This window comes from Acidobacteriota bacterium (genome assembly GCA_028875725.1).
Lineage (GTDB): Bacteria > Acidobacteriota > Thermoanaerobaculia > Multivoradales > Multivoraceae > Multivorans.
On the sequence record JAPPCR010000006.1, the window covers coordinates 1 to 230686 of the forward strand.

Below are 230686 nucleotides of genomic sequence, written 5' to 3' on the forward strand. Positions count from 1 at the left end.
GGGCGGCCGCACGGTGGGCGCCGGCACCGTCACCGACATCGCCGAGTAATCGGTACCGGGTGCGTCAGGCGATCGAGGAAGGTTGGGATTCGAGGGAACGATGAACGAGAAGATCCGCATCCGGCTCAAGGCCTTCGACTACCGCATCCTGGATACGTCGACGCATGAGATCGTCGATACGGCCCGGCGCAGCGGCGCCCGTGTGGTCGGTCCCATTCCGCTTCCGACTCACATCGCCCGGTACACGGTGAACCGTTCCCCGCATGTGGACAAGAAGTCGCGGGAGCAGTTCGAGATCCGCACCCACAAGCGGTTGCTCGACATCTTCGAGCCCACCAGTCAGACCGTCGACGCGCTGATGAAGCTGGAGCTTCCCGCCGGCGTCGATGTCGAGATCAAGGCGTTCGGTGCCTGAGGCGCCTGAGGAGACTGAGGAGAAACCGGCGGTGAGCGCTAACAACAGCCAGACGAAGGGCCTGCTGGGTCGCAAGATCGGCATGACGCAGATCTACACCGAGGACGGGGCCGCGGTGCCGGTGACGGTACTCGAGGTCGGTCCCTGCCGGGTCGTTCAGCGCAAGACGGAAGCGTCCGACGGCTATGAGGCGGTGCAGATCGGCCTGGTCGAGAGCCGGCCGCCCAAACGGATCACGGAACCGCGGCGGGGTCACTTCAAGAAGGCCGGGGTCGATCCGATGCGCCATCTGGCCGAAGTGCGGGTCGACGCGACCGACGAGTCGCAGCCGGGCGACGAGATCGAGGTTTCGATCTTCGAGGTCGGTTCCCGGGTGGACGTGATCGGCACGGGCAAGGGCAAGGGGTTCCAGGGCGTCATGCGCCGGCACGGCTTCGGCGGCGGCCGCGCCACCCACGGCTCGATGTTCCATCGCGCCCCCGGCTCGGTCGGGCAGTCCGCGAGTCCCTCGCGCGTGTTCCCCGGCATGCGGTTCCCCGGCCGGATGGGCGGCAAGCGGGTGACGACGAAGAAACTCGTGGTGGTCAAGGTGGATGCCGAGAACCGCCTCCTCTATCTGCGCGGCGCGGTTCCGGGCGCCCGCAGCGGCTTGGTCATGGTTCGGAGTTCGGTCTGATGCCAGAAATCGCCGTCAAGAGTCTCGACAACAAGGCCGTCGGCAAGGTCGACTTGCCGGAGGAGGTCTTCTCCTACCCGTACAACGAGCACCTCATCCACCTGGCGGTAGTCGCCTTGCGGGCCGCGCAGCGCGCGGGAACCCACAAGGCCAAGGGCAGGCACGAGGTCCGCGGCTCCGGGGTCAAGCCGTATCGCCAGAAGGGGACGGGTCGTTCTCGGGCCGGCAGCCGCCGCTCGCCGCTCCGTCGTGGCGGTGGAGTCGTGCATGGACCTCACCCCCGCAGCCACCGCAACAAGCTGTCCCGGAACGAGAAGCGGAACGCCCTCAAGTCGGCGCTGTCGAGGAAGCTCCTCGAAGAGCAGATCATGGTGATCGACTCGCTCGAGCTCGAAAGCCACAAGACGGGCGCCTTCGCGGCCTGCCTGAAGGATCTCGGCGTCGATGGCAAGGCGCTGATCGTCGACGATCACGGCAACCGCAACCTGATGCTGGCTTCGCGCAACCATCCGCAGGTCAAGGCGGTCGATGCGCTGGGCGTCAACGTGTACGACGTCGTCGACCGGGGCTACGTCGTCTTCAGCGAGAACGCGATCGGGCGCCTTTCCACCGTGCTGCAACGGCGCAGGCAACGGAACGGGAGCGAATCATGCCCCGGCGGGAGTGAAGAATGAGAGTGCAGGACGTGCTGCGGCGCCCTTTGATCACCGAGAAGTCGACCGAGTTGCGGGATGGGAGCAACATCATCGCCTTCGTGGTCGACTCCCGGGCGAACAAGATCGAGGTGCGGAAGGCGGTCGAGACCCAGTTCGCGGGCGTCAAGGTGGCTGAGGTCCGGATCGCGAACGTGCACGGCAAGGTCCGCCGTCGCGGCCGGTTCGTCGGTCGAACACCCGACTGGAAGAAGGCATACGTACGGCTGGCCGAGGGCCAGATCGATCTCTTCGACAACGTGTAGCGAGAGCCAGAGAGTCCAGGACATGGCGATCAAGAAACTGAAACCGACGAATCCGGCCAGCCGCTTCCAGGAGTACGCGCGGCGGGAAGAGGTCACGACCAATAAGCCGCACAAGCCCCTGGTTGAGGGCAAGAAACGGATCAGCGGCCGGAACAACAAGGGCTGGCAGACGATCTGGTTCCGGGGCGGCGGCCACAAGCGCCGCTACCGGAGGATCGACTTCCGCCGCGACAAGGTCGGCGTGCCGGCGAAGGTGGCAAGCATCGAGTACGACCCGAACCGCAGTGCGTTGATCGCCCTCCTGCACTACGCGGACGGCGAGAAGCGCTACATCCTGCACCCCCAGGGGCTCAAGGTCGGGGCGACCGTGCAGTCCGGAGAGGGATCGGAGATCGATGTCGGCAACTGCCTGCCGATCCGGTTCATCCCCCTGGGCACGATCATTCACAACATCGAACTGAAGATCGGCGCCGGCGGCCAGATGGTGCGCAGTGCCGGCGCCGGCGCCCAGTTGATGGCGAAGGAGGGGGCCTACGCCCAGGTCCGGCTTCCCTCTGGAGAAGTGCGGCGGGTTCACATCGACTGTTCCGCCACGATCGGACAGGTCGGTAACTCGGAGCACTCGAACATGTCGCTCGGCAAGGCGGGCCGGAATCGCTGGCGGGGGCGGCGGCCGCACAACCGCGGCGTGTCGATGAACCCGGTCGACCACCCGATGGGCGGCGGCGAGGGCAAGGCGTCGGGCGGCCGGCACCCGACGACGCCCTGGGGCAAGCCGACGAAGGGCTACAAGACGCGGAGCAACAAGCGCACGACCGGGATGATCGTCCGGCGGCGGGGACGCCGTAAGTAGGTCGGCGGCAGCACGGAGAAGAGGACAGCATGGCACGTTCACTCAGGAAGGGTTTCTTCATCGACAATCACCTCTACGACAAGGTGGCGGCGATGAACGCGACCGGCGATCGCCGGGTCATCAAGACCTGGTCCCGCCGATCGACGATCATCCCCGACATGGTGGGGCATACGGTTGCCGTCCACAACGGCATGAAGTTCATCCCGGTCTTTGTCAGCGAGAACATGGTCGGTCACAAGCTCGGAGAGTTCGCCCAGACCCGCACCTTCCGGGGTCATGCGGGCGGCCGGCGGGAACGCAGGGCGCGTCCCCGCTAGCCTGCGCCGAGATCCCGGCAGACGGCAGTATCCCCGAAGAGAGAAACGATGGAAGCAACAGCCCGACTCAAGTACTTGCAGGCGTCACCGCAGAAGGTGCGCCTGGTCGCGGACCTGATCCGCGGTCGCGATGTGGAAGAGGCGTCGACCCTGCTGCAGTTGAGTACCAAGTCGGCGGCGCGGCCGGTCTACAAGCTGCTGCGGTCGGCGGTTGCCAACGCCGAGAACCGGGAGCCGGGAGTCGATCTCGGCGGTCTCTACGTCAAGGAGATCTTCGTCGACGGCGGGCCGACCCTGAAGCGGCTGCGCCCGCAACCGATGGGCCGGGCCTTCCGCATCCTCAAACGGCAGAGTCACGTCACGATCAAGATCGATTCCCGCGACGGGAACGCCTAGAGGGCAGAGCCAAGTCAGGAGCGTTCATGGGTCAGAAGACACATCCCTACGGTTTTCGCCTGGTCTACAACCAGGGTTGGCATTCGCGCTGGTACGCCGAGCGCGACTACGCCGGTACCCTGAAGTCGGACATCGAGCTGCGGACCGGACTGAAGAAACGGCTCATGCACGCCGGCGTCAGCCAGATCGACATCGAACGTGCCGCGGACAAGCTGCGCGTGACGATCTACACCTCGCGTCCAGGCATCATCATCGGCCGCAAGGGTGCCGAGGTGGACAAGCTGCGCGACGATCTGAGCCGGCAGATGGGGCAGGAAGTCCACATCAACATCCAGGAGATTCAGCGCCCGGAGCTCGACGCCCAACTCGTGGCCGAGGCGATCGCCGGCCAGCTCCTGCGCCGGATCGCTTTCCGGCGGGCGATGAAGAAGGCGATGGAGTCAGCGTTTCGTTTCGGCGCCAAGGGCGTCAAGATCATGGTGTCGGGCCGGCTCGGCGGCAACGAGATTGCCCGAACCGAGTGGTACCAGGAAGGGCGTCTGCCGCTGCACACGCTGAAGGCGGATATCGACTACGGAATCGCGGAGTCGTTCACGACCTACGGTGTGATCGGAGTCAAGGTCTGGGTCTACCGGGGCGACCTGTCGCGGGAGCGCGGCCGCCGGACGGCGGCCTGAGGGTCGGACGCCGGGATTCGAAGGAGTAACGAGCGATGTTGATGCCGAAGAAGGTCAAGTTCCGCAAGCACCACCGCGGCCGCCGCCGCGGTCTGGCCAAGGGCGGCAACGTGGTGTCCTTCGGCGAGTACGGGTTGCAGGCGCAGGAGGCCGGCTGGGTCACCGCGCGACAGATCGAAGCCGCCCGAATCGCCATCACCCGTCACATCAAGCGGTCGGGAAAGGTCTGGATCCGGGTGTTCCCGGACAAGCCGATCACCAAGAAGCCGTTGGAGACGAGAATGGGCAAGGGCAAGGGCAACCCCGAGGAGTGGGTTGCCGTCGTACGGCCCGCCCGGATCCTCTACGAGCTCGAAGGCGTGTCGCCGGAACTCGCCAGGTCGGCGATGCGGCTCGCTTCCCACAAGCTCGGAATCAAGACCAGGTTCGTCGCGCGCCACGGCGTGCAGATCTGAGGGTGGCGAGGCGATGAAGGCAAGCGAACTCAGGGACCTGACGGAGGAGGAACTACGCCAGAAGGAGGAGGAGTTGGCCGATCAGCTGTTTGCCCTGCGGCTGCAGAAATCGATCGGACAGCTCGAGAAGCCAAGCAGGATCAGGAATGCCCGGGTCGAACTGGCGCGGGTTCTGACCGTTCTGCGTGAGAAGGCGAAGTGAATGAAATGAACGCTGAGCAGGAAACAACGCGAGGCCGCCGACAGGTCCGGGTCGGCAAGGTCGTGAGCGCGAAGATGGACAAGACAGTCGTCGTGGCGGTCGAGAAGACGGTCATGCACAGGCTCTACCACCGGCTGATGAAGAAGTCGTCCCGGTTCGTCGCCCACGATGAAGCGAACGACTGCCGCGAGGGAGACGTCGTGTCCCTCGTCTCGACCCGACCGCTCTCGCGCCGGAAGCGCTGGCGTGTGCAGCGAGTCGTCAAGCGGGCGGAAGGGTAGGCGGGGCCATGATCCAGATGGGAACAATGCTCGATGTCGCCGACAACTCGGGAGCGAAGCGCATCGCGTGCATCACGCTGCGGGGCGGTTCCTCGGGCCAGTACGGTGCGCTGGGCGACGTGATCACGGCTTCGGTCAAGGAGGCGACGCCGGAGGGCACGGTCAAGAAGGGTCAGGTCGTTCGCGCGGTCATCGTGCGGACGCGCAAGGAACGTCGCCGGCGGGACGGCAGCTACATCCGGTTCGACAACAATGCCGCGGTTCTGATCAACGAGGCGCGGGAGCCGATCGGCACCCGAGTCTTCGGGCCGGTCGCTCGTGAGCTACGGGAGCGGCGCTTCATGCGGATCGTCTCGCTGGCGCCGGAGGTGATCTGACGTGCGCAGGCTGAAAATCAAGAAGGGCGACGAGGTCCTCGTCATCGCTGGCCGCAACCGCGGAACGCGCAGCCGGGTGTTGCGCGTTCTCCCTGGTTCCGAACGGGTCATCGTCGAGCGCGTGAACATGGTCAAGAAGCACGAGCGGCCGAACCCGCAGCGCCAGGTCCAGGGCGGCATCCTGGAGCGGGAGGCGCCGATCCACATCTCGAATCTCATGGTGATCTGCCCTGACACGGACAAGCCGACGCGGGTAGGGCGGCGTCGCCTTGAAGATGGCAAGCTGACCCGGTACGCCAAGGTCAGCGGCTCGGTGTTGAGCTGATGGTTCCACGACTCAGGACCCTGTACCAGGAGGAGGTCACGAAGAGCCTCCAGGAGGAGTTCGGCATCGCCAACCCGATGGCGGTCCCCCGGCTGGAGAAGATCGTGCTCAACATGGGCATTGGCGAAGCGATCCAGAACATCAAGGTGCTGGAGAACGCCGTGCCCGAGCTGGCGCTGATCGCCGGGCAGCAGCCCGTGATCACCCGCGCGCGAAAGTCGATCGCCGCCTTCAAGCTGCGTGCGGGAATGCCGATCGGCTGCCGGGTCACCCTGCGCCGCAACCGCATGTGGTACTTCCTCGACCGGCTGATCACCGTGGCGCTGCCACGGGTGCGTGACTTCCGGGGCATTTCGGACCGGAGCTTCGACGGTCGGGGCAGCTACACGCTGGGCATTCGCGATCACCTCATCTTCCCCGAGGTCGACTACTCCAAGAGTGACGGCTCCAAGGGAATCAACGTGACGCTCGTGACGTCGGCGGAGTCGGACGCTCAGGCGCTGCATCTACTGCGGGGTCTGGGAATGCCGTTCGCGGATTGAACTTCCGCTACCAGGAACCGAGGAATTCAAGGACAGATCGATGACCGTAACCGACCCCATCGCGGACCTGCTGACGACGATCCGCAACGCCCTGATCGTCAAGCACGATCGCACCGAGGCGCCCGCCTCGAAGCTGAAGATCGCGTTGTGCCGGGTACTGCGCGACCAGGGCTACATCAGCGACTACGAGGTGTTCGACTCGCCTCCCGGCCGGACGCTGCGGATCTTCCTTGCCTACGACAAGGAGGGGGTGCCGGCGATCACGAGGCTGCGCAAGATCAGCAAGCCGGGACGCCGCACTTACCGTGCGGCCGACGATCTGAAACCGGTGCTGAACGGTTTGGGGGTCGCGATCCTCTCGACCTCGCAGGGCCTTCTGACCGACGCCCAGGCGCGACGGCAGCGGGTCGGCGGCGAGGTCCTGTGTGAGGTGTACTAGAAGATGTCGCGTATAGGGAAAGCACCGATCTCGTTGCCGGCGAAGACGACGGTCGCGATCAACGGCGGTACGGTGACGATCGAAGGGCCGCGGGGCAGACTGGAGCAGCCCCTTCAGCCCGGTATCGAGGTAAGGGTGGAGGACGGCGTGGTGACGCTGCACCGCTCCGGCTCGACCGGCGAGGAGCGGGCCCGGCACGGCCTGGCGCGGGCACTCCTGGCGAATGCAGTGGTTGGCGTCACGGAGGGCTTCCGGCGCGAGCTCGAGATCGTCGGCGTCGGCTATCGGGGAGAGGTCAAGGGCCGCGAGGTTCATCTTGCGCTCGGATACTCCCACCCCGTGGTCTACCCGGTGCCGGAGGGCGTGGACGTCTCGATCGACGAGAGGGCGAATCGCATCACTGTTTCCGGCAACGACAAGCAGCAGGTGGGGCAGGTCGCCGCCGACCTTCGCAGCCTGCGCAAGCCCGACGCGTACAAGGGCAAGGGCATCCGCTACCGCGACGAGGAGATCCGGCTCAAGGTCGGCAAGGCGGCGGCGACCGCATAGGACAGGTTCGGAACAGGAAAGACAAGGCATGAGTGATCTGCGCAGAAAGAGAACGCTCGACCGCAGCCGCCGGCAGCAGCGGGCGCGATACCGCGTCCGCAAGAAGCTGCGTGGCTCACAGGAACGGCCTCGCCTCGCCGTGCACAAGAGCCGGCGTCACATCTACGCCCAGTTGATCGACGATCGGTCGGGCAACACCCTGGCCTTCGCGAGTTCGCTCGAGTCGGATCTCCAGGGAGCGCTCGAGGGTTCGACGGGAAGCCGCAAGGCGGCGCAGGCCGTGGGTCAGGTGCTGGCCGAGCGCGCGAAGGAAAAGGGCTTCCGCTCGGTCGTCTTCGACCGGGGCGGATTCCTGTATCACGGCAGGATCCAGGCGCTTGCCGACAGCGCGCGCGAGGGAGGCCTCGAGTTCTGATGAACCGGAGCCGGCAGGGAAGTAAAGGAGTGAACAGTGGCCAGGGACACGAACAGTGGCTAGAGACATAGACCTCGACAGCGAGTTCTTCGAGCAGGTTGTCGACATCAACCGCGTGACGAAGGTCGTCAAGGGCGGCAAGAACTTCTCGTTCACCGCCCTGGTCGTTATCGGCGACGGCAACGGCCGGGTCGGCTACGGCTCGGGCAAGGCGAAAGAGGTTCCGGCCGCCATCCGGAAGGGAATTCAGATCGCCAAGCGCAACCTGGTGCAGGTGCCGCTTGCCGGAACCACGATCCCGCATGAGACGGTGGGCGTCTTCGGCGCCGGCCGCGTGATGTTGAAGCCGGCTTCCGAGGGAACCGGCGTGATCGCCGGCGGAGCCGTGCGCGCCGTGGTCGAAGGCGCCGGCATCCAGGACATCCTGACCAAGTCACTGGGCACGACGAACCCGCAGAACGTGGTCAAGGCGACCTTCGCCGGGCTCATGTCCCTCCGCAACGAGAAGCAGGTTCGGACCTTGCGGGGACTGGAGTCGCTCGACGGCCTGGCAGGCGGTTCGACGAATGGAGGCAGTTCGACAAACGGAGATCGGGGAGGTGCCGAAAGTGGCAGGCAAGACGATACGGATTCAGCAGGTGCGGAGCGCGATCGGGAGGCCGAAGCCGCAACGTGAAGTGCTGCGCAGCCTGGGTCTGAGGCGTATCCGTCACGTCGTGGAACGCGAGGACACCCAGGCAGTGCGTGGCATGGTGCGGAAGATTCCCCATCTCGTCCAGGTCCTGGAGGACTGAAATGAAGCTGCACGATCTCAAACCGGCGAAGGCCAGCCGCCGCCCGCGGAAGCGGGTCGGCCGTGGTCCGGGTTCGGGCACGGGAAAGACCGCCGGGCGCGGCCACAAGGGTCAGCGCTCCCGGGCGGGCTTCTCGAGGCGGGCGGGCTTCGAAGGCGGTCAGATGCCTCTGATTCGCCGGGTGCCGAAGCGCGGGTTCACGAACATCTTCCGCACCGAGTACACGGTGATCAACGTCGGCGATCTCGATGGTCTCGGCGAGACGATCGACGTCGAACTTCTCGTCTCCCGTGGGCGGGTACGCCGCGGCATGAAGCTCAAGGTTCTTGGCGACGGCGACGCGCCGTCCGGTGTGACCGTGCGTGCCCACCGCTTCAGCACCTCCGCGCGTGCCAAGATCGAGGCCGCGGGCGGCGTCTGTGAAGTGATCGGCTGACGGAGTAGATCGTGGGCGTCGAGAGTTTCCGCAACATCTTCGCGATTCCGGATCTCCGGAATCGGGTGTTGTTCATGCTGGGCCTGCTGGCGGTCTACCGCATCGGCTGCATCATTCCGACTCCGGGCATCGACCCCCTGGCCCTGAGCGAGTTCATGGAGCAGATGCAGGGGACGGTGCTGGGTTTCGTCAACACCTTCACCGGCGGCAGCCTGGGCCGTGTGGCGCTCTTCGCCCTCGGCATCATGCCCTACATCTCGGCGTCGATCATTCTGCAACTGCTGACCGTGGTCGTGCCCTATCTCGAGAAGCTCTCCAAGGAGGGCGAGATGGGCCGGCGCAAGATCACCCAGTACACCCGCTACGGGACCGTGGTCATCTCGATCATCCAGGGGACGACCATCGCGTTCTTCCTGGAGAATCTGACCTCGCCGGGAGGCGCGAACCTCGTCCTCAACCCCGGCCTCGGGTTCAAGTTCGTCACCGTGCTCTCGCTTACGACCGGCTGCGCCTTTGTGATGTGGCTCGGCGAGCAGATCAGCGAACGGGGGATCGGGAACGGCATTTCTCTCATCATCTTCGCCGGCATCGTCGTCGGTCTGCCGGGCGCCGTGCTGGGCCTCTTCGGCCAGCTCCAGAGCGGCGCGATGTCCCTGCTCAAGATCCTGTTGCTGTCGGTCTTCATGCTCGTCGTCGTGGCCTTCATCGTCTACATGGAGAGGGCGCAGCGGCGGATCCCCGTGCAGTACGCCAAGCGGATCGTCGGCCGCAGGCAGTACGGCGGACAGAGCACCTACCTTCCGCTGCGCGTGAACACGGGCGGCGTGATTCCGGTCATCTTCGCGAGTTCCGTGGTCACCGTGCCGGCGACGGTCGCCGGGATGATCCAGTACGAGCCGATCCAGCAGATCGCGACTGCCATGCAGTGGGGGCAGCCCGTCTACTACCTGCTCTACGTGGCGGCGATCATCTTCTTCTCGTACTTCTACGTTTCGATCATCTTCAACCCGAACGACCTTGCCGAGAACATGCGCAAGTACGGCGGGTTCATCCCCGGCATCCGCTCCGGCAGGCGGACCTCGGAGTACATCGATCGGGTGCTTACTCGCCTGACGCTGGTCGGCTCCCTCTACCTGGCGGGCGTGTCCGTGCTGCCCGAGTTCATGATCGCGGGCTTCAAGGTCGGGGGCATTCCGTTCGTCGGCTCGACTCTGGACAACTACGCGCCGCTCTGGCTCACCGAAGGCATGGGGATCAACTTCTACTTCGGCGGCACGTCGCTCCTGATCGTGGTCAGCGTCGCGATGGACACGCTCCAGCAGATCGAGAGCCAGCTCGTGATGAGGAACTACGAGGGCTTCATGAAGCGGGGCCGGATCAAGGGACGCCGTGGCTGACACCCTGCGCATCGTGCTGCTCGGGGCGCCGGGCTGCGGCAAGGGCACGCAGGCGGAGCGCCTGGCGGCGACGCTCGGCGTTCCCGCCATCTCGACCGGCGACATGTTGCGCGCGGCGGTCGCGGCCGGCAGCGAACTCGGTCGACGGGTCGAAGGCGTGATGGCCTCGGGCGCGCTGGTTGACGACGACCTCATGGCCGAGGTGGTGCGGGACCGGCTGGGCCAGCCGGATGCGGCCGCGGGCTTCCTGCTCGACGGCTATCCGCGGACCGCGCCGCAGGCCGGAACGCTCGAGGAGATCCTCAACGGCAGCCACATCGATCACGTCGTGACGATCGATGTGCCGGACGAGGAGCTGGTCCAGCGCATCGTTCTTCGCGGCCGCGGCGCGGACGACCGGGAGGACGTCGTGCGCGAGCGGCTGCAGGTCTACGCGGCGCAGACCGAGCCCCTGATCGCTCACTACGAGGGCCTGGGGCTGCTGCGCCGGGTCAACGGCAACGTCCCGATCGAACAGGTGACGGCCGCGATCGAGGCAGCGCTGGCCGGGACGGCGCAGGCCTGACGGAAGTAGAATCGAGAGTTGGCGGAGAAGGAAGGAAACGCGGAGTGAAGAAGGAAGAGGCGATTGAAGTCGAGGCCACGGTCGTGGAGACGCTGCCGAACGCGGTCTTCAAGGTCGAGCTGGACAACGAGCATCAGGCCCTGGCCCATATCTCGGGCAAGATGCGCAAGCACTTCATCCGCATTCTTCCGGGAGACCGTGTGCTGGTGGAACTCTCTCCCTACGATCCAGGTCGCGGCCGGATCGTCTACAGGCTGAGAACCTGACGGCCGGGTAGGCAGCCAAAGGAGGTTCATCATGAAGGTGCGAGCGTCAGTCAAGAGGATGTGCGTCAAGTGCAAGGTGGTCAGGCGTCGCGGTGTCGTCCGCGTCATCTGTGAGAACCCCAAGCACAAGCAGCGGCAGGGCTGAAGAGGACGAGGAGAGTTCGTTATGGCGAGAATCGCGGGGATCGATCTACCGCAGAACAAGCAGGTCGGCATCGGACTGACCTACATCTACGGAATCGGGCGCTCTCGGGCTCAGGTGCTCCTGAACGAGGCCGGCGTCGAAGCGACGGTCAAGGTCAAGGATCTGACCGAGGACGAGACCGGGCGCATTCGTCAGGTGGTCCAGGACGCCGGAGCGGTCGAGGGCGACCTGCGCAAGGAAGTCACCCAGAGCATCAAGCGGTTGATGGAGATCGGCAGCTACCGAGGGGTCAGGCACCGCAAGAGCCTGCCCGTTCGAGGCCAGCGTACGCACACCAACGCGCGCACGCGCAAGGGACCGCGGCGGGCTACCGTCGCGGGCAAGAAGAAGGCCACGAAGTAAGGGGAAGGGGACAAGGACAGATGGCAAAGGCGAGGAAGGAGAAGCGCGTCGTGCCCCACGCTGTGGCGCATGTCAACGCGACCTTCAACAACACCCTGGTTTGCATCACGGATCCGGATGGCAACGTCCTGACCTGGTCATCGTCGGGCCGCAACGGCTTCAAGGGATCGCGCAAGGGAACGCCCTTCGCGGCTCAGGTGGCGGCCCAGGCGGTCGGCTACCAGGCAAAGGACATGGGCGTGCGGACGGTCGATGTGCTGGTCAAAGGGCCGGGCGGCGGCAGGGAGTCCGCGGTCCGGGCGCTGCAGGCGACCGGCATCAGCATCCGGTCGATCCGTGACGTCACGCCAATTCCGCACAACGGTTGCCGTCCCCGCAAGCGGCGCCGGGTCTGAAGCCGGTTCCGTCCCGCATCGCTAGCGAGAAATCAACGTTTCCAACCTGGAACGCAATCGAGATAGGTAGGAGTGAACATGCTCTGGAAGGGATTCCAACGCCCCAAACGCGTCGAAATCGACACTGAGACCCTGACCGACAGCTACGGGAGGTTCTCGGCCCAGCCGTTCGAACGCGGTTTCGGCGCGACGGTCGGCAATGCGCTGCGCCGCAGTCTGCTGTCAGCGATCGAAGGCGCAGCGATCACTGCGGTGCGCATCGATGGCGCGCTGCACGAGTTCTCGTCGCTCGAAGGGGTCGTCGAAGACGTCACCGACATCATCCTCAACCTGAAGCAGGTGCCGCTGCGGTCTCTCGACGGTGCGACCAGCGTGATCTCTCTCGATGTCACGGGTCCGCGAGAGGTCGCCGCCGGCGACTTCGACACCGCTGCCAGTGTCGAGATCCGGGATGCGGCCAGCAAGGTGGCCACGCTCAACGAACGGGGCTGCCTCCGTCTCGAGGCGCAGGTCAGGAACGGCCGCGGCTACGTCAGCGCGGACCGCAACCTCGAACCGTCGATGGGCATCGGCTGGATTCCGCTCGACTCGGTGCACAGCCCGGTCAAGCGCGTGAACTACCGCGTGGAAGCGGCCCGGCTCGGTCGTACCACCGACTACGAGCGGCTGATCGTGGAAGTCTGGACCGATGGCACAGTGACGCCGGAAGAGGCGATGTCGCGCGCCGGCACGCTGCTGCGCGAGCATCTGACGATCTTCATCAATGCGGAGGAGAGCCTGATCGCGGGCACCGTAGCCGAAGAGGAGATCGACGGCGGTGACCTGGATGTCCTGCTCCACAAGGCGATTGACGACCTGAACCTGAGCGTCCGATCGGCGAACTGCCTGCGAAACGCGAACATCAACACGGTCGGCGACCTGGTGGTGCGCAGCGAGAAAGAGATGCTCGAGACCAAGAACTTCGGGCGCAAGTCGCTCGAGGAGATCCAGGAAGTACTCGACAAGATGGGTCTGTCCTTCGGTATGGAGGTTCCCGCGAACGCGGAGAGCGGAGTGCAGGCCTAGCAGGCCGCTGAACCGTTCTCGAGCTTCCCCGGGAAGGAGCGAAGATGCGTCACGGAGTTGGCTACAAGAAACTCGGCCGGACGACGGCCCACCGTCGGGCGATGTTCCGCAACCAGCTCGCGTCGCTGGTCGTGCACGGCCGCATCCAGACGACCTTGGCCAAGGCCAAGGCCCTGCGGCCGGTCGCCGAGAAGATGATCACCCGGAGCCGCGAGGACACCGTCCACGCCCGCCGCCTGGTCCGCCGCTGGCTCCCCAACCGCGACCACGTCAAGAAGCTCTTCGACGAGATCGCCCCCCGCTACGCCGACCGTCCAGGCGGCTACCTTCGCATCACCAAGCTCGGCCCCCGCAAGGGCGACGCCGCCGAACGCGCCGTCATCGAGTTCGTCGACACCGACGAGTAGCTGGCGCGCTACGGCGCCGGCGGAATGGCGCGACGGCGTCGGTGACACCCGCCTGCAGCGGGCCGAAGGAGGGGGTCCCTGCGGACGCTCACGCTTTCCTGGTGGAGGGGGAGCCGGCGTTCGCTTCGGTCGGCTGCGTTTCGCATCGGCGTCAGGCTCGGGCACGTCGCAGGGAGTCACTTGCCTCCGGCCCGCAGTGACCCCCTCCTTCGGCCCGCTGCAGGCTGGACTCTCCTGGGCGTCGGGACGCCGGTAGCCGAAGTGCGGCTCGGTGGAATGTGATGGCGCCGCCAAGCTTGTTTGACAGAAGGGCGCTTTGACTCCTCGCGGCAGTCAGGCGAGTTCGCCGCAGCAATCCACCGTTTGCCGGGTCAAGTCCACGACGTTTGACAAGCAGCTCCGTAGCGCACTTGCACGGGCTCCGGGCAGAAAGCTCCACAGTGACGGGCGCTACTTCAGAGCAGAAACGCTTGACACCCGGGCAGCCGATCGACGTCATCCGTGGAGGTTGAGTCGCCCGACGACGTCCAGCCGGCCCGGGCCCGAGGAGAGGGTCCCAGGGGGCTGGAGGCAAGTGACTCCCGGCGCGGTACCCGTAACTGACGCCGACGTGAAACGCAGCCGACCGAAGCGAGCACTCCCGTCCCGTTCACCCAGCGAGTGCGAGCGTCCCCTGGGACCCCTCTCCTCGGGCCCCCAGCCGGCGTGTGCGTCCTCCGCCGCCACGCCTCCGCCGCCGCGCCGCTAGCCGTCTTCGTCTTCGCGTTTCGCCTCGGCGATGATCTTCTCCTGGATCTGGCGGGGGACTTCTTCGTAGTGGGAGAAGGCCATCGTGAAGCTGGAGCGGCCCTGGGTCATTGAGCGGAGGGCGGGGGCGTAGGTGAGCATTTCGGCCATGGGGACGGTGGCCTTGACGATCTGGGCGTTGCCCTTGGCTTCCATGCCCTGGGGCCGGCCGCGGCGGGAGGAGAGGTCGCTCATGATGTCGCCCATGAAGTCTTCGGTCGTGTTGATGTCGACCTTCATGACCGGTTCGAGGAGGGTGGGCGCTGCTCTTGCCATCGCGTCCTTGAAGGCGAGTGAGCCGGCGACCTTGAAGGCCATCTCCGAGGAGTCGACGTCGTGGTACTTGCCGTCCTGGAGGCGGACCCGGAAGTTGCCGACCGGGTAGCCGGCCAGGTAGCCGCGGCCTGCCGCTTCGAGCAGGCCCTTCTCGACGGCCGGACGGTAGTTCTGGGGGATGGAGCCGCCGAAGATCTCGTCGACGAACTCGTACTCCTCCGCGGTGGCGACGGGTTCCATCGTGATCGTGCAGTCCGCGAACTGGCCGCGGCCGCCGCTCTGCTTCTTGTGTCGGCCGTGGCCGACGGCGGTTCTCTTGATCGTCTCCCGGTAGGGCACCTTCGGCGGGTGCAGGATGACTTCGACCTTCGACCGGCTCTTCAGCTTGGAAACCGCGATCTCGACGTGGAGCTGGCCGGCGCCCGAGAGCAGGAACTCCCCGGTCTGCGGGTCGCGGCCGGCGCGGAGGCTGGGATCTTCCTCGACCAGGCGGGACACAGCCTCGCCGATCTTCTCCTCGTCGCCCTTCGTCTTCGGCTCGATCGCGAACGAAATGGCGGCGACCGGGGGCGAGGGGAAGTCAAGCTTGACCGGCCGCTCGCGGCTCGTGATCGAGTCCCCGGTCGCGCTCGACTTCAGCTTGGCGACGCCGCCGATGTCGCCCTTGACGAGTCGGGGAACGTCCTCGCCGTTCTTGCCCTGCATGTGCATCAGGTGGCCGACGCGCTCCGCCTCCTCGCGCCCCGCGTTCCAGTAGACCGTGTCGGAACCCATATCGCCGGCGGCAACGCGAAGCAGGGAGATGCGGCCGGTGAAGGGATCGTTCAACGTCTTGAAGAGGATCGCGCTCACCGGTGCGCCGTCGCCTCGATCCAGCTCCACCGGCTCGCCGCCAAGATCGGCCGCCGGGATCGGCGGCGCTTCCACCGGCGAGGGCAGGAGCTGGACCACGGTGTCGAGCAGTGCGGAGTTGCCGATGCCGTGGCCGCCGGACGACATGGTCACCGGAAACAGGGCGCGGGACCTGATCGCGGCCTTGAGCCCCTGGATCAACTGCTCCTGGGTCAGGTCGCCGTTCTCGAAGTAGGCCTCCATCAACTCGTCGTCGCTCTCCGCGACCGCTTCGGTCAGCTTGTTGCGCCACTCGTCGATCTCTTCCGCGAGTTCCGCCGGCGGCTCGGACACCTGGCTTCGGCCGGCGCCGTCCCGGTCGTACATGTGCGCCTTGCGGCTCAGCAGGTCGACTACGCCGGCGAAATCCTTGCCGGCGCCGATCGGGATCTGAACGGGCAGGGCCATGCGGTCGAAGCTCTCCTGGAGTTCCGCGATGCAGCTGGCGAAGTCGATGTTGTCGCGGTCCATCTTGGTCAGGTGGAACATGACCGGCTGCTCCATTTCGCCGGCGATCTCCCAGGACTTTTCGGCCATGACCTGGGTCGGCGAGGCGGCGTTTACGCACAGGAGGGCGGCGTCCGCCGCGCGCATGCCGGAACTGCTCTCGTGGACGAAGATCCCGGAACCGGGGCAGTCGATCAGATTGACCTTGTAGTGCGCGGCCCCGTCGGACCAAGGGGTGTAGCAGACGGCGAGACCGATCGAGATGCCGCGCCGGACTTCTTCATCGTCGAAGTCGGTCACCGTGTTCCCGTCTTCCACCCTGTTCTGCCGGTTGAAGACGCCGCCGGTGTAGAGCAGGCCGGCGAGCAGTGTCGTCTTGCCGCTGTCGTTGTGCCCGACGACGGCGAGGTTGCGTATTTGTTCCGAGTTCTCGAGTTGCATCGACGCTCCCGTCGCAGGCACCGCGAGCCCGCCCTGGGGGCCCGCGTCTTTCACGCTTTGCGGGTCTCAGTCCGCTGTCCGCAGGGTGAGTCCGCAGTGTAGAAACAGCCGCAGAAGATACCACGCGCGTGGCGTTCTTCGGCGCTCAGCTGGCCGCTTGCACCTCGGTCGTTCCGAGCCCTTCGAGCTGCGGCAGGAGCTTGTCGGCGGGACCTACGGCGGTGATCGTCAGGCCTTCAGGGAACATGTGGCGGAGACAGACCTGGAGGACATCTTCCGCCGAGGTCGCGCGCACACGTTCGGGCCAGCGGTCGTACTCGTCGCGGTCGAGGTCGAAGACGGCGAGCGTCTGAAGGCGGGAGGAGAGACCCTGAATCGTCTGCAGCGTGTAGGGGAAGACGCCGACCATGTAATTCCGGGCGTCGTCGAGTTCTGCTGCACCTGGCGGTTCGGCGCACATCCGCTCCACTTCCTCGACGGTCTTCCGGCAGGCGGCACCCGCGACTTCGTTGGCCACCGCTGTCGAGATGACGAAGGGACCGGGGCCGCGCCGGAAGGCGAACGCGCTCGAGACGCCGTAGGTGTAGCCGTGCTTTTCCCGGAGCGTGAGGTTCAGGCGGCTCATGAACTTGCCCCCGAGGATGGAGTTCGCCACCTGGAGCCGGACCCGGTCGGGGTGACGTCGTCCTACGCCGGAATGCCCGATCCGCAGTTCGGTCTGCGCGGCCCCGGGCCGGTCGACGACCACGACGCGGCGCCCGGATGGCGAGGCAGGCTCGGGTTCGAGGCTCTCCGTGGCGGCGTCGAAATGGCGGCCGTGGGCCCTGAGCTGCGGTTCGACCGTACTCTCGATCGCCTGGCGTACGCTGCCGCGCCCGAGATCGCCGACCGCGATCAGGTGGCATGAGCCCGCTGCGAGGGTCCGCCCGTGGAACGAGGCGATGTCCTCGCGGGTGATCGCCTCGGTCGTGTTCCGGTCGCCGATCGTTGGCTGGGCGTAGGGCGTGTCGCCGTAGACGGCGCGGGCAAAGGCGAGCCTGGCCTGCGCGGCGGGATCGCTGCGACGCCGCTCGATCTCGGCGAGGCGCCGCCGCCGGCGGCGCTCGACCTCTTGGTCCAGGAAGGCAGGTTCCGCGGTCGCTTCGGCGACGAGTTCCAGGCCGGCCGCGACATCTTCGAGGCCGATCGTGGTGCCGACGGCCGCGTTCTCCCAGCCGCAGGAGGTCGCGATGGTGGTGCCGAGGTCCTCCGCAGCGGCGGCGAACTCGAGCGCGTCCCGGTGCTTCGTGCCGGCGCCGCGAAGCCCCGCCGTGAACGAAGCGAGGCCGGCGCGGTCGGGAGTGTCGAGTTCGCTGCCGCCGGGCATGAGCAACACGACGGTGACCAGGCCGCAGCCCGAAACGTCGAGGGTCCACAGGCGGGTGCCGGATTCGAGCTTCTCGACCTCGAAGTTCGGGAAGGAGCAGCTCCTGCTGGGGCCGGGAACCGGGGGCCGGCCGCGGTCGAGCGCGGGTTGCCCGTTCGCGGTCACGCTTCCGGCACCACGATGATCGCGGCGCGGCGTTCCGTGCCGAGGGCGCGCCGCGCCAGATCCCGGACCTGTTCGGCGTCGACTTTGAGCAGGCGCTCGGGTTCCGTGAAGATCCTGGACGGATCGCCGAAGTAGGTCGCGGCACAGGACAGGCGGTCGGCGGAGAGGGCCAGATCCTGCCGGCTGTCGTGGTGTGCGAGCAGGAGACTCCGCCGGGCCCGCTCGAGTTCCTCGGCGGTCGGTCCGGCCGAGCGGATCGCCTCCACGTGCTCGAGCGTCGCCTGCTCCAGGGTCTCGGCGTGCGCCAGAGGGTCCGGTTCGCGATTCTGGCAGGTGGCGACGATGGCGAAGGTCGCGGAGATCTCGGTGGGCAGGATGACCGTCGAGACGGACTGCGCGATCTGGCGTTCGTAGACGAGGTCGCGATGGAGCCGGCTCATTCTCCCGGAGGAGAGGATCATCGCCAGCAGCTCGCCGGCGTACCAGTCGTCGCTCCCGTAACCGTCGAGGCACCAGGCGGAGTAGCTGCGCGGCAGTTCGATCGAGTCTTCCAGGATCTCCCGCGAAGCGCCGTGGGGACCGATCTCGGTCGCCGGCTCGACGGCGGGCGGCGGCGGCAAGGGTCCGGGCGGTATCTCCCCGAAGTAGCGCCGGACCTGCTCGAGAGCGGCTTCGCAGTCGATGTCGCCGGCCAGGGTGAGGACCGCGTTGTTCGGCCGGTACCAGGTGCGGAAGAAGTCCTCCACGCTGTCGAGGTTGGCTGCCTCCAGATCGTCCATGTAGCCGATCACCGGCCAGGCGTACGGGTGACTGGCGCCGTTCGGACGCCGGTAGAGGAGTTCGCTCAGACGTTCCCCGGCCAGGCCGTACGGCTGGTTGTTGACGCGCTGCAGGCGCTCGTTCATGACCACCGACCGCTGGTTCTCGAACTTCTCCTCGGTGAGGGCCTCGAGCAGGAAGCCCATGCGGTCGGATTCGAGCCAGAGGCCGAGCTCCAGGTGACTCGCGGGCAGGGTCTCGTAGTAGTTCGTGCGGTCGTACCAGGTCGAGCCGTTGGCGACGCCGCCGACTTTCTGGATGTGCTCGAAGTGGCCGTTCTCCGACACGTTCGCCGATCCCTGGAACAGCATGTGCTCGAACAGGTGCGCCAGGCCGGTACGGCCCGTCTCCTCGTTCTTCGAGCCGACGTGGTACCAGACGTTCACAGCGGCCAGGGGCAGCCGCGGGTCTTCGTGGAGAACGACCCGCATGCCGTTCGGGAGTTCGTGTTGCTCGAGGTGCTCAGGCATCGGCCGCGTAGTGTATGCGGCCGGGCCGGTCGACGGCCGGTGATGGGTGGCGCGGTTTGGCTTACGCTGGGTTTGCGTCTAGCATGAATCCATGGACGACTTCCTGACCGAGCGCCAGAAGCAGGTTCTCGACTTCGTTTGCGAGTTCCACCAGAGGCGGGGCATCGCGCCCACCCACCTGGAGATCCGCCGCCGCTTCGGCTATCGGTCCTACGGCACCGTCCACAAGCACCTGAAGCTCCTGAGGCAGAAGGGGTACCTGCGCGGCGGCTGGAATCAGAAACGCGGCCTGGAGTTGACGGAGAAGACGCTGCGCGGCAGGCCTCCGGCCGCGAACACCGTGCCCTTCCACGGCCGGATCGCCGCCGGCAGGCCGATCGAGGCAGTGCCGGGCGTCGACGACCTGCCGGTTCCCGAGCACCTGCTCGAGCACGGCCCGGCCGGACGGCGCTACGTCCTCGAGGTGGAGGGGGACTCGATGATCGACGACGGCATCTGCGACGGCGACCTGGTGGTGATCGCCGAGCGGGCCCGGGCCCGGGCCGGGCAGGTGGTTGTCGCCCTGGTTGACGACGAGGCGACGCTCAAACGCTACTTCCCTGAGGGTGATTCGATCCGGCTGCAGCCGGCGAACCGGGAGATGGAACCGTTGTATGTCGCAGCGGATCGACTCCGCATCCAGGGGATCGTGGTCGGGCTGATGCGCCGCTACTGATCGTCCCCGCCGCTAGCTACCGGCGGTGACGCTACGCTCGACTCCCGCGCTCGGCACGCCGTAGTAGGACAGGATGCCGTTCACGATCGCCTCGGCGACCCGTTGCCGGTAGGCGCGGGTCTTCATCAGGCGGCGGTCCCGATCGTTGCTCAGGTTGCCGACCTCGAGGAGGATCTTGGCCGGTACTCGGTTGAAGCGTAGTTGCGCCGGCACGTAGACGCGGCGTCCGCGCCAGATCCGGTCGCGGATCGGGTTGTTGTGATGAACGCCCAGGTCTGCGCGGCGGAAGCTGTCGAGCAGGTGCTCGGCGAGGTCGCGCGACAGGCCCTTGCTGGTCGTCCGCTCGGTTCGCGTGAAGGAAACGCGGGGTTCGGCCCGGACTTCGCGGCGGGCGTTGTACACGCTGCCCGACTTGCCGTAGTTGTTCGTGATGCCGACCAGACCGGGAATGTAGACCATGGCGCCGTGCAGCGACGGGTGCAGCGAATCCGCGTGAATCGAGATGAAGATGACCTGACGCGGTTCGGCGCCGGCCCCGCGTTGCTGCCGGTAGATCGAGTTCGACAGGTACCACCGGAAGTTCGTCGCCACCGCCGCGTTGTCGATGCGGTAGGGGGGGTCCGTGAGCACTACGTGTCCGCGGGAACGCGGCAGTACGTCGGAATCCTGGATTCGGAACGTTGCGCCTTCCCGCGTGGTCGGCACGACGGTGGCGGCCGTGCGGCTCTCCAGCAGCCGCTTCGTGCGCAGCATGATGTCGTAGACGTACACGCTTTCCCACAGCCCGCCGACCGGCGCTCCGGTGTCGCGGCCACCGTGGCCGGCGTCGAGCACCACCGTGACCCCGTCGAGATCCAGGGCCATCAGCTCGTTCTCGATCTGCCGGGAGGCGGAGCGCTGCTCTTCCCACTCCTGGCGGCGCGGATCATCGGGTGGCAGATAGCGGGCCGAGAGCAGGTCGAGCGGGATCCTGACCTCGTAGCCGACCGGCAGGTCGCGCACGTCGCGGATCGCGTTGCGCTTCCTGATCTGGTCCACAAGTTCGTTCACGTCGTTGGCGAGGAGCCGGCCGGTGAAGCGCATGACGACGCTGGAGTAAAGGGCTTCGCCGGCCTTCAGGCGGTAGCTGGCGTAGTCGCCCTGCCCGTCCGAGCCGTAGCGGGCGAAGGGCCCATCCCCGACGGAGGAACCGGCTCTGGAGTCCGTCGCCGCGACCACCTGGCGTGTCGCGGCGGCGGGCAGCATGCCGGCATAGGGCTCCGAGAGCATGTTGCGCGGGATGAGAATGACCTGACCGGGTCGGATGACGCTGCTGGTCAGGTTGTTTGCCCGCCGCAGTGTCCTGTGGTTCTCGCCCGAGCCGGTGAACCACTCCGCGATGCTCCACAGGCTCTCCGACCTGGCGCCGCGTGAGGAGGAGGCGACACGGTGCCGCCAGCCCTCGGCGGTGGCCTGGTCCCTCGGCAGCAGGGCGCGAATGACGGCTTGCTGGTGTCGCGCGGGCAGCAGATCGAAGGGCACCTTGTAGCGCACGCCGCGGCGGAGTCGCTGGACGCCGCCGTTGGCCCGGCTCACGGCGGAGGCGTGCCGGGAGCTGTCGCAGAGCCGCTCGGCGAATGCCAGCAGGCCTTCGTTCCGCCGTGGCTTCGCCTCGATGTGGATTCTGCCGGAGGAGGCCAGCACCGCGACCGGACTCGGCGATCCGATCTCCGGCACGGCCATGCGCCGGGTGGCCGCGTCGCTTGCCGCGGGCAGGAGCACGGCGAGGGCGGCGGCCGCGAGGAGGGAGGCGCGGACGTTCATGAGACTGCCTCCGGCCGGCACTCGAACCCCGTTTCCCGTTCGAACGCCCGGGCTGCCCGCAGGGCGGTGCCGTCGGCGAACGGCCGCGCCAGGATCTGGAGCCCGAGGGGGAGTCTCCGGCTGTCGAGGCCGCAGGGGACCGAGATTCCCGGTATGCCGGCCAGGCTGGTCGGCGTGGTGAACACGTCCGAGAGGTACATCGCCAGCGGATCGTCGACACGTTCGCCGAGCTTGAAGGCGCCGCTCGGGCTGGTCGGTGTCACGAGCAGCTCGGCCTTGTCGAAAGCCTCGCTGAACTGCTGCCGCAGGGCCCCGGCGATTCGCGCGGCGCGGCCGTAGTACGCGTCGTAGTAGCCGGAGGACAGGGCGAAGGTTCCAAGGATGATCCTGCGCTTGACCTCGGGGCCGAAACCCTCGCTTCGACTGCCGGTGTACATCTGGGCGAGCGACCGGGCGCCGGCGGCGCGGTGGCCGTAGCGGCTGCCGTCGAACCGGGCGAGATTCGCGCTGGCCTCGCTGTTGGCGAGCACGTAGTAGGTGGCGACCGCGGCTTCGACAAGTGGGACGCTGACCTCGACCAGCTCGGCGCCGCAGCGTGCGAGCGTCTCGAGCGCCTGCTCGAAGCCGCGTGCCGCGTCACTCTCCAGCGCCGAGGTGCCGACCTCGCGGATGGTGCCGACCTTCAATCCCTCGATGCCGTCCTCGATTCGTTCCAGGAAGTCGTCGACCGGGTCTTCACTGCAGGTGGAGTCCCGCGGGTCGGGGCCGGCGATGGCGCCGAGCGCAAGGGCCGCGTCCCGCACGTTCCGGGCGAGCGGTCCGATCTGGTCGAGCGAGGAGGCGAAGGCGACGAGACCGTAACGCGATACCCGGCCGTAGGTCGGCTTGACGCCGACCACGCCACAGAAGGCGGCCGGTTGCCGGATCGAGCCGCCGGTGTCCGAGCCCAGGGCGAGGGGGACCTCGGCCGCCGCCACGGCCGCCGCCGAACCGCCGCTCGAACCGCCGGGCGCCATGGCCGGGTTCCAGGGATTGCGCGTCGTGGCCAGGGCCGAGTTTTCGCACGAGGAACCCATGGCGAACTCGTCCATGTTCACGCGGCCGACCGGCACGGCGCCGGCTGTCACGAGACGCTCGACGGCGCCGGCCGTGTAGGGCGCGCGGTAGCCGGCCAGGATGCGCGAGCCGCAGTTCAGTTCGTGCCCTGCCAGGGACATGTTGTCCTTCAGTGCCGTCGGCACGCCGGCGAGCGGACCGAGCGGCAACCCTTCGTCCCGCCGCCGGTCGATGTCGGCGGCCCGCTCGGCCGCTTCATCCCGCCAGAGTTCGAGAAAGGCGCCAACGGAGGAGTCGACCTCGTCGATGCGGGCGAACGCTGCCTCGACGGCGTCGACGGCATTCCGTTCGCCCGAACGGATCGCGGCTACTAGCCCCTCCGCGGTCATCGGTTGCATCACCCTTCGCTACCCGGCGTCGCCTTGACTTGCGGTACGAGCAGAAAGCGGTCTAGGGACGCGGGCGCGTTGTCCAGGAACTGGTCGAGAAGCGCACTGCCTGCCGCACTTGCGGGCCGGGGCAGGTCGCTGTCCGCCGTCTCACTGGCCGCATGGGTGTCATCCTGGGAGGCCGTGCCGCCATCGAACTCCCGGAGCTGATCGATGTAGTCGACGATCTCGGAGAGCTGACTGGCGAACGTCGTTTCTTCGCGGGCCGAGATCCGCAGTCTGGCCAGTTCGGCAATCCGCCGAACCTCTTCGACGCCTAGAGACACTTCGCTATAAGTGTAGCAGCTACAGCTACTTGGCCGGCCCCGCTTCGGCAGCCCTAGGCCGGCTCGACGCTGGTGGCGGTAACCGCTTCGATCGTGCGCAGGGTGAAGGTCTTGCCGTCCAGCTCTACCCTCGCTCCCGGCTCTGATCCGAGCAGGCGACCGGCGAGGTCCGACTCGTACGAGATGATGCCGCGTTCCGGCGCGCTCTCCCAGGGACCGAGGATGGCCAGGGTGCGCCGTTCGCCGCTGTCCGATTCGAGTGTTGCCTGGTTGCCGATGCGCAGGCGGTCACAGGCCGCGCCCGCGATGTCGATCGGCGTCGAGCGTTGCAGGTCCTGCTGCAGTTGGGTCGCCAGGGCGGTGAGGTACTCGTGGCGCTGGCGCGCGGACTTGTACTCGAAGTTCTCGCGCAGGTCGCCCATGGCGCGCGCCTCCTCGATCGCCTTGCGATTGGCCGGAATCTCCTCCTCGACCAGTTCCCGCAGCTTCTCGCGTTGCGCATCGATCGACGCCGGCAGCGCGTAGAGATCGTCGCTTTCGGTTTCCTGGTCGGCCTGAAGGTCGGGGAACTTCAGGTGGAGAGATGCCAGCAGCGGTTCCCGACGGTAGTCCTCGAGCGCTGCGTGACGGATCGCGACCTCCGCCTGGCGGGCCTCGTCAAGGGTCAATTCAGGAAGGAGCCTGGGCGCAGTGCCGCCGGAGTCGAACAGGGCCTTGATTCGGGCTCGGAAAGGTGCGAAGGCCTCGTGCCGCAGTGCCTGGATCAGCAGGTTCAGGAGGCGGCTCTGGCGACCTTGCCGCAGCGCCGGCTCGGAAGCGGCCCGTTCGACCAGCCAGGTAAAGGCCGCGGGGGTGCGGTGAGGCTGGACCTGCGCACGGGCGGCGCAGCGGCTCAGCGTCTCCGCCTCCAACACCGCGGCAATCGCGTCGATTGCCTTCGTGTCGGATTCCAGCAGGAAGCGTCGTTCGAGCACGTCGAGCCAGTCGTCCCTGCAGGCCGGAAGCAACGCGTAGCCCTGTTCACGGGCGGCGCGCTGCTCGACGGAAGCGAAGAACTCGAGTGGGTCCGGCAGGTTCCTCAGCAGGTCTTCGGCCGGCCAGGAAGGCTCGGCGCCGAAGCGTTCCAGGGCGTAGCGGAGTTCGAAGGCAAGCGCTGGCTGAGCGTCCTTGAGTGCGCGGCTGAGGCGATCGAGCGCTTCCGCCATCCGCCCGCGGAGTTCCTGCGACTGGTTGGCCGCCCGCCGGAGGAGCCCGACCTTCTGGCGGTTTGGCGCGGCCTGGAACTCGCGCCACAGCGACTCCTCCGCGTCCGTTGCCTCGAGCCACTGGTAGGTCTGGCGGGGGCCGCCGGACGACAGCACCTGCGGCTGTTTCCGTGCGCTGGTCCACCAGCTCGACCACCGGCGCTCGGGGATGATGCCGACGACGATCACCTTGACTTCGGCGCCGGTCAGCGGCCGGTCGTAGCTCTTGAGCGTTCGTTCGAGCAGCTCGGTGGGCTTGAGTCCCTCGAGCTGCTCCGGTTCTTCGAGCTTTTGGCGGAGCACGTGTCCTTCGGGCAGCAGTCTGAGCATCTTGCCGGCTGCCCGGAATCCGACCGACACTCCCTTCACCTTCTCCAGGTCCACCTTGAAGACGTGGAGCGGCATGTTGACGTCAGCGATTCGGCCGACGCCACGGCCCTCCATCTCCACGATGTCGTCAGGCCGAAACGCCAGCAGGTTGCGGAGCCGGTCCACCTTGTCCCAGAGCTTGTCCGCGTGCTGCCGTCCCTGATCGAGATGGAGATCCTGGAGCAGGTCGGTCAGGTCGGATTCGCGGTCGCGGTAGAGCTCGTGCAGGGTGTCGAGAACGGTGTCGTAGACCTGTCCGCTGCGCACGAAGTAGTGCGCGGCGCCGCGGACGAGATCCAGGCGCGCGGCCCACATGCCGCGTTCCCGCAGTTGGTCGTCGAGGAGTTCGAGGAGCGTGCCCACACGATCCTCTTCACCCAGCCGGACGAGGCCCTTGGTGATGGCGAGGAACTGCTCGACGTCGAGATCGCCTTCGATCGCGGCCAGCCAGTCCGCTTCTACTGCGTCGATGTCACCGCGCGCCAGGCTGTCTTGAGTGCTTTGCGGGATCCTCATGCGGTAGCCGGCGCGGCCTGGGCGTCCGTGGAGCGCGCCCGCGGCAACGGTGCTTCAACAGGGCCGATGATGGTATCAGCCGCGGCAGGTGTGGAGAGGTCCGCAACCAGGGAGTTCTTCACGGAGTACAATCGCGTTGAGGGTATGCCACGCTGGGCAGAGGCGGCGAGATGAGCGAGCAGAAGCCGGCGCCTGAGGAACGTCAGGCGTCCGCGCAGGACCAGGCGCCCGAGGCCAGGTACGAACGGGAGTCGTTTGGATCCTGGCTCCGCGGCCAGCGCGAGGTTCGGCGCGTCGATCTGGAGGCGATCGCGCAGTCCAGCAAGATCAACATCCGCTACCTGGAGTTGCTGGAGGAGGACCGTTTCGACCTCCTTCCCGCCTCCATCTTCGTCCGGGGTTTCCTGCGCGAGTACGCCCGCATCGTCGGCCTCGATGCGGACGAAGTCCTCAACTTCTATCTTGTCGCTTCCGCGGGCGGCGAGTATGAGCGGTCCACGGAAACGGCCGGAAGCCCTGCGTCGACCTGGCTGGTCGGACGAACGGTGGCGATCCTCGTCGGTCTTGCGGTGGTCGCGGCCGCCATCGTCTGGCTTACCGCCCTGGACCGGGATCCCGGCGAGGACGTGGAGACGATGGCGCCCCCGCTGACCGAGACGGCGCCGGAACCGCCGCCAGCCGAGCCGCTGCAGGAGCGTGCCTTGCGGGTCACGATGGAGTTCCAGGGGACGAGTTGGGTCGACGTCTATGTGGACGGCGATCGAACGGTTAGCGAGCTGCGGGTGCAGGGGGAGTCCCTGACCGTTGCGGCCGACGAAGAGGTGCGGCTCACGCTGAGCAGCGTGGCTGTGACGACGATCGAAGTGAACGACGAGCCCTTCGAGCACGGAGCGGTCGACGACGAGGAGATCGTGATCTCCGTCCCACAGCGGGACGTCACCCCCTAGCGCCTTCCCTGTTGGGTCGCGGCCGCTGGACTTCCGGGCTGGGTAACCGTATTCTGCGGCGTTCCATCCGTGCGCTCGATGACGGACGCACGGACTGGGGCGCGAATGGCGCGGCCGCGCCATTCGCGTTCGGTGCGGCGGGGCGTAGCTCAGCCTGGTAGAGCGCACGGTTCGGGACCGTGAGGCCGGAGGTTCAAATCCTCTCGCCCCGACCATCTTGCCGCTTGCCGTCAAGTAGACTGTTGGCGATGAACGCTCCGAAGCTGGCAGGTTCGGCGCGGCTGATCCTTGCCTTCATCCTGATCCTCCTCCCGCTGGCGCTGCTCGCCGCCGGACCGGCGCTGGAAGCAGAGGGCGATGGCGTTGCCGCGGAACCGGAAGTCGGGTCGGAATCCGATGTGGCTCCGCCGGCCGACGGGGATGCGGCCAGCGCGTCCGACCTCGACGCGGAGGCCGGGCCGGAGGTCATCGTCGCGAGGATCGACTCGGCGATCCAGGTCGTCGTGGCTGAATTCATGGAGCAGGTGACGACCGAGGCGGATCTGGCCCGAGCCGAGGCGCTCATCGTGGAGTTGTCGACCCCGGGCGGCGAGATGCAGGCCATGCGCGCCGTCTTCACCGCGTTTCTGGAAGCCGACACGCCGGTCGTCGTGTACGTCTCCCCGAGCGGCTCCCAGGCGGCATCGGCCGGCTTTTTCATCCTGCTCGGCGCGGACGTTGCGGCGATGGCGCCCGGCACGAACACGGGCGCCGCCCACCCCGTGGCGGGCGGAGGTGGAGACATCCCGGGCGCGATGGGCGACAAGGTCACCCAGGACGCGGCGGCGACCGCCCGATCGCTCGCGGCGCGTCGCGGCCGCGACCAGGAGCTCGCCGAGGAGGCGGTGACCGAGAGTAGGTCGTTCTCGGCCGAGGAGGCGCTCGAAGCGGGCCTCGTCGATCTGGTCGCCCCCAGCCTGCAGTCGCTGCTGGTCGAACTCGACGGTCGCGTGGTCGAGAAGCGCGGCCAGGAGAGGACGCTCAGGACCCGCGACGCCTCGGTCCGCCGCGTCGAGATGTCCGCCTTCCAGCGGATCCGTTCGACGATCGCGCACCCGAACATCGCGATCCTTCTCATGTCCCTGGGCTCGATCGGTCTGATCTTCGAAATCACCCACCCGGGTGCGATCTTCCCCGGTGTCGTCGGCGCCATCTGCCTGATCCTGGGACTCTGGGCGATGTCCGTGCTGCCGATCAACTACGCCGGACTGGCGCTGCTCCTGCTGGCCGGCGTGCTCTGGGTGCTGGAGATCAAGATTCCGAGCTTCGGCATGCTGACGCTTGCCGGCGCGATCTCGTTCTGTCTCGGGGCCATGATGCTGTTCCGGGACGCCGATCCCGCGTTGCAGGCGAGTCTCCGGCTGGTCGTGGCGATCGGCATCACGATCGGCCTCCTGGCGCTGGCTCTGGGACGCCTGGCGCTCAAGGCTCAGTTCAGGCGGGTGGCGACCGGCAGCGAGGGACTGCTCGACGAACTCGGGCTGGTCAGCAGCGGCATCGCCGTCGGCGAGCCCGGCAAGGTCCGGTTGCACGGTGAGATCTGGAACGCGGAAGCGGATGTCGCCGTGGCCGAGGGCGACCGCGTCCGGGTCGTCCAGGTGGATGGGATGACCCTGCACGTGGAACCGGTTCGGGACTCGTGAATCACTCTCCAGAAAGGACCTGAATCCGTATGACCACCCTTCCGTTCATTGGCTTCCTCGTCGTTGCGGGCCTCTTCCTGCTCACCAGGTGGATCAACGTCCTGGCCGAATACGAGCGTGCCGTCGTGTTCCGGCTGGGCCGGATTCTGGAAAAGCCGAAGGGACCCGGCCTGGTGCTGGTGCTGTGGCCGATCGACCGCATGGTCAAGGTCTCGCTGCGCACCGTGGTGCTGGACGTGCCGCCTCAGGACATCATCACCAAGGACAACGTCTCCGTGAAGGTGAACGCGGTCGTCTACTTCCGCGTGCTGGAACCGACCAAGGCGATCGTGGAAGTCGAGAACTTCCTGTTCGCGACCAGTCAGTTGGCGCAGACCACGCTGCGGTCGATCCTCGGCCAGACGGAACTGGACCAGTTGCTTAGCGAGCGGGAGACACTGAACGACCAGCTCCAGACGGTGATCGACCAGCAGACCGACCCCTGGGGCATCAAGGTCTCCATGGTCGAGGTCAAGCACGTCGACCTGCCGCAGGAGATGCAGCGCGCGATGGCCAAGCAGGCCGAGGCGGAGCGCGAAAAGCGCGCCAAGGTGATTCACGCCAGCGGCGAGCTCCAGGCCTCCGAGTCCCTCGCCCAGGCGGCCAACGCGATCAGCGCGAATCCGGTCACGCTCCAGTTGCGTTACCTGCAGACGCTCTCGGACATCGCCACGGAACGGAACTCGACCATTCTCTTCCCGTTGCCGCTTGAGCTGTTGAGGGCCTTCGGGAGCTTCCTGGGCCCATCGCGGCAAGAACCCGAAGAGTGAGCCGCGAAGCCTACGAAGCGTATGAGGTCACCCTCAGCAACACCCAGATTGCCGCGTTCGTAGCACTTCTGGTTCTGGCGGTAGTGGGCGCCTTCGCGGCGGGAGTCTGGTGGGGTCAGTCGAAAGCCACAGACCTCGCCGGAGTTCAGGAGGAGGAGGCGCCCGCCTCCGAACCGGCCCTGTCCGTGGTTGAACCGCCTGCCGCCGCGACGGAACCGGAGCCCGCCGAGGTCGTCCGTTTCTTCGGCGTGGCCGGCGATGAAGAAGCCGGCGCCGGCGGTGCCGCTGCCGCGGCCGACGCGCCGAGCCAGGCCGTGGGTGCCGCCCTGGTGGTCCAGGTGTTCTCGAGTGCCGATGCCCAGCAGGCGGCTTCGGTCGAGCAGAAGCTGCGGGCCGACGGCCACCGCGCCTTCCTGTCGCCGCAGACGCTGGACGGTCAGGTGATGCAGCGTGTACGGGTCGGGCCGTTCGAGGACCAGGCCGCCGCCGGGGCCGCCGCGGAGCAGCTCGCGAAACAGTACGGACTCGAGACCTGGATCACGCCGAACAACTGAACGCCCGCCCGGTCGGCCCGCGGGGAACTCCGCGGAACGGGCGGCGGTTGCTGTTCCGGTCGCTCTGGTTTCAACTCGCCCTGAGTGCGGGCGGTGGGGTCTGGTGGGCGTACTGCTTCGATCAGCGGCCCGGGTTGCTGTTGCCGCTCGCCGCGGCGGTGCCCGTGTTCGCCATCGCCGCCGTACCGGGCGGTTCCGTTCCGCCGCCCGCGGCCGGTCGTCGGAACCCGTACGCGGGTGGCGCGCGGACGCGCCACCCGGGTTCATTGCGCCGCCTGTTGCTGGGGTGGTTGCATGGCTTGGTGGCGTGGCTGGTCGCGGTACCGTGGATCGCCAGCACGCTGGAGATCTACGGTGGTCTGCCCGGCTTCGCGTCGGCGCTGCTCCTGGGTCTGCTGGCGATCTACCTGGGGCTCTACCACGGCCTGTTCTGCTGGCTCGCGGGCCGGCTGCTCGCTCGCGGCGATGCGCTGTCCCTCCTGCTCGCGCCGGCGGTCTGGGTCGCTCTGGAGTGGGTTCGCGGGCTCGGCCCCTCAGGGTTCCCGTGGAACCTGCTCGCCTACGCCTGGGTGGACGTTCCCGGGGCTCTCGACGCGACCCGCTGGATCGGAAGTTGGGGCCTCTCGTTCCTGGTCGCCGCCACCGGTTTCGCCCTGTTTCTCCTCGTTGACCGGGAGAGGCGCCGCGGGGCGGCAGCGGCTCTGGTCGCGGTCGCGGCCATCCTCTCGATCGCGCGTTGGACCAACCTGGATCGGCCGCCCGGGAACGAGCGCCGCCTCGACGTGGCGGTGGTGCAGCCCAACATCCACATGGCGACCGCGGCAATGGTCGACGGAGGACCGGACGACCAGTTCGCCGACCTCGCCTCGAATCAGGAGCGGCTCTTCGCGCTCAGCCGCGAGGCCTGCGAACCCGGGCGACTCGTCGTCTGGCCCGAGAGCGCCGGCTGGCCGTACCAGGTGGAACGGGACGGCGCCTTCGCCGGCGATCTCGAGGAAGTCATCGCGGGTGGCTGCTCCCTGCTGCTCAACAGCGCGCGCTGGGACCGGTCGGCCCCGGAGGAGCGGGCGTTCAACGCGGCCTATCTGTTGACGCCCGGTTCGGGCCGCGCCCGGCGCCAGACCTACGACAAGATGCACCTCGTTCCCTTCGGCGAGTACGTGCCGTTCGGCCGCCATCTGCCGGCGGTACGCCAGTTGGCGCGCCAGGCCGGGGGTTTCTCGCCCGGCGACGAGGTTCGCCTCCTCGACGCGGACGGCGCCGTGCTGGGAGTGTCGATCTGCTTCGAGATCGTCTTCCCGGAGCAGGTTGCGGCCCGCGTGCGGCGCGGAGCGAACCTCCTCGTCACGATCACGAACGACTCCTGGTACGGCCGAACGTGGGCGCCCCACCAGCACCTGCGACCCGCCCGTTTCCGCGCGGCCGAGAACGGACGGCCGCTCGTCCGGGCCGCGATCACCGGCATCTCGGCCGTGATCGACCGGCGGGGACGGGTGCTGGCCGACTCACCGATCGACGAGGCGATGGTCATGAGGGCCCAGGTCGTTCCGCTTGGCGGCATGACTCCCTTCGCCCGCGCGCCGCTGCTCGTGCCTCTGCTTTGCGTGGCGCTCGCAGGCTTTGCCATACTGCGCCGATGATTGCCGCTGACGCGAACCGCTCGCTCTCCGATCTGAAGAACCGTCTGGACGGCCTTCGGAGGTATCTTTGACCCGGCGGAGCTCGAGGAGCAGCTTGCGGCACTCGATCACGAGATGCAGCAGCCGGGCTTCTGGGACGCGCCGAGGAAGAGCGCGCCGCTGCTGCGCCGTCGCCGCGCTCTCGAACGGCGGCGGAAGACTCTGGAACGGCTGAACGCCGACCGGGACGAGATCGAGGCCTGGCTCGAACTGCTGGCTGAGGAGGCCCTGGGCGCCGAGGACGACGCCGAACTCGGTTCCTTTATCGACCGGGTTGGGCGTGAATCGACGGCGCTCGACCTGGAACTCAAGCTCTCGGGGGAAGACGACGACCGCAGCGCCCTGCTCGCCATTCATCCCGGGGAGGGGGGTACGGATTCCCAGGACTGGGCCGAGATCCTCCTGCGGATGTACCTGCGATGGGCCGAGCAGAGCGGCTTCGACGTCAAGCTGCTGGAGCGACTGGACGGCGAAGAGGCGGGGCTCAAGAGCGCGACCGTGGCGGTTCGGGGCGAGTACGCCTTCGGCCGTTTGCGCGGCGAAAGCGGTGTCCATCGGCTGGTGCGCATCTCGCCCTTCGACGCGGCGAAGCGGCGCCACACGTCGTTTGCTTCCGTCTACGCGTACCCCGAAGTCGAAGACGACATCGACATCGAGGTCGAGGACAAGGACATCCGGATCGACACCTTCCGATCGTCCGGGGCCGGCGGCCAGCACGTGAACGTGACGGACTCCGCGGTGCGGATCACGCATATGCCCACCGGCATCGTCGTCAGTTGCCAGAACGAGCGCAGCCAGATCAAGAACCGCTCGATGGCGATGAAGATCCTGAAGGCGAGGCTCTACGACAGGGAAGTGCAGAAGCGACGCGAGGAACAGGCGGAACGCGAGGGCCAGAAGATGGAGATCGGCTTCGGTTCCCAGATCCGCAGCTATGTGCTGCACCCGTACCGCATGGTCAAGGACCACCGGACCAGGCTCGAGTTGTCGGCGGTGGAGAAGGTGCTCGACGGCGACCTCGATCCGTTCATCGACGCCTGGTTGGGCCAGCAGCTCGAAACTCCCGATGCCGACCAGTCCTAGCAGCGCCCCCGCAGTCGACTTCGTGTCGCCGCTGCCTCCGGTCAGGTCGGGGATCGCGGACTACAGCGTCGACCTGCTCGACGAACTCGCACCGCTGTGCGACCTGCGCCTGGTCCGCCTGCCTGGGCAGGAGATCGCGTCCCACGTCCTGGACCGATACCAGGTGGTCGACGCCGCGGCGCTCGACCCGACCGTACGCCTGCCCTTCTACCAGATGGGCAACAACGTCTACCACGAGGGCGTCCGCCGGCTCGCCCTGGATTTTCCGGGGGTCGTGACCGTGCACGACCTGCGCCTGCACCACCTGCTGGTCGAGTCGACCCTGGCCTCCGGGGATCTCGATGCCTACGTCAGCGGCCTCGGCGAGGAGCACGGCTGGGAGGGCGCGGCCGCGGCGCTGTCGATCCGTTGGGGTGGCCACGGCCGGGCGCGGCTGTTCGAGATGCCGGCGCACCGCTCCCTGTTGCTCCGGCAGCGGGGCCTCCTGACGCATAGCGATTGGGGTCTCCGGTTCCTTGAGGAGGAGCTGGGCCAGGAGTCGGGGCGGGCCGGGGGCCGGCTGCCGCCGATGCGCCGGGTGCCGATGCCGATGCCGGCGCCCGCTCTACCCGGGCCCGAGCAGGCGGCGGTCTGGCGGCGGCGAGCCGGCGTTCCTCGCTCGGCGGTCCTGATTGGCTCTTTCGGCTTCCAGACGCCGATCAAACGCACGGACGTGCTGCTGCGCGTTCTCGCCGAGCCGGGGATGGAGCAGGCGTATGCGCTGGTAGTGGGAGATGTCGCGCCGGAACTCGATCTCGACGCCCTGGCCCGGGACCTGGGGGTCCAGGATCGGGTCACGATGGCCGGCTTTCTAGACACGGCGACGTTCCCGACGGCCATCGCCGCCTGCGATCTGTGCCTCAACCTGCGCTACCCGAGCGCGGGCGAAACCTCGGCCTCGCTGCTTCGCATCCTCGCGCTGGGCCGGGCCGCGGTGGTCTCCGACTACGCCCAGTTCGTTGAACTGCCGAACGACATCGTGATCAAGGCTCCGCTCAAGGACGATCCGGGCGCTGAGGCCGGCGCGCTCGCGTTCCTGCTGCGGGGTCTTCTCGCCGCGCCGGACCGGCTCGCCGGGATGGGCGCCGCGGCGCGGGCCTTCATCGAGCGCGAGCACCGGCCGGCGTCGGTGGCGCGGGCGGTCTTCGAGGCTCTGGACGAGTGGTCGCGCGCTCCGGTCGGAGAGCGGCCGGCGCCACGGCCGCCGCAGCCGCCATCCCCCACCTCCTTGACCTGGGGCTGGTTGCCGGGGCGGATCGAGGTGGAGGGCTGCGACCCGCCCTGGCCGGATGGCGAGCGTCGTTCGATCGAACTCGTCGTCGCGAACACGGGCTTCGCCACCTGGCTCTCGGGCCACAACCAGGACGGCGGCGTCGTGCTCGAGCCCCAGCTCTGGAGCGGTGGGCGGGACCTGTTCCGGGGCAGGCCCTGGATTCCGCTGCCGCGGGACCTGCCGCCGGGCGACTCGTGCCGGATCCCCCTCAAGCTCCGGCGACCGATCGGCCGGGCCCGGCTCCGGTTCGAGCCGCACCTCTTCGGCGGCGGTTCGATGACTCTCTGCGGCGCAACCGCCTTCGACCGCGCACTGTGATCCACGGCACGGTCGGGCGGCGGTGGTCCTGGCTTCTGCTCGCCGGACTGCTGCTCGCCCTGCTCGCGTCCGCGGTACGGTCGGATGCCGTCGGCGCCGGGGAGCGGGAAATCACGTTCCGTATGGCGGCGCTGAGTCTGGCCTGGGATGGCGACCTGACCTACGGGCGCGTGGACTACGACCGCTACGTCCGCCTCCTCGGGGGAGAGCCTGCCGCGATCGCTCTGGAAAGCAGCTCCGGCGGCGCCCGCATCGGTTTCGCGCGGCCGCCTGCCTACGCCTTGCTGGCGGCGCCGTTCGTCCGCATCTCTCCGCGGTGGGGGCCGCCGCTGCTGAACTGGCTGCTGCTGGCGGTTGCCGCGGCCGGCTCGGCCCTGGTGCTCGAGCGTCGCATCGGTCCCTGGGCGCCGGCCTGGATCGCCGTCTTCGTCGCTGGCACGACGGCCTTCACCCTGTTGCCGCTGCCATCGCCGGGGACGTTCCGCCTCGCCGCATCGGCTTTGGCATGGACGCTCGTCGTTCATGTGATGCCGGCTTCAGGCCGGCGACCGCTTCGAGGCGCAGCGCTTCGCTGGTCTCTCGTCGGTTTCCTGCTCGCCCTCGCGACGGTCGCCTCCGCCGACGGCCTGAGCCTGTTGCCGGCCCTGGCGGCGGCCGCCTGCCTGGCGCTGCTTCAGCCGCGACGGGGAGCCGCCTTCCTCGCCCTCGCCATGACGGCGGTGCTGACCGCGGGCGCGTCTCTCGGCGTCTCGGCTCTGGCGCGCGGCGGCTTCGCGGCGGTGGAGCGCGCCGTCTTCGATCCCTCGACCGGCTTCCCGGCGGTCGACTTCGAAGCGGAGGAGTGGAGCCTCGACCCGGCATCCGCGCGATCGCTGCCGCTTCGTCCCGCGCCGGACCTGGGGGCCGTCCTGGCTGTGGACTCCGAGACCCTCTTCCATGCGGTCGCCGGCCGGACGATCGGAATCGCGCCGTACTGTGCACCCCTGGTGTGGGCGGCGCTCTCGGGCCTGTTCGTCGCCGGTTGGCGGCGGGCGCTCCTCCTTGGCGGGATCGCCTCGGTCGCCGCGCGCGTTGTTCTCTTCCCGTTCGACCTCGGCGATGAGTCGGTGCTTTGCGGCCCCGGCGGGATCGGCGCCGTTCTTCCGATGTTCTGGTTCCTCGCCGACCGGCTGCGGCTGGCGAGGATCGCCGCGGTCGCCGCCTCTTCGGCTCTCTTCCTGTACCCGCTCTGGCTGCGGCCCGCCGCGGCGTTCGGGCCGTCCCCGGCGCCCGAGGGTGCACTGCACCGTTTCCTGCCGGTGGAGACCGGCCAGCGTCCGCGGGCCGGAGAACCGGCGGACCTGTTCGCCGATGGCGTCTGGCTGCGGCCCGTTGCGGGCAGGATCACTTCGTTCGGTGAGTCGGGACTCCTGGTCGAAGGCGGGTCGGCGGAGTTTCTCGTCGCGTGGGAACCGGCCGCGCCCGCCAGCCGGGAGACGGACGACGAGGGGAGCCGGCCGCGGCTCCGGATTCTCCTGGAGCGGGAGGGCCCGGCCCTGGAGGTCGTGGGCGCCGAAGTCGAGGAGAGCAGGCCTCTTCCATCGGGCCGAAGGTCGGTGCGCCTGCTCCTGGACGCACCCGAAGCGCGCCACCGGATGTGGTGGTCGAACGGGTCCGTCGACCTGTTTCGACTGGGTCTGACTCTGGACGGAGGCGACGATCCGGCGTCGAAGCACGTGCTGGGGATAGGGTCGGTGCCGTGAGCTGGATCCTCCAGATTCAAGGCCGGCTCGAGGGGTCGAGGCGGCTGCCCGCGGCGCCGGATGGCGAAGGCACCGGCGTCGCGGTCGTTGTGCCTCTGTACGTCGAGTCGGCCGAACTCTGGACGGTGTTGCGGGAAGAGCCGAACGAGTCGCCTCCGCTCAGTTTCCCGGCGGCCGCCTTCGAGGGCGACGACCCGTGGCCGACCGTGGCGCGGCTCGGCAGCGTCGGTCTCGGTGTCGACCCGTCGCGAATCCTGCGGCTCGGCGAGCTGGACGAGGTCGGGGGCAGTGGCGGCTTCAGGATGCGGGCATGCGTGGTCGCGGTTCCGTCTCCCGAGGACGACGGCAGCAACACGGAGGCGCCGGGCGTTCGCCTCCCGCTCTCCGCGCTCCGGCACCCCCGGCTGGTGGAGGAACGGGCGTTCGAGATCGAGGGGCAGCAGGTGCCGCTCGCCGTCTACCACCTCGGGCGGCACCGCTTGTGGGGGCCGGCCCTCGACGTGCTGCTCAAGCTTCTGGAGGTGCTGGAACGCCCGGAAGCGGTGCGGGAGGCGCCGGTCGCTGCCAGCTTGAACTGACGTTCCCAGCGCACGCTCAGGCGACGCTACAATGCCCCCGGATCCGACCCGCCGGGTTCCTGAACCAGGGGAGAACATGGCCGATATCGCGCGCATCGAAGAGCTGCTGGGCAGTGAGGCGGAGAGCCTCCTCGGACACGTCTGCAGGGGAATCCCGAAGGACCACCTGACGGTGCCGGGGCCCGACATCGTCGACCGGGCGTTCGGTCCCTCCGACCGGAACAACCGCACCCTGGCGAGCCTGGAACGTCTGCTCGGCCACGGCCGTCTCGGCGGTACCGGCTACGTGTCGATCCTTCCCGTGGACCAGGGCATCGAGCACTCGGGAGCTGCTTCGTTCGCTCCGAACCCGATCTACTTCGATCCCGAGAACATCATTCGGCTGGCGATCGAGGGCGGTTGCAACGGCGTCGCCTCGACCCTGGGCGTGCTGGGTAGCATCGGTCGCCGCTACGCGCACCGGATCCCCTTCATCGTCAAGCTCAACCACAACGAGAGCCTGACGTACCCGCATACCTACCACCAGGTCCTCTTCTCGCAGGTCGAGCAGGCCTGGGATCTCGGCGCCACGGCGGTGGGCGCCACGGTGTACTTCGGCGCCGACGTGTGCCGCGAGGAACTGGTCGAGATCGCCGAGTGCTTCCAGCAGGCACACGAACTCGGCATGGCCTGCATTCTCTGGTGCTACCTCCGCAACAGCGCGTTCGTCGTCGACGGCGTCGACTACCACGACTCGGCGGATCTCACCGGGCAGGCGAACCACATCGGCGTGACGATCGAGGCGGACATCGTCAAGCAGAAGCAGGCGACCAAGAACGGCGGCTACCCGGCGGTCGGCTTCGGCAAGACCCATGACCTCGTCTACAGTGACCTGGTGTCCGACCACCCCGTCGACCTGGTGCGTTGGCAGGTCGCGAACTGCTACATGGGCCGGGTCGGTCTGATCAACTCCGGCGGTTCGTCAGGGGGCGCCGGCGACCTGGCGGCCGCTGTCCGGACTGCTGTGATCAACCGCCGCGCCGGCGGCCAGGGACTGATCTCCGGCCGCAAGGCGTTCCAACGGCCGATGGCGGAGGGCGTCGAACTCCTGAACCACATCCAGGACGTCTACCTCTGCGAGGACCTCACGATCGCGTAGGCGATCCGTCCAGCAGGTCCGCGATCTCCTCGTGACGCGCTTCGGCGTCCTTTTCGCCCACCTGGATCAGAGCCCGGATGTAGTCGGGCTGGAACATCAACAGACTCAGCAGGTCGGGGCTCTTCGTGTCGCGGGTGCCGAGACCGCGGGTCATGAAACGGAACGCCTTGGGCAGCCGGGGCTCGAAGCGGCCGGCGAGCTGCCCCAGGTCCTCGGAGGGCCGCAGCAGCACGAAGTCGACGAGGCGGAGCGAACCTCGTTCGGACTCCGGCATCCGGGCCAGCAGGCCGTTCACGAGTTCCATCCGGTTCGCGTCCTGGTCGAGCTGGTCCAGGAACACGGCGTTGAGGAGCACGCCCGCGAACTGGGCCGGCGGCGGGTAGGCGGCGGCAGCCGTCCTGGGCGCCAGAGGCTCGTGACGCGTGGACACTGCGATCAGGCGGTCGCAGCCCAGGTGCAGGGCCGGGGACAGCGGTGAGGTCAGGCGGACGCCGCCGTCGCCATGCCAGGCGTCGCCGATCCGTACCGCCGGAAAGATCAGCGGCAGTGAGGCGGAGGCGAGCACGTGGTCGAGCGTCAGCCGCGCCCGCTCCGAGCGGCGCTTCGGCCGTTCCCAGGTCTCGATGTCGCGGCCCTGAACCCAGGTGACCGTCTGCCCCGTCGACCACTCGACGGTGGTCACGGCGACCGCGTCCAGACGGCCGCGGTCCAGGTTCTTCGCGATTCCCGGCAGAACGTGGCCATTGCCTGAGTCGGCGCCGAGCACCTCGCCAAGGTGCCCGCCCAGCGGCGACGTGTCCACCAGACCGCGAACCTCGGGCCGGTAACGCAGACCACCCGAAGCCAGGTTCAGCAGCCAGCGGACGACCATGCCGCCCAGCGACCAGCCATCGTCCCGGAACACGTGATCGGGCGTCAGCTCAAGCCAGATCCGGCTCAGTTCTTCCGTTGCCTCGGCTGCGCTGCCCTGATGGGAGGCGAGGAAGGAAGCGTTGATCGCGCCCGCCGAAACACCGGTCAGCACGTCGAAGTGAAACTCAGGCAGCCGCTTCGCCAGGTGCCGGACCAGCCCGACCTGGTAGGCCGCCCGCGCGCCGCCGCCGGTGAGCACGAGACCAATTCGGCAACCGCGGTCCCGGTGGCCGCTGCCTTTGGACCGGGATGCATGCGGTTTCTCGGTCTCCAACGGCACGATCTGGAACACTACTGGACAGGAAGGAGCTGACCGACGATGGAACTGGGCAACGCTGCAACGATCCGCTCGGTCTATCTGGGACGCGTGGGCTACGAGGCCGGCGTCGAGTTGCAGCACCGGGTCCGGCAGTCCATCCTGGACGCCGACTCCGATGCGGCCGACACGTTGCTCCTGCTCGAGCATCCGCCGACTTACACGGTGGGCCGGAACTGCGACCGCGACGATGTGCTGGCGGCGCCGGAGTGGCTCGAGCAGCGTGGAATCGCCGTCGCCGAATGCGACCGCGGGGGCCGAGCCACGTATCACGGTCCCGGCCAGCTCGTGGGCTACCCGGTCATGGATCTCCGGCCCGACCGCCGCAACGTCCGCGCCTACGTCCGCGACCTGCAGGAGGTGCTGGTCAGGACGCTTGCGGCGTTCGGCGTCGCTGCCGTGGGCGGCGAGCAACGGGAGCGTATCGGCGTCTGGGTCGGTAGCCGAAAGATCGCCTCGATCGGCATCCATCTTCGGCGCTGGGTCACCACGCACGGCTTTGCACTCAATGTCTGCACCGACCTGGACGACTTCGCCGGCATCCTCTCGTGCGGCTTCGATGCCGGTGTGATGACCTCGATCGAGGAACTCACGGGCCGCCGGCCCGGTCTGGAGGACGTCGCCTGGTGTTGCGCGGAGAACTTCGCGCAGGTTTTCGAGCGTCGTCTCGTCTCTGCGGAACCCGCCGAGATGGGCTTCGGGCCGGCGCTGCGCAACGCTAGGATCCATGGTGACACGCGGTTACGGGAGGCTCGGCCGCCCGAGTCGTAAACCCACATGGACCAACTCGTCGCCATCGGCGTCCGGCACGGTTCGGCCGGCGCGTCCCGTTTGCCCAGGCCGGACTGGCTCCGCATCCGGCTGAGTACGCCGGAGCCCTACCAGCGTGTCCGCCGGCTGATGGAAGGGCTGAACCTGAACACGGTGTGCGAGGAGGCCCGCTGTCCCAACATCTACGAGTGTTGGGGCGAGCACGGAACGGCCACCTTCATGATCCTGGGCGACACCTGCACGCGCCGCTGCGGGTTCTGCGCCGTCCACACCGGCCGGCCTGCGGCCGGTGTCGACGCGGGCGAGCCGGCCCGGGTGGCGGAAGCCGCAACCGCCATGGGCCTCCGGCATGTCGTCGTCACCTCGGTGGATCGGGACGACCTTCCGGACGGCGGCGCCGGGCACTTCGCTGACACGATCCGTGCGATCCGGGACCAGCTTCCGGAGGCCGCGGTCGAGGTGTTGACCCCAGACTTTCGGGGCGTGGAGGATGCGCTCGACATCGTGCTCGCCGAGCGCCCCGAGGTCTTTTCGCACAACATGGAGACCGTTCCCCGGCTGTACCGGCAGGCGCGGCCCGGCAGCAGCTACGAGCGAAGCCTGGCGCTGCTGGCGGAGGCGGCGGCGAGGCGCGACAGTGGCGGCTACGAGGGCAGGGTGAAGACCGGTCTGATGGTCGGCCTCGGCGAGACGACGGCCGAGCTCGAAGCGACGATCCGGGACATCCGGTCAGCGGGAACCGAGATCCTGACCATCGGTCAGTATCTGCAGCCGTCCCGCGACCACCTGCCGGTCGACCGCTACGTGCATCCGGACGAGTTCGCCCGCCTGCGCGGCTTCGCTCTCTGCCTGGGCTATAGCCACTGCGAATCGGGTCCGCTCGTGCGCAGCAGCTATCACGCTCACGAGCACGTCGCCCGCCCCTGATGGAGACCCCGTGACCGTCTTCTCACGGGTGGTCGGCTGGTCCCTGCCGCTGATGCCGCCGCCGCTGGTGCGCTGGGCGGCCGCGCCCTACGTGGCCGGCGACGAGCCGGCGGACGCCCTCGACTGCGCCGCCGCGCTCAACCGCCGCGGACTCGCCGGTACCCTGGCGCTGCTGGGCGAAGAGATCGACAGCCCGGAACTCGCCGCCGAAGGAACGGGCCTCTACATCGACCTGGTCGACGCGCTCGCCGACCGCGGTCTCGACTGCAACGTGTCGGTCAAGCTCACGCTCCTGGGCCTCAAGGTCTCCCGCTCCCTCTGCCGCGATCACCTCTTCGAGCTCGTGATGCGGGCCGAAGCCCGCGGGAACTTCGTCCGAATCGACATGGAGGACCACACCTGCACCACGGCCACGCTGGACCTGTATCGGGAGGCTGTGGCCGCTTCGCGAACGCGTGCCGCGGTCGGGGGACCGACAGGTTCCGGCGCCGGTGGCGACGCGGTCGGCGTGGTGCTCCAGGCCTACCTGCACCGCACGCTCGCCGACATCGCGGCGCTGCCCGAGGGCGCCAACGTGCGTCTGTGCAAGGGCATCTACGTCGAGCCGCCAAGCGTGGCGATCCAGGATTACGGCAGGGTGCGCAGGAACTTCCTGGCGGCCCTCGAGGCCCTGTTCGACCGTGGCGCGTACGTCGGCATCGCCACCCACGACGACTACCTGCTGCGGGAATCGGCGGCGATGATCGAGCGCCGCGGTCTGGCGGGTGACCGCTACGAGTTCCAGATGCTGCTCGGGGTGACCGAGGAGCGTCGCGACCGGCTGGCGAGGGCCGGGCACCGCGTGCGAATCTACGTGCCCTACGGCCGGCAGTGGTACGCGTACTCGACGCGCCGGCTGCGCGAGAACCCGAGCATCGCCGGCCATGTGGCGCGGGCGTTCCTCCTGCGCCTGATTCGAGGGCAGACGAGCGCCGCCCGCTAAGTAGGGCAGAATCGTCGCCTTCCGCGGGCGCGCCAGTTCCGCGGTTCATCTCAGAGGGAGACGAGAAGGTGACTGCGAGTATCGACAGGGACGCTGCCCGGAGCGGCGAAACCCGCGTCGCCGTGATCGGCGCGGGCGAGATGGGCCGGACGTTGATCGGCGGCTGGCTGGATGCCGGCGCCGTCGCCGCGGAGTCCATCTTTGCCACCGCCGGGCACAGGGAGCGGATCGCCGCCGTGGGCGAGAGGTTCGGGATCGAGGGCGCGGTCGACAACCGCCGCGCCGCCGAGTTCGGCGACATCGTTCTGCTGGCGGTCAAGCCGCAGACGGCGGACCTTGTGCTTCAGGAGATCGGCGACCTGCTCCATCCGGGCCAGGTCCTCGTCTCGATCCTCGCTTCGGTCAAGACGTCCTACATCGAGGATCGGGTGCCGGCCGAGGTTCCGGTTGTGCGCGCGATGCCGAACACGCCGAGCCGGGTCGCTGCCGGCATGACCGCGCTGTCGCCGGGCCGTTTCGCGTCCGCCGACCACGTGGCGCAGGCGGAACGCCTGTTCCTGCCGCTCGGGCGCACCGTGGTGGCCGACGAGAAACACATGGACGCGATCACCGGGCTGTCGGCTTCGGGCCCGGCGTTCCTTTACATCGTGATCGAGGCGCTGGCCGAAGGCGGCGTCAAGGCGGGGCTGCCGCGGAAGATGGCGATCGAACTCGCGGCCCAGACGTGCCTCGGCGCCGGCAAGATGGTGATCGACACGGAGCGGCACCCGGCCCTGCTCAAGGACGAGGTGACGACGCCGGCGGGCTGCACCGTCGACGGCATTCTGCGCCTGGAGGAGGGCGGCCTCCGCGTGACGCTGATCAAGGCGATCATCGAGGCGGCCGCACGCGCCCGCGAACTGGTGCCCGACGAGTAGGGGCGGCCATGCTTCGCTCCCTGCACGTCCGGAACCTGGCCGTGATCGAACGGGCGGAGCTCGAGTTCGGGCCCGGGCTGAACGTTGTCACCGGCGAGACGGGAGCGGGCAAGTCCCTGGTCGTCGATTCGCTCTCGCTGCTCGCGGGGGGGCGCGCGAGTTCGGAGATGATTCGCACGGGCGCCGGCACGCTGGCGGTCAGCGGCGTCTTCGAGCCCTCGGGCGCCGTCTGGCGCGGTCAGCTCGAAGAGGCCGGCGTGCCGGCCGACGGCGACGAGCTCCTGGTTCGCCGCGAGGTCACCCGGGAGGGACGGAACCGGGTGTTCGTCAACGACCATCCGGTCACGGCGAGGCTGCTCTCGACTGTCGCCCACGGTCTGATCCGCATCTTCGGCCAGCGGGACGAACTCGGCATGTTGTCGGCCGATCTCCAGCGGGCCTGGCTCGACCGCTCCGGCGGCGACTCGCTGGCGGCACTGGTCGAGTCCTGCCGCGAGGCCCACGTCGCGTACCGCGAGGCTGCCGACCGGCTCGAGCGGCTCTCCATGGACGACCAGCTTCGCCAGGAACGGATCGACCTCCTCAAGTTCCAGACCGCGGAGATCGACGCCGCGCGCCTGCTGCCCAGCGAGGACGAAGAGCTGCGAGCCGAGCGCGAGGTGCTCCGCCACGCCGAGGCGATCGCGGGTGCGCTCCACCGGGCGATCGCGCTGCTCAGCGAGGACGAACTGGCGGTTGACGGTCGAGTCGCGCAGGCCGGAAACGCGCTCTCGGAGATTTCGCGCTGGCAGCCGGAGGCCGAGTCCTGGGTCGAGATCCTGACTGGGATCGGCGCGACCGTGAACGACGTCTCCCAGGAGCTACGGACCCGGGCGGCTGGCTGCGAGTCGGACCCGGCTCGTCTGAACCAGATCGAGGAGCGGTTGAGCGTGATCGAGCGTCTGACCCGCAAGCACGGCGGTAGCAGCTCGGATGTCCTGGAGCACGGCCGCCGCCTGTCGGAGGAGCTCCTCGAGCTGGAAACGGCCGATGTGCGCCGGGAGGAAGTGGAGCAGGAGGCCGCCGCGCGCCTCTCCGAGTACGCCCGGCGGGCCGAGACGCTCTCGGCCGCCCGGCGCGAGCAAGCCGGCGCTCTCGAGCGTGAGGTCCTCGGTCATCTCCTGGACCTGGCGTTCGAACGGGCGGTGTTCGAGGTCGAGGTCGCCCGGGAACTTCGGGCCGGCAGCCCGCTCGAAGTCGATGGCGAGCGGGTCGCTTTCGACGCCGAGGGCGTCGACCGGGTCAACTACCGGTTCAGCGCGAATCCGGGGGAGGATCCGCGGCCCCTGTCCCGGGTCGCTTCCGGCGGCGAACTCGCGCGCCTGTTCCTGGCGCTTCAGACCGCGGTTCGGGGCGGCGGTCCGGCCGAGGGATCGACCCTCGTGTTCGACGAAGTGGACTCCGGCGTCGGCGGCGCGGAGGCCGCGATCGTCGGGCGCAAGCTCCAGCGCCTCGCCGCCGGCGGCCAGATCCTGGCGGTGACCCACCTGCCCCAGGTGGCGTCCCGCGGCAACCTCCACCTCGAAGTCAGGAAGGAGGTCCACGCCGGCCGGACCCGAGTCGACGTCCACCGCCTTGAGCACGAACGCCGCATCGAAGAAGTCGCCCGCATGCTCGCCGGAGAAGAAGTCACGGACGCCTCCCGCTCGGCGGCCGCCGAACTGCTCGCGGCGGGATCGGCGGTGTAGGCGGTCCATTGCCGGTGCGCCGGCCTGACATCCGACCGCCCGAAGACGGGCGCTCGGACTGTGACGCTGGCGGCGCGGGACGCGCCACCAGGGTGCTGGCCGGCATTCGGAGTGCAAGTCGCTAGGCTCACCGGCCATGCTCGACGTATGGCCCTGGGACGGCGACCTGAGCGAGGTGAGAACGGCCCTCTCCGAAGGGCGGATCCTGGCGATCCCGACTGAGTCCTCCTACGGCCTGGCCGTCGATCCAAGCTCGATAGCAGGAGTTGAAGCGATCTACCGGCTCAAGGAGCGAGAGCGCGGGAAACCACTGCCGGTCGTGGCCGCCAACCTTGAACAGGCCATCGACCTCGGCGTTGAACGGAATGACGCGATTCGGATGGCCGAGGCACACTGGCCGGCCTCGCTCACGGTGGTTGCGTCGCTACGCTCCGGCGTGTCGGTTCCGGCGGCTGCCGGGGGAGACACTTTGGCGGTGCGGGTGCCGGACCATGACCGGCTCCGTGCACTCCTGCAGGCTCTCGGTCATCCGCTCACCGCGACCAGTGCGAACCGGAGCGGCGACCCGCCCGCGTGTGGCCTGGCGGACCTCGAACCGATCCTCGGCGACTCCGGCGCACTGGTGATAGGCGGCGAGCAGACCCCCGGGGGGCTGGCATCCACCGTGGTATCTTGGAGTTCCGCCGGTTTGCGGGTGTTGCGCCGCGGGCGCTTCGAGTTCTGATTCCGCGGCCCGCGCAGTCGTCAGGTCCAAGACTCAAAGACCGTGAGCCGATCCGCCGTCTCCCTCGTCGCGCTCCTCTGCGCTTGGGCCTTCACCCAGGCGGCGCCGGCGGCGGCTCAGGAAACCGTGGCCGCTTCGCGTACGGACGGGGCGCCCGCGGTCGACCTGGCCGGCGACGAGATCGGGGTCGACGAAGTCTCGCGCGGCCAGACGGGCTACGGCTTGTCCGTGTTCGCGGGCAGCGAGCCGGAACGCTTCGGGGTCGAGGTCGTCGGCGTCCTGCGCGAGATGGACCCCGGTACAAGCTTCATCGTCGCCCGGCTGAGCGGCAAGGGGCTTGAGGAGTCGGGCGTCGTGGCTGGAATGAGCGGCAGCCCGGTCTACATCGACGACCGTCTGGCCGGCGCCGTGGCCTACTCCTGGGCGTTCACGAGCGAGGCTCTGGCGCTGATCACGCCGATCGCCGCGATGCGGCAGTTGAGTGCGCTCGACCCGGGCGAAGCGGCCGGCGGCTCACTCGGTCTGTCCGCTCCTGGCGCGGCCGCGCCGTTCGAGCGCTCGGTGCGGCAGATTCTCGAACCGCCGGAGGATGTGGCCAAGGCGGTCAGCGAAGTCGTGACCGATCAGCTCGGAGCTCTGTTGGCGCCGGCCGACTGGGGCGGCCGCGGCGCATCGATCGCCACGCTGGGATTCGGCGAGCCCGTCCGTCGGATGCTCGCCGCCGCTCCCGCCGGGCGCGCCGAGGCCTCCGACGCACCCGAGCTCGGCGCGGGCAGCGCGGTCGCGGGCGTCCTGATCGACGGCGACCTGAAGCTCGCCGTCGGCGGCACGGTGACCCGGGTGGAGGATGGTGAAGTGCTGGCCATGGGCCACCCTTATCTCGGTGTGGGGCCCCTGGGGGTGCCGATGGCGACGGTCGAGGTGGTCGGCGTTGTCCCCCGGCTCAACAGCTCGACCCGGCTGAGCAACATCGGTCCGGTGGTCGGCGCCTTCGACCAGGACCGCTTCGCCGGGCTCCGGGGCACGCTCGGCGCCGAGGCCCGGACGATCCCGATGACGATCGACGTCGAGACCCCGAACGGGGAGTCTCGCCGTTTCGACCTCCGGCTCGCCGACCTGCCCATCATGTTGCCGTCGCTGGTCGGCATCCCGACCATGCAGGCGCTCGATTCGGCCTCGTACGGCGCCGGCGAGAGCAGCCTCGACATGACCGGCGTTTTGCGGCTGCGAGGCCACGCCGACGTGCCGCTGCGCCAGGTCTTCGACGGCTCGAACCCCGGCACCCGCGCCGCCTTCTACCTCATCGCCCTGGTGGGCGCCCTCGTCCACTCGGACTACGAGGCGGTGGAGGTCGAGGGCATCGACCTGACGCTGCGGCAGGGCCACGCTCCGCGCACGATCACGATCGAGCGGGCCCAGGCATCGTCCAGCCGGGTCCGCGCGGGCGATACGGTCCAGGTCGTCTTCGACCTGCGCCGGCACCGCGGCGACCGCTTCCAGGAGACGCTGGACGTGGTGGTGCCCGAGGACCGCCGCCCGGGCCGCTACTACCTGTTCGTCGGCGACGGCGTCAGCATCGATGCCGCCCGGCTCCAGCTCCAGCCAGGCAAGGCCTCCTCTCTCGAGGACGAACTGAAGCTGCTGCGGTCCTTCAAGTCCCAGAGCCGGCTTGCGGCGCTCGGCGTCGTGCCGGCGCGCGGTCTGATCGTAGAAGGTCGGCCGATGCCGGACCTGCCGGCCACCGTGCGGTCGATCTGGCAGGCGTCGCCGCTGCAGGGGGAGCCGCGGGCCCTGAACCTGGCGATCGTCAGCGAAGACGGTCGCGATCTCGGCACGCCGCTCGACGGTCTGTTCCGGATCGACCTCCAGATCCTGCCAGGTACGACGCCGTGAGGAGCCGACACCGCACCGCCGCGGCCCTAGCCGCGGCCGCGACGCTGCTGCTCGCCGGCGCCGGGACCGCGGCCGCCTCGGAGGTCCAGATCTGGCGCGCCGAGAGTCAGGCTACCTTCCTTGCCGGCGAACTCGTCGACGTCAGCGTCGATCGCCTGGGCGTTCTGAGGCTCGCCCAGCGCGCGGAGCAGTTCGCCACCCTTTCCGAGCCCTTCCTGTTCTCCTTCGCCGGCGCGAACGGCCGCTTCGCGGCCGGGACCGGCAACTCGGGCAAGGTGCTCGAGATCAGCGCCGGTACCGACACCGGCTCGGTGGCGGAACTCTTCGCGGCCGAGGAACCGGAGATCTTCGCGGTCTGGGTCGATGGCGACGGCGTCGTCTACGCCGGGTCGTCGCCTGACGGCAAGGTGTACCGCAAGCGCCCGGACGGCGAAGTCGAGGTCGTCTTCGACCCGGAGGCGAAGTACATCTGGGCGCTCCTGGGCGACGGTGACGGCGGTCTGCTGGTGGGCACGGGCCCGGAGGGCAAGCTCCATCGTGTCGACCTGGGAAGCGGCGAGTCGACGCTGCTCTACGACAGCACGGATCTGCACATCCGCTCGCTCGCCCGGCGCGCGGACGGCACGGTGTTCGCCGGCACCGCGGGCGAGGGCCTCCTGCTCGAGATCGACGCCGGGGGAGCGGCCCGCACTCTCTACGACGCGGCCGGGCCTGAGGTGCTGGCGATCGTTCCGGGTGAGGAAGGCGCTTTCTACGCGACCGCTCTGGCTTCGGAAGCGAGTTTCGTCGACCTGAGCAGCGCGCGGCGCTCCTCCTCGAGCAGCTCGTCGAGCGGGGCCACCAGCCGTACCGGCGGCAACGGCGGCAGTTCGACGGAATCGAACGACCAGACGACCCAGGTCACGGCCCAGGCGGGGGCGATCTCGGTCGGCAGCCGCGCCGCCTCGTTCAAGGGACCTCGTTCCGAGGTGCTGCGGATCGATGGGAGCGGCTCGGTCGAGTCGATCTGGAAGTTCGAGGCCGAAACGGTGTACGCCCTGAGCTACCAGCAGGGCAGGCTTTGGGTCGCCACGGGCCAGGAGGGCAAGCTGTTCAGCTACCAGAACGAGCAGATGGTGCTCGAGAAGGACCTCGACCAGGGCCAGATCGTCGGACTCGCGGAGGGGCCCACGGGCCCCGTCTTCGCGAGCACGAACGCGGCGGCCGTCTACGGCTTCGTCGGCGGCGGGTCCGCCGGGCTGGCGGAGCGGGGCACGGTCACCGCCAAGCCGCTCGACGCGTCGTCCGTGGCGAGCTTCGGCTCGATCCGCTGGCGCGGACGCGCCGGCGACGGAGTCGAGGTCGCGCTCTCCGCCCGCAGCGGCATGAGCTCGACGCCGGACGAGACCTGGTCCGGGTGGACAACGGCCTCCGTGGCGCGGGAGGCGCCGCTCTTCGACCTGCCGCCGGGCCGGTACCTGCAGTGGCGGGCCGAACTTCGCGGCAGCGGTGACCGGACCCCCGAGGTCGTCGCGGTCGAGGTCACCTACCGCCAGCACAACCGCAAGCCGGAGATCAAGAAGCTGGAGGTCCTGCCCGCGGGCACGATCCTGGTGCCGACGAACTTCAACCCCTCGAACCAGGTCTACGAACCGGCGCACCCGAACCGCGACCGCATCTTCACCGTCGTCGGCGATCCGGCGCAGACCCAGAGAGGCTCCACCAAGACCCTCTGGAAGCTCGGTTACCGGACCCTGCGCTGGGAGGCCGAGGATCCGAACAAGGACCGTCTCCGGTACCGGCTCTCGTTCGCCGGCGAGGCGGAACTGGCTGCTTCCGGGAAAGAGGCGGGCGATCCGGAGGCACTGTGGCTGGAAGTGGCGGACGACCTGAAGGCAGCGTTCTTCAGCTTCGATGCCACTGTGCTGCCGGACGGCGTCTACCGCTTCCGGGTGGAAGCCAGCGACCGGCTCGACAACGTCACTGGCGAGGCGCTGGAGGCGGAGGAGATATCGGCCGCGGTGGTCGTCGACCACAGCCCGGCCCGCCTCGTCTCCGCTACCCGCGACGGCGACCGGGTGACCGCGGTGGTCGAGGACGCCTGGAGCCCGCTACGCGAGGCGGTGCTCAGCGTCGACGCGGGCGAGTGGCGTTCCGTCCGGGTCGAGGACGGCCTCCTCGACAGCCAGCGCGAGACGCTCTCCATCACGGCTCCGTCCGGCGCCAGGCTGCTGCTCCTGCGGCTCACCGACGCCGCTCACAACGTGACCACGATCGACCTTTCGAATCAGCTCGGGAGCGGCCAGTGACCCAGCGGCCAGCAACCCAGCGAGTGGGGGTCTTCCCGGGTTCCTTCGACCCGGTCCACAACGGCCACGTCGACCTGATCGAGCGCGCCCGCCGGCTCTTCGACGTGCTCTACATCGCCGTCCTCTACAACGAGCAGAAGCAGGCCCTGTTCTCGGTGGAGGAGCGGATCGATCTGCTACGGGACCTGGTCGGCGATTCCGGCGATTGCCGGGTCGAGAGCTTCAGCGGCCTCCTCGTCGACTACGCCCGCGAACGGAACGCCACCGCGGTCGTCCGCGGCCTCCGCTCCGGCGCCGACTTCGACTACGAGCTGCCGATGACCCTGATGAACCGCCGCCTCGCTCCCGGCATCGACACGATCTTCCTGCTCCCGGCGCCCGAGTGGATCTACCTTTCGAGCCGGCTGACCAAGGAGGTCGGCAGCCTCGACGGCAACCTGTCGGGCGTCGTGCCGCCCGGGGTGCTGGAGGCGCTGCGCCGGAAGCTGGGCTGAGCGGGGCGCGGCCGACAGGCACGCCGGGTGCCTCCTAGTTCGGACTGACGGTCCCCGTCGACGTCAGGCTCGTTCCGGTCAGCGGGTCGTGGACCGTGATGACGTAGGAGTGCTCGCGCCGCCGGAGTTCCAGGTCGGTCTGGTAGTAGAAGATCTGGCCGGGCTGCGGCTCCTGGGGGCCGGAGATCGGGACCCTCTCGAAGGACACCTCCGCGCGGTTGCCGCCTTCGTCCATCGCCGTGACCCGAACCTCCACCACGCTCAGCCACTCGTCGCCGGTGGGCAGGAGCTGGATCTCGTCGAGCGGAATCGCCACTTCGACGGGGACGGACATCCTGCGGCGGCCGGCGCGGACGGGTTCGGAGAGGCGCACCTGGAGCGGCAGGGCCCCGGGCGGATCGCCGAACAGCAGAGCCGCCTTCGCCGTCATGTCTAGTTCGTGGTCTCGCGACATGTCGACGTAGCCTTCGCGCGTGCGTGCGTCGAGGTCGGCTCGGCCTACTAGCCGGACCACGATCTGATGAAATCTGTTGTCCTCGCGGCGCTGGGGCTCGAAACCGAGCCAGTAGTACGAGCGCGTGTCCGCGACCACGCTGGCCAGCGCGACATCCCGGCGCGCGTTGATCAGCGGTACGCCTCCTGTCGAAGACGCGAGGAGGTGCAAGGCGCTGTGGATGGTGTCTTCTCTCTGGAGCGCGCCCGGCGCCGGACCGGCCGTGTCGGGCTCGGCGTTGGCGCCGAATCCTCTCGACGCGTCTCCGAAGAAGTCTCGGGTGAGGCCCGGCACGTCCACCGGGTAGAGGGAGAAGCCGATCAGGTTCGCGGTCGACACGAGCGGCCCGTACAGGTCGTGCTCGCTCATCACCCTGCGGTCGACGGGGAGGGTGCTGCCGGGCAAGCGCTCCCGGGCGAAGATCTCCACCGACCCTGGCCAGCCGCCGGTGAGCAGCAGCATCACCTTGCGGCCGGGCCGGTCGGAGAATCGGCGCATAGTGGCCATCGCCGCCAGCACGGAACTCTCCAACTGGTTGCTCAGCTTCTCCCGATAGCGGAGGTCCATTCGGGAGTCATCGCCGCTCAGGCCCGATGCGACCTGCTGCCCCGCTCCGAGGAGTCCGCTCTGATCCCTGCCGGCTTGGTGTTCTGCCATCAGTTGTTGGTCCCGAGCGACCTGGTTCCGTTCCGAGAGTTGCAGCAAGCCGTGGGATGGCCGGGAGCGGGCTCGGTCCAGCGCGTCTCTGAACCGGTCTGCCGAGTTCGTCCACTCCGTCAGCGTTTCCACGGTCTGGCCGTCGTAGGCGATGGCGGCGATCCGGTCCGCCGGACCGAGTCCTCCAAAGTCGTCCGCCAGGTGGTCGAGCACTCTGTTGCGGTCGCGCTCGATCGAAAAGAGGTCGTCGATGAAGATCAGGAAGTTCGTGCCGACCGGCGCGTTCAGATCCAGGGCTGGTACCGCTGAGATGTCGGCGGTCGCTCCTCCGGCGGCGAGGCCGTCCTCGATCTCCGTGAAGTAGGCGATCGGCGTTGGCTCGCCATCGACCAAGAGCTCGAAATCCGACGGTTTCAGGCCCTGGACGCGGTTCCCCTGACGGTCGGTGACGACCACTTCGACGTTTACCACGCGAACGTCGATCGTCTCCGAGAACACCTCCGGGATCTCCACCTCCTGGCCCGGTGCCGGGACGGCCGTCCACACGAAAGCCGCGAAGAGCAAAGCGGAGCCGGCCTGACGGCTGACAGACCCGCGCACCCACGACTGGAGGGTTCGCCGGGACTTCACCGTGGTCGCCGCTGTCAGTTTGCGCCGCGGTGGACGTTGCCGCCGGCGTCGACGGTCCAGGTGTCCGTGCCGTGGATCAACTGGTCGAGGGTCTGCGGCCGCGCCGTCGTCAACTCGTCGATCTGGTCGATGACGCCGGCGTCGTAGGTGGGGGCATCGACCGCGCGGAGCACGCCCAGGGGGACCGGGAAGTCGCCGAGGCCGTCGCCCGTGGAGATGCTTGCCATCTGGAACGCCAGGGACGGATTCGCGTGTTTCTCGTCCCACACGAGGCAGTCGTCGGCACTCTTGCCGTTGCCCAGTTCGATGACCTCGAAGTCCGTTCCCGTAAAGCGCAGGCCCTTGTCCTGGTTGTCGCCGAACACCAGGGGCTTGCCATGCTCGAGGTAGAGGCCGTTCTGCTGCCGGCCCGTCTTGTCGGTCAGGGCGGCGAACGCCTTGTCGTTGTAGATGTTGCAGTTCTGCATCACCTCGACGAACGCCGATCCCTTGTGTTCGGCCGCCCGCTTCAGCACCGCCTTGAGATGGGGCATGAAGATGTCGACGCTGCGCGCGACGAACGTGGCGCCGGCGCCGATCGCGATGTTCAGCGGGTTGAAGGGGAAGTCGACCGACCCGTGGGGCGTCGACTTCGTCCGCTTGCCGAGTTCGCTGGTGGGCGAGTACTGCCCCTTGGTCAGGCCGTAAACCCGGTTGTTGAACAGCAGGATCTTGAGGTTCACGTTCCGGCGCAGAGTGTGAATCAGGTGGTTGCCGCCGATCGAGAGGGCGTCGCCGTCGCCCGTGACCACCCAGACATCCAGGTCGGGCCGGGTCATCTTGATCCCGGTCGCCACGGCGGGCGCGCGGCCGTGAATCGAGTGGAAGCCGTAGGTGTTCATGTAGTACGGGAAGCGGCTGGAACAGCCGATACCGGACACGATGACGAACTTCTCGCGGGGAATCCCGAGTTCCGGGAACACCTGCTGGACCGCGGAGAGGATGGCGTAGTCGCCGCAGCCGGGACACCAGCGCACCTCCTGGTCGCTCTGGAAGTCCTTCCTGGTCAGCGGCGGCGCTTCGGTGGTGTTCATCTCTGGTTCGACTCTCCGGTCATCTGTTCGATCCGGTGGAGGATTTCGTCCCGCGTGAAGGGCTTGCCTTCGACCTTCGAGTAGGTCTCGATGTCCTTCAGGTAGCGGGCCCGCAGGAGCAGGGCCAGTTGACCCAGGTTCATCTCCGGCACCAGGACGCGCTCGAAGCGGTCGAGCACATCGCCCAGGTTGCGGGGGAAGGGGTTGATGTGCCACAGGTGGGCGCGGCTGACCGTGAGGCCGTCGGCCCGGGCCTGGTTCACGGCGCCGGTGATCGCGCCCAGAGTGCTGCCCCAGCCGAGCACGAGGAGCTTGCCGCTCTGCGGCCCTTCCACCTTCAGGTCGGGGATGTCGTTCACGATCCGCGCCACCTTTTCGGCGCGCAGGCGCACCATGTGGTCGTGGTTCTCCGGCTCGTAGTTCACGTTGCCGGTGACGTCCTCCTTCTCGAGCCCGCCGATCCGGTGCTCGAGGCCGGGTGTGCCGGGGATGGCCCACGGCCGGGCGAGCGTCTGCTCGTCCCGCATGTAGGGCAGAAAGCCCTCGGCGCTCTGGTGAAAGTCGACCCGGAGGTCGGGAAGGTCCTCGACCTGCGGGATGCGCCACGGCTCCGCGCCGTTCGCGATGTAGCCGTCGGAGAGCAGGATGACGGGCGTCATGTAGGCCGTCGCCATGCGAACCGCCTCGAGCGCCGTGTCGAAGCAGTTGGCGGGCGAGGACGCGGCGATAACCGGCACCGGCGACTCGTTGTTCCGGCCGAACATGACCTGCAGCAGGTCCGCCTGCTCGGTCTTCGTGGGCAGACCGGTCGAGGGTCCGCCGCGCTGGATGTCGCAGATGACGAGGGGCAGCTCGACCATGACCGCCAGGTTGATCCCCTCCGCCTTGAGCGCGATCCCGGGACCGCTCGAGCAACTGACGCCGAGGTTGCCGCCGAAGGACGCTCCGATGGCGGCGCAGACGGCGGCGATCTCGTCCTCCGCCTGGTAGGTGGTGACGCCGAAGTGCTTGTAGGTCGCCAGTTCGTGGAGCACGTCGCTGGCGGGCGTGATCGGATAGGCGCCGAGGAACAGGGGCAGGCCACTGCGGCGGCTGGCGGCGACCAGGCCGATGGCGAGCGCCGAGTTGCCGTGGATGCTGCGGTAGGTGCCGGGCTCCAGCTTGGCCGGCTCCACGTCGTACCGCACCTGGAAGGCGTCGGTGATGTCGCAGAAGTTCCAGCCTGCCTTCATCACCTTGACGTTGGCCTCGGCGATCTCGGGCCGGCGCCGGAACTTGACCCGGAGCCAGTCGATCGTCGGTTCGAGGGGCCGGCTGAACAGCCAGTAGATCATCCCCAGGGCGAGGAAGTTCTTGCAGCGGTCCTTGGAGCGGACGTCGAGTTCGCTCTCCTCCAGTGCCCGCCGCGTCATCGTCGTCAGGGCGACCCGGTACAGCCGGAAGGCGTTCAGGCTGTCGTCCTCGAGCGGGTTCGACTCGTAGCCGGCCCGCTTCAGGTTGCGCGGCGTGAACTCGTCCGTGTTGACGATGATCACGCCATTGTCGCGCAGGTCTCGGAGGTTCGCCTTGAGCGCCGCCGGGTTCATCGCGACGAGCACGTCCGGCGCGTCGCCCGGAGTGTGGATGTCGTGGTCGGCGATGCGGACCTGGAACGCGGAGACGCCCGGCAGCGTCCCCGCCGGCGCCCGGATCTCGGCCGGGAAGTCGGGCAGCGTCGAGAGGTCATTGCCGATCAGCGCCGACGTGTTCGTGAACTGCGTGCCGGTGAGCTGCATGCCGTCGCCGGAGTCGCCGGCGAAGCGGATGACGACATCGGAGACGGTTGCTTCAGCGGCTTTGCCGGCATCCGTCTGCCCTGCGATCGGGAGGGTCATGGTGGTTCCTGGGATGTGGCAGCCGGACGCTATCGGGGGCGAAACTCTGCCCGCCGCCGCGCCAGCGGGCTCCGTCCGCGGGACAGTCTGGTGGCAGATAGTACCATGACGCTGCCCCGCGCATCGGCGAGAACCTCAGGTGCCCAGTCGCGAGAAAGAAGCGAGCCGAAGCAGGCCATGGCGGCGAGTCGTCTGGCTGTCTGCGGCCGCTCTCACGCTGGCGCTCTCGATCGTCACGGTGTCGCTGGATGCGCCTCTGGCGCTCGACTTGCTCGCGTGGACCCTGATCACCGTCATCGGGGGTGTCGTCGGTTGGGCGCTCTTCGTCTGGCTGCAGCGCCGGTTGCTGTGGCGGGTGGGCCGGCGACTCGCCTTCAGCTACGTGTTGCTTGGTCTGCTGCCGTTCCTGCTCAGCCTGGTGCTGGTCATCGTCGCCGCCTATCTGCTGTCCGGGTTCTTCCTGGGTCACCTCTACCGCGACGCGGCGATCGGTCTTCACGAGGAACTCGAGGCGGTGTCCGGGTTCCTTCTTCAGCCTCTCGAGATAGGGCTGCTGGATCCCTCCGCCTTGCCTGCCGCGCAGGGCGGCGCGGCATTGGCGTACTACCAGGACGACATCCGCGCGGGCGGGGATCCGAGGGCGCCGGCGTCATTTCCCGCGTGGCTGGAGGCGGAGGGGACGACGGATGGGCAGCGGCGCCGGACCAGGGTTCCGCCGCTGGTCGTCCTGCCCGATGGTTCGGCGACCCTCGCAGCGGTGTTTCGCCGGGGGGCCTCGGCGGTCATCGCGTTCTACGACCCGGCGGCGGGTGGGCTGCTGGAACGGGAGCTCAGCCGGCGAAGCGACGTCTGGACACGGCTTCGCGGCCCGGGCGAGACGGACGGTACGGGTTCGACGGTCCAGATCTTCGGCGGCCCGCAGTTCGTCCTGCAGCCATTGGCGCGAACTCAGGGAAGCGCGGAGCGGGAGGCGTTCTTCGAGTCCCTGAACGCCAGTTCTCCCTTGAGCATTGTCGGCGTCGAGATGGCCGGACCGCTCCATGCGTTCGCCGACGGCGCGCCGGTCTCGCCGTCGGTGTCGGTGTCGTTGGCGGCGACCCAGCCAATCGTCTTCCGCCATCTCTTCTCTCCCTCGAGCCAGGTGGACACGCTGGGCTGGATCTTTTTCATCATTCCCGCCTTCCTGCTCTTCGACGTCTTCGTCGCGGCGACGATCATGGCCATGTTCATGATCCTCGGCCTCAGCCGGGCCGTGAATCGCTTGAGCACGGCCACCGGGGCCGTTCAGGCAGGAGATTTCTCGGCCCGCATTCCGGTGCGGCGCAAGGATCAGCTCGGCGCTCTTCAGCGATCGTTCAACGAGATGGCGGCAGGCCTCGAACGCCTGATCGCCGAGCGAACGGCCCGGCGGGCCCTGGAGCGGGAACTCGAGTTCGCCCGCGAGGTCCAGAAGAACCTGATTCCGGGCCAGGGATTCCAGGTCGAGGGGGTCGAGTTCGCCACCTTCTTCGAGCCGTCGGCGGCGATCGGCGGCGACTACTTCGACATCCTCGAGCTTCCTGGTGAATGGGAAGGCGACAGGGGCCGGCTTGGCGTCGTCATCGCGGACGTGGCCGGGCACGGTCTCTCGGCCGGCCTCCGCATGGCGATGCTCAAGGCCGGCCTGTTGACCCTGGTGGGGGAGGGCAAGCCGGCGCGGCAACTGCTTCCCGCTCTGGACGGACTGGTGCGCAAGGCGAGCAGCCGCAGCAAGGAACGCGCTTCCGCGGCGCCCGGTGACCGCGACCGTGTGTTCGTCACGGCGAGTCTCTCCCTGATCGACGTCTCGACCGGCGTGGTCGAGATGACGAACGCTGGCCATCCTCCCGCCTACCTGCTGCGGAACGGCGAGATCGAGGAGATTCTGCTCGCCGGGTCTCCGCTCGGCGCGCTCGGTGCGGACTACGGCTTCCGGCGGTTCGAACTCGAGCCTGGCGACGTCATGGTCTGGCTCTCGGACGGCTTCATCGAGGCCGCGGACAAAGGCGGCGAGGTCTTTGGCTACGAGCGCACGATCGGCTCCCTCAAGGGCTCTGCCGACAGCGCCATGGAAGTGCGGGACCGCATTCTCGGGGACATCCGAAGCCACACCGAAGGCGTGGGCGCCGAGGACGATCTCACCCTGGTTGTGATGCGCTACCAGCCGGAGGCGGCCACCTCCGAGACGCCGGCCGACGAGCTGCTGCGGGCGGCCGGCGGCTGAGGGGAAGGGTGCGCGTCGTCCTCCGGGTCGCCCTGGCGGCCACGGTTCTGCTGGCCGGCGCTGCGGCGGCCGGCGCCGAGCTCGCGATTCTGACCAACGGCCACCGCTACAAGGTGACGGAGTGGGAAGTTCAGCACCCCGGCCAGGCCGTGGGGGCCGAGCGGATCCGTCTGAGCCTGGAAGGCGGCGGGACGGTGACCCTGCCGCTGATGCAGGTCGAGCGCATCGTCGATGACGAGATCGTCGAGGAGCCGCCGCCGGACTCTCCGGCTGAGCCCGGCTTCACGTTCGACTACCTGCCCGGGCAGACGGCGCCGCCGACGCCCTACGGGGAGCTCTTTCTCGAGGTGGGCCGCGAGCACGAACTGAATCCCGATCTGCTGGCGGCCCTGGCGAGGGCCGAGTCGAACTACGACGCGGGCGCCGTGTCCAACAAGGGCGCCCGGGGCCTGCTCCAGTTGATGCCGGCCACCGCCGAACGATTCGGCGTGTCGCCGCGTGAACTCCACGACCCGGCCCGGAACGTCCTCGCGGCGGCCCGCTACCTGACCTGGCTTCGCCGTCGCTTCGAGGACGATCTGCCGCGCGTGCTCGCCGGCTACAACGCCGGTGAAGGCGCCGTCGACGCCCATGACGGCGTTCCGCCCTACCGCGAAACCGTGACCTTCATCGGCCGCGTCTACGGCTTCCTCGGCCTGTAGCCAGCGTCACCGCGCCCGCGGGTGGTACTGGTCGTACAGCGTCCGCAGGCGGTGCTCGTGGATGTGTGTGTAGATCTGCGTCGTCGTGATGTTCGCGTGTCCGAGCATGACCTGGACGGCCCTCAGGTCGGCGCCGTGCTCCAGCAGGTGTGTGGCGAAGCTGTGGCGCAGCACGTGGGGCGACAGGTCGGGGATGCCCGCGCCCCGCCCGTAGTTCCTGAGCAGCTTCCAGAAGCCCTGCCGGGTCAGTCCGCTGCCGCGATAGCTGACGAAGACGACATCGTGGCGGCCCTTCGCCATCGCCGGCCGCACCTCCTTCAGGTAGCGCTGGAGCCAGGTTTCGGCCGACTCGCCCACCGGCACCACCCGTTCCTTGGCCCCCTTGCCGAACGCGATCAGGAAGCCGGCCTCGAGTTGGAGCTGGCTTCGTTCGAGGCCGACCATCTCGCTGACGCGGAGCCCCGTGGCGTAGAGCAGCTCGATCATCGCCCGGTCCCTTACGCCCGGAGCCCGGCTCGTGTCCGGGGCGCGGAGCAGTGCCTCGACCTGCTCCTCCCGCAGCACCTTGGGCAGGCGTCGCGGCAGGCGTGGCGGGTACAGGTTGACCGCCGGGTTGTCGTCGCGGTCGCCCTCGTTCACGAGGAAGGCGTAGAACCGGCGCATCGAGACCAGGGCGCGGCTTACCGAGCGGGGCGACAACCCGTCCCGGCGCAGGCGTCGCAGGTGCTGGCCGAGTTGGTCAACGGACGCCGTCAACAGGTTGCCGCCGGCGTCCTCCAGGTTGCCTGCCAGCCGGACGAGATCGCGGCGGTAAGCGTCCACCGTGTGCTGCGAGAGGCCGCGCTCCACCAGGAGCCCGTCCAGATAGCGGTCGAGTGTCCGTTCACTCTCAGACACTCTGGCGGGCCTGCTCAGCGTGTTCGTAGCGGCCATTCCTATAGCCAGGAATCTATCAGTCGCCAAACACTGGGTGCGCGGGTCCTCTGACCCGCATCGAGCCCGAGTCACGCCACGCTACGATTCCCCGATGATAAAGCGCACGATCGCTACAGCCCTTTGTTCGCTCTCCCTTCTTTGCCTCGCCGTCTGCGGCCAGCCCGCTCCCGATACCGCGACTCTGCTCGCCACCTGGATCGACGACCTCTCGGACGACGCGATGGAGGGACGCGGCCCGGGTACCGCCGGCGACGTCATGGCCCGACAGTACATAGCCGACGTGATGGCCGACACGGGCCTTGAACCCGCCGCGGCGGATGGAAGCTGGGAGCAGCCGTTCGACATCGTTGGCATCGACGCTGCCGTGCCCGAAACCTGGACCTTCCGTTCGGGCGGCGGCGACAGCGTCGACTTCGCCTTCTGGGACGAGTTCATCGCGCACAGCGGCGTGCAGTCCGAGCGGGCCGCGATCGAAGACGCCGAGGTCGTGTTCGTCGGCTACGGCATCCAGGCGCCCGAGTACGGCTGGGACGACTACGGCGACGCCGACCTCACCGGCAAGGTGCTGGTCATGCTGAACAACGACCCGGACTGGGATCCGGACCTGTTCGAGGGCAACCGGCGCCTCTACTACGGCCGCTGGACCTACAAGTACGAGAGCGCCGCGGCCCAGGGCGCGGCCGGCGCGATCATCATCCACACGACGCCTTCGGCCGGCTATGGCTTCAATGTGGTCCAGACGTCCTGGACGGGTCCACAGTTCGAACTCCCCGACGAAGGTGAACCGCGGACGCAGGTCAACGCCTGGCTGACGGAAGAGGCGTCACGGCGCCTGTTCGAGCTGGCCGGCGTCGACTACGACGAGACCCTGGAGTCGGCCCGCAACGCCGACTTCACGCCGGTGCCGCTCGGTCTGTCCACCAGTCTGTCGCTCGCGAACACCGTGACGAGCGAGCAGACGGCCAACGTGCTCGGCGCCCTGCCGGGCAGTGACCCGGAACTGGCCGACGAGTGGATCGTGTTCACGGCCCACCACGACCACATCGGCATCTCGCCGGACGAGAGCCTGGAGGACCGCATTTACAACGGCGCCCTCGACAACGCGGCCGGCGTCGCCCAGGTGCTCGCGATCGCCGGTGAACTGGCCGCGCAGAGCCCCGGACCGAGCCGCTCCATGCTGTTCCTGCTGGTCGGGGCGGAGGAGCAGGGCCTGCTCGGATCCGAGTACTACGCCGCCCACCCGACGGTTCCGCCGGGAAAGATGGTCGCGAACATCAACTACGACGGCGGCAACCAGTGGGGCCGCACCCGCGACGTGACCTACATCGGCTACGGCAAATCGAGCCTGGACGGGGTCGTCGAGGCCGCGGCAGCCGAACAGGGACGCACCGTGCTGCCCGACCAGTTTCCCGACCGGGGCTTCTTCTACCGCTCCGACCAGTTGAACTTCGCCCGCATCGGCGTGCCGGCGATCTACCTGGACAACGGCACCGACTTCATCGGCCGGCCGCCGGGCTGGGGCGCGGAGCAACTGGAGGCCTGGACGACGAACGTCTACCACCAGGTGTCCGACGAGTACAGCGAGGACTGGAACTTCGACGGCATGGTCGACGACGTCGAACTCGGCCTGGCCTGCGCCCGGGCCATCTCCGAGAACCCCGAATTCCCGACCTGGAACCCCGGCGACGAGTTCGAGGCAGCGCGCCTCGCCGCGCTCGCCGCTGTCGAGTAGCACAAGGAGAGGATCCGATGACCGAAGCCCGCATCGCGGACCGCGTCCCGGCGAAGATCGAACTGGAAGCCGGCACCTACTGGTGGTGCCGCTGCGGCGAGTCGAAGAATCAACCGTTCTGCGATGGCTCCCACCGGGGTACGGAGTTCGAACCGATGCGCCTTGCACTGGAGGAGGATCGCCGCGTCGCCCTCTGTCAGTGCAAGCGCAGCGAGAAGATGCCGCACTGCGACGGCAGCCACCGGTTCCTGGACTGACTGGCTCAGCCGGGCACGATCTCGGCATCATGCCCGCACCACACCAGGCCTGACACCAGCTTCGGCAGAAACCGGGTCGACTTGGGGGGCAGCAGGTCGCCGTCTTCGGTGGCGAGCGCGAACTGCTTTGGGGTCATCGGGGGCAGGAAGACGCCGGCGGTGATTTCGGCGCGCTCGAGCAGCGCGACGATGTCGTCGGGGTTCGCCTCGTAGGCGATGCTGCCGTTGGTGGCTGACTCGATGGGTACGCCGGTGGTCTTCAACAGGTGATGGTGGAGCAGGACGGCGGGCAGGTTCGCCTTGCGGCCCGGAGTGTCCGCCGGGGCGGCGTCCGGGTCGAGGGTCCAGAGTTCGGGGGCCTCGTCGCCCTCGAACCTGACGGCGAGCGCCGGTTGATCGGCCGCGGCGACGCAGGCGGCGATGGCTGCGCCGGCTCTTTCCCCGAGGGTCTCCCTCCGCAACGGCAGGGCGGACATCGCCTCGCGGTTCACCGGCACCCGAACGCCGCGATGGACCGGGTCGATCCGCAGGTTCGCGGAGGCCAGGCTGGTCAGTACGACCATCTTGCACGCCGCGGCGGTGCCGCTTGCGGCGCCCTCCTCGGCGGCGTAGGTCTGGGCGACCTGGGTGCGGTGGTGGCCGTCGGCGATTGCGGCGCGGGCGCCGGCGAGGGCGCCTGCGTAGGCGGCGATGCGCTCGGCGTCCGTGATCCGGTGGAGCGTGTGGACGTCGCCCGTCCACGGATCCGTGTGGCTGACCAGGGCATCTCCCGCGGCGCCGTCGCAGTCTTCGGCGAGCAGATGTTCCAGCGTGCCGTCGTCTTCGGCGAGGTAGAAGACGGGCTCGATGTCGATCCGGCTGAGCCGCAGCAGGTCCAGGCGCTCAGCGATCGACTTGGCAACCGTCTGCTCGTGCGGCCAGAGATCACCTTCGCGTCCCGGCTCGACGCCGACCAGGGCGCACAGGCCCAGCCGGATCGAGCCGTCCGGCTGGGTGATCGCGTAGGGGTAGATCGACGGTGTTTCGTCCCGCACCACGACTCCGGTTCCGGTCCATTCGCGGTGGAGCGCCACGGAGTGTTCGTGCGGCGTCAGATCGCCGTGTCCGACCGGTTTCGTGACGCGCGCGAACTGGTGCGGTGACTGCGCGTGCAGGCGGTCTCGCAGGGACTCGTCGATCTGGTCGAACGGCGGCGCCGCCTGCAGCGAGGCGTCGACCGTGGCGGAGTTGTAGTGGTAGCCCTGGAAGGCGTAGAGCTTCATGTCGATTCCTGGGAGGTCTGGAGGTGGGTCGGGTGCAGCTTCAGGCGGCGCGGTTGCCGTCGCTGGACGCTTCGGCCGGGCCAGATGCGGACTCGCTTCGGATCGCGAGGCTACCGTCCTCCACGTCGATCAGCACGCGGTCGCCGGGGCCGATGTCGCCGCCGACCAGGGCGCGGCCGACGCGGGTCTCGACCTCGCGCTGCAGGTAGCGCTTGAGCGGCCGCGCGCCGTAGACCGGGTCGTAGCCGGCGCGGGCGGTGAACTCGCGCGCCGCCGGGCTCAGCTCGAGGCCGATGCCCTGCTCGCCGAGCCGCTTCGCCAGGTCGGCGGTCAAGAGGCCGACGATCTGCTCGATCTCGGAGACGGTGAGCGGCGAGAACAGCACGACCTCGTCGATCCGGTTGAGGAACTCGGGCCGCATCGTGCGGCGGAGTTCGGTCATCACCGCGTCCCGGGCGGCGTCCGTGATCTTGCCCGCCGGCGTCACGCCTTCGAGCAGGATGGGCGACCCCAGGTTCGAGGTCATGATGACGACGGTGTTCCTGAAGTCGACCGTCCGCCCCTGCGAGTCGGTGATCCGGCCGTCGTCCAGGACCTGGAGCAGCACGTTGAACACGTCGCGGTGCGCCTTCTCGATCTCGTCGAAGAGGACGACCGCGTAGGGCTTGCGCCGCACCGCCTCGGTCAACTGACCGCCGTCCTCGTGGCCGACGTAGCCCGGCGGCGCACCGACCAGCCGGGACACAGTGTGGCGCTCCATGTACTCGCTCATGTCGATGCGGACGATGTTGTTCTCGGTGTCGAACAGCGCCTCGGCCAGGGTCTTGGCGAGCTCGGTCTTGCCGACTCCGGTGGGGCCAAGGAACAGGAAGGAGCCGATCGGGCGGCGCGGATCCTTGATTCCCGAGCGGGCGCGGATCACCGCGTCCGCGACCAGTTGGACGGCTTCGTCCTGGCCGATCACCCGGCGGTGGAGGATCTCGTCGAGTCGCAGGAGCTTCTCGCGCTCGCCCTCGACCAGGCGGGTCACGGGCACGCCCGTCCACTTCGACACGATCTCCGCGATCTCGTTGTCGGTCACTTCTTCCCGCAGCAGCCGTCCCGCTCCGTCCGTCTCGCCGGTGGTCTGCTCCTGGGTTTCGAGCTTGGCCATCAGCCCCGGCAGCACCCCGTGACGGAGTTCGGCGGCCCGGTTCAGGTCGTACTGGCGCTCGGCGACTTCGATCTCGTGCCGTACCTGCTCGACCTGCTCGCGCACCTTCCGTTCGTCGTCGATCGCGGCCTTCTCGCTCTCCCACTGGCTGCGCATGGCGGCGGCCTTCGTACGCAGGTCGGCGAGTTCCCGCCTCAGCGTCTGCAGGCGCTTCCTGCTCGACTTGTCGGTCTCCTTGTTGAGCGCGGCTTCCTCGATCTCGAGCCGCATGACGCGCCGGGTCACTTCGTCGAGCTCGGCCGGCAGGGAGTCGATCTCGGTGCGGATGAGGGCGCAGGCCTCGTCGACGAGGTCGATCGCCTTGTCGGGCAGGAACCGGTCCGAGACGTAGCGGTCCGACAGGGTGGCCGCGGCGACCAGGGAGTTGTCCTGGATGCGGACGCCGTGGTGGACCTCGAAGCGCTCGCGGAGGCCGCGCAGGATGGACACCGTGTCCTCGACCGAGGGCGCGTCGACGACGATCGGCTGGAAGCGCCGCTCGAGCGCCGCGTCCTTCTCGATGTACCTGCGGTACTCGTCGAGCGTGGTGGCCCCGATGCAGTGCAGCTCGCCACGCGCGAGCATCGGCTTCAGCAGGTTGCCGGCGTCGGTGGAACCCTCCGTGCGGCCGGCACCGACGATGTTGTGGACCTCGTCGATGAACAGGAGAACGCGGCCCTCGCTCTCGGCGATCTCGTTCAGCACCGCCTTCAAGCGCTCCTCGAACTCGCCGCGGTACTTGGCGCCGGCGAGCAGCGATCCGAGGTCGAGCGAGAACACGCTCCGGTCCTTGAGCCACTCGGGCACGTCGCCGCGGACGATGCGCTGGGCCAGACCCTCGACGATCGCCGTCTTGCCGACTCCGGGTTCGCCGATCAGGACCGGGTTGTTCTTGGTCTTGCGGGACAGGATGCGGATGGCGCGGCGAATCTCCGAATCGCGGCCGATCACCGGATCCATCCGGCCGCTGCGCGCCTGGGCGACCAGATCGACGCCGTACTTCTCGAGCGCTTCGTAGGCCGTCTCCGGGTTGTTGCTCGTCACCCGCTGGGACCCGCGGACGGCCTTGAGCGCGTCCAGCAGGGGCTGCCGGGACAGGCCGGCTTCCGCGAGCGCCCGGCCGGCGCCGTCCTTGCCTTCCAGGGCGGCCAGCAGGAGATGCTCGACGGAGACGTAGTCGTCGCCGAACGTCCCGGCTTCGTCTTCGGCCCGTGCCAGGAGTTGTTCCAGCTCGGCCGTGATGTAGATCCTGCCGGCCTCGCCGCCGCCGGTCGAGACCCTGGGCCTGCGTTCGAGGTCGTCCTGAATCCTGGTCCGCAGTGCGCCGGCGTCGACTTCGAGGCGATTCAGGATCCGCGGCACCAGACCGTCCTGCTGCTCGAGCAGAGCCAGCAGGAGATGGTTCGCGTCCACCTGCTGATGGCCCAGGCGCCGCGCCCGATCCTGGGCCGCGGTGAGCGCTTCCTGGGACTTGATGGTCAGTCTGTTCGGGTCCATATCGTTCAGGTCCTCCTGCCTGGTGGACTCAGGTGTCGTTGCGAGTGGCGCCGGAGGAGTCGTAGGACGGCTCGAACGCGGAGGTCTCGGCCAACTGCTCGAACAGGGCTTTCTCCTCCTCGGTCAACTGCGAGGGAACGACGACCTGGATCTCGGCGAGCAGATCGCCGTTGGGTCCCTTCGGGTTGGGTAGCCCGCGTCCTCGCAGTCGCATCTTCCGCCCGGTGGACGAGCCGGCAGGGAGCCGCGCCTCGGCGGTACCGCCGAGCGTCGGAATCCGGACCTTGCCGCCGAGCGCCGCCGTCCAGGGTGAGACCGGCACGTCGCAGTGGAGGTCGCGATCGCGGCGCCTGAAGACCGGATGTGGCAGGGCTTCGACCCGTAGCAGCAGGTCGCCGTCCTGTCCGCCCGCACCCTTGCCGCCCTGGCCGCCAAGGCGAATCGACTGGCCCGGCAGCACGCCCTTCGGAATCCGGACCTCCAGTCTCCGGGTCCGGCCGTTGGTGCGGTCGAGGAACTCGATCGTCTGGGGTCCGCCCTCCGCCAGCCTCTCGAGGCTGAGCGGCAGGGAGACTTCGTGGTCCCGACCCCGGCGCGGAGGGGACCAGGTCGACTGCCGGCCGCCGCCGGGGAAGCCCTGAGGGCCCGCGCCGCCGAAGAGCATGTCGAAGAACGAGCTGAAGCCGGAACCGCCGCCGGCGCTTCGGAACTCGAATCGGCTGTCGCCACCGCCGAAGTCGAACCGGAAGCCCTCCCAGCCGGGCGGTGGAGCGCCTCCGGTCCGGACCTGCTTCCAGGCGGCTCCGTACTGGTCGTACTTGCCGCGCTTGTCCGGATCCTTCAGCACCTCATAGGCCTCGCCGATGTCCTTGAAGCGGGTCTCGGCACCCGCGTCCTTGTTGACGTCCGGGTGGAACTGGCGCGCCAGTTTGCGGTACGCCTTCTGGATGTCGGCGGCCGTCGCGTCCTTGTCGACGCCGAGCGTCTGGTAGTAGTCCTTGTACTCCACGTTGTGTCTGCTTCCTGCGCGTGGGATTGAGCGATCCCGACCCAACTCCGGGAGATAGTTTAGTCTAGTCCACTCAACTTTGGAAGGCGGATTGGTGCCGGCCGTGCGGCCGGCGCTCTGTCTTCCGCGGGTCAGCACCCGGCTGGCGCGTCCCTGCGCCAGCCGCGTCACAGTCCGAGCGCCCGTCCTCGGGCGGTCGGATGTCAGACTCGCGGCTACACGCACGAAGGGCGCGACCTGCGTCGCGCCCTTCGGAAAGCGTCTGACAGCGGCTCAGCCCGTCACGGCGGGTCGAAGCCGAACGCCGTGTAGTTCAGCGCGATGTACTTCTCCTGGCCCTCGGGAACTTCCTCCAGGGGCAGGATCGCCTGCACCGGGCAGGCATCGACGCAGAGGCCGCAGTCGATGCACTCCTCCGGGTGAATCAAGAGCAGTTCCCAGTCGTCGTCGTCGTAGATGCAGTCGACGGGGCAGACATCGACGCACGACGTGTCCTTCACGCCGATACAGGGTTCAAAGATGATGTGGGTCATCGGACTCTTCCTCGCGGGCCGCACACCACCCCGGGCTCTGTCGGGGCAGCCTTGAAACGCGGCAGACAGTAACAGAGTCGCCCTCAGGAGGAAAGACGCTCGCCGGCGGCAAAGCGGCCCGGGTGCATGACTTCCGGAACAGCCAGCCAGGGGTCGCTGGGCTGCTGGTTGAGCACCAGCGGCGCGATCATCCTGGCGGTGAGCGGGGCCAGCAGGATGCCGTTGCGGAAGTGGCCGGCAGCGACGTGCAGCCGCTCGCTCAACCGGCCGACAATCGGCCAGGGATCGGGCGTACCCGGCCGCAGGCCGGCCCAGTGCTCGACCGGCTCACGGTCCTTCAGGCTCGGCAGCAGGGCGGCGGCCCCCGTTGCCAGATCCGCGCCGACCTCGTCGCTCAGGCTGAGATCGAAGCCGGCGTGCTCGACGGAAGCCCCGATCAGCAGGCGCCCTCCCGCCCGGCGCACGGCGTAGAAGGCCGGCGTGCGGATGGCGCCGGTGAACGGCCAGTCGACCCGGTCGAAGGCGATCATCTGGCCCTTGACGGGAACGATCGGGAGGGCCGGCAACCCGTGGACCTGTGGAGTCCAGGCGCCGCCGCAGACCACGACGGCGCCGGCGGCGCACTCGAAGCCATCACCCGAAACGACGACCTCGCCGGACGTCTCGACGACACGTTCTACCGTGGCGCGGTGGAGGACGACGTTCCGGTGGCGCAGCGCCGCCGCCGCCGCGGTCGCCGCCCGGCGGTTGTCGACCCGATGCTCACCCGGCAGCAGCAGTGCTTCCTCGATCCCGGGACGCAGATCGGGTACCAGCTCGGCCAGCTCAGCCCGGTCGAGGTCCCGGGCCGCTTCGCCCAGGTCAAGCGCCTGCGCCCGGATTCGATCAAGCACCTTGCGGCCTTCAGAATCGAGCACCGGCAGGAGCGAGCCGGAAGCGTCGTAGTCGATCGACGTGCCGCTCTCCCGTTCGAGCGCGGGCGCCAGGTCGCGCCAGAGGTCACGCGAGCGAATCGAGAGCCTGGCGAACGCCTGGTCGGCGATGCTCTCCGCGATCGGCGCGATCATTCCTGCCGCGTTGGGCGACGCCGCGCCCTCCTGTCGGTCGTCGACGACCTCGACCCGGGCGCCCGCGACGGCAAGCTCGCGAGCGGTCAGCAGCCCGATCAGGCCGCCGCCAACCACGAGGACGTCGGGCCGCGGCCTCGGGCCCGAGGCGTTCCGCCGCGTCATCTGTTGCCGGCCAGCGCTTCCGCGTGCAACCGGGCGCGCGGCGCGATCTCCGGCCCGGCGTCGGACCGGAGCCGCCCGCGCTCCGTCGAGGCGAGCGCCTCAAAGACGGCGCGGGCCCGCGGCCGGTACTCGTCGCGCCCTTCTTCCGCGAGGATGGTCAGGGCCAGTCCCAGCATGTACTGCACCGTGTCGCGGCCGAGTCCGCTGCGGCCGGGGGCCTCGACCGTGCGGAGCTGGCGGACCACCTCCGCCTGGTCGCCGCCAGCCAGAAGCAGGTTCGCCAGATCGAGTTCCAGAAGCCACCGCGGGATGTCTCCAGTGCGTTCCAGCTCCTGGTGTAGCCGGGCCGTGACCGCCGAAGGCAGCAGGTCGGGATCGAACGCGTCAAGCAGGGTCCACCCCCATTCCGGTTCGACGCGGTGGACCGTGGCGCCGCCCTCGCCGCGGGTAACGAGTTCGATCTCATCTCCGGGCTCGGCGCTCTCGACGGCGTTCGTCAACTGGATCGTGGAGGAGGCCGGTTCACCCGCGATCGTGACGATCTCCATGCCGGGCGCGAGTCCTGCCGCTGCGGCTGGACCGCCGGGCTCGACCGCGGCCACGATCGGCACGCCGCCGGCCTGGGAGTCGATGCCAATTCCGGAGTCGATGAATGTGGCGCCGACTCGGGGCGTCCTCTTCCCGAGCTCCGGGTCGAGGGCCGCGGCCAGTCGCTGCAGCGCGCCCTGCTCAAGCCGCCGGTTTTCGATCCGCAGCGTACGCACGTCGGGCGACGGCCGGCCGGGGACGGCCGGCCACCACCACAGGTCGACCGCATCGGCGACCAGGTCGTCGTTCAGGACGGCGGCGACGTAGAGCGCGGCCGGCAACCTCGCCTGGACCTGTTCCTGGATCGCTGCCCAGTCCAGCTGCCGTCGAGCCCTGGTCCGGTCGCGCAGGGTGTTCGCGTCCACACCCAGTTCGGCGAGCGATTCCGTGCCCTCGGCGCCGCGATCGAGGACGGTGTACGTGCCGGCGCCGCGGAACGCATCGAGCGCGAACTCGACCGCGCGGACGCCGGCGGGGTCGTCGCCGAGCACGCCCAGGTAGACCAGCGCCGGCCGTAGCCGGATATCGATGTCGATCCGGCGCCGATCCTCGGCGACCACCGAGGTTTCGAAGTAGCCGAGCGTGCCGTGGGTCACCGACAGGTCGTACGCTCCCGGCGGCAGGCGAACCTGGGGTGGCGACCTCGACCAGTCGGGCCGGAGAATCCGACCGTTGCCCAGGACGCTCGCGCCTTCGGTCAGGCCGACCAGGCCGATCACCGCCTCCTCACGCTCCAGGACGATCGGCGGCAGCTCGTAGTCCACCAGGTCGGGGAGTTGAAGACTGGTGCGAAAGCTCCGGAAGCCGTCCTTCTCGATGTCGATCCGGTAGCGGCCGGCCGGCAGGTCGTCGAGCCACAGTTCGCGCGAGAAGTCCTCGGGCGGGTGGTCCGCGGACGCCCCCTCCGGCCGGAACCAGGGCTCGGCCTGGCCCTCGGTCAGTCCGCGTTCGATGCCGTCGACCAGTACGGCGGCGCCGGTCGGGGCGGTGCGCAGCCGGACGACCGCGCTGTCGCGCTCCAGTTCGACCGCCACCTCGAGGTCCCGTCCGCCGTCGATGGCGAAGGCGGCGGTGGTCGGCAGGTAGCCGGGGCGGGACACCTGCGCCAGGTAGTCGCCCGCCAGCATCGCCGTGGGCTCCGGCGGCACGAAGGGCTCGGGCTCGGCCTCATCCTCGGAGGCGGCGTCTTCGGGCGATGCGGAGTCGCCGGCTTCCCCGGCCGGCTCCCCCTCCGCGCTGTCGTCCACAGCCGCGTCCTCCATCGCGCTCTCCGCGGTGGGCGGCGGCTCCGGCGGGCGTGCGGCGTTCTCGAACGCCAGGTCGCCCACGCGAATCTCCGCATCCAGAGGCGCGACGACAAAGGAAACCCGGCCGACGAGTTCCTCCCTCCGGCTCTGCAGCCGATCCGTCAGTTGCCTGCCGGCGGTCTCCGCGTCCAGTTCGAACACCGGGTCGAGCCGGATGATCCGGTCGAGCGCCTGGTCGGCGCCTTCCCGGTCATCCAGCGTCCAGCGGGCAGCAGCCAGGTAGAGCCAGGCGGTGCGCAGGGTCTCGAAGAGCCGCGGGTCGCCGGCGGCGAGGTTCCGTCCGCCCCCGGCGTCGGCGGCCAGCGGTTCGAGTGTGTCGATCACATCCTGCAGCAGTGGAAGGGCGCCTTCCGAGTCACCGCCGGCATAGATGTCGCCGGCTTCGCTCAAAGCGGCCGCCGTCCTGGGAGGCAGCCGGGTCGACCGCTCGATCTCGAGGTCGCTCCGGCCGATCTCCTGGACGCCGATCCGTTGCGCGAAAGCCGCGCCGCAGAGGCCGGCCAGGACCGCCGGAACGGCTGCGAGGACGAGCAGGTTCCTGGACATCCTCGACTACTCCAGGACCACGACCTGGCCAAGGCGGCTGTCGGCGACGAAGATCCGCGCCTGGCCGTCGACGGCGACGTCCTCGGGGGTGCGGAGTTCCTGGCCGCCCGGCAGGACGGGCCCGAGGGCCGCGAGCGGCGTGGCGAAAGGGTCGTAGACGAGGATCTGCAGCGTGCCGGCGTCGAGCACGTAGCGGTTGCCGAACGCGTCGACGTCGAGCGCGACGGGGCGTCTCCAGTCGACCCGGAAGGCCTCCTCGAAGTGGCCGTCGGCGGCGAATCGCAGCACCGAGGGCGGCGTGGAGCGAGCGCCGGCGTCGAGTACGTGGATGGCGCCGTCCCTGCCCACCGCCACGTCAACGGGCTGGGTCAGCGCGGCGACGCGCAGCGTCTCGATCGGCCGCCCCTGCGCGTCGAAGCGGAGCACTTCGGTGGAGCGGCGCGAGAGCACGGTCCAGTTGCCGAAGCCGTCGCGGTGGGCGGCGACGATGCGGTCCAGCTCGCCGCCGCCGACCCGGCTGAAGGAGACGGTCCGGGGGTCCTCGATCCCGGTCACGCCGTCGGCGGTGATGACGCCGGGGGAATCCGCCGCCGCGTGGCTCGGCCGGACGATGCCGCGGAGGTCGCGGGCGGACGCTGGCGCTCCGTCGGCGTCGAGGATCGCGGCCCGGTTCGTCTCCGTGACGACGAGTCGGCCGTCGGCCCCGGCGGCGACGCCGCGGGGCCGCTCGACGCCGGCCTGGGCTGGCAGGTAGCCGCGGGAGTCGAGCCAGCGCTCCTGGCCGGCGAGGGGCCGCAGGATGAGCCGATGGATCAGGGTCATCCGTTCGAGCGCGTCGCCGGCGACGTTGCCGTTTCGCCCGTTCCCGCCGAGAGCGCCTTCCCGGGCCAGCCGCAGGTGCCGGGCGGCGTCCTGCCAGTCGCCTCGCATCAGCAGCAGGTCGCCGAGCTCGAAGTGAGCCCGCGGGGTCCACTCGCTTCCGGCTTCACGCTCCAGCGCCCGCAGGAGCTCACCGGCGGCTTCCCGTTCGGCGCCGGTGCGGCGGCCGAGCGCGGCGGCTTCCACCAGCGCCCGGCCGCGGAGCTGGAGTCGGGGATACTGGCTCCGCGGGAACCGCCGGGGGACTTCCAGCAACCGCTCCCGCGCCAGGGCGAGGTCGTCAATGCTGGCCGCGTCACGGGCAGCGGCAAGGCCGGCTTCAACGAGTACGGTGGCTTCCCGTTCGGCCGCTTCGTCCTGCGCGGGCAGGACCGCCGCGAACAGGGTCAGGCCGACGAAGGTCCCCGCCCCGATGCGGCTAGCGCCCCGAAACCCCTCGCGGGCTCGGTGTTTCGGCCCATCCCGTCCTCGCTCAGGAGCTTGCGCCGAGCACTTGCTTCGCAGCATGCTTCGGCGCAAGCTCCTACGCGTCGAGTTCCTCGTCGAGCCGCTCGTCACTGAGCCGTCGGGCGGTTGGCGAGAGGGGGGCGTGGGTGAGGATCTGACTGGCGCGCGCAATCGCCTTCGCCGCGTCGCCCAGATCCTGGTAGATCACCATCTCCTTGTAGAGCAGGTCCGCCAGCTGGTTCAGTCGCTCCTCGACCTCTTCGGCGTGGGGCCCTTCGGGGAAGCGCTCGAGATACTCGGAACCGCTCGTGATGTCGTCGTAGCTGCCGGCCAGCTTGCGCAGGCGATCCTCGGCCCGGTCTCCGAGTGCCGGGTCCCGTTGCTGGAGGGCCAGGTGTTGCAGGGAGCCGAGTCGGGTCAGCACCGGCGTCAGGTTGTGCAGGCCCCGCTGCGCCGCGGCGGCGGGACTGTCGCCATCCTCGGTGATCTCCCCGGCCGGCTCCGACTCCCAAGCCTTGAGGAAGCTCTCCACGGCCTGGGTCTCGCGGCCCAGCCGGCTGTAGGCGGTGCCGAGCAGAAGCGCCACCCTGGGCGCGCGCGGAGAATCGGGGTAGTTCGAGAGGAAGGCCTCGAGGAAGGGGGTTTCGAACACGCCGCGATCGAGGATGTCGATCGACTGGGCGTAGAGCTCCTCGGATTGACGTCGGAGGTCGGCGAGCTCCTGGCTGAGGACGGCGAGGAAGGGCGAATCCGGGGTCAGGGCCTGGACGGTCTCCATCTCGCGGCGGTAGGTGGCGGTGATACGACCGTAGTCCCTCGACGTCGCCAGCCGGTCGAGTTCCCGGGCCCGCAGCTCATGCAGCCTGTCCAAGCGAATCGACTCGGCTGCCGTTCCGCTGGGCCAGGCGTTGAGGGCCATCGTCTTCAGGAACCGGAGCGCCGGCGGAACGGCGGCCGACTCCCTGGGGCCGGTTCGGGCGAGGCGCTTCGACGGGTTCGCCGCGAACTGCAGCAGGCTCTCCTGGGTCGCCCGACGGAAAGCGTCGACCTCCTCGCCCGGCGCCGCCTCGAGCGTCGCGAGATAGCGGCCCCGGGCCCTTGCGGCCTGGACCCGCGAGTCGAAGAAGGGATGCGTCTGCCAGTAGCCGTACGCCTTCGACTGCGGAATGCGCTCGCCCATCTTGGCCATCAGCAGGCCGAGGGCGTTCGGGTCGTAACCGGCGGCCGCCGCGAGACGCTGGCCTTCCTCGTCGCTTTCGTCCTCGTGCTCGCGCGAGTAACTGCGCATGACGAGTTCGGTGATGGCCATGCCGCCGACCAGCGCGGCCTGGGCTGCTGCCTCGGTTGGACTCTGGTCCCTCGTGTAGCCGTAGGGGCCAACGTAGCCGTCCTCCCGGTCGGAGGCGCTCGCCGCGATCAGCCCCACTCCGAGCAGGGAACTCAGCAGGTTCAGTCTCGTCGCACGCTTCTTCTGCTTCAGGAAGTGCTCGGACGTGACGTGCGCGATCTCGTGGCCGAGCAGACCGGCGAGCATGTCGTCGGACAGGCCCAAGTCGAGCATGCCCCTGGTCACGAAGATCTGGCCGGCCGGGAGGGCGAAGGCGTTTGGGATCGGCGTGTCGACGACCGCGAAGGTGAAGGGATAGCTGTCGAAGTCCGCGTGGTACGCCACCTCGTATCCGATCCGGTTGATCCGCTCCTGCACTTCCGGATCGTTCAGGAGTCCGTACTGCTTCACAGCCTCGGCCGCGGCCGCGACGCTCTTCTCGAACAGGGCGGGATTCACGATCTCGATCGCCGGCGCCGCGTTCGCCGTGGTCAGGACGAAGGCCAGCGTTGCGGCGACAGCGGACCGCGCCATGCTTCCGGTTCGGGACGATTCGTGTGCCTTCATGGAGGGACCAACGGCCGCGGAGTCCGGCGGATTCCATCCGAACTCCCGGTGACGGGCGCTCGGGCTGGTTCGCGTGTAGCGCGAAACGCGCCACCCGGCAACGCCATAGGATACCCCCGTGGCGGCGTCACAGGCTCTAGCGGCCGCGGCCCGAAGCCGCCGCGGCCATGAGCCGTGGCTCTTCTACCCGCGGGACGGTCGCTGGCGCTGGTGGTCCTTTGAGCGCGCGTGGACCGAGGTCGGACGCTGGCGTGCGGTGCTTGAGCGCGGCGAGGGCCCTGCCGACGGCGCCGAACCCGCGCCCGAGTCCTCGCCGGAGGCTCTCTGCTGCTACCTTGCGGCGTCGGCCGGTGCATCGGGAGAGGCGATCGCCGCGTTCGACCGTCTGCTCGCCCGCGATGCTCGGGACGTTTCGTCACGGGAGATCGTCGTCGTCACGCCGCCGGCGGAGGCGGAGGCGCCGACGCCGGCGGCTCGCCTCGGGCGGTTGTGGCTCGACTGGTGTTGCGCGAATCTGGCGGTGCTGGCGCTCGAACCGAGTCGCCGCGCGCTGGCCGGCTCGGTGCTGTGGTGCCGGCCGACGACGATCCTCGTGGACACGGAACAGGAGCGGTTGCTGGCCGCGGCGGTCGTGGAGCGGAGCGGAGGCCGGGATCGCAGGGCGGCCGCGCTGCTCGACCGGCTGCGCCTCCTCCTGGTTGCTGAAGCTGACGGGGACGATGTCGGCGCGGTGACGCCGCCGTCTCGTTGGCAAGCGTGGGGCGTCGAGCGCCGCGCAGTGGGGAAGCGAGAGGTCGGCCGTTGATACAGTGCCGGCTGGTGAACGCCGCCGCGCCATCCGTCCGGTTTCTGCCGCTGATCCTGATCACGGCGCTCGTGACGCTTGCCGCGCAGCCCGTCGCCGGTGCCGGATTCGCGGTCAAGATGGCGACGCTTTCGCCCGACGGCTCGCCGTGGGACGGCTTCTTCGAGACGATGGGCAGGGACTGGGAGGCCGGCACCGATGGCCGGGTCAGTCTCACGATCTACCCTGGCGGCGTCGCCGGAGACGAACCGGACATCCTGCGCAAGATGAAGATCGGCCAATACCACGCGGCCGCCCTCTCGGTCGCCGGTCTGGCCGACATCTCGAAGGACTTCACCGTCTTCGAGATCCCCCTGTTCTTTCATGACGAGCAGGAGATGTTCCATGTGCTGCGGGAACTGACGCCCGGTCTGCGCGAGACGCTGGACGACGAGGGCTTCGTGCTGCTCGGCTGGGGCTACGTCGGCCAGGTCCACTTCTTCACGAACGAGAGGGCGCGCACGGTCGAGGAAATGCAGCGCCTCAAGATCTTCACCTGGGCGGGCGACGAGGCGATGACGAGCTGGTGGCGCGAGGGCGGCTTCAAGCCGGTGGCGCTCGCGGCCACCGACATCGTGACCGGGCTCCAGACGGGCATGATCGACGCGCTCGCGGTGCCGCCGATCTACGCCATGCAGGTCCAGTTCTTCAAGCAGGCCAGGTACTTCGCCGACATTCCTCTGATTCCGATGATGGGCGCCATCGTGGTTACCAAGCGGGCATGGAACCGGATCTCCGAGGAGGACCGGGAGGTGATGATCGCGGCCGGTCAGCGGGCCGAGAAGAGCATCTTCGAGACGATCCCCACCCTTGAGCAGACGGCGATCCGGCTGATGGGCGGGCAGGGCCTGGAAGTCGTGCCGATCGTCGGCAGCGAGGTCGAGGACAACTGGGTCGAGATCGCCAACGACTTCGCGGCCAGCATGCGCGGGAAGACGGTTCCCGAGGCGATCTTCGACCGGGCGGAGGCGGTTCGGGACGCCTACCGCCGGCAGTCATCGGTTGACTGAAGTCGCCGCCGCGGCCCCCTCCAGGGTCCCGGTGCGCTTCCTCCACCGGCTGGAGGACGGTGTCTCGACTGTCCTGCTCGGCGCGATGGTGCTCCTGCCCCTGGCGGAGATCGTCGCCCGCCGGCTCGGCACCGGCATCCCGGGCGCGCTTCCGTTCGAGCAGCACCTGACCCTGTGGGTCGCGTTCCTGGGAGCGGCCCTGGCGGCGAGAGAGGGGCGCCTGCTCGCCCTGGCTACCGGCAACTTCCTGCCGGAAGGCAGGTTCCGGGCCGTCGCCGCGGTGTTCACCGGCGGCGTCAGCGCGATGGTCGCGACCCTGCTGGGAACGGCCAGCCTGGACCTGGTGCGGATCGAACGCGAGGGCGGCATCGAGATGGCGGCCGGCGTGCCGGTATGGGTGGGGCAGGCGGTCATGCCGGTCGGCTTCGCGATCCTGGCCCTGCGCCTGGTCTGGAAGTCGTCGGACCTGTGGGCGGGTCGAGCCCTGGCCGGGTTCGGCATCGTGCTCGGTCTGTGGATTGGCGCGAACGCGGACTCCTTCGCTGATCGCGCCGTCACACCCTGGCTGGTCCTGATCCTCGCCTCGACTCTCCTGGGCGGACCGATCTTCGCCGCTCTGGGCGGTGCCGCGGTCTTCCTGTTCCTGACGGACTGGGTACCGCTCGCCGCGATCCCGGCGGAGAGCTACCGGCTCGCGGTGTCGCCGACCCTGGCGGCAATCCCGCTGTTCACGCTGACCGGATTCCTGCTCGCCGAGGGCGGGGCGTCGGAAAGGCTGCTCAGGGTGTTCCGCGCCCTGTTCGGCTGGGCGCCGGGCAGCACCGCCGTGGTGTGCGCCGTCGTTTGCGCGTTCTTTACCGTCTTCACGGGCGGTTCCGGCGTCACGATCCTGGCGCTGGGCGGCGTCCTCTTCGCCGCCCTTTCGGCCGATGGCTATCGCGAGCGCTTCTCGCTGGGCCTGCTGACCTCGTCCGGTTCGCTCGGTCTGCTGCTGCCGCCGGCCCTGCCGCTCATCCTCTTCGGCATCGTCGCCGAAGTGCCGATCGAGGACCTGTTCATCGGCGGGCTCCTCCCGGGGCTTCTGCTGATCGCGCTCATAGGGCTATGGGGCGTCAGGGAGGGTTTGCGCGCCGGCGCCGGCGCCGGCGCGACCCCGATCTCCGCGAAGGAAGGGAAAGCGCTGTCGGAGTCCTCCCCGTCGGAACGGTTGCCGCGGGTTCTCGGGCGATGGCTGCCGCCCCGTGTCAACGAGATTGTGCTTGCCGTCTGGGCCGGCAAGTGGGAGCTGTTGCTGCCCTTTGTCATTCTCGGCGCGTTCTTCAGCGGCTACGCGACCCTGGTCGAAACGGCGGCGCTGGCCGCTCTCTACGCCTTCGTCGTCCAGTGCCTGGTGCACCGCGACGTGAAGCTGGGCAAGCCACTGCTGGCCGTCTTCCGGCAGTGTGCCGTCCTGGTAGGCGGCGTGCTGATCATCCTGGTCGTGGCGATGGGCCTCACGAGTTGGCTGGTGGACGCCCAGGCGGCCCAGGCACTCGTCGACCTGGTGCAGAACAACATCGAGTCGAAGATCGTCTTCCTGCTCGCGCTCAACGTCTTCCTGCTGCTGGTCGGCTGCCTGATGGACATTTTCTCGGCCACCGTCGTCGTCGTGCCGCTGATCATCCCGCTCGGCCTGGCCTTCGGCGTCGACCCGATCCACCTCGGGATCATCTTCGTCGCCAACCTGGAGCTCGGCTACCTGACGCCGCCGGTGGGCCTCAACCTCTTCCTGGCGTCCTACCGTTTCGAGCGACCGCTGCTGGCGGTCTATCGGGCCGCAGTGCCGGCACTGGTCATCCTCGGCTTCGGCGTCCTGCTGATCACGTATGTTCCGGGGCTCACCCTGGGCCTGCTCGAGTTGCTGGGGAGACGCTGATGACCCCCGGAGTTTCTCGATGAACTGGAAACGACTCCAGAGCATCGCCGTTGTCTGGTCGGCGGTCTTCCTGGGCTTGGCGATCCTGACGATCGTCGGGGTCCAACTCGTTCCCCGCGAGGTGCCCGGCCTGGTCTGGGCGCTGCACGTGCTGGTGGCCGCGATCGGCTTCCTGTCCGGCATCGCGGCGGCGCGTAGACGGGCCGAGATCGACGTCGAGCGCTGGCAGCGCGTGGAAGACCCGGACCTCACGTCGGGCGAGCGGGAACACGCCCACCGGGAGGCCGAGTCCCTGCTGCGGCGGGCCAGCGCCCAGTTCCTGCTCGCCGGCGTGACCCTGGGCGGCTGGCTCGCCTACCAGTTGCGCGCCGAGCGACCCGAGGCGGGCGCGGCCGTGACCCGGGTGCTCGGCGGCGAAACGCCGGACGTGCCGTCCCCGGACCAGACCCTGACCGAAGCCCTGGCGGCCGAGCCGGTGTACACCCTGAGCCCTTCCGACCTGCTGATCGTGACGCCGCTGATCGCCTTCGGCCTCGGCATGCTGCTGGCCCGCTACCGGGCCGGTCGATCCGGCTAGCCAGCCCTACCGCAGCCGCGCCACGGTGGCGCCCCAGCCGCCCCCGCCCGGCCCGCCGCTCCTGAACGAGACGACCCGCGGATCCCGTTCCAGCACCTTGCGCACGATCTGCCGCTGCACACCGATGCCCCGCCCGTGGATGATCCGCACCTCCCGGAACCCCTTCTCGTACGCAGCATCCAGATAGCTCTCGACGACATCCTTCACTTCCCCCGGCTGAAACGGATGCAGGTCCATCTCATCCCCGATGGGAACTTCTACGACATCGTCGGGCCCAAGTTCATCTGCTTCGAGTTCAAACGGGGTTTCTGGAGCCATGATTGATAGTAGACCGCGCTGCGCGCTGTGGTTAGCGACTCGCGCTGCGTCTGAGTCCGGCTCATTCCTGAAGAGATACGGGCTGGGCTGTTCGGAGAGACTCGCGCAGTGAGGGGATCGGGGAGGGAGGCTCCCAGCGGGCACAGCGGCCCGTGGTTAGACGCCACCTGCATTCGACCGGCGATGCATCGCGCCTGGCGTCGTTGCTCCTCAGGCAAATTCAGCCCGGTATGTGATCTTCGTCGCGCCTAGCCAGACGCGCGCCTCACCGGTCTCGGTGCTACGGCGGAGTCTAACCACGGGCCGCCAGCCAAGCGACATGCAACGGTTAGCAGTTTGGGAGGGCGCCCGAAGCGAGCGCTCCGCTTAGAACAGCTTCAGCACGGCAATGAAGGCGCTCCAGCCGTCGTCGGGGCCGGCGAGGGCGTGGCCGATGTCCATGTTGACGACGGTGCCCCAGGGGCCGATGAAGGTGCCGACGATGCCGGCGCCGGCGAGAAGTTCGCGGTCGAGGCCGGAGGCGGGGTCGGTGGCCCAGGCGGCGTCGCCGACCAGGTCGATGCGGAAGATCTCGCCGAGCTCGAAGCCGTAGCTGACATGGGCGGCGGCGGCCCGTTCAGCCCGCACCTTGTCGCTCTGGTAGCCGTGGACGTTGACGTCAGAGAAGAAGCCGAACTCGTACTTGCTGAAGCGGTCGAGATCGCTGCCGTCGACGTACTCGAGGGCCACGCCGAACTTCTGGAACTTCGGCAGGTGCCAGGTCTTGGCGACGCCGACGTTCCAGAGCGTGTAGCTGTCCGGAGTCAGGTTGGCGGCGCCCAGGCCCCAGGGCTGCCATTCATCCCGCAGGTTCCACGAGCCGCCGGCGACGAGCCGGTAGCCCGAGCGGATGTAGCGGACGATGGCGCCGACGCTGTGGCCCAGGTGGTCGGAGGGCAGAACGAAGTCGTCGCCCGTTTCGTCGGCGCGCTGAAAGTTGTTCCAGGAGAGCTGGTAGCGGAGATCGAGCTTGGTGAAGCTGCCGAGCGGGCGGCCCAGGCTGAAGTCGATATTCGGGCGCAGCCGCTCCACGTTCTCCGCGGGCGACTCGACGCCTTCCCGGTAGAGCACGTCCTCGCCGGCGAACGCCAGCGCGAAGACGTCGACGCCGGCATCCCAGCGGGAGCCGAACAGGCTCGGGTTCGCGATGTCGGCGAGAATGAGCGGCCCGGCGATGAAGAGGTCGGCCTGCGTGCCCGTGCCGCGCCAGTCGAAGGACAGCCAGTTCACCCCGCCCAGCGGCAGCGGGCCGTCCTGGGCCTCGTCGTAGAAGGCGCCGCCGAGCAGGAACATCCGCGTCTTGTCGTCCTCCTTGACCACCCGTTCGCCGGTTTCCTGGTCGAGCTCCAGGTAGCGGAGCCCCACCTCCGTGTCGCGCACCATCGTCGCCTCGGAGGCCAGCGTGGCGTCGCGGCGGGCGTCGAAGTCGGTCGGGTTGACGGAGATCCCGGTCAGTTCGATCTCCCGTTCGACGATCGTCGTCGCGTTCAGGACCGAGAACAACTGCTGGCCGATGACCCGGGTCGGCAGCCAGTAGGACGACCGCTCCCACGCCGCCGGCTGTCCGCCGGCGTCGACCGGGGTGTAGAACGTGGTCTCGTCGTTGGACAGCACGTCGCCGGTCAGTCCGAGCTGAACCGCGCGGGTCTTCACCCGCGCGTAGATCTCACGGTCCACCCAGACCGTGCCGCGAAACAGGCTACGGCCCTCGGTCAGAGCCGTCGCCGGCTCGAAGTCGACGACCCAGGTGTCACGGCCCTCGATCGTCGCGGTGCCCCGAAGCCGGTAGCGGTACTCCCTGGTGAAGGTGATCTCGGCCGGCATCGCCGCCGCCTTCTCCGGCTGGATCAGGGGGATCTCGGGGATCCGTTTGCGCCGCCAGCGGATGCCGTTGACGTAGAAGTTGTCCCAGGCCCAGTCGAAGCCGGCGCCCTGGCGGAAGAAGAAGGGGCCTTGGAAGGTGGCGTCGACCGACTGGACGCCGGTGCCGAGCTGGAATCGGAGCGAGGTCGTGTTCGTCGCGCTGTAGTTCGCGACCCGGCGCGACTGATCGTCCTCGAAGGCCTGCAACCGCCGCAGGATCTCGCCGACCGGGATGCGGCGGGTGTCGGCCACCGTGAGCGCTTCCTCGACGCTCTCGGCTCCGTCGAGCCCGACCGCCAGGTCCCGCTCCAGCCGGAACACGAAGGGCTCGGCCGCGTCCCTCAGCTCGAGTTCGTAGCCGTTGCGGGTACGGCGCCCGCCGAAGACGAGGTCCGACTCGCCGGTGGCCGGATCGAAGCGCGCCGGCGAACCGATCTGCCGGTCGCTGAAGCGGAGCGTGAACGGTCCGCCCCCGGTGGGTGGCGACACGACGATTCGCAGGCTCAGGTCCTCTCCGCGGACGAAGCTCCAGGCCTCGGCGCCGGCGGGAGTGGAGTAGGGATCGTAGGTGACGTCGCCCGAGAACTCCTGGGCGATCAGTCGTGCTGCGCGAACCGTGGCCGCGTCGGCGCCGGCCTCGCCGGAGAGCGCGAACAGGGAGAGCGAAGCGCCCGCTTCCGCCTCGGCCGCGGCTCGCACCAGTGTCGCTCCTTCACCGCCCGCGGTTGCGGCGTTCGGCTCGAGCGCGACCAGCGCGTCCGGGTCGAGCTCCCGGATGAGGTCCTTCAGTTCGGCGACTCCAGCGGCGCCGGCTCCCTGGCCGGGCCGGAACGCGACTCCGTCGAGATAGGCGTCGAGTTCCTGGGCGTAGAACGCCCGGACCAGCCCGGTGTCGGGCGGCAGAGGCTCGGTGACCACTGCGGCGTCCGGCTGCGCGCCGGTGACGGCGACCGACGCCCGCTTGAGCGCCAACGCGTACTCCTGGACGGCCTGCGGCTCGTTCAGAAGCTCGCCCGGCCAGACGAGCTGGAAGATGGAACCGGCCGCCGCGGTGCGGGCGAGGTCCGCGAGCCGTTCGAGCTCCGGCGTCAGTTCGTCGCCCGCCTCGGCCGCCGGCGGCGGCGCGGCGAATCGAACCGCGTACCAGGGCAGCGCACCCGCGGCCCGGAGCGTTGAGGCCGCCTCGCGGGCGGCCGTTACGGCTGCGTCGTCGGCCAGATCCACCGGCCACTTGACGATCAGTACTGCCCCGTCGGGCAATGCCGGCAGCGCACCCAGCAGGTCCGCCGTTGCAGCCGGGTCGTCGGTCGTCAGGCCGACGCACGGGTTGCAGGGCAATTGTCCGAAGGCGGGCAGGGCCGCAGCGAACACAACGGTTGCGGCGGTAGGGAGGCGCTTCGTCATATCTCGTTGGTTCCTCCAGCCCGATGGCAGACCTTAGCCCGGATAACACTCGCCCGCGGCTCAGATTCCCATAGCCAGAGTGAGCCCGGCAGTGTTCGGGTACGGAGCCGGCCACCCTAGGTTTCGACTCGCGACTGCCGTGCCGCAAGCCGAGCCGGTAGGTGGGCCAGCCCCGGCAATTCGCAGTCTGGGAAGAGTGTCAGTGAACTCGGCTTGGTTGGGGCCGTAGGCTCTCGCTCGGCGACCCTTGAAGCCGAGGTATCAACACCGTCCGCCCCATGTCCTGGTTCAGCCTCTACCGCCGATCCAAGAAAGGCCGGAGAACCGCTCACGCGCAGAGAGACTGAGAATGAGGCTCTCGAGCCGTCCCGCGCCGTTGTCCTCCTCGGACTTGGGCAGCTCTTGAAACTCCGCCTTGGAACACGACAGGAGAACCTTGCCGTCCCTGATGACGGCGATATGGGTTGAGGCACGCTCTACGTAGTCGAGCATGTGGGACGTCAGGAAGACCGCTACGCCGTCCTGCTCCGCCATCTGCTGCAGAATCGAGACGACGGTACGGGCGCTCAGGGCGTCCATTCCCTCAAAGGGCTCGTCGAGGAACAGGATCCGGGGCGCATGAAGTGTAGCCGCCGCAAGCCGGATCTTCTTCTTCATGCCGTGGGAGTAGGTGGTGACCGGTCGCTTGGCGGCGCCCTCAAGGTCGAAGACCGCGAGCGCCTCATCGGTTCGTTGTCCGGCGTCTTCGCGGCTCAGGCCGTAAATGCGGGCGTACGACAGCAGCAACTCCTCCCCCGTCAGGCTCTCGTAGAGGTCGCTGTGATCCGGCACGATCCCGAGCTGCTGTTTGAGTTTCGTGTCGTTGATGTCGAGCGGCCTGCCGAGAAGCCGGACCGAACCCTTCGTCGGCTCCACGAGCCCGGTCAGCATGGACAAGGTCGTAGTCTTGCCGGCCCCGTTCGGACCGACGAATCCCAGGATCTGCCCTGCCCGGACATCCAAATCGACGCCGTCGACGACGACGTTCCCCCCGTAAGACCGGGTCAACTCTTCTGCCTTGATCGCTTCCATCGATTGGAGATGCTAGCCAGATTTCGTGCCGGGTGCCGGACACGTGGCCAGCTCCTTGGGCGCGAGCGCCGGGATCCGGTGCGCCCGGACCACTAGGGTGCCTACCGTCTCCCACATCCCGTTGAGGCCCTCGCGGCCGCTCAAGGACCACCTCACTCCGGCTGTCCTCATCTGACTAGACCTCAAGGAGTCGCGTCGCCAGTGTTCTGCCTGCCGCTGCAAGAGCTACGGTGATGAGCCAGTACGCCGTCCCTACCGCCACTCCGGAGGACCGCCGGATCCCGAAGACGATCACAGCCGCCGCGCCCAACAGCGCCGCAAACCAGACGGAGAACGGATTGATGCCGCCAAGCACGGCATCCAGCCACGGACCGTCGCTCTTAGTTACCATGTTAAGGCCCAGTGTCGGCGCGGCGTCCGCCACTGACTCGATGGCCTCAACGCCCCGCAATGTCAGCCAAACGAAACCTGCCCAGGCATGAAGCTGACTAACAACGTTCAAGTGCACCGTCACCGAGAGCGTCTGACGGAACGTCCCGCGCCCGCCGAACGACAGCATCAAGCCCCATACGAACAGAGCTTGAACGACGATTCTCAGTGGTGCTACAACCACTTCTCCGGCGACGGCCAACCACGGGGCCGTGGCCCCTTCAACCATGACCGCGGCATCGGCTTCAGCGAATCTCTCCTCCATGGCCAGACGGATACCCTTCTCCGAGAAAGGGCTTGAGAGTCCGCCAACGGCTGCTGCACTGATCGTTACCGCCAGGAGCGCGCCCACCCACGGGGACACCTCTCGGAGGCGAGCCAGGCACCGCTGAGGCCGCGCGAGTACCTCTACGACCGTGGAGGAGCGAATAGCTCCCCGCACGCCACCCCTAGATCTCCTCGACATTACTGCCTACTTCGCTAAGCGAGTTACCGTCATCAAGACGACTCGGTCCGTACTAGGAGTCTGAGGCCACGTTCCTTGACCAGGCGGGCCTGCCGAACCCTGAAAACACTCCATACCCCTAGGGAGAGCGCCACCGCGGAGAGACTGGCGCCCACAGCAGCGCCCGGTGCGACTTCAGCGATGCCGAAGAGGGAAGCAAAGAAACCGCCAGAAACGAACATGCCCACACCAACGACAAAGATCCCGTGAGCCAGCATCTTGTGTCCTGTGTCGGCCGCGCCCTGGCCTACCGACTGCCAGCGCACGTCGTACCAACCGTAGAATCCGTCGGAGGCGATCACTGCCGAGGCAGCGATGCCAGCGGCGTAAGCGAGGAGCACCCAATTCTGAGACGGACCGTTCCGCAAAGCCACGAGGAAGACGGCGCCGCCCAACAACGCTGCCAGAACGAGCGAGGGTACACGTCCCATCGCCCGAACCTCCGCCAGGAGAGTCGGTGGCAAGGAAAAGGACTCCTTCCAGATCCTGCCGGTCGGCAAGGTGGTTTCCGCGCGGTGGGCGTTCAGACTTACGGTAGTCCCAAGGACGGTAACCAGGATGGCAGCGTCCGCGAGGTCCGGTCTGCCGCTGAACACAATCAGGGGGGCGATGCCGACCAGCAGGGGCCATCGCAGGCTCCGCTCGCGAAGCATGCTCTCGCACTCGATCAGGCTGAGAGCGGATTCTGGCGAAAGCCGCTTCAGCTTGCGCAGCAACCAAGCCAGAGGGATGGTCCGACCCAGCTCACCGCCGGGAGTCCGACGCCTACCCCGGACCAGCCGTGCGAGGAGCCCACGGTCAACGAGGCCCAGAACGATCGCGGTCGACCAGAGGGCGCCCACACGCATCAGGTTCTCCCCGGTGACGCGCGGTTCTTCAGCTACAAGAGCAAGAAGGCCCGATGGCAGCCAGGACACCCACCTGAACCACGGGGCGGCGCGCAGAGATTCGAGGTTCAGCCCTTCCGGGCTGGAGTCGCCCAACTCCGCCAACCAGGGTTCGCCGGTCGCAACGTTCACAAGCGCCAGAAACATGAAGAGCGCCATCACCATGCAACCGAGCATGAAGATGGAGCCCAGCCAACCCGACATGAGCCTGTGTCGCCAATGCTCAAGGATCGAGCCAATCAACCCGTGAATCAGGACGACGGCGACTATGCCAAGGACAATCAGTGCAGCTTCGCTAGTCCCCGTGGACCTCGCCAGAACGACGTAGACGGCAGCGGGACCGAAGGCGACGCACCACCACCCCGTGAGACTCAACCCGGCTCGCAAGCGATACAGGGCGGCGAAGCCGATGGGCATCGGCAGCAGCGGACGAAGATCCAGCAGGAAAGTCATGGACCGGTCAAGCACAACCTGCACGAACAGCCAGAGCAGGGACGCGGCCGTGAACACGAGGACGACAAGGACCTGCCGCGTTTCTGTCTGTTCGTGGCCGAAGAGTTCTCGAAGAAGAAGAATGGTCGCTGCGGCCGGGAACACCGCATTGGCCACGACCAGCAGGAAGAGGTAGCCGAGGGATCGCCCAGTCAGTCCGGATCGCCTGAGAGCATCGATCAGAAGGGGGTGCACCAACGCCCACGTTGGTGCACCCCCCGCACTGAGGCCTGGGCTCAAGGGCCCGATCATGCGAATCCTCGCTTCCTTACACCCAAGCCGTGAAGCCTACAGCAAGCAAGCCGCCGCGCCGACCTTTCCGATCTGGCCCACGATCACGCCTCCGAGTATCCCGGCTCCTCCTCCTGTCACGATGGTTGCGGTAATCCCCACAGCGGCCACGGTGCCAAAGAAAAGGAGGCACTTGGTTCTGCGGGAGAGCCCGAACCCGCCGACTACTTCTTCCATAGCGGCGGTCGACAGTTCAGCAGGCACCTCAGCGGGAGCTTCGACGTGCTCGTGCTCGACCTTCACGGACGACGGCTGCCGATCCGCGAACGTAATCGGCATCTGGACACCGAGCGCTACCAGTACTACAAGGCTGTTGACAATCTTCATTTCTCTTCGTTCTCCTTGTTGGGTTTCGTCCCCGGCAGTTCCCAGGGACGCCTTGTGTTCATGACGAATTGACCAAGTGGCGACGTCGGCGTCAGAAGTAGATCGCGCAGAACGCGGCAGCCGCCAAGCCACCGACGGCGCAGGCTAGGCCGCATACGCCGAGAATCGCCCTCCTCGCGATCACATGCACGAGCTTTCTTGCGCCCGCTCCCCCCGCAATGATCACGCAGGCGCCTTGGACGATGTCACGTCCCGACAGAGCGCCCACTACGGCATCGAGCTGATCGTCGGACATCAGTTCGCCGAGCCGCTGGAGCGCCTCAGCAGGTTCCGGCCGTTCGTCGAACGGCGCTGCCGCGAAGCTGTGGGCAGAGCCGCCGAAGACGAGCCCGGCGCCTAGCGCGATGACGAGTGCAATACTGACAGGGATCTTCATCTCGTGGAATCCTCCTTTTCGCTGATGAAGAGTTACCGCGACCGGGCCGAACTAAGCGGCCCAGTTCTCCCGCGCTCCACGGCGGAACGCGGGTAGAGCGAGAAGTGGCCGGGGCTGCGAGGTGCTCTCACTGAGGTCACGCGGCCGCGCCACTAGGTCTGGCGGATGGCTGAGCCAACTCAGCGGGTCCGCTGGAGTCGGGGTCGAAGACGAGGACTATTCCGTCCCAGGCCCGGCCGAAGCGGGCACTGCTCATTCGTAGACGACCAATCGAGGGATCGTCCACGACCACACCGGAGGGGTCGATGCTCCTCAGCACAACGAAGTGGTCGCCGTGAACGTGAGCTATCGCCGGCATGGGCAGATCAGCCAGCTTCTCGATCGACAGCTGGAAGCCACGGCTTCGAAGCCCCTGGTTCTCCGAGATGTTCTTTAGGGCCAGTAGGCTCGTGCCTCGCGGCCCGGTCGCCGCGGCTGATTCGATCTCTTCAAGGGTCACGGCGTGGAAGCCATGGTGATCAAGGACCATCTTGAGGGAGGCCGGCCCACAGTCAGAGGCGCCACGCTGCGGGACGAAACCGGCGGGCACTGGCGCTGCGTGGTCGAGCGATGCGGCCCAGATCAAGCGATCGAAGTAGCTCGGACCTCGGGTTACAACGAAGAAAGAGAGTCCGGCTACTGAGGAGGCAGCCAGCGCCAGGCAGGCGACCGCGAGCACTCGTCGACGCTTAGTGACGTTCGAGCGATCGGTTCCCCCACGCAGTACGGGCTTCTTGCTTCTTCGCGACCGGGTGACTACACCGGTCACCCCCGCCGGTCTCCGGTCAACAGGGGGCCGATCAGAGGTCACGCGCTTCCCCCCTGAGCACAGAAAGCCAAGCTGCTTGAGGCCTCTCCCCTGTCAAGGCAGCTTCGATCCGTGACTCTCCGTCAAGAATGAAGACCAGCGGCACTTGAACAACGCCGAAGCGCTTGGAGAGAGAGCCGTCGGGATCAGGGATGAAGCGGAGCGTGCCTCCTTCGCCACCTGCACTTTCGACTGCGGAACCGGCGACAACGGCTGTCAGGTCGTAGTCCTCTTGTATGACCAACCGACCGAGCGTTGAGATCGTACGATCGCAGTTGCCGCAGCCCGCCTTCGCGAAGACCACTACTCGTCGCCGACTTGGAGAAGCCGGATGATCTTCCTCCCAGAACTCGGGAGGGGCAGGGAAGACAGAGCCGACCTCGGGCCTCCGAGAGAGTCTCTCGCGTAACTGGGCCTCAGCCAGAAGCAGTCCCACGAGAGGGACCACAACTGCCACAAGGACCACTATCAACGCGATCCGCTGGCGTTTCACGGCTGGCTGCCTCTTCGACACACAGATCCCGCCCGTGGCTCGAGTCCTAGTACGTCGTGCCGTGGACGAGCCGTGCCTCGGCTAGATTTCGCCCGCCGGAGGGGGCCTGAAACATGGGAGTTCATCTGTATCTGGATCAAGTCGGCGGGACGTTAGTCCCTGTCTAGGACCGTTACCGGCCGTTGTTCGCGGCCTGCTGCGGTGGCCGCGGCCGAGGGAGAAGGGGACGTTTCCGCGCTCAGTTGATGACTGACGCCCCGCTCAGCAGGGGAGCTAGGAGCAGTGAAATCAAGCCACTCTCTAACCGCCGAAACCGACATCTCCGTACGCAGGGCGATTCAGACTTCCCTGTCTGTAAGCACTCGGCGGGCGTACGGGGTCGCCTGGCGGAGATTCGTCGCGTACTGCGACGAACTCGGGCTAGACCCGCTGGCGGCAACACCGGACGATGTCGCCAGGTTCCTCGTGAGAATGGCCTCGATCCCCCGGTCTTCGAGAGCTACGACAAAGAAGGGTGAACCGCTTGCGCTGGGGTCGATCAGGATCCTCGTGGCCGCGATCAACAGGAGGTATCGCGACGAGGGACGGCGCTCGCCAGCAGACGACCCGCAAGTCGCCAGCGTCCTTCGAGGACTCGGTCAGCTACTGCCCAAACAACCGAGGCAGGTCAAGGCACTGCGCGAGTTCGACCTCCACGGCATGCTGAGGCACTGCGATGAGCTAGCGCGCCAAGGGTCGTATCGGACGAGGGCGGCTCGGGACGCCGCAGTTCTCGCGATCGGTTTCGCCGGTGCTCTGCGACGGTCCGAGATCTGCGGCCTCCGACTCGCCGACATCGACTTCATGGAACCGCATGGCGTGCTCGTTCACATCCGTAGATCAAAGACGGACCAGACGGGCGAAGGCCAGACGGTCGCGATACCGGATGGTGACCTGATTCAGCCGGTGAAGCGGATGAGGGCATGGTTGGACGTGTCCGGCATCACTTCTGGCCCGCTACTTCAGACGCTTCGACGTGGCGGCGCCATCCGGGGGCGCAGTATGCACCCGTCGGATGTCGCCCGTATCGTGAAGCGGTACGCGGAAGCTGTCGGACTCGACCCGTCGGATTACTCGGGGCACTCCCTGAGGGCGGGATTCGTGACCAGCGCTGCCATCCATCGGGCGCGCCTGGACAAGATCATGGAGGTCACCAGACACACCAGCCCCCGCACGGTCCTTCGCTACGTCCGGCAGGCGAACGCGTTCGAGGACCATGCAGGCGCGGCGTTTCTTTGAGCGACTTGGGGATCGCGAGGAAGAGCGGGATTGTCCCCATAGCGCGAGGGAAGCGCGATTTCACACGCTCGATGCACGGAGGTATGGGGGCATTTGGGCTTGTACCAGGTGCCTGAGAAGGCGGCTTCCGTTCCCGAGCGCGACGGAATCGTGATTCAGCACTTGACAACGGTCCTTAGCGAGGGTTGGTAGCCGCGAACACCGCGATGGAGTTCAGGTGCCGGGCAGCCACATTGCCTCTGGGCTTTACCGTCCTGAGGACGACGTGGCGCCGGACCGGCCGCCATTGACGGCCCTGAGGGGCACCATCCGCTCTTCAGTCAACAACTATCGGGGCGTGGATGTTCCGTTGCCCTGCGCCAGGGCGAGTGACCTTCGCCCCCTCGGAAGAGTCCGGCTACTCGGCGGCCCTACGCCAGAACTCTTCCGCCAGATCGCCCGCGAGGACGATCTCGGGGCGCAGTTCGACGTTGAAGCGGTCCCGCACGGCCCGGTGGGCCATGATCATCAGATCGAGGATGTCGGCAGCTCGTGCGTTCTCCTGGTTGACGATCACGTTCGCGTGGCGCCGGCTGATTTCGGCGCCGCCGCTGCTCGCGCCCTTGAGACCGCAGGCCTCGATCAACCGGCCGGCGAAGTCGCCCTCCGGGTTGCGGAACACGGAGCCGGCGTTCGGATTGCCCGACGGCAGGCTCTCCCAGCGCCGGCGGTTCAGTTCGTTGATCCGCTTGAGCGCCGAGGCGCCGTCACCCCGGCGGAGCCGAAACTCGGCGTGAGTGACGATCGCTTCCGTTCCCTGGAGACTCGTCGTCCGGTAGCCGGGCTCGAGGTCCGCGGTGGTCAGGGTTTCTACGGACCGGCCGGGCCGCGCCACGCGCACTTCGGCGAGCACGTCCCGGATCTCCGTGCCGTAACAGCCCGCGTTCATGACGACCGCGCCGCCGACGGTCGACGGAAAACCGGACAGCGCCTCGAGGCCGAGCAGGCCCTGTTTCGCCGTGTCCCGTGCCAGCCTGGCGAGGGTGACGCCGGCCCCGGCCCGCACCGTTTCACCCTCGACCTCGACCTGTTCCAGTTCCCCGCGGAGGCGGCAGACGATGCCCCGCATGCCGCCGTCCGGGAAGAGGACGTTCGAACCGTGGCCGTGGAGGTGGAGTTCCAGCGCTGCCTTCCGGGCGACGGTCAGTACTTCGGTGAGCGCCGCCTCGGACTCGACCCGCACGAAGAGCTCGGCCGGGCCGCCGATCCGAAGCGTGGTGACGGAAGCGAGGCGCACCGCTTCCCGGACCTCGACGCCGGGGATCGAGGCGAGCCGATCCCGTGTCTTCAGGTTGACGCCCTCGGGGGCCTGCAATACGCTGACCGCGCCCTTGTCGATGCCGGCTGTCACGTTCCTCTACGCCACGTCGCCGAGCGTCCGCAGCGGTCAACTCCCGACCTTCGTTCAACCGACTGACGATCCAGGGGAGCGCCGAACCGGTCGCGCGGGAGTATAGCCACGCGCGCACTCCGGCCATGCCGCCGGCTCGTGCCGATGGCCGTCTCCAAGGCTCTTCGCTGGCAACCCCAAAGGTCCGCCAAGCCTCCATCAGCTACTCAGGAGAAAGCAACCCATGAAGCAGAGCCGCGCGAACGCGAAGAAGGGAGCCGGCCGGCAGGAGGCCATCTCGGGCGCGCTCACCCAGATCGAACGGCAGTTCGGCAAGGGCGCGATCATGCGCCTCGGTGAACAGGAGAACCTCGGCATCGAGTCGATTTCGACCGGATCACTCGCCGTCGACCATGCCATCGGAACCGGCGGTTTCCCGCGGGGCCGCGTGGTCGAGGTCTACGGCCCCGAATCGAGCGGAAAGACCACGCTGGCCCTCTCGGTCACGGGGCAGGCCCAGCGCAGCGGCGGCACCGCCGCCTTCATCGATGCCGAGCACGCCCTCGACGCCGAGTACGCGGAGAAGATCGGCGTCAACATCGACGAACTCCTCGTTTCTCAGCCGGACAGCGGCGAGCAGGCCCTCGAGATCGCCGAGATGCTCGTGCGCTCGAACGCGCTCGACATCGTCGTGATCGACTCGGTCGCCGCGCTCGTGCCGCGCGCCGAGCTCGAAGGCGAGATGGGCGACTCCCACGTCGGCCTGCAGGCGCGACTCATGTCCCAGGCCCTCCGCAAGCTGACCGCGATCGTCGCCAAGTCGAGGACGACCCTCGTCTTCATCAACCAGATCCGCGAGAAGATCGGCGTCATGTTCGGGTCGCCCGAGACGACCACCGGCGGCCGCGCGCTCAAGTTCTACTCTTCCGTCCGCATCGACATCCGGCGCATCGCCGCGCTCAAGGACGGCGACCAGGTCGTCGGCTCGCGGGTCCGCGTCAAGGTGGTCAAGAACAAGGTCGCGCCGCCCTTCCGGGTCGCCGAGTTCGACATCGACTACGGCGAGGGCATTTCCCGCGTCGGCGAGTTGATCGACCTCGGCATCCAGCACAAGCGGGTCATGAAGAGCGGCGCCTGGTTCTCCGCCGGCGACACGAGGCTCGGCCAGGGCCGCGAGAACGCCAAGCAGTTCCTCCGCGACAACGCCGACCTCGCCGACGACATCGAAAGCCACCTCCGCTCTGAACTCGGCCTGCCGCCCATCGTCGTCGCACTCGGCGACCAGGCCGCCGCGGCCGGGTGACGATGTCGAACAGGCTATTCTCGGGTTCAAGCGGAGACAATCCGGATCGAGGGAAGGGAGAGTCATGAAGAGCATTGAGGATCGCGCATCGTGGTGGCCGTCGACTGCGCTGGCGTTGGCCGTTGCCGCCTTGTTGCTGCTGGCCGCTTGCGCGGGCGAAGGCGGTGTTGCCGCAGCGCGCGCCGGCTACATCGCGGAGATGGGGTCGTTCTCGGTCGTGCAGGCTCCCGCGATGGCCGAGGAGGCGACGGAAGACGCCGAGGCTGACGCCGAAGCAGAAGCAACCGAGGAAGCTGCCGCGCCGACCGAACCCGCGATGGTCACCGTTCTGCTCGACTTCCTGATTCACAACGAGGGCTCCGGCGCACTCGACGGCGTCACCGTCGACCTCACGATCGCCGATCCGGACGGCAACGAAAAGGAACGCCGGCTGCTCTGGGTGGAGACGGCCGGCCTGACCAAGGGCTCGCAACGGCAGGTCGCCCATGAACTGACCGACGTTGCCTACACCGACGGCGATGGCTTCCACGTCGAGGTCCGTCATCCGATCCCGATGGAAGAGCGCGGCGCCTACCGCGAGTTCGACGCCGAGAACTGAGCGGCCGCGCTTACGCGGAGCGCCCGCGCGATCGGGCGGCGCCGACCACGCAGGACTGAAGACCGTGCTCCACAAGCAACTTCGCGTCACCGCCACGCTGAATCTGGGCGGCGACATCGCCGCGACCGTGGGGGCCTTCTTCCTGGCCTGGTACCTGCGGTTCGTCCAGCCGGTGGTCGAGATCACGAAGTCGGTGCCCGACTTCGAGCCCTACCTCAGGATGTTGCCGTTCATCGTCCTGATCTGGCCCACCGTCTACTACTTCCACGGCCTCTACCGCATCCGCCGCGGGCACAGCCGGGTGGACGAGATGATCAGCATCGTCGTCGCCACCGTGCTGGCGCTGATCATCCTGACCTCGGTCCTGACCTTCGACCGTCTGACCCAGGCCGGCACGGACGATCCCTTTTCCTACAGCCGGGCGTTCTTCGCCCTGTTCGTGGTCACCGACATCTTCCTCGTCTCCTTCCTCCGGCTGATCACCCGCGCCTTCCTGCGCAGGTTCCGCCGCCGCGGGCACAACGTGCGCCGGATTCTCATCGTCGGCGCCGGCGACAGCGGCGAGGAGATCGCGGCCAAGCTGGTCCGCCACCGGGAACTCGGCTATGAAGTCGTCGGGTTCCTCGACGACGATCCGGAGAAGCTGCACGCCGAGATCGGCGGCGGCGTCCATGTCCTCGGCACCCTGGAGGACCTGGAAGAGACGATCGAACAACACGGCGTCGACCAGGTGATGATCGCCCTGCCCTTCGCCGCCCACCGAAAGATCCTCGACCTGCTCGACCGCATCGGCAACGAACTGATCGAGATCCGCCTCGTTCCGAACGTGCTCCAGTACGCCACGCTGCGCGCCGAGATCGAAGACGTTGACGGCACGCCGGTCATCAACCTCTCGCACGTGCCGATGGAGGGCTGGTCGAGCCTGGCCAAGCGCACGATGGACATCGTTCTCTCCGCCGCCGCGATGGTCGCACTCCTCCCGTTCCTGCCTGTCGTCATGCTGCTGATCAAGCTGGAGGACCGGGGCCCGCTCTTCTACCGCCAGGAGCGGATGGGCCTCGACGGCCGCTCCTTCATGATTCTCAAGCTCCGCTCGATGCGCGTGGGCGCCGAGTCCTCGACCGGCCCTGTCTGGGCAACGGAAGACGATCCCCGTCGCACCCGCATCGGCGCCTTCCTGCGCCGCTGGTCGATCGACGAACTGCCCCAGCTCTGGAACATCTTCCTCGGCGACATGTCCTGCGTCGGACCCCGTCCCGAACGCCCCGCCTTCGTCCGCGAGTTTCGCGACAAGATTCCCAACTACATGCTCCGCCACCGCGTGAAGTCCGGCCTGACGGGCTGGGCCCAGGTCCACGGCTGGCGCGGCAACACCTCCATCCGCAAGCGCATCCAGTACGACCTCTACTACATCGAGAACTGGAGCCTCCGCCTGGACCTCCAGATCCTCTGGCTCACCCTCCGCCGCGGCCTCACGAAGAACGCTTACTGACGTCGGTGTCTACGGTGCGGAGCCCCGCCGTTGAGTGCACCCGGGCTCTCAGTCACCGGCCTCCCGCAGGACGTCCCGGTAGATGTCCAGGGTACTCTCGGCGGCCTCCTCCCACCGGAAGCGCGCCGATCGTTGGCCGGCCCGGTCGGCCAGTTGCCTCGCGTGATCGCGGTCGCCCATGCAACGCTCGATCGCCCCGGCGATCTCCTTCACATCGAGCGGGTTCACGAGTTCCGCGTAGCCCTGGGCGATCTCCTTGAGCGACGACGTGTTCGACGTGATGACGGGTACACCGGAAGCCATCGCTTCGACGACGGGCAGTCCGAAGCCCTCGTAGAGGGTGGGATAGAGGAACAGGATCGCCCCCTGGTACAGGGCGGGAAGGACCTTGCCGTCCACGTGGCCCACCAGACGGACGTGATCGCCGACCCCGAGCTGGCGGGCTCGGCGCGCCAGCTTGAAGTTGCTGCCCGGGCGGGCGCCTACGCAGACGAGCGGAGCGTCGAAGCCGGCCCGCGACCGAGCGCGCGCGTAGGCCTTGATCACCCGGTCGAGGTTCTTGTGAGGCTTCGGGTTGCCGACGAACAGCAGGTAGGGCCGGCGTACGCCAACCTCGGCCAGGGAGGCGCGGAGTTCGTCTTCCGCCAGGGGCCGGCGGAAGCGGTCTTCGACCCCGTTGTAGACGACGCGGACCTTGTGCTCGTCGACGCTGAAGTAGTCGAGGACGTCGTTACGGGTGTTCTTCGACACGGCGACGATCCGGTCTGCCCGGCCGACGCTGTGGCGGAACATCCCCTGGGCGTAGAAGGACGCGGCGCGGTTGGGCAGGAAGCCGGGATAGAGCAGGTGGATGATGTCGTGGATCGTGACCACGGTCGGGCAGGGTACGACGGCGGGCAGGACGTAGTGGGTAGCGTGGTAGAGGTCCAGCCGGGACCGCCAGATGCGCCAGCTCATCAGTCCGATCTCGCGCAGCGAGTAGACGGGCGAGCGCTCGACGACGCAGCGGAAGTTCGGCGGCAGGTCGAGGGCGAAGTCCCGGTCCTCGGGCCGCACGAACAGGATGTACTCGTTGCCGGTGGGCGTCCCGCTCGCGCCTTCGATGCGGGCCAGACCGTGGATGAGGTTCGTCACGTAGACCCCGATGCCGAAGTCCCGCACTTTCCGGGCGTCGATGCCGATCCTGGGCACGGGGCAAGCCTAGCGCCGCCAATGCGCGAAGGCGTTGACAAGTGGCGGCAACGACTCGTAGCCTCTGGGGTTTGCGCGCTTGCGCCTCGCCGGAGTCGCGGCGGACCATCGGAGAGGCGACTCGCAGAGGTGACTCGCGGTTCGAGACGGCGGACGCCTGACGGTGAAATCGGATGCACCTGCAGCTCGACCAAGCCCGTAACGGCCCCCTCCGCTGGCGCGATGCCGTCAGCGTGGCGGCAGCCGACCTGCGCCGGGACGAGGCGCTCGTTCCGGGCAGTGTCGACTGCGAGGGCAGCCTGACCTTTACCGGACCGGACTTTCTGCTGCAGACGCGGCTGCGCTATCGCCACCGACTTCGCTGTGACCGTTGTCTGACCCGGTACGAGGAGGATGTCGACCTGCCGCTCGCCTTCGTCGTGACGGCAGCCGTCGTGGACGGTCCGCCGGCTGCGGACGGCGCCGGGGACGCCCACGGCGCCCGCGAACTGGAGGCGGAGGATCTCTCGACCCTCGCTGCGGTCGACGGCGCCGTCGACCTGTTCCGGCTGGTTTGCGAACAGGTCGAACTCAACGTCCCGATGAAACCGACGTGCGACCCGGGGTGCCGGGGCCTGTGCCCGCAGTGCGGAGTCGACCGGAACCGGAAGGCCTGCGCCTGCGTCGCGGAGCGCGTCGATCCCCGCTGGGCCGGCCTTGAGGCGGTCCGCGAACGGCTTACCGATAATCTGTCCAGCTAGCCAGGAATCCAGGAAAGGAATAGAAGGAATGGCCAATCCCAAACGGCGGCACTCGAAGGCCCGCCGGGACCGGCGACGGTCCCATGACGGCCTGAGGCGTCCCGCCGCCTCAATCTGTCCGAACTGCGGCGAAATGAAACTGCCGCATCGCGCCTGCAGCCACTGCGGCTACTACCGCGGGCGTGACGTGATCGAGGTCGAGGACGTTCTCTAGGAGTCCGACGCCGCCGGCGCCGCGGTCCCGATGACGAATCGATCCCCTGCACCCGAGCCGACGGTGATCGCCGTCGACGCGATGGGCGGCGATCACGCGCCACGGGCCGTGGTCGAGGGAGCGCTGCTGGCCGCGCAGGAGCGCGGCCTTCGGTTGCTCCTGGTCGGCCGGCGGGATGACCTGGAACGGGAGATCGAGGAACTCGAATCCGTCGTGGCCGACCTCGACCGGATCGAGATCGTTCACGCCCGCGAAGTCGTCGGCATGGGCGAGTCGGCCCTGGCGGTGCGCCGGAAGCGGGATTCCTCGGTCCGGGTCTGCGCCCGCCTGGTGAGGGAAGGTCGGGCCGCGGCGATGCTGACGGCCGGCAACACGGGCGCCGCCCTGGTCGCCGGCAAGATGGTCATCGGCGTGGCACCGGGGGTCGATCGGCCGGCCCTGGCCGTCGTTCTGCCGCGCCGCGACGGCAGCACGATCCTGCTCGACGCAGGCGCCAACGTGGATTCCAAGCTCCATCAACTCCGCCAGTTCGCGGTGATGGGGCACTACCTCGCGGAGCAGCTCCTGCGCCTCGAGTCGCCGCGGATCGGCCTGCTGTCGATCGGCGAGGAGGTGGGCAAGGGAACGGAACTCGTCCGCGAGGTGTTCAAGGCGCTCGACGCCACGGGCCTCAACTTCGTCGGCAACGTCGAGGGCGGCGACGTGTTCAACGGCGCCGTCGATGTCGTCGTCTGCGACGGTTTCGTCGGCAACGCGATCCTCAAGAGCGCCGAGTCCCTGGGCGAGTTCGTGAGCGGACAGTTGCGCCAGGAGATGGGAAGTACGTGGCGAGCGCGCTGCGGCTATCTGCTGGCGCGGCCGGCCTTCGAGCGCTTCAAGCGCCGCCTCGACTACAGCGAATACGGCGGCGCGCCGCTGCTGGGGCTGCGGGGCGGCTGCTTCGTTGCCCACGGTCGGTCTTCCGCGCACGCGATCCACAGCGCCGTGCGGCGGGCGGTAGAGTTCTGCGAAGCGGGCATTCACCTCAAGGTCAGCGCGAAGCTCGCCGAGGTCGCGTACGAAACGCGCTCGAAGGCGGTGGTGGCGGGATGACGAACGGTCTGCAGGGAGACTCCTCGAACGGGGCGCGCCGGGTCCGGATTGCCGGTACGGGCCGCTCGGTGCCCGATCGGATCCTGACCAACGCCGACCTGGAGCGCATCGTCGACACGTCGAACGACTGGATCATCGCGCGCACCGGCATCGAGGAACGCCGGGTCGCGTCCGACGAGGAGTACACCTCGGTCTTCGCCGTCGACGCCGCCCGCAAGGCAATGGAGATGGCCGCCGTCGAGGCGTCGGACGTCGATCTCGTCCTGATCTCAACGGTAACCCCGGACATGCCGTTCCCGGCCACGGCCTGCCTGGTGCAGGAAGAACTCGGCGCGAAGGACGCCACCGCCTTCGACCTGAACGCCGGCTGCACGGGGTTCGTTTACGGGCTCTCCGTGGCCCACCAGTACGTATCGAGCGGCGCCGCCTCCACGGCCCTGGTTATCGGGGCCGAGTCGTTGACGAAGTACACGGACTACGAGGACCGTTCGACCTGCGTGCTGTTCGGCGACGGCGCCGGCGCGGTGGTGCTGCGCGGTGAGGATCCGCCGGGGCCCTCCAGCGAGAACGGGCTCGCGGGCATCCTCTCGGTGGCGATCCACAGCGACGGCTCGCTCGCTCATCTGCTCGAGATGCCGGGTGGCGGCAGCCGCAATCCTCCGAATCGTCCCGAGACCCTGGAGGCCCGCCTGCCTTTCATCCGAATGCTCGGCAACGAGACCTTCAAGGTCGCCGTGCGCACCCTGGCCGAGGTTTCGGGCGAGGTGCTCGAGGGCGCCGGGCAGCGTCCCGAAGACGTCCGGTGGCTGATACCCCACCAGGCGAACCGCCGGATCATCGACGCCGTGGGTCGCAGGATCGACGTGCCGGCCGACCGCGTCTACGTCAACGTCGAGCGCTACGGCAACACGTCGGCCGCCTCCATCCCGATCGCCCTCGACGAACTGAATCGCGACGGCCGGATCGATCCCGGCGACCTGGTCCTGATGGCGGCCTTTGGCGCGGGCCTCACCTGGGGCGCGGCCGCGGTGCGTTTCTAGGGCGCGCCTGGGGGCCGGTCGACATGAGCGGGGTGGCGTACGTCTTTCCGGGCCAGGGCTCGCAGCGGGTCGGCATGGGCCGGGCGTTGGCCTTCACCTTTCCCGAGGCGCGGGCGGTGTTCGAGGAGGCCGATGACACGCTCGGCTTCTCGTTGTCGGGGCTCTGCTTCGAGGGTCCGGAGGACGAACTCCAGTTGACCGCGAACACTCAACCTGCGATCGTCGCGATGTCGGTCGCCGTGCTGCGTTGCTATCTGGCGCAGGATCCTCCGGCTGAGGCGCCGGCCTTCGTCGCCGGTCACAGCCTGGGCGAGTACTCGGCCCTGGTGGCGGCCGGAGCCCTCGAACTGGCCGACGCCCTGCGGCTGGTCCGGGCCCGCGGCGAGGCGATGCAGCAGGCGGTGCCGGTCGGCGAGGGCGCCATGGCCGCGATTCTCGGGTTGAGCGAGGAGGACACCGCCGCGGTGGCGGCACAGGCGGCGAACGACACCGGCGGCGTCTGCCAGCTCGCGAACCTGAACGCGCCGGGGCAGATCGTGATCGCCGGGGCGGCCGGCGCCGTCGACAGGGCCGTGGAGCTGGCGGCTGAGCGGGGCGCGCGGCGGGCCATCCCGCTGCCCGTGTCGGCTCCCTTCCACTGTGCCCTGATGGCGCCGGCTCGCGCTGCGATGGAACCCTTGATCCGGGACGTACCGATGGCGGATCCGGAGGTCCCGGTCGTCTGCAACGTGGATGCGGAGGAAGTGACGACCGCGGCGGCGGCCCGGGACGCGCTGGTCCGGCAGATCGATGGCGCCGTGCGCTGGTCGGAGTCGGTGGCCCTGATGGCTACCCGAGGCGTCGAGAGGCTGGTCGAGATCGGCCCGGGCAAGGTGCTTTCCGGGCTCGCGCGCCGCATCGAGCGCGGCCTGAAGGTCCGGGCGGTCGCCGAACCGAAGGACCTCGCCGCGTGAGCGTCTTCGACCTGACAGGCAGAACCGCGCTGGTCACCGGCGCCTCGCGCGGCATCGGCCGCGCCGCGGCCCTGCTGCTGGCTCGGCAGGGCGCGCGGGTCGTCCTTGCGGCCCGCAACGAGGAACTCCTCGACGAGGTCGCCGGCGCGGTGCGAACAGGCGGCGGCGAGGCCCATCCGGTGGCCATCGATCTTGCCGATCACGAGTCGATTCCCGCCGCGGTGCGGGGGCTTCCTTCGGAGTTCGCGGCCGTCGACATCCTGGTGAACAACGCGGGCATCACGGCCGACAACCTGCTGGCGAGGATGACCCTGGAACAGTGGCAGCGGGTGCTGGACGTGAACCTGACCGGCGCCTTCGTCCTGACCAAGGCTCTGGTCCGCGGCATGATGCGACGCCGCCATGGCCGGGTGGTGTCCGTGTCTTCGGTTGCAGGGGTCGTCGGTAACGCGGGCCAGGCGAACTACGCCGCTTCCAAGGCCGGGCTGATCGGGTTCAGCAAGTCGCTCGCGCGGGAGCTTCTGAGCCGCGGGATCACGGTCAACGTGGTGGCGCCGGGCTTCATCGAAACGGACATGACCGCGGCCCTGCCGGACGGAGCAGGCGAGCGCTTCCTGGATCAGCACGGCCTGATGCGCCTGGGCACGGTGGAGGACATCGCGGCGGCGGTGCTGTACCTGGCGAGCGATGAGGCGTCCTACGTGACGGGCGAGGTGCTGAGCGTCAGCGGGGGCATGACGTAGAAGCTCTCAAGCGGAGCCGGCCTGGGGCCGGCGTTCTCTTCCCCGGGTCAGAAGACCCGGGGCCACACGCCTGCGGCGGCGGCGGGTCAGAAGACCCGCGCACCTGGCATTGGACGGATGGCCCCGGTGGTGGCATAGTCTTCCTTCCGCCCGCGGGTTCAGGACGCCCAACCCGCGCTAACTCCCCAGAGAGGAACCAGAATGTCCGTAGTCGAAAAGGTCAACAGCATCATCGTCGAGCAGCTCGGAGTCGATGCCGACGAAGTCACTCCTGAGGCCAGCTTCACTGACGACCTCGGTGCAGACTCGCTCGACATCGTCGAGTTGGTCATGGCCTTCGAGGAGGAGTTCGGGATCGAGATTCCGGACGAGGACGCCGAGAAGATCGGCTCGGTCAAGGAGGCCATCGACTACATTCAGGCCCACGGATCCTCGAACTGATCTCCCTTTGACCGGCGCGGGCCGGTCCAGACCATGAGCGACCGTAGACGCGTCGTCATTACCGGCGTGGGGCTCGTGTCTCCGCTTGGCGTGGGCACGGAGGCGACCTGGTCCGGCCTGATGGAGGGGCGAAGCGGCGTCGGTCCGCTGACGCGGGTCGACGCCGACCTCTACACGACGAAGATCGCCGCCGAAGTGCGGGACTTCGACGCTCAGCGCTTCATGGGCCGCAAGGAGATCCGCCGCGTCGACCTCTTCATCCAGTTCGCCCTCGCCGCCGCGACGCTGGCCCACGAGGATGCCGGGTTCGAGATCGACGACGACAACAGGGACCGGGTCGCCACCGTCGTCGGTTCCGGGATGGGCGGCCTGCCCCTGATCGAGCGCATGCACGGCATCTGGCGCGACCGTGGTCCGCGCCGGGTGTCGCCGTTCTTCATCCCCGGCCTGATCGCGAACATGGCGTCCGGCCAGATCTCGATCCGCTTCGGCGCGCGGGGCCCGAACACCTGCCCGACGACCGCCTGCACGACCGGCCTGCACGGAGTCGGCGATGCGTTCCGGATGATCCAGCACGGCTACGCCGACGCGGCGTTCGCCGGCGGCGCCGAGGCCACGACGTCCGATCTGGCGCTGGCCGGCTTCGGTGCGATGAAGGCCCTGTCGGTGCGCAACGACGAGCCGGAGAAGGCGTCCCGCCCCTGGGACAGGGGCCGCGACGGCTTCGTGCTCGGGGAGGGAGCGGGGATCCTCATCCTGGAAGAGCGTAAGGCGGCACTCGAGCGCGGCGCCCGCGTCTACGCCGAGATCGTCGGTTACGGCATGAGTTCCGACGCCTACCACGTCTCCGCGCCGGAGCCGGAGGGCGACGGCGCCGCCCGGGTGATGCTGGCGGCGCTCGACGACGCGGGGCTGGCGCCCGAGACGGTCGACTACGTCAACGCCCATGGCACGTCGACGCCGCTCGGCGACATCGCCGAGGTCCGTGCGATCAAGCGGGTGTTCGGAGACCATGCCTACCGCCTGGCCGTGTCCTCGACCAAGTCCTCGACCGGTCACCTGCTGGGCGCCGCTGGCGGCGTCGAAGCCGGCATCCTGGCGCTGGCTGTCGATCGGCAGGTGCTGCCGGCGACGCTGAATCTCGACGAGCCCGGCGAGGAGTGCGACCTGGACTTCGTGCCCCACGAGCCGCGCGAAGCGAAGGTCGACGTGGCGCTGACCAACTCCTTCGGCTTCGGCGGCACGAACGGCGCTCTGGTCATGGCACGCGCCTAGCGGACTGCTAGACTCTCCTCACATTCAGTCACAGCAGGTGCCGCGCGCCAGAAAGGAAGTGGACATGGCCCCATCCACCACGTCGAACCCCGTCACCAGGCAGGGAGGTCTGGCCTTGATCGTCGGTGTCATCCTGTCGGTGCTCGCATCGCTCCTCTTTCCCGGGGGCGTAGTGGACCCGGTGGACCAGACCGACTTCCCGGCCGCCCTCGACGCGGCGGCGGCGAACGCCAGCCTCGCGCATCTCGCGTCCATGCTGTCGATCCTCGGGATGTTCCTCTACGGGTACGCCGCTTTCACGTGGCTTCGCCTGGCCCAGCAGGGGCCCGGCGGCTTGTGCCTGCGGCTGGGGGCGTATGTGAGCGTGTTCGGATGGAGCCTCTACGTCGTCGCGATGGGCATGCGGCAGTTCAGCGTTCACCTGATGCAGCGCGGCATGGAGGATTTGGCCCTCGGTACTTACGTGTCGATGGCCGGCATCGTCATCGCGCTGGTTTCCGTCTATCCGATCGGTTCCATTCTGGTGGGCCTCGGCCTTTCCGCCCGCTTCAGCTCGACGAGCATCTTCAAGCTGGCTTCGTACGGATTCGTCCTCCTGGGGGTCCTGGCAATCGTCAACTTCCTGGTCCTGCAGCACGTCTCCGGGATCGAGCCCCGGACGCTTCTCACGAACGACAACGCGATGCAGGCGTTCGGTTCGCTCTGCTTCGTCATCATCGGCGTGGGGATGTACCGGGGCAGAAGCGAGCTCACCTCGGCGGCCTGACGGCCGTCCGCAGACGCGGGCGTTGCTTGACAGTCCGCACCTTCCGGTGCAGTATCCGGCCTCCCGGAGCCATTCCGGCCCGTTCCACCCGCACCGCGTCATGAACTCACCGGCCAGCACTTTCGCCTTCGTCGCTGCCTCCGTCGCTCCCGCGACCGGAGTCGTGGCGACTTCCTGGTGGGCTCACGGTCACGGCAAGGGCTGAACCCGGGCCAGGTCCCGGTACGCACGGTCCGGGACGAGGGTACTCAAGAAGGCCTCCTTTCGGATCGAAGGAGGTCTTCCCGTTTGAACCCGACAACCGACGAACCCCGAACCGCCACCCCTACGGAGGTCGCACGGAGCGCGACTTCTACGGAGGTCGCAGCGAGTGCGACTTCTACGGAGGTCGCAGCGAGTGCGACGTTGGTAGCGTCGTTGACGGAGGCGCCCAGCGCGTCCGGCGACGAGGTGCGCGTGCTCTCGGAGCAGGCAGATTGTCTGGAGGTGCGCGCGGATCTGGTCGGTGATGTCGGCGTCGAGTGGCTCCGGGAACGCTTCGCGGGGGAGCTCCTCTACACGCTGCGGAGCGAAGCGGAAGGCGGCCGCGGAACGGTCGAGCCGGAACGGCGGGCGGCGGTGCTCTCCGCGGCGCAGGGATACGACCTCGTTGACATCGAGGCGGACCGCGATCTCGGCACAACCATCCTGGAAGCTGTCGAACCCCGGCGTCGTCTGGTGTCGTGGCACGGCCGGGCGCGGAACGTGAAGGTCCTGCGGGGCCGCTTGAGACAGGTCTCCGGAGTCGAGGCGCGGCTCTACAAGCTCGTCACGGAAGCACGGGACTCCGGGGACGAGCTCTTGCCCCTCGAACTGCTGCTCGGCGCGCGCCGGAACGACATCGCCGCCTTCTCCATGGGCGCTGTCGGTGCCTGGACCCGGTTGGTGGCGCCGCGTCTCGGCGCGCCGTGGATCTACGGCGCCGCGGGGCCGCTGGCGGCGGCGCCCGGCCAGCCGTCCATTGAACGGTTGCGGGCAGACTACGGTTTACCGAACCTCCACCGGGCATCGCGGCTGTTCGGCGTCGTCGGCCATCCGGCGGCGCACAGCCTGTCGCCCAGGCTCCACAACGCCGGCTACCGCGACCGCGGCGAGGAGGCCCTCTACGTCGCCTTCGACGCGCCGGACTTCGAGAGCTTCTGGCGCGAGGTCGCGCTCTCCGACTTCTTCGATCGGGCGGGCCTGCCGCTCTCCGGCCTGAGCGTGACCGCGCCGCACAAGGCGGCGGCGCTCGCGGCGGCCTCCGAGGCGGGGGAGCTGGCGCGCGGGACTCAGGGCGCAAACACCCTGTTGCCGGGCCGGAACGGCGCCGCGGCCGGGCAGTGGAGGGCCGAGAGCACGGATCCGGAGGGGGTTGTGGGCCCGCTCCGGCGGGGCGGCATCGACCCGCGGGGCCGCGATGCGGTGGTCATCGGCGCCGGCGGTGCCGGTCGTGCCGCCGCTCTCGGTCTGGCCGCGGCCGGCGCCCGGGTCGTACTCGCCAACCGCACGGAGTCGACCGGACGGGCGGCCGCCGAGTCGCTCGGCGTCGTCTTCGTGCCGCTCGAAGAGCTGGAACCCGGCGAGTTCGATGTCGTGGTCAACGCGACGTCTCTCGGTCAAAGGAATGACGATCCGCCGCCCTGCGACCCGGCGGCGCTTCGGGCCTCGGCTGCCGCGGTCGAGCTGGTCTACGGCGGCGGTCCAACGCCATGGAGCCGGGCGCTCGCGGCGAGGGGCCTCGTGGTCATCGGCGGCCGGGAGGTGCTCCTGCACCAGGGGCTCTCGCAGTTCGAGGCGATGACCGGAAGAGCCCTGCCTTTCGAGGTCGGCGCCGCGGCCCTGGGTCTGGAGGCGCAGCCATGAAGATCTCCGCCGGCCTGCCGACGGGGGTGTCCGCCGCCCTGTTCGACAGCGCGAAGCGGCGCCGCCGGCTGGAGGCGCGCCTTTCCGCGCTGCTGGAGGAGCGGGGTTTCGCAGAAGTCCTGCTGCCCATCCTCGACTACTTCGAGCCCTACCGGCCGTTGCTGACCGGTCGGCGGCTGGAGCAGCTCTACCGCTTCGTCGACCGGGACGGTCAACTGCTCGTTCTCCGGGGCGACTTCACGCCGATGCTGGCGCGGTTGCTCGCGCCTCACCTCGACGAACTGGAGTTGCCGCTGCGCCTCTACTACCGTGGCGACGTCGTGCGTCACCAGCCCCTGCGTCCCGGCCGGATGCGCGAGTACTCCCAGTTGGGCGCGGAGCTTCTCGGCGGCGACGAGGCCGAAGCGGACGAGCGGATGTTGACCCTGTTCTTCGACCTGCTGCTCGAGGCGCGCGGCGAGGCTCCCGTAGCCGGCGACGGCGAGGAGCACGCCCTGCGCGTCGTGCTCGGCGTTGCCGGAGCGCTTGACGAGGTCCTGCTGGCCGCTGCCGGCGATCGCGAAGCCTCCGACCTCGCGCTGCGCATCGCCAGCCGCGACCGGACCGCGGCGCGCCGGGCCGGCCTGGCCGAGGTCGTCGAGCGCGGCTACCCGACGGAGCTTTCGGTACTGGCCGGCTCCGCCGAGGCAGTGTCCGATCTCCTGGGGCTTCGCGACCGCCTGGCCGCGGCGTACCGGGGCCGGGGCATCGAGGTCGAGGTCGACCTCGCCGAGTTCGCTGCCGCCGCTCTCGACTCGCGCATCGGTGTCGGCGATGGCCCGCGCGGCTACTACGACGGCCTGATGTTCGCCGCCTACGCGCCGGGGACCGCCCTTGCCCTCGGCGTCGGCGGTCGCTACGACAAGGTGTTCCGGTCGCTCAGCGGCGACTGCTCGGCGGTCGGCTTCTCGCTCGGTCTCGACCTGCTGCTGGAACTCGGTGCCGCGGAGACGTGGACATGATCACGATTGGCCTGCCCAAGGGGCGGAACCTGGGCCCTGCCCGCGCTTCCCTCGCGGCTGCGGGACTGAACCTCGACGGCCTTGACTCCTCGCGCTTGCGCCAGCGGTTCCCGGACCAGAACCTGCTGGGAACTCCGGTCGAAGTGCTGTTGCTCAAGGACTGGGACCTGCCGCTCTACGTCGAGCACGGGATCGTCGACTGCGCGATCGTCGGCTCGGACGTTCTCGAGGAAACGCAACCCGATGTCTTCCGGCCGCTACAACTGAAAGACGGCCGAAGCCGCCTGTCCCTGATCGCCGAAGCGCCGGAGCTGCCGAAGCGTAGCGGCCAGCTCCGGGCGGCGACCCGCTACCCGGCCTGGGCAGCGCGGCTGCTGGCCGCCCGGAACCTCCACGTCGAGGTGATCCACCTGACCAGCTCGATCGAGCTTGGACCGCTGCTCGACCTGACCGATGTTGCGGTGGACATCGTGCAGACCGGCACGACGCTCCGCACGCACGACCTGCACGAGGTGGAGGTCCTGGCGCGGGTCGCGCCGACCTTCGTCGTCAACCGGGCGTCGTTTCACGCCCACCGGCGCCGGCTGAGCGGGTTGCTCGGCACACTCGAAGAGACGGAGACCGGCGGTGACTGAGGCGGGCGGCAGTGCGCTTCGAGTGCTCGCGGCCGGGAGTTCCGCCGGGCGGGAACGTCTGGAACTCCTCGACCGGCGGGGCCGTAGCGGTGTCGCCGCGGAGATCCGCCGGGCGGCGGCCGGGATCGTGGATCGCGTGCGGGCCGGCGGCGACGCGGCCCTGCTGGAGGCGGTGCGCCGCTTCGACCGCTTCGAGGCGCCCTCGGCCGATGCGCTGCGACTGGCTCCCGGCCCGCAGCCGGACTCGCCCGCCGTCGACCCCCACGTGGCCGAGGCGATCGAACGCGCCCGGGACGCGATCGATGCGTATCACCGAGCCTTGCTGCGCGGGCCCGGAGTCGAGCGGGTCGACCGGGACGGCGTCCGGATCGAGGAGCGTCGCATCGCCGTTCGCCGGGTCGGCCTCTACGTGCCGGGCGGCCGCTTCCCCTATCCGTCGACCGTCCTGATGACCGCGGTGCCGGCCCGGCTCGCCGGCGTGGAGGAGATCGTCGTCGCCACGCCGCCCCAGGCGTACCGGGACAGCCCGGTGCTGCGGCACGTTCTGGAGCTGGTTGGCGTGGACGAAGTGTGGGGCATGGGCGGGGCCCACGCGGTCGCGGCGCTCGCTTACGGCACGGAGTCGATCCGGCCCGTCGACCTGATCGCGGGGCCGGGCAACGCCTGGGTGGCGGCGGCCAAGCAGCACGTCGCGCGGGATGTCGGCGTCGACCGGGATGCCGGGCCGTCCGAGGTCGTCGTCGTCGCCACCGCCGGCGCTCCGGACCAGTGCGTCGCCGCCGACCTGCTGGCGCAGGCGGAGCACGATCCGCTGGCGGTCGCGGTTCTGGTCACCGACTCCGCCGAACTCGCGGAGAGCGTCCGCGGTGAGATCGACTCGCGACTTACGGGCCTGCCGACCGCCGAGACGGCCGCGGCGGCCATCGAGCAGCACGGCGCGGCCTTCGTCGCCGCCGACCTGGACGAGGCGATCGCGCTCGCAGAGCGCATCGCCCCGGAGCACTTGCAGTTGATGGGCGAGGCGGCCGAGAGACGGGCCGGTGAGTTCCGCAACGCCGGCGCGGTGTTCGTCGGCGCGTCGTCGCCGGTCGTGTTCGGCGACTACGTCGCCGGTCCCAGCCATGTTTTGCCCACGGGCGGCAGCGCGCGCTTTGCCTCCGGCCTCGGCACGGACGACTTCCTGCGGCGCAGCCACACCGTCCGCTTCTCTGCCGAGGCCGCCGCGACCTGGGCCGGCGCCGCCGAGACCCTGGCGAGCACGGAGGGCTTGGCGGCCCACGCGGCGGCGGCCAGGCTGCGCCGCGGGTCCGAAGACCGGGAGACCAGGCCGTGACCGGCCCCGTCGAGCGGGTGGCGGCTCTCGTGCGGCCGGAGGTGCGCGACCTGTCCCTCTATTCGCTGCACCAGGTCGAGGCCCGCTACAAGCTCGACCAGAACGAGGCGCCCTGGGACCTGCCCCGGTCGCTCAAGCGGGAAGCCCTGGCCCGGCTGGCCGACCGGCCGTGGTCCGAGTACCCGGACTTTCACGCCGACCGGCTACGCCGGCTGATCGGCGACCTGCACGGCTGGCCCATGGAGGGCGTCCTGGTCGGCAACGGCTCCGGCGAACTGATCACGACGGTGCTCGAAGGGGTCGTCCGTCCCGGCCAGGAGGTGCTGATCTGCGACCCGAGCTTCAGCCCCTACAGGACGTTCGTCGGCCGCGCCTCCGGCGTGCCACGGCACTTGCCGCCGGCTCCCGATCTGGGTCTGCAGATGGACGAACTCCAGGCCGAGGTCGAGCGCGACCCGCGGCGGCCCGCGCTCCTGTGCACGCCGAACAACCCGACCGGCGCGGCGGCGGATCCCGCGACCGTGGAGCGTCTGGCGCGCTCGCTCGACGCGGCCCTTCTGCTTGACAACGCCTATGGGGAGTTCTGCCGCCACGACTACCGGCCGCTGGCGCGGACGAACGCGAACGTCATCCTGTTCCGGACCCTGTCCAAGGCCTGGTCCCTGGGCGGCATCCGTCTTGGCTACCTGCTGGCCGCGCCCGAACTCGTCGCTCAGTTGATCAAGGTCAAGCTTGCCTACAACGTCGGTCACGCCGCGGCCACCATTGGCGAGGTCGCGCTGGAACATGCCGACCGTTTCCCGCGTCGCGTCGCGGTTGTCAGGGGGCGGCGGGAGCAGTGGGCATCCATGCTCCGGGAGTTCGGTTTCGAGGTCTTCGACTCGGAAGCGAACTTCCTGCTCGCTCGCCACCCCCGCTGCAGCGAGATCCGCGACGGTCTGGCCGCAGCCGGCGTGCTGGTCCGGGACGTGAGCCGCTACCCGGGCCTCAGGAACTGCATGCGGATCGGGATCGGCTCCGGGCGGGCCCTGCGCGCGACCATGCACGCCTTGGGCGGAATGTTGTCTTCAACCTCGGGAGGCAAGTCATGAGAACAGCGTCAATCGAACGGAAGACATCCGAAACCCGGATCCGGGCCGACCTGTCGCTTGACGGAGGCGACCGCCGGATGGACACGCCGAACGGCTTCTTCAACCACATGCTGGACGCGCTGACCCGCCACGGCGGCCTGGGACTCGACCTCGTGGCTCGCGGCGATGTCGAGATCGACCTCCACCACACGGTGGAGGACACCGGGATCGTGCTCGGCGACGCTCTCCGTGAAGCGCTCGGGGATCGTGCCGGCGTGCGCCGCTTCGCACACGCCTTCGCGCCGCTCGACGAGGCTCTGGCCCGCGCCGTGGTCGACCTCTCGGGCCGTGGCTCCTTTCACTTCCGGCTGCCGCCGGAACTCGAGCAGGCCTGGGTCACGACCGAGTTCCCGCTCACCCTGGTCGGCGACTTCTTCGGTTCCCTGGCCGATCGCGGCCGGCTGACCCTGCACCTGGACGTGCTCTGCGGCCGCAACCCGCACCACGTGGCCGAGGCCGCTTTCAAGGCGGTGGCTCTCGCGCTGCGTGACGCGGTGTCGCTCGGGCCGGCCGTGTCTCCTGGGGCGGAAGGGGGCGCCGAGGTGCCGAGCACGAAGGGAAGTCTTACCGCATGACCGGCACGCAAGCGACGGTGATCGACGCCGGTGTCGGCAACATCGGCAACCTGGTGCGGGCTCTCCGGCATCTGGGCGCCGAGGTCGAGATCACCTGCGACCCGGCGACGATTCGCGCCTCCCGCTGCCTGGTGCTGCCGGGGGTCGGCGCCTTCCGGCCGCCTCGGGAGATCCTGCGTGGTGCGCCCGAGGAGGCCATTCGCTCCGCTGTCGACGCCGGCGCGACGCTGCTCGGCATCTGCATCGGCTACCAGCTCCTGTTCGACAGCAGCGAGGAGTTCGGGACGACGGACGGCCTCGGCCTGCTCGGCGGGCGGGTCACCGAGCTGCCGGGCGGCGTGCCCCTGCCGCACATCGGCTGGAACCGCGTCTTCGCGGTCAGGGACCACCCGCTGATGACAGGCGCGACGAACGACGACCACTACTACTTCGTCCACTCCTTCGCTCCCCAGGACGTGCCGGAGGAGTGGGTGCTCGGGCGCTGTCGGCACGGCCGCAGTTTCCCGGCGATCACGGGCCGGGGTCGCATCGCCGGCACCCAGTTCCATCCCGAGAAGAGCGGCGCCGCGGGCCTGCGGCTGCTGCGCAACTACCTGGCCTGGGCGGGCGACCTGGCCGCCGCGGCCGATGGAGGAGCCCCGGAGGGCCATGGAGGAACACATGCAACTGCTGCCGGCCATTGACCTGCGAGGCGGTCAGGTCGTGCGTCTTATGCGCGGCGACGACCGGCGGCGCACCGTCTACGATGCTAGTCCGGGCAACGCGCTCCGCCGCTACCAGGAGGCCGGAGTCGGCCGCATCCACGTCGTCGACCTGGACGCGGCGTTCGGCGGCGCGCCGCAGCGCGGCGTCGTCCAGGCGCTGGCGCGGCAGGCACGGGACTTGCCGAAGGGCCGCGGCGGCATCCAGCTCGGCGGCGGCCTGCGCGACCGCGAGGCGGTCGAGTGGGCCTTCGCGGCCGGCTGCGAGCGGGCCGTCGTGACCTCGCTCATCGTCCGCGGCTTCGACGTGTTCACCGACCTCTGCCGCCGGTACCCGGGACGCATGGTGGCGGCGCTCGACATCGACGGCGGCGAGGTCCGGCTCGCGGGCTGGACCGAGTCGGCCGACCGCTCACCGGCCGCCCTCTGCGCCGAACTCGCGGATCTGCCCGTGGCCGCGGTCCTGGTGACCGACATCTCCCGCGACGGGATGATGCAGGGCCCGAACATCGACCTCGCCTGCCGGATCGGCGACCTGGCCGGCGCGCCGGCGATCCTCTCTGGCGGCGTGCGCTCGGCGGCGGATCTGGAGGCCGCGGCGCGGCGGCCCCAGATCGAAGCCGCCATCGTCGGCCGCGCCCTCTACGACGGTTCGCTCGGCCTGGACGAGGCGATCGCCGCCTGCGGGAGCGCTTCATGAGAGCCACCATCGAGCCGACCGGCCTGACTCGCCGGATCATCCCCTGCCTGGACGTGGCAGCCGGACGCGTGGTCAAGGGCGTCCAGTTCAAGAACCTCACCGACCATGGCGATCCGACCGAAGCGGCGGCCCGCTACGCTGCGGAGGGCGCCGACGAGATCGTCTTCCTCGACATCACGGCCGCGCCCGAACGCCGCGATACGGACCTCGACTGGGTGCGGCGGACCGCCGAGCAGGTGTTCATTCCCCTCAGCGTCGGCGGCGGCGTACGCAGCGTGGACGACGGCCGCAAGCTGCTTCTCGCCGGCGCGGACAAGCTGGGGATCAACACGGCCGCGGTCGCCGAGCCGGAGCTGCTCACTCGGCTCGCCGAGCGCTTCGGAAGCCAGTGCGTCGTGCTCTCCGTCGACGCGAAGCGCCGGGAGCCGGCCGGCGCCGGCGACCAGAGTTGGGAGGTCGTCACTCACGGTGGCCGCACGCCGACGGGACTCGATGCGCTGGAGTGGATCGAACAGGGGATCGAGCGCGGCGCCGGCGAGATCCTGCTCACCAGCATCGACAGCGACGGTACGAAGGAGGGATACGACCTGGAACTCCTGCGGCGGGCCTCCGCCCTGTCGCCGGTACCGGTGATCGCCTCCGGCGGCGCCGGCACCCTCGGGCACCTCGCCGACGCGCTTGAAACAGGCGCAGCGGCAGTTCTCGCCGCCTCGATCTTCCACCAGGAGACCTACTCGGTGGGCGCGGTCAAGGAGTACCTCGACCGCCGCTACCCGATGCGTATTCCCTAGCAACCGGGTGCGCCGGCGTCCACGCCGGCATCCGGGCCGAGACGACACACCGACCAGCCGACAGACCATCACGAGAGACGAACAGATGACATTCCCGACGATCGACCCGGCCGCGCTCACCTACGACGACCGGGGCTTGCTGCCCGTCGTCGTCCAGGACGTGCTCTCCGGCGCTGTGCTGATGCTCGCCTACGCCAACCGCGAGGCGGTGGAGCTGACCCTCTCGACCGGTCAGGCCCACTTCTTCAGCCGTTCCCGCCAGGAGCTTTGGCGCAAGGGCGCGACCTCCGGCAACACGCAGGCGGTGGTCGAGGTGCTCCAGGACTGCGACCGTGACGCCCTGCTGGTGCGGGCGCTGCCGGCCGGGCCGGCCTGCCATCTCTACACGCGGAGCTGCTTCGAGCCGAACGCCGCCGAGTTCGAGCTCGGCTGGCTGCGCCGCGTGCTCGCCGAGCGGGCGGAAGCACAGCCGGAGGAGAGCTACACCGCCCGCCTGCTCGAACAGGGCGTGGACCGCATCGCCCGCAAGGTCGCGGAGGAAGCGGGGGAGACGGTGATCGCCGGCGTCCGCGCGGACGCGGAACCGAAGTCCGCCGAGCGTCGTGGCGACCTCGCGGCCGAAGCCGCCGACCTGGTCTACCACCTGCTCGTCCTGCTGCAGGCAACCGGCGTCGAACTAGCCGACGTGGCCGCTGAACTGGGCCGCCGCCACCAGGATCTCGGGAAGTCGCCGTCATGAGCCGGCCCGCCGCCGCCATCGCCCACACGCGCGAGTTCCTGGCCGACACGTCAACGCCGCTCGGCGTCTACCGAAAGCTGGCGGCCCGCGCGGACGGCGATGCTGCTGGCCGGCGCTTTCTCCTCGAGAGCGTCACCGGCGGCGAGCACGTTTCGCGCTACAGCTTCCTCAGCGCCGGTCCGTCCCAGGTCTGCCGGGTCTACCTCGACCGGCTCGAGATCGAGGACTGCCGGAACGGCCGCGGCGTGCAGGTGCAGACGGGCGACCCCCTGGTCAGGCTTCGGCGCCTGCTCGACGGCGTGGCCGGCGATCCCGCGCCACCGCTGCCGTTTGCCGGCGGCTGGATCGGCGCCTTCGGGTTCGACGCGATCCGGCTCGCCGAGCCGTGCCTGGTCGACCATGTGGCCGGCCGGCCGCCGGACCCGTTCGGTCTGCCGGTAGCGATTCTCGCGCGCTACGACGAAGTGCTGGTCTTCGATCATGCCCACCAGCGGATCCTCGCGGTGGCGAATGAGATCGAGGGTGAGAGCACGGCCGCCGACGCGGAGACCCGTCTCGAGGAGCTGCAGTCCGTACTCGAGACCCGGGGTGAGGCGATGGCGGCGCGGGTCGAGGACCGGGGACTCAAGGCGGAAACGGCCGACCCCACTCTGAGCGACGAGGAGTACTTCGGCGTCGTCAACAAGGCCAAGGAGTACATCGCCGCCGGCGACATCTTCCAGGTCGTGCTCGCCCGCCGCTGGGCGCTCGACCTCGACGTGCCGCTGACGACGGTCTACCGGGCCTTGCGCCTGGTCAACCCGTCGCCCTACATGGTGCTGTTCGAGGCGCCGGAGGTGTCGCTGATCGGCGCATCGCCCGAGATGCTGGTGCGCCGGACGGGTCGGCGGCTGGAGATGCGGCCGATCGCCGGCACCCGGCCGCGCGGCGGGAACCCCGTTGAGGACCGGGCCCTGGCCGAGGAACTGATGGCCGATCCGAAGGAGCGCGCCGAGCACGTGATGCTGGTCGATCTCGGCCGCAACGATCTGGGGCGGGTGGCGTCTCCCGGCGCCGTCTCGGTCGAGGAATTCATGGTGATCGAGCACTACAGCGATGTGATGCACATCGTCAGCTCGGTCGAGGCGGAGCAGGCGGCGGGCGGCGGCAACGGCGCCGGATCGGCCCTCGACGCTCTCCTCGCATGCCTCCCGGCCGGCACGCTCTCCGGGGCGCCGAAGATCCGGGCGGTGGAGATCATCGACGAGCTCGAGCCGGAGGCACGCGGCATGTACGGCGGCTCGGTGGGCTACTTCTCGTTCGGCGGCGATATGGACACCTGCATCACGATCCGCACCCTGGCGCTCGTCAACGGGGAGGCCTCGATCACCGCCGGGGGCGGCATCGTCGCCGACTCGGATCCGGTGCGCGAGGCGCAGGAGACCCGCGACAAGGCGGCGGCGCTGCTGCGGGCCGTGGCCCTGGCGCGCGAGCTGGAGGACCGGGCATGATCCTCGTCGTCGACAACTACGACTCGTTCACCTACAACCTGGTCCAGATGCTGGGCGGTCTCGGCGCCGAACTCGAGGTGGTGCGCAACGACGTCGAGAGCGTGGCGGACCTGCTGGCGCGCGACGCCGACGGAATCGTCCTGTCGCCGGGGCCCGGCCGGCCCGAGGACGCGGGCGTCTGCATCGAGTTGCTGCGGGCCCGGCCTAAGACGCCCCTGCTGGGCGTCTGTCTCGGCCACCAGGCGCTCGGTTCGGCGTTCGGCGCCACGGTCAGCCGGGCGAAGACGCTGATGCACGGCAAGACATCCGAGGTCGAGCACCGGGGAGTGGGCCTCCTGGACGGCTTGCCGTCGCCTTTCGTGGCGACCCGCTATCACTCTCTCGCCGTGGAGGAGGGTAGCCTGCCGCCCTCGCTCGAACCCCTGGCCTGGACCGGGGACGCGACCCTGATGGCGATGCGCCACCGGGAGTTGCCCTATTGGGGGGTTCAGTTCCACCCCGAGTCGGTGCTTACCGATACGGGCCCGCAGCTACTCCAGAACTTTCTCGACTACTGCGAGGCAGCGCATGAGTGATCTCGACCTTTCCGCCCTGCTGAGAACGACGATCGCCGGCGAGGATCTTCCGGCGGCGACGGTGGAGGAGCTGTTCGGTCGCCTGATGGACGGCGAACTCTCGGAGGTCTGGAAGAGCGCGTTCCTTGTCGCGCTGGCGGCGAAGGGAGAGTCGGTCGGCGAGATCGCCGGCGCCGCCCGGGCGATGCGCGCGCGCGCGGCGCGCGTCGAGCACGGGAGTTCCGGCGTGATCGACACCTGCGGCACCGGCGGCGACGGCAGGGGCACGTTCAACATCTCGACCGCGGCCGCGCTGGTCGCGGCGGCGGGCGGCGCCCGCGTCGCCAAGCACGGCAACCGCGCTGTGTCGAGCCGGTCCGGCTCGGCCGACGTGCTGGCCGCGCTGGGCGTGAGGCTCTCCGGCTACACGGAGGCGCTCGGACGTTGTCTGGACGAGGTCGGCATCGTGTTCCTCTTCGCGCCGATGCTGCACCCGGCGATGGCCCAGGTCATGCCCGTGCGGCAGGAACTCGGCGTGCGCACCCTCTTCAACGTGCTGGGGCCCCTGACCAACCCCGCAGGCGCGAAACGGCAGTTGATCGGTGTCTTTTCGCCCGACCTCGTCGAACCGATCGCGCGGGTCCTGCTCGAACTCGGCAGCGAGCACGCTCTGGTCGTGCACGGCGACGGCCTCGACGAGATGACGACCACGGGGCCGACCGCGGTCGCCGAGGTCCGGGACGGCGAGGTCAGTACGTATGAGGTCCGGCCGGGCGACTTCGGTGTCGCCGCGGCGTCGCCTGAGGACCTGCTCGGCGGCGACCCGGAGCGGAACGTCGAACTGATGCGCGGCGTGCTCGACGGCGGGAAGGGGGCGCTGGCCGACATCACCTGCCTGAACGCCGGGGCGGCGCTCTACGTGGCGGGCAGGGCCGACAGTCTCGCGGCTGGCGTCGCCGCGGCGTCCGAGGTCCAGGGTTCCGGCGCGGCTGCCGCGAAGCTCGCGGAACTCGTTGGCTGGACCGGTTGGGACGAGGAAGGCGGCGGTGACTGAACCCGTGCCCGAAGTACCCGACATCCTGCGCCGCATCTGCGAGCAGCGGCGCCGGCGCGTGGCCGCTGGCAACGCGGGCGTCCAGTCTGGATCCGCTTGCGTGTCCGACGCCCCCGGCCGCCGCTTCCTCGACGCGATCTCCGCTCGCCGCGGCCGGGCTGTGATCGCCGAGATCAAGATGGGTTCTCCCAAGCTCGGCGACCTGCGCGACCGTTTCGATCCGGTCGCGCGGGCCGCGGCCTACGCCGATGCCGGGGCGGCCTGCCTGTCCGTCGTGGTCGAGCCGGACCACTTCCACGGAAGCTACGAACTGCTGGCCGAGTGCGCGGCCGCGTCCGGGCTGCCGGCCGTGGCGAAGGACTTCGTCGTCTCCGACGTGCAGCTTGAATGGGCGCGGGAGGCTGGCGCCTGTGCCGTGCTGTTGATCGCGGCCCTCTACGATGCAGCGGAACTGCGCCGTCTGGCCGGGCTTGCCCGCGGCCTCGGGCTGGTGCCGCTGATCGAGACCCACGACGACGCGGATTTCGAGAAGCTCCGTCCGATGGCTCACGACGATGGGCCGGAGCGGAGCTCCAACTGGGAACTGGTCGGCATCAACAACCGCGACCTGCGCACCTTCGCCGTCGACCTCGAACGCAGCGCCGACCGCGTCGGCTGCCTGCCGTCGTCGGCCCTCAAGGTCGCCGAGTCGGGCATCCACAGCGCCGCCGACCTGGCGAAACTGCGGCGGGCCGGCTTCGACGCCTTCCTGATCGGCGAACGGCTCGTGCTTTCCGGCGACCCGGCCGCCACCCTGGTCGAACTACTGGGCCGACCGGCGGCGCAGGAGGTGGCCTCGTGAAGGTCAAGATCTGCGGCGTCACCACACCCGCCGACGCCCGTCTCGCCGTCGACTTGGGCGCCGACTTCATCGGCCTCAACTTTTGCCGTCCGAGCCCGCGGTGGATCGATGTCGACGAGGCGGCCCACATCCGTCGCCGCATCGGGAACCGGGCTCAGACCGTTGGCATCTTCGTCGACCCTACGCGCGAAGAACTCGAGACGATCGACCGCAAGGTCGGCCTCGACTACATCCAGTTCAGCGGCGACGAGAGCCCGGAACTCGTCGCCGGGTACAGCGACCGCGCCATCCGCGTCCGCCGTATCGGCGGCGCCGCGGCACCGGCCGCGGTCGCGGTCGCCGAGGAGGATTGCTGGGCGGTCCTGATCGACCGCGCCCACGATCGCCTCTACGGCGGCTCCGGCGAGAGCTGGGACTACGCCGCCGCGGCGGATCTCGTCCGGACGCCGGCCGGCGCCGGCGAGCCGCGCCGCCTGTTCATCGCCGGCGGCGTGCGCCCCGGCAACGTCGCCGAAGTGGCGGCGGCCGTGCCGGGCGCCTACGCCGTCGACACCTGTTCGGGCGTCGAGTCCGCTCCCGGCCGGAAGGACCGCGGCAAGCTGGAGCGACTGTTCGCCAACCTCAGAGCGGGAGCAGCACGATGAAGGTAAGGACCCCCCTCTCCGTCGCGGCGTTGAAGCCGGACGAAGGCGGGCGCTACGGCGTCTATGGCGGGCGCTACGCCCCGGAGACGCTGATGGCGCCGCTCGAGGAGCTGAGCCGCGCCTACGACAAGCTGCGCCGGAAGCGAACCTTCCAGCGCCGCCTCAACCACCTGCTGGAGCACTACGTCGGCCGCCCGACGCCGCTCTACTTCGCGGAGCGGCTCACCGAGCATCTCGGCGGCGCCCGCATCTACTTGAAGCGCGAGGATCTGCTTCACACCGGCGCGCACAAGATCAACAACGCCCTGGGCCAGGTCCTGCTGGCGAAGGAGATGGGCAAGACGCGGATCATCGCCGAGACCGGCGCCGGCCAGCACGGCGTTGCCACCGCGACGGCGGCCGCACTCCTCGGTCTCGACTGCGTTGTCTACATGGGCGAGGAAGACATGCGGCGCCAGCGCCTGAACGTCTACCGCATGCAGCTTCTCGGCGCCGAAGTGGAGGCGGTCGACGCCGGCAGCCAGACCCTCAAGGACGCGATCAACGAGGCGTTCCGCGACTGGGTGGCGAGCTTCGCCGACACCCACTACGTGCTCGGCACGGTGACCGGGCCGGAGCCGTATCCGCGGATGGTCCGCCAGTTCCACAGCGTGATCGGGTCGGAGGCCCGGCGGCAGTTGCGGCGCCTGGCCGGCACGCCGGATCCCGACGTGGCGGTTGCCTGTGTCGGCGGCGGCAGCAACGCGATGGGCCTGTTCTCCGCCTTCCTCGGCCAGCCGGACGTGCTGCTTGTCGGCGTCGAAGCCGGCGGCCGGGGACCCGAGCTGGGCGATCACGCGGCCCGGTTCTCGGGGGGGACGCTCGGCGTGCTCCACGGCGCCCGGACGCTGGTGCTCCAGGACGAGGAGGGCCAGGTCGTCGGTACCCACTCCGTGTCGGCCGGGCTCGACTACCCGGCGGTCGGCCCCGAGCATGTCTTCCTGCACGATCAGGGGCAGATCGAGTTCACCTCGGCGACCGACCAGGAGGCGATCGAGGGGTTCCATCTCCTGTCGGCGACGGAGGGCATCCTGCCGGCGCTCGAGTCCGCGCACGCGATCGCCGAGGTGACGCGCCGTGCGCCGGGGATGGACGGCGATCAGGTCATTCTCGTCAACCTGTCGGGCCGCGGCGACAAGGACGTCGAGTCCGTACTCGAGTACGACGCCGCTTCCGCGGCGCCAGGCAGGGGCGTCGAATGAGCCCCCGACGCAAGCGCCCCACACGGAAAGGCGCCATCGCCGCTTCCTTCGCCGCCTGCCGGAAGCAGCGGCGCTCCGCCTTCATCCCCTTTCTCGTCGCCGGCGACCCATCCCTCGAGGCCACGCCCGACCTGCTGCGCGCCCTGGTCGCCGGCGGCGCCGACGTGATCGAACTCGGCGTCGCCTTCAGCGACCCGATCGCCGACGGCCCGACGATCCAGCGCGGTTCGCATCGGGCGCTCGCCGCCGGCTCCTCGCTCAGCGCGGTGCTCGGCATCGTCGAGCGCCACCGGGAGGAACTCGGCGTTCCGATCGTCCTCTTCACCTACTACAACCCGGTCCACGCCCGCGGCGTCGAGGCCTTCGCCGCCCAGGCCGCCGGCAGCGGTGTCGACGGCGTCCTCTGCGTCGACCTGCCGCCGGACGAGGGCCTGCGCGAGCTGCAGCCAGCACTCGAGGAGCGGGGGGTCGATTCGATCTACCTGATCGCCGCCACCAGCACCCGCGAGCGGATCGACCGCGCCGCCGCGGCGTCGAACGGCTTCGTCTACTACACCGCCCGCTCTGACGTCACCGGCGAGCGGGAGGACCTGATCCCCACGCTGGCCCGCGAGGTGAAGCGCGTGCGCCGTCGTGTGCGCCTGCCGGTAGCCGTCGGTTTCGGCATCTCGACTCCCGAGCAGGTCGAGGAAGTGGCCCAGGTCGCCCACGGCGTCGTCGTCGGCAGCTCCCTGGTGCGCCTGGTCGAGGAGAATGCAGCCGAAGCGGACCTGGCCGCGCGCCTGGAGCACCGCGTCACCGAGCTGACCGCGCCGCTGCGCCGGTAGTCCCGAGTCATAGACTCTTCGGGATGGAACTGCGGACGAAGAAGACACGATCCAGTCGATTGCGTCCGCGCCTTCTGCAAGTAGTGCTGCCGGTCCTGATCGCGGCCATCGCCGCGCTGGCCAGCCCGGCCGCCGGGGCCCAGCCCGCCGCCGACATCGAACTCACCGTCCGTCTGTCCGCGGTCGCCACGCCCGACGAGGCCCCCGCCGGCGACGTAACGATCCACTTCGTCGACGCGGCCACCCGCGAGCCGGTGAGTTCCTACGTTGTCCAGGCCGCACCGCCGGAGCCCATCGTCCAGGTCACCGTGCCGGCGCTCGAGTCGCGGTCCGGCTGGCTTCTCTGGGCTCGGTCGGAGGGCTGGTGGAGTCCTGCCGCGTTCATCTCGTGGGATGAGCGGGAGGGCTCGCTGACCCTTGTGCCGGAAGGCATGGTGCGGTTTGCCGTCGACGGCACGGATACCGCCGTGGACTTCCTGGAGACGGGCAAGGTCTGGATCGACGGGCGGGTCTACAGGCGTCGCTCCCGCCTCGACCGCGGCCTCTACGGCGGTCCCTGCGAGGTGGACCGGGAACCGGACCGCCGCGAGGTGCTGATCGCCTGCCCGTTTGCCAGGGATGAGGAGGTGGAACTGCGGGTACGGCTGGGTCCGTTCCTGCCCCTGCTGCGGTCCGAAGTGACGGTCGAGGAAGACACGGATCTGGGATTGGTCGAGCCCGTCAGGGGCGCGCGCGTGACCGCCAGCCTGGCCTCGCCGGACGGTTCCAGTCACCAGTTTCGCTTGCGGCAGCGGGATGGCTTCATGGCTCTCGGCTGGGTTGCCTGGACGGACTCCGGAGGCGCCTTGACGTTCGAAGGCCTTTCGCCGGCGGCCTACGAGCTCCACCTCACAGGTTCCGACGGCGACAGTTGGCCGGTGCGCATCGAGTCGCTGTCCGACCAGATCGACCTGGGCCAGCTCGTCTCGTCCGCCGGGAACCTGCTGACCGTTTTTTTCCTGACGCCGAGCGTCCTGGAGATCGATCTGAAACCGACAGTGTGGTCAGTGACGCTGGGGCCTGATGGCGAGGTGGAAGACCGGGAGGGCTTGTTCGAGTTCGATGATCGTGGAAGCGAAGGCTCCTTTCTGTGGCGGGGCCTCTCGCCGGGCGACTACGAAGTCAACATCGAGGACGATCGCGGCAACCGTTGGGGCCACGAGGTGCTCCAGTTCTTCGGCCAGGACCACCACTACGTCGAACTGGACGCGGTGCCGCTGGTCGGCCGGATCGAGCGCGGCGGAGAGCCGCTCGAAGACGCGATGGTCTGGTTCGGCGGAATGTGGGGCTTCGAACGAATCTCCTTCCGGAGCCGCGAGGAGGGCCGCTTTAGCGGCCTGCTGCCGAGGGAGGGCTTCTGGCCGGTGGAGGTGACCCCCGCCCCCGGCTGCGATCCCTGCGAAGGCGATTGGAGGTCGGATGGCTGGGACGGTTTCGACGACCGGGAGGTCAACGACGCCGGCATCTTCGAGGTCGAGGCGGATGCCGATGGCGTGGCGCGCGTCAGCATCGAGTTGCCGGCCAGCGTGGTCAGCGGTCGGGTCGTGAGGAGGAACGCCGGGACGGGGGCTTCCGTACCGGTGGGAGGCGCGTATGTCTGGGTCAATGCGCTTGACGAAGTGGCAGGTGAGCGCCTCGACCACGCCCTGCCGAGCCGTTGGCGCAGAAAGACCGATGCCTCCGGGGCGTTCCAGGTCACCGGCCTGCCGGACTGGGAGTACACCCTCTACGCAGAAAGCTGGATGGACGGGCCGGAGGTCCGGTCGGAAGAGCTGCAGATTCGGGTCGCGGATGACGACCGGATCGAGGATCTCGAACTTCGATTGGATGACCTGCGGCCGGTGGCGATCGCGATCCGCTCCGGAGGCGTTCCCGTGTCCGGCGCGCAGACGTTCGTGCTCTATCCGGCCGGTTCGCGACGGGTCGACTCGAACAGCTACACCGACGCCTCAGGCGTCGCCTCGCACCACCTGCCGTTGGAGGCGGAGGCGGTAGATGTCGTCGCGCGGCTGGAAGGCTTCGGGATGATCGGCTGGCGCTTCGATGTCCGGGATGGCGCGCCACTCCAGGTCGAGATGTCGCCAGTACGCGGCGCGCTCCGCGTGCCTGCGCCCGAGTCGGATCCTCGTAACGGCGCCCAACTGGCGGATGCCTGGATCGTCACACCGGGTGGAGCGTCGATCAGGGTGTTTCACACGCTCCGGGCGATAGACAATCGAGGCCAGATTCGGTCCGATGGAGACGAGTCCGTCGTCAGGGATCTGGCCCCGGGGACCTATTCGTACTGCTTGCCCGACAGCGCCTGCACCAGCGTCGAGGTCGTCCCGTGGGGCGAGAGCCGAATCCGCGACTAGCCGCTCGCTACCGCGACGGCACCCTTGCCCCGTCGCGGACCAGTGACATCTCGCCCGTCGTCTCGTCCCGGACGCCGACGACGACCTGGTAGTCGCCTTCGGCCAGGCTGACCGACACCTCGAAGCGGAAGGCGCCATCGGTGGCCTGGACGTCGCCGGCGGGTCCAACCGGCACCGTCATCTGGCGTACGGACGTTCGGCCGCGTTTCTCCTCGTCGACCGCGAGCAGGAGAAGCCGGAGCCGGCCGCCTGGTCCACCGGCGCCGGGCACCAGCAGGACGGCATCTTCGGGCACGACGATGCTGACCGGTTGCCGGTGCACCTTCTTCTCCCTCGGGGTCGTAGCGCCCAGGTCGACCGCGATGTCGAGCGGATTCGGCGTGCTGCCGAGGTAGGCCGCGGAGATCAGTCGTTCCGCGAGTTGCTCATCCTGGGTCTTGTCGCGGTAGGACCGGCGGTACTCCACGCTGCGGCCCTGGGCGGCGTGGGGTGCGAGTTCGACCTTCAGGCGGCGTACTTCGCCCGACCTCCGCTCATCCGGGGAGAAGCCCAGCGAGTAGGTGGAGGCAAGCTGCTCCGTCACGTCGTCAAGCAGGTCGGCCAGGTCGTTCGAGTTGAGAAGAGCCTTGCCGCCGGTTTCGGACGCGAGCTGCTGCAGGCCGCCCTGGATGTTCGTCCAGTGCAGCCGGTCGTTCTGGTACGACGGCGCGGCGCCATCGAACGACATCGACTGGCTGAGCCCGGTGCGGATGCCGCCGGCATCCAGCGTGAAGAGAGTGACCCGGTTCGCGTTGGCGTGCGCCGTGAGCTGCTGGAAACGGCGGGTTTCGTCGTGCCGCTGGGCCGCGGCGTTCGTCTCGGGGACGATGCGCGGGTCGTTCGGGCAGAGGTCCTGGGCGATGTAGTCGAAGGCCGAGAGCCCGGGCTGCTGGGGCAGTCCGTCACTCATGTACACGATCGCCTTCCGCCCGGGGATTCCGGCGAGGGTGCTGGTCAGGTCGGCGAGCCCGTCGGCGGCGATCGCGGCGCGATTCGCCTGCTCGACCGCGTACGTGTCGGCCAGCGCCATGAGTTGGCCGGTGTTCTGGCAGCCCCGGCTGTTCACGTTGATCTCCTCCAGAGTGAACTGCCGGGACCGCTGGTTCCGGACGGCGCGGGCCAGCCCCTTGGGGCGTTTGGACGCGGCCTTGAGGATCGCGTCGAGGTCCCGGGTCGGCGGCACGACGACTTCCAGCCGGTTGACGAAACGCGCGTACATGAAGCGCGCGTTCAGGGACCGCCACGACTCGACCGCCTTCTCCAGACGCCGGAGCAGCCGCGAGCGGTTGGGCGGGAAGAGGTTCGCGTCGTCCATGTAGAGGACGACGGTGAGTGAGGCGGGATCGGCCGCGACCTCGGCATCGGACGGCTCGGCATCGGCGGCCGGCGCGGCAGTCCGGTCCGCTGGCTCGGCCGGTTGCCCCAGTATCTCCGACTCGAAGAAGTTCGTGATCTCGACCGGTTCGCCATCCACGTAGAGCTCGAAGTCGTCGCGGGTCAAGCCCCTGACCGGGCGGCCGTTGCGCTCCGTGACCACGACGTCGACTTCGACGACCTGCACGTCGAGGGTGTCGATGTAGGTCTGGTCGGGCTGCGCCTGAACCGCGGCGGTGCCGGCGAGGACGAGCAGCACCGCCGTCGTGGTGAAGGGAAAGTGGTTGTTCATGCGCGCGAGTGCGTTCTGCTGCAACGTCTGGCCTCCCTCGGCGGCCGCCTACCCCGACGGCACGGATACTGGTACGCGAATCAGGGAAGTCAACCCCGTTCTCTCGTCCCGGATTCCCACCGCGACCTGGTAGTCCCCTTCGGGCAGGTTCATCGCCACTTCGACGCGGTAGTTGCCGCCCTCGGCCGCGACGCCTGCCGCGCCGCCGACGTCGATCGCCTTCTGCCGGACGGTAGTCCGGACGCCCTTCTCGTCCTCGACGGCGACCAGCCAGAGACGGAGCTGGGCGCTCGGGTTTGGGGACGCGCCGTCACTGCTGGGCAGGCTCAGGACCGACTCCACGGGTACGGAGACGCCGACCGTCAGTTCGTGGACCTCTTTCTCCAGCAGCCTTGTGTCGCCGAAGTCGACGACCGCTTCGAGCGGATTCTCGGGGTTGCCGAGGTAGGCGACCGAAAGAAGCCGCTCGGCGAGCCGCTCGTCCAGTGACTTGTCTCGGTAACTGCGGCGGTACGCGATTCTGCGTCCCTTGTCGGCGCCGGGAGCGAGTTGTACGGAGATCTGCCGCACTTGGCCCGGTTTGTGTTGCTCGGGGACGAAACCCAGGGAGTAGGAGGCCGCGAGCTGACGGGTCATGTCGTCGAGGAGGATCGGCAGATCATTCGCGTTGATCAGGGCCTTGCCTCCGGTCTCGTGGGCCAGCAGGTGCAATCCGCTCTGCGCGTTCATTGCCATGAGGCTGACGTTGTGGAAGCTCGGCGCCAGCCGGGGATTGTCCAGCGAGATGTCGGTGTTGGCGCTTCGCACTCCGCCTGCATCCAGGCCATAGAACGTGACGCGATTCGCGTTGGCGTGAGCCGAGATGCGGTTGAAGCGTCGGCTTTCGTCGTACTGCACCATCTCCGCCATCGTCTCCGAGGGCGCGCTGGGGCGCAGGTCTCTGCAGAGTTCATTCCCGAGGTACTCGAGGATGGAGATACCCGGACGCTGCGGCAAGCCGTCGGTCATGTAGACGACTGTCTTCTTTCCGGGTACGCCGGCGAGCGTCGTGACGAGATCCGCTAGGCCGTCGGCCGCGATGGCCGTGTTCGTCGCCTGGTTGTCCGCGTACTGGCGTGCCAGCGACAGGAGTTCACCCCAGTTGTCCTCGCAGGGACGGCAGTACGGTACCTGCCGGCAGAACTCGTAGCTGTCGATCAGGCTCCTGATCGCGAAGCGGCGGGCGCCTTCGCCGTTCTGGATCGCGCGTGGCGATCCCTTGGGCACGGTCGCGGCGCCTTCGAGAATCGCGTCCAGGTCGGGAGTCGGCGGCACCAGAACCTCGAGCCGGTTGACGAACCGCGCGAGCATGAAGCTCGCGTCCATCGACCGCCACGGTTCGACCGCGGCCTCCAGGCGCCGCAGCAGTCGGGTGCGGTGCGACGGGAAGATGTTGGGATCATCGAGGTAGAAGACGACGGTCAGCGGGCCTTCATCCGCGGCGCCCGATGTCTCTTCGTTGCGAACGGCAGGGCGTTCCTTCTTACGGCGCCCGGTCTGCTCCTCGACGTAGATCGCCGACTCGTAGAAGTTCGCGATCTCCACCGGCCGTCCGTCCACGTAGAGCTCGAAGTCCTCGCGAGCCAACCCGCGGACCGGACGACCCTTCCTGTCGGTGACGACGACGTCGACCTCGACTACCTGGACGTCGACCGAGTCGACGAAGGGCTGGTTGGGCTGAGCTTGCAGTGCCGCTGCCAAGGCGAGGCACAGCACCGACGCCAGGGCCGGCGCCGATCCCGGACCGCGTTCAGGTCGCGTCACCATGATGCCTCCCATGCTCCATCTGGAGCCTGCTGGTCGATCCTGACGCGTAGTGAAGCAACTTCCGTGCCGGGAATGGACCTCGGCACCCGCCGGGGGCGCCGCCGGCAGACTGCGAGCAGATCCTCTGCCCACTACCATACAGGCCTGTTGCAGAGGCCATTCCGATGACGTCCCGCTCGTCCGCGGCGCTCCAGGCGGTGGTCGCCGGCATCCTCTTCTCGACCGGCGGCGCGGCGGTCAAGGCGACGGAGCTCGACGGCTGGCAGGTCGCCGGGACACGCTCCCTGATCGCGGCCGTCGTGCTGCTGGTCGCCATTCCGGCGGCGCGGAGGTGGGCCGGCGGCCCTGACGGGACGAGTCGAGTCGCCGCCATCGGCTGGTGGCGCAGCCCGGCGCGGCGCAGCGCGCTCCTCCTCACCGTGGGGACCGGCTGTTGCTATTGCCTGACACTGGTGCTCTTCGTCCACGCCGCGAAGCGGACAACGGCGGCCGAGACGATCTTCCTGCAGTCGACGGCGCCACTCTTCGTCTTGCTGCTGTCGCCGATCCTCCTGCGGGAGCGACTGGGCTGGCGGCGACTCTTGTTCGTGCCACTCTTCGGCGCGGGCCTGGTGATGGCCTTCTTCGGCGGCGCCGAAGCGGTTGCATCGGCGCCCGATCCCCGCACCGGCAACGTGCTCGCCGTGTTCTGCGGCCTGGCGTACGGCCTGACGCTGATGGGTCTGCGTGCCGCCGGCCGTTCGCCGGCCGCGCGACCGGTCCGTGCGGCCGGCGCAGCGTCCTCTCTCGGGGATGGCGAGGACGTGCGCGCAACTGGGATCGCCGCCGCTGCCTGCGGCAACGTGATCGTCTGCCTTGCGTGCCTGCCGGTCATGGCGACTCTCACCGCCGCAGCTCCCGGCGACTTCCTGGTCGTGGCGTATCTCGGGCTGTTCCAGGTGGCCCTCGCCTACGTCTTCGTAGCCCGAGCCGCGAGCGTCCTGCAAGCCCCCGTCGTCGCGCTCCTGCTGCTGCTGGAGCCCGCGCTTACCCCTGTCTGGGCGATGTGGTTCCACGGGGAGCAGCCGCACCTGCTCACCTGGCTGGGCGGTGCGGTCATAGCCGTGGCGACGGTGCTGCTGGCGGCGGTAGTCCGGTCGCCGAAGGAGTAGGCGCCCTCCCTCTCTGCTAAACAATCGTCCTTTGCGGCGTCTTCTCCACTGAACCCACCCGGGCGGCGGCGCGGAGCCGGCGCACTCGGGAGCCAAGGAGGCGCCGTTTGACGATCGCAAGCGTTTCGATGACCGAAAGGCCGCCCGCAGCTCCTCCCGTCGCGCCGGACTCTGCCGGGGACACGCTGCAGGGGCTCTTCGAGGAGCACCACCGGCTGATGTTCCACACGGCCTACCGCGTCACGGGCAACGCTTCCGACGCGGAGGACGTGCTGCAGACGATCTTCCTGCGGCTGCTGAACCGGCCGCCGCAGTCCCTGGACACGGCGAAGGCCGGCGGCTACCTGCGGCGGGCGGCGATCAACGCCTCGCTCGACCTGATCCGTTCGCGCAAGCGCTCGCGCCTCGTGGCACTGGACCAACAGGTCCTCGAGGAAGTAGGGCCGTCGTCGGCCGTCGAGAGCGATCCGGCGCGGCGCTTCGCTTCGCTGGAACTGCGTGACCGGCTGCGAAGGGAACTCGCCAAGGTCAACCCGCGAGCGGCCGAGATGTTCGTGCTGCGCTACTTCGAGGGTTACCGGAACTCGGAGATCGGGCCGATGATGGGTACGTCGCGCATGACGGTGGCGGTGACACTGCACCGGCTGCGCAAGCGCCTGGGCGCGGCGCTCGCGGCGGAGGACGCGGCAGTCGTCGCGGCCGGGGAATCGAAACAGGACGGACAGGAAGGCCAGGAAGAAGAGCGGAGGAAGCAGCAATGAGCGACCGCAACCAGATGAACCGGACCCTGATCGAGACCGCGCAGGCGATCGCCGCGGAGCGGCCGCCGGCCGATGTCGAGGCTGCCGCGGCCGCACGCGTGCGGCAGGCGCTGACCGCCGCCGCTGGCGATGCCGCCGGAGCCGATGCGCCCGACGCGGACGTCGATGCGAACGCGACGCTGACTTCCTGCGCCGACTACCAGGCGCGCATGCCGGCCCTGGTCGCCGGCACGTTGCCGGAGGCGCAGTGCCTCCTGGTGGAGGACCACGCCCGCGAGTGCATCCCCTGCCGCAAGCACCTGCAGGCGGTGCGGGCCGGCCGCGCGGTGTCCGACGTTGCCGGCCCCGTGGCGCCGGCGCGGGTCGGCCGCTACTACGCGGCCGCCGCGGCAATGATCGGTGTGGCCGTGGCGGGCGTGTGGATCAGCCAGCGCGTGCTCCTGCCGCCCCAGAACGGCATCGTGCAGGTTCAGAGTGTTGACGGCCGGATGTTCGTGGCCGGCGACGACCGCGGGGCGGACCTCGTTCCGCTCGGCCCCGGCGACGCGATCGACGGCGGCGACCGCATCCGCACCGGCGCCGGCAGCCGGGCGGTACTCGAGCTCGCGGACGGTTCCAGGGTCGAGGCCGCGGGACTCACGACGTTCCGCGTCGACGCCCGGCGCAGCGGCCATCGCGTGCGGGTCGACCGCGGCAGCGTGATCGTCCAGGCCGCGCAGCAGGAGAACGGTTCGCTGATCGTGTCGACCGCGGAGATGCTGGTGGCGGTCAAGGGCACGATCTTCGCCGTCACCCACGGCGTCAAGGGGTCGCGGGTGTCGGTGATCGAGGGCGAGGTCGAGGTCGAGAAGGGCCGCGAGCGCCACAACCTGCTCGCCGGCGATCAGTTCCGCAGCCGTCCGACCCTGGTGGCGATGACGCTGCAGGAGGAAGTCGGCTGGAGCCAGGACGCGGACCGCTACCTCGCCCTGCTCGAGGAGTTCAAGTCGCTGCGCAGCGAACTGAACCAGTTGATGGAGGCGACGCCGGCGCGCCACTCGACCCGCCTGCTCGACCTGATGCCGGCCGATACGAAGATCTATGTGGCGATGCCGAACGCCCCGGCGACCTTGAGCGATCTGTTCGCACTCGTGCGGTCGCGCGCCGAGGCGAGCGGTCTGTTCGCCGAGTGGTGGTCCGAGTTCGAGGCCTCCGGCGCGGTCGGCACGATCGACGACGTGATCGGGTTGCTGGGCGAGCTCGGCGAGACGATGGGCGACGAGACGGTGGTCGCGCTCGCCGGCGGGATCGCCGACAACACGGCCCGCCCGTTGATGGTCACGGAGGTGTCGGATGCCGTGGCCCTGCGCGAGGCCCTCGAAGGACACCTGGAGGAGTTGGGCGATGCGATGGGCGACGAGGGCGCACCGGTCATCGTCGAGGATCTCGATGCGGCGGCAGAGTCGGACGGCGTGCTCCTGGTCTGGATCGCCGACGACCTCGCCGCGGCCTCGCCTTCGCTCGCGGCGCTTCGCACCGTGGCGGCGCACCGGGACGGCGCCGCCAATCCGTTCGTGGGCTCGCGGCTGCATGGCAGGCTCGCGGAGCGTTACGCCGCCGGCGCGGAGCTGCTGGCGGCGGTCGAGCTGGCGACGGTCGTGGCTGAACTGGCGGACAGCGACGACGGGGACGGCGATGACGGGGATGCCAGGGGCCTCGCGTTCAGCGGGCTCGACCACGTCGAGGATCTGGTCGCTTCCCGGACCCAGGACGGCGACCGGGCGAACCTCACCGCGACCCTGAGCTTCGACGGCCAGCGATCCGGGATGGTCTCCTGGCTGTCCGAGCCGGGAACCAACGGCGCCCTCGACTTCTTCTCTCCCGACGCGTCCTTCGTCGCCGCCGGCGTGATCGAGGATCCGCTGACGATCTACGACGAGTTCCTGGAGTTCCTCGCCGGGCTGGGCGGGGAGATGGACGGGCCGCCGGCCGAGATAGAGAGTGAACTGGGCATGTCGATTCGCGAGGACTTCCTCGCGCACCTGGGTGGCGAGTACGCCGCCGGCATCGACGGTCCGGTCCTGCCTTCGCCGGCGTGGAAGGCGGTCGCGTCCGTCTACGATGCGGAGGGCCTGCAGAACTCGATCGAGACGCTTGCCCGGAAGGCGAACGACCGGCTGGCGGACGAGGGCGTGGGCATGGCGATCGCGATCGACGAGCAGGAGTCGGGCGGCCGCACGGTCTACCGTCTCTCGGTCGAGATCGACGACGCGGATGGCGACGGCGGGGAGGCGGATGAAGACGACGACTCCCTCGAGGGAGTGCTCGAGAGCCTTGTGGAAACTCCCGAGATCTTCTACACGTACTTTGATGGGTACATGGTGAGCGCGTCCAGCGTGGCAACGATCGACACCGCGATCCGCTATCGCGGCAGCGGCGCCTCGCTGACCTCGAGCCAGCAGTTCCTCGATCTGCTGCCCGAGAACGGCTACGCGGACTTTTCCGCGATGGTCTACAACCGGCTCGCCGAGACGGCCAGCGAACTCTTCGACCTGCTGCCGACGGAGGTCGCAGGTGACGACCAGCAGGCCGTCGTCCAGGCGATCGAGGAGTCGATCACCAGCCAGGGGGCGTCCCTCTACACGGTGTACGCGGGCCGCAGCGAGATCGTCGTGACCTCCAGCGGTCCGAGCCTGCTGGCCTTCACCGGGCTTGGTCCATTGCTCGGACTCCCCAATCTTCTCCAGGGCCTGGATTCGATCGACGACGGCGCCGATCCCGAAGGGGAGAGCGAACCGGGGGTCGTAGCGGACGATCAGGTCGCTGAGAGGCTGCCAGCGCTGCCCAACACCCGCTTGAGGCCCGCCGCCTGATGAGTGAGGCGCCGCCGGTCATCGACCTCGACGGTCTCGGGGTTCGGTTCGGCCGGCACCAGGTGCTCGACGATCTGCGTGGCGCCTTCTCGGGCCGCGCGATCGGCCTCCTGGGACCCAACGGCGCCGGCAAGACGACGCTGCTGAACACCCTGCTCGGTTTCTACAGGCCGACCGCCGGCACGGCCCGCCTGTTCGGCATGGACATCACGGCTCAGGGCCGGGAACTCCGGCGTCGGGTCGGCTACATGCCGGAGCGGGACGCCTTCATCGCCGGCATCTCCGGCGTCCGCTTCGTGCGGCTCATGGCGGAGGTTTCCGGGCTGCCTCCCGAGGCCGCCCTGGAGCGCGCGCACGAGGTGTTCTTCTACGTCGGGCTGGGCGAAGCGCGCTACCGCAACGTGGAGACCTACTCGCTGGGCATGAAGCAGTTGCTCAAGCTGGCCCAGGCGATCGCTCACGGTCCGAGCCTTCTCTTCCTCGACGAGCCGACGAACGGTCTCGACCCGCCGGCCCGCCTGCGCATGCTGCGGCTGATCCGGGAGATTCGGGACTCGGGCAGGGCGCGGATCGTCGTCTCGTCGCACCTGCTCCGGGACGTCGAGGAGTGCTGCGAGGAAGTGCTGGTCCTGAACCGGGGCCGGATCGCCACCTACTGCAACCTGGCCGAAGAACGGCGCGCCAACCGCCGGTTCCTCGAACTCGACCTCGCGGCGGAGCGCGAAGGCGCCGGGAGCGGCTTCCGGGCCGCGATCGAGGGGCTCGGCTGCGAGGTCGCCGTGGTCAACCGCCGCCGGATCAAGGCCGTCCTGCCGCCGGGTGTGGAGGTGCGCCACATCTACGCTTCGGCGATCCAGCAGGACGTGACGATTCGCCGCCTGGACTACAAGCGCACTTCGCTGGAGGACATCTTCCTTCAGGCGATGGAGGGCGACGATGGCCGTCTATGACCACGGCTACAAGGGCTACGACGGTCCGCTGATGCCGGCGCGGAGCCGCTTCCTGGTCATCAGCCGCTACGGCCTGCGCGACGTCTTCGCGTCCCGGCTGTTCCTGGCCTTCTTCGCCTTCTGCTTCGCCTGGCCGCTGGTTCTGCTCGGCGCCATGTACCTGCGCTACAACGCGGAGGCGCTGACCCTGATCAACCTCGATTCGGCCGACCTGCTCGAGTTCGTCCAGGTCAACACCTGGTTCTTCCAGAACCTCTTCCTGCGCGTCCAGTTGAACCTGGCGTTCGTCGTCGTGCTCGTCGTCGGGCCGTCGCTGGTGTCGGCCGACCTGCGGAACCGGGCGATGCCGCTCTATCTCTCGCGGCCGCTGACGCGGACCGACTACGTGCTCGGCAAGCTCGGCGTGCTCGGCGTCCTCGTCTCGGCGATCACCTGGGCGCCGGGGCTGCTCCTGTTCGTGATCCAGGCGTCGCTCGGCGGCCGCGAGTGGCTGCTGGAGCACTGGCGGGTCGCGCCGTCGATGGTCCTCGTGTCGGTCGTCTGGCTTCTCTGCATGTCGCTGCCGATGCTGGCGATCGCGGCCTGGGTGAAGTGGAAGCCCTGGGCCCGGATCGTTTTCATGGGCGCGATCCTGACGGGCACGGCCTTCGGCTCGTTCTACAAGGAGTTCTACGACTCCTGGCTCGGCAGCATGGTGGTCGCCTTCGACGTGACGGACGCGCTCTCCGCCTCCGTGTTCGGCACACAAGGGTCGGTCGAGATGCCGGAGGCGGCCGCCTGGCTCGCGGCGGCCGCCCTGGCCTCGCTTTCGGCGGCTCTGCTCTACCGGCGCGTGCGGGCCTTCGAGATCGTCAAGTGAGCGACGATCGCAACATCGTGATCCGCGACGTCTCGAAGTTCTACGGCGACGTGCTGGGCGTCAACCGGGTCGACCTGGAGATCGAACCTGGCATCACCAGCCTGGTCGGCCCGAACGGCTCCGGCAAGAGCACGCTGATGAACCTGCTCGCGGGCCTGCTGCGGCCGACGCGGGGCGAGATCAGCGTTCTCGGCCTCCCGGTGACCCGACCGCAGGATCTGTTCCGCCGTTTCGGCTACTGCACCCAGTACGACTCCTTTCCGCGCGGCGCCACCGGCTGGCAGTTCGTCTTTTCCTACCTGCTGCTGCACGGCCTGGACCGCGGCGAGGCGGAACGCCTGACCGCCCGGGCGCTGGAGCGGGTCGGCCTCGTCGACTCGGCGCACCGCCGGATCGCCGGCTACAGCAAGGGCATGCGGCAACGGATCAAGCTGGCCCAGGCCATCGCGCACGGGCCGCAGGTCATGGTGCTCGACGAGCCGCTCAACGGCCTCGATCCGATGGTGCGCGCCGAGACGATCGAGCTCTTCCGTCAACTGGCCGGCGAGGGCCAGCACGTGCTCATCTCGAGCCACATCCTGCACGAGGTCGACCTGCTCTCGGACCGCGTCATCCTGATCTCGAACGGCTACATCGTCGCCGAAGGCGAGGTGCCGGGCATGCGGGCGGAAGTCGAGGAGGTCCGCGAGCAGCCGCTCCAGGTCTTCGTGCGCTGCGATCGCCCGCAGTGGCTCGCCGGCCGCGCCTTCGAGTTGGACCACGTCACCGAGGTGCAGCTTCACGACGACGGCGGCGGGCTCCACCTGCGAACGCGCGACGCGGACCGCTTCCTGCGCCTCGTCGCCGAACTGGTCGCCGAGGGCGGCGTGGAGGTCGAGGCGGTGGGCCCCGCGGACAGCGACCTGCAGGCCGTCTACCGCTACCTGGTTGACGAAGAGGAGGAGCCCTCGTGACGGTGGCTCAGGAGTCGGCGGCGCGTCCGCGCCTCGACTGGGCGCTGCTGGCCCGGCAAGTCGGCGGACTCGTGCGCCTGGAGTTGCGCCGGCTGCTCCTGACCCGCAGGGCGGTGATCCTGGGGCTGGCCTCGGCGGTTCCGGTGGCGATCGTCCTGCTGGTCGGCTCGATCCCGATCGGCGGCCAGACGGTGCTGGAACGCTTCGGCAACCGGATCGTCTACGAGACGATCTTCGAGACGGTCTTCCTCGGCGCGATCCTGTTCTTCGGTTGCCTGTACGTCTTCTTCAACCTGTTCCGGGGCGAGATTCTGGAGCGCAGCCTGCACTACCTGCTGCTGACGCCGCTTCGTCGCGAAGTCGTCGTGGCGGCGAAGTACGTGGCCGCGGTCGCCGCCGTGGCGGTGCTGTTCATGGCCAGCACCGTGTTCAGCTATGCCTTGATCTACCTGCCCGTCGGCTTCGCGGGAGCGATCGAGGACCTGACCGCCGGCCCGGGCGGCCGGCATCTCGTGGCCTACCTGGGCGTGACCCTGCTCGCCTGCATCGGCTACGGCTCGCTGTTCACGCTCGTCGGCATGGTGTTCCGGAACCCGATCATCCCGGCCGGCGCCCTCTACGTATGGGAGATGCTGCACTTCCTGCTGCCGCCGGCGCTCAAGAAGCTCAGCGTGATCCACTACCTGAAGGGCCTGCTGCCGGTGCCGCTTTCCGACGGTCCGTTCGCTGTGGTCGTCGAACCGCCGCCGCCGGCCGTCTCCGTCCTCGGCCTGCTCGCCTTTGCCGCCGTCGTGCTCGCGGCGACCGCCCTGATCATCCGCCGCATGGAGATCCGGTACACCGAGGACTGATCACTGGGTGAGCGGGTCGTCTGACCCGCCGCCGCCGCAGGCGGCATGAAGAACGCGCCGGCCGCAGTCCGGCTCGATCTGCCACCATTGCCTTGTGGCCCCCATCGACATCGGCGGCGTTGCCGTACCGGAGCACGCCCTGACCTTCAAGTTCGTTCGCTCTTCCGGCCCCGGCGGTCAGAACGTGAACAAGGTCGCGACGGCTGCGCAGTGCCGCCTCGACCTCGACGCGGCCGGTATCGAGGGACCTTTGCGGCGTCGCCTGGAGGCGTTGGCCGGGAAGCGCCTCACGGTGGCCGGCGAGATCGTCGTCTCCGCCGATACCCACCGGACCCAGGCCCGCAACCGGGCCGAGGCGCTCTCCCGGCTCGGAGCGATGATCGAGGAGGCTCGTGAGGAGCCGCGGCCGCGCCGCCCCACGCGGCCCTCTGCCGGCGCGAGGGAAAGGCGGCTTCAGGACAAGCGACGGCGCGGCGAGACGAAGAGGCGCCGCGGTCCGGTCGGTCCGGAAGACTAGGAGTGTCGGTTACCTGAGCCCGCCGCGGCACGACACGGTCGTGAAGTGGCCACGGTCCGCCGTTTCCAGGTCGATCTCGATGTCCTGGCCGCGCGTCAGCTCCTCCCAGACCGGATGGTCTGACGGCGGGCAGGCGAGCTCAGCCACCATGCGCTCGCGTTGACGACCCGGCATGACCATCAGGTCGCCCGCGAACTCGGGAATGACGATGACGCGGTGGATGAGCGTATCCACACGTTCCAGTTCCCTGCCGACCCAGACCCTGGTCCACCCCTGCCGCAGCCGTTGCGGCGACGGGAAGTCCAGGCTGTGGCGGTAGACGAGGTCGGCGCTGACGTGAGGCGGAGAACCGCAAGAGACGGGCGCCACTGCGGCGACGATCAGCGGTAGAAGCACGCGGCGCATGGCGGCGCAAAACCTACCGCACTTGACCCCGCCCGCGACAGGCCACCGCTATGCTCCACCCATGCGAACCCGGATCCTGCTCGTTTGCTTCGCGCTGGGCCTCGCGGTGGCGCCCATCGCACCGGCCGACGACTGGCCGCAGTGGCGGGGTGACGAGCGCCGCGGCGTCTGGCACGAAGACGGCATCCTCGAACGCTTCCCCGAAGGCGGCCTCCGCTTCGTCTGGCGCGTGCCGATCGGCGCGGGCTACGGCGGCCCGGCTGTAGCCGCCGGCCGCGTGTTCGCGACCGACTTCGAACGGCTGCCCGGGAACCGCGGCCGCGAACGCCTGATCGTGCTCGACGAGGCGACCGGCGAGAAGCTCTGGGAGCACGCCTGGGAAACCGGGATGGCCGGGCTCATGCCCGCCTACGCAAACGGCCCGCGGGCAACCCCGACGGTCGATGGCGACCGGGTCTACGTGCTCGGCTCGGCGGGCTACATGGCGGCGCTCTCGGTCGAGGACGGCCGCGTGCTCTGGCGGCACGACCTGGTGGCCGACTACGAGGCGCCGGTTCAGGCCTGGGGTTTCGTCGGCGCGCCGCTCGTCGACGGCCGCCAGATCATCACCCTGGTCGGCGGCGAACCCGACGCCATGGTCGTGGCGTTCGATCGGGGGACCGGCGACGAGCTCTGGCGCTCGATGGAGGTAGGCAACGAACCGGGCTACAACCCGCCGGTCATCTACGAGCTTGGCGGCCGGAGCCACCTCGTCATCTGGCATCCGAAGGGCATCGCCGGGCTCGACCCGGATGGCGGCGAGGTGTTCTGGCAGTTCCCCTACGAGGTGGAGTACGGGCAGACGATCGCGACGCCGATCCAGGACGGCAACCAGCTTCTCGTATCGTCCGCGTCGCACGGCTCGACGCTGATTGAGGTCGCCGCCGCGTCAACCGGAAAGCCCGAGGCCCGGATCGTCTGGAAAGGCAAGAGCACCAGCAAGGAGGACCTCGACGGCCTCCACGCCTTCAACTCCACGCCCGCTTTCGACGGTGACGTGATCTACGGCATCGGCGGTCAGGGCGCGCTGCGCGCCATCGACCGCGCCACCGGCAAGGAGGTCTGGGCGACCTTCGAGCCGAGCGAGGACGCCCGCATCGCCACCGCCTTCCTGGTCCGGAACGGCGACCGCTACTTCATCAGCAACGACCGCGGCGAACTGATGATCGCCCGCCTGAGCCGCGACGGTTACCACGAGATCGACCGGACGCGCCTGCTCGAACCGACCACCCGCAGCGTCCGCATCCGCCGGGAGCTCGGCAAGCTCCTCTGGGTGCACCCCGCTTACGCGAACGGTCACATCGTGCACCGCAACGACCGGGAGATCGTCCGCGCGTCACTCTTGGAGGAGTAGGAGAGAAGGCGCCGAGTACTCGGGGGAGAACATGAAGCGAAACCGCAGTCTTCTGGTCGCATTAGTGGTCATCCTCGCTGGCTTCGCCCTGTATCTACTGCTGTCGAATGGCCCGGGAGACGATCCGGCGGAAGCCGGGTCAACTCAGACAGTCGCGAGCACCGACTACGCGGATCTGGTCTCCCTCTTCGGGGACTTTCGGTCCTTCCAGCAAGCGGGAACCGGCAACATCCAGTCCTATTCGCAGAGCGGCTGGATCCTGTCCAACCTCGACGCGACGCCGGACTTCTCCGCCGATGCAATGGCGGAGAAGTACCGTGAACTGGGGACGTTTCAGGAGAGGTTGAAGTCGATCGATCCGACGGGCTGGCCGGTCTCAGAACAGGTCGACTACCACCTTGTCCGGGCGGAGATGAACGGCTACGAGTTCCAGCACCGGGTTCTCAACCCATGGTCCACGGATCCCGGCTTCTACAACGACGTCATCGCCACGTTCGCCTGGGTAGCTGAACCGCCCCTCCAGGCGAACGAGGTCGCGGATCTGCAAGCAAGGCTCAGATCGGTACCCGATCTGGTGCAGCAGGCGAAAGAGAATCTTCAGGACTTCTCGCTGATCGCCGCGGACCTGGCCACTCTGGCGGTTCTCTCCATCGGAGACACCAGATCGTCCTATGAATCGCTCGCGAAGGGCCTGAGGATTCACCATCCGGAACTCGTGGCGGACGTCGGCCCGGCGCTGACCGCTCTCGACGACTATGAGGACTGGATACGGTCCAACGAGCACCGGATGACGGGCACGACCGGGGTAGGCAAGGAGAACTACAACTGGCTGCTCAGGAACGTCTATCTGTTTCCCTATACCTGGGAGGATATTCGTACGATCGTCGAACTCGAGGATAATCGCGTGATCACCTTTCAGCGACTGGAAGAGAACCGGAATCGCGACGTTCCACCCCTCGTACCCGTCGGGTCACAGGTCGAGTACAGGGAAGGCATCGAAGAAGCAGTCGATCACGTCATGGACTTCCTGCGCGAGGAGGAGATCTTCACTGTGCACGACTTCCTCGTGCCGGATGACTACTTCGACTCGCGGCTCTACGGAAAGGGGTACTCCCTGGAGGATCCCTGGCCCGAGACCCACGACTACTTCTTCAATTTCTCCCACCGGGAAGCCGTCATGGAGAACACCCATGAGCTGGTCGGCCATCATTTCGACATGCTCAGGGCGGAGCGCGACGATCGGCCGATCCGTGGCGGCGAGCGGCCGTACAAGATCTCGACAGCTCGCGACGAGGGCCTTGCGTTTGCCCTCGAAGAACTGCTGATGCATGCGGGCTACCTGGACGGGCGCAATCCCCACGGCAGGGAAGTCACCTATGAACAGGCGGCTTTCCGTACCGTGCGCGCACTCTCCGACATCTACATGCACAGCGGCGACTGGAGTCTGGAAGAAGCGACGCAGTTCTGCATCGACAACGCGCCGCATGGCGAGTTGCTGGAGGGCAGCCACCATCTCTGGTTCGAGCTGGATACGACTCTGCGCGGCGTGGGGCATCACATGCTGATGGTCCTGGGGAAGGTCCAGTTCATGAAGCTGATGCGAGACCGCGCCAATCAACTTGGCGACGACTTCGTCCTGCGGGAGTTCCTGGACGAGGTCTACGCGGCGGGCCAGATCCCCTGGTCGCTCACTCGGTGGGAGATGACCGGCTACGACGACGAGGTCTCACGACTCTGGTAGCGCAGGCGGCTCCTGCTTCCGCGCCTGCCGGGCCCGGGAGACCGCAGTACTCACCAGACCCACTATCAAGCCCACCACGGGCGCGAGCAGCCACACCGTGGCCCAGAGCGAGTCCGGATCCTCCTCGATCTTCTCCAGGCCGCCCCGGGCGAAGTGCAGAAAGGCGATCGAACTAGCGGGCACACTGAACCAGGGATCGCGAAGCGCGGCCCCGACGGCCGATTCCTCTTCGCCCGAGCTCGCCGCTTCGCCCGGCGGACTCGCCTCGTCGTCTTTCGGCCTCTTCTTCGAATCGGTGGCGCCAATCAGACCGGAGGCCACGGCGAGAATCGCGATCCCCAAGGCCGCCAGGAACCACACGGCCCGGTCTGTTGCTGGCGGCTCGGCGACCAGGTCAAGGACGAACCGCGAGAACAGAATGAACACGCAGAAGATCGCTGGCACCTGGTACCAGGGGTCGGTGAACACGGTCGCCTCGTGCCAGACCGGGCCCGTTCGCGGCGTCTCTGCTTCCGGTGAAGTGTCGCTCGGGCGACGGCGACGCAGGGCGACCAGCGTCGCGACCGCGGCCGTCGCCAGCGCCACCGCATAGACCATCGACACCGGAGACGTGCGCAACGCCTCGATGCTCAGGAGACCGGCGTTGCCGCCGGTCGTGACGAGCCCCATCAGCACGATGAGCCTGGGCCCGGGCTTGGACTCGTCGTACTTTTCCTTTCTCGCGGTCACTGGTCAGGAAGCCTCCGTGAGGCATCGCTCCACGAACGGCATCATCGCAGCGACACACTCTGCTGGCATTTCGAGCTGGAGGAGGTGCGTCGTGTCCGGCACGAAGTCGTAGTCGAGGGCCAGGATCTCCCTGAGGTCCACGGTGGGGAGAAACGAGAAAGGCACCGTGGGGTCGGAGCCGACGATCTTCACGGGGCATGAGACGCGGCTCAGGTCCGCTGCTCTCGCCCATCGCGGGCCTTCCAGGGAAACCCTCGCTTCGTACTCTCGCGGGCAGCACAGTTCGTATCCGTCGCCGTCCGCGGCCGGCCGCAGCGTGGCGCGCGCGATGAGTTCGGGCGCTCCGGGGCAGAGAAGCTGGAACCCGGGCGAGCGAAGGACGCGCTCCATGAACTCCTCGAGGCTCGCGAAGCGTTCGCGACGCTTCAGGGCGGCCTGGCCCAGTTGGCCGAGCACTTTGTCCACCTTCTCGACATCCTCGGGCCGGCAGCCTGGCGGGCAGACGACCGGGTCGAAGAGAACCAGGGCCGAGTAGGCCGACTCACGACTGGCTTGGATCAGCGCCGATTGGGCCGAGACGGAGTGGAACACGCCGATCTTCGGCTTGTTGCCTAAGTGGCGGTCGATCGCCTGCGCGATCGTCGCGTGGTCTTCGACGAACGTGCCGACGTGGTGATCTTCGCCGCGGCCGACCGGGTTCCAGCCGTGGTTGCGGAGGTCGAACAGGACGACGTCGAACCTGTCCGTGAGCAGCGACCAGAAGGGGTAGTAGGCGTCGGCGGCGAACCCGTTGCAGTGGCTGATGACGAGCCTGGGGCCCCTGGGGTTGCCGTGCCGCCTGAGAACGATGCGGCTGCCATCGGCCATGTGGGCCTCGGCCGTGGCCAGGGGCTTCGGCACTTCCCAGCGTTTCGGTCGGCTCATGGATCGGGCAGGCGTGGCAAAGGACTCCGGATTCTAGCCATGTGTGCTGTGTGCTAAGTTCGGCACATGAGATTGCACATCGCGCTCGACGACGATCTCGTGGCGGAACTCGACCGGCGTGCCGGCCCCAGGCAGCGTAGCGCCTTCATCGCTGAACTGATCCAACGGGGACTCGACGACGAACGGCGCTGGGACGACATCGAAGCGGCGCTTGGCGGCATCTCCGACACCGGCCACGACTGGGACGACGATCCGGCGGAGTGGGTGCGCCGTCAGCGGCGTGGCGACCGGCGGCGCTCAGGCTGATCTTGAGCCGCCTGCTGCTCGACTCGACCGTACTCATTGACGCTCTCCGAGGCCGCCGGGCGGCTTCGCAGGTGGCGGCCCTGCGCCGCGAAGGCACCGAGCCGTGGGTATGTGTCATCTCGGTGGACGAAGTGTGGCGCGGAATTCGACCCGGCGAGGAGCTGGCGGCGAGGCGGCTGTTCCGGGGCCTTCGTCTCGCTCCCCTGGGCAAGGCCCAAGGCATGATGGCCGGCCGTTGGCGCCGGGAGTTCGCCGAGAGAGGCGTAACCCTGCACCAGGCGGACTGCCTGATCGCCGCGGCTGCCGCTGGGGTGGGAGCCGCGTTGGCCACGGCCAACGTGCGGGACTACCCGATGGCGGCGGTCGAGGTCAGGGAGTGGCCGGCGGGCTAGCTACGATCGATGTGTTCCTGGCCTCAGAACCGGTACCGCAACCCCGCCGACACCCCCACATACCCGATGCCATCGAACCCCAGGTCGCTCGTGAACGGCGTCGTGCCGTCCGCCTGAACGGGTTCGTGGCTCCGGACCACCTTCCACAGGTCGCGTCCGCTGAACTCGTCGAACCGGGTCCATCGCGCCTTGATCGTGAACGATGCGCTGTCGCCCAGGGCGTGTTCCAGACCGGCGATGACCTGGTAGCCGGAGAGGGTGTCGCTGAACTCGCTGTCGAACAGGCTGATCGTGCCGGCGGCCGCCGCTGGACGGTCGGCGAGAGTAAGCGGCGGATCGATGTCCTGGTAGCCCTGTGCGAGCGTCTTGCGCAGGAGGCGGGTGCTGTAGCGGAGGCTCGCGCGGGCCTGGCCGACGCCCAGGCCGACGAAGGGGGTCCAGGACGTGGAGTTGTCGAAGTCCCAATAGGCGTTGACGAAGAGCTCGCGGGAGTCGAAGTCCGAGACGGTCACGCTGGGAGGATCGACGGGACTCCACTCGGACATCTTGTTGTCGAAGGTCGGGTCTCCGGTCGTCGACAGGAAGTAGATCGTGCCGCCGTCGTGCTGCCGGGCCGTGTGCTCCACCTCGACGCGCAGGCTGCCCAGGTCGTATCCGATGCCGAGGCTGCCGGTGAACCGGGAACCCAGGTCGAAACGATTGGTGACGGTGGGCGACGAACCCGGTCCGCTGCACGCGGGGTCGCCGGTCGGCGCCATGGCCGGATCGGCGTAGAGCAGGACGTCGCACCTCGTCGGATGGTCGGCGCCCGAGATGGAGGCCTCCAGAGTGGAGGCGTCCACCAGGCCGGCCTCGAAGGCGACGTAGAAGCCGCGGTCCTGCTGGGCGCCTGCGGCTCCGGCGGCGCCGAGGAGGCAGACGTTGAGAGAAAGGACGAGGAATCGTGGCACGGGTCGGGGGCGATGCGTCGCCAGGTTCGACTGCAGGCTAGCTGTCGAGAGTGACGAAAGGACGATTCTCGCGTGACATGAGGGCGACCTTCGGCCGAAGACGCCCGTTCTGCTACTCCCGCTTGCAGACGAACAACTCGTACTCGCCCGGCTCGATCTCCGAATGGTCGCAGGGCACCGCTTCTGCGTCGAATCCCACGTCGGCCAGGAGGTCGAGCCAGTCGGAGCGGCGGAACAGGCCGGTGACGTGCCGGTCGTGCACGACTTCGACGCTGCCGTCTGCCTTGCGCAGCACGAAGGCGTAGTCCGTCGTGATCATCGTGTCCCCGGGGTCCGGGTCCCAGGTGTTCTCGAGGTAGTGGGCGCTTCTCTCCTCGCCGTCGCAACCGCCGCAGTCTGTACTGGGCTGGAAGTTCTCCCGCAGGTGGTCGGGCGCGAAGAGGGCGGCGCCTCCGGGCCGGCAGTGGACCCAGGCCGTCTCGATGGCGGCTCGCAGGTCCTCGAGCGTCGTCATGTAGTCGATCGCGTCGTGGATGAAGACGCAGTCGAACGTCCGGTCGAGGCGGACCGTTCGCATGTCGCCCTCGATGTGCCGGCACTCGGGGTTGAGGTCCCGGCTCATCGCCAGCATCCCCGGGGACAGGTCGACGAGGGTCATCTCGAAGTGCGCCTTGAGGTGGGAGGCGTTGTGGCCGCCGCCGCTGCCGAGTTCGAGGGCGGTTCCGGGCGTGCCGTCAGAGGCTTCGAGCAGGTGGCGGAGGTAGATGCCGGCTTCTTCCTCGTACTCGTTGGGCGGTGAGATCAGCGGCCACCAGGGCGCGATCTCGGCGTAGAGCTTGGGCAACTTCAGCCCGAGTTCGAGGAGGTCGAGGCGGCGATGATGGCGGGCATGACGGCGGCCGCGGCGACGGCGGCTTGCGCGGCTTCGACGGCGTTGGAGGTGGCCTTGCCGATCAGATCGCCCTTGGTGAGGCTCTTGATGCGCTGCCTGCGGGGCCTCAGTTCCCGGCGGCCGAAGGTCGGGTTGAGCAGCCCCACCGCGTGCGCCAGCGCGGTCAGGACGACCGTCCGGGGCTCGACTTCACGATAGTCGCTGAAAATCGCCGTCCGCAGGCGCTCGATGATCTCCCGCTCCGGGCCCGGGTCGATTTCCGGGAAGACGCGTCGCTTGAAGATGAGGAGGATCTCCTGCTCATCCGCCCTCAGGATGCGGCGGGCGCAGAGTTGTTCGGCGACCCGGTGGTGGAGCTTCTTCATGGAGGAGAAGCGCGTGATCCAGGTCTGGATCGAGGCGCGCCGTTTGGCGTCCCGGATTCTCTTCAGGCACTCGTTGAGGATGGAGTCTTCGGTGCGGCGGACCTCGCGGACCTCGACGAGCTTGCGCCAGCGGCGCGACTCGTCGATGCGGATGCGCTCCCGGAGCAGGAGCTCGGCGGCGATCGCGCCGCCGAGTCCGATGCTCGTGTGGGCGCCGCCCAGGGTGCCCTTCGTGTCGTGCAGGGCGAGAAGCAGCAGCTCTTCGTGGAGGTGGAGGGGGGTGTGGCGCATCGCTTGAGTCTAGAAGGCCTCGCTCCACGGCCGGCTGAGCCGCAGCGCCGAGTTGATCAGGCCGACCATCGAGTAGGTCTGGGGGAAGTTGCCCCAGAGTTCGCCGGTCTCCGGGTCGAGGTCCTCGGAGAGAAGTCCCACCGGGTTGCGGCGTTCGAGCATCTCCTGGAACAGTTCGCGGGCCTCCTCGCGGCGGCCGAGGGCGTTGATCGCGTCGATGTACCAGAAGCTGCAGACGGCGAAGGAAGTGGCCGGGGCGCCGAAGTCGTCCTCCCGGTAGCGGAAGAAGTTGCTGCCGGAGCGCAGCGGCTCGACGGACTCGACCGTGGCCGCGAAGCAGGGGTCGGCGGCGTCGAGGAAGCCCAGGTCGTGGAGCAGGAGCAGGCTGGCGTCGATGCCCTCGCCGTCCAGCGTCGCGGCAAGGCCGCCGCCTTCGGTCTCGGCGTGTCGGAGAACGTGCGAACGGATCGCCTCGGCCCGGTTCGTCCAGTGCCTTTGACGGTCGCTCAGGCCGAGCGCCCTCGCGATGCGGGCCAGGCGGTCGCAGGCGGCCCAGCACATGACGCTGGAAAAGGTGTGGACGGCGCTTCGTTGCCGGAACTCCCAGAGGCCGGCGTCGGGCTGGTCGAACAGGGCCACGGCCTGGTCGCCGAGTTGCTCCAGCCAGCCGAACACGCGGCGGTTGCCGGGCTTGACGAGCCGTCGGTCGAAGAAGCTCTGGGTGACGGAGAGGATCGCGCTGCCGTAGCTGTCGTTCTGGAGCTGACGCCAGGCGTCGTTGCCGACCCGCACCGGCGGCATGCCGCGGTAGCCAGGCAGGCCGCCTATCGTGCGCTCGGTGAGTTCGCGCTCGAACTTGATGCCGTAGACCGGCTGCAGCACGCCGCCCTCGGCGGCCGCGGCGAGGTTCGTGATGTAGCCGAGGTAGCCCTCCATCGTCCGCGTGGCGCCCAGGCGGTTGAGCGCCTGGACGACGAAGTGGGAGTCCCGCAGCCAGCAGAAGCGGTAGTCCCAGTTGCGGCCGCTGTCCGGCGCTTCGGGGATCGACGTGGTCATCGCCGCGAGCACGGCCCCGGTCTCTTCGAAACTGCAGAGCTGGAGCGTGATGGCGGCGCGGATCACCGCCTCCTGCCACTCGAAGGGCACGGCCAGATGGCGCACGAACTCGCGCCACCAGGTCTCCGTCCGGCTCCGGAACTCGCGCGCCACGGAGTCGACGGGCTCGGTCAGGCTCTCGTCCGGCCCTAGCAGCAGGGTGAGCGGCTGCTCCAGGACGAAGGAGATCTCGTCGCTGATCAGGGAGACCGGCGCATCGGTGGTCAAGCGAAGCGTCAGGGCCGGTCCGACGTACCGGACGTGGTTGCTGCCGCGGGTTACCTCGGGGCGACGCGCGCCGTAGTCGAACCGTGGCCGCAGTCGAATTCGGATGCGCGGCTCCCCGGAGAGCCGCTCGATCGTGCGGACAATCATCGTCGGCCGGAAGGAGCGGCCGAACTGCTCGAAGCGAGGCGCGAAGTCTGTGATCCGCACCGCGGCGCCGTTGCCGTCGCGAAGCGTCGTCACCAGGATCGCGGTGTTCTCCAGGTACTGCTGCTCGCTCTCGCGGAACCCCTCGAGCAGGATGTCGAAGAAGCCGCCGGCTTCGGGATCGCCGTCCTCGTCGCCCTTGCCGCCGAGGAGGGAATGGAAGACGGGATCGCCGTCGAAGTGGGGCAGACAGGCCCAGCAGATGCGACCGCGCGGGTCGATCAGCGCCCCGAACCCGCAGTTGCCGATCACGCCGGCGTCGAGCGGCCGCGTGTCACCGCTCGTCATGGGCTCGCCAGCCGCTCGCGCAGCGCCTCCAGCCAGCGGTGCAGCTCCCGCACGCCGCCCAGACCGTGCCTGGCGACGCTTTCGCGGCTGCCGTCCGGCTCCAGGCCGACGACGATGGCGGCGCCGCCGCCGCTCTGGGCGGCGTCGAACCCCTCCTCGTCGGTGATGTCGTCGCCGATGAACACCGGCGCGCGGCCGCGGAACGGCGCTTCGGCCATGAAGTCCTCGACCACCGTCCGCTTGTTCGGGCAGTGAGGCTTGAGTTCGAGCACCATCTTGCCCTCTTGCACACGGTAGCCCGAACCGAGTGCGGCGCGCACCCGCTCCATCGCCTCGCGAGCCGGGGCCTCGGCGGCGGCGGCGCGGCGGTAGTGGAGCGCCAGGGTCGCCGACTTGTCTTCCAGGAGGGTGCCCGGATGCTCGTTGACGAAGCGCTCGAGGTCGCGGCGCGCCGGCTCGAGGGCGGCCGAGCCGTCGCTCCGGCTGACCGCGCCGGCCGCCGACCGCCGCTCCAGGCCGTGCAGGCCCGCTGCCGGAAGGGCCAGCGGCTCGAAGAAGCTGTCGAGGACGTCGAGCGACCGGCCGCTCGCCAGCGCCAAGGCACCATCGAGGCTGTCGCTGAGGCGAGCCAGCAGGCTGGCGACGCCCTCGTCGACATGAACCGCGTCGGGCGCCTCGGCGATCTCGATCAGCGTGCCGTCCACGTCCAGGAACAGGGCCCAGGAGTGTGGCGGCGGCGCGCCGGAGCCGGTTTCCAGGAGGGTCCAGGCGGTGCGTGGCGGATGCGCTCTCTGGTTCACACGGGCCCCCACCGAGATCCCTTACGATACTGGAACCGATGGCCTCCCAGAATGTGCCGGCTGCTCAGCAGTCGGAGCTCGTGATCGTCGCCAACACCCTGCCCGTGCGCCGCGAGGAGGTGGATGGGGAACTGGGCTGGGCGCAGAGCCCCGGCGGCCTGGTCAGCGCCCTGTCGCCGATCGTCCGCGAGGCGGGCGGCTGCTGGGTCGGCTGGACCGGCGGCGCCGACGACGCGCCCGAGCCTTTCCGGCACGAAGGCATTCTGAACGTCGCGGTACCGGTGTCGGAGGCCGAGGTTGCCGGCTCCTACCAGGGCATGTGCAACTCGACCCTGTGGCCGCTCTACCACGACGCGGTCCGGCCGCCCGAGTACCATCGCCACTGGTGGAACCCCTACGTGGCGGTCAACCGGCGCTTTGCCGAGGAGGCGGCTCGCCGCACCGCGCCCGGCGGCCGCGTGTGGATCCAGGACTACCACCTGCAGCTCGTGCCGCGCATGCTGCGCGAGCTGCGGCCGGATGTCAGCTCCGGCTTCTTCCTCCACATTCCGTTCCCGCCGATCGAGCTGTTCCTGCGCCTGCCCTGGCGGCGGGCGGTGCTGGAGGGCCTGCTAGGCGCCGACGTGATCGGCTTCCAGACTCCGGCAGGCGCCTACAACTTCACGCGGCTCGCCGACCGGCTGATCGAGGCGGAACCCCAGGGTGAGACGATCCGCTACCAGGGCCGCGACATCCGCGTCGGCGCCTTTCCGATCTCCATCGACACGGACCGCTACGCGAACGCGGCGCTGGCGCCCGAGATCCGGGAGCGGGCCGAACAGCTTCAGCAGCTTCGCCGCGGCCGCAAGATCATCCTCTCCGTCGACCGCCTCGACTACACGAAGGGCATCGACCTCCGGCTCAAGGCGTTCCTCGAGTGGCTCGGTCGCGAGGACCGGTCGATTCGCGACGCGGTGATGGTCCAGGTCGCGGTGCCGAGCCGCGAGCGGATCTCGGAGTACCAGATCCTGCGGCGCGACGTGGAGGAACTCGTCGGCCAGATCAACGGCGAGTACGGCGAACTCGGGGTCGTGCCGGTGCAGTACTTCCGGCGCAACCTGCCGTTCGAGGAACTCATCGCCTTCTACCTCGTCGCCGACGTCATGCTGGTGACGCCGCTCTGCGACGGCATGAACCTGGTCGCCAAGGAGTACGTCGCCACCCGGCTCGAAGACGACGGCGTGCTGGTGCTCTCCGAGTTCGCGGGCGCGGCGGCGGAACTGCCGGACGCCCTGCTCGTGAATCCCCACGACGTGAACGCGATGGCGGCAACGATCGAGCAGGCGATCACCCTCGACCCGGACGACGGGGCGCGACGGATGAAGGCGATGCGCGAGGTCGTGCGGCGGCATTCCGTGCACGAGTGGGCGGCGCAGTTCATCGAGGCGCTGGCCTGACGCGTATGGAAGGGCAGGGCGTGCGACCGTGAAAGCCGGGCCGCAGTCCGGAGAACGCCCCGTCAGCGATGCCGAAGCGGGGTTCGAGGTAGGCGAGGCTTTCGAACGCTTCTCGCAGAAGGACGACGTCTTCTGCCGTTCGTTCTGGGACCCCGAGGTGAGGACCTCCCGCTCGGACATGTTCTACGAGACGTACCGCACGCCGGAGCTGCGCTGGCGCCCGGTCGACGGGTTCACGCGGCGCGACTACGCGCTGCGCAACGCTTCCTGGCACGTCACCGATCTGTTCGCGGAGCTCCGGGGAGACGCCGACCGTCGCGAGGGCTTCCTCGACCCCTACACGGTGCTCCGGGACGGTCCGGGTCCGCCGGACGAGAGCGATGAACCGGAGGAGGTCCTCGCCGCTCGACTCGCGGCGGATCTCAAGACCGCCGCTCGCGCGTTGGGCGCCGACCTGATCGGCATCACCGGGTACGACGAGCGCTGGGTGTACACCCACGCGTACTCGCGGGAGACCGAGACGGAGAAACCGCAGGAGCTTCCGGGCGAACTCGGGAACGTGGTCGTCGTTGCGCAGGCGATGGACCGGAGTCTCGTGCGGACCGTGCCGTCGGCCCTGAGCGGGACGGCGACGGGGGTCGGCTACAGCAGCGACACGGTGGTGCTGCTCGCGATCGCCCAGTACATCCTGAACATGGGCTACGCGGCGGTGCCAACGATGAACGACACGGCCCTCGCGATCCCGCTCGCGATCAAGGCGGGGCTGGGCGAGTACGGCCGTCACGGTCTTCTGATCACCAGGGAGTTCGGCCCCAGGGTGCGGCTCGGGAAGATCTTCACCGACATGCCCCTGGCGCACGACCGTCCACGGCGCTTCGGCGTGCGCGAGACCTGCGACGTATGCCGCGCGTGTTCGGATGCATGCCCGCCGAAGGCCATCGCGATGGACGCACCGACGGACCGGATCTACAACATCTCCAACATCCGCGGCGTCAGGAAGTGGACGACGGACGCCGAGAAGTGCTTCCGGTTCTGGTCGAACCAGAACACCGACTGCTCGATCTGCGTCAGGGTCTGCCCCTACAACCGGGACTACTCCAGGCGCCTCAGCCGAATCTGGCGGTGGATGGCGGGGACCCGTCTGCGCCGGTTCGCTCTCTGGCTGGACCGACGGAGCGGGCGTGGGCGGAGGGTTGAGCCCCAGACGTGGTGGGGGCGCGCCCTGTCCGGCTGGTAGGCTTGGACATAGCGTCCGGTCGCCGAGCGCAGGAGAACAGGAGGAAAGGCCGAACGGAATAGCGACTCTGCCCGTCCCGTTCGGATCCAATGCCATGTGGATCAAGAAGTACGACCCCGCCCGTTACCTTCCCTCAGACTCCGGGATCGCGCTGCCGAGCCGCGAGCCGACGCCGCGGGACGTCTACATGGACCGGCGCAAGTTCGTGGCCGCGGCCGCGGTCGGCATCGCCGGCGCGTCGCCCCTGGCCGCCCAGTTCCGCCTTCGCCAGCAGGTACCGGCGCCGCCTCCGGCGCCGCCGATCGAGGACAAGCTGAAGCCGGCCCTCAAGAGGCCTGATGTCTACGGCGCCGAGCTCAGCGCGCGGCCCAAGCGGAACACGAAGTTCGCGGGTCCGCCGGCGAGCATCGGCGGCGAACTGACGCCGCGCGAGGCGGCGGGCAGCCACAACAACTTCTACGAGTTCTATCCCGGTCGCGGCGGCCCGGTGTGGAAGTTCGCCGGCAAGTTCACCGTCGAACCGTGGAGTGTCGAAGTCACGGGCCTCTGCGACAACCCGATGACGCTCGATCTCGATGACATCTTCGGCTTTGAGCACGAGGAGCGGCTCTACCACTTCCGCTGCGTCGAGCGCTGGGCGATGAACGTGCCCTGGAGCGGCTTCCCCCTCAGCAAGCTGATCGAGAAGGCGCAACCGAAGTCGTCAGCCAGGCATGTCCGTTTCTTCACTGCTCTCAAGAGGGACCAGATGCCGGGTGTCAGGGAGGCGCACTGGTACGAGTGGCCCTACTTCGAAGCCCTCCGTATGGATGAGGCGATGAACGAACTGGCCTTCGTCGCCACCGGTATCTACGGAGAGCCTCTGGTCAAGCAACATGGTGCGCCGCTGCGACTCGCGGTCCCGTGGAAGTACGGCTACAAGAGCGCGAAGTCGATCGTGAAGATCGAGTTCGTGGCCGAGGAGCCGAAGATCTTCTGGCAGATCCAGCCGCACGAGTATGGCTACCTCTCGAACGTGAACCCGAACATCCCGCACCCGCGCTGGAGTCAGGCGACCTCGCACTGGCTGCACAACAGCCAGCCGTTCGAGACACCGATCTTCAACGGCTACGGCGAGTACGTCTCGAAGCTTTATCCCGACGAGCCGACCACGATGCAGCGCGCGCTGCGGATGGGGCAGGTCGCGCGGTAGCGCCCCTTAGGGCGCTTCGGACGCCTCGGATGCCGACTCGGCGCCCGCCCCATGCCGGGCCGCCTGCACGGCTGCGGCGAAGAGCCCCATGGCGGCGCCGAAGGTCACGACACCTACGAGCCCCACCCAGCCCTCGGCGTTCGCCGGCGTGGCGAGTGCCAGCAGTTCCGCCGTGAAGCCGAAAGGCTCGCCGGCGCGCATCGCCTTGAGCGCCGCCAGGCCGTTGAGCAGCAAGGCGGCGCCGATGGCGCTCAGTGTCCCGAAGGCCACGCCATCCGCGGCTAGCCGAGTCCGGGAACGGGGTGGTAGCGGATCCTGCCGCCGCACGTTGAAGACCGGTTCGCGTTCGGTGGGCTTGACGAAGCGCGAGAGCATGTAAAGGCCGGGGATGCCCAGCGGCATGGTGGCCAGGAAGAAGTTGGTCCAGCCGATTGCATCGACAGTGATCCCTGCGACCGGCCCGGAGAAGATCCGACCGAAGCCGAACAAGGTCGAGAACATCGCGTACTGCGTGGCCGAGAAACGCTTCTGGGTCATGCGAAGGAGCAGGACCGAGAAGGCTCCAGTGCCGAGACCCTGGCAGAGCGTCTCGAACCCCATCGCTCCGTAGAGGAGGAAGGAGTTCCTGGGCACGTTGGCGAGTACGACGTAGCCGAGGTTGGAGAAGATCTGGAGGGAACCGAAGATCCAGAGCGCTCTGCCCAAGCCCAGCACGTTCGTGCCCAGGCCGCCGATGATAGCGCCGCCGATGGTCGCGATCAGGCCGATCGTTCCCAACGCGAAGCCACGGTCGTCGCTCGAGTAGCCCATGTCGACGAGAAACGGGCGAAGCAGGGCGCTGGCCATGTTGTCGGCGAGCTTGAACAGGATGACGAAGGCCAGAATCTCAACTGCACGGTGGCGGGAGAGGAAGCCGAGGAAGGGGAGCCAGACGGCTTCTCGTACGGTCTTCGGCTCAGGCGGCAGATTGCGAGGCTCGGGCGCGAAGAACGTCACGAGAAGCATCGGCAGGTAGAGCGCCGCCAGGCCCGCACAGACGAGGGCCCACGAGGAGCGTCCGGCAAGGGAGATGGCCGCTGCTCCCGCCGCGAACATCCCCACGCGGTAGAGCGCGATGCGCGCGCCGACGGCCGCGCCCTGCTCCTCCTTCTTCAGAACGTCCACGGCGTAGGCGTCGACCGCGATGTCCTGGGATGCTGCCGCCAGCGCCACCGCGAAGGTCAGGGCGAGTACCACGAACGGCGCGTCCGGGTGGCCGCCGACGCCGGCCAGGCCGAGCGTTCCAACAAGCAGACCGACCTGGGCGATCGCCGCCCAGCCCCGGCGTCGCCCCAGGAACGGCGGTGGGAAGCGGTCCATCAGCGGCGCCCAGACCACGTTGAAGGTCCACGGAACCTGCGCCAGCGTGAACAGGCCGACGATGCGAATGTCGACACCGGAATCGCGCATCCAGTCGGGAATCGCGATCCAGACCAGCCCCAGAGGCATCCCCGAGGAGAACGACAGCAGGACGACGGACAACGTTCGCCATGAGCGGACCGCCTGCACCAGGCTCTCGAAGGTGCCGACCCGCTTGGGCGCCTGCTCCTGCTCGGCCATCGGATTCATCCTATGCGTAGTCGTCTATGAATCGGACGAAGACGTCGAACTGGAACCCAGGTCGTGCAGAATCCGTAGTTGAACGTGAGCAGTCTCTTGAGGAGGAACCCAATCGTGACCGCGACAGCCACCCAGTCCCGCCCCCTTCATCGCTCCGGGTCCGATCGCCTGATCGGCGGCGTCTGCGGAGGCGTCGCCGCCTGGCTGGGCTGGAACCCGACGGGCGTCCGTCTGCTCTACATCCTGGTCTCGATCCTCTCGGTCGCTTTTCCCGGGATCATCGTCTACATCCTGCTCTGGATCGTGATGCCGCTCGGCGACTGAGCCGCCAGCTACCGGTCCTCCGGGTTGGTAGGCTGACCGCCCATGGCCCCGGCCGACGCAGCCGACTTTCTCGACGCACTGAAACGGCGCCTCGGTGCCGACCGCGTCCTCACCGGCGCGGCCCCCATGGCGGCCTACGAGTCGGACGCGCTGACCGCCTTCCGGGCCCGTCCGCGGGCGGTCGTCCTCGTCGATTCCGCCGAGGAAGTCGTCGACGTCGTGCGCCTCTGCGCGGCCGCCGAAGTGCCGTTCCTCGCCCGTGGCAGCGGCACCAGCCTGTCCGGCGGTTCCCTGCCGGTCCACGACGGCGTCGTCATCGCGATGAACCGGCTGAACCGGATCCTCGAAGTGGACCCGGTGCGGCGGACGGCGGTCGTCGAGCCCGGCGTCGTCAACCTCACGGTGTCCGAGGCCGCGGAGCCCTACGGCCTCTACTACTCACCGGATCCGTCGAGCCAGTCCGTGTGCACGATCGGCGGCAACCTGGCCTTTAACTCGGGCGGCGCTCACTGCCTGAAGTACGGCATGACGAGCAACCACGTGCTCGGCCTCGAAGTCGTGCTCCCGGACGGCGAAGTGATCGAGATCGGCGGCGACAGCCTGGAGAGCGTCGGCCCGGACCTCGTCGGGCTCTTCGTCGGCTCGGAGGGGCTGTTCGGGATCGCGACGAAGATCACGTTGCGCCTGCTGCCGAAGCCCGAGACCTTCTTCACCCTGCTGGCGGCCTACGACTCACTGGCGGCGGCGGGCGAGGCGGTGGCGGCCGTCGTCGCTTCGGGCCTGCTGCCCGGGGCGATGGAGATCATGGACAACCTCGCGATCGAGGCGGCCGAGGCGGCGGTCGGCGCCGGTTACCCGCTCGATGCCGAGGGCCTTCTGATCGTCGAACTCGAAGGCGAGGAGCAGCAAGTCGCCGCCGAAAGCGAACTGCTGCTGGAAGTCGTCAGGCAATCGAAGCCTTACCTCGAGCACATCGCCAGCGACCCGGACGATCGGATGCGGATCTGGAAGGGCCGCAAGAGCGCCTTCTCGGCGGTGGGGAGACTGAGCCCGGACTACATCGTCCAGGACGGCGTCGTGCCGCGGTCCCGCCTGGGCGAGGCTCTGACGGAGATCCAGCGGCTCGGCGAACGGCACGGGATCCGGGTCGCCAACGTGTTCCATGCCGGCGACGGAAACCTGCACCCGCTGATCCTCTTCGATGGCCGGGTCGAAGGCGAACTGGAGCGCGCCGAGGAACTGGCGGGCGAGATCCTCCGACTCTGCATCGACCTCGGCGGCTCGATCACCGGCGAGCACGGCGTCGGCATGGAGAAGCGCCAGTACCTCGGCGAGATGTTCGGCGACGCCGACCTGGACGCGATGCGCCGCATCCGCCTGGCGATCGACCCCGGCGAGCTGGCGAACCGGGGCAAGATGTTCCCGGACGCCGAGGCGCCGGCGCTGCTGAGCCACGGTCCCCATCCACTGGAGGTGGCGGGAGTCATCTCGCGCGAATGAGGCGCGGCAGCGCGGCCAGTAACGGAGAGCCAGGAGACTTGTGACCGGCGTTGTCCATCAGCCGGGTTCGGCGGCCGAGGTTGCCGAAGCCGTGCGCGGTGCTGAGTTGGTCGTGCCGCGCGGCGGCGGCACGAAGCCGGCGCTGTTGGCGGTGGAGGGCGCCGAAGTGCTCGACCTGTCGGCGCTCACCGGCATCACCGAGTACTTGCCGAGCGAGTACACGGTGACCGCGTTGGCCGGGACGCCGCTCGCCGACATCGCGGCGCGGCTCGCTGCCGAGGGCCAGTACCTGCCGTTCGATCCATTGCTGGTCGACGCCGGCAGCACGGTCGGCGGCGCGGTTGCCGCGGGCGCGAATGGCCCCGGCCGGCTGCGCTACGGCGGCCTGCGGGACTTCCTGCTCGCCGTGGCCTTCGTCGACGGCCGGGGCGAGATCGTTCGCGGCGGCGCCAAGGTGGTGAAGAACGCCGCCGGCTTCGACCTGCCGAAGCTCATGGTCGGCAGCCTGGGACGCCTGGGCATTCTCACCGAGTGCACGTTCAAGGTCTTCCCGCATCCCGAAAGCTGCGCCACCGTGCGCGTCGCCGGTATGGCCTTCGATGAGGCCCTCGAAGCCGCCGGCCGCGTCGGATCCGGCGCCGTCGAGCTCGAGTGCCTCGACCTGATGCACGGCCTGGCCGGTTGGGACCTGGAGATCCGCATCGGAGGCCGCAGCTTCGCCCTGGACGCTCGTCTCAAGCGCGCCGCCGATCTTCTCGACACGGACGTCACCACTCTCTCGAGCGATGCAGACGCGAACCACTGGCGCACCCGCCGCGAGTTCGGCTGGGCTTCGCCGGACGCCTCCGTCCTCAAACTCCCCCTGACGCCGGCCACGGCGGCGGTCCTGGAACAGGTCCTGGCCGACCTCGACGCTTCCCACGTAGCCAGGGTCTATAGCGCCGGCGTCCAGCAGGCTTTCGTCGCCTGGCCCGCGGCGCGCGTAGCCGACCTTCCATCCCTCGACCGTGCCCTCGCACAGTCGAAGCTGACGGCGCTCGCGTTGCGCGCACCGGCCGACGCTTCGAACCAGCCGTTCCTCGGCTACCGCACCGGCGGCGAACTGCTACGCCGCGTCGAGCAAGCCCTCGACCCGGCCGGCCGCTTCAGCCGCTTGGGCTGATCGGAGCCGGCGCTTCGCGCCGGATGCCGGCCAGAAGGCCGGCTCACCGGCAGTCGGCTCTCCTCAGCTCGCCTTCGGCAGCGCCCCCATCACGGCCTTGACCTCGAGGAACTCCTCGAAGCCGAAGTCGCCCCACTCGCGGCCGTTGCCGGACTGCTTGTAGCCGCCGAAGGGGGCGCCGAAGTCGGCGGGGGCGCCGTTGATGTGGACGTTGCCGGCGCGGATGCGGGAGGCCACGCTGCGGGCGTGGTCGAGGTCGCCGGACTGGACGTAGCTCGACAGGCCGTAGACGGTGTCGTTCGCGACCTGGATCGCTTCCTCCTCCGTTTCGTAGGGGAGGATCGAGAGCACGGGGCCGAAGATCTCTTCGCGGGCGATCGTCATCTCGTTGCTGACGCCACCGAACACGGTGGGGCGGACGTAGTAGCCGCTGTCGAGGCCCTCGGGGCGGTCGGTGCCGCCGGTGACGAGCTCGGCGCCTTCCTCGATGCCCTTGGCGATGAGACCCTGGATCTTGTCGTACTGGACCTTGCTGACGACGGGGCCGATGGCGACGCCTTCCTGTCCCGGAGGACCGACGGCGGTCGCTTCGGCGGCCGCCTTGGCGACTTCCAGGGCCCGGGCGTGCGACGCCGCCGGCACGAGCATCCGCGTCGGCGCGTTGCAGGACTGGCCGCTGTTGAGGAAGCACTGTCGGGTGCCCGCCTTGACCGCCTTGTCGATGTCGGCGTCCTCGAGGACGATGTTCGGCGACTTGCCGCCGAGTTCCTGGGCGACCCGCTTGATCGAGTCGGCGGCGGCCTTGGCGACCGCGCGACCGGCGCGGGTGGAGCCGGTGAAAGACATCATGTCGATGCCGGGGTGGGCGGACAGCGCGGCGCCGACCTCGGGTCCTTCGCCGTTGATCAGGTTGAAGACGCCTGGCGGCACGCCGGCGTCGTGGAGGATCTCGGCGAGAAGGATGGCGTTGAGCGGCGCCACCTCGCTCGGCTTGAGGACCATCGTGCAGCCCGCGGCGAGCGCCGGCGCGACCTTGCAGGCGATCTGGTTGATCGGCCAGTTCCAGGGCGTGATCAGGCCGCAGACGCCGACCGGTTCCTTGACGATGTTCGTCGTGCCGCGGGTCTCGACGAAGTCGTAGTCCTTCAGCACGCCAAGGGCGCCCGCGAAGTGGCCGAGGCCGGAGGGCGCCTGGGCGGCCTTGGCGAGCCAGGCCGGGGCGCCCATCTCCATGGAGATCGTCTCCGCCATCTCGCCGATCCGGGCCTTGTAGCCGGCGACGATGCGACCGAGGAGTTCCACGCGTTCTTCCTGGCTGGTCTGTGAGAACGACCCGAAGGCGGCCTGCGCCGCCGCGACGGCCTTGTCGACGTCCGCCGCGCTGCCGAGGCTGATCCGGCCGATCGCTTCTTCCGTCGACGGATCGATCACGTCCATCGTCTTCGGAGTCGCCGGGTCGACCCACTTACCGTTGATGTAGAACTGCAGCGCTTCCTTCATGGGACTCTCTCCGCGTGTGTTGGTTCCTTGGGCCGGTGAGTGTAGCCCGGATGAGGCAGCTACGGGAGCAGCAGGCGGGCGGCCTTTTCCCCGCACTCGGCGCCGACGGCGATCGCCCGGCTCAGGCCGACGCCGTGGAGCGCGTTGCCGGCCAGGTAGAAGCCGTCGATCGAGTCCAGGGTGGCCTCGATTCTGGCCACTCGCCGCGGGTGACCGGGGGTGTACTGCGGGATGGCGTGCGGCCAGCGGGCGACGCTCGTGTAGGTGGGATCGGCGTCCAGGCCTGCTGTCCGGCGTAGCTCGCGGAGAGTCAGCTCGACGAGCTGCGCGTCGCCGAGGTCGGCGGCCTCGGGATCTACGCTGCCGCCGAACATCGAGCGGGTCAGAAACGTGCCATCCGGGCCGCGGCCCCGGAACGTAGCGGTTTCGTACTGGCAGCCGAGCATGCGAACTCCCTCGCCGCGGGCGACGAGGAAGCCGTAGGCCGGCTCGATGTGGGCCGCGGCGGCGGCCGTGAAGGCGGTATGGACGACGGCCATCGGCGGCGACTCGATCTGCCGGAGCCCGGCCGCGGCCTCCGCCGAGACGCCGTCGACGAGATCGGCGGCCCAGGGCAGGTCGGCTGCGACGACGACTGCATCTCCAGTGACTTCGTCGCCGGACGAAGCGACCCTGAAGCCGCTGCCGCGCCGCTCGATCGCGGTGACCCGCCGGTTGCAGCGGACTTCGATTCCCGGAAGAGCGGCGACGGCGTGCGGAAGGGCCTGGATGCCGCGGCGAATAGTCCGGTGCCCCGGTGGCGGTAGGCCGCGCTTCCGGCCGGCGCGCATCGCCTTGAACAGGGAACCGTAGGCCCGTTCCATCGCGACCAGGCGCGGAAACGCGGCCGCCGCCGAGAGCTTCCGCGCGTCGCCGGCGAAGATGCCGAGGACGACGGGCGAGATGAGGCGCCGGGCCGCCTGCCGCCCCATGCGGCGGGCGGCGAAGTCGTATAGCGACTCGTCTTCGCCGGCGCTGCCTTCCGCTTCGCCGTCGTGCCGACTCCGCACCAGGGGTTCCATCGCCAGCCGCGCCAGGCCGAGCGGTCCCAGCAGGCCGCTCCTGGCGAAGCCCAGCGGGCTGCGCTGCAGCAACCGCAGCCTGCCGCCCCGGTAGATGTAGCGGCGGTTCGCGGCCGGTTCCGGCGCCAGCACTTCGTCCTCGAGGCCGCAGGCGTCGACCATCTCCCGCACGACCGGCTGATCGTCGAGGAAGCCTTGGGGCCCGGTCTCGAGCAGGAAGCCGCCGGCCTGCTCGGTCCGCGCCTTGCCGCCGACTTCGCCGTCCGCCTCGAGCACGAGGATCCCGATCTCGCCGCCGACGCGCTCCGCTTCGACGGACGCCTTCCAGGCGGCGGCCAGTCCGGAAGGTCCGCCGCCGACGACGACCAGGCGGCAGGCCGCCGGCTGTTCGCTCAAGCGTCCTCCGCCTCGGCGTGGACGGCCTCGACCAGGGCCTGCACCGCCTGAAGCGGAGTTTCCGGCAGCACGCCGTGTCCCAGGTTCACGATGTGGCCACGTCGCGGCAGGCTGGCGAGCAGGAGTCCGGTCTCGCGCCGGACCGCCTGTTCGCCGGCCATGAGCGCGGCGGGGTCCAGGTTGCCCTGCAGGCAAAGGTCCGGCCGCCGCCGGCGCAGCGCTCCGACGTCGGTGCGCCAGTCGACGCCGAGCGCCTCGCAGGGCAGGCCCGCGTAGTCGTCCACCAACTGGGGCGCGGCGTGGAGGAAGAGGATTCTGGGGACGCCGGCGTCGCCGAGCCGCCGCAGCAGCCGATCGAGGTGCGGCCGAATCCTCAGACGCCATTCGGCGCGCGGGAAGAGGCCGGCCCAGGAGTCGAAGACCTGTACCGCGTCGGCGCCGGCCCGATGCTGGCTGAGGAGGTAACGGGCGCAGAGCCGGCCGAGTCGGTCGAGCAGGGCGTCGAAAGCCGCCGGCTCCTGGTAGGCGAACGCCCGCAGCCGGGGGAAGTCGCGGATGCCGCGACCCTCGACGAGGTAGGCCGCGAGGGTCAACGGAGCGCCCGCGAAGCCGAGCAGTGCCGTCTCCGGGACGAGCTCGGATCGCACGATCCGCTGGGTGGCGGCGACTTCCGGGGCGATCGCGGCTTCGTCGAGGTCGTCGGGATCGGGCAGGGCGGCGACGTCCCGCGCGCCGCGGATCGGCTCAGCGATCACCGGCCCCGGATCGAAGCGGAAGTCGACGCCGAGGGCCGGCATGGGCGACATGATGTCCGCGAACGTGATCGCGGCGTCGAAGGGGAAGCGCCGGAGCGGCATCAGGGTGACTTCGGCCGCCAGTTCCGGGTCGCGTGCGAGGCCGGCGAAACCGTGGCGCTCCTTGAGTGCCCGGTACTCGGGCAGGATGCGTCCGGCCTGACGCATCATCCACAGCGGCCGCCGCGGCGTTTCCTCGAATCGAAGGGTGCGCAGCAGCAGGGGTTCGGCCGGCGGGGCGGTGGCGGCGGCCGGGGCGGCAGCAGGCCCGGCCGCGGTCGTCGGCAGGGCGTTCACTCGCCGGCCGTCCAGCGGGTCGATGGCTCGGAGCGCCTGTCGGCACGCCGCTGTTCGAGCAGCTCCGGCGCCGCGGCGGCGAGGAAGGCGTCGACGCCGTCCTGACCGATCTCGATCGCCACCGCGCGCAGCCCCACGACCGGCAGGTGGCTCAGGCGCTTCGCCATCACGGCAGTCCACTCCCGGAGCGCTTCCCGTTCCGCCTCCGAGAGGCCCGCGAGATCGCTCTGCAGCAGGCGGTCCAGGTTCGCGCCCAGCGAATCCTGGTACTTGGCGCCGATCGCCCGGATCGCGCCGGCGACGGACCTGGTGGCCATCGCTTCGCGGTAGGCGTCGAGTTCCTCGTCGATCAGCACGCGGGCTTCAGCAGTGCGCCCGCGCCGGTCGCGGAGGGTCTTCTGGGCCAGTTCATTGATCTGGTCCATGCCGATCCGCTTCAGACCCGCGACGCGGGCGTCGCCTGGAGCGACATCGGCCGGGATCGCCATGTCGATCACCAGCGGTGAGGCGCCGTACCGGGCGTCGCCGGTCACGGCCAGGACCGACAGGCACCGCCGATCGACCACCGGTCCCGGGGCGCCGGTCGAAAACAGTGCCGCGGTGACCGGCGGCGGCTCGGACCGGAACCGGTCGAGGCTCATCGTTTCGACGGTGGGAGCGGAGCCGTTCGACGGGAGGGCCCCGCCCGTCCGCTCGGCGAGCCCGTCCGCCTTCGAAAGGGTCCGATTGACGAGGACGAGAGGGACGCCACGGGAGCGCAGCCGCTCCGTACACGTCTCGGTCATCGCCGCGACGCCGACCAGCGCCACCGGCCCCGGATGCTCCGCGGCGCGCTCGGTCAACAGGTCGGCCGCAATCTCCGACAGCGACGTGCGTCCGGCGCCGACGCCGGTCTCCCGGTGGACCCGCTTGCCGGCCCGAAGCGCCGACTCGACCACGCGCCGCAACTCCGGGTCGACCGTGCCGCTGGCCGTCGCCTCCTCGAGCGCGTCGCGCAACTGCCCGCGAATCTCCCGCTCTCCCGGTTGGGCCGAGTCCAGACCGGCCGCTACCAGGTACAGGTGCTCGACCGCCCCTTCCCCTTCCCAGCTCCGGAAGACTCGCCGCGCCGCCCCCGCGCCGGCCACCAGCCGCAACAGCTCCCGCCGACACGATGCGAGCGTCGCTCCCGGCTCCGCCGAGAAGACGAACGCCACCCGGTTGCACGTAGCGAGATAGATCAGGCCCTGAGCGCCGATCCGCTGCTTCAGCCGCCGCATCTCGGCGGCTCGCCGCTCATCCGGCACGGTGTACTGAGCGATCTCCTCGGCGCTCGCATACCGCCAGGTCACCGCGACGACGCAACAGTTGTCCATCGGGCGATTCTGACTCAGTTCCGCGCGCGCATTGTCACAGGCCTGTCAGCCGCCGCGCCACTCGCGGGTGTTGCGGAGGATCAAGTCGGTCAGCGCGTCGAGATGGTCGGGGCGGTCGTTCAGGCAGGGGATGTAACGGAGGCGTTCGCCGCCGGACTCTTCGAAGTAGCCGCGGTTCTCGACCTCGATCTCTTCGAGCGTCTCGATGCAGTCGGCGGAGAAGCCGGGGCAGGCGACATCGACGCGGCGGTCGCCGGCTCGGGCGAGCTCACGAAGCGTTTCGTCCGTCTTGGGGAGGATCCACTGCTCCCGGCCGAACTGGGACTGAAAGGTGCTGAGGACACGATCTTCCTCTACGCCGAGCTCCGCCACGAGCAGCCGCGTCGTCTCCAGGCATTGGCACTGGTAGGGGTCTCCCTGGTCCACGTAACGCTGCGGCACGCCGTGGTACGAGAGGACGAGCTTGTCCGGCTGATCCTCTCGCCATGTTTCGCGGATGCTGGCGGCCAACGCCCGGATGTAGCCGGGTTCGCCGTGGTAGCTGTTGATCGTGCGGATCTCGGGTACGCGGCGCCAGGACCGCGCCTCGCGATGCAGGACGTCGAGCGCCGAGGCGGTGGTTGCCGCCGCGTACTGCGGAAACAGCGGCAGGAAGAGGATTCGCTCGGCGCCAGCGCTCCTCACCTCAGCTAGCGCCTTTTCGATGGACGGTTCGCCGTAGCGCATGCCGACGGCGACGTGGAACCGCGGCTCGCCACCGCTACGGGCCTCCGCGAGCCGGGCCGCGATGCCGGCAGCCTGGCGGCGTGAGATGGCGAGAAGGGGCGAACCATCATCGGTCCAGATCCTCGCGTAGAGCCTGGCTACGCGCTGCGGTCGCGTCGTCAACACGAAGAGGTAGAGAATTGGCAGCCACTTCCAGGGCGGCTGCTCGGCGATGCGCGTGTCGCTCAGGAACTGACGCAGGTAGGTGCGGAGCGCCGGCGCCGTCGGCGCTGCTGGCGTGCCGACGTTGGCGAGGACGACTCCTAGGGCGCGTCGGTCCGCTGAACAGACGCCGCAGGAATCGCTGCGACCCAGGAGGCAGCAGGCGGGCTCGGCCGAGACGGAAGGTTCAGGTCGATAGGGCACGTGGTCTCAGGGTCCTTCCGGATGGCGAGGGTCGGACGCCGAAATCCAGTCGCGACGGACCAGGAACTCCGAGGCGAGACGGGCTTCGGGGGATCCGGCTTCGGGCGCGTAGTCGTAACGCCAGGCCGCCAGCGGCGGCAGCGACGCGAGAATCGACTCGGTGCGCGCCCGCGCCTGCAGTCCGTAGCGGGTGCCGCGGTCGTACACGAGGTTGAACTCCACGTACCGCCCCCGGCGGTAGAGCTGGAAACCGCGTTCGCGCTCGCCGTACTGCAGGTCCTTGCGACGCTCGAGGATCGGCAGATAGGCGGGCAGGAAGTGGTCGCCGATGCTGCGTCCAAAGGCGAAGCAGCGTCCGAACGGGTCGAGTTCGGAGGGCCGCTCGAGACGGTTCAGGTCGTCGAAGAACAGGCCGCCGACGCCGCGCATCTCCTGCCGGTGGGGAAGGTAGAAGTAGTCGTCGCAAGCGGCCTTGTAGCGGGTGTAAAGGTCGTCGCCGAACGGCGCGCAGGCTCGAGCCGCGGTGCGATGCCAGTGGACCGCGTCCTCCTCGAAGCCGTAGTACGGGGTCAGGTCGAAGCCGCCGCCGAACCACCAGCCTTCCTCCTCCTCGGCCCCCGTTTCTCCTGGCGAGTTGCCTTCCGGTGAATGGGCGATGAAGAAGCGGATGTTGGCGTGGCTGGTCGGAGCGTAGGGGTTGCGCGGATGGACGATCAGGGAGACCGAGGTCGCTTCGAAGCTCCTGCCGGCGAGTTCCGGCCGCCGTTCCGTCGCCGCCAGAGGTAGCGAGTCGCCGCGGGAGTGGCTGAAGTTGACCGCCGCCTTCTCGATCACCTCGCCGTCGGTCAGAACCCGCGGCCGCGCGACGCCGCCGCGCTCGCCGCGTAGCTCGCGGGCGTCGAAGGCGGCGCCATCGACCTCGACCAGGGCGTCGCAGATCCGGTCCTGCAGCTCCCGGAAGTAGCTGGCGACGGCTTCGGCGCCGGGCTGGTCCGTCGCTGGCGGAGACGTCACGGCGCCGGGATCTCCGCCAGCGTCTCGCCGACCGCGCCGGCGAAGCCGGTCAGCGCGTCCCCGTCGTGCGCCAGCGACAGGAAGCCGACCTCGAACGCGGACGGGGCGAGCATGTAGCCGCGGTCGAGCAGCCCGCGGTGGAGGAGGCCGAAGACCTCGGCGGTGTTCGGGTGGAAGCGGTCGGCCCGGCGCGGTGGTTCGCCGTCGCCGTAGGCGAGCCAGAAGATCGAGCCGCAGCGGACGAGCCGGTAGGGCTGGGCGCTCGCCTCGAGGACGGGGCCCAGCCCGCGCTCGAGCAGCGAGCCGAGGTCTTCCATCCGCTTCCATCCGTCGCCGGTTTGCAGTGCGCGCAGCGTGGCGAGTCCGCCGGCGACGGCGAGCGGATTCCCGGACAGGGTGCCGGCCTGGTAGACGGGTCCGAGGGGCGAAAGCTGGTCCATCAACCGTGCCGGCCCGCCGTAGGCGCCGACCGGCAGCCCGCCGCCGATCACCTTGCCGAGGGTGACGAGATCGGGCTCGATGCCGAGCTGAGCGCCGACGGTGACTCCGGGGACCCGGAAGCCGCTCAAGACTTCGTCGAAGATGAGGAGCGCGCCGTGCTCCGTGCACAGGCGGCGCAGACGGTGGAGATACTCCGGCCGTTGAACCAGGAGGCCGTTGTTCGCTGGCAGCGGCTCGATGATCGCGGCGGCGAGCTTCTCCCCGTGGCGCCGGAAAGCCTGCTCGAGCGCCTCGTCGTCGTCGAGCGGCAGGACGATCGTGTCGCGGGCCGTCGCCGCGGGGATGCCGGCGCTCGAGGCGATTCCGAAGGTGGCGAGACCGCTCCCGGCTTCGACCAGCAGTGCGTCGACGTGACCGTGGTAGCAGCCTTCGAACTTGAGCACCAGGTCGCGGCCGGTGCAGCCGCGGGCGAGCCGGATCGCCGACTGGGTCGCCTCGGTGCCGGAGTTGACGAAGCGGATCTTCTCGATGACCGGCACGAGTTCCTTGACCATCCGCGCCAGCTCGACCTCGCCCTCGTGAGGTGCGGCGAAGGAGGTGCCGCGGGCTGCCGCCTCGCGCACGGCTTCGACCACGGCCGGGTGGCTGTGTCCCAGCACCAGGGGTCCGAAGGAACCAACGAAGTCGACGTAGCTCGTGCCGTCGACCGAGCGCATGACCGCTCCTTCGGCCTCGGCGATGAAGGGCGGCGTGCCGCCGACGGCGCGGTATGCCCGCACGGGGCTGTTCACGCCGCCGACCAGGTGGCGCTGCGCCTCCGTCCAGAGGTCCTCGCTGCATCGTCCGGCGCTCATTCAGTTTCCCTCGGGTCGGCGCCCACTTCGTCGAGCCACAGGCGTTCGATGCCGGCGGCGGTCGGTTCCTGTGCGCACTTCACGTTGCCGGCTCCGGTGCTCCGCAGCGCCGCGGCTGTGGCGGCTCCGATCGCCCAGCAGCTGCCCGGCCAGTCCAGGCCGGACGCTGCGAAGGCGGAAACCGCCGATGGAGCAGTGAAGAGTACGCGGGCGTGGGCCGCTTGCCAACCTTGCGGCCAGTCGAGCTCGTCGTTCGGATGCACGGTGTAGGCCGCCCAGGCAGGAACCTGGCGGCCCGCCGCCTGGAGCGCCTCGACGAGCGTCGCGCCGCCGCGGGCGGAATGCGGCACGAACAGCGGGCAACGGGGGTCGAGCACCCGCGCCGCGTAGCGGGCGAACTCCTCGCCACCGGAGGCCCGCGCGGCCAGGTTCGGCGGCACACCGGCCGCGAGCAGGGCGCGGGCGGTGCCTTCGCCCAGCGCGCACCACGGCAGCCGGCCCCAGGCCGGCTCGCGCGCGGCGCGCTCCGCCACGACGCGTGCGGCGTTCGGCGAAGAGACGAGCAGCCAGGGCCACTGACGTCGCGGGCGGTTCAGGTCGATGCGGTCTGCCGGCCAGGGGGTGTCGAAGACCTCGACGGTGGTCGCCGGCAGAGCCGCGACGCCCACGCCTGGCGGCAGCCGCTTCGTCAGGCGCCGAACGGTCGTTGGGCCGGAAGTCACGATGAGATCCGGCGTCTCCGCACTGGGTGCGCGGGTCTTCCGGCCCGCAGAGAACAGCGCGCCGGCCGTCAGGCCGGCACCTAGCTCCGCCAATCCCCGCTCGATCCGCTCAGCCAGGGCGTCGAGATCGACCGCGCCGTCCGCTGCTGAAACCGCTGCGCCGACGGCCCGCGGCGCCTCACCGACCGCGGCAGGTTCCCGCCAATCGTCGGCCGCGATCAAGGCATGGACCTCCTGCAGCACCGGCCCCTCCGGGCCGGCGGCGCGTGCGTCCGCCCAGGCTCCGAACGGTCGGAGACAGCCACCGCCGAGCCGGCCAAGCAGGGAGCGCTCCGCGAAGGCGGCGGCGCGGCTCGGAGGGTGGTCGAGCGCTGCCATCGCCGCGTGTCCGTCGAGCCGGCCGCCGCGCAGGATCTGCACCGCCAGTGCGCCCTGACCGGGCGCGCAGGGCCAGGAGCGAAGGTCCAGCCGGAAACCCCGGATGGCGGCGGCCGGAGCTTCGAGCTCGCCGTTTCGGGCCAGGCGCAGGACACCCGCCTCCGCCGCCAGCAGGGCCTCGATCGCATCGCTCTGAAGCCACTCCAGCCGGCGCCCCACCGAGCCGCGGACGGCGCAGCAGACGAGGTCTGGCCGAATCGCCAGCGCTCCGGCCTGGCGCCGCGGGGACGAAGTGCCCAGGCGCGCTCCAGCCGAGAGCGGCCCGAACGCGTCGCGGGCCGGCCTGGCCTGCTCCTCCAGGGCGTCGTCGCCGTGATCGACCAGCTCCGCGAGCGTCGGCGCCCCTTCGCTCGCCTCGTTCGCTTCGGAATCCGGCGCGAACAGCAGCAGATCGAACGGCCGCTCCCGCTCCGGCACCGCCGCGATCACCAGGTCGGGCTCGTCCTCCACCGGCAGGTCCTTCAGCGAATGGACGACGAGATCAACGGTGCCGTCGCGCAGGGCCGCGGTCAGCTCACCGGTGAACACGCCCTTGGCTTGGGCGAAGCTGCCGCCGAGGCTGCGGTCGCCCTGGGAGGACATGGCTCGCACCACCGTGTCCACGCCGAGTTCGCCGAGCCGCCGGGCGACAAGGTCGGCCTGGATCCGCGCCAGCGGCGTTGCCCTGGTGCCGATGACGATCGGGGCCATGGGACGGGGATTCTACGAAGCCACGGTCCCGTGCAACGGCCCGGAACCCTGGAATAGAGTCGATTCTCGGTCCCGCTGTCTGCCGCCTGGAGGCGACCGGGGCCTGGAACCGATTGGGAGGACTCGCCGTGTCGCTGATTCCGCTTCGAACCCGACTAAGCCCCTTCTGCCTGCTCCTGGCCGCTGCCGCGGCGGTCCTGCTTGCCGGCTGCGCCGGCGAAGCGCGGCCGTCGGCGGCCGAGTTCACGTCGGCGGCCGAGGAGGCGCTCATGGAGCACTACTACGACGGCAGCCGCGCGGCCTGGGTGCAGTCGACGTACATCAACGAGGACACGACCGCCCTGGCGGCCCGTGCCGGAGCGGAGGCGCTGACCCGCGCGATCGACTTCGCTCAGGAGGCGGCGACCTACGACGCGGCGTCGGAGGCGGACGAGGTGGCGCGCAAGCTCAACCTGCTCCGCGGCGGACTGACCGTGGCCGCGCCGGCTGACGAGGCGAAGATCGAGGAACTGAGTCAGATCACGACCAGGATGGAAGCGGCCTACGGCACCGGCAGGCACTGCCCGAGCGGGCCGGAATCCTGCCGTTCACTCGACGATCTGGAGGACGTGATCGACAACAGCCGGGACGCCGGCGCGCTGCTCGACGCCTGGGAGGGCTGGCGGACGATCTCGCCGCCGATGCGCGCGGACTACCAGCGCTTCGTCGAGCTCTCGAACGAAGGCGCCCGGGGCCTCGGCTACGACGACACCGGCGCGATGTGGCGGTCGGGCTACGACATGCCGCCGGACGACTTCGCCGCGGAGACGGACCGTCTCTGGGAGCAGGTGAAGCCGCTCTACGACGACCTGCACTGCCACGTCCGCGCCGAGCTCGCGGACCAGTACGGTCCGGTCGTCGTCGATCCCGAGGGCGCCATCCCGGCGCACGTCCTGGGCAACATGTGGGCGCAATCGTGGTCCAACGTGTTCGACCTCGTCGCGCCGGAGGCCGCCGCTCCCGGCTACGACCTGACGGAGATTCTCCGCGAACGCCAGACGTCGGAGCGGGAGATGGTGGAGATCGCCGAGGGCTTCTTCACCTCGCTCGGGATGGAGGAACTCCCCGAGACCTTCTGGCGGCGCTCCCAGTTCCTCCGGCCGCGAGACCGCGACGTCGTCTGTCACGCGAGCGCCTGGCAGCTCGACCTGGACGAGGACGTCCGGATCAAGATGTGCATCCAGATCAACGCCGAGGACTTCTCGACGATCCACCACGAGCTCGGCCACACCTACTACCAGCTCGGCTACCGGGAACTACCGCCCCTGTTCCGGGACAGTGCGAACGACGGGTTCCACGAGGCGCTGGGCGACACGATCTCCCTGTCCGTCACGCCGGGCTACCTCGTCGACATCGGTCTGCTCGACGAGGAGCCGCCGGCCGAGGCCGACCTCTCGCTTCTCATGCGGATGGCCCTGGACAAGGTCGCCTTCCTGCCCTTCGGCCTGCTCGTCGACCGCTGGCGCTGGGGCGTGTTCTCCGGCGAGACGCCGCCCGACGAGTACAACGCGGCCTGGTGGCGTCTGCGCGAGCAGTACCAGGGAGTGACCGCTCCATCGACGCGAACGGAGGATCACTTCGACCCCGGCGCCAAGTACCACGTGCCCGGCAACACGCCCTACACGCGCTACTTCCTGGCGCACATCCTTCAGTTCCAGTTCCACCGCGACCTCTGTGTGGCGATCGGCAACGAGGGTCCGCTCCACCGCTGCTCGATCTACGGCGAGGAAGAGGCGGGCCGGCGCCTGCGCGAGATGATGGCGATGGGACTGAGCCGGCCCTGGCCCGAGGCCCTCGAGGCCATGGGCGGCAGCCGGGAGATGGACGCCACGGCGATCCTCGACTACTTCGCCCCGCTTGCCGACTGGCTCAAGGAACAGAACGCCGGCCGGTCCTGCGGCTGGAGCTAGCGGCTTGCTGATCGCCACCTGGAACATCAACGGCCTGGGAGCGCGCTTCGACTTCCTGGTCCACTGGCTCAAGGCCCGACAGCCCGATGTCGTCGGTCTCCAGGAACTCAAGGCGACCGCCGACAACGTCCCGATCCCGGCGCTCGAGGATCTCGGCTACCACGCCGCCGTGTGCGGCCAGAAGGCGTGGAACGGCGTCGCTGTCCTCTCGCGCCATCCGATCGACGAGGTTCAGTCGGGGCTTCCCGGTGAGGAGGAAGCCGGCGCGCGGCTCCTGCGGGTGCGGACGGCCGGGCTCGACTTCACGACCGTCTACTGCCCGAACGGCAAGGACATCGATCACCTGGACTATCCGCGCAAGCTGGCGTGGTTCGACTCGCTCCGGGACTACTTGGGCGGTTCACTCGGCGCGGACGAGTCCGCAGTTCTCTGCGGCGACTTCAACATTGCGCCGACGCGCCTCGACACCCACGACGAGGACCGCCTGGCCGGCGGCATCCACCACACGGAGGCGGAGCGCGAGCGGTTTCGCGCGCTGCTGGGCCTCGGCTTCGTCGACCTGTTCCGGGAACTCCATCCGGAGACGGTCAAGTTCTCGTGGTGGGACTATCGGTTCGGCGCCTTCCACCGCAACCTGGGCCTGAGGATCGACTTTCTGCTGGCGACAGAAACCGTCCGGGAGCGTGTGCAGGAGGTCGAGACCGACCGCGACTACAGGAAGAAGAAGGAGGGGCTCATCGCCTCCGACCACGCGCCGGTCATGGCGAGCCTGAGGTCGTAGTCCGGTCAGGCCGCTTCGATCATCTCTCCAACTGCCTGCGCCCGCTCGACTCGGCTGCTCTCCTCGGCGGCCACCGTACGGCCGGCGAGCCAGAAGAAGATCGCACCCAGGACGTAGGCGCCCAGGCTGGCCAGCATCGCCGTTTGGAGGGAGCGGCCGGAGTCGGCGCCGCCGGCCTCCAGGGTCGTACTCAGCCAACCCATGAGGAAGGGTCCCAGCGCGAGTCCGACGAAGGTCATCATCAGGATGTAGAACGCCGATGCGGTTCCCCGCATCCTGGGCAGCACGAGGTCGTTGGCCAGGGCGACGGCCGAACCGATCCAGGCCGATCCGAAGACCGTGAAGAAGAAGTTCATCACGTAGGCGGTCGTGACGTTCTCGGTCAGCACGAAGAAGGCGCCGAGCGGGATCGAGCCCAGGGCGATGATGAGCCCGCACAGCGGGCGGGCCTTCGCCGTCCTCTGCTTCATCCGGTCGGAGAAGTAGCCGCCGCCGGCAACGCCGAGCCAACCCGCGACGGCTGCCGTGAGGCCGAGAATCAGACCGGCCTCGCCGGCGCTCTGATCGTGTACCCGCCGGAAGAAGGTCGGTGCCCAGAAACCGAGGCCGTAGCCGACGAACGCCATCCAGCCGAAACCGAACATGCCGTAGATCATCGAGCGGGATCGGTAGACCAGCTCGAACGTAGGCCTGTCTCTCAGCTTCAGTCCCTGCACCCAGGACAGGAAGGCGTAGGCGCCGATCGCGAGCGCGATCCACTGCACCGGGTTGCCGAAGACCTGAATCAGGCCGAAGCAGGCGACGGCGCATCCGACCGCGATCAGCAGGTTCCGGGCGACGGTCCTGGCGCCGCCGTGGCGCTGCAAGGAAAGCAGGGTCAGCGGCGGCAGGATGGCGGCGGTCTCCCGCCCCAGTTCCTTGAACGGCGCGGGATGCGGGGGAGTGACGATTCCCTCGCTCTGGCCCCGGACGGGCTCCTTCAGGGTCCACACCCAGATCGCCATCAGCAGGCCCGGCAGGCCCACGGCGAAGAAGGCGACCTGCCAGCCGACCAGGCCGAAAGGCGCCCCGCCGTCCGCGTAGGCGTTGTTCCACCTGTCGACGATTTGCCCGCCGATCAGGATGCCGAGACCGGCGCCGATGTAGACGCCGCTCGAGTACATCGCGGTCACCGTGGCCCGCAGCCGCGGCGGGTAGTAGTCCCCGAGCATGGAGAAGGCCGCCGGTCCGGCGCTCGATTCGCCGATGCCGACACCGATTCGATAGGCGGCGAGGGAGGCGAAGCCGCGTGCGGTGCCGGAGAGCGCTGTCATCAGGCTCCACGCGGCCAGGCCGATCGAGATCAGGCTCTTGCGGGTCCACATGTCGGCCAGACGGCCGATCGGAATCCCGAAGATGGCGTAGAAGACGGCGAACGCCGTGCCATAGAGGAAACCGAGCTGGGCGTCGCTGACGCCGAGGTCGTTGCGAATGTCCTCCGCGAGGATCGAGAGGATCTGGCGGTCGATGAAGTTGAAGACGTAGACCAGGACGAGGACGCCCAGGACGTAGTTGGAGTACCGCCGGCTGGGGGCCTGCGGGGCTGGGCTCTGGCTGTCCTGCTCTGTTGTCGTCATTCGACTCCCGTGGTCACTCGGCTCCGTCCGCTCCCGGTTCCGCCATGGCGCCGGGCACCGTTCCCTTCGCGAGTTCCTGGTCGATCATCAGCATACCGACGCCGTCGCCGTTGATGAGTCTCAGCCTTCCGAGCAGGGTGCGGGCGACGTTCTCCTCCTCCACCTGCTCGTTGATGAACCACTGGAGCATGATCGACGCGGCGCGGTCGTGGACCTTCTCGGAGAGGTCGTAGAGCTCCTCGATCGCCTGGGTGACCCGTTGCTCGCTCCGGAGAATGTCGGCGACGGCGGCTTCCGGTGACTCCCACTCGGTCGGCTGGGCCGGAATCTCGGGGATCTTCACCAGGAGATCGCGGTCGGCGAGGTGATCAATGATGCGGTGGGCGTGGCCGAGTTCGTCGGCGGACTGGCCGCGCAGCCAGGCGCCGAAGCCTGGCAGGTCGATGCGCTCGAGCCAGAGCGCCATCGACAGGTAGCGGTGCGCGGCCTCGAACTCGAGCCCAAGGTGGGCGTTCAGACGGTCGTGGAGGGTCTGGTCCATCGTGTCCTCCGTATCGGGCAGTTGGGTGCGGTTGGAAGCGGACGCCGTCAGCATAGCGCCGCGCGATTGAGAACCGGTGAAACGGGCCGGTCTGCCCGGGCCGGGCTACGGCAGGAGTTCCTCGACCCCGGCACGCTCCTCGAACAGCTCGTCCAGCGTCGCCTGCATCCGGCCGCGGCTGAACTCGTCGATGTCGAGGTCTTGCACGATCTCGTAGTCGCCACCGTTCGTGGTGACCGGGAACGAGTAGACAACTCCTTCGCGAGCGCCGTAGCTGCCGTCGGCCGGGATCGCCATGCTGACCCAGTCGCCGTCGGTCGTGCCCTGAACCCAGGTGCGGATGTGGTCGATCGCTGCGGCGGCCGCGGAAGCCGCCGACGAGGCGCCGCGCGCCTTGATGATCGCCGCACCCCGCTGCTGAACGGTGGGGATGAACTCCTTCCGGGTCCAGGCCTCGTCGACGAGCTCCGGCGCCGGCCTCCCGTCGACCAGGGCGTGGCTGAGGTCCGGGTACTGCGTCGCCGAGTGGTTGCCCCAGATCGCCATGCGGCGGACCTGGGTGGTGTGGGCGCCGGTCTTCTCGGCGAGCTGGCTGATCGCCCGGTTGTGGTCGAGTCGGGTCATTGCGGTGAACTGCCGCCGGTCGAGGCCCGGCGCGTTGCTGGCAGCGATCAGTGCGTTCGTGTTCGCCGGGTTGCCGACCACGACCACCCGCACGTCGCGGCTCGCGTGGGCGTCGAGGGCCTTGCCCTGGACGGAGAAGATCGCGGCGTTCGCCTGCAGCAGGTCCTTGCGCTCCATGCCCGGTCCGCGCGGCCGCGCGCCGACCAGCATGGCGATGTCCACGCCGTCGAAGGCCTCGTCGGCGTCCGAACTCGTGACGACCTCGTGCAGCAGGGGGTACGCCGAGTCACGGAGTTCCATGACCACTCCCGACAGCGCATCCATCGCGGGCGGAATCTCCAGCAGGTGCAGGCTCACCGGCTGCTCCGGCCCCAGCATCTCGCCGGCCGCGATGCGGAAGATCAGGGAATAGCCGATCTGACCGGCGGCTCCGGTGACGGCGACTCGAACGGGTGTCAGCATGGCCTGGTTTCCTCCTCGATCCGGCGCGGGATCGTAGCACCGCGGGCTTGTGAGCGTGCTGGTTCGGAAGCATCGGCGGCGGGGAGAGATTGCACGGGTTGTTCGCTAGATTCGTAGTTCTCTCTGAGGGGAGGAACCATGCGGTGTCGCGCGTTGGACGGCGTTCGCTATCGAGCGGTCGCTGTGTCTTTGGCGGCGGGCTTGCTGGCGGTAGCCGGTGCTGGAGCTGCGGTCGAGGTGAGTGGCTCTATCCAGGGGCGGCCCGATGCCGGTCCGCTGGAGGTGTCCCTGGTGCGGGCGCCTACGCTCTACGAGCTGCTGAGCACAGTTCTGCGCGATGAACCGGACGGCTTTCATGCGGCGGAGGTGACGGTCCAGACCTCGGGCGGCCGCTTCGCGATCCAGGTTGCCGAGCCGGGTGTACGTTGGATCAGACTACAAGGTCCCGGCACGGCGCCGAGGACGTATCTGCTCGTGGGGCCGGAGACGCACACCCTTCTTCCGCCGCTTGAGCTGGGCAACACCGCTTCCTGCAGCCTGACACTGGTGGCGCCCGGGAGCGCCTGGGTGGTCAGGGGCCGGAGCCTGCGTGATCTTCGTTTGTCGCGCTCGTGGAGCATGTGGCCGCCGCTGCGCCGGCTACAGGCCGGGAGAGCGACCAGCTACGAGTTCGAGGCCGGAAGGAGCAGGCGGACCGTTTCCGGCGTTCAGCGGGATGCCGTGGCGCTGACGATCGGTGCGCCCGGGTACGAGCCGAAGGTCGTCGATTGCCTCGCCGGGGCACCTGTCGCCGTCGAACTGGAACGCCTGGCCGCGCCGGTCGCCGACGGTGTCCTGAGGCGGAATGGTGCGCCGGTGCCCGCAGCGATTCTCATTCGCGCCGACGGCTGGCCGGCCGGGACGACGGATGAGCTGGGTCGATACGGGGTGCCGGCGGGCGCCTACCAGGTGCTGGACAGGGGCGGCGGATTGGATGGGGTCGAACTGAACGGGGGCGTCGCCGAACTGAACGCGAGTGCGCCGCAGCCGGTGCCTGTGACGCTGACGGGTGTCGGCAGGGACCGCGATGAGCTACCGACCGTCGCGGTGGTTCACTGGTCCTCGTCGGGAGTGCCGCTTGCCTTCCATGGCGGGCGACCGGAGAACACGACGTTTCTCGTCGCCGCCGGCCCCGGAGTAGCGAGAACGACCGTGTTGGCGGAGCGATTCAGTCCACTGCGGATTGCGTGGTCCGCCGGGTCCAAAGGGATGTCGTTGGAGCCTCTGCGGCGGCTCCGCGGAGTCTCCCTGAACATGGCCGGTGACCCTGTGGAGGGTGCGCAGGTCGTGGCATCCGGATATGGAGCCACGGCGGGGCCGGCCGGATTGAGCGACGAGGCCGGGCGGTTTCTCGTGGAGGTGCCGGAGCCGCTGGAACGAAGGTGGCTCGTCGCGGGCGCACCGGGCTACCGCGAAACGCGCACGAGACTGAGCGACCTGCTCAGTCAGACCGCGGCGGACCAGCTTGTCGTGGAACTGAGGTCAACCCGGGCGATTCTGGGCCGGCTCGTTTCGGCCCGGAGCGGCAGCGGCGTACCCGGAGCGGTGGCCCTCGCGCGTCGTTGGGTAGCGGATCGGTTCGTGGGTGAAGCCTCGACGTGGAATCTTGGGGACCCATCGCTGCTGCAGTTCGTGAGCACGGACGGCGACGGGACGTTCCGACTCGATCCGCCGGACGAGGACGATGTCCGGCTCGTCGCGGCCGCGCCTGGCCATGGCACGGTTCGGCGGCCGCTCCCGGAGGCGGTTCCGGGGGATGCCGGGGACCAGCAGCTCGGCGACGTGGTGCTGGAGTCGGAGACCGTTCTGCGGGGCCGTGTCGTGGACGAGGAGGGTGCCCCGGTCGAGGACGCCGCGGTTGACTTCGGAAGCGGCGGGGGAACCTACTCGCCGGTGGGCTCTATCGGCGATGAGAAGCTCGGTGCGACGACCGACGCAAGCGGGGGCTTTCGCATCGGCGGGCTGGTGCCGGGCGATGTCGTCTCCTTGCGGATTCGGGCGGCCGGTTTTGTGCCCGAGAACGTGTCGCCGGTACGGGTGGATGCCGCGACAGAGGGGGAAGTGCTCGGAGTGCGGCTCCGAACAGCCTATGAGTTGGCCGGCCGCGTAACGGACGAGTCGACCGGCGAGGGCGTCAAGGCGCGCATCCGGTTTCAGCAGACGGTCCGCCGCGGTGGCGCCAGTACGGAGTCCGAGCCGGACGGAGACTTCGTACTGACCGGCTTCCCGACGGGTGCGGGCGTTCTCACCGTTCGCGCCGAGGCCTACGAGAATCTCGACCGCGTCCTGGCTGAACTGCCGCCGAGCTCTATCGATCTCGTCCTCCGACCGAAGGCGGAGATCGAGGTGACGGGTGTGGTGGTCCGCGATGGCGCGCCGGTGCCGGGCGCTTCGGTCTCCATCCGCTCGGCCGTGTCCGTCACCGATGTTGCCGGTCGGTTCGCCGTCAGGGCCCCGCTGGGACCGGCGACTGTCGAGTGCCGGGTACCCGGCCTGACGCGGAGCAAGCGGCGCCAGATCGATGTGGTGGCGAACATGGGCGAGATCACGATCGACGTCACGCCGGTGACGGTGCGTGGCCGGGTCCTGGGGCCGGACGGAACGCCCGTGTCGGGCGCCTCCGTGGATGCGCGGCCTCGGAATCGGGACCGGTTCATCGTCGGGTACGGCGGTGGAAACGCGCAAACCGGCCAGGATGGCGGCTTTGAGTTCCAGATCGACCCGGGCCTCTACTCCCTGAGTGCGCGCACCGGCGGCGCCGGAGGCCCTGAGGTCGAGGTGACCGTCGCCGCCGGCGACCGGCCGTACGTGGAGTTGGAGGTGCCGCAGCCCCGTCTCGTGAGCGTCCGGGTTCTCGGTCTTACGGCCCCGGAGGCTGCCGAAGTGGTGGTGAGGGTCAGCGCGACGTATCCGGAGGGCGGGTCGATGAGCACGACCCTGGTCCGCCCCACGGGAGGAACCGATCTGGAGCCGGTGTTCGAAGCCCCCTTTCACGAGCGAGAGGGCGCCACGATGATCGCTACGGCTTCGGTGGCCGGGCGCACGCGCCGGTCGCCGATTCAGTACCCGCCGAGTGGTGTGGCGGAGGTGGAGATCTCGTTCGCGGACGGCGGCGGCGCCATCGAGGGTACGGTGACGCTTGACGAGTGGCCGCTGGTTGGCGAATGGGTACTGGCCCGGGAGGAAGGCCGGGGACTGAGCTGGAGCGTTCGCACCGACCAGCGCGGGCGCTTTTTGATCGACGGCCTGCGTACCGGCGACGAAGTCGCCATCGCGGCGGTCGGGCAGCAACGCGCGATTCGCGTGGCCGATACGGTCGTCCACGTCGATCTTGAGGCGACCAGCGCCGCGGTTCGAGGCCGGTTGTTCGACGGTGAGACCGGTCTGCCAGCCGCGGGGATGCTGGTTTCCGCGATACCGGCGCAGAGTGCGGCTTTCGGTGAGATCGCGGCAGCGTCCAGACGCCTCGTGTACACGCGCACCGCCGAGGACGGCTCGTTCGTGCTCGATGGCCTGTTCTCGGCTCCTTACCGGCTGGAGGTCCGGCCGAGCGGCGCTAGCCGGACATCCGAAGACATCGCCGGGTCGGCGGACGTGGACCTCAGTGCTCGCGACGCGGACGTCACACTGTCAGTGCGGGTGCCGGCGGATCGGTAGCAGTCCACCCATAGACTCGGCACATGGCGGAGCGGGTTCTGGTCACCGGCGGAGCCGGCTTCATCGGCAGTCACACCTGCGTCGAGCTGCTGGGTGCGGGCTGGGACGTCACGGTCATCGACGATCTCTCGAACAGCTCGCCGGAGGCGCTGCGGCGGGTCGAGGAGTTGGCCGGACGGAGACTGCGTTTCGTCGAAGGAGACGTACTCGACGAAGCGGCTCTGGAGCGGGCGTTCGGCGACGGCGGCTGTGAGGCGGTCATCCATTTCGCGGCGAAGAAGGCGGTGGGCGAGTCGTGCGCCGACCCGCTCGGCTACTACCGCACCAACGTAGGCGGCACGCTCAGTCTGCTACGGGTGATGCGTCGCCATGGTGTGCGCCGTCTGGTGTTCTCGTCGTCCGCGACGGTCTACGGCGATCCGGAGCCTGGCGCCTGTCCGCTGGCGGAGGGCGCGCCGCTCAGGCCGTCCAATCCCTATGGCCACACCAAGCTCTTCGCCGAGCGCATGCTGCGCGATCTGGCTGCGTCGGAGGAGGGCTGGCGGATCCTCTCGCTGCGCTACTTCAACCCCGCCGGTGCCCACCCGAGCGGCCGGATCGGCGAGGATCCGCGGGGCCGGCCGGAGAACCTGCTCCCTGGCGCCATGCAGGTCGCCGTGGGCAGGTTGCCGCAGCTACGGGTGTTCGGTACGGACTATCCGACCCGTGACGGCACCGCCATCCGGGACTACCTCCACGTTGTCGATGTGGCGACGGGACACCTGCGAGCCCTGGACCGCCTGCCGGCGGTCGACGGTTGCTCCGAGTACAACCTCGGCACGGGCCGCGGGGTCACGGTGTTCGAGGTGCTCGAGGCCGTGAAACGGGCCAGCGGCCGTGAGATACCGGCCGTGCTCGAAGGGCGGCGGCAAGGCGACGCGACGGAGGTGTGGGCGGATCCGTCGCTCGCGGGCCGCCACCTTGACTGGACGGCGGAGCGCGGCCTCGACGACATCTGTGCCGACGCCTGGCGCTGGCAGAACGCGAACCCCGAGGGCTACGGAAGTTGAGCGGAGACGGCAGACCGGCCGCCGGGGATCCCGCGCTCGAGGTGTTCGTCTACTACGACTTCGCCTCCAGCCTGAGCTACGTGGCGCACCGTGTGCTGGCCCGGATCGACGAGGCGCTCGCGAAGGAGCGCGTCGACCTGCGGTGGAAGGCGATCGATCTGACCGGCGTGGGGAACTTCCAGCGCGGCCGGCTTCTCGACCCGGCACGGCGGCAGAGTCTGCTGAGGGTGGCTGCGGCGCTGGACGTGAACTTCGACCCACCCGCGCGTTGGCCCGACTCGCGCCTGGCCGGTGAGGTAGCGGTGGTCCTGGACGAGCGAATCGACCGCGGACTCGACCCGACGATCGAACGGGAATGGCGGGAGGCCGTGTTCGCGGCCTGCTACGAGCGCGATGCCGACGTCGAGGATCTGCTGCGGGACTTCGCGGTCCGCGTCCCCTTCCCGCTCGGGTCGGCCGACGATCTGGCCGCCGGCCGCCGGCTGGCCGAGGTCACGGGGAAGGCGGTGGCGGCCGGGGTCGAGGGCGTGCCGACCTTGATGCTCGACGTCTTCCCGCTGTGCGGCATCCACGACGAGGAGACGATGCTGGGGATGATCCGGCGCTACGCGCGGCGGCGCCGTCGGCTGGAGGCGGATGCCGCAGCCGGGGTCAATTGATGCGTCTCCTCGCTTTGTCCGCGACCGCGGCCGCGATCCTCGGTTGCGCGGTGGAGGAAGGCGCTTCGGAACCGCCGGCCGCGCCGTCGACGGACGCCGCGGTCGCGGGAGGTGCGCGATTTATCGACGTGACGGCCGAAACCGGCCTCGACTTCGTCCACGCTACCGGCTCGGCCGGGACGTTCCCGATGCCGGCCATTATGGGCGGCGGCGTCGCGGCGTTCGATGCGGACGGCGACGGCCTGCTCGACCTCTACTTCCCGAACGCGGGCAGCGAGATCGCCGGCGAGGCGGGGCGCAACCGCTTCTACCTGCAGCGGCCGCGCGGCCGTTTCGTCGACGCCAGCGCGGGTTCGGGTCTGGACAATCCTGGTTTCGGGATGGGCGCGGCCGTCGGAGATGTCGACAACGACGGCGATCTCGACCTGTACGTGACGAACTTCGGGCCCGATGTGCTCTACCGGAACGAGGGCGGCGGCCGGTTCGTCGATGCGTCGGGGGAGCTAGCTGTTGCGACGCCCGGCTGGTCGACCTCGGCCGTGTTCTTCGACGCCGATCTCGACGGCTGGCTGGACCTCTACGTCACCCGCTACGTTCAGTGGCACGAGGCGCGCGAGTGCCAGGTCCAGGGCGGGCGGGTCGACTACTGCGGCCCGCAGCAGTTCGAGGGCGAGGCGGATGTCTTCTACCGGAACGAGGGCGGCCGGCGCTTCGTTGATCGCAGCCGGGATGCGGGCGTTTCGCCGATCGAGGACGCGGGCCTGGGCGTCGTTGCCGCCGACCTCGACGAGGACGGACTGCCCGACGTCTACGTCGCCAACGACGCCGACCCGAACCAGCTCTGGATCAACCGCGGTGACGGCGTGTTCGAGGACGACGCGGTGCTGCTCGGCGCGGCCTACAATCGGTTCGGCGTGGGCGAGGCGGGAATGGGCATAGCACTGGGTGACATCGACGGCGACCGGGACGTGGACCTGTTCCTGAGCCACCTGATCGAGGAGACGAACACGCTGTACGTGAACCTGGGTGGAACACCGGGGGCGACGGACGGCTTCGAGGACCGGGCGGCCGAAGCCGGTCTGGCCGCGGCCAGCACGCCGTACACCGGCTTCGGGACGGCGTTCTTCGACGCCGACAACGACGGCGACCTCGACCTCGCCGTGGTCAACGGCGCGGTCAAGCAGCGGCCGGAGACGCTCTCGGACCGTGACGACTGGTTCTGGCAAGGCTACGCCGAGCCCAACCTGCTGATGCTCGGCGACGGTGCCGGCGCTTTCGCCGATGCCAGTGCGGCCTCGGGCGACTTCGGAACGGCGCTCGACGTGAGCCGAGGTCTGGTTCCCTTCGACCTGGAGGGTGACGGCGATCTGGACCTGCTGGTCAGCAACCTGGAGGGGCCGGCGCGCGTCTATCGCAACGAGACGATCACGGAGGCCGCGACGGGCACAGCGGGCTGGATGCGGCTTCGTGTCGTCGACCCAGACCGCCGGCGTACGGTGTTCGGCGCCTCGGTCGTCGCCTGGATCGACGGCCGGCCGGTTCGCCGCCTCGTGCTGCCCGTCGGCGGCTACCTGACCGGAGGCGAGACGCCGCTCCACATCGGCCTCGGCGACGCCATCGGCGTCGAGCGCTTCGAGGTGACCTGGCCCGGCGGCGAAGTCGAGACCTTCGACGGCACTGCGAGCGGCAACGAAGTGACACTCCTCCGTGGAGCAGGCCGATGAGGAGCTTCGCCGTGCCCATTGGCTTCGTCGCCGTCGCTGCTTCCGCCGCCGAACCTCCGTCCCCCGATCTCACCGCCGTCGAACCCCGCGTGCGCGCCGCCATCGAGAAGGAACTCGCCACCACCACCGGCGAGCCCGACTCTCCCGCCGCCTGGGGCCGCCTCGCCATGACGCTCCACGCCCACCAGTTCGACGAGGAGGCCGCAGCCGCGTACGCCGAGGCCTCGCGGCTGGCGCCCGGCGACTTCCGCTGGATCTACCTGCGAGCGAACGTGGAAGAGGCGCGCGATCCGGCGGCGGCGGCGATGCTCTTCCGTCAGGCGGTCGAACTCGACCCCAACTACGCGCCGGCCCGCATCCGACTCGCCTCCGCCCTCGAGAAGATCGGCCGCGCCGCCGACGCTGACGAGCACTACCGGAAAGCCGCGCGTCTCGAACCCGACAACGCGGTCGCGCACCTCGGCCTCGGCCGGCTCGCCCTCGCACGCGGCGAGGTCGATCAGGCCCTTCGCCACCTCGAGCGGGCCTACGAGCTGAGCCCCGAGACCCAGGCCGTCGTCGCCATGCTGTCGCGCGCCCGGCACCGCGCAGGCGACCGCGACGGGGCGAGGCGTCTCGCCCAGGCGGCGCGCGACCTGCCGCCGCTGCTCCACCAGCGCGATTCGCGCCGCGCCCAGGTCGACCTGCTGGCCGTGGACTCGGAGAGCTTCCTGCGCCGGAGCAGGACCTACCGGGAGACGGGGCAGTTGCAGGCTTCCCTCGGAGAGCTCCGGCGGCTGATCGAACTGGAACCCGGCAATGCCCAGGCGCACTTCGCCGCGGCCGGGGTCCACGACCGGATGAACCGGCCGAGGGAGGCCGCCGCGGCCGCGCGGCGGGCCCTCGAACTCGACCCCGATCTGGCGGGCGGGCGAGCCGTGCTGGCGGGCGCCCTGTTCAAGCTCGGAGAGTTCGGGGAGGCGGATGCCGAGGCCGAGCGGGTCCTTGCCGAAGATCCGGCCGATATCCACATGCTGCTCGTCACGACCATGCTGGCGATGCGGGAGAACGACGTGGCCCGGGCTCTCGCGCGGCTCGACCGCGCGGCCGCGGCAGGTGTTTCGGACAACCGGATGCGGGACCTGATGGTCCAGCTCCAGCTCGAGCTGGCCGACGCTCTGGGAGGTGCAGGCTTCTACGACGACGCGGCGCGCCGCGTCGAGCAGGTGATCGAAGCGCTGGAGCGGGGCGGGGCCAGCGACAGCGAATTGCGGCTCCACCGGCGCCGGCTTGCGCAGTACCGGGAAAGGGCACGCGGATGAGTGACTTGGGACACGGTACCGACACGCCGGTACGAGTGCGGGTAGCGCCGTCGCCGACCGGCGACCCCCACGTCGGCACCGCCTACCAGGCGCTGGTGAACCTCGCCTTCGCGCGCAGCCGCGGCGGCGTGTTCGTGCTGCGGATCGAGGACACGGACCGCGCCCGTTCGAGCCGCGAGTCGGAGGCGGCGATCCTCGACGCCCTTCGCTGGCTGGGTCTGGACTGGGACGAGGGACCGTACCGCCAGAGCGAGCGGCTGGACCTCTACCGCTCGGAGGTCGATCGCCTGCTCGCGGCGGGTAGCGCCTACCGTTGCTTCTGCACGCGGGAGCGGCTCGACGAGATGCGCCGGGAGAACCGCGCCGAGCAGCGCTTCCCGGGCTATGACCGCCGCTGTCGGAGCCTGCCGGTCGCCGAGTCCGAGCGCAGGGCCGCGGCGGGAGAGCCCCACACGGTCCGTCTGGCCATGCCGACCGAGGGCGAATGCGTCATGCAGGACCTCCTGCGCGGCGAGATCCGGCGCGAGTGGGAGCTGATCGACGACCAGGTCATCCTCAAGGCCGACGGCTACCCGACCTACCACCTCGCCTGCACCGTCGACGACCACGAGATGGCGATCAGCCACGTGATCCGCGGCGAGGAGTGGATCAACTCCCTGCCCAAGCACCTGCGGCTCTACGAGGCGCTGGGCTGGGAGCCGCCTGTGTTCTGCCACCTGCCGCTCCTGCGCAACAACGACGCGAACCGCTCCAAGCTCTCGAAGCGCCGCAACCCGACCTCGATCACCTGGTTCCGGGATGCCGGCTTCCTGCCCGAGGCGCTGCTCAACTTCCTGGGGTTGATGGTGTCCAGCCGGTCGGAGGGCGAAGAGAAGTTCAGCTTCGAGGAGCTCGCCAACGGCTTCCGGTTCGAGGACATCTCGCTCGGAGGTCCCGTCTTCGACCTCGACAAGCTGCGCTGGCTCAACGCCCGCTACCTGCGCGAGGACTACGATGCGGCGGGTCTCGCGGAACTCGTGCGCGAATGGTCCATGCGCAAGGAGCGCCTCGCCGAGATTGCCGCCCTGGCCCAGCCGCGCCTGGAGACCCTGGGCGACTGGGGACGGCTGACGAACTTCCTGTTCGTCGACGCGCCGGAGGTCGAGCGGGAGAAGCTGGCCGTCAAGGGTCTCGAAGAGGCCCAGGTCGCCGAGGCGCTCCAGTTCATGCTGTGGACGCTGGAGCGCGAGCAGACCTTCACCGCCGAGATCGTCCAGAGCCACTTCAGGCGCCTGTCGGAAGCGCTCGGCATGAGCCTGCGGAACCTGACCCGGCCCTTCTACGTCGCCATGTCCGGCGAGACGTCCTCGCTGCCGCTGTTTCAGTCGATGGAGATCCTCGGCCCGGACCTCGTGCGCGCCCGCATCCGCCGCGCCATCGAGGCGCTCGGCGGGATCTCCGGGAAGCGGATGAAGAAGCTGCAGAAGCGCTTCGAGGAGCTGACATAGAGGCGGTAGCCCACTCGGTGCGCCCGCGCCCCCGCCGGCCTTCGTGGAGTCGCGCGAGGCGTTAGCCTCGCTCCGCGGCCTTCTGCGCCCGCTCGATCTTCGCCCAGGTGTCGCGCAGCGTCACCGTCCGGTTGAACACCGGCGCCCCGGGCGCGCTGTCCGCATCGACGCAGAAGTAGCCGAGCCGCTCGAACTGGACCCGGTCGCCAATCTCAGCGCCGGCGAGGCTTGGCTCCAGGCGGCAGTCGGTCAGGACCTCGAGCGAACCCGGATTCAGGTGCTCCTCGATCTCACCGGGAGCGCCGGCCGGGTTGGGGTGGTTGAACAGCCGGTCGTAGAGGCGGACTTCGGCCGGGATCGCGTGCGCCGCCGACACCCAGTGCAGGGTCGCCTTGACTTTGCGGCCGTCCGGCGCGTCGCCGCCGCGGGTCGCCGGATCGTAGGTGCAGCGGAGTTCGACGACGTTGCCGTCGTCGTCCTCGATCACGTCGGTGCAGGTGATGAAGTAGGCGTAGCGGAGCCGCACTTCCCGGCCCGGCGCGAGCCGGAAGAACTTCCGCGGCGGGTCGCGCCGAAAGTCGTCCCGCTCGATGTAGAGCACCCTGGAGAAGGGCACCTTGCGGGTGCCGGCCGAAGCGTCTTCCGGGTTGTTGATCGCTTCGAGTTCCTCGACGAGGTCGTCGGGGTAGTTCTCGATCACCACCCTGAGCGGCCGCAGCACGGCCATCGTCCGCGGCGCGGTGCGGTTCAGCTCGTTGCGGATCGCGAACTCGAGCTGGCTGAGGTCGACGACCGAATCGTTCTTGGTCAGGCCGACGCGCGCGCAGAGGTCGCGGATCGCCTCGGGCGGACAACCGCGGCGGCGGAGCGCGGTCAGGGTGGGCATGCGGGGATCGTCCCAGCCGTCGACCAGGCCTTCGTCGATCAACCGCCTCAGCTTGCGCTTGGAGGTCAGGGTGTAGGTCAGGTTGAGGCGGGCGAACTCGATCTGCTGCGGCATGTGGATGCCGTCGATGTGGTCGAGGAACCAGTCGTAGAGCGGCCGATGGTCCTCGAACTCGAGGGTGCACAGAGAGTGGGTCACGCCCTCGATCGCGTCGGACTGGCCGTGGGCCCAGTCGTACATCGGGTAGATGCACCACCTGGAGCCCGTGCGGTGGTGCTCCGCGTGCAGGATCCGGTAGAGCACCGGGTCGCGCAGGTTCATGTTCGACGAGGACATGTCGATCTTCGCGCGCAGTGTGTGCGTTTCGTTCGCGAACTCGCCGTTCTTCATCCGCTCGAAAAGGTCGAGGTTCTCTTCCACCGAGCGGTCGCGGTAGGGGCTCTCGCGGCCCGGCTCGTTCCAGCGCCCGCGGTAGGCGCGCGCCTCCTCCGGACTCAGGCTGCAGACGTAGGCCTTGCCCTTTCGGATCAGCTCGACCGCCCACTCGTAGAGCTGGTCGAAGTAGTCCGAGGCGTAGAGCGCCTCGCCGCCCCAGTCGAAACCGAGCCAGCGCACGTCGCGCTCGATGGCCTCGACGTACTCGGTGTCCTCCGCGGTCGGGTTCGTGTCGTCGAAGCGGAGGTTGCAGTGGCCGCCGTACTCTTCGGCGACGCCGAAGTCGAGGCAGATCGCTTTCGCGTGGCCGATGTGCAGGTAGCCGTTCGGCTCTGGAGGAAAGCGTGTGACGACCTTGCCGCCGTGCTTGCTCGCGGCGACGTCGGCCCGCACGCGCTCGCGGATGAAGTCGAGGGGCCTGGAAGTGCTGGAATCGTCGGGCATGGCGGGCGGCCGGGGCGCTTTGCTGCGAAGCAGCGAAGGTTATCGAATCGCCGGCCCCGGCTCTCCGTCGTCAGCCGTCGAAGCGGTAGCCCAGTCCATGCACGGTCACGATGAACTCCGGCCGGCCCGGATTCGGCTCCACCTTCTGCCGCAACGACGACACGTGCACGTCGACGGTGCGGGTCGTCGGCGTCGCGTCGTAACCCCACACCTCGTCGAGCAGGCGGTCCCGGTCGTGGACCTGGCCGCGTTGCTCGATCAGGAACCTGAGCAGGCGGTACTCGAGCGCCGAGCAGGCGAGCTCGGACTCGCTGCCGTCTTCGGCTGTTCGCCACACCTGGGCGCGGTCGAAGTCGACGCGGACGTTGCCGAAGCGGTAGCCGCGTTCGCTTTCGGCCGCCGTCGGCGAGGCTGGCGTGCCGGCCTGACTCCGTCGCAGCAGCGCTTCGACCCGCGCCAGCAACTCCAACGTCTCGAACGGCTTCGCTAGGTAGTCGTCGGCACCGAGCTTGAGGCCGAGAACGCGGTCGACGAGTTCGTTGCGCGCGGTGAGCATGAGAATCGGCGTCGAAGTGCCGCCCTGGCGCAGATCGCGACAGACGTCGAAGCCGTTCTTGCCCGGGAGATTGACGTCGAGCAGGACGAGGTCGAAGCCGCCGTCGGTCGCCATCCGCTGGCCCGATGGCCCGTCGGCCGCGACTTCGATGTCGTAGCCCTCGGCGACCAGTCGGTCGCTCAGTGTGCGGGCGAGGCTCGGTTCGTCTTCGACGAGGAGCAGGCGTTGCCCGGTCATGAAGCGCCCGCCGGCAGCGAGACGCGGAACGTCGTGCGACCGGGCTCGCTGTCCAGGGTGATCGAGCCACCGTGCTCCTTGATCGTGTTGCGCGCGAGGCTCAGGCCCAGGCCGGAGCCCGGCTGAGTGCCCTCGGTTGCGGCCCTGCCGCGGACGAACGGCTCGAAGATGTGCCGCTGCTCCGCCCTCGGGATGCCGGGCCCATGGTCGGTGACGGCGACGATCACCTGCCGCCGGGCGGCCTCGTATCTCGCGTCGACGCGCACCCGCACGTTGCCGTCCGCGTCCCTGCCGTACTTGGCCGCGTTGTGCAGGAGATTCATGAAGGCCGTGATCAGGGCCTCGCGGTCGGCCGGGATCAAGGGCAGATCGTCCAGCCCTTCGAGCTCGAGTTCGACGCCGTTCTCCGCCAGAAACCAGTTCGATTCGGCCACTGTCGTACGGAGCAGTTCGCCGGGGTCGATCTCGGCAGTCGTTCTCCGTGCCGAAGTCCGGCCGATGCCCGCCCACTGAAGCGCCTGTGTGACAAGCCGGGACAATCGGCGCCCCTCGCGTTCGATCATCTCGCCGTAGCCGCGGACGTCGTCGGACCTGTGGACGATCCCGGCGCGCAGGTTCTCGCCCGCCGAACGGATCGCCTGAAGCGGCGTGTTCAACTCATGGGAGACGCCGGCCACGAAGTCGACCTGCTGAGCCGCCAGGGCCCGGGCGCGGCGGGCGGACACCAGGACCAGGGCGAAGGCGACGCCGATCAGGAACAGGGCGCCGGAGCTGTGGTAGAGGTTGCGCCGTCGTGCCGCGCTGGTCACGGCTTCAAGCGACCCTCTGCGGTGCGTGATGCGCACCAGCCAGGGCCCGCCGGGCTGCCCGAGCGCCGCTCGCTGGGCTTCGGTTCGCTCGCTTCGGCCCCGGCCGGCGGGCCCGAAGCGCCTGCGCCCGTCTCGTCCCAGTGCCCGGAAGGCTGAGAACTCGATGTCTGCCGGTTCTGCCGCGGCATCCTCGCCGCTCGCGACCCGGCCGCCGGAGAGCGGATACAAGAGCCGCGGCGGGGAACTCGTCGTGTCGGTCACCGTGACCAGGTACTCGGGTGCGGCGCCCTCCGTCGTGACGCCGAAGTGCCGTTCGATCAGCGCCGGCAGCATCTGTTGCTCGATGGCCGTGGTGCTGAGAGTCGCCACGATCAGGCCCGCCGGACCGGGCGGCCCGCCCCGCCCGCGGGCCGGAATCGGCATGACGAGCCGATCGGTCCGCGACGCCGGAGCGCCAGGCCGGCGCAGGAGACCGTTCAGGTCGTCGAGGGCGTCGGGATCCGTCTCGGCCTGGAATTGGCCGCTTTCCTCGTCCAACCGGAAGACGCCGCGAGTGGATCGGCGGTCCGTCAGAACGATTCGCGTCCGGTCGAGGATGGCCGGAAAGTCGGCGTTTTCACGCCAGTTCTGGAGCATCCGTGAGAGCGCGTCGGCGAGCGGTGCTGATCGTTCTTCGCCGCGGGCCGGCCGCGGACGATCGGCGGTTGCCGCTCGCAGGAGGGTCAGCTGGAGTTCCGAGAGCTGGCTGTCGATGTCGTTGGCGAGCAGGCGGCTCGACTCCTCCAGGTTCGCCCGCATCCGCCGATTCGCGGCATCGCTGAGTTGGCCGGTCCAGTGGTACTGGAGCACCGCCAGCGCCACCAGGAGGACAGTGGCGAGCAGGGCTATGCCAAGCAACCAGCGGTCGCTAGAACCCTGCCCGCGGCCTCTGATGCGGCGAACAGCCATCGGAGGCAGTGTAGCTACAGCCAGTGGCGCGGAAACCGGGTCGGCGAGAGGCTTTACAAGCGTTACAAACATCTTGCGCCAGCTTGATGACTGGCTGATCAAGCGCTCGTAGCGTTCTCTCACGTTTGATCCCTCACACCCCTCAAAGGAGGTGCTTGGCATGAAGACATCCCTGAACCGTTCGATCCGGATCGCCCGCATCCTGCTCCCCGCTCTTCTCGTCGGGGCCGCGACCGCGTTCGTGGCAGCCCAGGAAGGCGACGGCCCCCACTCCAAGCGAGGCGCCCGCGGAGACTTCGCGGAGCGGGAGGCCGAGCGCATGGCTCGGGTGCTCCAGTTGACGGAGGACCAGATGGAAGAGTGGCGTCGCCTGCGCGAGGAGCACGAAGCGAGCGTGCGGCCTCTGATGCGTCAGATGCGCGACATCACGGAACGCCTGGAGACCGAGGCGAACCTCGACAACCCCGATCCGGCCGTCGTCGGTCAGTTGGAGCTCGACCGTCGTGCGGTGGCGCGTCAACTGAGAGATTCGAGGGTTCAGGCTCACGAGGATGCGACGCGGTTACTAGACCGTGACCAGCAGATCCGCTGGGAGGCTCTGCAGGAGAACGGTCGCGGCGGCTTCCGGGGGCTCTTCGGCCCTGGCGGCCGCGGTCCCCGTCCGCGGAACTAGAGGCGCAGGCAACCAGTTCCGCAACTTCGGGCGGGCGTCCTTCGGGCGCCCGCCCTTTTCGGTGACGGCGCTAGGATCGCGCCTCATCGACCAGTTCGGGCGGCGCGACAAGCCGCCTGGGGAGGCGCTTGGTATGGCAGACGTTGCGTTCGTCGGACTCGGAGTCATGGGCTATCCGATGGCTGGTCACCTGGCGGCCGCCGGTCACGAAGTCACTGTGTTCAACCGCACCGCGGCGAAGGCGGATCAGTGGGTCGGAGCGCACGGAGGCAGGAGCGCCCCGACCCCGTCCGAGGCGGCAGCCGGCGCCGAGTTCGTCTTCTGTTGCGTTGGCAACGACGACGACGTGCGGGCGGTCACTCTGGAACCGGGCGGCGCCCTCGAGGGCATGGCCGAGGACAGCGTGCTCGTCGACCACACGACTGCGTCGGCGCGACTCGCCCGGGAACTCGCCAGCGCCTGCGAGGAGAAGGGCTGCGGTTTCCTCGACGCGCCGGTCTCGGGCGGCCAGGCCGGCGCCGAGAACGGGGCGCTGACCGTCATGTGCGGCGGCGAACCGGACGTCTTCAAGCGCGTGAACGCGGTCATCGACTGCTACAGCCGGGCGGTCACCCTGCTCGGCCCCGCCGGCAGCGGCCAGTTGACGAAGGCGGTCAACCAGCTCTGCATCGCCGGCATCGTCCAGGGCCTCTCCGAGGGAATCCACTTCGCGGAGAAGGCCGGTCTCGACCCGCTCGCAGTGATCGGCGCCATCTCGACCGGCGCCGCGGGGTCCTGGCAGATGGACAATCGTGCCGAGACGATGGTCCAGGGCAAGTTCGACTACGGCTTCGCGGTCCAGTGGATGCGCAAGGACCTCGGCATCGCGCTGGAGGAGGCGCGCCGGAATGGAGCGCACCTGCCCCTGGCTGCGCTGGTCGACCAGTTCTACAGCGAGGTCGCCGCGCTCGGCGGCTTGCGCTGGGACACGTCGAGCCTGGTCGTGCGGCTGCGGGCGATGAGCGAGGGCGGGGCGAACTCCTAGCGTTCGCCGCCCCGGCTCCTCCGGCGCGCCTCGTCCAGGGCGGCGCGCGCGATGGCCTGTTCCGGGTCGAGTTCCAGCGAGCGCTCCAGACTCCGCGCTGCTTCCTCGTACCGCTGCAGGTTGAGCAGGGCGACGCCCAGGTTGGAGCGAGCCGTTGCATCGGCAGGGTCGATCTCTAGCAGCGCCCGGTAGTGCTCAAGCGCCTCTTCGTAGCGGCCCGCGTTGAAGCGGAGGAAGCCGAGGCGGTCGAGCGCCTCGGTGTCGCGCGGGTCGAGTTCCAGCGTCCGTGCGAACTGCGCGGCCGCTTCGTCCGTCCGGCCGAGTTCCTGCAGCGCCCGGCCCGTCACGCGGTGCAGCGAGGAGGCCTCCGGCAGCTCTGGTGCGATGGCGAGGGCCCGTTCCAACGACTCGATGGCCTCTTCGTACCGTTCAAGCTCGAAGAAGGCGATGCCCATGCCGGCGATGGCCGGCGCGAACTCGGCGTCCAGTTCCAGGGCCTCCCGGTAGAGAGCGAGCGCCTCGGCATGGCGCTGTTGCCCTCTCAGGGTCTCCGCCCGAGTGTGGATCGCCGCGGTGGATGACCGGTCCAGCAACGAATGGAGCGTGGCGGTGTTCGGTGAGTCGGGGTCGATCGAAAGGGACTTCCTTGCCGCTTCCGCGGCTTCTACGTGCCGACCGGCCAGAAAGTGAGCGTCGGCCAGGCCGGCCCAGCCCAGGGCGAAGTCCGGGTCGATCTCGAGGGCGCGCCGGTACTGTTCGACCGCCTCGTCGTACCTGCCCTGCTTCTTCCTGAGCTCCCCGAGGTTCTGATGGCCGTTCCGGTACCGGGGATCGATCTCGAGAACTCGAGCGAAGGTCTCCTCCGCCTCCTCGAAGCGATCGAGGGCCATCAGTGCGAGCCCCAGGTTCGAGTGGGCGTCGGCGGAGTCGGGGCGCTGCTCGACCGCGGTACGGGTCGCCTCGAGAGCTTCGTCGAAGCGATCCGTCTCGATCAGCGCCTGGGACAGGTTGAGGTGAGCGTCGCGGGCCTCCGGATTGAGCGACACGATGTGGCTGAACAGGGTCGCGTCGTCCCGGAAGTTTGCGGCGTGCCTCCAGCTCAGCCCCCCAAGCAGGGTCAGGACCGCCGCCAGCAGGACCTTCCCGGCCGTGAGACCGGCGGTCGGAAGCCTCTCGGCGGCGCGGACCAGGGCGGCGCCGACCAGGGCGAGCAGGCCGATTCCGGCCAGATACTGGAAGCGGTCGGCGACGAGAGAGAACTGCATGTAGCCGTAGTCGATCAGGCCGAGCGCGGGAGACAGGGTCGCGGCGTAGAAGGCGGCGCAAGCCAGCGGACCCCGGCCCCACCTTTCGCGGCCGAGCCAGAGGACGGCCGGCACCGCGACGGCCCCGGCCACGTACAGCCAGCCCACCGCATCGCCGCTTCGTACGTCCCAGAGCGGGTAGATGACCGCCAGATCGCCGGGCCAGGCGAGCTTGCTGGCGTAGAACCAGAGCGCGCGGCCGGCGATCAGTATCCGTTCCACGAAGGAGTAGTCGAGTGTCAGGGCCTCCCGCGTTCGGTAGAACGCCGTGTCGGCGGCCGCGATCGCCAGGCCGACTGCGAAGAACGGCGCGGTGCGCAGCAGGTCGGGTCGGGTGATACGGCCGCGTTGCCACCAGTGCCAGATCAGGAGCGCTGCGGGAAGCGTGACGACGATCGTCTTGGACAACAGGCCGGCAGCGAACAGGCCCAGCGCGAGCAGGTAGTGCGCCGGTCGTTCGCGGGCGGCGAACCGGACGTAGGCGAGGAACGAGGTCAGGTAGAACAGGCCCGACAGCACGTCCTTGCGCTCGATGACCCAGGCCACCGACTCGACGTGCAGCGGGTGAACGGCGAACACGGCGGCCACGACCCAGGCGCCCGGCACGGCGAACCGCCGGAGCAGCCACCACACCAGCAGCACGTTCACCGCGTGCAGGATCACGTTGAGGACGTGGTAGCCGAGCGGCTCGAAGCCCCAGAGCTTCTGCTCCAGCCAGAAGGTCGTGTAGGTGACCGGCCAGTAGTGGCCTTCCTGTTCGATGTCGCCGGGTGAAAACCAGATGCTCTGCAGGCCGGAAGCCTCGCGGATGACCGGCGAGTCGGCGAAGATCGTGTCGTCCCATACGAAGCCGGCCTGGTAGGCGGGAACGAAGCTGATCCCGACCATCAGCACGAGCGCCGCCGCGGCGAGCTTCTCGCGAGGCGAGGTGGCCGGTCTTGCTTCGATCGTCTCGACCTGTCCAGCCGCGGCCTCCCGTGCGGCCGCCAAGCGGGCGCGCCGCGCGTCCCTGGCCTGCTTCTTCGTCGTCATTCGTTGCCCGTGGCCGGCCGGCGCCGGCGGTAGACGAAGCGCGTCGCGACGGCGAAGTTCGCCGCGCTGCCGATGGCCACGCCCGCGAACAGGGCGAGCAATGGCCTGGCCATGAACGGTTCCACGAAGCTCGTCAGCGCCGCGTAGCTGCCGACGTTCGTCGTCAGACCGACCGTGCTGGCGAAGGCGAATCGGGTCCATTGGCCGACCGCGCGTGCCGGCGGACGGTCGTCGAAGGTCAGCATCCGGTTCAGGCGCCAGTTCCACGTAACGGCCGGCCAGAAGGACAGGAAGCGCGCCAGCAGGTGGCCGAGTCCGACTGCCTGGAGGCCCAGGTAGACTGCGGTGTCGACGATCAGGCCGGTGGCGCCGACGGCGCCGAAGGCGAGCAGCCGCACGGGGACCCCGAAGCGATACCGGTAGAGGCGAAACAGGTGACGCAGGAAGGCGAGTTGCTGGCGCCAGGTCAGCTTGCTCGATCCGCCGTGGCGTTCGTCGAAGCGAATCGGCACTTCACGCACCTGAAGTTCGCCTCGCACCATGAGTTCCAGCCCTATCTTGAATCCGACAGGAGCGAGTTCATCGGGCGCGGGCAGCCGGCGACGGTCGACGGCGAAGAAACCTGACATCGGATCCGCGCAACGCGTCAGCGGTCGCGTCAGCCAGGTGGCGACGCGGGAGTTCAGGGTGCGATAGCGGCTCCACTCGCCGTCGATCCGGCCGCCGGTGACATAGCGACTGCCGAGCGCCATCCCGGCGCCGCCGTCAAGGGCCTCGAGCAGCTCGGGTACTTGCTCGGGCGGATGGGAAAGGTCGGCGTCCATGACGACCAGCCGATCGAAGCGTGCCAGCCGGATACCGTCCAGGACCGATTGCGAGAGATCGCGGGGCCGCGCCCGCCGGACATGGAAGCGCAGGGGCAGGCTGCGGCCCAGTTCGAGGGCGAGTTCTTCGCTTCCGTCGCCGGAGTCGTCGTCCGCGAGAATCAGCTCCCAGTCGACGCCGGCGGTCTCCATCGCGGCGTGAATCCGGGTCGCCAGGGCCCGGATGTTCTCCGCCTCCCGATAGACAGGCGCTACAACGCTCACTCCCACTAGAAGCGGATTCGGTACTCGGCGGAGACGAGGTGCTCGGGCTTCGCCTGGTCGCTCTCGCGCCGTTCGAGTCCGAGCTGCAGTTCGAAGGTGCGGCCGCTTTCCCTGGTTGCGCCGGGAGCGAACGAGCCGGCGCCGTTCGCCGGCGCGAAGCGGGCGCCGAGGCGCAGGTTCGTGTCCTGGGCGATGCGGACTTCAAGCAGCGGAGTGAGGACCGCGCGGATGCGGTCGAAGGCGAAGCCGTAGCCGATGCCGGCCTGGACGCCGGCTTCGTGGGAGCCCGCGAAGTTGCCTCGCGGCATCTCGTCGCGCCAGAGGCTGTCGCCGCCGTTGGCCGCGCCCCAGGTCGGGCCGAGGGAGAGCGAGAGGCCGCTGCCGTCGGTGGCCGGGTTCATGCGGGCGGTGATGCTGGCGCCCCGTTCCCGGTAGCCGGACTCTTCGTGCAGGGCGAGGGTCCGCCCCTGGAGTTCGACCTGGAACCTGGAACTTGCGACACGCAGGCCGCCCGCGACTTCGAGTCCGGCGCCGCTCACGTCGTCGCCGTCGTCGAAGCGGCCGGAGACCTGGGCGAAGGGAGTCAGCGAGTTGGAGTTCCCAAGGCTGAACTCGCGCGACGCCTCCAGCCCGAGCCTGGCGAAGCCGGTGTCGGCGCTCAGGTCGTCGATCGCCCGCTCACCGCCCGCGGTCTCGATGCGGGCGAAGCCGGCTTCCGCGCGCAGGGCGAGCTCGGTCCGTGTGTTCTTCAGTTTGAGCGGCTGGCGCATGCCGGCGGCGCCGATCGCGAGGCTGGCGTCGCTTGCTTCTCGGTCCGCGTCCCGGCGGTGGGTCGTCGCGTCGCCGCTGCCGGCGCCGAGCAGGGCCCAGAACTCGGCGCCGCTCTCGGTCGTGAACCGCGCGTACGGGTAGACGGCCGCCATGCTCATCTCGAGGCGTCCGTCCATCGCGCCCTCGTCGCCGAAGGCGTAGTCCGCCACGGCGTCGACAGCGAAGGACACCGCCGCTCCGGCCAGCCAGCGGCGTCCACGGGCGTCGAGGCCGATCCAGGCGGTCTGGAGCTCGCCGTCGAAGCTGGAGTCGCCGGGATCGCCGCGGAAGCGGTAGACGTGGCCCCGGCCCCAGAGGGTGAGCCGTCTCTTCCGCTCGCTGTCGGGCTGGGCTTCCTCGCCGTTCGCCGACTGCTGGAGCAACGGCAGCACGAAGGAGGTGCCGCCGAGCAGACGGGCCGTCCGCTCGCGGCGATCGAGGATCTCCGGGGCGGCCGGCGGCGAGCCCGAGATATCGAAGCTGTCGAGGCCGAAGCCGCCGCCGAACGGTGGCGTGCCCATGCCGGGACCGTAGCTCCAGCCGCCGAAGCCGCCTCCGAACGCGCCCGGGCCGAATCCGAAGCCCGATCCCTGGGCGCCGCCGAGACCCGGTCCCCAGCCGCCGCCGCCGCCGAACAGGGACTGGCCGAAGCCGGAAGAGAAGCTGCTCCCCGTCGCCGCGGCGCCGGTTGCCGAGTCGTCGAACGGCACCTGCTGCCCGGCCACCGAGAGGACTCCGCCGCCCGGCGTCTCGGAGAACCGGTAGCCGATGCTCTCGATCGCTCCGAACAGCGTGCCGCGGCCGAATCCGGCCAGCGCCCTCTTGAGGGCCGCCTTCTCCGCTGTCGCGTCGACCAGCACCTGGAAGCTCTGCACCGCGGCATCGCCGAGGGAGCGGTCGTCGTCCGCGTCCTCCGCCCGGTAGGTGAAGGTGAAGCGGCCGGCCTGTTGAGGCACTCCAGAGAGCACCCGCGAGGCCGGGTCGAAGTCGAGGCCGGCGAGTCCGGCAGGCTGGGACTCGAGGCGGTAAGCCAGGGTGCCGTTGCCTCCGGAGGCCGCCGGCAGCGGCATCGGGTCGATTCGCCTGCCGGCGACGTAGCTCATGTCGTCGACGGTCTCCAGGAAGCGCGGCTTCGCGTCTCGAACCGTGACGGTCACGCGATCCGGTTCGCTGGTCGCGATGCCGTCGTTGACGACCAGGGAGAAGGTCAGGGCGCCGGGCGGGTTGGGCGCGATGAACATGGGATTCACGGACGAGGCGTCGGACAGGTCGACGGGTTCTCCGCCGGTCTGGCTCCAGGACCAGGTCAGCGGGCCGCTCTCACGGTCCGAGCTTCCCGATCCGTCGAGTGTCACCGGCTCGCCCGGATCGACCGTGATGTCGTCGCCGGCGTCCGCCACCGGCCGTTTGTTCACGTCGCCGATCTTCACTTCCGCCGGCGGATCGAGCGTCACGCCAGCGGGTGGCGCGTCGACAGTCTCGAGCACGATCGTGAACGTCTCCTCCTCTTCGATGGTCGTGTCCGAGACGGTCTTGACCGAGATCGACTTGCCCTTGGTGTCGCCGGCGGCGAAGGTCACGGTGCCGGACGCGAAGACGTAGTCCGTTCCGGCCTCGGCGTCGCCGCCGACCGTGTACCAGGAGACGGTCAGGTCGTGGTCGACCGCCGCGGAGATCTCGATCTTGAAGTGCACGGTGCCGCCCTCGCGAACGGTCTGAGGCGATGGGCCGACCGACAGCACCGCACGGTCGTCGTCGGTGATCGTGGCGGTCGCGGCGGTCGCGCCGAGGTCGACGCCCGGTGGAAGGTCGAGAGGCTCGATGGTGACGAGGAAGGTCTCGTCGCCTTCGACGAGGCTGTCGTCGGCGGTGGGGATCGACAGGGTCTTCGTCGTCTCGCCGGCGGCGAAGACCGTTTCGGTGTAGGGCTGCGCGGTGTAGTCGGCGCCGTCAACGGCGGTGTCGTCGGTCGTTTGCCAGCCGAGGGCGAGTTCGCTAGCGAGGGTGCCGGAGATCGAGACGGTGACCGACGCCGTGTCGCCCTCGTCGACGGAGACGTCGGAGATGGACAGGGTCGCCCTGTCGTCGTCCTTGATCGTGACCGTGGCCTCGGTGGCGCCGAGCACGCACCGGTCGGGTAGCGAGGATGCGCTCAGTCGCACGGTGAAGGTCTCCTCACCTTCGACGAGGTCGTCGCCGGCGGTCGGGATCGTGAGGGTGGCCTCGGTCTCGCCGGCGGTGATCGTCACGGTTCCGTCGGGCGTCGCGGTGAAGTCGGCTTCCGCCGTGGCCGAGCCTTCGTCGGCTCGCCAGGAAAAGCTGACGTCGCTCGACACGGGCGAGGATAGGGACACGGTGAGGGCGGCGGCTTCGCCTTCGGCGACGGCTTGCGACGCGGGACCGATCGACAGGACCGCCTCGTCATCGTCCACGATCGTGACAGTGGCGCGGTTCGCGCCAATGTCGACGTCGGCGGGCACATCGTCGGCGATCAGCACGATCGCGAAGGTCTCGTTCTCCTCCATGTCGGTGTCGTCGACGGTCCGGATGGCGAGTGTCGTGGAGGTCTCGCCCGCGGCGATGACGGCGGTGGCGGTCGACCGTGGGCCGCGATAGTCGGCGCGTGCCCTTGCAGTTCCGTTCTCAGTGGCCCACAAGAAGGAGAGGTCGTTGGCTAGCGGCCTGGAGAGGGAGACCGTAACCCTGGCGACCTGACCTTCGGACACGGTCTGATCCGGGGAATCGATCGACAGCACCGGGCTTGGAGGGGGCGGAGGTGCCGGTGCAGACTCCGGCTCCTGCCCATCGTCGGTGATCGTCACGGTGACGGTGGTGCTGCCGAGCGTCACGCCGGCAGGCAGGTCGTCCGCCGCCATCGTCATCGTGAAGGTCTCCTCGCCCTCTTCATCCGAGTCGCCGGAAGTCGGAACGGTGAGCACGATCTCCGTCGCGCCGGCCGTGATCGTGTCTATCTGCGCCGAAACGGCCGTGTAGTCCACGCCTCCGGTCGCCGACCCGTCGCTCGTCGTGCAGTGGAAGCTGACGTCAGTGGTCAAGACCTGCGACAGCGAGACGGTGAATGAAGCCGATTCACCTTCCGTGATCGTCTGGGACGCCGGCCCGATGGACAGCGTCGTTGTCGACGGAGAACCGGGCGGTGTTCGTGTTGTCGAATCGTCGTCCTCGATGGTCAACGTCTGATTCGCCGGTGCCGCGATTCCATTGCCGCCGGAGATGGTCGCGGACACCGTGACCTGCTTGTCCGGGGTGTCCACCTCGTTGTCGACGGCGGTGATGGTCACCGTGCCGGTGCTGGTCGTTGCGCCGGCGGCGACGGTGAGTGTCTTGTTCGTGCTGAGACTGAAGTCGGACGCCGTTGCCGGCGACACGGCAGAAGCGGAGACAGTCAGCGTGACGTCCGTGTTGGAGACGGCGCTCAGGGTCGCAGTCACGGTAGTCGAGCCGCCGTTCTCGGTGATCGACGACGAGCCCAGGACGAGGGAGGCGGTGGGTGTGCCCTCGTCGTCGTTGATCGTCAGGGTCTGGTTGGACGGCGCGGCCACTCCGTTGCCGCCGGTGGCGGTGGCGGAGACGGTGACGCTCTTGTTGGGGGCGTCGACGTCGTTGTCGACGGCGGTGATCGTCACGGTTCCGGTGCTGGTCGTCGCTCCGGCGGCGATGGTCAGCTTCTTGTTGGTGCTGAGCGTGAAGTCCCCTGCCACGGCCGGCGAGACCGGTGCAGCCGAAACCGTCAGCACCACCGCCTGGCTCGACACCGCGCTCAAGGTCGCCGTGACGGCCGTCGCCCCGCCGTTCTCGGCGATAGAGGACGAGCCGAGCGCCAGCGACACGGTGGGCAGGACGCCGCCGGGCGACTGGGGATCGTCGCCAATCGTGGCGGTCGCGGTGGCGGCGCCCAGGCTCACGCCGGTAGGCAGATTGCTGGCGCTGATCGTTGCCGTGAACGTCTCACTCCCCTCGTACACGCTGTCGGTCGCGGTTTGAATCTCCAGGACCACGGAGGTGGTACCGGTGGCGAGGGTGACCGAGGTCGCCGCCTGTGCCGTGTAGTCGCTGCCGGCGGTGGCGGTGCCGTCGGCGGTCTGCCAGGAGAACGTGACGTCGCTGACGGCGGGCTTGCTGAGGGTGACGGTGAAACTTGCCTTCTCGCCTTCAACCGCCGTCACCGCGGTCGACCCGAAAGCGAGTATCGCGGCGTCGTCTTCGGTAATCGTGAGGGTCTGGTTCGAGGGCGCCGCCACGCCGTTGCCGCCCGAGACGGTGGCGGAGACCGTGACCTGTTTGTTGACCGCCACCACTGAGTTGTCCGCGGCGGTGATGGTGACCGTGCCCGTGCTCGTCGTTGCCCCGGCGGCGATGGTGAGCTTCTTGTTCGTGCTCAGACTGAAGTCGGACGCTGTTGCCGGCGAGACGGGCGCCGCGGAGACGGTCAGCGTGACATCTGCGGTGGAGACGGCGCTCAGAGTCGCCTTGACGGTGGTCGAGCCGCCGTTCTCGCTGATCGAGGAGGAGCCCAGGACCAAGGACACGGTCCGCGTGTCGTCGTCCGTGATCGTCAGGGTCACGTTGGAGGGAGCGGCGACGTTGTTGCCGCCGGAGACGGAGGCCGACACGGTGACGCTCTTGCTGGCCGAGTCGGCATTGTTGTCGACGGCCGTGATCGTCACGGTGCCGGTGCTCGTGGTTGCCCCGGCCGCGATGGTCAGCTTCTTGTTGGTGCTGAGGGTGAAGTCGGAAGAAGTCGCCGGCGACACGGCGGCCGCGGAGACGGTCAGGGTGACGTCCGAGCTCGACACCGCGCTGAGCGTCGCCGTGACCGTGCTGGAGCCTCCGTTCTCGGTGATCGACGAAGAACTCAGCGCCAGGCTCACCGTCGGCGCGCCCTCGTCGTCGGTGATGGTCAGGGTCTGGTTCGACGGCGCGGCGACGCCGTTGCCGCCGGTGGCGGTTGCCGAGACGGTGACGCTCTTGTTCGGGGCGTCGACATCGTTGTCGACCGCTGTGATCGTCACGGTGCCGGTGCTGGTCGTTGCGCCGGCGGCGATGGTGAGCTTCTTGTTGGTGCTGAGGGTGTAGTCCCCCGCCACGGCCGGCGAGACGGGTGCGGCCGAAACCGTCAACACCACCGCCTGGCTCGACTCCTTGCTCAGCGTCGCGGTGACGGCCGTCGATCCGCCGTTCTCGGTGATCGACGCCGACCCCAGCACCAGGGAGAGGGTCGCGGTGTCGTCGTCGTTGATCGTCAGCGTCTGGTTCGACGGTGCTGCGACGCCGTTGCCGCCGGTCGCGGTGGCCGAGACGGTGACGCTCTTGTTCGGCGCGTCGACGTCGTTGTCGACGGCGGTGATCGTCACGGTGCCGGTGCTGGTCGTTGCGCCGGCGGCGATGGTGAGCTTCTTGTTCGTGCTCAGCGTGTAGTCGCCTGCCACCGCAGGCGACACCGGAGCGGCCGAAACCGTCAACACCGCCGCCTGACTCGACGCCTTGCTCAGCGTCGCCGTGACCGTGCTGGAGCCGCCGTTCTCGGTGATCGAGGACGAGCCGAGGACCAGGGAGAGCGTCGCCGTGTCGTCGTCGTTGATCGTCAGCGTCTGATTCGACGGCGCGGCGACGCCGTTGCCGCCGGTCGCGGTGGCGGAGACGGTGACGCTCTTGTTGGGGGCGTCGACATCGTTGTCGACGGCGGTGATGGTGACGGTCCCGGTGCTGGTCGTGGCGCCGGCGGCGATCGTCAGCTTCTTGTTCGTGCTGAGCGTGAAGTCCCCTGCTGCCGCTGGCGAGACCGGGGCGGCGGAGACAGTCAGCGTTACCGCCTGACTCGAAACCGCGCTCAGGCTCGCCGTGACCGTGGTCGAGCCGCCGTTCTCGGAGATGGGTGACGAGCCGAGCGCCAGCGACACGGTGGGCAGGACCCCGCCGGGCGCTGTGGCGTCGTCGCCAATGGTGGCGGTGGCAGTTGCCGTGCCCAGGCTCACGCCCGTTGGCAGACTGCCGGCGCTGATGGTGGCGGTGAACGTCTCGAAGCGCTCGTGCACCGCGTCGGTGGTGGTTTGAACCTTCAGGACCACGGAGGTGTCGCCAGGGGAGAGGGTGACCGAGGTCGCCGCCTGCGCCGTGTAGTCGCTGCCGGCGGTGGCGGTGCCGTCGGCGGTCTTCCAGGAGAACGTGACGTCGCTGGCGACGGTCTTGCTGAGACTGACGGTGAAGCTCGCCTTCTCGCCTTCTAGCGCCGTGACCGTGGCCGACTCGAAGGCGAGGGTCGCGGCGTCGTCTTCGGTGATCGTCAGGGTCTGGTTGGAGGGCGCGGCCACGCCGTTGCCGCCCGTCGCGGTTGCCGACACCGTGACCTTCTTGTTGGCCGCCACCACGGAGTTGTCCGCGGCGGTGATGGTGACCGTGCCCGTGCTGGTCGTCGCTCCGGCGGCGATGGTGAGCTTCTTGTTCGTGCTGAGGCTGAAGTCCCCGGCCACGGCCGGCGACTTCGGAGAAGCGGAGATCGTGACCACTACGTCCTGGCCCGATGCTGCGCTCAGGGTCGCCTTCACGCTCGTCGAGCCGCCGTCCTCGTCGATGGAGGACGAGCCGAGGACCAGCGACACCGTCCGCTTGTCGTCGTCCGTGATCGTCAGGGTCTGGTTGGCCGGCGCCGAGACGCCGTTGCCGCCGGAGACGGCGGCCGACACGGTGACGCTCTTGCTCGCCGAATCGACGTCGTTGTTGACCGCCGTGATCGTCACCGTGCCGGTGCTGGTCTTGGACCCCGCAGCGATCGTGAGCTTCTTGTTCGCGCTGAGGGTGAAGTCGGAAGAGGTCGCCGGCGAGACCGGAGACGCGGAGACGGTCAGGATCACCGCCTGACTGGAGACGGCGCCCAGGGTCGCGGTGACCGTGGTCGAGCCGCCGTTCTCGCTGATCGACGAGGAACTCAACGCCAGGCTCACCGTCGGCGCGCCCTCGTCGTCGGTGATCGTCAGCGTCACATTGGAGGGAGCGGCGACCCCGTTGCCGCCCGTCGCCGCGGCAGACACGGTGACGCTCTTGTTGGGGGCGTCGACGGAGTTGTTGACTGCTGTGATCGTCACCGTGCCGGTGCTGGTCTTCGAGCCGGCCGCGATGGTCAGCTTCTTGTTCGTGCTGAGGGTGTAGTCCCCCGCCACGGCTGGCGAGACCGGTGCAGCGGAGACTGTCAACACCACCGCCTGGCTCGACTCCTTGCTCAGCGTCGCGGTGACGGCCGTAGAGCCGCCGTTCTCGGTGATCGAGGAGGAGCCGAGGACCAGGGAGAGCGTCGCCGTGTCGTCGTCGTTGATGGTCAGGGTCTGGTTGGCCGGCGCGGCGACGCCGTTGCCGCCGGTCGCGGTGGCGGAGACGGTGACGCTCTTGTTGGGCGCGTCGATGTCGTTGTCGGCGGCCGTGATGGTCACCGTGCCTGTGCTGGTCTTGGTGCCGGCGGCGATGGTGAGCTTCTTGTTGGCGCTCAGCGTGTAGTCGCCTGCCACGGCCGGCGACACCGGAGCAGCGGAGACGGTCAGGGTGACGTCCTGGCTGGACTCCGTGCTCAAGGTCGCCTTCACGGCCGTCGAGCCTCCGTCCTCGTCGATCGAGGAGGAGCCGAGGACGAGGGAGAGCGTCGCCGTGTCGTCGTCCGCGATCGTCAGGGTCTGATCGGAGGGGGCGGCGACACCGTGGCCGCCCGTCGCCGTGGCGGAGACGGTGGCGCTCTTGTTGGGTGCATCGACGTCGTTGTCGACGGCGGTGATCGTCACCGTGCCGGTGCTCGTCGTGGACCCCGCCGCGATGGTCAGCTTCTTGTTCGTGCTCAGGCTGAAGTCGCTTGCCACGGCCGGCGTTACCGCCGAGGCGGAGACGGTCACTACGACGTCCGCGGTGGAGACGGCGCTCAGGGTGGCCTTCACGGTGGTCGAGCCGCCGTCCTCGTCGATGGAGGACGAGCCCAGGACCAGCGACACCGTCCGCTTGTCGTCGTCCGTGATCGTCAGCGTCTGGTTCGACGGGGCCGAGACTCCGTTGCCGCCGGAGACGGCGGCCGACACGGTAACGCTCTTGGTGACCGAGTCGACGTCGTTGTTTACGGCTGTGATCGTCACCGTACCGGTGCTGGTCTTGGAGCCCGCGGCGATGGTGAGCTTCTTGTTGGTGCTGAGCGTGAAGTCGGAAGAGGTCGCCGGCGACACTGCGGCCGCGGAGACGGTCAGCGTGACGTCCGCGCTGGAGACTGCGCTGAGCGTCGCCGTGACCGTGCTTGAGCCGCCGTTCTCGGTGATCGACGAGGAGCTCAGCGCCAAACTCACCGTTGGCGCGCCCTCGTCGTCGTTGATCGTCAGCGTTACGTCGGAGGGGGCTGCGACGCCGTTGCCGCCCGTGGCCGTGGCGGACACGGTTACGCTCTTGTTCGGGGCGTCAACGTTGTTGTCGACGCCGGTGATCGTTACGGCGCCCGTGCTCGTTGTCGTCCCCGCCGCGATCGTAAGGGTCTTGTTGGTGCTGAGCGTGAAGTCCCCCGCTACGGCCGGCGACACCGGCGAAGCGGAGACGGTCAGCGTGACGTCCGCACTGGACACGGCGCTCAGGGTTGCCGTGACAGTGGTGGAGCCGCCGTCTTCGGAAACCGCCGACGATCCCAGCGCCAGGGAGACCGTCGGCGTGTCCTCGTCGTCGTTGATCGTCAGGGTCTGGTTCGACGGCGCGGCCACTCCGTTGCCGCCGGTGGCGGTGGCGGAGACGGTGACGCTCTTGTTGGGCGCGTCCACCGCGTTGTCGACCGCGGTGATCGTCACCGTGCCGGTGCTGGTCTTGGACCCCGCCGTGATCGTCAGCTTCTTGTTGCTGCTGAGGGTGTAGTCCCCCGCCACGGCTGGCGACACCGGAGAAGCCGAGACGGTCAGGGTGACGTTCTGGCTGGACTCCGTGCTCAAGGTCGCCTTGACCGCAGTCGAGCCGCCGTCCTCGTCGATCGACGAGGAGCCGAGGACCAGGGAGAGCGTCGCCGTGTCGTCGTCCGCGATCGTCAGGGTCTGATCGGAGGGGGCGGCGACACCGTGGCCGCCCGTCGCCGTGGCGGAGACGGTGGCGCTCTTGTTGGGTGCATCGACGTCGTTGTCGACGGCGGTGATCGTCACCGTGCCGGTGCTCGTCGTGGACCCCGCCGCGATGGTCAGCTTCTTGTTCGTGCTCAGGCTGAAGTCCCCGGCCACGGCCGGCGATACGGCCGCGGCGGAGACCGTGACGACGACCTCCTGGCTCGAGCTCGCGCTCAGGGTCGCCTTCACGGCGGTGGAGCCCCCGTCCTCGTCGATGGAGGATGAGCCCAAGGCCAGCGCCACCGTCCGCGTGTCGTCGTCGGTGATCGTCAGGGTCTGGTTGGCCGGCGCCGCAACGCCGTTGCCGCCCGTCGCCGTCGCGGAGACGGTGATGCTCTTGCTGGCCGAGTCGACGTCGTTGTTTACGGCCGTGATCGTCACCGTGCCGGTGCTGGTCTTCGAGCCCGCCGCGATGGTGAGCTTCTTGTTGGCGCTGAGCGTGAAATCGGAAGAAGTCGCCGGCGACACCGCGCTCGCGGAGACGGTCAGGGTCACGTCCGCGCTGGAGACCGCGCTGAGCGTCGCGGTGACCGTGCTGGAGCCGCCGCTCTCGGTGATCGACGACGAGCTCAGGACCAGCGACACGGTGGGCGCGCCTTCGTCGTCGTTGATCGTCAAGGTCACGTTCGACGGCGTCGAGACACCGTTGCCGCCAGAGGCGGAGGCGGAGACGGTGACGCTCTTGTTGGGGGAGTCGACGGAGTTGTTGACCGCGGTGATCGTCACGGCGCCGGTGCTGGTCTTGGAACCGGCCGCGATCGTGAGGGCCTTGTTGGCGCTGAGACTGAAGTCCCCGGCCACGGCCGGCGACACCGGAGATGCCGACACGGTCACCACCACGGCCTGGCTCGAGATCCGGTTCAGGCTTGCCGTCACGGTCGTCGAGCCGCCGTTCTCGGTGATCGAGGAGGAGCTCAGGACCAGGGAGACGGTGGGCGTGTCTTCGTCGTCTGCGATGCCAAGCGTCACGTCCGAGGGCGCGCCGATCCCGTTGCCGCCTGTGACGGTAGCGGAGATCGTGACGCTCTTGTTGGGAGCGTCGACGTCGTTGTCGACCGCGGTGATCGTCACCGTGCCGGTGCTGGTCTTGGTTCCGGCGGCGATCGTCAACTTCTTGTTGGCGCTCAGCGTGTAGTCGCCCGCCAGGGCCGGGGAAACCGGAGCAGCGGAGACGGTCACTACCACGGCCTGACTGGACACGGCGCTCAGGGTTGCCGTGACAGTGCTGGATCCGCCGTCTTCGGAAACCGACGACGAACTCAGGACCAGGGAGACGGTCGGCGTGTCCTCGTCGTCCGCGATGGTCAAGGTCACGTCGGACGGTGCGGCGATCGAGTTGCCGCCCGTCGCGGTTGCGGACACGGTGACGCTCTTGTCGGGCGCGTCCACCGCGTTGTCGACCGCGGTGATCGTCACCGTGCCGGTGCTGGTCTTGGACCCCGCCGTGATCGTCAGCTTCTTGTTGCTGCTGAGGGTGTAGTCCCCCGCCACGGCTGGCGACACCGGAGAAGCCGAGACGGTCAGGGTGACGTCCTGGCTGGACTCCGTGCTCAAGGTCGCCTTGACCGCCGTCGAGCCTCCGTCCTCGCTGATCGACGACGAGGCCAGGACCAGCGACACGGTCGCCGTGTCGTCGTCCGTGATCGTCAGGGTCTGATCGGAGGGGGCGGCGACACCGTGGCCGCCGGTCGCCGTGCCGGAGACGGTGACGCTCTTGTTGGGGGCGTCGACATCGTTGTCGACGGCGGTGATCGTCACGGTGCCGGTGCTGGTCGTCGCCCCCGCGGCGATGGTCAGCTTCTTGTTGGTGCTGAGGCTGAAGTCGCCTGCCACCGCCGGCGAGACCGCCGCGGCGGAGACCGTGACCACGATTTCCTGGGTCGATACGGCACTGAGTGTCGCCTTCACGGCGGTCGAGCCGCCGTCTTCGTCGATCGACGACGAGCCCAGGGTCAGCGACACCGTTCGCGTGTCGTCGTCGGTGATCGTCAGGGTCTGGTTGGCCGGCGCGGCGACGCCGTTGCCGCCCGAGACGGCGGCCGACACGGTGACGCTCTTGCTGGCCGAGTCGACGTTGTTGTTGACGGCCGTGATCGTCACCGTGCCGGTGCTGGTGGTGGAGCCCGCCGCGATGGTCAGCTTCTTGTTGGTGCTGAGGGTGAAGTCGGAAGAAGTGGCAGGCGAGACCGCGGCTGCGGAGACGGTGAGCGTGACGTCCGCGCTGGAGACCGAGCTGAGCGTCGCCGTGACCGTGCTGGAGCCGCCGTCCTCGGTGATCGACGAGGAGCTCAGCGCCAGACTCACCGTTGGCGCGCCCTCGTCGTCGTTGATCGTCAGCGTCTGATTCGACGGCGCGGCGGCGCCGTTGCCGCCCGTGACTGTCGCCGAGACGGTGACGCTCTTGTTGGGCGCGTCGACGGAGTTGTTGACCGCGGTGATCGTCACGGCGCCGGTGCTGGTCTTGGAACCGGCCGCGATCGTGAGGGCCTTGTTGGCGCTGAGACTGAAGTCCCCGGCCACCGCCGGCGATACCGGAGAAGCGGAGACGGTCACTACCACGGCCTGACTGGACACGGCGCTCAGGGTTGCCGTGACAGTGCTGGATCCGCCGTCTTCGGAAACCGACGACGAACTCAGGACCAGGGAGACGGTCGGCGTGTCCTCGTCGTCCGCGATGGTCAAGGTCACGTCGGACGGTGCGGCGATCGAGTTGCCGCCCGTCGCGGTTGCGGACACGGTGACGCTCTTGTCGGGCGCGTCCACCGCGTTGTCGACCGCGGTGATCGTCACCGTGCCGGTGCTGGTCTTCGATCCCGCAGTGATGGTGAGCTTCTTGTTGCTGCTGAGCGTGTAGTCGCCTGCCACTGCCGGCGACACCGGAGCAGCCGAGACCGTCACCACGACCTCCTGGCTGGACTCCGTGTTCAGCGTCGCCTTCACGGCCGTCGAGCCGCCGTCTTCGTCGATCGAGGAGGAGCCGAGGACGAGGGAGAGAGTCGCGGTGTCGTCGTCCGTGATCGTCAGGGTCTGATCGGAGGGGGCGGCGACTCCGTTGCCGCCGGTCGCCGTGCCGGAGACCGTGATGCTCTTGTTGGGTGCGTCGACCGTGTTGTTGACCGCCGTGATCGTCACCGTGCCTGTGCTCGTCGTGGCGCCGGCTGCGATGGTGAGCTTCTTGTTCGTGCTTAGGCTGAAGTCCCCAGCCACGGCCGGCGAGACCGCCGCGGCGGAGACCGTCACCACAACGTCCGCGGTGGAGACGGCACTCAGGGTCGCCTTCACCGTCGTCGAGCCGCCGTCTTCGTCGATCGACGACGAGCCCAGGACCAGCGACACGGTCCGCGTGTCGTCGTCGGTGATCGTCAGGGTCTGGTTCGACGGCGCCGAGACGCCGTTGCCGCCGGAGACGGCGGCCGACACGGTGACGCTCTTGCTGGCCGAGTCGACGTCGTTGTTTACGGCCGTGATCGTCACCGTGCCGGTGCTGGTCTTTGAGCCGGCCGCGATGGTCAGCTTCTTGTTGGTGCTGAGGGTGAAGTCGGAAGAAGTCGCCGGCGATACCGCGGCCGCGGAGACGGTCAGCGTCACGTCCGCGCTCGAGACGGCGCTCAGGGAGGCCGTCACGGTCGTGGAGCCGCCGTTCTCGGTGATCGAGGAGGAGCTCAGGACCAGGGCCACTGTCGGCGCGCCCTCGTCGTCGTTGATCGTCAGCGTCTGATTCGACGGCGCCGACACCCCGTTGCCGCCCGTCGCGGTTGCCGAGACGGTGACGCTCTTGTTGGGTGCGTCGACGTCGTTGTTGACCGCGGTGATCGTCACCGTGCCGGTACTGGTCGTGGATCCCGCTGCGATGGTCAGGGTCTTGTTGGCGCTGAGAGAGAAGTCCCCGGCCACGGCCGGCGAGACCGGAGAGGCAGAGACCGTCACCACAACCGCCTGGCTCGAGACGGCGTTCAGTGTCGCCGAGACAGTGGTGGAGCCGCCGTCTTCGGAGATCGACGACGACCCCAGCGCCAGAGAGACCGTCGGCGTGTCCTCGTCGTCGTCGATCGTTAGCGTTACATCGGAGGGGGCGGCGACGTTGTTGCCGCCTGAGGCTGTCGCCGAAACGGTGACGCTCTTGTCCGGCGCGTCCACCGCGTTATCGACCGCGGTGACGGTCACGCTCCCGGTGCTCGTCTTCGACCCGGCAGCGATCGTCAGCTTCTTGTTGGCGCTTAGCGTGTAATCGCCTGCGGCGGCCGGAGATACCGGAGCCGCCGAGACCGTCACGACGACGGCCTGGCTCGACTCCGTGCTCAGTGTCGCCTTCACGGCCGTCGAGCCACCGTCCTCGTCGATCGACGACGAGCCGAGGACCAGCGACACCGTAGCCGTGTCGTCGTCCGCGATCGTCAGCGTCTGATCGGACGGCGCCGCCGCGCCGTGGCCGCCCGTGACGGTTGCCGAGACGGTGACGCTCTTGTTCGGCGCGTCCACTGTGTTGTTGACCGCCGTGATCGTCACGGTCCCGGTGCTCGTCGTGGCGCCGGCGGCGATGGTCAGCTTCTTGTTGCTGCTGAGAGAGAAGTCCGCGGCCACGGCCGGCGAAACCGCCGCGGCGGAGACCGTCACGACGACCTCCTGGCTCGATACGGCACTGAGCGTCGCCTTCACGGTCGTGGAGCCGCCGTCTTCGTCGATGGAGGACGAGGCCAGGACCAGGGACACCGTCCGCGTGTCGTCGTCGGTGATCGTCAGGGTCTGGTTGGCCGGCGCGGCGACGCCGTTGCCGCCCGAGACGGCGGCCGACACGGTGACGCTCTTGCTGGCCGAGTCGACGTTGTTGTTGACGGCCGTGATCGTCACCGTGCCGCTGCTCGTGGTTGCCCCCGCCGCGATGGTCAGGGTCTTGTTCGTGCTGAGGGTGAAGTCCGAAGAAGTCGCCGGCGATACCGCGGCCGCGGAGACGGTGAGCGTCACGTCCGCGCTGGAGACGGCGCTGAGCGTCGCCGTGACCGTGCTGGAGCCGCCGTTCTCGGTGATCGACGAAGAACTCAGCGCCAGCGACACGGTGGGCGCGCCCTCGTCGTCGTTGATCGTCAGGGTCTGGTTGGACGGCGCAGCGACGCCGTTGCCGCCTGTGGCCGTGGCGGACACGGTGACGCTCTTGTTGGGTGCGTCGACATCGTTGTCGACAGCCGTGATGGTCACGGTGCCGGTGCTGGTCTTGGATCCCGCAGCGATCGTCAGCTTCTTGTCCGTGCTTAGGGAGAAGTCTCCCGCCACGGCCGGCGACACCGGGGAAGCGGAGACCGTCACCACCACCGCCTGGCTCGACGTCCGGTTCAGGCTCGCCGTGACCGTCGTCGAGCCGCCGTTCTCGGAGATCGACGACGAACTGAGCGCCAGGGAGACCGCCGGCGTGTCCTCGTCGTCGTTGATCGTCAGCGTCACATCGGAGGGGGCGGCGACGTTGTTGCCGCCGGAGGCTGTCGCCGAAACGGTGACGCTCTTGTCGGGCGCGTCAACGGCGTTGTCGGCGGCCGTGATGGTCACCGTGCCGGTGCTGGTCTTGGTGCCGGCGGCGATCGTCAGCTTCTTGTTGGCGCTCAGCGTGTAGTCGCCTGCCACGGCCGGCGACACCGGAGCAGCCGAGACGGTCAGCGTGACGTCCTGGCTCGACTCCGTGCTCAAGGTCGCCTTGACCGCCGTCGAGCCTCCGTCCTCGCTGATCGACGACGAGGCCAGGACCAGCGACACGGTCGCCGTGTCGTCGTCCGTGATCGTCAGGGTCTGATCGGAGGGGGCGGCGACACCGTGGCCGCCGGTCGCCGTGCCGGAGACGGTGACGCTCTTGTTGGGGGCGTCGACATCGTTGTCGACGGCGGTGATCGTCACGGTGCCGGTGCTGGTCGTCGCCCCCGCGGCGATGGTCAGCTTCTTGTTGGTGCTGAGGCTGAAGTCGCCTGCCACCGCCGGCGAGACCGCCGCGGCGGAGACCGTGACCACGATTTCCTGGGTCGATACGGCACTGAGTGTCGCCTTCACGGCGGTCGAGCCGCCGTCCTCGTCGATGGAGGAGGAGCCCAAGGCCAGCGACACGGTCCGCGTGTCGTCGTCCGTGATCGTCAGGGTTTGGTTCGACGGGGCCGAGACGCCGTTGCCGCCCGTCGCCGTCGCGGAGACGGTGATGCTCTTGCTGGCCGAGTCGACGTCGTTGTTTACGGCCGTGATCGTCACCGTGCCGGTGCTGGTCTTCGAGCCCGCCGCGATGGTGAGCTTCCTGTTGGTGGTGAGCGTGAAGTCGGAAGAGGTCGCCGGCGACACTGCGGCCGCGGAGACGGTAAGGGTCACGTCCGCGCTGGACACCGCGCTCAGGGAGGCCGTCACGGTCGTGGAGCCGCCGTTCTCGGTGATCGATGACGAGCTCAGCGCCAGGCTCACCGTCGGCGCGCCCTCGTCGTCGTTGATCGTCAGGGTCTGGTTGGACGGCGCAGCGACGCCGTTGCCGCCTGTGGCCGTGGCGGACACGGTGACGCTCTTGTTCGGGGCGTCGACATCGTTGTTGACGGCCGTGATCGTCACGGCGCCGGTGCTGGTCGTCGAGCCCGCTGCGATGGTCAGCTTCCTGTTGGTGCTGAGCGTGTAGTCCCCCGCCACGGCCGGCGACACCGGAGCAGCCGAGACGGTAAGGACCACGTCCGCGCTGGAGACAGCGCTAAGGGTTGCCGTGACAGTGGTCGAACCCCCGTCCTCGCTGATCGACGACGAGCCCAGCGCTAGGGAGACCGTCGGCGTGTCCTCGTCGTCCGCGATGGTCAAGGTCACGTCGGACGGCGCGGCGATCGAGTTGCCGCCCGTCGCGGTGGCGGAGACGGTGACGCTCTTGTCGGGCGCGTCCACCGAGTTGTCGACGGCCGTGATCGTCACGGTCCCTGTGCTGGTCTTGGTGCCGGCGGCGATCGTCAGTTTCTTGTTGGCGCTCAGCGTGTAGTCGCCCGCCACGGCCGGCGACACCGGGGCCGCCGAGACGGTCACGACCACCGCCTCGCTCGACTCGGTGCTCAGCGCCGCCTTGACCGCCGTCGAGCCGCCGTCTTCGTCGATCGACGACGATGCCAGGACCAGGGAGAGCGTCGCGGTGTCGTCGTCCGCGATCGTCAGGGTCTGATCGGAGGGGGCGGCGACTCCGTGGCCGCCGGTCGCCGTGGCCGAGACGGTGACGCTCTTGTTCGGTGCATCGACATCGTTGTTGGCCGCCGTGATCGTCACCGTGCCCGTGCTCGTCGTGGTGCCGGCGGCGATGGTCAGCTTCTTGTTCGTGCTTAGGCTGAAGTCCCCAGCCACGGCCGGCGAGACCGCCGCGGCGGAGACCGTCACCACAACGTCCGCGGTGGAGACGGCACTCAGGGTCGCCTTCACCGTCGTCGAGCCGCCGTCTTCGTCGATCGACGACGAGCCCAGGACCAGCGACACGGTCCGCGTGTCGTCGTCGGTGATCGTCAGGGTCTGGTTCGACGGCGCGGCGACGCCGTTGCCGCCGGAGACGGCGGCCGAGACCGTGACGCTCTTGCTGGCCGAGTCGATGTCGTTGTTGACGGCCGTGATCGTCACGGCGCCGGTACTCGTGGTGGCGCCGGCTGCGACGGTGAGCTTCTTGTTCGTGCTCAGGCTGAAGTCGGACGAAGTCGCCGGCGACACTGCGGCCGCGGAGACCGTCAGCGTGACGTCCGCGCTCGAGACCGCGCTCAGGGTTGCAGTGATCGTGCTGGAGCCGCCGTTCTCGGTGATCGACGACGAACTCAGCACCAGGGAGACGGTGGGCGTACCGTCGTCGTCGTTGATCGTCAGGGTCTTATCGGCTGGAGCGGCGACGCCGTTGCCGCCTGTGGCGGCGGCGGAGACGGTGACGCCCTTGTTCGGAGCGTCCACGTCGTTGTCGACCGCCGTGATCGTCACGGTCCCGGTGCTGGTCTTGGACCCTGCGGCGATGGTCAGCTTCTTGTTGGTGCTGAGCGTGTAGTCCCCTGCCACCGCCGGCGACACCGGAGAGGCCGAAACCGTCACCACCACCGTCTGGCTCGAAACCGCGCTCAGGCTCGCCGTGACCGTGGTCGAGCCACCATCCTCGTCGATCGACGACGGACTCAGCGCCAGGGTGGCCGTCGGCGTGTCTTCGTCGTCCGCGATGGTCAAGGTCACGTCGGACGGCGCGGCGATCGAGTTGCCGCCCGTCGCGGTGGCGGAGACGGTGACGCTCTTGTCGGGCGCGTCGACGGCGTTGTCGACTGCGGTCACGGTCACGGTCCCGGTGCTCGTCTTGGTGCCGGCGGCGATGGTCAGCTTCTTGTTGCTGCTGAGGCTGAAGTCCCCGGCCACGGCAGGCGACACCGGAGCGGCCGAGACCGTCACGACCACGGCCTCGCTCGACTCCGTGCTCAAGGTCGCCTCGACCGCCGTGGATCCGCCGTCCTCGTCGATCGACGAAGAGGCCAGGACCAGGGAGAGCGTCGCGGTGTCGTCGTCCGCGATCGTCAGGGTCTGATCCGACGGCGCCGCCGCGCCGTGGCCGCCCGTGACGGTCGCCGAGACGGTGACGCTCTTGTTCGGCGCGTCCACTGTGTTGTTGACCGCCGTGATCGTCACGGTCCCGGTGCTGGTCGTGGCGCCGGCAGCGATGGTCAGCTTCTTGTTGGTGCTCACCGTGAAGTCTCCGGCCACGGCCGGCGAGACCGCCGCGGCGGAGACCGTCACGACGACCTCCTGGGTCGATACGGCACTGAGCGTCGCCTTCACGGCCGTCGAGCCGCCGTCCTCGTCGATGGAGGAGGAGCCCAGGACGAGGGACACCGTCCGCGTGTCGTCGTCCGTAATCGTCAGAGTCTGATTCGATGGCGCCGCAACCCCGTTGCCGCCCGTTGCCGTCGCCGACAGGGTGACGCTCTTGCTGGCCGAGTCGATGTCGTTGTTGACGGCCGTGATCGTCACCGTGCCGGTGCTCGTCGTGGACCCCGCCGCGATGGTGAGCTTCTTGTTGGTGCTGAGGGTGAAGTCGGAAGAAGTCGCCGGCGATACCGCGGCCGCGGAGACGGTGAGCGTCACGTCGGCGCTGGACACGGCGCTGAGCGTCGCCGTGACCGTGCTGGAACCGCCGTTCTCGGTGATCGACGAAGAACTCAGCGCCAGCGACACGGTGGGCGCGCCCTCGTCGTCGTTGATCGTCAGCGTTACGTCGGAGGGGGCGGCGACCCCGTTGCCGCCCGTCGCGGTTGCGGAGACGGTGACGCTCTTGTTGGGGGCGTCGACGGAGTTGTCGACGGCGGTGACAGTCACCGTGCCGGTGCTGGTCTTCGATCCCGCAGTGATGGTGAGCGTCTTGTTGGCGCTCAGCGTGTAGTCGCCTGCCACCGCTGGGGACACCGGAGCAGCCGACACAGTCAGGACCACTGCCTGGCTGGATACCGCTCCCAGCGTGGCCGTCACGGTCGTTGAGCCGCCGTCCTCGCTGATCGACGACGGACTCAGCGCCAGTGTCACCGTCGGCGTGTCCTCGTCGTCCGCGATGGTCAGCGTCACGTCGGACGGTGCGGCGATCGAGTTGCCGCCCGTCGCGGTTGCGGAGACGGTGACGCTCTTGTTGGGCGCGTCAACGGCGTTGTCGACGGCCGTGATCGTCACCGTGCCGGTGCTGGTCTTCGATCCCGCAGTGATGGTGAGCTTCTTGTTGGTGCTGAGCGTGTAGTCGCCCGCCACGGCCGGCGACACCGGAGCAGCCGAGACGGTCAGTGTGACGTCCTGGCTGGACTCCGTGCTCAGGGTCGCCGTTACGGCCGTGGAGCCGCCGTCCTCGTCGATGGAGGACGAGCCGAGGACCAGAGAGAGCGTCGCCGTGTCGTCGTCGGCGATCGTCAGGGTCTGATCGGAAGGGGCGGGTAAGCCGTGGCCGCCGGTCGCGGTGGCGGAGACGGTGACGCTCTTGTTCGGCGCGTCCACTGTGTTGTTGACCGCCGTGATCGTCACGGTCCCGGTGCTCGTCGTGGCGCCGGCGGCGATGGTCAGCTTCTTGTTGCTGCTGAGAGAGAAGTCCGCGGCCACGGCCGGCGAAACCGCCGCGGCGGAGACCGTCACGACGACCTCCTGGCTCGATACGGCACTCAGTGCCGCCTTCACCGTCGTGGAGCCGCCGTCCTCGTCGATGGAGGAGGAGCCCAGGGCCAGCGACACCGTCCGCGTGTCGTCGTCGGTGATCGTCAGGGTCTGGTTGGCCGGCGCCGCAACGCCGTTGCCGCCGGAGACGGCGGCCGACACGGTGACGCTCTTGGTGGCCGAGTCGACGTCGTTGTTTACGGCCACGAGCGTCACCGTGCCGGTGCTGGTGGTGGAGCCCGCCGCGATGGTCAGGGTCTTGTTGGTGCTCAACGTGAAGTCGGAAGAAGTCGCCGGCGACACGGCGGCGGCGGAGACGGTCAGGGTCACGTCGGCGCTGGAGACCGCGCTTAGCGTCGCCGTGACAGTGCTGGAGCCGCCGTTCTCGGTGATCGACGACGAGCTCAGGACCAGGGTCGCCGTCGGCGTGCCTTCGTCGTCGTTGATCGTCAGGGTCGCGTTCGACGGCGCCGAGAGACCGTTGCCGCCCGTCGCGGTTGCCGAGACGGTGACGCTCTTGTCGGGGGCGTCGACGTCGTTGTCGACGCCGGTGATCGTCACCGTGCCGGTGCTGGTCGTGGATCCCGCTGCGACCGTGAGGGTCTTGTTGGCGCTGAGGGTGTAGTCCCCGGACACGGCCGGCGACACCGGCGAAGCGGAGACGGTAAGGACCACGTCCGCGCTGGAGACGGCGCTAAGGGTTGCCGTGACCGTCGTCGAGCCGCCGTCCTCGGAGATCGCGGAGGGACTCAGCGCCAGCGACACCGTGGGCGTGTCCTCGTCGTCGTTGATCGTCAGCGTTACATCGGAGGGGGCGGCGATTGCATTGCCGCCCGTCGCCGCGCCAGAAACGGTGACGCTCTTGTTGGGCGCGTCCACGGCGTTATCGACCGCCGTGATGGTCACCGTGCCTGTGCTGGTCTTGGTGCCGGCGGCGACCGTCAGTTTCTTGTTGGCGCTGAGCGTGTAGTCGCCCGCCACGGCCGGCGATACCGGGGCCGCCGAGACGGTCACGACCACCGCCTCGCTCGACTCGGTGCTCAGCGCCGCCTTGACCGCCGTCGAGCCGCCGTCTTCGTCGATCGACGACGATGCCAGGACCAGGGAGAGCGTCGCGGTGTCGTCGTCCGCGATCGTCAGGGTCTGATCGGAGGGGGCGGCGACTCCGTGGCCGCCCGTCGCCGTGGCCGAGACGGTGACGCTCTTGTTGGGCGCGTCGACGTCGTTGTCGACCGCTGTGATCGTCACGGTCCCGGTGCTCGTCGTGGCGCCGGCTGCGATGGTCAGCTTCTTGTTGGCGCTGAGAGAGAAGTCGCCTGCCACCGCCGGCGACACGGCCGAGGCGGAGACCGTCACGACGACCTCCTGGGTCGATACGGCACTGAGCGTCGCCTTCACCGTCGTGGAGCCGCCGTCCTCGTCGATGGAGGAAGAGCCCAGGACCAGGGACACCGTCCGCGTGTCGTCGTCGGTGATCGTCAGGGTCTGGTTGGCCGGGGCCGAGACACCGTTGCCGCCCGAGACGGCGGCCGAGACGGTGACGCTCTTGGTGGCCGAGTCGACGTCGTTGTTTACGGCCACGAGCGTCACCGTGCCGGTGCTGGTCTTCGAGCCCGCCGCGATGGTGAGCTTCTTGTTGGTGCTGAGCGTGTAGTCGCCAGCCACGGCCGGCGACACGGCGGTCGCGGAGACGGTGAGGGTCACGTCCGCGCTGGAGACGGCGCTGAGCGTCGCCGTGACCGTGCTGGAGCCGCCGTTCTCGGTGACCGACGACGAGCTCAGGACCAGAGTCGCCGTCGGCGTGCCTTCGTCGTCGCTGATCGTCAGCGTCACGTCAGAGGGGGCGGCGACGCCGTTGCCGCCCGAAACGGCGCCGGACACAGTCACATTCTTGTTCGGTGCGTCCACCGAGTTGTCAACGCCGGTGATCGTTACGGCGCCCGTGCTCGTTGTCGTCCCCGCCGCGATCGTAAGGGTCTTGTTGGTGCTGAGCGTGAAGTCCCCCGCTACGGCCGGGGACACCGGAGCAGCCGAGACCGTCACAACCACGGCTTGACTGGAGACGGCGCTCAGGGTTGCCGTGACAGAGGTGGAGCCGCCGTCTTCGGAAACCGACGACGAACTCATGACCAGGGAGACGGTCGGCGTGTCCTCGTCGTCAGCGATGGTCAACGTCACGTCGGACGGCGCGGCGATCGAGTTGCCGCCGGTCGCGGTCGCGGACACGGTGACGCTCTTGTCGGGCGCGTCGACGGCGTTGTCGACGGCAGTCACGGTCACGGTCCCTGTGCTGGTCTTGGTGCCGGCGGCGATGGTGAGCTTCTTGTTAGCGCTCAGCGTGTAGTCGCCTGCCACCGCCGGCGACACCGGAGCAGTCGAGACGGTCACGACCACCGCCTCGCTCGACTCCGTGCTCAAGGTCGCCTTGACCGCCGTCGAGCCGCCGTCCTCGTCGATCGACGACGAGGCCAGGACTAGGGAGACCGTCGCGGTGTCGTCGTCCGCGATCGTCAGGGTCTGATCGGAGGGAGCGGCGACTCCGTGGCCGCCGGTCGCGGTTGCGGAGACGGTGACGCTCTTGTTGGGGGCGTCGACATCGTTGTCGACGGCGGTGATCGTCACGGTGCCGGTGCTGGTCGTCGCCCCCGCGGCGATGGTCAGCTTCTTGTTGGTGCTGAGGCTGAAGTCGCCTGCCACCGCCGGCGAGACCGCTGCGGCGGAGACGGTCGCGACGACCTCCTGGGTCGATACGGCACTGAGTGTCGCCTTCACCGTCGTGGAGCCCCCGTCCTCGTCGATGGAGGAGGAGCCCAGGGCCAGCGACACCGTCCGCGTGTCGTCGTCTGTGATCGTCAAGGTCTGGTTGGCCGGCGCGGCGACGCCGTTGCCGCCCGAGACGGCGGCCGCCACGGTGACGCTCTTGGTGGCAGAGTCGACATCGTTGTTGACCGCCGTGATCGTCACGGCTCCCGTGCTGGTCGTGGAACCCGCCGCGATGGTGAGCTTCTTGTTCGTGCTGAGCGTGAAGTCCCCGGCCACGGCAGGCGACACCGCGGCTGCGGAAACGGTGAGCGTCACGTCCGCGCTCGAGACGGCGCTGAGTGTTGCCGTGACCGTGCTGGAGCCGCCGTCCTCGGTGACCGACGACGAACTCAACGCCAGGGTCACCGTCGGCGTGTCCTCGTTGTCCGCGATCGTCAGGGTCACGTCGGAGGGCGCGGCGATTCCGTTGCCGCCTGTTGCCGTGCCGGAGACTGTGACGCTCTTGTTGGGTGCGTCGACGGCGTTGTCCGCAGCAGTGATCGTCACGGAGCCCGTACTGGTCGTCGCTCCGGCGGCGATGGTGAGCTTCTTGTTGGCGCTCAGCGTGTAGTCGCCCGCCACGGCCGGCGACACCGGAGCAGCCGAGACGGTCACGACCACTGCCTGGCTCGACTCCGTGCTCAGCGTCGCCTTCACGGCCGTGGAGCCGCCGTTCTCGGAGATTGACGACGAACCAAGGATCAGGGAGACCGTCGCCGTGTCGTCGTCGTTGATCGTGAGCGTCTGATCGGCCGGCGCCGCCACGCCGTTGCCGCCGGACACCGTCGCGCTAACGGTGACGTTCTTGTTCGGCGCGTCGACATCGTTGTCGACGGCGGTGATCGTCACGGCGCCGGTGCTCGTCGTCGCTCCCGCCGCGATCGTCAGTTTCGTTCCGCTCTGACTGATGTCGTCGGCTACCCCGGGCGATACTGCCGCCGAAGACACGGTCAGCGTGGTCGCGGCGCTGGACGGCGCGCTCAGCGTCGCCGTGACCGTCGTGGCGCCGCCGTCCTCGTCGATCGACGACGGACTCAGCACGAGCGCCACAGTCGGCGTGTCCTCGTCGTCGGTGATCGTCACGACCCGCGACGGCGGCGCCCGCACTCCGTTGCCGCCGGTGACGGTGGCGCTGACGGTGACCTCCTTGTCGGGCGCGTCGACCGCGTTGTCCGCCGCCTTGATCGTCACGGTGCCGGTGCTCGTCGTCGCTCCCGCGTCAATCGTCAGCGTCGTGCCGGTCTGGGTGAAGTCCGCCGACACGGCGGGCGCCTTCGGCGCGGAAGACACGGTCAACACGAGCGCTTCGCTCGACGCGATGCTCAAGGTCGCGGTCACCGTGGTTGAGCCGCCGTTCTCGGAGATCGACGACGACCCGAGCTCCAGGGACACCGTCGCCGTGTCGTCGTCGGTGATCGTCAGGGTCTGGTCGGAGGGCGCCGCGACGCCGTTGCCGCCGGAGGCGGTGGCGGACACGGTGACCTCCTTGTCGGGCGCGTCGACATCGTTGTCGACCGCGGTGATCGTCACGGCCCCCGTGCTGCTCGTCGAGCCCGCTGCGATGGTCAGGGTTTTGTTGGTGCTGAGGCTGAAGTCGCCCGCTACCGCGGGCGACACCGCCGTTGCCGCTACCGTCAGCGTGACGTCCTGGCTGGAGACGGCGCTCAGGGTCGCCGTGACCGCGGTCGATCCGCCGTCTTCACCGATGGAAGTCGAGCCCAGAACCAGGGCCGCCGTCGGCACGTCCTCGTCGTCGGTGATCGTCAGGGTCACGTCGGAAGGCGCGGCGGCGCCGTTGCCGCCCGAGACGGTCGCCGAGACGGTGACCTCCTTGTCGGGCGAATCGACGTCGTTGTCGACGGCGGCGATCGTCACGGTGCCGGTGCTGGCGGTGGAGCCGGCGGCGATGGTGAGCTTCCTGTTCGTGCTCAGCGTGTAGTCGCCGGCCACCGCCGGCGATGCGGGCGTCGCGGACACCGTCAGGGTGACCTCCTGGCTGGAGGGCGTGCTCAGGGTCGCGGTGACGGCGGTCGAGCCGCCGTCCTCGTCGATCGCCGACGAACCCAGGACCAGGGAGACCGTTGCCGTGTCGTTGTCGGCGATCGTCAGGGTCACGTCGGACGGCGCGGCGGCGCCGTTGCCGCCGGCGACGGCGGCTGAGACCGTCACCTCCTTGTTCGGCGCGTCCACCGTGTTGTCGACGGCGGTGATCGTCACCGTGCCCGTGCTCGTCGTGGACCCCGCCGCGATGGTGAGTTTCTTGTTGTCGCTCAGGCTGAAGTCGCCCGCCACCGCCGGCGACACGGCCGCGGCGGACACGGTCAGGGTCACTTCCTGGCTGGACGGCGTGCTCAGGGTCGCGGTGACGGCGGTCGAGCCTCCGTTCTCGTCGATCGACGAGGATCCCAGCGCCAGCGAGACCGTTGCCGTGTCGTCGTCGGCGATCGTCAGCGTCTGACTCGCCGGCGCGGCGATGCCGTTGCCGCCGGAAACGGTCACCGAGATCTTGACCTCCTTGTCCGGCGCGTCCACATCGTTGTCGACGGCGGTGATCGTCACCGTGCCGGTGCTCGTCGTGGCGCCTGCGGCGATGGTGAGCTTCTTGTTGGCGCTCAGCGTGAAATCGCCCGCCACCGCCGGCGACGTGGCGATGGCCGCCACCGCCAGCGTCACTTCCTGGCTGGACGGCGTGCTCAGGGTCGCGGTGACGGCGGTCGAGCCTCCGCTCTCGTCGATCGACGAGGATCCCAGCGCCAGCGAGACCGTCGCCGTGTCGTCGTCGGTGATGGTCAGGGTCTGGTCCGCCGGCGCGGCGACGCCGTTGCCGCCGGAGACCGTGGCGGAGACGGTGACCTCCTTGTCGGGGGCGTCCACGCCGTTGTCGGCGGCGGTGATCGTGACCGCTCCGGTGCTGGTGGTCGATCCCGCCGCGATCGTCAACTCCTTGTTGGCGCTGAGACTGAAGTCGCCCGCCACCGCCGGCGACACAGGCGCTCCGGAGACGGTCAGGGTCACGTCTTCGCTCGATACCGCGCTCAGGGTCGCCGTCACGGCGGTCGAGCCGCCGTCCTCGCCGATGGACGACGAGGCCAGGACCAGCGACACGGTGGGCGTGTCCTCGTCGTCGGCGATCGTCAGGGTCTGGTTCGCCGGCGCGGCGACGCCGTTGCCGCCGGAGACGGCGGCGGAGACCGTGACCTCCTTGTCGGGGGCGTCGACGCCGTTGTCGACCGCCGCGATCGTCACCGTGCCGGTGCTCGTCTTCGAACCCGCCGCGATCGTCAGCTCCTTGTTGGCGCTGAGGCTGAAGTCGCCCGCCACCGCCGGCGACACGGGCGACGCCGAAACGGTCAGCGTCACGTCTTCGCTCGACACGGCGCTCAGGGTCGCGGTGACGGCGGTCGATCCGCCGTCCTCGTCGACGGACGACGAGCCCAGCACCAGCGACACGGTGGGCGCGCCCTCGTCGTCGGTGATCGTCAGGGTCTGGCTCGGCGGCGCGCCGATGCCGTGGCCGCCGGAAGCGGTCGCCGAGATCCTGACTTCCTTGTCCGGCGCGTCCACGTCGTTGTCGACCGCGGCGACCGTCACCGTGCCGGTGCTGGTCGTGGCGCCGGCGGCGATCGTGAGCTTCTTGTTGGTGCTCAGCGTGAAGTCGCCCGCCACCGCCGGCGACACGGCGATGGCCGCCACCGCCAGCGTCACGTCCTTGCTGGACTCGGCGCTCAGGGTCGCGGTCACCGTGGCCGAGCCGCCGTCCTCGGTGATCGACGACGGACTGAGCGCCAGCGACACCGTCGACGTGTCGTTGTCGGTGATCGTCCCGGTGGCGGTCGAGGTCCCCAGCGTGACGCCGTCTGGCAGGCTGTCGGCCGCGATCGTGACCGTCAGCGTTTCGTCGGTCTCGTCGACTTCGTCGTCGGTGGTGGCGACCTCCAGGGTTGCCGTGGTGTCGCCGGCGGCGATCGTCGCGGTGGTCGCGGCCTGCGCGGTGTAGTCGCTGCCGGCTGCGGCGGTGCCGTCGGCGGTCTGCCACGAGAACGTCACGTCGCTGTCGGCGACCTGGGAGAGCACGACGGTGAACGAGGCGGCGCCGCCCTCGGCGACGGTGACGGACGCGGGATCGAGGTCGAGCGTCGCCGTGTCGTCGTCGGTGATCGTCGCGGTGGCGGTCGCCGTGTCCGTGTCCAGGGTGACGCTCGACACGACGGCGTTCACGTTGGACAGGGAGACGCTGAAGGTCTCGTCGCCCTCGACCAGGGTGTCGGCGGTGGTCTGGACTTCCACGGTGGCCGAGGTCTCCCCGCCCGCGATCGTGAGGGTGGTCGCGGTCTGGGCGGTGTAGTCGCTGCCGGCTGCGGCGGTGCCGTCGGCGGTCTGCCAGTCGACCTTGACGGTGACGTCGTCGCTCACCGCGTTCGACAGCTCGATGGTGAAGGACGCCTTGCCGCCCTCCGCCACCGTGACCGACGCGGGATCGAAGCCGACCGTCTCCGAATCGTCGTCGGTGATCCAGCCAGTGGCCGTGTCCCCGCCCGGAGCGGCGAAGATGCCGTCGGTCGCTGAGCCGGTACGTGAGAAGTTGACCGAGAGTGCCTCCGAGTGCTCCACCAGGGTGTCTTCCGTGGTCTGGACGTCGCAGGCGACCGAGGTGCTGCCGGCAGGGACGGTGAGGCGGATGTTCACTCTGCTGAAGTCGACTCCCGGGGTGGCGAAGCTCCTCGAGCTGGTCCAGCAACGGAGCTGGATGTCGTGGTCGGCGGCGCGCGAGAGTGTGATCGTGTAGGTCGCTTTCTCGCCCTCGTCCACGTCGAGCGATTGCGAGCTGAACCTGAGGCTGGCGGTGTCGTCTTCCAGGATCGTCCACGTGAGCGCCGCCGGCGCCGCGACGCCGCGGCCGCCGGCCACGGAACCGCTGACGGTCACCTTCCTGGTCTTGCCGACGACCTCGTCGTCCACCGCCGTCAGCGTCACCGAGCCCGTGCTCCTGGTGGCGCCCGCCGGGATCGTCAGCGTCGTTCCCGCCTGCGTGAAGTCGTTCGTATCCGCGGGCGCCACCGGTGACGTTCCCACGGTCACGGTGACGTCCTCGCTCGAAGCGCCGCTGAGCGCCGCCGTCACCGTCGTCGAGCCGCCGTTCTCGCTTACGACGCGCGAGCTCAGGGCCAGCGTGACGGTCGGCGTGTCCTCGTCGTCGGTCACCGTCACCGTGGCGGCGGCATCGCTCAGGGTCACCTGGTCCGACGGTTGCGGGTCGCTCAGGGTCACGGTGAACGTCTTGTCCGCCTCGTCCACCCGATCGTCCACCAGCGCCACGTTGACCGTCCCGGTGGTCGCGCCGGCCGGGATCGTCAGCGTGCCGCTGGCCGACGTGTAGTCGCTGCCCGCCGCCGCCGTCCCGTCCGACGTCGCCCAGGAGAACGCGACCGCGCGTTCGGGCGCCTGGCTCAGGGTCACGGTCAGCGCGGCGTTTGCCGCCGACTCGGACACGGTTGCGTCCGCCACCGACGCGGTCAGCGCGTCGTCGTCCTCGATGGTCGCCGTCGCCGTCGCGGTGCCCAGCGTCACGCCCGCAGGCAGCGCCGGTTGCGACAGGCGCAGGACGAACGTCTCGTCCTCCTCGACCCGCGCGTCCCCGGTGGTCTGGATGCTGACCGTCTTCGTCTTCTCCCCGGGCGCGAACGTCAGCGTGAGGTACTTGGCCGTGAAGTCGTTGGCTTCCGCGGGCGTCTGCCCGGAGAGCGCCGTGCTCACGTACACCGTCGTCTGGGTCGACGCGGCTTTCGACATGGTCACCGTGAACGTCGCCGCGTCGCCTTCCGCCACCGGCGCCGCGGGTCCCGACACGGCCAGCGTCGCCGTGTCGTCGTCCGCGATCGTGACCGTCGGCCTGCCGCTGGGCTTTGCGATCCCCCCGTAGCCGCCCGGGAAGACGGTGAACGTCTCCGGGCCCTCGACGATGTCGTCTTCGGTGGTCTGGATGGTGAACGTCTTCTCCAGTTCGCCGGGCGCGAACGTCACCCGGGTCGACTCGGCGACGGTGTAGTCCGCGCTCGACGCGGTTCCCTCGCGGACGATGTAGGTCACGTACGTCTCGAACTGGGCCGCCTTCGATCTGACGATCTTCAGCGTCGCGGTCTCGCCCTCCGTCACCGGCCCCGGCGGTCCCAGCAGCGAGACGACGGTGTCGGTGTCGTCGTCGGCGATGTTCGCGGTCGCTTCCGCCGTCGTCACGCTGGCCTTGCTGCCCGCGGTCAGCCGGACCTTGAAGCTCTCCGGCACCTCGATGACGTCGTCCTGGGTCGTCTGCACCGTGATCGTCTTCTCCCTGTCCGACGGCAGCAGGGTCACGGTGGTCGGTGCGACGGCGGTGTAGTCGTCGCCGGCTTCCGCTCCGCCCTCGACCGCGACGGTTTGCCAACTGACCTCGACGTTGGCTTCCCTGCCCTTTGCGGGCTCGTCCGGCAGCACCTTGAAGGTCGCCGCGCCGCCTTCCGTCACGCTGATGGAAGTCGGATCGATGGACACGCTCGTGACGTCGTTGTCCAGGATGTTCGCCCTTGCCGCGATGACCAGATCACTCGACTCAACGACGCCCACCAGCTGGTCCCGCCTGAGGAGAACTGCGTCAAGCAGAAAGTACTCGTCGTTTTCGGTCACCGCGTCGTCGAGCGTCGGTATCGAGAGGCTCTTCGTCGTCTCGCCGGCTTCCAAGCGGAGACTCCCGGAGGGGGCCGAGTCGAGATCGCTCCACTTGTTGGCGGTAAACGTCGACTGCAACCCGAATGCCCAGAAGACGGCGATGGGACGGTCCGAGGGTTTCGTCAGCGAGAACGTGAACACCGCCGGATTCCCTTCCACGACGGCTTCGGAAGGCGGCGTCAGCGTCAGCCTCGCCACGTCGTCGTCCTGGATGACCACGCGCTTCTCCTTCCGCACGAACGTGATCGAGTCCCTGAAGGGGTTCGTGTCCGGGGAGCTAAGAGAGATCGAGATCGACAGGTCCTCGTCGCCCTCCGCCACCTCGTCCTGGGTCGTCCGCAAAGTCACCGTCCTGGACAGGGGCACCAAGGGTTGGCTCGACGGAGCGAAGTAGAGGCTTTGGTTCACCAGCGTGTAGTCATCGGCGCTGGCCTTTCCGTTGGTCGCCTTCACGTTCAGCGAGACCCCCGTGACCAGTGTTTGATAGTGCTCCAGTGTCACGGTGAACGACGCCGCCGCGCCTTCCGCGACAGTCGCTGCGCCGGCGTCCTGCCCGAGGGTCACGTAGACGCGGTCGGTGTCCCGGATGCGGACGTGCGCGCACGACTTGGCGACGTAGTAGCTCACCGCCTGTCCGTCGACGGGATCGAAGCACACGGTCACCGTCTCGTACCCCTCGACTAGCGCATCGTCGAGGATCTCCAGTTGGACCTTGGCGAATCGGTTGACGGCGTCCACCGTGACGGCGGGGGTGAGGCCGAGAGACGAGTAGTCGGCGCCGCTCGTTGCGTCTCCCCTGGTCGTGAGGCTCATGGTGATCGACAGGTTCTGGTCGATCCACTTCTGGGTGACGTCCGTGAGTTGGATGAACAGCGCCACCGTCTGGCCTTCGCTGGCCGTCTTGGTCTGGTTCGAGGTCGGCGCATCGAAGGAGTCTGCGTACCACTGGACGGTAGGGATCGGATAGGTCTGGCCCTCGGCGGCCTGGCCTAGAAGGGTCAGAATCGACGCGGCGAGCCAGACCGACGCGCGGCTGAGGGAACGGAGCTTCCGCCGGTGGAATTGGGGCCTGGGAGTCACGTTGAAAGCAGGTGTTTCGCCTGCTCTGAACGCAGGTCGAAACTTCAAATGGCGCTTGCTTCCAAGCCTGACAAGATCGGCAGTAAATAGGTCGTGTGCCCCCCCCCATTTCCGTGTGTTTTGCGTAAAGCCGAGGCAGGCTTCGAGGCGCTGCCGGTCGGGCAGCCCGGAAGCGGCGAGAAGCGCGATGAGAGGGTCTCCCGCGGACCTCTCGAAGAGCGCGGGCGCTCGCCGTGTAGAACGAGTCAGGAAACGGCCACCCGTGTCCGTCTTCCGGCGGCTGTCGACGCCGGGGCGCTGTTCGGCGCTTCCGTTTCTCTCTACCTACAAAATGGGATATGTGGTGCTTGATTAGTTTTCATTGCTGTTTTCTGCTCAGATTCGTGTAGTGGAGCGGAAATACATCTACAAATCGGGAGTGGCGCGGCATGTTGAACTTGGTGTAAGGAAGAGCCGGGGGCAGGACGAGCACTGCTGCGCCTCCGACCGATGCCGCGACCAAGACCACATTCGAACCGAGGCCGCCGGCGCCGCCCCGGACGAGTTCCGTTCTCCGAACTGAGTTCCGCGATCCTTCGCGTGACTTCCAGCCTCAGCGTCAGAACCGTCCTGCAGGAGGCCATCGACAGCGCCCGCGCGCTCACCGGCGCCCGCTACGGCTTCATCGTCACGGTGAACGACGACAAGGCGATCCGCAACGTCCTTGCCTCCGGATTCACGGGCGAGGAGTACGAACGGCTGGTCGGCTGGAAGGACGGTCCCAGGTTCTTCGAGCGCCTGCGCGATCTCCCGGAGCCCCTGCGCGTGAACGACTTTCCGGCGTTCGTGCGGTCCCAGGGCTTCTCCCCGGAACTCATGCTCTCGGACTCCTTCCACGCCATGCCCATTCGCCGCGCCAGCCGCTACGAGGGCCACGTCTTCGTCGCCGGCAAGCGGGGCGCGCCGGCCTTCGGGGCGGAGGACGAGGAAGTGCTGGCGCTCTTCGCCGCGCAGGTCGCCGTGGCCATCGCCAACGCTCGCGCGCATCGCGCCGAGCGGAGCGCCGGCGCCCGGCTTCGGGCGCTCGTCGACACCTCGCCGGTCGGCGTCGTCGTGTTCGACGCGAGGAAGGTCCGACCGGTGCTTGTCAACGACGCGGCGCGGCGCATCGTCGCGGACCTGCGTGTTCCGGGCCGCCCCCTCGATGAGCTGCTCGGCGTCGTCGCCTGCCGCTTCGCCGACGGACGCGAGATCGGCCTCAGCGGAGTTTCCGTGCCGGAGGCGATCGCCAACGCGGGGATGGTGCGCGCCGAAGAAGTCGAACTCTCCGTGCCCGGCGGGCGCAGTGTCACGACGCTGCTCAACGTGACGCCCATCCGCCCGCCGGCCGGGCAGGGAGTCGCGTCGGTCGTCGTCACCATGCAGGATCTCGCTCCCTTGCGGGAACTCGAGCGCCAGCGAGCGTCCTTCCTCGGGATGGTGAGTCACGAACTGAGGGCGCCGCTCGCCGCCGTGCGCGGCTCGGCCGCCACGCTGCTGGAGGACGCGGCGGAACTCGACCCGGCCGAGATGCGCGAGTTCCACCGGATCATCCACGATCAGGCCGGACACATGCGCGGCCTCATCGGCGATCTCCTGGACGCCGGCCGCATCGAGGCGGGCACGCTGTCGGTGTCGCCCGAGCCGTCTCCCGCCGCCTCGTTGATCGACCGCGCGCGGACCACCTTCCTCAGCGGCGGCGGCCGCCACGCGGTGCTGATCGACCTCCCGGAGGACCTGCCCCGGGTCATGGCCGACCGGCGCCGCATCGCGCAGGTGCTGACGAACCTGCTCGCCAATGCCGCCGCGCACTCGCCGGAATCGGCGCCGCTTCGCGTCTCCGCGGAACCGGCGGGCGTCCATGTCGCGTTCTCGGTCGCCGACGAGGGGGAGGGCATGACCCCCGGCGAGATGGCGCGCCTGTTCCGCAGATACTCGAATGGCGCCTCGGCCCGGCGTCGCGGCGCCGGGCTGGGGCTCGCCATCTGCAAGGGCCTGGTGGAGGCGCACGGAGGCCGTATTCGCGCGGAGAGCGACGGACCGGGCAAGGGCAGCCGCTTCACCTTCACGGTGCCGGCGGCGGAGGATGGCCCGCCTGGCGTCGAGGGGAGTCGGGGCGGGCGGCCTGCCGATCAGTCCAGGAAGGGCCGGGTGCTCGTGGTGGACGACGACCCGAAGATGTTGCGCTACGTTCGCGACACCCTCGCCGCCGCCGGCTACGCGGCGCTGGTCTCCGGCGACCCCGAGGACCTGCCCCGCATCCTCGCCGCCGAAGAGCCCGACCTGGTCCTCCTCGACCTGGTCCTGCCCGGCGCCGACGGCATCGAACTGCTGTCGAGCGTGCCGGGACTCGGCCGGCAGCCGGTCGTGTTCATGTCCGCCTACGGCCGCGACGAGACCGTTGCCCGGGCACTCGCGGCGGGCGCCGCCGACTACCTCGTCAAGCCGTTCTCGCCGACGGAGCTCACCGCCCGGGTCAGCGCCGCGTTGCGCCGTGTCGCCCGTCCCGGACGGTTCGTGCAGGGCGACCTCGCCATCGACCACGACAGGCGCCTCGTGACGGTCGCCGGCCGCGAGGTTCCGCTCACGGCTACCGAGTACGAGCTGCTCCGCGTCCTCGCTCTCGGCGCGGGGCGGGTCGTGTCCTACCGCGAGCTGCTTGAGGAGGTCTGGCCCGGGCGCGGCCTCGACCGGTTCGACCTGGTGCGGAACTTCGTCAAGCAGTTACGCGCCAAGCTTGGCGAGGAGGCCGCCGAGCCCAGGTGGATCTTCAACGTGCGGGGCGTTGGCTACCGCATGCCGCGGCCAGAGGGCGGGCCGTAGCCAGGGGCGGTGCGTAGACAATCTGAAGGTGCAACTTTCAGATTGTGCGGACCTCCTGGCACTACTCCAGGACCTGGAGCCGCGGGACGACGCCCATCAAGGGGCCGCGGGAAAACAACGTTCCGAGCGGACCCTCATCGGCGTTGACGCCGCCGGGCAGCACCGGAACCGTCAGGTCCACGTCCGCGCCTCGGCGCAGCAACGGCGCCGCGGCCGACGCCGTGCCGGTGTTCAGCCAGTACCAGGCGCCGTCCTGCAGCCCGTCCGCTTCGAGCCGGCCCGGCATCGCGGCGCCGTCCTCGTCGAAGCAGCCGGGCAGTAGCGCCACGATCAGGCCGTCCTCGCCCGCGTCCAGCACCTGGCTCTCCGCATCGGCCTCGCCGCAGGCCAGGCGCACCGTCGCCTGGTGTCCGTCCAGCGGACGGCCGACGATCCCGCCGCCGCCCTTCCAGTACGGCGCCACGTGCTCGCCTGACCCCTCCAGATCCACGAGGTGCGGCACGATGCCCATGAAGCCTGTTTCGTTGTGCACCATCAGCGTGCCGTGCCACGTGCCCCGGACCGACAGCACGAAGCGGCGGTCGCCGCTCGGGCGTGCCGTCACGCCGCCGGGGACCGGAGGCCTCAGTTCGGGACTGAGCGACGCCTCGCAGACCAGGGGGGCGACCGCGACGTTGCGGTCGCCGTTGACCCAGTACCAGCCGTCGCCGTCGATGCCTTCGAAGGTCATCTCGCCCTCTATCGGCCGGCCGTCCTCTGCCGTGCACATCGCTTGGTTGACGGTGCGCACGATCAGGCCGTCCTCGCCGGCGTGCTCGCGGCTCGTGTAGGTCCTGCCGGCGCACTCGATCCGGACCGTCGCCGACTCGCCGTCGGCGGGCCTGACGGCGAAGCCGCCCGTGCCGTGCCAGTACGGCGCCAGGCGGAGCGGACAAACCGGTTCGGGTTCCGGCTCCGGTTCGGGCTCCGGCTCCGGTTCGGGTCCTGGCGGCGGTTCTTCGCAACCGCCCGACGGCACGCCCCCCTGTTCCGGTACGGAGGTCCTGTCAAAAGCCCCCATCAGGTTGCCTGCGAGATCCTGGAGGGGGTTCTCGGAAGGTGGCGTGTAGACCAGCCTCCAGGGCATCAGCACCTCCGATTGCGAGAGCAGTGGCGGGCCAACAACGAACACGAGAGCTTCGTCGCTGATGCCGAACCTGGTCAGAAGAGACGTTCGATCGCAGGAGCCGATGTAGAACCGGTACGCGTCCCTCCCGGGTATCGATCCCTTGTCGAGTGGCTCGGTGGTGTAGAGCAACCAGTCCGCTTCCCTGTCGGGCAACCAGAAGACTGAGCTGGAGCCCGTTAGTCTGGGAGGGGTCCTGTCCGTGTCGTCTGCAACGGCCACCGGCGCACCCGTCGCGAAACTCAGGACAGCGAACCATCGCACCACCGCCGAAACCGACGACATCGCACAAGGAACTACACCAAGGTGGTGGCCTCCCGCATCTCCCGTTTTGGAGATAGGTCGGCCCGGAAACGACGCTGGCGGCACGCCTCGCCGGCAACGCGCGGGAAGCCCCCAGGCGCTCGGAAGCTAGTTGTCGACCCGCTCCACGCGCGGCACGACGCCCATCAAGGGGCCGCGGGAGAACAGGGTCCCCAGCGGCCCCTCCGCTGCTTCCACGCCGTCGGGCAGCACCGGAGTCGTCAGGTCCACGTCCGCGCTCCGGCGCAGCAACGGGGCCGCAGCCGCGGCCGTGCCGGTGTTCAGCCAGTACCAGGCGCCGTCTTCGAGCCCGTCCGCTTCCAGCCGGCCGCTCTGCGCCGTGCCCTCCTCGTCGAAGCAGCCCGGCAGAAGCGCCACGATCAGGCCGTCCTCGCCCGTGTCCAGCACCTGACTCTCCGCTTCAGCGTCCCCGCAGCTGAGCCGTACCGTCGCCTGGCCGCCTTCCAGCGGACGGCCGACGATCCCGCCGCCGCCCTTCCAGTACGGCGCCACGTGCTCGCCTTCCCCTTCCAGGTCCACCAGGTGCGGCACGATGCCCATGAACCCGGTGTCGTCGTGGACCATCAGGGTGCCGTGCCAGGTGCCGCGCACCGACAGCACGAAGCGGCGGTCGCCGCTCGGGCGCGCGGTGACGCCGCCGGGAACCGGGGGCCTCAGTTCGGGACTGAGCGACTCCTCGCAGACCAGGGGAGCGACCGCGACGTTGCGGTCGCCGTTGACCCAGTACCAGCCGTCGCCGTCGATGCCTTCGAAGGTCATCTCGCCCTCTATCGGCCGGCCGTCCTCTGCCGTGCACATCGCTTGGTTGACGGTGCGCACGATCAGGCCGTCCTCGCCGGCGTGCTCGCGGCTCGTGTAGCTCCTGCCGGCGCACTCGATCCGGACGGTCGCCGAGTCGCCGTCGGCGGGTCTGACCGCGAAGCCTCCCGTGCCGTGCCAGTACGGCGCCAGGCGAGAGGGACAACCCAGCTCGCGTGCAGACTCGGGCTCCGGCTCGGGCTCCGGCTCGGGCTCTGGCTCTGGCTCTGGCCCTGGATCTGGCGCCGGCTCAGGCTCGGGCTCCGGCGCTGGCTCCGGATCAGGCTCAGCCGGAGGCGGACTGCTGTCGACCGGAGGCCAGCCTTCCCCGCAGTCGACCGCTTCGCCATCGTCGTCGAGAATCCTGATCCGCAACGGTTGATCGCTGACGGTCACACCAGAGGACCTCGGAGTGAGACGGAGCTCCAACCACTCGCAGTCGTCGTCGAAGTCGTCGGGAATGGCCCGTATGTAAACACGCCCCGTCAAGTCGCCCGCGAAGATGAACCAGATCCCGCTGGTGGCGTAGTCCTTCCCGGTCGCTCCGCCGTGGTGAGTGACCTTTCTATAGACGCCCACGGGTCGCCCGGGATCCCGGTCAGCCCGGATCCGAATGCCGGTCGACCTGCCTTCCCGAAGACTGAAGTCCGCCCGATCCCAGGAGATGTTCACTTCCGGATGCGCGCTCTGCGCTTGTGACACTTCCGTCCACGCTCCCATGAAGAGAGCCGCCGCGAACAGAGAGCGGCCAAGCGCCAGCGCGGTCTGAAGTGGTTTCGGTCGAGTGTGCATGGAATCCGGCTGTAGCGACTGCGACTTGACTAGTCCTCGATTCGCTCCACGCGGGGTACCACGCCCATCAGGGGGCCGCGGGAGAACAGCGTCCCGAGCGGTCCTTCTTCTGCCTCCACGCCGGCGGGAAGCACTGGAGTCGTCAGATCCATGTCCGCACCCCGGCGCAGCAGCGGGGCGGCGGCCGACGCTGTGCCGGTGTTCAGCCAGTACCAGGCGCCGTCTTCCAGTCCGTCGACCTCCAGCCGGCCGGACACCGCGACGTCGTCCTCGTCGAAGCAGCCCGGCAGAAGCGCCACGATCAGGCCGTCCTCGCCCGCGTCCAGCACCTGACTTTCAGCGTCTGCCTCGCCGCAGGCCAGGCGTACCGTCGCCTGAGTACCGTCCAGCGGACGGCCGACGATTCCGCCGCCGCCCTTCCAGTAGGGGGCCACGTGCTCGCCTGACCCCTCCAGGTCCACCAGGTGCGGCACGATGCCCATGAACCCGGTTTCGTCGTGCATCATCAGCGTGCCGTGCCACGTGCCCCGGACCGACAGCACGAAGCGGCGGTCGCCGCTCGGGCGTGCCGTCACGCCGCCGGGGACCGGAGGCCTCAGCCCGGGACTGAGCGACTCCTCGCAGACCAGGGGGGCGACCGCGACGTTACGGTCGCCGTTGACCCAGTACCAGCCGTCGCCGTCGATGCCCTCGAAGGTCATCTCGCCCTCGATCTGCCGGCCGTCGTCGGCCGTGCACATCGGCTGGCTGACGGTGCGCACGATCAGGCCGTCCTCGCCGGCGTGCTCGCGGCTCGTGTAGCTCCTGCCGGCGCACTCGATCCGGACGGTCGCCGACTCGCCGTCGGTCGGCCTGACGGCGAACCCGCCCGTGCCGTGCCAGTACGGCGCGAGGCGGTGCGGGCACGCCGGTTCGGGCTCGGGCTCCGGTTCGGGCTCGGGCTCCGGCTCAGGCTCAGGCGGCGGGCCGCCTCCACCGCCCGGCGGTGGGTCGCAACCAGGCAGAAAGCACGAGGTCCTGTCGAAGGCCCTCATGAGGTTGCCCGCGGGATCCCGGATCGGGTTCTCGGAAGGCGGCGTGTAGACCAGCCTCCAGGGCATGTCCACCTCCGCCGGCGGGAGCGTTGGCGGACCCAACGCCAGCACCAGGTAGTAGTCGGTGTACACCCCGGTCAGGACGGAGGTTCGGTCCACGCCACCTACCTCGAACCGGAAGGCGTCCAACGCGGGCGTAGAGTCCGGGTCGAGTGGCTCGGTGGTGTAGAGGATCCAGATCCACCCGTCCGGGTTCGTTTCGGGCGGGTCGAAGAGAACCAGGCCGGTGCCCGTTAGCTCGGGTGGCCTCGTGTCCGTCTCGTCCGCGACCGTCGCAGGCACTCCCGTCGCGAGACACAGGAGAGCGGACCATCGTGTGACCGCCGATGCCACCCCGTCTGCTCCTAGTCCTCGACTTGTTCTAGCCGCGGCACCACGCCCATCAAGGGGCCGCGGGAGAACAGCGTTCCCAGCGTCCCCTCCTCGGCGTCCACGCCGCCGGGCAGCACTGGAGTCGTCAGATCCACGTCCGCGCCCCGGCGCAGCAGAGGGGCGGCGGCCGACGCTGTGCCGGTGTTCAGCCAGTACCAGGCGCCGTCTTCCAGTCCGTCGACCTCCAGCCGGCCGGACACCGCGACGTCGTCCTCGTCGAAGCAGCCCGGCAGAAGCGCCACGATCAGGCCGTCCTCGCCCGCGTCCAGCACCTGACTTTCAGCGTCTGCCTCGCCGCAGGCCAGGCGTACCGTCGCCTGAGTACCGTCCAGCGGACGGCCGACGATTCCGCCGCCGCCCTTCCAGTAGGGGGCCACGTGCTCGCCTGACCCCTCCAGGTCCACCAGGTGCGGCACGATGCCCATGAACCCGGTTTCGTCGTGCATCATCAGCGTGCCGTGCCACGTGCCCCGGACCGACAGCACGAAGCGGCGGTCGCCGCTCGGCCGTGCCGTGACGCCGCCGGGGATCGGAGGCCTCAAGTCGGGCTTCAGCGACTCTTCGCAGACCAGCGGCGCGACCGCGACGTTGCGGTCGCCGTTGATCCAGTACCAGCCGTCGCCGTCGATGCCCTCGAAGGTCATCTCCCCTTCGATCGGACGTCCGTCGTCGGCCGTGCACATCGGCTGGCTGACGGTGCGCACGATCAGGCCGTCCTCGCCGGCGTGCTCGCGGCTCGTGTGGCTCCTGCCGGCGCACTCGACCCGGACGGTCGCCGACTCGCCGTCGGCGGGTCTGATCGCGAAGCCACCCGTGCCGTGCCAGTACGGCGCCACGCGGGACGGGCACGCCGGTTCGGGTTCGGGCTCGGGCTCCGGTTCGGGCTCTGGTTCAGGCTCGGGCGGCGGGCCGCCTCCACCGCCCGGCGGTGGCGGGTCGCCGTCGCCTTGGCAGCCATCTCCCCAGCACCAGCTGAAGTCGAAGCTCAGCATGAGGTTCCCCGCACGATCCCTGAGCGGGTTCTCGGATGGTCGCGTGTAGACCAGCCTCCAACGTTGCCGCAACTCCACCAAGGTAGGTCTCTGACTCAGGTCCAGTCTCAGCGAACGGCCGAGTTCCACGAACGGGCCTCGGTAATTCCCGACGTGCACTCCGCTCAGCTCCTTACGGACGCCGCCGATCTGAAGCACGAAGGCATCCGTGGCTGGCGTCGAGTCCAGGTCGAGCGGCTCATCAATGTAGAAGTACATGATCTGGCCGTAGTCGGTGTACCCGCCGAGGAGCATCAACTTCGGCGGGGTCGTGTCCGTGTCGTCCGCAACCGTCGCCGGTACCCCCGCCGCGAGCCACAAGAGAGCGAACCATCGAGCCACCGCCGACACCGACGACCTGCCCGGCACTACTGGCGGACCTCCAGCCGCGGGACCACGCCCATCAGGGGGCCGCGGGAGAACAGCGTTCCGAGCGGTCCCTCGTCGGCGTCCACGCCGCCGGGCAGCACCGGAACGGTCAGCTCCACGTCCGCGCCCCGGCGCAGCAACGGCGCCGCGGCCGAGGCCGTGCCGGTGTTCAGCCAGTACCAGGCGCCGTCTTCGAATCCGTCCGCTTCCAGCCGGCCGCTCTGCGCCGTGCCCTCCTCGTCGAAGCAGCCCGGCAGAAGCGCCACGATCAGGCCGTCCTCGCCCGTGTCCAGCACCTGACTCTCCGCTTCAGCGTCCCCGCAGCTGAGCCGTACCGTCGCCTGGCCGCCTTCCAGCGGACGGCCGACGATCCCGCCGCCGCCCTTCCAGTACGGCGCCACGTGCTCGCCTTCCCCTTCCAGGTCCACCAGGTGCGGCACGATGCCCATGAGCCCGGTCTCGTCGTGCACCATCAGCGTGCCGTGCCACGTGCCCCGGACCGACAGCACGAAGCGGCGGTCGCCGCTCGGGCGTGCCGTCACGCCGCCGGGGACCGGAGGCCTCAGTTCGGGACTGAGCGACGCCTCGCAGACCAGGGGGGCGACCGCGACGTTGCGGTCGCCGTTGACCCAGTACCAGCCGTCGCCGTCGATGCCTTCGAAGGTCATCTCGCCCTCTATCGGCCGGCCGTCCTCTGCCGTGCACATCGCTTGGTTGACGGTGCGCACGATCAGGCCGTCCTCGCCGGCGTGCTCGCGGCTCGTGTAGCTCCTGCCGGCGCATTCGATCCGGACCGTCGCCGACTCGCCGTCGGCGGGCCTGACGGCGAACCCGCCCGTGCCGTGCCAGTACGGTGCCAGACGGTACCGGCACGCAGGCTCAGGTTCGGGCTCGGGCTGAGGCTCCGGCTCGGGTTCCGGCTCAGGCGGCGGCGGGCCGCCGCCCGCATCACAGCCGTCGGGATAGCCGTAGGACAGGTCGAAGGCCGGCGCCGGGTTTCCCGCGAGGTCCTGGATCGCGTTCTCGGAGGGCGGGGTGTAGACGAGTCTCCAGACCGCCCGCGCCTCCGACGGCGAAGGGAGCGGCGGAAGCAGCGTCACCACCAGGGCCTGGTCGTGGAACGGGGAGTCGTAGCCGATGCCGATGCCGTCCGGAACCCGCTGGACGCCGCATATCGTGAATTCGAACGCATCCGTCGCGGGCACCGAGTTCCTGTCGAGCGGCTCGCTGGCGGGAATGACCCACTCCCCGCGCCCTTCCGGCGTGACCGCGTAGAGCGAGACATTGCCGCCTATCGTGGGCGGCGTCGTGTCCGTGTCGTCAGCAACCGCTTCCGTCATCCCCGTCGCGAGACCCAGGACTGCGAACCATCGCGCCACCGCCGAAACCGACGACATGATGTAAGAACTACAACAAGGCGAACGTTGTTGACATCTCCCAATTTGGAGATAGGAAATCCCGAAGACGATGCTTGGGGCACACCTTGGTCAACACCTGCGGGAAGTCGCCGGCGCGGTTTTGAAGCTAGTCTTCGATCCGCTCGACGCGGGGGACCACGCCCATCAAGGGGCCGCGAGAAAACAGGGTTCCCAGCGGACCCTCGTCGGCGTCCACGCCGGCGGGAAGCACCGGAACCGTCAGGTCCACGTCCGCGCCCCGGCGCAGCAACGGCGCCGCGGCGGAGGCCGTGCCGGTGTTCAGCCAGTACCAGGCGCCGTCTTCCAGCCCGTCGGCTTCCAGCCGGCCGGACACCGCGACGCCGTCCTCGTCGAAGCAGCCCGGCAGAAGAGCCACGATCAGACCGTCCTCGCCCGCGTCCAGCACCTGACTCTCCGCGTCGGCCTCGCCGCAGGCCAGACGCACCGTCGCCCGGCTGCCGTCCAGCGGACGACCGACGATCCCGCCGCCGCCCTTCCAGTACGGCGCCACGTGCTCGCCTGACCCCTCCAGATCCACGAGGTGCGGCACGATGCCCATGAAGCCTGTTTCGTTGTGCACCATCAGCGTGCCGTGCCACGTGCCCCGGACCGACAGCACGAAGCGGCGGTCGCCGCTCGGCCGTGCCGTGACGCCGCCGGGGATCGGAGGCCTCAAGTCGGGCTTCAGCGACTCTTCGCAGACCAGCGGCGCGACCGCGACGTTGCGGTCGCCGTTGATCCAGTACCAGCCGTCGCCGTCGATGCCCTCGAAGGTCATCTCCCCTTCGATCGGACGTCCGTCGTCGGCCGTGCACATCGGCTGGCTGACGGTGCGCACGATCAGGCCGTCCTCGCCGGCGCGCTCGCGGCTCGTGTGGCTCTTTCCGGCGCACTCGATCCGGACGGTCGCCGACTCGCCGTCGGTGGGTCTGACCGCGAAGCCGCCCGTGCCGTGCCAGTACGGCGCCAGGCGGACCGGGCACGCTGGCTTGGGTTCGGGCTCCGGTTCGGGGTCGGGTTCCGGCTCCGGTTCGGGCGGTGGCGGAACGCCGTCCTCAGGGCAGCCACCCCAGCACCAGCTCATGTCAAAGCTCGGCATGAGGTTGCCTGCAAGGTCCTGAAGGGGGTTGTCGGAAGGCTGCCTGTAGAGCACCTTCCAGCGTTGCCGGTCGAAGTCCGCCCGGGTGGCCTTCTGAGCCAGCGTGAGGATCAGCAAACCGGCGTGTTTCGGAGACGACGCGCCGAGGGGTCCTGCGCCCACTTCGCTGAGCTCCCTGTTGACGCCGCCGATCCTGAGTCCGAAGGCCGACATCGCGGGCGTAGAATCCGGGTCGAGCGGCTCGGAGATGAAGATGTACAAGCTTCCGCTCGCGTCGTCATAGCCGTTGGGTCGGACCGGCTTGGGCGGCGTCGTGTCCGCGTCGTCCGCTACCGCTGCCGGCACGCCCGCCACAAGGGACCAGACTGCGAACCATCGCGCCAGTACCGAAACCGACGACATGGCGTGAGGACTACTACAGGGTAGGTGCCTTTCGCATATCCCATTTGGGAGGTTTCGGAGGGCGGGAGTGGCCCGTGAGTACTTAGCCTGAGCGGTTGCCGATGGAGGCGGCACGGGATCTGGAGACGTTCGGTTCCCCGGCGACGTAGAAGCGCCAGAGACGATTCGAGGCCTTCGAGACGCCGATGCGGCCGCTACGGCCGGGTTGGTCTGGCGGCGGAGTGCCGTCGGCAGCGATGAAGATCGGCAGGCGGTGCCTGGGATGAACGGAGGCGCCGACCAGATCCGCGCCGTCGTAGCGCCGGTCGAGGCCGAAGGCCTGGCAGAGGCGGGCCGGGCCGGAGCAGAGATCGACGGCACGCAGCGCTTTGTTGGAACGCCGGCGGCTGGCCGCGTTGCGCGCCCGACGCATGATGCCGTCGCCCGCCAGCGGTGCGGCGGCGCGCAGCAGGACGGCGGAGCAGACGCCGTCCTCGCCGCAGACGACGTTGGCGCAGTGGTGCATGCCGTACGTGAAGTAGACGTAGAGATGTCCCGGCGGCCCGAACATCGTCCGGTTGCGGTCAGTCATCCCGCGGTGGCCGTGGCTGGATGGGTCGGTGGCGCCCTCGTAGGCCTCGACCTCGACGATCCGCGCGGCGCGCCGGCCGCGGACGAGGACCTTGTTCAGGAGCCTCGGCGCTACTTCGAGCGCCGTGGGCGTGTAGAACGAGCGGGGTAGCGGCGAGAGAATGGACGAGCCGGCGCTCAGGCGGGCACCTCGTCCAGGTCCGTCTCCGGCCCCATGTAGGAGCGGATCTCGGCCGGAGTCTCCATCTTCGTGTATCCCGGGACGTGAACGCTGACGTAGAGGATCTCGCCGGTGAATATGAGGCGGCCCTCGTGGGTGCCGCGATAGCCGAGCGTCCAGGACGTGCGACCCCAGTGGCGGACGGCGACGTCGATGTCGAGCAGGTCGCCGTCGGTGACCGAACCGAGGAAATCGATCGTCGCTCGCCGGAGCATCATGTCCCAGCCGAGCTGGGCCCCGCGTTCCCGGATCGGCCGCAGCCAGCTCTCCATCGCGTCGTCCATGTACGCCAT

Annotated in this window: 182 protein-coding genes, 1 tRNA gene and 1 pseudogene (1 of these 184 cut by a window edge); 117 read left to right on the forward strand and 67 right to left on the reverse strand. The window is 69.0% G+C overall.

Annotated features, from left to right (window positions below; all coding sequences use genetic code 11):
* Positions 1-100 precede the first annotated feature (100 nt).
* The 28 genes and pseudogenes from rpsJ (at position 101) to rplQ (ending at position 13749) form a co-directional block, all read left to right on the forward strand.
* On the forward strand, positions 101-415 hold the full coding sequence (gene rpsJ, locus OXI49_01995) for a 30S ribosomal protein S10 (GenBank protein MDE2689253.1): 315 nt from the start codon (positions 101-103) through the stop codon (positions 413-415).
* A gap of 31 nt (positions 416-446) precedes the next feature.
* Positions 447-1091 (forward strand): 50S ribosomal protein L3, encoded by a 645-nt coding sequence (gene rplC, locus OXI49_02000; protein ID MDE2689254.1) that lies wholly within the window; start codon positions 447-449, stop codon positions 1089-1091.
* A complete protein-coding gene (gene rplD, locus OXI49_02005) occupies positions 1091-1765 on the forward strand; it encodes a 50S ribosomal protein L4 (protein MDE2689255.1) in 675 nt (224 codons plus the stop codon). Before rplC ends, rplD begins: the two co-directional genes overlap by 1 nt.
* Positions 1762-2049 carry a 50S ribosomal protein L23 gene (locus OXI49_02010; protein ID MDE2689256.1) on the forward strand — a complete coding sequence of 96 codons (288 nt, stop codon included), beginning with the start codon at positions 1762-1764 and terminating at the stop codon, positions 2047-2049. The genes rplD and OXI49_02010 overlap by 4 nt, the downstream gene beginning before the upstream one ends.
* A gap of 22 nt (positions 2050-2071) precedes the next feature.
* Complete coding sequence (gene rplB / locus OXI49_02015; protein MDE2689257.1) at positions 2072-2902, forward strand: 50S ribosomal protein L2; 831 nt, start codon at positions 2072-2074, stop codon at positions 2900-2902.
* 29 nt (positions 2903-2931) lie between these two features.
* Positions 2932-3219 carry a 30S ribosomal protein S19 gene (gene rpsS / locus OXI49_02020; protein ID MDE2689258.1) on the forward strand — a complete coding sequence of 96 codons (288 nt, stop codon included), beginning with the start codon at positions 2932-2934 and terminating at the stop codon, positions 3217-3219.
* A 48-nt stretch (positions 3220-3267) separates the two neighbouring features.
* Positions 3268-3615 (forward strand): 50S ribosomal protein L22, encoded by a 348-nt coding sequence (rplV, locus tag OXI49_02025; protein ID MDE2689259.1) that lies wholly within the window; start codon positions 3268-3270, stop codon positions 3613-3615.
* 26 nt (positions 3616-3641) lie between these two features.
* Positions 3642-4292 carry a 30S ribosomal protein S3 gene (rpsC, locus tag OXI49_02030; protein MDE2689260.1) on the forward strand — a complete coding sequence of 217 codons (651 nt, stop codon included), beginning with the start codon at positions 3642-3644 and terminating at the stop codon, positions 4290-4292.
* 35 nt (positions 4293-4327) lie between these two features.
* Entirely contained in the window at positions 4328-4747 is a 420-nt protein-coding gene (gene rplP / locus OXI49_02035; protein MDE2689261.1) for a 50S ribosomal protein L16, read from the forward strand.
* 13 nt (positions 4748-4760) lie between these two features.
* Positions 4761-4949 carry a 50S ribosomal protein L29 gene (rpmC, locus tag OXI49_02040; protein MDE2689262.1) on the forward strand — a complete coding sequence of 63 codons (189 nt, stop codon included), beginning with the start codon at positions 4761-4763 and terminating at the stop codon, positions 4947-4949.
* 5 nt (positions 4950-4954) lie between these two features.
* Entirely contained in the window at positions 4955-5230 is a 276-nt protein-coding gene (rpsQ, locus tag OXI49_02045; GenBank protein ID MDE2689263.1) for a 30S ribosomal protein S17, read from the forward strand.
* 8 nt (positions 5231-5238) lie between these two features.
* Positions 5239-5607 (forward strand): 50S ribosomal protein L14, encoded by a 369-nt coding sequence (gene rplN / locus OXI49_02050; GenBank protein ID MDE2689264.1) that lies wholly within the window; start codon positions 5239-5241, stop codon positions 5605-5607.
* Positions 5608-5617: 10 nt separating this feature from the next.
* Entirely contained in the window at positions 5618-5932 is a 315-nt protein-coding gene (rplX, locus tag OXI49_02055; GenBank protein MDE2689265.1) for a 50S ribosomal protein L24, read from the forward strand.
* Positions 5932-6474 (forward strand): 50S ribosomal protein L5, encoded by a 543-nt coding sequence (gene rplE, locus OXI49_02060; GenBank protein ID MDE2689266.1) that lies wholly within the window; start codon positions 5932-5934, stop codon positions 6472-6474. Before rplX ends, rplE begins: the two co-directional genes overlap by 1 nt.
* Positions 6475-6514: 40 nt before the next feature.
* Positions 6515-6913, forward strand: a complete 399-nt coding sequence (gene rpsH / locus OXI49_02065) for a 30S ribosomal protein S8 (GenBank protein MDE2689267.1) — start codon at positions 6515-6517, stop codon at positions 6911-6913.
* Positions 6914-6916: 3 nt separating this feature from the next.
* Positions 6917-7462, forward strand: a complete 546-nt coding sequence (gene rplF / locus OXI49_02070; GenBank protein MDE2689268.1) for a 50S ribosomal protein L6 — start codon at positions 6917-6919, stop codon at positions 7460-7462.
* Between the two features lie 28 nt (positions 7463-7490).
* Positions 7491-7877, forward strand: a complete 387-nt coding sequence (rplR, locus tag OXI49_02075) for a 50S ribosomal protein L18 (protein MDE2689269.1) — start codon at positions 7491-7493, stop codon at positions 7875-7877.
* A gap of 55 nt (positions 7878-7932) precedes the next feature.
* Positions 7933-8433, forward strand: a pseudogene (gene rpsE, locus OXI49_02080) (30S ribosomal protein S5).
* A gap of 10 nt (positions 8434-8443) precedes the next feature.
* A complete protein-coding gene (gene rpmD / locus OXI49_02085; protein MDE2689270.1) occupies positions 8444-8671 on the forward strand; it encodes a 50S ribosomal protein L30 in 228 nt (75 codons plus the stop codon).
* Position 8672: 1 nt separating this feature from the next.
* Positions 8673-9107, forward strand: a complete 435-nt coding sequence (gene rplO / locus OXI49_02090) for a 50S ribosomal protein L15 (GenBank protein ID MDE2689271.1) — start codon at positions 8673-8675, stop codon at positions 9105-9107.
* Positions 9108-9115: 8 nt separating this feature from the next.
* Positions 9116-10504, forward strand: coding sequence for a preprotein translocase subunit SecY (gene secY / locus OXI49_02095; protein ID MDE2689272.1), 1389 nt, complete (start codon positions 9116-9118; stop codon positions 10502-10504).
* Entirely contained in the window at positions 10497-11069 is a 573-nt protein-coding gene (locus OXI49_02100; GenBank protein MDE2689273.1) for an adenylate kinase, read from the forward strand. Before secY ends, OXI49_02100 begins: the two co-directional genes overlap by 8 nt.
* A gap of 44 nt (positions 11070-11113) precedes the next feature.
* A complete protein-coding gene (gene infA / locus OXI49_02105) occupies positions 11114-11335 on the forward strand; it encodes a translation initiation factor IF-1 (protein MDE2689274.1) in 222 nt (73 codons plus the stop codon).
* A 31-nt stretch (positions 11336-11366) separates the two neighbouring features.
* On the forward strand, positions 11367-11480 hold the full coding sequence (gene rpmJ, locus OXI49_02110; GenBank protein ID MDE2689275.1) for a 50S ribosomal protein L36: 114 nt from the start codon (positions 11367-11369) through the stop codon (positions 11478-11480).
* A gap of 21 nt (positions 11481-11501) precedes the next feature.
* Positions 11502-11882 (forward strand): 30S ribosomal protein S13, encoded by a 381-nt coding sequence (gene rpsM / locus OXI49_02115; protein MDE2689276.1) that lies wholly within the window; start codon positions 11502-11504, stop codon positions 11880-11882.
* Positions 11883-11902: 20 nt separating this feature from the next.
* A complete protein-coding gene (rpsK, locus tag OXI49_02120; GenBank protein ID MDE2689277.1) occupies positions 11903-12277 on the forward strand; it encodes a 30S ribosomal protein S11 in 375 nt (124 codons plus the stop codon).
* A 78-nt stretch (positions 12278-12355) separates the two neighbouring features.
* Entirely contained in the window at positions 12356-13342 is a 987-nt protein-coding gene (locus OXI49_02125) for a DNA-directed RNA polymerase subunit alpha (GenBank protein MDE2689278.1), read from the forward strand.
* Positions 13343-13386: 44 nt separating this feature from the next.
* A complete protein-coding gene (gene rplQ, locus OXI49_02130) occupies positions 13387-13749 on the forward strand; it encodes a 50S ribosomal protein L17 (GenBank protein MDE2689279.1) in 363 nt (120 codons plus the stop codon).
* 744 nt (positions 13750-14493) lie between these two features.
* On the opposite strand, the gene fusA is transcribed toward rplQ, so the two are convergent.
* From fusA to OXI49_02145, 3 genes are all read right to left on the reverse strand, one after another.
* On the reverse strand, positions 14494-16644 hold the full coding sequence (fusA, locus tag OXI49_02135) for an elongation factor G (protein MDE2689280.1): 2151 nt from the start codon (positions 16642-16644) through the stop codon (positions 14494-14496).
* A 91-nt stretch (positions 16645-16735) separates the two neighbouring features.
* Positions 16736-18121 (reverse strand): pitrilysin family protein, encoded by a 1386-nt coding sequence (locus OXI49_02140; GenBank protein ID MDE2689281.1) that lies wholly within the window; start codon positions 18119-18121, stop codon positions 16736-16738.
* The gene (locus OXI49_02145; GenBank protein MDE2689282.1) at positions 18118-19410 is read right to left on the reverse strand and encodes a pitrilysin family protein; all 1293 of its coding nucleotides are present in this window, start codon (positions 19408-19410) and stop codon (positions 18118-18120) included. Before OXI49_02145 ends, OXI49_02140 begins: the two co-directional genes overlap by 4 nt.
* A 91-nt stretch (positions 19411-19501) precedes the next feature.
* Here OXI49_02145 and lexA point away from each other — a divergent pair, with 91 nt between their 5' ends.
* Entirely contained in the window at positions 19502-20125 is a 624-nt protein-coding gene (gene lexA / locus OXI49_02150; GenBank protein ID MDE2689283.1) for a transcriptional repressor LexA, read from the forward strand.
* 12 nt (positions 20126-20137) lie between these two features.
* On the opposite strand, the gene OXI49_02155 is transcribed toward lexA, so the two are convergent.
* The 4 genes from OXI49_02155 to OXI49_02170 are packed head-to-tail and all read right to left on the reverse strand — an operon-like array spanning position 20138 to position 25828.
* Positions 20138-21928, reverse strand: coding sequence for an N-acetylmuramoyl-L-alanine amidase (locus OXI49_02155; protein ID MDE2689284.1), 1791 nt, complete (start codon positions 21926-21928; stop codon positions 20138-20140).
* Positions 21925-23382, reverse strand: a complete 1458-nt coding sequence (gene gatA, locus OXI49_02160; GenBank protein MDE2689285.1) for an Asp-tRNA(Asn)/Glu-tRNA(Gln) amidotransferase subunit GatA — start codon at positions 23380-23382, stop codon at positions 21925-21927. The genes OXI49_02155 and gatA overlap by 4 nt, the downstream gene beginning before the upstream one ends.
* The gene (gatC, locus tag OXI49_02165) at positions 23382-23699 is read right to left on the reverse strand and encodes an Asp-tRNA(Asn)/Glu-tRNA(Gln) amidotransferase subunit GatC (protein MDE2689286.1); all 318 of its coding nucleotides are present in this window, start codon (positions 23697-23699) and stop codon (positions 23382-23384) included. The genes gatA and gatC overlap by 1 nt, the downstream gene beginning before the upstream one ends.
* A 53-nt stretch (positions 23700-23752) precedes the next feature.
* Positions 23753-25828 (reverse strand): GreA/GreB family elongation factor, encoded by a 2076-nt coding sequence (locus OXI49_02170; GenBank protein MDE2689287.1) that lies wholly within the window; start codon positions 25826-25828, stop codon positions 23753-23755.
* A gap of 170 nt (positions 25829-25998) precedes the next feature.
* Here OXI49_02170 and OXI49_02175 point away from each other — a divergent pair, with 170 nt between their 5' ends.
* The 11 genes from OXI49_02175 (at position 25999) to OXI49_02225 (ending at position 37670) form a co-directional block, all read left to right on the forward strand.
* Positions 25999-26775 (forward strand): DUF4115 domain-containing protein, encoded by a 777-nt coding sequence (locus tag OXI49_02175; protein MDE2689288.1) that lies wholly within the window; start codon positions 25999-26001, stop codon positions 26773-26775.
* Between the two features lie 138 nt (positions 26776-26913).
* A tRNA-Pro gene (locus OXI49_02180) sits at positions 26914-26990 on the forward strand.
* Between the two features lie 33 nt (positions 26991-27023).
* Positions 27024-28457: a nodulation protein NfeD gene (locus OXI49_02185; protein MDE2689289.1), complete on the forward strand. Its 1434-nt coding sequence runs from the start codon at positions 27024-27026 to the stop codon at positions 28455-28457.
* Between the two features lie 29 nt (positions 28458-28486).
* On the forward strand, positions 28487-29266 hold the full coding sequence (locus OXI49_02190; protein ID MDE2689290.1) for a slipin family protein: 780 nt from the start codon (positions 28487-28489) through the stop codon (positions 29264-29266).
* Positions 29263-29820 carry an SPOR domain-containing protein gene (locus OXI49_02195; protein ID MDE2689291.1) on the forward strand — a complete coding sequence of 186 codons (558 nt, stop codon included), beginning with the start codon at positions 29263-29265 and terminating at the stop codon, positions 29818-29820. The genes OXI49_02190 and OXI49_02195 overlap by 4 nt, the downstream gene beginning before the upstream one ends.
* Positions 29821-29867: 47 nt before the next feature.
* Complete coding sequence (gene lnt / locus OXI49_02200; GenBank protein MDE2689292.1) at positions 29868-31460, forward strand: apolipoprotein N-acyltransferase; 1593 nt, start codon at positions 29868-29870, stop codon at positions 31458-31460.
* A protein-coding gene (gene prfB / locus OXI49_02205; GenBank protein ID MDE2689293.1) for a peptide chain release factor 2 occupies positions 31457-32582 on the forward strand; the annotation gives its coding sequence in 2 pieces (ribosomal slippage) (positions 31457-31519 and positions 31521-32582; 1125 coding nt in all). Before lnt ends, prfB begins: the two co-directional genes overlap by 4 nt.
* Positions 32566-34212 (forward strand): hypothetical protein, encoded by a 1647-nt coding sequence (locus OXI49_02210; GenBank protein MDE2689294.1) that lies wholly within the window; start codon positions 32566-32568, stop codon positions 34210-34212. The genes prfB and OXI49_02210 overlap by 17 nt, the downstream gene beginning before the upstream one ends.
* On the forward strand, positions 34209-35954 hold the full coding sequence (locus tag OXI49_02215; GenBank protein ID MDE2689295.1) for a hypothetical protein: 1746 nt from the start codon (positions 34209-34211) through the stop codon (positions 35952-35954). The genes OXI49_02210 and OXI49_02215 overlap by 4 nt, the downstream gene beginning before the upstream one ends.
* Positions 35951-36532, forward strand: a complete 582-nt coding sequence (locus tag OXI49_02220) for a hypothetical protein (GenBank protein ID MDE2689296.1) — start codon at positions 35951-35953, stop codon at positions 36530-36532. Before OXI49_02215 ends, OXI49_02220 begins: the two co-directional genes overlap by 4 nt.
* Positions 36533-36608: 76 nt before the next feature.
* Positions 36609-37670, forward strand: a complete 1062-nt coding sequence (locus OXI49_02225; GenBank protein ID MDE2689297.1) for a class I fructose-bisphosphate aldolase — start codon at positions 36609-36611, stop codon at positions 37668-37670.
* Here OXI49_02225 and OXI49_02230 read toward each other — a convergent pair.
* A complete protein-coding gene (locus OXI49_02230; protein ID MDE2689298.1) occupies positions 37657-38781 on the reverse strand; it encodes a patatin-like phospholipase family protein in 1125 nt (374 codons plus the stop codon). The two genes, OXI49_02225 and OXI49_02230, sit on opposite strands and share 14 nt — an antisense overlap.
* A 120-nt stretch (positions 38782-38901) precedes the next feature.
* On the opposite strand from OXI49_02230, the gene lipB reads away from it, so the two are divergent.
* The 9 genes from lipB to coaD all read left to right on the forward strand — a co-directional run bounded on the left by lipB (position 38902) and on the right by coaD (position 49621).
* Positions 38902-39669: a lipoyl(octanoyl) transferase LipB gene (lipB, locus tag OXI49_02235; GenBank protein MDE2689299.1), complete on the forward strand. Its 768-nt coding sequence runs from the start codon at positions 38902-38904 to the stop codon at positions 39667-39669.
* Between the two features lie 6 nt (positions 39670-39675).
* Positions 39676-40596 carry a lipoyl synthase gene (gene lipA / locus OXI49_02240; protein MDE2689300.1) on the forward strand — a complete coding sequence of 307 codons (921 nt, stop codon included), beginning with the start codon at positions 39676-39678 and terminating at the stop codon, positions 40594-40596.
* Positions 40597-40606: 10 nt separating this feature from the next.
* The gene (locus OXI49_02245) at positions 40607-41578 is read left to right on the forward strand and encodes a proline dehydrogenase family protein (protein MDE2689301.1); all 972 of its coding nucleotides are present in this window, start codon (positions 40607-40609) and stop codon (positions 41576-41578) included.
* Positions 41579-41646: 68 nt separating this feature from the next.
* Positions 41647-42495 (forward strand): pyrroline-5-carboxylate reductase, encoded by an 849-nt coding sequence (gene proC / locus OXI49_02250; protein ID MDE2689302.1) that lies wholly within the window; start codon positions 41647-41649, stop codon positions 42493-42495.
* Between the two features lie 8 nt (positions 42496-42503).
* Entirely contained in the window at positions 42504-44222 is a 1719-nt protein-coding gene (recN, locus tag OXI49_02255; protein ID MDE2689303.1) for a DNA repair protein RecN, read from the forward strand.
* 136 nt (positions 44223-44358) lie between these two features.
* Positions 44359-44946, forward strand: a complete 588-nt coding sequence (locus OXI49_02260) for an L-threonylcarbamoyladenylate synthase (GenBank protein MDE2689304.1) — start codon at positions 44359-44361, stop codon at positions 44944-44946.
* Positions 44947-44988: 42 nt separating this feature from the next.
* Positions 44989-46839 carry a hypothetical protein gene (locus OXI49_02265; protein MDE2689305.1) on the forward strand — a complete coding sequence of 617 codons (1851 nt, stop codon included), beginning with the start codon at positions 44989-44991 and terminating at the stop codon, positions 46837-46839.
* Positions 46836-49127, forward strand: a complete 2292-nt coding sequence (locus OXI49_02270; protein ID MDE2689306.1) for a hypothetical protein — start codon at positions 46836-46838, stop codon at positions 49125-49127. The genes OXI49_02265 and OXI49_02270 overlap by 4 nt, the downstream gene beginning before the upstream one ends.
* On the forward strand, positions 49124-49621 hold the full coding sequence (coaD, locus tag OXI49_02275; GenBank protein MDE2689307.1) for a pantetheine-phosphate adenylyltransferase: 498 nt from the start codon (positions 49124-49126) through the stop codon (positions 49619-49621). Before OXI49_02270 ends, coaD begins: the two co-directional genes overlap by 4 nt.
* A 34-nt stretch (positions 49622-49655) precedes the next feature.
* Here coaD and OXI49_02280 read toward each other — a convergent pair whose 3' ends face one another.
* From OXI49_02280 to OXI49_02290, 3 genes are read right to left on the reverse strand one after another with little or no spacing between them, the layout of a single operon-like run.
* Entirely contained in the window at positions 49656-51401 is a 1746-nt protein-coding gene (locus OXI49_02280; GenBank protein ID MDE2689308.1) for a VWA domain-containing protein, read from the reverse strand.
* A 14-nt stretch (positions 51402-51415) separates the two neighbouring features.
* Positions 51416-52474 carry a 2-oxoacid:ferredoxin oxidoreductase subunit beta gene (locus tag OXI49_02285; protein ID MDE2689309.1) on the reverse strand — a complete coding sequence of 353 codons (1059 nt, stop codon included), beginning with the start codon at positions 52472-52474 and terminating at the stop codon, positions 51416-51418.
* Positions 52471-54348, reverse strand: coding sequence for a 2-oxoacid:acceptor oxidoreductase subunit alpha (locus OXI49_02290; protein ID MDE2689310.1), 1878 nt, complete (start codon positions 54346-54348; stop codon positions 52471-52473). Before OXI49_02290 ends, OXI49_02285 begins: the two co-directional genes overlap by 4 nt.
* A 139-nt stretch (positions 54349-54487) precedes the next feature.
* Between OXI49_02290 and OXI49_02295 the strand changes: the two genes are divergently transcribed.
* The gene (locus tag OXI49_02295) at positions 54488-56590 is read left to right on the forward strand and encodes a SpoIIE family protein phosphatase (GenBank protein MDE2689311.1); all 2103 of its coding nucleotides are present in this window, start codon (positions 54488-54490) and stop codon (positions 56588-56590) included.
* An 8-nt stretch (positions 56591-56598) separates the two neighbouring features.
* On the forward strand, positions 56599-57291 hold the full coding sequence (locus OXI49_02300; protein ID MDE2689312.1) for a lytic transglycosylase domain-containing protein: 693 nt from the start codon (positions 56599-56601) through the stop codon (positions 57289-57291).
* Positions 57292-57297: 6 nt separating this feature from the next.
* Here the strand turns inward: OXI49_02300 and xerD are convergent, their stop codons facing one another.
* Positions 57298-58224 (reverse strand): site-specific tyrosine recombinase XerD, encoded by a 927-nt coding sequence (gene xerD / locus OXI49_02305; protein ID MDE2689313.1) that lies wholly within the window; start codon positions 58222-58224, stop codon positions 57298-57300.
* Between the two features lie 94 nt (positions 58225-58318).
* Between xerD and OXI49_02310 the strand changes: the two genes are divergently transcribed.
* Positions 58319-59959: a M28 family peptidase gene (locus tag OXI49_02310; protein MDE2689314.1), complete on the forward strand. Its 1641-nt coding sequence runs from the start codon at positions 58319-58321 to the stop codon at positions 59957-59959.
* A 17-nt stretch (positions 59960-59976) separates the two neighbouring features.
* Entirely contained in the window at positions 59977-60216 is a 240-nt protein-coding gene (locus OXI49_02315; GenBank protein ID MDE2689315.1) for a CDGSH iron-sulfur domain-containing protein, read from the forward strand.
* 5 nt (positions 60217-60221) lie between these two features.
* On the opposite strand, the gene OXI49_02320 is transcribed toward OXI49_02315, so the two are convergent.
* The 8 genes from OXI49_02320 to OXI49_02355 form a co-directional block, all read right to left on the reverse strand.
* On the reverse strand, positions 60222-61478 hold the full coding sequence (locus OXI49_02320) for a DUF1015 family protein (protein MDE2689316.1): 1257 nt from the start codon (positions 61476-61478) through the stop codon (positions 60222-60224).
* A 40-nt stretch (positions 61479-61518) separates the two neighbouring features.
* Positions 61519-64167 carry an ATP-dependent chaperone ClpB gene (clpB, locus tag OXI49_02325; GenBank protein ID MDE2689317.1) on the reverse strand — a complete coding sequence of 883 codons (2649 nt, stop codon included), beginning with the start codon at positions 64165-64167 and terminating at the stop codon, positions 61519-61521.
* Between the two features lie 28 nt (positions 64168-64195).
* Complete coding sequence (locus tag OXI49_02330; GenBank protein MDE2689318.1) at positions 64196-65176, reverse strand: DnaJ domain-containing protein; 981 nt, start codon at positions 65174-65176, stop codon at positions 64196-64198.
* Between the two features lie 281 nt (positions 65177-65457).
* Positions 65458-65709 (reverse strand): ferredoxin family protein, encoded by a 252-nt coding sequence (locus tag OXI49_02335; GenBank protein ID MDE2689319.1) that lies wholly within the window; start codon positions 65707-65709, stop codon positions 65458-65460.
* Between the two features lie 83 nt (positions 65710-65792).
* Positions 65793-66941, reverse strand: coding sequence for a glycine oxidase ThiO (thiO, locus tag OXI49_02340; GenBank protein MDE2689320.1), 1149 nt, complete (start codon positions 66939-66941; stop codon positions 65793-65795).
* Complete coding sequence (locus OXI49_02345; GenBank protein MDE2689321.1) at positions 66938-69382, reverse strand: hypothetical protein; 2445 nt, start codon at positions 69380-69382, stop codon at positions 66938-66940. Before OXI49_02345 ends, thiO begins: the two co-directional genes overlap by 4 nt.
* A 6-nt stretch (positions 69383-69388) precedes the next feature.
* On the reverse strand, positions 69389-70768 hold the full coding sequence (locus OXI49_02350; protein MDE2689322.1) for a hypothetical protein: 1380 nt from the start codon (positions 70766-70768) through the stop codon (positions 69389-69391).
* A 16-nt stretch (positions 70769-70784) separates the two neighbouring features.
* Positions 70785-72569 carry a M48 family metalloprotease gene (locus tag OXI49_02355; protein ID MDE2689323.1) on the reverse strand — a complete coding sequence of 595 codons (1785 nt, stop codon included), beginning with the start codon at positions 72567-72569 and terminating at the stop codon, positions 70785-70787.
* Between the two features lie 151 nt (positions 72570-72720).
* Here OXI49_02355 and OXI49_02360 point away from each other — a divergent pair, with 151 nt between their 5' ends.
* The 4 genes from OXI49_02360 to OXI49_02375 are packed head-to-tail and all read left to right on the forward strand — an operon-like array spanning position 72721 to position 76948.
* The gene (locus tag OXI49_02360; protein MDE2689324.1) at positions 72721-73407 is read left to right on the forward strand and encodes a hypothetical protein; all 687 of its coding nucleotides are present in this window, start codon (positions 72721-72723) and stop codon (positions 73405-73407) included.
* A 14-nt stretch (positions 73408-73421) separates the two neighbouring features.
* A complete protein-coding gene (gene dctP / locus OXI49_02365; GenBank protein MDE2689325.1) occupies positions 73422-74456 on the forward strand; it encodes a TRAP transporter substrate-binding protein DctP in 1035 nt (344 codons plus the stop codon).
* Positions 74449-76371: a TRAP transporter large permease subunit gene (locus OXI49_02370; protein MDE2689326.1), complete on the forward strand. Its 1923-nt coding sequence runs from the start codon at positions 74449-74451 to the stop codon at positions 76369-76371. The genes dctP and OXI49_02370 overlap by 8 nt, the downstream gene beginning before the upstream one ends.
* Positions 76372-76390: 19 nt before the next feature.
* On the forward strand, positions 76391-76948 hold the full coding sequence (locus OXI49_02375; protein MDE2689327.1) for a hypothetical protein: 558 nt from the start codon (positions 76391-76393) through the stop codon (positions 76946-76948).
* A gap of 6 nt (positions 76949-76954) precedes the next feature.
* Here the strand turns inward: OXI49_02375 and OXI49_02380 are convergent, their stop codons facing one another.
* The 9 genes from OXI49_02380 to OXI49_02420 all read right to left on the reverse strand — a co-directional run bounded on the left by OXI49_02380 (position 76955) and on the right by OXI49_02420 (position 86350).
* Positions 76955-77185 (reverse strand): Smr/MutS family protein, encoded by a 231-nt coding sequence (locus OXI49_02380; protein MDE2689328.1) that lies wholly within the window; start codon positions 77183-77185, stop codon positions 76955-76957.
* Between the two features lie 447 nt (positions 77186-77632).
* Positions 77633-80572, reverse strand: coding sequence for a hypothetical protein (locus OXI49_02385; protein MDE2689329.1), 2940 nt, complete (start codon positions 80570-80572; stop codon positions 77633-77635).
* Between the two features lie 288 nt (positions 80573-80860).
* The gene (locus tag OXI49_02390; GenBank protein MDE2689330.1) at positions 80861-81643 is read right to left on the reverse strand and encodes an ABC transporter ATP-binding protein; all 783 of its coding nucleotides are present in this window, start codon (positions 81641-81643) and stop codon (positions 80861-80863) included.
* A gap of 175 nt (positions 81644-81818) precedes the next feature.
* A complete protein-coding gene (locus OXI49_02395; GenBank protein MDE2689331.1) occupies positions 81819-82538 on the reverse strand; it encodes a YIP1 family protein in 720 nt (239 codons plus the stop codon).
* A gap of 32 nt (positions 82539-82570) precedes the next feature.
* The gene (locus OXI49_02400) at positions 82571-84151 is read right to left on the reverse strand and encodes a hypothetical protein (GenBank protein ID MDE2689332.1); all 1581 of its coding nucleotides are present in this window, start codon (positions 84149-84151) and stop codon (positions 82571-82573) included.
* 93 nt (positions 84152-84244) lie between these two features.
* Positions 84245-84574, reverse strand: coding sequence for a hypothetical protein (locus tag OXI49_02405; protein ID MDE2689333.1), 330 nt, complete (start codon positions 84572-84574; stop codon positions 84245-84247).
* Between the two features lie 91 nt (positions 84575-84665).
* Complete coding sequence (locus OXI49_02410) at positions 84666-85010, reverse strand: hypothetical protein (GenBank protein MDE2689334.1); 345 nt, start codon at positions 85008-85010, stop codon at positions 84666-84668.
* Positions 85011-85146: 136 nt separating this feature from the next.
* The gene (locus tag OXI49_02415; protein MDE2689335.1) at positions 85147-85728 is read right to left on the reverse strand and encodes a cysteine peptidase family C39 domain-containing protein; all 582 of its coding nucleotides are present in this window, start codon (positions 85726-85728) and stop codon (positions 85147-85149) included.
* 121 nt (positions 85729-85849) lie between these two features.
* A complete protein-coding gene (locus tag OXI49_02420; protein MDE2689336.1) occupies positions 85850-86350 on the reverse strand; it encodes a hypothetical protein in 501 nt (166 codons plus the stop codon).
* Between the two features lie 471 nt (positions 86351-86821).
* Between OXI49_02420 and OXI49_02425 the strand changes: the two genes are divergently transcribed.
* Positions 86822-87628 (forward strand): site-specific integrase, encoded by an 807-nt coding sequence (locus OXI49_02425; protein ID MDE2689337.1) that lies wholly within the window; start codon positions 86822-86824, stop codon positions 87626-87628.
* Between the two features lie 397 nt (positions 87629-88025).
* On the opposite strand, the gene murB is transcribed toward OXI49_02425, so the two are convergent.
* Positions 88026-89018: a UDP-N-acetylmuramate dehydrogenase gene (gene murB, locus OXI49_02430; protein MDE2689338.1), complete on the reverse strand. Its 993-nt coding sequence runs from the start codon at positions 89016-89018 to the stop codon at positions 88026-88028.
* A gap of 223 nt (positions 89019-89241) precedes the next feature.
* Here murB and recA point away from each other — a divergent pair, with 223 nt between their 5' ends.
* The 3 genes from recA (at position 89242) to OXI49_02445 (ending at position 92390) form a co-directional block, all read left to right on the forward strand.
* Complete coding sequence (gene recA, locus OXI49_02435; protein ID MDE2689339.1) at positions 89242-90300, forward strand: recombinase RecA; 1059 nt, start codon at positions 89242-89244, stop codon at positions 90298-90300.
* A gap of 64 nt (positions 90301-90364) precedes the next feature.
* Complete coding sequence (locus OXI49_02440) at positions 90365-90898, forward strand: hypothetical protein (protein MDE2689340.1); 534 nt, start codon at positions 90365-90367, stop codon at positions 90896-90898.
* Between the two features lie 64 nt (positions 90899-90962).
* On the forward strand, positions 90963-92390 hold the full coding sequence (locus OXI49_02445; protein MDE2689341.1) for an undecaprenyl-phosphate glucose phosphotransferase: 1428 nt from the start codon (positions 90963-90965) through the stop codon (positions 92388-92390).
* A 48-nt stretch (positions 92391-92438) separates the two neighbouring features.
* Here OXI49_02445 and OXI49_02450 read toward each other — a convergent pair whose 3' ends face one another.
* Positions 92439-93581, reverse strand: coding sequence for a glycosyltransferase family 1 protein (locus tag OXI49_02450; GenBank protein MDE2689342.1), 1143 nt, complete (start codon positions 93579-93581; stop codon positions 92439-92441).
* Between the two features lie 173 nt (positions 93582-93754).
* Between OXI49_02450 and OXI49_02455 the strand changes: the two genes are divergently transcribed.
* From OXI49_02455 to OXI49_02585, 27 genes are all read left to right on the forward strand, one after another.
* Positions 93755-94321, forward strand: coding sequence for a DUF177 domain-containing protein (locus OXI49_02455; protein MDE2689343.1), 567 nt, complete (start codon positions 93755-93757; stop codon positions 94319-94321).
* A 28-nt stretch (positions 94322-94349) separates the two neighbouring features.
* Positions 94350-94535 carry a 50S ribosomal protein L32 gene (rpmF, locus tag OXI49_02460; protein ID MDE2689344.1) on the forward strand — a complete coding sequence of 62 codons (186 nt, stop codon included), beginning with the start codon at positions 94350-94352 and terminating at the stop codon, positions 94533-94535.
* Between the two features lie 30 nt (positions 94536-94565).
* Positions 94566-95627 (forward strand): phosphate acyltransferase PlsX, encoded by a 1062-nt coding sequence (plsX, locus tag OXI49_02465; GenBank protein ID MDE2689345.1) that lies wholly within the window; start codon positions 94566-94568, stop codon positions 95625-95627.
* Positions 95624-96667, forward strand: coding sequence for a ketoacyl-ACP synthase III (locus tag OXI49_02470; protein MDE2689346.1), 1044 nt, complete (start codon positions 95624-95626; stop codon positions 96665-96667). Before plsX ends, OXI49_02470 begins: the two co-directional genes overlap by 4 nt.
* A 23-nt stretch (positions 96668-96690) precedes the next feature.
* Positions 96691-97620, forward strand: a complete 930-nt coding sequence (gene fabD, locus OXI49_02475; GenBank protein MDE2689347.1) for an ACP S-malonyltransferase — start codon at positions 96691-96693, stop codon at positions 97618-97620.
* A complete protein-coding gene (gene fabG / locus OXI49_02480) occupies positions 97617-98363 on the forward strand; it encodes a 3-oxoacyl-[acyl-carrier-protein] reductase (protein ID MDE2689348.1) in 747 nt (248 codons plus the stop codon). Before fabD ends, fabG begins: the two co-directional genes overlap by 4 nt.
* Before the next feature lie 201 nt (positions 98364-98564).
* Complete coding sequence (locus tag OXI49_02485) at positions 98565-98804, forward strand: acyl carrier protein (protein MDE2689349.1); 240 nt, start codon at positions 98565-98567, stop codon at positions 98802-98804.
* 33 nt (positions 98805-98837) lie between these two features.
* The gene (gene fabF, locus OXI49_02490) at positions 98838-100079 is read left to right on the forward strand and encodes a beta-ketoacyl-ACP synthase II (GenBank protein ID MDE2689350.1); all 1242 of its coding nucleotides are present in this window, start codon (positions 98838-98840) and stop codon (positions 100077-100079) included.
* Positions 100080-100143: 64 nt separating this feature from the next.
* Positions 100144-100845, forward strand: coding sequence for a hypothetical protein (locus OXI49_02495; GenBank protein ID MDE2689351.1), 702 nt, complete (start codon positions 100144-100146; stop codon positions 100843-100845).
* A gap of 417 nt (positions 100846-101262) precedes the next feature.
* Positions 101263-102729, forward strand: a complete 1467-nt coding sequence (locus OXI49_02500) for a type I 3-dehydroquinate dehydratase (protein ID MDE2689352.1) — start codon at positions 101263-101265, stop codon at positions 102727-102729.
* The gene (locus OXI49_02505; GenBank protein MDE2689353.1) at positions 102726-103730 is read left to right on the forward strand and encodes an ATP phosphoribosyltransferase regulatory subunit; all 1005 of its coding nucleotides are present in this window, start codon (positions 102726-102728) and stop codon (positions 103728-103730) included. Before OXI49_02500 ends, OXI49_02505 begins: the two co-directional genes overlap by 4 nt.
* The gene (hisG, locus tag OXI49_02510; GenBank protein ID MDE2689354.1) at positions 103727-104365 is read left to right on the forward strand and encodes an ATP phosphoribosyltransferase; all 639 of its coding nucleotides are present in this window, start codon (positions 103727-103729) and stop codon (positions 104363-104365) included. Before OXI49_02505 ends, hisG begins: the two co-directional genes overlap by 4 nt.
* A complete protein-coding gene (gene hisD, locus OXI49_02515; GenBank protein ID MDE2689355.1) occupies positions 104358-105698 on the forward strand; it encodes a histidinol dehydrogenase in 1341 nt (446 codons plus the stop codon). The genes hisG and hisD overlap by 8 nt, the downstream gene beginning before the upstream one ends.
* Positions 105695-106789: a histidinol-phosphate transaminase gene (locus OXI49_02520; protein MDE2689356.1), complete on the forward strand. Its 1095-nt coding sequence runs from the start codon at positions 105695-105697 to the stop codon at positions 106787-106789. The genes hisD and OXI49_02520 overlap by 4 nt, the downstream gene beginning before the upstream one ends.
* A complete protein-coding gene (locus OXI49_02525) occupies positions 106786-107403 on the forward strand; it encodes an imidazoleglycerol-phosphate dehydratase (GenBank protein MDE2689357.1) in 618 nt (205 codons plus the stop codon). The genes OXI49_02520 and OXI49_02525 overlap by 4 nt, the downstream gene beginning before the upstream one ends.
* The gene (gene hisH, locus OXI49_02530) at positions 107400-108086 is read left to right on the forward strand and encodes an imidazole glycerol phosphate synthase subunit HisH (protein ID MDE2689358.1); all 687 of its coding nucleotides are present in this window, start codon (positions 107400-107402) and stop codon (positions 108084-108086) included. Before OXI49_02525 ends, hisH begins: the two co-directional genes overlap by 4 nt.
* On the forward strand, positions 108052-108804 hold the full coding sequence (locus OXI49_02535; protein MDE2689359.1) for a 1-(5-phosphoribosyl)-5-[(5-phosphoribosylamino)methylideneamino] imidazole-4-carboxamide isomerase: 753 nt from the start codon (positions 108052-108054) through the stop codon (positions 108802-108804). The genes hisH and OXI49_02535 overlap by 35 nt, the downstream gene beginning before the upstream one ends.
* Positions 108801-109595 carry an imidazole glycerol phosphate synthase subunit HisF gene (gene hisF, locus OXI49_02540; protein MDE2689360.1) on the forward strand — a complete coding sequence of 265 codons (795 nt, stop codon included), beginning with the start codon at positions 108801-108803 and terminating at the stop codon, positions 109593-109595. Before OXI49_02535 ends, hisF begins: the two co-directional genes overlap by 4 nt.
* 85 nt (positions 109596-109680) lie before the next feature.
* Positions 109681-110334: a bifunctional phosphoribosyl-AMP cyclohydrolase/phosphoribosyl-ATP diphosphatase HisIE gene (hisIE, locus tag OXI49_02545; GenBank protein ID MDE2689361.1), complete on the forward strand. Its 654-nt coding sequence runs from the start codon at positions 109681-109683 to the stop codon at positions 110332-110334.
* Positions 110331-111824 (forward strand): chorismate-binding protein, encoded by a 1494-nt coding sequence (locus OXI49_02550; GenBank protein MDE2689362.1) that lies wholly within the window; start codon positions 110331-110333, stop codon positions 111822-111824. The genes hisIE and OXI49_02550 overlap by 4 nt, the downstream gene beginning before the upstream one ends.
* Positions 111821-112399: an aminodeoxychorismate/anthranilate synthase component II gene (locus OXI49_02555; GenBank protein MDE2689363.1), complete on the forward strand. Its 579-nt coding sequence runs from the start codon at positions 111821-111823 to the stop codon at positions 112397-112399. The genes OXI49_02550 and OXI49_02555 overlap by 4 nt, the downstream gene beginning before the upstream one ends.
* Positions 112392-113432, forward strand: coding sequence for an anthranilate phosphoribosyltransferase (gene trpD / locus OXI49_02560; GenBank protein MDE2689364.1), 1041 nt, complete (start codon positions 112392-112394; stop codon positions 113430-113432). Before OXI49_02555 ends, trpD begins: the two co-directional genes overlap by 8 nt.
* Entirely contained in the window at positions 113425-114273 is an 849-nt protein-coding gene (locus OXI49_02565; protein MDE2689365.1) for an indole-3-glycerol-phosphate synthase, read from the forward strand. The genes trpD and OXI49_02565 overlap by 8 nt, the downstream gene beginning before the upstream one ends.
* Positions 114270-114917 (forward strand): phosphoribosylanthranilate isomerase, encoded by a 648-nt coding sequence (locus tag OXI49_02570; GenBank protein MDE2689366.1) that lies wholly within the window; start codon positions 114270-114272, stop codon positions 114915-114917. Before OXI49_02565 ends, OXI49_02570 begins: the two co-directional genes overlap by 4 nt.
* Complete coding sequence (trpB, locus tag OXI49_02575) at positions 114914-116158, forward strand: tryptophan synthase subunit beta (protein ID MDE2689367.1); 1245 nt, start codon at positions 114914-114916, stop codon at positions 116156-116158. The genes OXI49_02570 and trpB overlap by 4 nt, the downstream gene beginning before the upstream one ends.
* Positions 116155-116985, forward strand: coding sequence for a tryptophan synthase subunit alpha (trpA, locus tag OXI49_02580; protein ID MDE2689368.1), 831 nt, complete (start codon positions 116155-116157; stop codon positions 116983-116985). Before trpB ends, trpA begins: the two co-directional genes overlap by 4 nt.
* A gap of 23 nt (positions 116986-117008) precedes the next feature.
* A complete protein-coding gene (locus OXI49_02585) occupies positions 117009-119378 on the forward strand; it encodes a hypothetical protein (GenBank protein MDE2689369.1) in 2370 nt (789 codons plus the stop codon).
* A gap of 7 nt (positions 119379-119385) precedes the next feature.
* Here OXI49_02585 and OXI49_02590 read toward each other — a convergent pair whose 3' ends face one another.
* Together OXI49_02590 and OXI49_02595 are read right to left on the reverse strand one after the other, a co-directional pair.
* On the reverse strand, positions 119386-121107 hold the full coding sequence (locus OXI49_02590; protein ID MDE2689370.1) for a VWA domain-containing protein: 1722 nt from the start codon (positions 121105-121107) through the stop codon (positions 119386-119388).
* 24 nt (positions 121108-121131) lie between these two features.
* Complete coding sequence (locus tag OXI49_02595; protein ID MDE2689371.1) at positions 121132-122886, reverse strand: VWA domain-containing protein; 1755 nt, start codon at positions 122884-122886, stop codon at positions 121132-121134.
* A 167-nt stretch (positions 122887-123053) separates the two neighbouring features.
* Between OXI49_02595 and OXI49_02600 the strand changes: the two genes are divergently transcribed.
* From OXI49_02600 to arfB, 8 genes are all read left to right on the forward strand, one after another.
* Positions 123054-124040: a DMT family transporter gene (locus tag OXI49_02600; protein ID MDE2689372.1), complete on the forward strand. Its 987-nt coding sequence runs from the start codon at positions 123054-123056 to the stop codon at positions 124038-124040.
* 107 nt (positions 124041-124147) lie between these two features.
* Positions 124148-124801: a sigma-70 family RNA polymerase sigma factor gene (locus OXI49_02605; protein MDE2689373.1), complete on the forward strand. Its 654-nt coding sequence runs from the start codon at positions 124148-124150 to the stop codon at positions 124799-124801.
* Positions 124798-127653 (forward strand): FecR family protein, encoded by a 2856-nt coding sequence (locus tag OXI49_02610; GenBank protein MDE2689374.1) that lies wholly within the window; start codon positions 124798-124800, stop codon positions 127651-127653. Before OXI49_02605 ends, OXI49_02610 begins: the two co-directional genes overlap by 4 nt.
* Positions 127653-128603, forward strand: a complete 951-nt coding sequence (locus OXI49_02615; protein MDE2689375.1) for an ABC transporter ATP-binding protein — start codon at positions 127653-127655, stop codon at positions 128601-128603. Before OXI49_02610 ends, OXI49_02615 begins: the two co-directional genes overlap by 1 nt.
* Positions 128590-129462, forward strand: a complete 873-nt coding sequence (locus OXI49_02620) for a hypothetical protein (GenBank protein ID MDE2689376.1) — start codon at positions 128590-128592, stop codon at positions 129460-129462. The genes OXI49_02615 and OXI49_02620 overlap by 14 nt, the downstream gene beginning before the upstream one ends.
* Entirely contained in the window at positions 129459-130415 is a 957-nt protein-coding gene (locus tag OXI49_02625) for an ABC transporter ATP-binding protein (protein MDE2689377.1), read from the forward strand. The genes OXI49_02620 and OXI49_02625 overlap by 4 nt, the downstream gene beginning before the upstream one ends.
* Positions 130412-131266, forward strand: a complete 855-nt coding sequence (locus OXI49_02630; GenBank protein ID MDE2689378.1) for a hypothetical protein — start codon at positions 130412-130414, stop codon at positions 131264-131266. The genes OXI49_02625 and OXI49_02630 overlap by 4 nt, the downstream gene beginning before the upstream one ends.
* Positions 131267-131360: 94 nt before the next feature.
* Positions 131361-131783, forward strand: coding sequence for an alternative ribosome rescue aminoacyl-tRNA hydrolase ArfB (gene arfB, locus OXI49_02635; GenBank protein MDE2689379.1), 423 nt, complete (start codon positions 131361-131363; stop codon positions 131781-131783).
* Positions 131784-131792: 9 nt separating this feature from the next.
* On the opposite strand, the gene OXI49_02640 is transcribed toward arfB, so the two are convergent.
* Entirely contained in the window at positions 131793-132188 is a 396-nt protein-coding gene (locus OXI49_02640) for a hypothetical protein (protein MDE2689380.1), read from the reverse strand.
* Between the two features lie 61 nt (positions 132189-132249).
* Between OXI49_02640 and OXI49_02645 the strand changes: the two genes are divergently transcribed.
* Together OXI49_02645 and OXI49_02650 are read left to right on the forward strand one after the other, a co-directional pair.
* Positions 132250-133581 (forward strand): PQQ-like beta-propeller repeat protein, encoded by a 1332-nt coding sequence (locus tag OXI49_02645; protein MDE2689381.1) that lies wholly within the window; start codon positions 132250-132252, stop codon positions 133579-133581.
* A 31-nt stretch (positions 133582-133612) separates the two neighbouring features.
* A complete protein-coding gene (locus OXI49_02650; GenBank protein MDE2689382.1) occupies positions 133613-135322 on the forward strand; it encodes a DUF885 family protein in 1710 nt (569 codons plus the stop codon).
* On the opposite strand, the gene OXI49_02655 is transcribed toward OXI49_02650, so the two are convergent.
* Positions 135308-136051 carry a hypothetical protein gene (locus OXI49_02655; GenBank protein MDE2689383.1) on the reverse strand — a complete coding sequence of 248 codons (744 nt, stop codon included), beginning with the start codon at positions 136049-136051 and terminating at the stop codon, positions 135308-135310. The two genes, OXI49_02650 and OXI49_02655, sit on opposite strands and share 15 nt — an antisense overlap.
* A gap of 3 nt (positions 136052-136054) precedes the next feature.
* A complete protein-coding gene (locus OXI49_02660) occupies positions 136055-136975 on the reverse strand; it encodes an alpha/beta hydrolase (protein ID MDE2689384.1) in 921 nt (306 codons plus the stop codon).
* A gap of 66 nt (positions 136976-137041) precedes the next feature.
* Between OXI49_02660 and OXI49_02665 the strand changes: the two genes are divergently transcribed.
* Positions 137042-137281, forward strand: coding sequence for a hypothetical protein (locus OXI49_02665; GenBank protein ID MDE2689385.1), 240 nt, complete (start codon positions 137042-137044; stop codon positions 137279-137281).
* Between the two features lie 2 nt (positions 137282-137283).
* Positions 137284-137673: a PIN domain-containing protein gene (locus OXI49_02670; GenBank protein ID MDE2689386.1), complete on the forward strand. Its 390-nt coding sequence runs from the start codon at positions 137284-137286 to the stop codon at positions 137671-137673.
* A 23-nt stretch (positions 137674-137696) separates the two neighbouring features.
* On the opposite strand, the gene OXI49_02675 is transcribed toward OXI49_02670, so the two are convergent.
* From OXI49_02675 to otsB, 5 genes are all read right to left on the reverse strand, one after another.
* On the reverse strand, positions 137697-138623 hold the full coding sequence (locus tag OXI49_02675; protein MDE2689387.1) for an outer membrane beta-barrel protein: 927 nt from the start codon (positions 138621-138623) through the stop codon (positions 137697-137699).
* Positions 138624-138735: 112 nt separating this feature from the next.
* Positions 138736-139467: a class I SAM-dependent methyltransferase gene (locus OXI49_02680; protein ID MDE2689388.1), complete on the reverse strand. Its 732-nt coding sequence runs from the start codon at positions 139465-139467 to the stop codon at positions 138736-138738.
* Positions 139468-139469: 2 nt separating this feature from the next.
* Positions 139470-140171 carry a GPP34 family phosphoprotein gene (locus tag OXI49_02685; protein MDE2689389.1) on the reverse strand — a complete coding sequence of 234 codons (702 nt, stop codon included), beginning with the start codon at positions 140169-140171 and terminating at the stop codon, positions 139470-139472.
* Positions 140172-140180: 9 nt separating this feature from the next.
* Complete coding sequence (locus OXI49_02690) at positions 140181-141986, reverse strand: glycoside hydrolase family 15 protein (GenBank protein ID MDE2689390.1); 1806 nt, start codon at positions 141984-141986, stop codon at positions 140181-140183.
* Entirely contained in the window at positions 141983-142786 is an 804-nt protein-coding gene (otsB, locus tag OXI49_02695; GenBank protein MDE2689391.1) for a trehalose-phosphatase, read from the reverse strand. Before otsB ends, OXI49_02690 begins: the two co-directional genes overlap by 4 nt.
* Positions 142787-142824: 38 nt before the next feature.
* On the opposite strand from otsB, the gene OXI49_02700 reads away from it, so the two are divergent.
* The 3 genes from OXI49_02700 (at position 142825) to msrP (ending at position 146651) form a co-directional block, all read left to right on the forward strand.
* Positions 142825-144222 carry a trehalose-6-phosphate synthase gene (locus OXI49_02700; protein MDE2689392.1) on the forward strand — a complete coding sequence of 466 codons (1398 nt, stop codon included), beginning with the start codon at positions 142825-142827 and terminating at the stop codon, positions 144220-144222.
* 28 nt (positions 144223-144250) lie between these two features.
* Entirely contained in the window at positions 144251-145459 is a 1209-nt protein-coding gene (locus OXI49_02705) for a 4Fe-4S dicluster domain-containing protein (GenBank protein ID MDE2689393.1), read from the forward strand.
* A 94-nt stretch (positions 145460-145553) separates the two neighbouring features.
* Positions 145554-146651, forward strand: coding sequence for a protein-methionine-sulfoxide reductase catalytic subunit MsrP (msrP, locus tag OXI49_02710; protein MDE2689394.1), 1098 nt, complete (start codon positions 145554-145556; stop codon positions 146649-146651).
* A 6-nt stretch (positions 146652-146657) separates the two neighbouring features.
* Here msrP and OXI49_02715 read toward each other — a convergent pair whose 3' ends face one another.
* Positions 146658-148250 carry an MFS transporter gene (locus OXI49_02715; GenBank protein ID MDE2689395.1) on the reverse strand — a complete coding sequence of 531 codons (1593 nt, stop codon included), beginning with the start codon at positions 148248-148250 and terminating at the stop codon, positions 146658-146660.
* 114 nt (positions 148251-148364) lie between these two features.
* Here OXI49_02715 and OXI49_02720 point away from each other — a divergent pair, with 114 nt between their 5' ends.
* From OXI49_02720 to OXI49_02730, 3 genes are read left to right on the forward strand one after another with little or no spacing between them, the layout of a single operon-like run.
* On the forward strand, positions 148365-148574 hold the full coding sequence (locus OXI49_02720) for a PspC domain-containing protein (GenBank protein ID MDE2689396.1): 210 nt from the start codon (positions 148365-148367) through the stop codon (positions 148572-148574).
* Between the two features lie 42 nt (positions 148575-148616).
* Positions 148617-150074, forward strand: coding sequence for an FAD-binding protein (locus OXI49_02725; GenBank protein ID MDE2689397.1), 1458 nt, complete (start codon positions 148617-148619; stop codon positions 150072-150074).
* Between the two features lie 40 nt (positions 150075-150114).
* Positions 150115-151236 carry an FAD-binding protein gene (locus tag OXI49_02730; protein ID MDE2689398.1) on the forward strand — a complete coding sequence of 374 codons (1122 nt, stop codon included), beginning with the start codon at positions 150115-150117 and terminating at the stop codon, positions 151234-151236.
* A gap of 63 nt (positions 151237-151299) precedes the next feature.
* On the opposite strand, the gene OXI49_02735 is transcribed toward OXI49_02730, so the two are convergent.
* The 8 genes from OXI49_02735 to OXI49_02770 are packed head-to-tail and all read right to left on the reverse strand — an operon-like array spanning position 151300 to position 161929.
* Complete coding sequence (locus OXI49_02735) at positions 151300-152736, reverse strand: aldehyde dehydrogenase family protein (protein ID MDE2689399.1); 1437 nt, start codon at positions 152734-152736, stop codon at positions 151300-151302.
* Between the two features lie 59 nt (positions 152737-152795).
* Positions 152796-154193, reverse strand: coding sequence for a protoporphyrinogen oxidase (gene hemG / locus OXI49_02740; GenBank protein ID MDE2689400.1), 1398 nt, complete (start codon positions 154191-154193; stop codon positions 152796-152798).
* On the reverse strand, positions 154190-155284 hold the full coding sequence (gene hemE / locus OXI49_02745) for a uroporphyrinogen decarboxylase (protein MDE2689401.1): 1095 nt from the start codon (positions 155282-155284) through the stop codon (positions 154190-154192). The genes hemG and hemE overlap by 4 nt, the downstream gene beginning before the upstream one ends.
* Positions 155281-156639 carry a hypothetical protein gene (locus tag OXI49_02750; protein MDE2689402.1) on the reverse strand — a complete coding sequence of 453 codons (1359 nt, stop codon included), beginning with the start codon at positions 156637-156639 and terminating at the stop codon, positions 155281-155283. The genes hemE and OXI49_02750 overlap by 4 nt, the downstream gene beginning before the upstream one ends.
* 45 nt (positions 156640-156684) lie before the next feature.
* Entirely contained in the window at positions 156685-157770 is a 1086-nt protein-coding gene (hemH, locus tag OXI49_02755; GenBank protein ID MDE2689403.1) for a ferrochelatase, read from the reverse strand.
* A gap of 6 nt (positions 157771-157776) precedes the next feature.
* Entirely contained in the window at positions 157777-158784 is a 1008-nt protein-coding gene (hemF, locus tag OXI49_02760) for an oxygen-dependent coproporphyrinogen oxidase (GenBank protein ID MDE2689404.1), read from the reverse strand.
* Complete coding sequence (locus OXI49_02765) at positions 158781-160079, reverse strand: glutamate-1-semialdehyde 2,1-aminomutase (GenBank protein MDE2689405.1); 1299 nt, start codon at positions 160077-160079, stop codon at positions 158781-158783. The genes hemF and OXI49_02765 overlap by 4 nt, the downstream gene beginning before the upstream one ends.
* Positions 160076-161929 carry a uroporphyrinogen-III synthase gene (locus tag OXI49_02770; protein ID MDE2689406.1) on the reverse strand — a complete coding sequence of 618 codons (1854 nt, stop codon included), beginning with the start codon at positions 161927-161929 and terminating at the stop codon, positions 160076-160078. Before OXI49_02770 ends, OXI49_02765 begins: the two co-directional genes overlap by 4 nt.
* A gap of 128 nt (positions 161930-162057) precedes the next feature.
* Between OXI49_02770 and OXI49_02775 the strand changes: the two genes are divergently transcribed.
* Both OXI49_02775 and OXI49_02780 read left to right on the forward strand, forming a co-directional pair.
* A complete protein-coding gene (locus tag OXI49_02775) occupies positions 162058-163878 on the forward strand; it encodes a M2 family metallopeptidase (GenBank protein ID MDE2689407.1) in 1821 nt (606 codons plus the stop codon).
* Positions 163879-163882: 4 nt separating this feature from the next.
* The gene (locus OXI49_02780) at positions 163883-164659 is read left to right on the forward strand and encodes an exodeoxyribonuclease III (protein ID MDE2689408.1); all 777 of its coding nucleotides are present in this window, start codon (positions 163883-163885) and stop codon (positions 164657-164659) included.
* A gap of 5 nt (positions 164660-164664) precedes the next feature.
* Here the strand turns inward: OXI49_02780 and OXI49_02785 are convergent, their stop codons facing one another.
* From OXI49_02785 to OXI49_02795, 3 genes are all read right to left on the reverse strand, one after another.
* Positions 164665-166275 carry an MFS transporter gene (locus OXI49_02785; protein ID MDE2689409.1) on the reverse strand — a complete coding sequence of 537 codons (1611 nt, stop codon included), beginning with the start codon at positions 166273-166275 and terminating at the stop codon, positions 164665-164667.
* A 13-nt stretch (positions 166276-166288) separates the two neighbouring features.
* Positions 166289-166816, reverse strand: coding sequence for a ferritin (locus OXI49_02790; GenBank protein ID MDE2689410.1), 528 nt, complete (start codon positions 166814-166816; stop codon positions 166289-166291).
* 105 nt (positions 166817-166921) lie between these two features.
* Entirely contained in the window at positions 166922-167902 is a 981-nt protein-coding gene (locus OXI49_02795) for a malate dehydrogenase (protein MDE2689411.1), read from the reverse strand.
* 237 nt (positions 167903-168139) lie between these two features.
* Between OXI49_02795 and OXI49_02800 the strand changes: the two genes are divergently transcribed.
* Genes OXI49_02800 through gltX form a run of 6 tightly spaced genes read left to right on the forward strand, consistent with a single transcriptional unit; the run spans position 168140 to position 177818 of the window.
* Positions 168140-171598 (forward strand): carboxypeptidase regulatory-like domain-containing protein, encoded by a 3459-nt coding sequence (locus OXI49_02800; GenBank protein MDE2689412.1) that lies wholly within the window; start codon positions 168140-168142, stop codon positions 171596-171598.
* Positions 171599-171621: 23 nt separating this feature from the next.
* Positions 171622-172647 carry a UDP-glucose 4-epimerase GalE gene (gene galE, locus OXI49_02805; protein ID MDE2689413.1) on the forward strand — a complete coding sequence of 342 codons (1026 nt, stop codon included), beginning with the start codon at positions 171622-171624 and terminating at the stop codon, positions 172645-172647.
* Positions 172644-173306: a DsbA family protein gene (locus OXI49_02810; protein MDE2689414.1), complete on the forward strand. Its 663-nt coding sequence runs from the start codon at positions 172644-172646 to the stop codon at positions 173304-173306. The genes galE and OXI49_02810 overlap by 4 nt, the downstream gene beginning before the upstream one ends.
* Complete coding sequence (locus OXI49_02815) at positions 173306-175030, forward strand: CRTAC1 family protein (GenBank protein ID MDE2689415.1); 1725 nt, start codon at positions 173306-173308, stop codon at positions 175028-175030. Before OXI49_02810 ends, OXI49_02815 begins: the two co-directional genes overlap by 1 nt.
* Positions 175027-176331 carry a tetratricopeptide repeat protein gene (locus OXI49_02820; protein MDE2689416.1) on the forward strand — a complete coding sequence of 435 codons (1305 nt, stop codon included), beginning with the start codon at positions 175027-175029 and terminating at the stop codon, positions 176329-176331. Before OXI49_02815 ends, OXI49_02820 begins: the two co-directional genes overlap by 4 nt.
* On the forward strand, positions 176328-177818 hold the full coding sequence (gltX, locus tag OXI49_02825; protein MDE2689417.1) for a glutamate--tRNA ligase: 1491 nt from the start codon (positions 176328-176330) through the stop codon (positions 177816-177818). The genes OXI49_02820 and gltX overlap by 4 nt, the downstream gene beginning before the upstream one ends.
* A 61-nt stretch (positions 177819-177879) precedes the next feature.
* Here the strand turns inward: gltX and OXI49_02830 are convergent, their stop codons facing one another.
* From OXI49_02830 to OXI49_02840, 3 genes are all read right to left on the reverse strand, one after another.
* Positions 177880-179583 (reverse strand): glutamine--tRNA ligase/YqeY domain fusion protein, encoded by a 1704-nt coding sequence (locus tag OXI49_02830; protein ID MDE2689418.1) that lies wholly within the window; start codon positions 179581-179583, stop codon positions 177880-177882.
* 70 nt (positions 179584-179653) lie between these two features.
* Complete coding sequence (locus tag OXI49_02835; protein MDE2689419.1) at positions 179654-180376, reverse strand: response regulator transcription factor; 723 nt, start codon at positions 180374-180376, stop codon at positions 179654-179656.
* The gene (locus tag OXI49_02840) at positions 180373-182133 is read right to left on the reverse strand and encodes a HAMP domain-containing sensor histidine kinase (GenBank protein ID MDE2689420.1); all 1761 of its coding nucleotides are present in this window, start codon (positions 182131-182133) and stop codon (positions 180373-180375) included. The genes OXI49_02835 and OXI49_02840 overlap by 4 nt, the downstream gene beginning before the upstream one ends.
* A gap of 160 nt (positions 182134-182293) precedes the next feature.
* Between OXI49_02840 and OXI49_02845 the strand changes: the two genes are divergently transcribed.
* Complete coding sequence (locus tag OXI49_02845; GenBank protein MDE2689421.1) at positions 182294-182806, forward strand: Spy/CpxP family protein refolding chaperone; 513 nt, start codon at positions 182294-182296, stop codon at positions 182804-182806.
* Positions 182807-182939: 133 nt separating this feature from the next.
* On the forward strand, positions 182940-183830 hold the full coding sequence (locus OXI49_02850) for an NAD(P)-dependent oxidoreductase (GenBank protein MDE2689422.1): 891 nt from the start codon (positions 182940-182942) through the stop codon (positions 183828-183830).
* Here the strand turns inward: OXI49_02850 and OXI49_02855 are convergent.
* Genes OXI49_02855 through OXI49_02865 form a run of 3 tightly spaced genes read right to left on the reverse strand, consistent with a single transcriptional unit; the run spans position 183827 to position 217946 of the window.
* Positions 183827-186166: a tetratricopeptide repeat protein gene (locus OXI49_02855; GenBank protein ID MDE2689423.1), complete on the reverse strand. Its 2340-nt coding sequence runs from the start codon at positions 186164-186166 to the stop codon at positions 183827-183829. The two genes, OXI49_02850 and OXI49_02855, sit on opposite strands and share 4 nt — an antisense overlap.
* Positions 186163-187254, reverse strand: coding sequence for a glycosyltransferase family 2 protein (locus tag OXI49_02860; GenBank protein MDE2689424.1), 1092 nt, complete (start codon positions 187252-187254; stop codon positions 186163-186165). The genes OXI49_02855 and OXI49_02860 overlap by 4 nt, the downstream gene beginning before the upstream one ends.
* Positions 187255-187259: 5 nt before the next feature.
* Positions 187260-217946, reverse strand: coding sequence for a hypothetical protein (locus tag OXI49_02865; GenBank protein ID MDE2689425.1), 30687 nt, complete (start codon positions 217944-217946; stop codon positions 187260-187262).
* A gap of 531 nt (positions 217947-218477) precedes the next feature.
* On the opposite strand from OXI49_02865, the gene OXI49_02870 reads away from it, so the two are divergent.
* Complete coding sequence (locus tag OXI49_02870) at positions 218478-220739, forward strand: response regulator (GenBank protein MDE2689426.1); 2262 nt, start codon at positions 218478-218480, stop codon at positions 220737-220739.
* 61 nt (positions 220740-220800) lie between these two features.
* Here the strand turns inward: OXI49_02870 and OXI49_02875 are convergent, their stop codons facing one another.
* The 8 genes from OXI49_02875 to OXI49_02910 form a co-directional block, all read right to left on the reverse strand.
* Positions 220801-222060 carry a hypothetical protein gene (locus OXI49_02875; GenBank protein ID MDE2689427.1) on the reverse strand — a complete coding sequence of 420 codons (1260 nt, stop codon included), beginning with the start codon at positions 222058-222060 and terminating at the stop codon, positions 220801-220803.
* Positions 222061-222315: 255 nt separating this feature from the next.
* Positions 222316-223818, reverse strand: a complete 1503-nt coding sequence (locus OXI49_02880; protein MDE2689428.1) for a hypothetical protein — start codon at positions 223816-223818, stop codon at positions 222316-222318.
* A 29-nt stretch (positions 223819-223847) separates the two neighbouring features.
* On the reverse strand, positions 223848-225245 hold the full coding sequence (locus OXI49_02885) for a hypothetical protein (GenBank protein MDE2689429.1): 1398 nt from the start codon (positions 225243-225245) through the stop codon (positions 223848-223850).
* A gap of 11 nt (positions 225246-225256) precedes the next feature.
* Positions 225257-226657 carry a hypothetical protein gene (locus OXI49_02890; protein MDE2689430.1) on the reverse strand — a complete coding sequence of 467 codons (1401 nt, stop codon included), beginning with the start codon at positions 226655-226657 and terminating at the stop codon, positions 225257-225259.
* A gap of 26 nt (positions 226658-226683) precedes the next feature.
* Positions 226684-228063, reverse strand: a complete 1380-nt coding sequence (locus OXI49_02895; protein ID MDE2689431.1) for a hypothetical protein — start codon at positions 228061-228063, stop codon at positions 226684-226686.
* Between the two features lie 145 nt (positions 228064-228208).
* A complete protein-coding gene (locus OXI49_02900) occupies positions 228209-229603 on the reverse strand; it encodes a hypothetical protein (protein ID MDE2689432.1) in 1395 nt (464 codons plus the stop codon).
* 82 nt (positions 229604-229685) lie between these two features.
* Positions 229686-230336 carry a DNA-3-methyladenine glycosylase gene (locus OXI49_02905; GenBank protein MDE2689433.1) on the reverse strand — a complete coding sequence of 217 codons (651 nt, stop codon included), beginning with the start codon at positions 230334-230336 and terminating at the stop codon, positions 229686-229688.
* Positions 230337-230350: 14 nt separating this feature from the next.
* Positions 230351-230686, reverse strand: the 3' portion of a protein-coding gene (locus OXI49_02910) for a thioesterase family protein (GenBank protein MDE2689434.1). The gene runs 81 nt beyond the window's last position; 336 of the gene's 417 nt are visible here — the last part of the coding sequence; its start codon lies off the right edge, out of view — the gene reads right to left on this strand; it ends in the stop codon at positions 230351-230353.

What these genes read in the sequence shown, in the direction of transcription:
- rpsJ (MDE2689253.1), top strand. Translation starts at nt 101, where the DNA reads ATGAACGAGAAGATCCGCATCCGGCTCAAGGCCTTCGACTACCGCATC.
- rplD (MDE2689255.1), top strand. Translation starts at nt 1,091, where the DNA reads ATGCCAGAAATCGCCGTCAAGAGTCTCGACAACAAGGCCGTCGGCAAG.
- OXI49_02010 (MDE2689256.1), top strand. Translation starts at nt 1,762, where the DNA reads ATGAGAGTGCAGGACGTGCTGCGGCGCCCTTTGATCACCGAGAAGTCG.
- rplB (MDE2689257.1), top strand. Translation starts at nt 2,072, where the DNA reads ATGGCGATCAAGAAACTGAAACCGACGAATCCGGCCAGCCGCTTCCAG.
- rpsS (MDE2689258.1), top strand. Translation starts at nt 2,932, where the DNA reads ATGGCACGTTCACTCAGGAAGGGTTTCTTCATCGACAATCACCTCTAC.
- rplV (MDE2689259.1), top strand. Translation starts at nt 3,268, where the DNA reads ATGGAAGCAACAGCCCGACTCAAGTACTTGCAGGCGTCACCGCAGAAG.
- rpsC (MDE2689260.1), top strand. Translation starts at nt 3,642, where the DNA reads ATGGGTCAGAAGACACATCCCTACGGTTTTCGCCTGGTCTACAACCAG.
- rplP (MDE2689261.1), top strand. Translation starts at nt 4,328, where the DNA reads ATGTTGATGCCGAAGAAGGTCAAGTTCCGCAAGCACCACCGCGGCCGC.
- rpmC (MDE2689262.1), top strand. Translation starts at nt 4,761, where the DNA reads ATGAAGGCAAGCGAACTCAGGGACCTGACGGAGGAGGAACTACGCCAG.
- rpsQ (MDE2689263.1), top strand. Translation starts at nt 4,955, where the DNA reads ATGAACGCTGAGCAGGAAACAACGCGAGGCCGCCGACAGGTCCGGGTC.
- rplN (MDE2689264.1), top strand. Translation starts at nt 5,239, where the DNA reads ATGATCCAGATGGGAACAATGCTCGATGTCGCCGACAACTCGGGAGCG.
- rplE (MDE2689266.1), top strand. Translation starts at nt 5,932, where the DNA reads ATGGTTCCACGACTCAGGACCCTGTACCAGGAGGAGGTCACGAAGAGC.
- rpsH (MDE2689267.1), top strand. Translation starts at nt 6,515, where the DNA reads ATGACCGTAACCGACCCCATCGCGGACCTGCTGACGACGATCCGCAAC.
- rplF (MDE2689268.1), top strand. Translation starts at nt 6,917, where the DNA reads ATGTCGCGTATAGGGAAAGCACCGATCTCGTTGCCGGCGAAGACGACG.
- rplR (MDE2689269.1), top strand. Translation starts at nt 7,491, where the DNA reads ATGAGTGATCTGCGCAGAAAGAGAACGCTCGACCGCAGCCGCCGGCAG.
- rpmD (MDE2689270.1), top strand. Translation starts at nt 8,444, where the DNA reads ATGGAGGCAGTTCGACAAACGGAGATCGGGGAGGTGCCGAAAGTGGCA.
- rplO (MDE2689271.1), top strand. Translation starts at nt 8,673, where the DNA reads ATGAAGCTGCACGATCTCAAACCGGCGAAGGCCAGCCGCCGCCCGCGG.
- rpmJ (MDE2689275.1), top strand. Translation starts at nt 11,367, where the DNA reads ATGAAGGTGCGAGCGTCAGTCAAGAGGATGTGCGTCAAGTGCAAGGTG.
- rpsM (MDE2689276.1), top strand. Translation starts at nt 11,502, where the DNA reads ATGGCGAGAATCGCGGGGATCGATCTACCGCAGAACAAGCAGGTCGGC.
- rpsK (MDE2689277.1), top strand. Translation starts at nt 11,903, where the DNA reads ATGGCAAAGGCGAGGAAGGAGAAGCGCGTCGTGCCCCACGCTGTGGCG.
- OXI49_02125 (MDE2689278.1), top strand. Translation starts at nt 12,356, where the DNA reads ATGCTCTGGAAGGGATTCCAACGCCCCAAACGCGTCGAAATCGACACT.
- rplQ (MDE2689279.1), top strand. Translation starts at nt 13,387, where the DNA reads ATGCGTCACGGAGTTGGCTACAAGAAACTCGGCCGGACGACGGCCCAC.
- OXI49_02145 (MDE2689282.1), bottom strand. Translation starts at nt 19,410, where the DNA reads ATGCCTGAGCACCTCGAGCAACACGAACTCCCGAACGGCATGCGGGTC.
- lexA (MDE2689283.1), top strand. Translation starts at nt 19,502, where the DNA reads ATGGACGACTTCCTGACCGAGCGCCAGAAGCAGGTTCTCGACTTCGTT.
- OXI49_02155 (MDE2689284.1), bottom strand. Translation starts at nt 21,928, where the DNA reads ATGAACGTCCGCGCCTCCCTCCTCGCGGCCGCCGCCCTCGCCGTGCTC.
- gatA (MDE2689285.1), bottom strand. Translation starts at nt 23,382, where the DNA reads ATGCAACCGATGACCGCGGAGGGGCTAGTAGCCGCGATCCGTTCGGGC.
- OXI49_02170 (MDE2689287.1), bottom strand. Translation starts at nt 25,828, where the DNA reads ATGAGGATCCCGCAAAGCACTCAAGACAGCCTGGCGCGCGGTGACATC.
- OXI49_02175 (MDE2689288.1), top strand. Translation starts at nt 25,999, where the DNA reads ATGAGCGAGCAGAAGCCGGCGCCTGAGGAACGTCAGGCGTCCGCGCAG.
- OXI49_02185 (MDE2689289.1), top strand. Translation starts at nt 27,024, where the DNA reads ATGAACGCTCCGAAGCTGGCAGGTTCGGCGCGGCTGATCCTTGCCTTC.
- OXI49_02190 (MDE2689290.1), top strand. Translation starts at nt 28,487, where the DNA reads ATGACCACCCTTCCGTTCATTGGCTTCCTCGTCGTTGCGGGCCTCTTC.
- OXI49_02210 (MDE2689294.1), top strand. Translation starts at nt 32,566, where the DNA reads ATGCCGACCAGTCCTAGCAGCGCCCCCGCAGTCGACTTCGTGTCGCCG.
- OXI49_02225 (MDE2689297.1), top strand. Translation starts at nt 36,609, where the DNA reads ATGGCCGATATCGCGCGCATCGAAGAGCTGCTGGGCAGTGAGGCGGAG.
- lipB (MDE2689299.1), top strand. Translation starts at nt 38,902, where the DNA reads ATGGAACTGGGCAACGCTGCAACGATCCGCTCGGTCTATCTGGGACGC.
- lipA (MDE2689300.1), top strand. Translation starts at nt 39,676, where the DNA reads ATGGACCAACTCGTCGCCATCGGCGTCCGGCACGGTTCGGCCGGCGCG.
- recN (MDE2689303.1), top strand. Translation starts at nt 42,504, where the DNA reads ATGCTTCGCTCCCTGCACGTCCGGAACCTGGCCGTGATCGAACGGGCG.
- OXI49_02260 (MDE2689304.1), top strand. Translation starts at nt 44,359, where the DNA reads ATGCTCGACGTATGGCCCTGGGACGGCGACCTGAGCGAGGTGAGAACG.
- OXI49_02285 (MDE2689309.1), bottom strand. Translation starts at nt 52,474, where the DNA reads ATGAACACCACCGAAGCGCCGCCGCTGACCAGGAAGGACTTCCAGAGC.
- OXI49_02290 (MDE2689310.1), bottom strand. Translation starts at nt 54,348, where the DNA reads ATGACCCTCCCGATCGCAGGGCAGACGGATGCCGGCAAAGCCGCTGAA.
- xerD (MDE2689313.1), bottom strand. Translation starts at nt 58,224, where the DNA reads ATGGCCGCTACGAACACGCTGAGCAGGCCCGCCAGAGTGTCTGAGAGT.
- OXI49_02310 (MDE2689314.1), top strand. Translation starts at nt 58,319, where the DNA reads ATGATAAAGCGCACGATCGCTACAGCCCTTTGTTCGCTCTCCCTTCTT.
- OXI49_02315 (MDE2689315.1), top strand. Translation starts at nt 59,977, where the DNA reads ATGACCGAAGCCCGCATCGCGGACCGCGTCCCGGCGAAGATCGAACTG.
- OXI49_02320 (MDE2689316.1), bottom strand. Translation starts at nt 61,478, where the DNA reads ATGAAGCTCTACGCCTTCCAGGGCTACCACTACAACTCCGCCACGGTC.
- clpB (MDE2689317.1), bottom strand. Translation starts at nt 64,167, where the DNA reads ATGGACCCGAACAGACTGACCATCAAGTCCCAGGAAGCGCTCACCGCG.
- OXI49_02335 (MDE2689319.1), bottom strand. Translation starts at nt 65,709, where the DNA reads ATGACCCACATCATCTTTGAACCCTGTATCGGCGTGAAGGACACGTCG.
- thiO (MDE2689320.1), bottom strand. Translation starts at nt 66,941, where the DNA reads ATGACGCGGCGGAACGCCTCGGGCCCGAGGCCGCGGCCCGACGTCCTC.
- OXI49_02345 (MDE2689321.1), bottom strand. Translation starts at nt 69,382, where the DNA reads ATGTCCAGGAACCTGCTCGTCCTCGCAGCCGTTCCGGCGGTCCTGGCC.
- OXI49_02350 (MDE2689322.1), bottom strand. Translation starts at nt 70,768, where the DNA reads ATGCTGCGAAGCAAGTGCTCGGCGCAAGCTCCTGAGCGAGGACGGGAT.
- OXI49_02355 (MDE2689323.1), bottom strand. Translation starts at nt 72,569, where the DNA reads ATGGCGCGGTCCGCTGTCGCCGCAACGCTGGCCTTCGTCCTGACCACG.
- OXI49_02375 (MDE2689327.1), top strand. Translation starts at nt 76,391, where the DNA reads ATGAACTGGAAACGACTCCAGAGCATCGCCGTTGTCTGGTCGGCGGTC.
- OXI49_02380 (MDE2689328.1), bottom strand. Translation starts at nt 77,185, where the DNA reads ATGGACCTGCATCCGTTTCAGCCGGGGGAAGTGAAGGATGTCGTCGAG.
- OXI49_02385 (MDE2689329.1), bottom strand. Translation starts at nt 80,572, where the DNA reads ATGACGAAGCGCCTCCCTACCGCCGCAACCGTTGTGTTCGCTGCGGCC.
- OXI49_02390 (MDE2689330.1), bottom strand. Translation starts at nt 81,643, where the DNA reads ATGGAAGCGATCAAGGCAGAAGAGTTGACCCGGTCTTACGGGGGGAAC.
- OXI49_02395 (MDE2689331.1), bottom strand. Translation starts at nt 82,538, where the DNA reads ATGTCGAGGAGATCTAGGGGTGGCGTGCGGGGAGCTATTCGCTCCTCC.
- OXI49_02405 (MDE2689333.1), bottom strand. Translation starts at nt 84,574, where the DNA reads ATGAAGATTGTCAACAGCCTTGTAGTACTGGTAGCGCTCGGTGTCCAG.
- OXI49_02410 (MDE2689334.1), bottom strand. Translation starts at nt 85,010, where the DNA reads ATGAAGATCCCTGTCAGTATTGCACTCGTCATCGCGCTAGGCGCCGGG.
- OXI49_02425 (MDE2689337.1), top strand. Translation starts at nt 86,822, where the DNA reads ATGGCCTCGATCCCCCGGTCTTCGAGAGCTACGACAAAGAAGGGTGAA.
- recA (MDE2689339.1), top strand. Translation starts at nt 89,242, where the DNA reads ATGAAGCAGAGCCGCGCGAACGCGAAGAAGGGAGCCGGCCGGCAGGAG.
- OXI49_02440 (MDE2689340.1), top strand. Translation starts at nt 90,365, where the DNA reads ATGAAGAGCATTGAGGATCGCGCATCGTGGTGGCCGTCGACTGCGCTG.
- OXI49_02455 (MDE2689343.1), top strand. Translation starts at nt 93,755, where the DNA reads ATGCACCTGCAGCTCGACCAAGCCCGTAACGGCCCCCTCCGCTGGCGC.
- rpmF (MDE2689344.1), top strand. Translation starts at nt 94,350, where the DNA reads ATGGCCAATCCCAAACGGCGGCACTCGAAGGCCCGCCGGGACCGGCGA.
- plsX (MDE2689345.1), top strand. Translation starts at nt 94,566, where the DNA reads ATGACGAATCGATCCCCTGCACCCGAGCCGACGGTGATCGCCGTCGAC.
- OXI49_02470 (MDE2689346.1), top strand. Translation starts at nt 95,624, where the DNA reads ATGACGAACGGTCTGCAGGGAGACTCCTCGAACGGGGCGCGCCGGGTC.
- fabD (MDE2689347.1), top strand. Translation starts at nt 96,691, where the DNA reads ATGAGCGGGGTGGCGTACGTCTTTCCGGGCCAGGGCTCGCAGCGGGTC.
- OXI49_02485 (MDE2689349.1), top strand. Translation starts at nt 98,565, where the DNA reads ATGTCCGTAGTCGAAAAGGTCAACAGCATCATCGTCGAGCAGCTCGGA.
- fabF (MDE2689350.1), top strand. Translation starts at nt 98,838, where the DNA reads ATGAGCGACCGTAGACGCGTCGTCATTACCGGCGTGGGGCTCGTGTCT.
- OXI49_02495 (MDE2689351.1), top strand. Translation starts at nt 100,144, where the DNA reads ATGGCCCCATCCACCACGTCGAACCCCGTCACCAGGCAGGGAGGTCTG.
- OXI49_02505 (MDE2689353.1), top strand. Translation starts at nt 102,726, where the DNA reads ATGAAGATCTCCGCCGGCCTGCCGACGGGGGTGTCCGCCGCCCTGTTC.
- hisG (MDE2689354.1), top strand. Translation starts at nt 103,727, where the DNA reads ATGATCACGATTGGCCTGCCCAAGGGGCGGAACCTGGGCCCTGCCCGC.
- OXI49_02525 (MDE2689357.1), top strand. Translation starts at nt 106,786, where the DNA reads ATGAGAACAGCGTCAATCGAACGGAAGACATCCGAAACCCGGATCCGG.
- hisH (MDE2689358.1), top strand. Translation starts at nt 107,400, where the DNA reads ATGACCGGCACGCAAGCGACGGTGATCGACGCCGGTGTCGGCAACATC.
- OXI49_02535 (MDE2689359.1), top strand. Translation starts at nt 108,052, where the DNA reads ATGGAGGAACACATGCAACTGCTGCCGGCCATTGACCTGCGAGGCGGT.
- hisF (MDE2689360.1), top strand. Translation starts at nt 108,801, where the DNA reads ATGAGAGCCACCATCGAGCCGACCGGCCTGACTCGCCGGATCATCCCC.
- hisIE (MDE2689361.1), top strand. Translation starts at nt 109,681, where the DNA reads ATGACATTCCCGACGATCGACCCGGCCGCGCTCACCTACGACGACCGG.
- OXI49_02550 (MDE2689362.1), top strand. Translation starts at nt 110,331, where the DNA reads ATGAGCCGGCCCGCCGCCGCCATCGCCCACACGCGCGAGTTCCTGGCC.
- OXI49_02555 (MDE2689363.1), top strand. Translation starts at nt 111,821, where the DNA reads ATGATCCTCGTCGTCGACAACTACGACTCGTTCACCTACAACCTGGTC.
- trpD (MDE2689364.1), top strand. Translation starts at nt 112,392, where the DNA reads ATGAGTGATCTCGACCTTTCCGCCCTGCTGAGAACGACGATCGCCGGC.
- trpB (MDE2689367.1), top strand. Translation starts at nt 114,914, where the DNA reads ATGAAGGTAAGGACCCCCCTCTCCGTCGCGGCGTTGAAGCCGGACGAA.
- trpA (MDE2689368.1), top strand. Translation starts at nt 116,155, where the DNA reads ATGAGCCCCCGACGCAAGCGCCCCACACGGAAAGGCGCCATCGCCGCT.
- OXI49_02585 (MDE2689369.1), top strand. Translation starts at nt 117,009, where the DNA reads ATGGAACTGCGGACGAAGAAGACACGATCCAGTCGATTGCGTCCGCGC.
- OXI49_02600 (MDE2689372.1), top strand. Translation starts at nt 123,054, where the DNA reads ATGACGTCCCGCTCGTCCGCGGCGCTCCAGGCGGTGGTCGCCGGCATC.
- OXI49_02610 (MDE2689374.1), top strand. Translation starts at nt 124,798, where the DNA reads ATGAGCGACCGCAACCAGATGAACCGGACCCTGATCGAGACCGCGCAG.
- OXI49_02615 (MDE2689375.1), top strand. Translation starts at nt 127,653, where the DNA reads ATGAGTGAGGCGCCGCCGGTCATCGACCTCGACGGTCTCGGGGTTCGG.
- OXI49_02620 (MDE2689376.1), top strand. Translation starts at nt 128,590, where the DNA reads ATGGCCGTCTATGACCACGGCTACAAGGGCTACGACGGTCCGCTGATG.
- OXI49_02640 (MDE2689380.1), bottom strand. Translation starts at nt 132,188, where the DNA reads ATGCGCCGCGTGCTTCTACCGCTGATCGTCGCCGCAGTGGCGCCCGTC.
- OXI49_02645 (MDE2689381.1), top strand. Translation starts at nt 132,250, where the DNA reads ATGCGAACCCGGATCCTGCTCGTTTGCTTCGCGCTGGGCCTCGCGGTG.
- OXI49_02650 (MDE2689382.1), top strand. Translation starts at nt 133,613, where the DNA reads ATGAAGCGAAACCGCAGTCTTCTGGTCGCATTAGTGGTCATCCTCGCT.
- OXI49_02660 (MDE2689384.1), bottom strand. Translation starts at nt 136,975, where the DNA reads ATGAGCCGACCGAAACGCTGGGAAGTGCCGAAGCCCCTGGCCACGGCC.
- OXI49_02665 (MDE2689385.1), top strand. Translation starts at nt 137,042, where the DNA reads ATGAGATTGCACATCGCGCTCGACGACGATCTCGTGGCGGAACTCGAC.
- OXI49_02685 (MDE2689389.1), bottom strand. Translation starts at nt 140,171, where the DNA reads ATGCGCCACACCCCCCTCCACCTCCACGAAGAGCTGCTGCTTCTCGCC.
- OXI49_02690 (MDE2689390.1), bottom strand. Translation starts at nt 141,986, where the DNA reads ATGACGAGCGGTGACACGCGGCCGCTCGACGCCGGCGTGATCGGCAAC.
- OXI49_02700 (MDE2689392.1), top strand. Translation starts at nt 142,825, where the DNA reads ATGGCCTCCCAGAATGTGCCGGCTGCTCAGCAGTCGGAGCTCGTGATC.
- msrP (MDE2689394.1), top strand. Translation starts at nt 145,554, where the DNA reads ATGTGGATCAAGAAGTACGACCCCGCCCGTTACCTTCCCTCAGACTCC.
- OXI49_02715 (MDE2689395.1), bottom strand. Translation starts at nt 148,250, where the DNA reads ATGGCCGAGCAGGAGCAGGCGCCCAAGCGGGTCGGCACCTTCGAGAGC.
- OXI49_02725 (MDE2689397.1), top strand. Translation starts at nt 148,617, where the DNA reads ATGGCCCCGGCCGACGCAGCCGACTTTCTCGACGCACTGAAACGGCGC.
- OXI49_02735 (MDE2689399.1), bottom strand. Translation starts at nt 152,736, where the DNA reads ATGAAGGAAGCGCTGCAGTTCTACATCAACGGTAAGTGGGTCGACCCG.
- OXI49_02750 (MDE2689402.1), bottom strand. Translation starts at nt 156,639, where the DNA reads ATGGACAACTGTTGCGTCGTCGCGGTGACCTGGCGGTATGCGAGCGCC.
- OXI49_02765 (MDE2689405.1), bottom strand. Translation starts at nt 160,079, where the DNA reads ATGAGCGCCGGACGATGCAGCGAGGACCTCTGGACGGAGGCGCAGCGC.
- OXI49_02770 (MDE2689406.1), bottom strand. Translation starts at nt 161,929, where the DNA reads ATGGCCCCGATCGTCATCGGCACCAGGGCAACGCCGCTGGCGCGGATC.
- OXI49_02785 (MDE2689409.1), bottom strand. Translation starts at nt 166,275, where the DNA reads ATGACGACAACAGAGCAGGACAGCCAGAGCCCAGCCCCGCAGGCCCCC.
- OXI49_02790 (MDE2689410.1), bottom strand. Translation starts at nt 166,816, where the DNA reads ATGGACCAGACCCTCCACGACCGTCTGAACGCCCACCTTGGGCTCGAG.
- OXI49_02795 (MDE2689411.1), bottom strand. Translation starts at nt 167,902, where the DNA reads ATGCTGACACCCGTTCGAGTCGCCGTCACCGGAGCCGCCGGTCAGATC.
- galE (MDE2689413.1), top strand. Translation starts at nt 171,622, where the DNA reads ATGGCGGAGCGGGTTCTGGTCACCGGCGGAGCCGGCTTCATCGGCAGT.
- OXI49_02815 (MDE2689415.1), top strand. Translation starts at nt 173,306, where the DNA reads ATGCGTCTCCTCGCTTTGTCCGCGACCGCGGCCGCGATCCTCGGTTGC.
- OXI49_02820 (MDE2689416.1), top strand. Translation starts at nt 175,027, where the DNA reads ATGAGGAGCTTCGCCGTGCCCATTGGCTTCGTCGCCGTCGCTGCTTCC.
- gltX (MDE2689417.1), top strand. Translation starts at nt 176,328, where the DNA reads ATGAGTGACTTGGGACACGGTACCGACACGCCGGTACGAGTGCGGGTA.
- OXI49_02830 (MDE2689418.1), bottom strand. Translation starts at nt 179,583, where the DNA reads ATGCCCGACGATTCCAGCACTTCCAGGCCCCTCGACTTCATCCGCGAG.
- OXI49_02835 (MDE2689419.1), bottom strand. Translation starts at nt 180,376, where the DNA reads ATGACCGGGCAACGCCTGCTCCTCGTCGAAGACGAACCGAGCCTCGCC.
- OXI49_02840 (MDE2689420.1), bottom strand. Translation starts at nt 182,133, where the DNA reads ATGGCTGTTCGCCGCATCAGAGGCCGCGGGCAGGGTTCTAGCGACCGC.
- OXI49_02845 (MDE2689421.1), top strand. Translation starts at nt 182,294, where the DNA reads ATGAAGACATCCCTGAACCGTTCGATCCGGATCGCCCGCATCCTGCTC.
- OXI49_02850 (MDE2689422.1), top strand. Translation starts at nt 182,940, where the DNA reads ATGGCAGACGTTGCGTTCGTCGGACTCGGAGTCATGGGCTATCCGATG.
- OXI49_02855 (MDE2689423.1), bottom strand. Translation starts at nt 186,166, where the DNA reads ATGACGACGAAGAAGCAGGCCAGGGACGCGCGGCGCGCCCGCTTGGCG.
- OXI49_02880 (MDE2689428.1), bottom strand. Translation starts at nt 223,818, where the DNA reads ATGCACACTCGACCGAAACCACTTCAGACCGCGCTGGCGCTTGGCCGC.
- OXI49_02900 (MDE2689432.1), bottom strand. Translation starts at nt 229,603, where the DNA reads ATGTCGTCGGTTTCGGTACTGGCGCGATGGTTCGCAGTCTGGTCCCTT.